Source organism: Kribbella sp. NPDC000426, assembly GCF_040300265.1.
In the GTDB taxonomy this organism is placed as follows: domain Bacteria; phylum Actinomycetota; class Actinomycetes; order Propionibacteriales; family Kribbellaceae; genus Kribbella.
On record NZ_JBEPDK010000003.1, the window covers coordinates 797129 to 1024321 of the forward strand.

225 protein-coding genes, 3 tRNA genes and 1 pseudogene (1 of these 229 running past the window's edge) are annotated in these 227193 nt (G+C 68.5%); 122 read left to right on the forward strand and 107 right to left on the reverse strand.

Going from position 1 to position 227193, the window contains the following annotated elements:
* Nucleotides 1–247: 247 nt before the first annotated feature.
* Nucleotides 248–421 (reverse strand): hypothetical protein, encoded by a 174-nt coding sequence (locus tag ABT313_RS17685; protein WP_165549662.1) that lies wholly within the window; start codon nt 419–421, stop codon nt 248–250.
* 229 nt (nt 422–650) lie between these two features.
* On the opposite strand from ABT313_RS17685, the gene ABT313_RS17690 reads away from it, so the two are divergent.
* The 4 genes from ABT313_RS17690 (at nt 651) to ABT313_RS17705 (ending at nt 4624) form a co-directional block, all read left to right on the forward strand.
* On the forward strand, nt 651–1946 hold the full coding sequence (locus ABT313_RS17690; protein WP_350854270.1) for an NsdA family TPR-like regulatory protein: 1296 nt from the start codon (nt 651–653) through the stop codon (nt 1944–1946).
* A gap of 9 nt (nt 1947–1955) precedes the next feature.
* Entirely contained in the window at nt 1956–2492 is a 537-nt protein-coding gene (locus ABT313_RS17695; RefSeq protein WP_350854274.1) for a GNAT family N-acetyltransferase, read from the forward strand.
* 33 nt (nt 2493–2525) lie between these two features.
* Nucleotides 2526–3401 carry an oxygenase MpaB family protein gene (locus ABT313_RS17700; RefSeq protein ID WP_350854277.1) on the forward strand — a complete coding sequence of 292 codons (876 nt, stop codon included), beginning with the start codon at nt 2526–2528 and terminating at the stop codon, nt 3399–3401.
* Nucleotides 3402–3475: 74 nt separating this feature from the next.
* On the forward strand, nt 3476–4624 hold the full coding sequence (locus ABT313_RS17705; RefSeq protein ID WP_350854279.1) for an ROK family transcriptional regulator: 1149 nt from the start codon (nt 3476–3478) through the stop codon (nt 4622–4624).
* 35 nt (nt 4625–4659) lie between these two features.
* On the opposite strand, the gene ABT313_RS17710 is transcribed toward ABT313_RS17705, so the two are convergent.
* Nucleotides 4660–5256, reverse strand: coding sequence for a ParA family protein (locus tag ABT313_RS17710; RefSeq protein WP_350854282.1), 597 nt, complete (start codon nt 5254–5256; stop codon nt 4660–4662).
* A gap of 259 nt (nt 5257–5515) precedes the next feature.
* Between ABT313_RS17710 and ABT313_RS17715 the strand changes: the two genes are divergently transcribed.
* The gene (locus tag ABT313_RS17715) at nt 5516–6040 is read left to right on the forward strand and encodes an RNA polymerase sigma factor (protein ID WP_350854285.1); all 525 of its coding nucleotides are present in this window, start codon (nt 5516–5518) and stop codon (nt 6038–6040) included.
* Nucleotides 6041–6133: 93 nt separating this feature from the next.
* On the opposite strand, the gene ABT313_RS17720 is transcribed toward ABT313_RS17715, so the two are convergent.
* From ABT313_RS17720 to ABT313_RS17740, 5 genes are all read right to left on the reverse strand, one after another.
* The gene (locus tag ABT313_RS17720) at nt 6134–7087 is read right to left on the reverse strand and encodes an ABC transporter substrate-binding protein (RefSeq protein ID WP_350854287.1); all 954 of its coding nucleotides are present in this window, start codon (nt 7085–7087) and stop codon (nt 6134–6136) included.
* Nucleotides 7084–9036 (reverse strand): ABC transporter permease subunit, encoded by a 1953-nt coding sequence (locus ABT313_RS17725; RefSeq protein WP_350854290.1) that lies wholly within the window; start codon nt 9034–9036, stop codon nt 7084–7086. The genes ABT313_RS17720 and ABT313_RS17725 overlap by 4 nt, the downstream gene beginning before the upstream one ends.
* Complete coding sequence (locus ABT313_RS17730) at nt 9036–10091, reverse strand: quaternary amine ABC transporter ATP-binding protein (protein WP_350854293.1); 1056 nt, start codon at nt 10089–10091, stop codon at nt 9036–9038. Before ABT313_RS17730 ends, ABT313_RS17725 begins: the two co-directional genes overlap by 1 nt.
* Before the next feature lie 127 nt (nt 10092–10218).
* Complete coding sequence (locus ABT313_RS17735; protein ID WP_350854295.1) at nt 10219–10677, reverse strand: group II truncated hemoglobin; 459 nt, start codon at nt 10675–10677, stop codon at nt 10219–10221.
* Between the two features lie 12 nt (nt 10678–10689).
* Nucleotides 10690–11610, reverse strand: coding sequence for an aminoglycoside phosphotransferase family protein (locus tag ABT313_RS17740; protein ID WP_502883998.1), 921 nt, complete (start codon nt 11608–11610; stop codon nt 10690–10692).
* A 16-nt stretch (nt 11611–11626) separates the two neighbouring features.
* Between ABT313_RS17740 and ABT313_RS17745 the strand changes: the two genes are divergently transcribed.
* Complete coding sequence (locus tag ABT313_RS17745) at nt 11627–12334, forward strand: purine-cytosine permease family protein (RefSeq protein WP_350854301.1); 708 nt, start codon at nt 11627–11629, stop codon at nt 12332–12334.
* On the opposite strand, the gene ABT313_RS17750 is transcribed toward ABT313_RS17745, so the two are convergent.
* From ABT313_RS17750 to ABT313_RS17760, 3 genes are all read right to left on the reverse strand, one after another.
* Nucleotides 12331–13152: a siderophore-interacting protein gene (locus tag ABT313_RS17750; RefSeq protein ID WP_350854304.1), complete on the reverse strand. Its 822-nt coding sequence runs from the start codon at nt 13150–13152 to the stop codon at nt 12331–12333. The genes ABT313_RS17745 and ABT313_RS17750 overlap by 4 nt on opposite strands.
* Nucleotides 13153–13222: 70 nt before the next feature.
* A complete protein-coding gene (locus ABT313_RS17755) occupies nt 13223–14254 on the reverse strand; it encodes a hypothetical protein (protein WP_350854307.1) in 1032 nt (343 codons plus the stop codon).
* A gap of 3 nt (nt 14255–14257) precedes the next feature.
* On the reverse strand, nt 14258–15316 hold the full coding sequence (locus ABT313_RS17760; protein ID WP_350854309.1) for a hypothetical protein: 1059 nt from the start codon (nt 15314–15316) through the stop codon (nt 14258–14260).
* Between the two features lie 191 nt (nt 15317–15507).
* Here ABT313_RS17760 and ABT313_RS17765 point away from each other — a divergent pair, with 191 nt between their 5' ends.
* Nucleotides 15508–18132: a hypothetical protein gene (locus tag ABT313_RS17765; protein WP_350854312.1), complete on the forward strand. Its 2625-nt coding sequence runs from the start codon at nt 15508–15510 to the stop codon at nt 18130–18132.
* Here the strand turns inward: ABT313_RS17765 and ABT313_RS17770 are convergent.
* From ABT313_RS17770 to ABT313_RS17785, 4 genes are all read right to left on the reverse strand, one after another.
* Entirely contained in the window at nt 18129–19262 is a 1134-nt protein-coding gene (locus ABT313_RS17770) for an endonuclease (protein WP_350854315.1), read from the reverse strand. The two genes, ABT313_RS17765 and ABT313_RS17770, sit on opposite strands and share 4 nt — an antisense overlap.
* A 123-nt stretch (nt 19263–19385) precedes the next feature.
* A complete protein-coding gene (locus ABT313_RS17775; RefSeq protein ID WP_350854318.1) occupies nt 19386–19859 on the reverse strand; it encodes a hypothetical protein in 474 nt (157 codons plus the stop codon).
* A gap of 39 nt (nt 19860–19898) precedes the next feature.
* Complete coding sequence (locus ABT313_RS17780) at nt 19899–20015, reverse strand: sigma factor-like helix-turn-helix DNA-binding protein (protein ID WP_350854321.1); 117 nt, start codon at nt 20013–20015, stop codon at nt 19899–19901.
* 517 nt (nt 20016–20532) lie between these two features.
* Nucleotides 20533–21321 (reverse strand): PrsW family intramembrane metalloprotease, encoded by a 789-nt coding sequence (locus tag ABT313_RS17785; protein ID WP_350854324.1) that lies wholly within the window; start codon nt 21319–21321, stop codon nt 20533–20535.
* A gap of 145 nt (nt 21322–21466) precedes the next feature.
* On the opposite strand from ABT313_RS17785, the gene ABT313_RS17790 reads away from it, so the two are divergent.
* Nucleotides 21467–25084 (forward strand): S8 family serine peptidase, encoded by a 3618-nt coding sequence (locus ABT313_RS17790; RefSeq protein ID WP_350854327.1) that lies wholly within the window; start codon nt 21467–21469, stop codon nt 25082–25084.
* Nucleotides 25085–25087: 3 nt separating this feature from the next.
* Here ABT313_RS17790 and ABT313_RS17795 read toward each other — a convergent pair whose 3' ends face one another.
* From ABT313_RS17795 to ABT313_RS17810, 4 genes are all read right to left on the reverse strand, one after another.
* On the reverse strand, nt 25088–26062 hold the full coding sequence (locus ABT313_RS17795; RefSeq protein WP_350854330.1) for a helix-turn-helix domain-containing protein: 975 nt from the start codon (nt 26060–26062) through the stop codon (nt 25088–25090).
* Between the two features lie 288 nt (nt 26063–26350).
* Entirely contained in the window at nt 26351–28186 is a 1836-nt protein-coding gene (locus tag ABT313_RS17800) for a hypothetical protein (protein ID WP_350854333.1), read from the reverse strand.
* Nucleotides 28171–28926 carry an ABC transporter ATP-binding protein gene (locus tag ABT313_RS17805; RefSeq protein ID WP_350854336.1) on the reverse strand — a complete coding sequence of 252 codons (756 nt, stop codon included), beginning with the start codon at nt 28924–28926 and terminating at the stop codon, nt 28171–28173. Before ABT313_RS17805 ends, ABT313_RS17800 begins: the two co-directional genes overlap by 16 nt.
* A gap of 188 nt (nt 28927–29114) precedes the next feature.
* Nucleotides 29115–29198, reverse strand: a tRNA-Leu gene (locus tag ABT313_RS17810).
* A 170-nt stretch (nt 29199–29368) separates the two neighbouring features.
* Here ABT313_RS17810 and ABT313_RS17815 point away from each other — a divergent pair.
* From ABT313_RS17815 to pknB, 6 genes are all read left to right on the forward strand, one after another.
* Nucleotides 29369–30199, forward strand: coding sequence for an FHA domain-containing protein (locus ABT313_RS17815; protein WP_350854339.1), 831 nt, complete (start codon nt 29369–29371; stop codon nt 30197–30199).
* Between the two features lie 10 nt (nt 30200–30209).
* The gene (locus tag ABT313_RS17820; protein WP_350854342.1) at nt 30210–30692 is read left to right on the forward strand and encodes an FHA domain-containing protein FhaB/FipA; all 483 of its coding nucleotides are present in this window, start codon (nt 30210–30212) and stop codon (nt 30690–30692) included.
* A gap of 10 nt (nt 30693–30702) precedes the next feature.
* Complete coding sequence (locus ABT313_RS17825; RefSeq protein WP_350854345.1) at nt 30703–32106, forward strand: PP2C family protein-serine/threonine phosphatase; 1404 nt, start codon at nt 30703–30705, stop codon at nt 32104–32106.
* Nucleotides 32103–33488 carry an FtsW/RodA/SpoVE family cell cycle protein gene (locus ABT313_RS17830; protein WP_350854348.1) on the forward strand — a complete coding sequence of 462 codons (1386 nt, stop codon included), beginning with the start codon at nt 32103–32105 and terminating at the stop codon, nt 33486–33488. The genes ABT313_RS17825 and ABT313_RS17830 overlap by 4 nt, the downstream gene beginning before the upstream one ends.
* Entirely contained in the window at nt 33485–34939 is a 1455-nt protein-coding gene (locus tag ABT313_RS17835; protein ID WP_350854351.1) for a peptidoglycan D,D-transpeptidase FtsI family protein, read from the forward strand. Before ABT313_RS17830 ends, ABT313_RS17835 begins: the two co-directional genes overlap by 4 nt.
* 123 nt (nt 34940–35062) lie before the next feature.
* The gene (gene pknB / locus ABT313_RS17840) at nt 35063–36895 is read left to right on the forward strand and encodes a Stk1 family PASTA domain-containing Ser/Thr kinase (RefSeq protein ID WP_350854354.1); all 1833 of its coding nucleotides are present in this window, start codon (nt 35063–35065) and stop codon (nt 36893–36895) included.
* A 53-nt stretch (nt 36896–36948) separates the two neighbouring features.
* Here the strand turns inward: pknB and ABT313_RS17845 are convergent, their stop codons facing one another.
* Together ABT313_RS17845 and ABT313_RS17850 are read right to left on the reverse strand one after the other, a co-directional pair.
* Nucleotides 36949–37566: an aminodeoxychorismate/anthranilate synthase component II gene (locus ABT313_RS17845; protein WP_350854357.1), complete on the reverse strand. Its 618-nt coding sequence runs from the start codon at nt 37564–37566 to the stop codon at nt 36949–36951.
* Nucleotides 37567–37583: 17 nt separating this feature from the next.
* Nucleotides 37584–38354: a DUF881 domain-containing protein gene (locus ABT313_RS17850; protein WP_350854360.1), complete on the reverse strand. Its 771-nt coding sequence runs from the start codon at nt 38352–38354 to the stop codon at nt 37584–37586.
* Nucleotides 38355–38455: 101 nt separating this feature from the next.
* On the opposite strand from ABT313_RS17850, the gene ABT313_RS17855 reads away from it, so the two are divergent.
* On the forward strand, nt 38456–38716 hold the full coding sequence (locus tag ABT313_RS17855; RefSeq protein WP_130445510.1) for a cell division protein CrgA: 261 nt from the start codon (nt 38456–38458) through the stop codon (nt 38714–38716).
* A gap of 160 nt (nt 38717–38876) precedes the next feature.
* Here the strand turns inward: ABT313_RS17855 and ABT313_RS17860 are convergent, their stop codons facing one another.
* Entirely contained in the window at nt 38877–39164 is a 288-nt protein-coding gene (locus ABT313_RS17860; RefSeq protein ID WP_350854363.1) for an Lrp/AsnC family transcriptional regulator, read from the reverse strand.
* Between ABT313_RS17860 and ABT313_RS17865 the strand changes: the two genes are divergently transcribed.
* From ABT313_RS17865 to ABT313_RS17885, 5 genes are all read left to right on the forward strand, one after another.
* Nucleotides 39141–39722, forward strand: a complete 582-nt coding sequence (locus tag ABT313_RS17865; RefSeq protein ID WP_350854366.1) for a hypothetical protein — start codon at nt 39141–39143, stop codon at nt 39720–39722. The two genes, ABT313_RS17860 and ABT313_RS17865, sit on opposite strands and share 24 nt — an antisense overlap.
* Before the next feature lie 39 nt (nt 39723–39761).
* Nucleotides 39762–40376, forward strand: coding sequence for a hypothetical protein (locus ABT313_RS17870; protein WP_350854369.1), 615 nt, complete (start codon nt 39762–39764; stop codon nt 40374–40376).
* Nucleotides 40377–40436: 60 nt separating this feature from the next.
* The gene (locus ABT313_RS17875; protein ID WP_350854372.1) at nt 40437–40961 is read left to right on the forward strand and encodes an EXLDI protein; all 525 of its coding nucleotides are present in this window, start codon (nt 40437–40439) and stop codon (nt 40959–40961) included.
* A 165-nt stretch (nt 40962–41126) separates the two neighbouring features.
* Nucleotides 41127–42068 carry an ATP-binding cassette domain-containing protein gene (locus ABT313_RS17880; protein WP_350854375.1) on the forward strand — a complete coding sequence of 314 codons (942 nt, stop codon included), beginning with the start codon at nt 41127–41129 and terminating at the stop codon, nt 42066–42068.
* Complete coding sequence (locus tag ABT313_RS17885) at nt 42065–42850, forward strand: ABC transporter permease (protein ID WP_350854378.1); 786 nt, start codon at nt 42065–42067, stop codon at nt 42848–42850. The genes ABT313_RS17880 and ABT313_RS17885 overlap by 4 nt, the downstream gene beginning before the upstream one ends.
* Here ABT313_RS17885 and ABT313_RS17890 read toward each other — a convergent pair.
* Complete coding sequence (locus tag ABT313_RS17890) at nt 42847–43524, reverse strand: pyridoxamine 5'-phosphate oxidase family protein (RefSeq protein WP_350854380.1); 678 nt, start codon at nt 43522–43524, stop codon at nt 42847–42849. The two genes, ABT313_RS17885 and ABT313_RS17890, sit on opposite strands and share 4 nt — an antisense overlap.
* A 68-nt stretch (nt 43525–43592) precedes the next feature.
* On the opposite strand from ABT313_RS17890, the gene pdxR reads away from it, so the two are divergent.
* Nucleotides 43593–44957, forward strand: a complete 1365-nt coding sequence (pdxR, locus tag ABT313_RS17895; protein WP_350854383.1) for a MocR-like pyridoxine biosynthesis transcription factor PdxR — start codon at nt 43593–43595, stop codon at nt 44955–44957.
* On the opposite strand, the gene ABT313_RS17900 is transcribed toward pdxR, so the two are convergent.
* From ABT313_RS17900 to arfA, 4 genes are all read right to left on the reverse strand, one after another.
* Entirely contained in the window at nt 44944–45843 is a 900-nt protein-coding gene (locus ABT313_RS17900; RefSeq protein ID WP_350854386.1) for a hypothetical protein, read from the reverse strand. The genes pdxR and ABT313_RS17900 overlap by 14 nt on opposite strands.
* Nucleotides 45844–45906: 63 nt before the next feature.
* Nucleotides 45907–46794, reverse strand: a complete 888-nt coding sequence (locus ABT313_RS17905) for a glycoside hydrolase family 43 protein (protein ID WP_350854389.1) — start codon at nt 46792–46794, stop codon at nt 45907–45909.
* Between the two features lie 175 nt (nt 46795–46969).
* Complete coding sequence (locus ABT313_RS17910; protein WP_350854392.1) at nt 46970–49180, reverse strand: family 43 glycosylhydrolase; 2211 nt, start codon at nt 49178–49180, stop codon at nt 46970–46972.
* Between the two features lie 22 nt (nt 49181–49202).
* Nucleotides 49203–50690 carry an arabinosylfuranosidase ArfA gene (gene arfA / locus ABT313_RS17915; protein WP_350854395.1) on the reverse strand — a complete coding sequence of 496 codons (1488 nt, stop codon included), beginning with the start codon at nt 50688–50690 and terminating at the stop codon, nt 49203–49205.
* Nucleotides 50691–50809: 119 nt separating this feature from the next.
* On the opposite strand from arfA, the gene ABT313_RS17920 reads away from it, so the two are divergent.
* Entirely contained in the window at nt 50810–51808 is a 999-nt protein-coding gene (locus ABT313_RS17920; RefSeq protein ID WP_350854398.1) for a LacI family DNA-binding transcriptional regulator, read from the forward strand.
* Here the strand turns inward: ABT313_RS17920 and ABT313_RS17925 are convergent.
* Nucleotides 51805–52947 (reverse strand): FAD-dependent oxidoreductase, encoded by a 1143-nt coding sequence (locus tag ABT313_RS17925; RefSeq protein WP_350854401.1) that lies wholly within the window; start codon nt 52945–52947, stop codon nt 51805–51807. The genes ABT313_RS17920 and ABT313_RS17925 overlap by 4 nt on opposite strands.
* A 94-nt stretch (nt 52948–53041) precedes the next feature.
* Here ABT313_RS17925 and ABT313_RS17930 point away from each other — a divergent pair, with 94 nt between their 5' ends.
* Nucleotides 53042–53602 (forward strand): TetR/AcrR family transcriptional regulator, encoded by a 561-nt coding sequence (locus ABT313_RS17930; protein ID WP_350854404.1) that lies wholly within the window; start codon nt 53042–53044, stop codon nt 53600–53602.
* Here the strand turns inward: ABT313_RS17930 and ABT313_RS17935 are convergent.
* The 3 genes from ABT313_RS17935 to ABT313_RS17945 form a co-directional block, all read right to left on the reverse strand.
* Complete coding sequence (locus ABT313_RS17935) at nt 53569–54366, reverse strand: sugar phosphate isomerase/epimerase family protein (protein WP_350854407.1); 798 nt, start codon at nt 54364–54366, stop codon at nt 53569–53571. The genes ABT313_RS17930 and ABT313_RS17935 overlap by 34 nt on opposite strands.
* Before the next feature lie 13 nt (nt 54367–54379).
* Nucleotides 54380–56452 (reverse strand): DUF4328 domain-containing protein, encoded by a 2073-nt coding sequence (locus ABT313_RS17940; protein WP_350854410.1) that lies wholly within the window; start codon nt 56450–56452, stop codon nt 54380–54382.
* Nucleotides 56453–56695: 243 nt separating this feature from the next.
* A complete protein-coding gene (locus tag ABT313_RS17945; RefSeq protein ID WP_350854413.1) occupies nt 56696–57421 on the reverse strand; it encodes a DUF4328 domain-containing protein in 726 nt (241 codons plus the stop codon).
* A gap of 110 nt (nt 57422–57531) precedes the next feature.
* Here ABT313_RS17945 and ABT313_RS17950 point away from each other — a divergent pair, with 110 nt between their 5' ends.
* Together ABT313_RS17950 and ABT313_RS17955 are read left to right on the forward strand one after the other, a co-directional pair.
* On the forward strand, nt 57532–58005 hold the full coding sequence (locus ABT313_RS17950; RefSeq protein ID WP_350854416.1) for a methylated-DNA--[protein]-cysteine S-methyltransferase: 474 nt from the start codon (nt 57532–57534) through the stop codon (nt 58003–58005).
* Nucleotides 58006–58127: 122 nt separating this feature from the next.
* The gene (locus tag ABT313_RS17955) at nt 58128–58439 is read left to right on the forward strand and encodes a hypothetical protein (protein WP_350854419.1); all 312 of its coding nucleotides are present in this window, start codon (nt 58128–58130) and stop codon (nt 58437–58439) included.
* 61 nt (nt 58440–58500) lie between these two features.
* On the opposite strand, the gene ABT313_RS17960 is transcribed toward ABT313_RS17955, so the two are convergent.
* Entirely contained in the window at nt 58501–59361 is an 861-nt protein-coding gene (locus ABT313_RS17960; protein ID WP_350854421.1) for a hypothetical protein, read from the reverse strand.
* Between the two features lie 249 nt (nt 59362–59610).
* Between ABT313_RS17960 and ABT313_RS17965 the strand changes: the two genes are divergently transcribed.
* The 5 genes from ABT313_RS17965 (at nt 59611) to ABT313_RS17985 (ending at nt 62948) form a co-directional block, all read left to right on the forward strand.
* Nucleotides 59611–60153 (forward strand): peptidylprolyl isomerase, encoded by a 543-nt coding sequence (locus ABT313_RS17965; protein WP_134106408.1) that lies wholly within the window; start codon nt 59611–59613, stop codon nt 60151–60153.
* A 61-nt stretch (nt 60154–60214) separates the two neighbouring features.
* Nucleotides 60215–60958 (forward strand): rhomboid family intramembrane serine protease, encoded by a 744-nt coding sequence (locus ABT313_RS17970; RefSeq protein ID WP_350854423.1) that lies wholly within the window; start codon nt 60215–60217, stop codon nt 60956–60958.
* A gap of 107 nt (nt 60959–61065) precedes the next feature.
* Complete coding sequence (locus ABT313_RS17975) at nt 61066–61233, forward strand: hypothetical protein (RefSeq protein WP_350854426.1); 168 nt, start codon at nt 61066–61068, stop codon at nt 61231–61233.
* 42 nt (nt 61234–61275) lie between these two features.
* Complete coding sequence (locus ABT313_RS17980) at nt 61276–62226, forward strand: ABC transporter ATP-binding protein (protein WP_350854429.1); 951 nt, start codon at nt 61276–61278, stop codon at nt 62224–62226.
* A complete protein-coding gene (locus ABT313_RS17985; RefSeq protein WP_350854432.1) occupies nt 62223–62948 on the forward strand; it encodes an ABC transporter permease in 726 nt (241 codons plus the stop codon). The genes ABT313_RS17980 and ABT313_RS17985 overlap by 4 nt, the downstream gene beginning before the upstream one ends.
* On the opposite strand, the gene ABT313_RS17990 is transcribed toward ABT313_RS17985, so the two are convergent.
* Genes ABT313_RS17990 through ABT313_RS18000 form a run of 3 tightly spaced genes read right to left on the reverse strand, consistent with a single transcriptional unit; the run spans nt 62945 to nt 66345 of the window.
* Complete coding sequence (locus ABT313_RS17990) at nt 62945–63952, reverse strand: S-adenosylmethionine:tRNA ribosyltransferase-isomerase (RefSeq protein WP_350854435.1); 1008 nt, start codon at nt 63950–63952, stop codon at nt 62945–62947. The two genes, ABT313_RS17985 and ABT313_RS17990, sit on opposite strands and share 4 nt — an antisense overlap.
* Nucleotides 63949–64668 carry an SDR family NAD(P)-dependent oxidoreductase gene (locus ABT313_RS17995; protein ID WP_350854438.1) on the reverse strand — a complete coding sequence of 240 codons (720 nt, stop codon included), beginning with the start codon at nt 64666–64668 and terminating at the stop codon, nt 63949–63951. The genes ABT313_RS17990 and ABT313_RS17995 overlap by 4 nt, the downstream gene beginning before the upstream one ends.
* Before the next feature lie 42 nt (nt 64669–64710).
* Nucleotides 64711–66345, reverse strand: a complete 1635-nt coding sequence (locus ABT313_RS18000) for an FAD-binding oxidoreductase (protein WP_350854441.1) — start codon at nt 66343–66345, stop codon at nt 64711–64713.
* 118 nt (nt 66346–66463) lie between these two features.
* Between ABT313_RS18000 and ABT313_RS18005 the strand changes: the two genes are divergently transcribed.
* From ABT313_RS18005 to ABT313_RS18015, 3 genes are read left to right on the forward strand one after another with little or no spacing between them, the layout of a single operon-like run.
* Nucleotides 66464–67084: a TetR/AcrR family transcriptional regulator gene (locus ABT313_RS18005; protein WP_134106415.1), complete on the forward strand. Its 621-nt coding sequence runs from the start codon at nt 66464–66466 to the stop codon at nt 67082–67084.
* Entirely contained in the window at nt 67081–68613 is a 1533-nt protein-coding gene (locus ABT313_RS18010; protein ID WP_350854445.1) for a glycerol-3-phosphate dehydrogenase/oxidase, read from the forward strand. The genes ABT313_RS18005 and ABT313_RS18010 overlap by 4 nt, the downstream gene beginning before the upstream one ends.
* Before the next feature lie 40 nt (nt 68614–68653).
* Entirely contained in the window at nt 68654–69613 is a 960-nt protein-coding gene (locus ABT313_RS18015; protein ID WP_350854448.1) for a DUF4328 domain-containing protein, read from the forward strand.
* Here ABT313_RS18015 and ABT313_RS18020 read toward each other — a convergent pair.
* Nucleotides 69601–70356 carry a protein phosphatase 2C domain-containing protein gene (locus ABT313_RS18020; protein ID WP_350854451.1) on the reverse strand — a complete coding sequence of 252 codons (756 nt, stop codon included), beginning with the start codon at nt 70354–70356 and terminating at the stop codon, nt 69601–69603. The genes ABT313_RS18015 and ABT313_RS18020 overlap by 13 nt on opposite strands.
* Before the next feature lie 4 nt (nt 70357–70360).
* Nucleotides 70361–71251 (reverse strand): NAD-dependent epimerase/dehydratase family protein, encoded by an 891-nt coding sequence (locus ABT313_RS18025; RefSeq protein WP_350854454.1) that lies wholly within the window; start codon nt 71249–71251, stop codon nt 70361–70363.
* Nucleotides 71252–71350: 99 nt separating this feature from the next.
* Between ABT313_RS18025 and ABT313_RS18030 the strand changes: the two genes are divergently transcribed.
* Nucleotides 71351–71953: a pentapeptide repeat-containing protein gene (locus ABT313_RS18030; RefSeq protein WP_350854457.1), complete on the forward strand. Its 603-nt coding sequence runs from the start codon at nt 71351–71353 to the stop codon at nt 71951–71953.
* Nucleotides 71954–72015: 62 nt separating this feature from the next.
* Here ABT313_RS18030 and ABT313_RS18035 read toward each other — a convergent pair whose 3' ends face one another.
* Nucleotides 72016–72666, reverse strand: a complete 651-nt coding sequence (locus ABT313_RS18035; protein ID WP_350854460.1) for a VanZ family protein — start codon at nt 72664–72666, stop codon at nt 72016–72018.
* Nucleotides 72667–72995: 329 nt separating this feature from the next.
* On the opposite strand from ABT313_RS18035, the gene ABT313_RS18040 reads away from it, so the two are divergent.
* The 3 genes from ABT313_RS18040 to ABT313_RS18050 are packed head-to-tail and all read left to right on the forward strand — an operon-like array spanning nt 72996 to nt 75254.
* A complete protein-coding gene (locus ABT313_RS18040; RefSeq protein WP_350854463.1) occupies nt 72996–73412 on the forward strand; it encodes a hypothetical protein in 417 nt (138 codons plus the stop codon).
* A 1-nt stretch (nt 73413) separates the two neighbouring features.
* Nucleotides 73414–74631, forward strand: a complete 1218-nt coding sequence (locus tag ABT313_RS18045; RefSeq protein ID WP_350854466.1) for a sensor histidine kinase — start codon at nt 73414–73416, stop codon at nt 74629–74631.
* On the forward strand, nt 74628–75254 hold the full coding sequence (locus ABT313_RS18050; RefSeq protein WP_350854470.1) for a response regulator: 627 nt from the start codon (nt 74628–74630) through the stop codon (nt 75252–75254). Before ABT313_RS18045 ends, ABT313_RS18050 begins: the two co-directional genes overlap by 4 nt.
* On the opposite strand, the gene ABT313_RS18055 is transcribed toward ABT313_RS18050, so the two are convergent.
* The 3 genes from ABT313_RS18055 to ABT313_RS18065 form a co-directional block, all read right to left on the reverse strand.
* Nucleotides 75251–75862 (reverse strand): FMN-binding negative transcriptional regulator, encoded by a 612-nt coding sequence (locus ABT313_RS18055; RefSeq protein ID WP_350854472.1) that lies wholly within the window; start codon nt 75860–75862, stop codon nt 75251–75253. The genes ABT313_RS18050 and ABT313_RS18055 overlap by 4 nt on opposite strands.
* 69 nt (nt 75863–75931) lie before the next feature.
* Nucleotides 75932–76570 carry an SDR family NAD(P)-dependent oxidoreductase gene (locus tag ABT313_RS18060; protein ID WP_350854475.1) on the reverse strand — a complete coding sequence of 213 codons (639 nt, stop codon included), beginning with the start codon at nt 76568–76570 and terminating at the stop codon, nt 75932–75934.
* A 77-nt stretch (nt 76571–76647) separates the two neighbouring features.
* Nucleotides 76648–78426: a glycoside hydrolase family 127 protein gene (locus ABT313_RS18065; RefSeq protein WP_350854478.1), complete on the reverse strand. Its 1779-nt coding sequence runs from the start codon at nt 78424–78426 to the stop codon at nt 76648–76650.
* A gap of 160 nt (nt 78427–78586) precedes the next feature.
* On the opposite strand from ABT313_RS18065, the gene ABT313_RS18070 reads away from it, so the two are divergent.
* The 6 genes from ABT313_RS18070 to ABT313_RS18095 are packed head-to-tail and all read left to right on the forward strand — an operon-like array spanning nt 78587 to nt 84720.
* Nucleotides 78587–79627, forward strand: coding sequence for a LacI family DNA-binding transcriptional regulator (locus tag ABT313_RS18070; protein ID WP_350854480.1), 1041 nt, complete (start codon nt 78587–78589; stop codon nt 79625–79627).
* Complete coding sequence (locus ABT313_RS18075) at nt 79624–80550, forward strand: ABC transporter permease (protein ID WP_350854483.1); 927 nt, start codon at nt 79624–79626, stop codon at nt 80548–80550. Before ABT313_RS18070 ends, ABT313_RS18075 begins: the two co-directional genes overlap by 4 nt.
* Complete coding sequence (locus ABT313_RS18080; protein ID WP_350854486.1) at nt 80550–81416, forward strand: ABC transporter permease; 867 nt, start codon at nt 80550–80552, stop codon at nt 81414–81416. Before ABT313_RS18075 ends, ABT313_RS18080 begins: the two co-directional genes overlap by 1 nt.
* 28 nt (nt 81417–81444) lie before the next feature.
* Entirely contained in the window at nt 81445–82956 is a 1512-nt protein-coding gene (locus ABT313_RS18085) for an ABC transporter substrate-binding protein (protein ID WP_350854488.1), read from the forward strand.
* Between the two features lie 53 nt (nt 82957–83009).
* Nucleotides 83010–83984 carry an ABC transporter ATP-binding protein gene (locus ABT313_RS18090; RefSeq protein WP_350854491.1) on the forward strand — a complete coding sequence of 325 codons (975 nt, stop codon included), beginning with the start codon at nt 83010–83012 and terminating at the stop codon, nt 83982–83984.
* Entirely contained in the window at nt 83977–84720 is a 744-nt protein-coding gene (locus ABT313_RS18095) for an ABC transporter ATP-binding protein (RefSeq protein ID WP_350854494.1), read from the forward strand. The genes ABT313_RS18090 and ABT313_RS18095 overlap by 8 nt, the downstream gene beginning before the upstream one ends.
* Here the strand turns inward: ABT313_RS18095 and ABT313_RS18100 are convergent.
* Nucleotides 84717–85496, reverse strand: coding sequence for an LLM class flavin-dependent oxidoreductase (locus tag ABT313_RS18100; RefSeq protein ID WP_350854496.1), 780 nt, complete (start codon nt 85494–85496; stop codon nt 84717–84719). The genes ABT313_RS18095 and ABT313_RS18100 overlap by 4 nt on opposite strands.
* Nucleotides 85497–85525: 29 nt before the next feature.
* Nucleotides 85526–86077 (reverse strand): TetR/AcrR family transcriptional regulator, encoded by a 552-nt coding sequence (locus ABT313_RS18105; RefSeq protein WP_350854499.1) that lies wholly within the window; start codon nt 86075–86077, stop codon nt 85526–85528.
* Nucleotides 86078–86131: 54 nt separating this feature from the next.
* Here ABT313_RS18105 and ABT313_RS18110 point away from each other — a divergent pair, with 54 nt between their 5' ends.
* The 7 genes from ABT313_RS18110 to ABT313_RS18140 are packed head-to-tail and all read left to right on the forward strand — an operon-like array spanning nt 86132 to nt 90080.
* Nucleotides 86132–86524, forward strand: coding sequence for a nuclear transport factor 2 family protein (locus ABT313_RS18110; RefSeq protein ID WP_350854502.1), 393 nt, complete (start codon nt 86132–86134; stop codon nt 86522–86524).
* Nucleotides 86525–86562: 38 nt separating this feature from the next.
* Entirely contained in the window at nt 86563–87252 is a 690-nt protein-coding gene (locus tag ABT313_RS18115) for a VOC family protein (protein WP_350854505.1), read from the forward strand.
* Between the two features lie 10 nt (nt 87253–87262).
* A complete protein-coding gene (locus ABT313_RS18120) occupies nt 87263–87739 on the forward strand; it encodes an NUDIX hydrolase (protein ID WP_350854508.1) in 477 nt (158 codons plus the stop codon).
* 56 nt (nt 87740–87795) lie between these two features.
* Entirely contained in the window at nt 87796–88317 is a 522-nt protein-coding gene (locus ABT313_RS18125; RefSeq protein WP_350854511.1) for a DinB family protein, read from the forward strand.
* Between the two features lie 9 nt (nt 88318–88326).
* On the forward strand, nt 88327–89055 hold the full coding sequence (locus tag ABT313_RS18130) for an NUDIX hydrolase (protein WP_350854514.1): 729 nt from the start codon (nt 88327–88329) through the stop codon (nt 89053–89055).
* A 42-nt stretch (nt 89056–89097) separates the two neighbouring features.
* The gene (locus ABT313_RS18135) at nt 89098–89655 is read left to right on the forward strand and encodes a dihydrofolate reductase family protein (RefSeq protein ID WP_350854517.1); all 558 of its coding nucleotides are present in this window, start codon (nt 89098–89100) and stop codon (nt 89653–89655) included.
* Nucleotides 89652–90080, forward strand: coding sequence for a hypothetical protein (locus ABT313_RS18140; RefSeq protein WP_350854519.1), 429 nt, complete (start codon nt 89652–89654; stop codon nt 90078–90080). Before ABT313_RS18135 ends, ABT313_RS18140 begins: the two co-directional genes overlap by 4 nt.
* On the opposite strand, the gene ABT313_RS18145 is transcribed toward ABT313_RS18140, so the two are convergent.
* A complete protein-coding gene (locus ABT313_RS18145) occupies nt 90077–90769 on the reverse strand; it encodes a nucleotidyltransferase domain-containing protein (protein ID WP_502883999.1) in 693 nt (230 codons plus the stop codon). The two genes, ABT313_RS18140 and ABT313_RS18145, sit on opposite strands and share 4 nt — an antisense overlap.
* 146 nt (nt 90770–90915) lie before the next feature.
* Here ABT313_RS18145 and ABT313_RS18150 point away from each other — a divergent pair, with 146 nt between their 5' ends.
* A complete protein-coding gene (locus ABT313_RS18150) occupies nt 90916–91290 on the forward strand; it encodes a YciI family protein (protein ID WP_350854525.1) in 375 nt (124 codons plus the stop codon).
* Between the two features lie 205 nt (nt 91291–91495).
* Nucleotides 91496–92098: a nucleotidyltransferase domain-containing protein gene (locus ABT313_RS18155; RefSeq protein ID WP_350854528.1), complete on the forward strand. Its 603-nt coding sequence runs from the start codon at nt 91496–91498 to the stop codon at nt 92096–92098.
* 469 nt (nt 92099–92567) lie between these two features.
* Here ABT313_RS18155 and ABT313_RS18160 read toward each other — a convergent pair whose 3' ends face one another.
* From ABT313_RS18160 to gyrB, 7 genes are all read right to left on the reverse strand, one after another.
* Complete coding sequence (locus ABT313_RS18160; protein ID WP_350854531.1) at nt 92568–92888, reverse strand: hypothetical protein; 321 nt, start codon at nt 92886–92888, stop codon at nt 92568–92570.
* Nucleotides 92889–93050: 162 nt separating this feature from the next.
* Nucleotides 93051–93126 (reverse strand) — tRNA-Ala (locus ABT313_RS18165).
* A gap of 10 nt (nt 93127–93136) precedes the next feature.
* Entirely contained in the window at nt 93137–93268 is a 132-nt protein-coding gene (locus tag ABT313_RS18170; protein ID WP_233714837.1) for a DLW-39 family protein, read from the reverse strand.
* 39 nt (nt 93269–93307) lie between these two features.
* Nucleotides 93308–93381 (reverse strand) — tRNA-Ile (locus ABT313_RS18175).
* Nucleotides 93382–93478: 97 nt separating this feature from the next.
* Entirely contained in the window at nt 93479–93982 is a 504-nt protein-coding gene (locus tag ABT313_RS18180; protein ID WP_350854534.1) for a DUF3566 domain-containing protein, read from the reverse strand.
* Between the two features lie 359 nt (nt 93983–94341).
* On the reverse strand, nt 94342–96990 hold the full coding sequence (gene gyrA, locus ABT313_RS18185; RefSeq protein WP_350854537.1) for a DNA gyrase subunit A: 2649 nt from the start codon (nt 96988–96990) through the stop codon (nt 94342–94344).
* 42 nt (nt 96991–97032) lie between these two features.
* On the reverse strand, nt 97033–99114 hold the full coding sequence (gene gyrB, locus ABT313_RS18190) for a DNA topoisomerase (ATP-hydrolyzing) subunit B (protein ID WP_502883994.1): 2082 nt from the start codon (nt 99112–99114) through the stop codon (nt 97033–97035).
* 326 nt (nt 99115–99440) lie between these two features.
* Between gyrB and ABT313_RS18195 the strand changes: the two genes are divergently transcribed.
* Genes ABT313_RS18195 through ABT313_RS18205 form a run of 3 tightly spaced genes read left to right on the forward strand, consistent with a single transcriptional unit; the run spans nt 99441 to nt 101229 of the window.
* Complete coding sequence (locus ABT313_RS18195; RefSeq protein ID WP_350854542.1) at nt 99441–100076, forward strand: hypothetical protein; 636 nt, start codon at nt 99441–99443, stop codon at nt 100074–100076.
* Complete coding sequence (locus tag ABT313_RS18200) at nt 100073–100675, forward strand: hypothetical protein (RefSeq protein WP_350854545.1); 603 nt, start codon at nt 100073–100075, stop codon at nt 100673–100675. The genes ABT313_RS18195 and ABT313_RS18200 overlap by 4 nt, the downstream gene beginning before the upstream one ends.
* A complete protein-coding gene (locus ABT313_RS18205) occupies nt 100672–101229 on the forward strand; it encodes a hypothetical protein (RefSeq protein WP_350854549.1) in 558 nt (185 codons plus the stop codon). The genes ABT313_RS18200 and ABT313_RS18205 overlap by 4 nt, the downstream gene beginning before the upstream one ends.
* A gap of 6 nt (nt 101230–101235) precedes the next feature.
* Here ABT313_RS18205 and ABT313_RS18210 read toward each other — a convergent pair whose 3' ends face one another.
* The 7 genes from ABT313_RS18210 to dnaA form a co-directional block, all read right to left on the reverse strand.
* Nucleotides 101236–102576, reverse strand: coding sequence for a hypothetical protein (locus ABT313_RS18210; protein ID WP_350854551.1), 1341 nt, complete (start codon nt 102574–102576; stop codon nt 101236–101238).
* A gap of 110 nt (nt 102577–102686) precedes the next feature.
* On the reverse strand, nt 102687–103202 hold the full coding sequence (locus tag ABT313_RS18215) for a hypothetical protein (protein ID WP_350854554.1): 516 nt from the start codon (nt 103200–103202) through the stop codon (nt 102687–102689).
* 142 nt (nt 103203–103344) lie between these two features.
* The gene (locus ABT313_RS18220) at nt 103345–103908 is read right to left on the reverse strand and encodes a DciA family protein (protein WP_350854557.1); all 564 of its coding nucleotides are present in this window, start codon (nt 103906–103908) and stop codon (nt 103345–103347) included.
* Nucleotides 103901–105040 carry a DNA replication/repair protein RecF gene (gene recF, locus ABT313_RS18225; protein WP_350854559.1) on the reverse strand — a complete coding sequence of 380 codons (1140 nt, stop codon included), beginning with the start codon at nt 105038–105040 and terminating at the stop codon, nt 103901–103903. The genes ABT313_RS18220 and recF overlap by 8 nt, the downstream gene beginning before the upstream one ends.
* 1 nt (nt 105041) lies before the next feature.
* Nucleotides 105042–105965 (reverse strand): phosphogluconate dehydrogenase (NAD(+)-dependent, decarboxylating), encoded by a 924-nt coding sequence (gene gnd / locus ABT313_RS18230; protein ID WP_350854562.1) that lies wholly within the window; start codon nt 105963–105965, stop codon nt 105042–105044.
* A 25-nt stretch (nt 105966–105990) separates the two neighbouring features.
* Complete coding sequence (dnaN, locus tag ABT313_RS18235) at nt 105991–107136, reverse strand: DNA polymerase III subunit beta (protein WP_350854565.1); 1146 nt, start codon at nt 107134–107136, stop codon at nt 105991–105993.
* Between the two features lie 459 nt (nt 107137–107595).
* On the reverse strand, nt 107596–109128 hold the full coding sequence (gene dnaA / locus ABT313_RS18240) for a chromosomal replication initiator protein DnaA (protein ID WP_502884000.1): 1533 nt from the start codon (nt 109126–109128) through the stop codon (nt 107596–107598).
* Nucleotides 109129–110649: 1521 nt separating this feature from the next.
* Between dnaA and rpmH the strand changes: the two genes are divergently transcribed.
* Nucleotides 110650–110787, forward strand: coding sequence for a 50S ribosomal protein L34 (gene rpmH, locus ABT313_RS18245; RefSeq protein WP_130386492.1), 138 nt, complete (start codon nt 110650–110652; stop codon nt 110785–110787).
* Nucleotides 110788–110813: 26 nt separating this feature from the next.
* The gene (gene rnpA / locus ABT313_RS18250) at nt 110814–111161 is read left to right on the forward strand and encodes a ribonuclease P protein component (protein WP_350854568.1); all 348 of its coding nucleotides are present in this window, start codon (nt 110814–110816) and stop codon (nt 111159–111161) included.
* Nucleotides 111162–111169: 8 nt separating this feature from the next.
* Here the strand turns inward: rnpA and ABT313_RS18255 are convergent, their stop codons facing one another.
* A complete protein-coding gene (locus tag ABT313_RS18255; RefSeq protein WP_350854571.1) occupies nt 111170–111298 on the reverse strand; it encodes a hypothetical protein in 129 nt (42 codons plus the stop codon).
* Nucleotides 111299–111388: 90 nt separating this feature from the next.
* On the opposite strand from ABT313_RS18255, the gene yidD reads away from it, so the two are divergent.
* The 6 genes and pseudogenes from yidD (at nt 111389) to ABT313_RS18285 (ending at nt 116691) form a co-directional block, all read left to right on the forward strand.
* Nucleotides 111389–111649, forward strand: coding sequence for a membrane protein insertion efficiency factor YidD (yidD, locus tag ABT313_RS18260; RefSeq protein ID WP_502884001.1), 261 nt, complete (start codon nt 111389–111391; stop codon nt 111647–111649).
* Between the two features lie 9 nt (nt 111650–111658).
* Nucleotides 111659–112642 (forward strand): annotated as a pseudogene (gene yidC / locus ABT313_RS18265) (membrane protein insertase YidC); the annotation flags it as partial.
* Between the two features lie 321 nt (nt 112643–112963).
* Entirely contained in the window at nt 112964–113488 is a 525-nt protein-coding gene (locus ABT313_RS18270; RefSeq protein ID WP_502883995.1) for a Jag family protein, read from the forward strand.
* Nucleotides 113489–113498: 10 nt separating this feature from the next.
* A complete protein-coding gene (gene rsmG / locus ABT313_RS18275) occupies nt 113499–114173 on the forward strand; it encodes a 16S rRNA (guanine(527)-N(7))-methyltransferase RsmG (RefSeq protein WP_350854574.1) in 675 nt (224 codons plus the stop codon).
* Nucleotides 114174–114694: 521 nt separating this feature from the next.
* Nucleotides 114695–115630: a ParA family protein gene (locus ABT313_RS18280; protein ID WP_166679568.1), complete on the forward strand. Its 936-nt coding sequence runs from the start codon at nt 114695–114697 to the stop codon at nt 115628–115630.
* A gap of 80 nt (nt 115631–115710) precedes the next feature.
* Nucleotides 115711–116691: a ParB/RepB/Spo0J family partition protein gene (locus tag ABT313_RS18285; RefSeq protein WP_350854578.1), complete on the forward strand. Its 981-nt coding sequence runs from the start codon at nt 115711–115713 to the stop codon at nt 116689–116691.
* Between the two features lie 61 nt (nt 116692–116752).
* Here ABT313_RS18285 and ABT313_RS18290 read toward each other — a convergent pair whose 3' ends face one another.
* The 5 genes from ABT313_RS18290 to ABT313_RS18310 form a co-directional block, all read right to left on the reverse strand.
* The gene (locus ABT313_RS18290) at nt 116753–117547 is read right to left on the reverse strand and encodes a class I SAM-dependent methyltransferase (RefSeq protein ID WP_350854581.1); all 795 of its coding nucleotides are present in this window, start codon (nt 117545–117547) and stop codon (nt 116753–116755) included.
* Between the two features lie 42 nt (nt 117548–117589).
* Nucleotides 117590–117943, reverse strand: a complete 354-nt coding sequence (locus ABT313_RS18295) for a DUF3817 domain-containing protein (protein WP_238160120.1) — start codon at nt 117941–117943, stop codon at nt 117590–117592.
* The gene (locus tag ABT313_RS18300; protein ID WP_350854585.1) at nt 117940–118749 is read right to left on the reverse strand and encodes an SURF1 family protein; all 810 of its coding nucleotides are present in this window, start codon (nt 118747–118749) and stop codon (nt 117940–117942) included. The genes ABT313_RS18295 and ABT313_RS18300 overlap by 4 nt, the downstream gene beginning before the upstream one ends.
* Nucleotides 118750–118757: 8 nt before the next feature.
* Entirely contained in the window at nt 118758–119705 is a 948-nt protein-coding gene (locus tag ABT313_RS18305) for a D-alanine--D-alanine ligase family protein (RefSeq protein ID WP_350854588.1), read from the reverse strand.
* Between the two features lie 143 nt (nt 119706–119848).
* On the reverse strand, nt 119849–121159 hold the full coding sequence (locus tag ABT313_RS18310) for an aminotransferase-like domain-containing protein (protein ID WP_350854591.1): 1311 nt from the start codon (nt 121157–121159) through the stop codon (nt 119849–119851).
* 196 nt (nt 121160–121355) lie between these two features.
* Between ABT313_RS18310 and ABT313_RS18315 the strand changes: the two genes are divergently transcribed.
* The 4 genes from ABT313_RS18315 (at nt 121356) to ABT313_RS18330 (ending at nt 123328) form a co-directional block, all read left to right on the forward strand.
* A complete protein-coding gene (locus ABT313_RS18315; RefSeq protein WP_137255913.1) occupies nt 121356–121556 on the forward strand; it encodes a hypothetical protein in 201 nt (66 codons plus the stop codon).
* A 61-nt stretch (nt 121557–121617) separates the two neighbouring features.
* Complete coding sequence (locus ABT313_RS18320; protein WP_350854595.1) at nt 121618–122271, forward strand: GNAT family N-acetyltransferase; 654 nt, start codon at nt 121618–121620, stop codon at nt 122269–122271.
* The gene (locus tag ABT313_RS18325) at nt 122268–122660 is read left to right on the forward strand and encodes a DUF2784 domain-containing protein (RefSeq protein WP_350854597.1); all 393 of its coding nucleotides are present in this window, start codon (nt 122268–122270) and stop codon (nt 122658–122660) included. The genes ABT313_RS18320 and ABT313_RS18325 overlap by 4 nt, the downstream gene beginning before the upstream one ends.
* 29 nt (nt 122661–122689) lie before the next feature.
* Entirely contained in the window at nt 122690–123328 is a 639-nt protein-coding gene (locus tag ABT313_RS18330; RefSeq protein ID WP_350854600.1) for a permease prefix domain 1-containing protein, read from the forward strand.
* Here ABT313_RS18330 and ABT313_RS18335 read toward each other — a convergent pair.
* Entirely contained in the window at nt 123308–123634 is a 327-nt protein-coding gene (locus ABT313_RS18335; protein ID WP_350854603.1) for a PadR family transcriptional regulator, read from the reverse strand. The two genes, ABT313_RS18330 and ABT313_RS18335, sit on opposite strands and share 21 nt — an antisense overlap.
* Before the next feature lie 84 nt (nt 123635–123718).
* On the opposite strand from ABT313_RS18335, the gene ABT313_RS18340 reads away from it, so the two are divergent.
* Complete coding sequence (locus ABT313_RS18340) at nt 123719–125863, forward strand: MMPL family transporter (RefSeq protein ID WP_350854606.1); 2145 nt, start codon at nt 123719–123721, stop codon at nt 125861–125863.
* A gap of 320 nt (nt 125864–126183) precedes the next feature.
* Here ABT313_RS18340 and ABT313_RS18345 read toward each other — a convergent pair whose 3' ends face one another.
* From ABT313_RS18345 to ABT313_RS18380, 8 genes are all read right to left on the reverse strand, one after another.
* Nucleotides 126184–127320, reverse strand: coding sequence for an N-acetylmuramoyl-L-alanine amidase (locus tag ABT313_RS18345; protein WP_350854608.1), 1137 nt, complete (start codon nt 127318–127320; stop codon nt 126184–126186).
* Nucleotides 127321–127361: 41 nt separating this feature from the next.
* Complete coding sequence (gene trxA, locus ABT313_RS18350) at nt 127362–127691, reverse strand: thioredoxin (protein ID WP_350854611.1); 330 nt, start codon at nt 127689–127691, stop codon at nt 127362–127364.
* A 32-nt stretch (nt 127692–127723) separates the two neighbouring features.
* Nucleotides 127724–128704 (reverse strand): thioredoxin-disulfide reductase, encoded by a 981-nt coding sequence (trxB, locus tag ABT313_RS18355; protein ID WP_350854613.1) that lies wholly within the window; start codon nt 128702–128704, stop codon nt 127724–127726.
* Nucleotides 128705–128800: 96 nt separating this feature from the next.
* Nucleotides 128801–129562, reverse strand: a complete 762-nt coding sequence (locus ABT313_RS18360; RefSeq protein WP_350854616.1) for a hypothetical protein — start codon at nt 129560–129562, stop codon at nt 128801–128803.
* A 114-nt stretch (nt 129563–129676) separates the two neighbouring features.
* Nucleotides 129677–130390, reverse strand: coding sequence for an RNA polymerase sigma factor SigM (sigM, locus tag ABT313_RS18365; protein ID WP_350854619.1), 714 nt, complete (start codon nt 130388–130390; stop codon nt 129677–129679).
* The gene (locus tag ABT313_RS18370; RefSeq protein ID WP_350854621.1) at nt 130387–132054 is read right to left on the reverse strand and encodes a protein kinase family protein; all 1668 of its coding nucleotides are present in this window, start codon (nt 132052–132054) and stop codon (nt 130387–130389) included. Before ABT313_RS18370 ends, sigM begins: the two co-directional genes overlap by 4 nt.
* A gap of 103 nt (nt 132055–132157) precedes the next feature.
* A complete protein-coding gene (gene murJ, locus ABT313_RS18375; RefSeq protein ID WP_350854624.1) occupies nt 132158–133804 on the reverse strand; it encodes a murein biosynthesis integral membrane protein MurJ in 1647 nt (548 codons plus the stop codon).
* Nucleotides 133797–136100, reverse strand: a complete 2304-nt coding sequence (locus tag ABT313_RS18380; protein ID WP_350854627.1) for a hypothetical protein — start codon at nt 136098–136100, stop codon at nt 133797–133799. The genes murJ and ABT313_RS18380 overlap by 8 nt, the downstream gene beginning before the upstream one ends.
* Nucleotides 136101–136163: 63 nt before the next feature.
* Here ABT313_RS18380 and ABT313_RS18385 point away from each other — a divergent pair, with 63 nt between their 5' ends.
* The 4 genes from ABT313_RS18385 (at nt 136164) to ABT313_RS18400 (ending at nt 140537) form a co-directional block, all read left to right on the forward strand.
* The gene (locus ABT313_RS18385) at nt 136164–137585 is read left to right on the forward strand and encodes a CCA tRNA nucleotidyltransferase (RefSeq protein WP_350855149.1); all 1422 of its coding nucleotides are present in this window, start codon (nt 136164–136166) and stop codon (nt 137583–137585) included.
* Between the two features lie 39 nt (nt 137586–137624).
* On the forward strand, nt 137625–138260 hold the full coding sequence (locus ABT313_RS18390) for a hypothetical protein (protein WP_350854630.1): 636 nt from the start codon (nt 137625–137627) through the stop codon (nt 138258–138260).
* Between the two features lie 174 nt (nt 138261–138434).
* The gene (locus tag ABT313_RS18395; protein WP_350854633.1) at nt 138435–139055 is read left to right on the forward strand and encodes a hypothetical protein; all 621 of its coding nucleotides are present in this window, start codon (nt 138435–138437) and stop codon (nt 139053–139055) included.
* A gap of 45 nt (nt 139056–139100) precedes the next feature.
* Nucleotides 139101–140537, forward strand: coding sequence for an ATP-binding protein (locus ABT313_RS18400; RefSeq protein WP_350854636.1), 1437 nt, complete (start codon nt 139101–139103; stop codon nt 140535–140537).
* Here the strand turns inward: ABT313_RS18400 and ABT313_RS18405 are convergent.
* On the reverse strand, nt 140519–140968 hold the full coding sequence (locus ABT313_RS18405) for a GNAT family N-acetyltransferase (RefSeq protein ID WP_350854639.1): 450 nt from the start codon (nt 140966–140968) through the stop codon (nt 140519–140521). The two genes, ABT313_RS18400 and ABT313_RS18405, sit on opposite strands and share 19 nt — an antisense overlap.
* 67 nt (nt 140969–141035) lie before the next feature.
* Here ABT313_RS18405 and ABT313_RS18410 point away from each other — a divergent pair, with 67 nt between their 5' ends.
* Nucleotides 141036–142301: an amidase gene (locus ABT313_RS18410; protein ID WP_350854642.1), complete on the forward strand. Its 1266-nt coding sequence runs from the start codon at nt 141036–141038 to the stop codon at nt 142299–142301.
* Here the strand turns inward: ABT313_RS18410 and ABT313_RS18415 are convergent.
* Nucleotides 142261–144159, reverse strand: a complete 1899-nt coding sequence (locus ABT313_RS18415; protein ID WP_350854645.1) for a discoidin domain-containing protein — start codon at nt 144157–144159, stop codon at nt 142261–142263. The genes ABT313_RS18410 and ABT313_RS18415 overlap by 41 nt on opposite strands.
* 113 nt (nt 144160–144272) lie before the next feature.
* On the opposite strand from ABT313_RS18415, the gene ABT313_RS18420 reads away from it, so the two are divergent.
* Together ABT313_RS18420 and ABT313_RS18425 are read left to right on the forward strand one after the other, a co-directional pair.
* Nucleotides 144273–145292: a LacI family DNA-binding transcriptional regulator gene (locus ABT313_RS18420; protein WP_350854647.1), complete on the forward strand. Its 1020-nt coding sequence runs from the start codon at nt 144273–144275 to the stop codon at nt 145290–145292.
* Between the two features lie 70 nt (nt 145293–145362).
* Nucleotides 145363–146823, forward strand: a complete 1461-nt coding sequence (locus ABT313_RS18425; RefSeq protein ID WP_350854650.1) for a M81 family metallopeptidase — start codon at nt 145363–145365, stop codon at nt 146821–146823.
* Nucleotides 146824–146836: 13 nt separating this feature from the next.
* Here ABT313_RS18425 and ABT313_RS18430 read toward each other — a convergent pair whose 3' ends face one another.
* Nucleotides 146837–147424, reverse strand: a complete 588-nt coding sequence (locus tag ABT313_RS18430) for a TetR/AcrR family transcriptional regulator (protein WP_350854652.1) — start codon at nt 147422–147424, stop codon at nt 146837–146839.
* Nucleotides 147425–147480: 56 nt separating this feature from the next.
* Here ABT313_RS18430 and ABT313_RS18435 point away from each other — a divergent pair, with 56 nt between their 5' ends.
* Genes ABT313_RS18435 through ABT313_RS18470 form a run of 8 tightly spaced genes read left to right on the forward strand, consistent with a single transcriptional unit; the run spans nt 147481 to nt 153847 of the window.
* Nucleotides 147481–148722, forward strand: a complete 1242-nt coding sequence (locus tag ABT313_RS18435; protein ID WP_350854655.1) for an acyl-CoA dehydrogenase family protein — start codon at nt 147481–147483, stop codon at nt 148720–148722.
* The gene (locus ABT313_RS18440) at nt 148719–149549 is read left to right on the forward strand and encodes an SDR family oxidoreductase (protein ID WP_350854658.1); all 831 of its coding nucleotides are present in this window, start codon (nt 148719–148721) and stop codon (nt 149547–149549) included. Before ABT313_RS18435 ends, ABT313_RS18440 begins: the two co-directional genes overlap by 4 nt.
* Nucleotides 149546–150595, forward strand: a complete 1050-nt coding sequence (locus tag ABT313_RS18445; RefSeq protein ID WP_350854661.1) for a phosphotransferase family protein — start codon at nt 149546–149548, stop codon at nt 150593–150595. The genes ABT313_RS18440 and ABT313_RS18445 overlap by 4 nt, the downstream gene beginning before the upstream one ends.
* Nucleotides 150596–151249: a histidine phosphatase family protein gene (locus ABT313_RS18450; RefSeq protein ID WP_350854663.1), complete on the forward strand. Its 654-nt coding sequence runs from the start codon at nt 150596–150598 to the stop codon at nt 151247–151249.
* Nucleotides 151250–151256: 7 nt separating this feature from the next.
* Nucleotides 151257–152000 (forward strand): SDR family oxidoreductase, encoded by a 744-nt coding sequence (locus ABT313_RS18455; RefSeq protein ID WP_350854666.1) that lies wholly within the window; start codon nt 151257–151259, stop codon nt 151998–152000.
* Nucleotides 152000–152953 (forward strand): LLM class F420-dependent oxidoreductase, encoded by a 954-nt coding sequence (locus tag ABT313_RS18460; protein ID WP_350854669.1) that lies wholly within the window; start codon nt 152000–152002, stop codon nt 152951–152953. The genes ABT313_RS18455 and ABT313_RS18460 overlap by 1 nt, the downstream gene beginning before the upstream one ends.
* A 43-nt stretch (nt 152954–152996) precedes the next feature.
* The gene (locus ABT313_RS18465; protein WP_350854672.1) at nt 152997–153407 is read left to right on the forward strand and encodes a RelB antitoxin-like protein; all 411 of its coding nucleotides are present in this window, start codon (nt 152997–152999) and stop codon (nt 153405–153407) included.
* Nucleotides 153408–153415: 8 nt separating this feature from the next.
* Nucleotides 153416–153847 (forward strand): hypothetical protein, encoded by a 432-nt coding sequence (locus ABT313_RS18470; protein WP_350854675.1) that lies wholly within the window; start codon nt 153416–153418, stop codon nt 153845–153847.
* 11 nt (nt 153848–153858) lie between these two features.
* Here the strand turns inward: ABT313_RS18470 and ABT313_RS18475 are convergent, their stop codons facing one another.
* Genes ABT313_RS18475 through ABT313_RS18495 form a run of 5 tightly spaced genes read right to left on the reverse strand, consistent with a single transcriptional unit; the run spans nt 153859 to nt 158154 of the window.
* Entirely contained in the window at nt 153859–154470 is a 612-nt protein-coding gene (locus ABT313_RS18475; protein ID WP_350854678.1) for a hypothetical protein, read from the reverse strand.
* Between the two features lie 21 nt (nt 154471–154491).
* The gene (locus ABT313_RS18480; RefSeq protein ID WP_350854681.1) at nt 154492–154893 is read right to left on the reverse strand and encodes an MmcQ/YjbR family DNA-binding protein; all 402 of its coding nucleotides are present in this window, start codon (nt 154891–154893) and stop codon (nt 154492–154494) included.
* A gap of 36 nt (nt 154894–154929) precedes the next feature.
* The gene (locus ABT313_RS18485; RefSeq protein ID WP_350854684.1) at nt 154930–155586 is read right to left on the reverse strand and encodes a hypothetical protein; all 657 of its coding nucleotides are present in this window, start codon (nt 155584–155586) and stop codon (nt 154930–154932) included.
* Entirely contained in the window at nt 155583–157457 is a 1875-nt protein-coding gene (locus ABT313_RS18490) for a sensor histidine kinase (RefSeq protein ID WP_350854687.1), read from the reverse strand. Before ABT313_RS18490 ends, ABT313_RS18485 begins: the two co-directional genes overlap by 4 nt.
* Nucleotides 157447–158154, reverse strand: coding sequence for a response regulator transcription factor (locus ABT313_RS18495; protein ID WP_350854690.1), 708 nt, complete (start codon nt 158152–158154; stop codon nt 157447–157449). Before ABT313_RS18495 ends, ABT313_RS18490 begins: the two co-directional genes overlap by 11 nt.
* Nucleotides 158155–158267: 113 nt before the next feature.
* Here ABT313_RS18495 and ABT313_RS18500 point away from each other — a divergent pair, with 113 nt between their 5' ends.
* The 4 genes from ABT313_RS18500 (at nt 158268) to ABT313_RS18515 (ending at nt 162638) form a co-directional block, all read left to right on the forward strand.
* A complete protein-coding gene (locus tag ABT313_RS18500; RefSeq protein ID WP_350854693.1) occupies nt 158268–159323 on the forward strand; it encodes a hypothetical protein in 1056 nt (351 codons plus the stop codon).
* A complete protein-coding gene (locus ABT313_RS18505) occupies nt 159320–160612 on the forward strand; it encodes a peptidoglycan-binding protein (protein WP_350854695.1) in 1293 nt (430 codons plus the stop codon). Before ABT313_RS18500 ends, ABT313_RS18505 begins: the two co-directional genes overlap by 4 nt.
* On the forward strand, nt 160609–161301 hold the full coding sequence (locus ABT313_RS18510) for an ABC transporter ATP-binding protein (protein WP_350854698.1): 693 nt from the start codon (nt 160609–160611) through the stop codon (nt 161299–161301). Before ABT313_RS18505 ends, ABT313_RS18510 begins: the two co-directional genes overlap by 4 nt.
* A 173-nt stretch (nt 161302–161474) precedes the next feature.
* A complete protein-coding gene (locus ABT313_RS18515) occupies nt 161475–162638 on the forward strand; it encodes an ABC transporter permease (protein ID WP_350854701.1) in 1164 nt (387 codons plus the stop codon).
* Here ABT313_RS18515 and ABT313_RS18520 read toward each other — a convergent pair.
* Entirely contained in the window at nt 162540–163877 is a 1338-nt protein-coding gene (locus ABT313_RS18520; protein WP_350854704.1) for an MFS transporter, read from the reverse strand. The genes ABT313_RS18515 and ABT313_RS18520 overlap by 99 nt on opposite strands.
* Nucleotides 163878–163907: 30 nt before the next feature.
* Entirely contained in the window at nt 163908–164387 is a 480-nt protein-coding gene (locus ABT313_RS18525; protein ID WP_350854707.1) for a DUF4188 domain-containing protein, read from the reverse strand.
* A 186-nt stretch (nt 164388–164573) separates the two neighbouring features.
* Between ABT313_RS18525 and ABT313_RS18530 the strand changes: the two genes are divergently transcribed.
* From ABT313_RS18530 to ABT313_RS18540, 3 genes are read left to right on the forward strand one after another with little or no spacing between them, the layout of a single operon-like run.
* Nucleotides 164574–165419 (forward strand): SAM-dependent methyltransferase, encoded by an 846-nt coding sequence (locus ABT313_RS18530; protein ID WP_350854710.1) that lies wholly within the window; start codon nt 164574–164576, stop codon nt 165417–165419.
* 3 nt (nt 165420–165422) lie between these two features.
* Entirely contained in the window at nt 165423–165839 is a 417-nt protein-coding gene (locus tag ABT313_RS18535) for an acyl-CoA thioesterase (protein ID WP_350854713.1), read from the forward strand.
* Nucleotides 165836–167017, forward strand: coding sequence for a zinc-dependent alcohol dehydrogenase family protein (locus ABT313_RS18540; protein ID WP_350854722.1), 1182 nt, complete (start codon nt 165836–165838; stop codon nt 167015–167017). Before ABT313_RS18535 ends, ABT313_RS18540 begins: the two co-directional genes overlap by 4 nt.
* Here the strand turns inward: ABT313_RS18540 and ABT313_RS18545 are convergent.
* Nucleotides 166999–167436, reverse strand: a complete 438-nt coding sequence (locus ABT313_RS18545; protein WP_350854725.1) for a YciI family protein — start codon at nt 167434–167436, stop codon at nt 166999–167001. The genes ABT313_RS18540 and ABT313_RS18545 overlap by 19 nt on opposite strands.
* Before the next feature lie 147 nt (nt 167437–167583).
* On the opposite strand from ABT313_RS18545, the gene ABT313_RS18550 reads away from it, so the two are divergent.
* A complete protein-coding gene (locus ABT313_RS18550) occupies nt 167584–169029 on the forward strand; it encodes a M12 family metallo-peptidase (RefSeq protein ID WP_350854728.1) in 1446 nt (481 codons plus the stop codon).
* 105 nt (nt 169030–169134) lie between these two features.
* Nucleotides 169135–170565 carry a pre-peptidase C-terminal domain-containing protein gene (locus ABT313_RS18555; RefSeq protein WP_350854731.1) on the forward strand — a complete coding sequence of 477 codons (1431 nt, stop codon included), beginning with the start codon at nt 169135–169137 and terminating at the stop codon, nt 170563–170565.
* A gap of 50 nt (nt 170566–170615) precedes the next feature.
* Here ABT313_RS18555 and ABT313_RS18560 read toward each other — a convergent pair whose 3' ends face one another.
* From ABT313_RS18560 to ABT313_RS18600, 9 genes are all read right to left on the reverse strand, one after another.
* Complete coding sequence (locus tag ABT313_RS18560) at nt 170616–171821, reverse strand: M20 metallopeptidase family protein (protein ID WP_350854734.1); 1206 nt, start codon at nt 171819–171821, stop codon at nt 170616–170618.
* Nucleotides 171822–172090: 269 nt separating this feature from the next.
* Nucleotides 172091–173032, reverse strand: coding sequence for a hypothetical protein (locus ABT313_RS18565; protein WP_350854737.1), 942 nt, complete (start codon nt 173030–173032; stop codon nt 172091–172093).
* A 103-nt stretch (nt 173033–173135) separates the two neighbouring features.
* Complete coding sequence (locus ABT313_RS18570) at nt 173136–173561, reverse strand: hypothetical protein (RefSeq protein WP_350854739.1); 426 nt, start codon at nt 173559–173561, stop codon at nt 173136–173138.
* Between the two features lie 121 nt (nt 173562–173682).
* A complete protein-coding gene (locus ABT313_RS18575; protein ID WP_350854742.1) occupies nt 173683–174930 on the reverse strand; it encodes a hypothetical protein in 1248 nt (415 codons plus the stop codon).
* Nucleotides 174927–175172, reverse strand: a complete 246-nt coding sequence (locus ABT313_RS18580) for a hypothetical protein (protein ID WP_350854745.1) — start codon at nt 175170–175172, stop codon at nt 174927–174929. The genes ABT313_RS18575 and ABT313_RS18580 overlap by 4 nt, the downstream gene beginning before the upstream one ends.
* 331 nt (nt 175173–175503) lie before the next feature.
* Nucleotides 175504–176334: a DUF72 domain-containing protein gene (locus ABT313_RS18585; protein WP_350854748.1), complete on the reverse strand. Its 831-nt coding sequence runs from the start codon at nt 176332–176334 to the stop codon at nt 175504–175506.
* Complete coding sequence (locus ABT313_RS18590; protein ID WP_350854751.1) at nt 176331–176873, reverse strand: GNAT family N-acetyltransferase; 543 nt, start codon at nt 176871–176873, stop codon at nt 176331–176333. Before ABT313_RS18590 ends, ABT313_RS18585 begins: the two co-directional genes overlap by 4 nt.
* Before the next feature lie 85 nt (nt 176874–176958).
* On the reverse strand, nt 176959–178038 hold the full coding sequence (locus ABT313_RS18595; protein ID WP_350854754.1) for an inositol-3-phosphate synthase: 1080 nt from the start codon (nt 178036–178038) through the stop codon (nt 176959–176961).
* Nucleotides 178035–178619: a PadR family transcriptional regulator gene (locus tag ABT313_RS18600; protein ID WP_134106506.1), complete on the reverse strand. Its 585-nt coding sequence runs from the start codon at nt 178617–178619 to the stop codon at nt 178035–178037. Before ABT313_RS18600 ends, ABT313_RS18595 begins: the two co-directional genes overlap by 4 nt.
* A 166-nt stretch (nt 178620–178785) precedes the next feature.
* Here ABT313_RS18600 and ABT313_RS18605 point away from each other — a divergent pair, with 166 nt between their 5' ends.
* The 6 genes from ABT313_RS18605 to ABT313_RS18630 all read left to right on the forward strand — a co-directional run bounded on the left by ABT313_RS18605 (nt 178786) and on the right by ABT313_RS18630 (nt 185945).
* Entirely contained in the window at nt 178786–180303 is a 1518-nt protein-coding gene (locus tag ABT313_RS18605; RefSeq protein WP_350854758.1) for a short-chain fatty acid transporter, read from the forward strand.
* Nucleotides 180304–180493: 190 nt separating this feature from the next.
* Complete coding sequence (locus ABT313_RS18610; RefSeq protein WP_350854761.1) at nt 180494–182746, forward strand: transglycosylase domain-containing protein; 2253 nt, start codon at nt 180494–180496, stop codon at nt 182744–182746.
* Between the two features lie 111 nt (nt 182747–182857).
* Nucleotides 182858–184051 (forward strand): mannosyltransferase family protein, encoded by a 1194-nt coding sequence (locus tag ABT313_RS18615; protein WP_350854764.1) that lies wholly within the window; start codon nt 182858–182860, stop codon nt 184049–184051.
* Between the two features lie 47 nt (nt 184052–184098).
* Nucleotides 184099–184413, forward strand: coding sequence for a hypothetical protein (locus ABT313_RS18620; RefSeq protein ID WP_350854766.1), 315 nt, complete (start codon nt 184099–184101; stop codon nt 184411–184413).
* A gap of 246 nt (nt 184414–184659) precedes the next feature.
* The gene (locus ABT313_RS18625) at nt 184660–185172 is read left to right on the forward strand and encodes a SigE family RNA polymerase sigma factor (protein ID WP_350854769.1); all 513 of its coding nucleotides are present in this window, start codon (nt 184660–184662) and stop codon (nt 185170–185172) included.
* Entirely contained in the window at nt 185169–185945 is a 777-nt protein-coding gene (locus ABT313_RS18630) for a hypothetical protein (RefSeq protein ID WP_350854772.1), read from the forward strand. Before ABT313_RS18625 ends, ABT313_RS18630 begins: the two co-directional genes overlap by 4 nt.
* A 21-nt stretch (nt 185946–185966) precedes the next feature.
* Here the strand turns inward: ABT313_RS18630 and ABT313_RS18635 are convergent, their stop codons facing one another.
* On the reverse strand, nt 185967–189980 hold the full coding sequence (locus tag ABT313_RS18635) for a GH92 family glycosyl hydrolase (protein ID WP_350854774.1): 4014 nt from the start codon (nt 189978–189980) through the stop codon (nt 185967–185969).
* Between the two features lie 199 nt (nt 189981–190179).
* Here ABT313_RS18635 and ABT313_RS18640 point away from each other — a divergent pair, with 199 nt between their 5' ends.
* On the forward strand, nt 190180–191079 hold the full coding sequence (locus tag ABT313_RS18640; protein WP_350854777.1) for an NAD-dependent epimerase/dehydratase family protein: 900 nt from the start codon (nt 190180–190182) through the stop codon (nt 191077–191079).
* A complete protein-coding gene (locus tag ABT313_RS18645) occupies nt 191055–193268 on the forward strand; it encodes a glycosyltransferase (protein WP_350854780.1) in 2214 nt (737 codons plus the stop codon). Before ABT313_RS18640 ends, ABT313_RS18645 begins: the two co-directional genes overlap by 25 nt.
* Here the strand turns inward: ABT313_RS18645 and ABT313_RS18650 are convergent.
* Nucleotides 193180–193641 carry a GtrA family protein gene (locus ABT313_RS18650; RefSeq protein ID WP_350854782.1) on the reverse strand — a complete coding sequence of 154 codons (462 nt, stop codon included), beginning with the start codon at nt 193639–193641 and terminating at the stop codon, nt 193180–193182. The two genes, ABT313_RS18645 and ABT313_RS18650, sit on opposite strands and share 89 nt — an antisense overlap.
* 156 nt (nt 193642–193797) lie before the next feature.
* Here ABT313_RS18650 and ABT313_RS18655 point away from each other — a divergent pair, with 156 nt between their 5' ends.
* Entirely contained in the window at nt 193798–194955 is a 1158-nt protein-coding gene (locus ABT313_RS18655; protein WP_350854785.1) for an NAD-dependent epimerase/dehydratase family protein, read from the forward strand.
* Here the strand turns inward: ABT313_RS18655 and ABT313_RS18660 are convergent.
* The gene (locus ABT313_RS18660; protein ID WP_350854788.1) at nt 194942–195844 is read right to left on the reverse strand and encodes a LysR family transcriptional regulator; all 903 of its coding nucleotides are present in this window, start codon (nt 195842–195844) and stop codon (nt 194942–194944) included. The genes ABT313_RS18655 and ABT313_RS18660 overlap by 14 nt on opposite strands.
* A gap of 93 nt (nt 195845–195937) precedes the next feature.
* Between ABT313_RS18660 and ABT313_RS18665 the strand changes: the two genes are divergently transcribed.
* Nucleotides 195938–197137 carry an MFS transporter gene (locus tag ABT313_RS18665; RefSeq protein WP_350854791.1) on the forward strand — a complete coding sequence of 400 codons (1200 nt, stop codon included), beginning with the start codon at nt 195938–195940 and terminating at the stop codon, nt 197135–197137.
* Here ABT313_RS18665 and ABT313_RS18670 read toward each other — a convergent pair.
* From ABT313_RS18670 to ABT313_RS18685, 4 genes are read right to left on the reverse strand one after another with little or no spacing between them, the layout of a single operon-like run.
* The gene (locus ABT313_RS18670; protein ID WP_350854794.1) at nt 197112–197843 is read right to left on the reverse strand and encodes a methyltransferase domain-containing protein; all 732 of its coding nucleotides are present in this window, start codon (nt 197841–197843) and stop codon (nt 197112–197114) included. The two genes, ABT313_RS18665 and ABT313_RS18670, sit on opposite strands and share 26 nt — an antisense overlap.
* Nucleotides 197844–197885: 42 nt before the next feature.
* On the reverse strand, nt 197886–198887 hold the full coding sequence (locus ABT313_RS18675) for an alanine racemase (protein ID WP_350854797.1): 1002 nt from the start codon (nt 198885–198887) through the stop codon (nt 197886–197888).
* A 4-nt stretch (nt 198888–198891) separates the two neighbouring features.
* The gene (locus tag ABT313_RS18680) at nt 198892–200022 is read right to left on the reverse strand and encodes a lipid II:glycine glycyltransferase FemX (RefSeq protein WP_350854799.1); all 1131 of its coding nucleotides are present in this window, start codon (nt 200020–200022) and stop codon (nt 198892–198894) included.
* 54 nt (nt 200023–200076) lie between these two features.
* On the reverse strand, nt 200077–200997 hold the full coding sequence (locus tag ABT313_RS18685; RefSeq protein ID WP_350854802.1) for an SDR family NAD(P)-dependent oxidoreductase: 921 nt from the start codon (nt 200995–200997) through the stop codon (nt 200077–200079).
* Between the two features lie 119 nt (nt 200998–201116).
* Between ABT313_RS18685 and ABT313_RS18690 the strand changes: the two genes are divergently transcribed.
* The 3 genes from ABT313_RS18690 to ABT313_RS18700 are packed head-to-tail and all read left to right on the forward strand — an operon-like array spanning nt 201117 to nt 203639.
* Nucleotides 201117–201683: a TetR/AcrR family transcriptional regulator gene (locus ABT313_RS18690; protein ID WP_350854805.1), complete on the forward strand. Its 567-nt coding sequence runs from the start codon at nt 201117–201119 to the stop codon at nt 201681–201683.
* Complete coding sequence (locus ABT313_RS18695; protein WP_350854808.1) at nt 201680–202399, forward strand: SDR family NAD(P)-dependent oxidoreductase; 720 nt, start codon at nt 201680–201682, stop codon at nt 202397–202399. The genes ABT313_RS18690 and ABT313_RS18695 overlap by 4 nt, the downstream gene beginning before the upstream one ends.
* A 31-nt stretch (nt 202400–202430) precedes the next feature.
* Nucleotides 202431–203639: an MFS transporter gene (locus ABT313_RS18700; protein ID WP_350854811.1), complete on the forward strand. Its 1209-nt coding sequence runs from the start codon at nt 202431–202433 to the stop codon at nt 203637–203639.
* On the opposite strand, the gene ABT313_RS18705 is transcribed toward ABT313_RS18700, so the two are convergent.
* A complete protein-coding gene (locus ABT313_RS18705; RefSeq protein WP_350854813.1) occupies nt 203608–204141 on the reverse strand; it encodes an NUDIX domain-containing protein in 534 nt (177 codons plus the stop codon). The two genes, ABT313_RS18700 and ABT313_RS18705, sit on opposite strands and share 32 nt — an antisense overlap.
* 28 nt (nt 204142–204169) lie before the next feature.
* Between ABT313_RS18705 and ABT313_RS18710 the strand changes: the two genes are divergently transcribed.
* Nucleotides 204170–204745: a hypothetical protein gene (locus tag ABT313_RS18710; protein WP_350854816.1), complete on the forward strand. Its 576-nt coding sequence runs from the start codon at nt 204170–204172 to the stop codon at nt 204743–204745.
* Here the strand turns inward: ABT313_RS18710 and ABT313_RS18715 are convergent.
* Nucleotides 204738–205541: a deoxyribonuclease IV gene (locus ABT313_RS18715; RefSeq protein WP_350854819.1), complete on the reverse strand. Its 804-nt coding sequence runs from the start codon at nt 205539–205541 to the stop codon at nt 204738–204740. The genes ABT313_RS18710 and ABT313_RS18715 overlap by 8 nt on opposite strands.
* Nucleotides 205542–205571: 30 nt before the next feature.
* Nucleotides 205572–206072 (reverse strand): Lrp/AsnC family transcriptional regulator, encoded by a 501-nt coding sequence (locus tag ABT313_RS18720; RefSeq protein ID WP_350854822.1) that lies wholly within the window; start codon nt 206070–206072, stop codon nt 205572–205574.
* 94 nt (nt 206073–206166) lie between these two features.
* Between ABT313_RS18720 and ABT313_RS18725 the strand changes: the two genes are divergently transcribed.
* The 5 genes from ABT313_RS18725 to rplI all read left to right on the forward strand — a co-directional run bounded on the left by ABT313_RS18725 (nt 206167) and on the right by rplI (nt 209241).
* Nucleotides 206167–207285 (forward strand): MFS transporter, encoded by a 1119-nt coding sequence (locus ABT313_RS18725; RefSeq protein WP_350854825.1) that lies wholly within the window; start codon nt 206167–206169, stop codon nt 207283–207285.
* A 197-nt stretch (nt 207286–207482) separates the two neighbouring features.
* The gene (rpsF, locus tag ABT313_RS18730) at nt 207483–207773 is read left to right on the forward strand and encodes a 30S ribosomal protein S6 (RefSeq protein WP_130386399.1); all 291 of its coding nucleotides are present in this window, start codon (nt 207483–207485) and stop codon (nt 207771–207773) included.
* Between the two features lie 92 nt (nt 207774–207865).
* A complete protein-coding gene (locus ABT313_RS18735; protein WP_350854829.1) occupies nt 207866–208474 on the forward strand; it encodes a single-stranded DNA-binding protein in 609 nt (202 codons plus the stop codon).
* Between the two features lie 72 nt (nt 208475–208546).
* On the forward strand, nt 208547–208780 hold the full coding sequence (gene rpsR / locus ABT313_RS18740) for a 30S ribosomal protein S18 (RefSeq protein ID WP_012924539.1): 234 nt from the start codon (nt 208547–208549) through the stop codon (nt 208778–208780).
* A gap of 14 nt (nt 208781–208794) precedes the next feature.
* Nucleotides 208795–209241, forward strand: a complete 447-nt coding sequence (gene rplI, locus ABT313_RS18745; RefSeq protein WP_350854834.1) for a 50S ribosomal protein L9 — start codon at nt 208795–208797, stop codon at nt 209239–209241.
* Between the two features lie 122 nt (nt 209242–209363).
* On the opposite strand, the gene ABT313_RS18750 is transcribed toward rplI, so the two are convergent.
* Together ABT313_RS18750 and ABT313_RS18755 are read right to left on the reverse strand one after the other, a co-directional pair.
* On the reverse strand, nt 209364–209630 hold the full coding sequence (locus ABT313_RS18750) for a hypothetical protein (RefSeq protein ID WP_350854837.1): 267 nt from the start codon (nt 209628–209630) through the stop codon (nt 209364–209366).
* Nucleotides 209627–211054 (reverse strand): major capsid protein, encoded by a 1428-nt coding sequence (locus tag ABT313_RS18755; protein ID WP_350854839.1) that lies wholly within the window; start codon nt 211052–211054, stop codon nt 209627–209629. Before ABT313_RS18755 ends, ABT313_RS18750 begins: the two co-directional genes overlap by 4 nt.
* Before the next feature lie 407 nt (nt 211055–211461).
* On the opposite strand from ABT313_RS18755, the gene ABT313_RS18760 reads away from it, so the two are divergent.
* From ABT313_RS18760 to ABT313_RS18805, 10 genes are read left to right on the forward strand one after another with little or no spacing between them, the layout of a single operon-like run.
* Complete coding sequence (locus ABT313_RS18760; RefSeq protein ID WP_350854842.1) at nt 211462–211920, forward strand: DUF6668 family protein; 459 nt, start codon at nt 211462–211464, stop codon at nt 211918–211920.
* A 15-nt stretch (nt 211921–211935) separates the two neighbouring features.
* A complete protein-coding gene (locus ABT313_RS18765) occupies nt 211936–212211 on the forward strand; it encodes a conjugal transfer protein TrbC (protein WP_130443139.1) in 276 nt (91 codons plus the stop codon).
* Nucleotides 212212–212249: 38 nt separating this feature from the next.
* Nucleotides 212250–213107 (forward strand): DUF8175 domain-containg protein, encoded by an 858-nt coding sequence (locus ABT313_RS18770; protein WP_350854845.1) that lies wholly within the window; start codon nt 212250–212252, stop codon nt 213105–213107.
* On the forward strand, nt 213104–214057 hold the full coding sequence (locus ABT313_RS18775; RefSeq protein ID WP_350854848.1) for a hypothetical protein: 954 nt from the start codon (nt 213104–213106) through the stop codon (nt 214055–214057). The genes ABT313_RS18770 and ABT313_RS18775 overlap by 4 nt, the downstream gene beginning before the upstream one ends.
* Nucleotide 214058: 1 nt before the next feature.
* Nucleotides 214059–215633 carry a TrbL/VirB6 family protein gene (locus ABT313_RS18780; protein WP_350854851.1) on the forward strand — a complete coding sequence of 525 codons (1575 nt, stop codon included), beginning with the start codon at nt 214059–214061 and terminating at the stop codon, nt 215631–215633.
* Entirely contained in the window at nt 215620–217128 is a 1509-nt protein-coding gene (locus tag ABT313_RS18785) for an SCO6880 family protein (protein ID WP_350854854.1), read from the forward strand. Before ABT313_RS18780 ends, ABT313_RS18785 begins: the two co-directional genes overlap by 14 nt.
* 34 nt (nt 217129–217162) lie before the next feature.
* Nucleotides 217163–218776 (forward strand): putative type IV secretion/conjugal transfer ATPase, encoded by a 1614-nt coding sequence (locus ABT313_RS18790; RefSeq protein WP_350854857.1) that lies wholly within the window; start codon nt 217163–217165, stop codon nt 218774–218776.
* Nucleotides 218776–220620, forward strand: a complete 1845-nt coding sequence (locus ABT313_RS18795) for a type IV secretory system conjugative DNA transfer family protein (protein ID WP_350854860.1) — start codon at nt 218776–218778, stop codon at nt 220618–220620. The genes ABT313_RS18790 and ABT313_RS18795 overlap by 1 nt, the downstream gene beginning before the upstream one ends.
* Entirely contained in the window at nt 220610–220987 is a 378-nt protein-coding gene (locus tag ABT313_RS18800; protein ID WP_130443131.1) for a DUF4913 domain-containing protein, read from the forward strand. The genes ABT313_RS18795 and ABT313_RS18800 overlap by 11 nt, the downstream gene beginning before the upstream one ends.
* A 1-nt stretch (nt 220988) precedes the next feature.
* The gene (locus tag ABT313_RS18805; protein ID WP_350854863.1) at nt 220989–221330 is read left to right on the forward strand and encodes a YrdB family protein; all 342 of its coding nucleotides are present in this window, start codon (nt 220989–220991) and stop codon (nt 221328–221330) included.
* Between the two features lie 2 nt (nt 221331–221332).
* Here ABT313_RS18805 and ABT313_RS18810 read toward each other — a convergent pair whose 3' ends face one another.
* Together ABT313_RS18810 and ABT313_RS18815 are read right to left on the reverse strand one after the other, a co-directional pair.
* Nucleotides 221333–222079, reverse strand: coding sequence for a hypothetical protein (locus ABT313_RS18810; protein ID WP_350854866.1), 747 nt, complete (start codon nt 222077–222079; stop codon nt 221333–221335).
* A 41-nt stretch (nt 222080–222120) separates the two neighbouring features.
* The gene (locus ABT313_RS18815) at nt 222121–223443 is read right to left on the reverse strand and encodes an MATE family efflux transporter (RefSeq protein ID WP_350854869.1); all 1323 of its coding nucleotides are present in this window, start codon (nt 223441–223443) and stop codon (nt 222121–222123) included.
* A 344-nt stretch (nt 223444–223787) separates the two neighbouring features.
* Between ABT313_RS18815 and ABT313_RS18820 the strand changes: the two genes are divergently transcribed.
* Complete coding sequence (locus tag ABT313_RS18820; RefSeq protein WP_502883996.1) at nt 223788–226922, forward strand: replicative DNA helicase; 3135 nt, start codon at nt 223788–223790, stop codon at nt 226920–226922.
* 8 nt (nt 226923–226930) lie between these two features.
* On the opposite strand, the gene ABT313_RS18825 is transcribed toward ABT313_RS18820, so the two are convergent.
* Nucleotides 226931–227193 carry the 3' portion of an NADPH-dependent FMN reductase gene (locus ABT313_RS18825; protein WP_350854872.1) on the reverse strand. The gene runs 319 nt beyond the window's last position, so 263 of the gene's 582 nt are visible here — the last part of the coding sequence; its start codon lies off the right edge, out of view; the stop codon is at nt 226931–226933.

Consider the following 227193-nt stretch of genomic DNA (forward strand, 5'->3'; position numbering starts at 1 on the left):
GTGTGTCAAGCGCCGGCCCCCGCCTTACCACCCACAACACCCCCTCCGCCCTCCGGTTTTGGGGCCGGCGGCCCGCCCGGCTCCGGCCGCAGGCCCCCGCCCCCCACCTCGGGTTTCGTCCGGGAGCTGAGGAATGGCCCCGGACCTTCCAGAGCTGCCCCTGAGCGTGAGGAGACCTCAGGGCGCAGCGGACCGGGTCTGAGGAGGACCCGGACGCCTTGAAGGTGGTGCGGCTACTACGGGTGTTTCAGTCGGTGGAGTCGAGCGGGCCGAGCAGGTCGTTGGTGACCTTCAGGCCGGCGAAACGGCGCCGCATTGCCTGTTCGTAGCGGGCCGCCAGCGGCGCCTCCGCGACGTACTGTGCGATCACGTGCTCGCCGAACCAGACCCGAACTCTGCGCCGGTGCTGTCTCGACGTCACTTCCGCGATGCTCACTACCTCTCACCCCGTAACTCTCAGGCCTTGCAACCAGTTGGACTTACTGGTTGTCATGGCAGTAATGGTGCACGAGCCCACCGTGACCGCTCTAGGACCTGAACCGGACCTTTGCCGGACCTCTTCCGGTCCTCTGACGGACATCTGGGGGACAGCACCTTGTCGTGGGGCATGAGTCGAGACAACGTCTGTACTGACGTGAACGGGAGGAACGATGGCGGGTAGGTACGCGCCAAAGACGGTCCTGGCGCACCTGATCCAGCGCCGGAACCAGACCTACTCCGAGATCGTCGCCGAGTTCGTCGAGCTGGGTGGAACCATCACCGAGCGGCACCTGCGTCGGCTCGCATCGGGCGAGCGCGCAGGGACCACTCCTCAGACCCGGCGCACCCTGCAACGCATGTTCGGCAAGCCGGTCGAGGAGCTCCTCGCGCCGTACGTCGCCGAGCAGGCCGCCCAGGTGGTGCCGGCACCTGCCGCGAGTGGACGGATCACGACAGGTAACGAGATGGAGGTTCTCGACATGGCTGCCAGCCGCGCGAGGGCATTTGCCCTCGCGGCCCAGTCCGGTCTCGGAAGCGAGGCCATGGAACAGGTGTACGACGACGTGCGCCATGCCGCCCAGGCGTACCCACAGCGCCCACTGCCGGAGATCCTCGGCCAACTGGTCGAGACGCAGGACCTGGTGTTCGGTCTGCTGGAGAGCCGCCAGCGCCCGGAGAACCACCGACAGCTGTACTTCCTGGCCGGCGTGACCGGCGGACTGCTCGCCAAGGCGTCGCACGACCTCGGCAACCCCCATGCCGCCCTGACCCAGGCGCGGACCGCGTTCATGTGCGCGGACAACGCCGACCACCATGGCCTGCGCGCCTGGGTGCGCGGCCTGCAGTCCCTGGTCTCCTACTGGGCCGGCAACCCGCACGACTCGGTGCGGTACGCGCAGCTCGGCGCCGGGTACGCCGAGCAGGCCAACAGCACCACCAGCGTCTGGCTCCCGGTCAGCGAGGCCCGCGCCTGGGCCGCGCTCGGCAACCCGGAGGCCACCCGGGCCGCGCTGGAGCGGGCCGAAGAGGCCTGGAACTCCGTCCACAACGACGACCTCGACGACATGGGCGGCCTGTGCACGTTCGGCCGCAACCGCCAGCTGTACTACGCCGCTGACGCGCTCGCCCAGCTGCCTGGTGAGGTCGAGCAGGCCCAGCGATACTCCAGCCAGGCGGTCGACGCCTACACCGACCAGAACCACCCGGAGTGGGCCTTCGGCGACGCTGCCGGCAGCCACGCGGCGATGGCGATCACCCGGATCTCGAGCGGCGAGCTGGACGGCGCGGCCGACGCGCTGGCTCCGGTGCTGACGCTGCCGACGGAGCGCCGGATCAACGGCGTGGTGCACTCGGCCCGCCGGGTCCACCAGGCACTGCGGCAGTCCGGTCGCGCCGACGACGCGCGGGAGCTGCAGGAGGAGATCGAGACCTTCACTCGGACCCCGATGCAGACCTATCCCCGATAACCTGCGCAAATGGACCCGCTCAGCGGCGAGCTGACTACCCTGCGTGAATTCCGGACCACCGATCTCGACGACTACCTGGCCGTCGCGGGTGACGATCGCGTCACCACGTGGATGGCGTTCGACAGCTACGACCGGGCGAAGGCCGAGCAGAGCCTGGCTGCCATCGTCCAGCGGGCCGCGCAGGCGGACCGCCCCGATTACATGTTCGCCGTCACCCGTCCGGACGACGACCATGTGATCGGGTTCGCGCGGATCTCACCGAGCGGCACCTGGGGTGCCAAGCTCGGCTACGCGATCGGCGCCGACCACTGGGGGCACGGCTACGCGACCGACGCATCCCGGGTGCTGCTGCGGTTCGCCTTCGGCCCGCTCGGGCGGCACCGGGTCACGGCCGCGATCGGCCCCGAGAACGAGGCCTCGATCGCGGTCGTCAAGCGCCTCGGCTTCACCTACGAGGGTCACCTCCGCGACCACGTCTTCACCAACGGCGACTGGCGCGACTCCCTGCTCTACTCCATCCTCGAAGGCGAGTACTCCGCGAAGTAGGCCGCAGCTTGGCGCGCCGGGGAGACTGGTCGTATGGCTGGTTTGAACCCGGTGCGGGACGGTCTGGCGCGGATGATCCTGACGAAGGTCGCGGGTCCGGATCCGCATGCCGAGCGCGACCGGGTGCACAACACGCCCGGACCGCGCTGGTTCGCGCCGGACCGGCCGATCCGACGGGTGCACGGTGACGCGTCGATGTTCGCCGGCGGGCTGCGGGCGCTGCTGCTGCAGTCGCTCCATCCGCTGGCGATGGCTGCCGTGGCGGCGCACTCCGGTTACCGCGGCGACCCGTGGGGGCGGCTGCGCCGGACGAGCTACTTCCTCGCCATCACGACGTACGGCGCGATTCCGGACGCCGAGGTGGCGATCGAGCACGTCAGGTCGGTGCACGAGCGGGTCCGCGGCACCAGTCCGGACGGGGTGAAGTACCGGGCCTCCGACCCGCACCTGCTCAAGTGGGTGCATGTGGCCGAGGTGGACAGCTTCCTCGCCGCCCACCAGCGGTACGGCGCCCACCCGCTCGACGCCGCCGAGCAGGACCTGTACGTCGAGGACGCCGCACTGGTAGCCCGCAAGCTGGGCGTGATCGACCCGCCGACGACGGTGGCCGAGCTGCAGGAGTTGCTGAAGCAGTACCAGCCCGAGCTACGCGGTACGACGGAGGCGCGGCAGGCGGCCCGCTTCATGCTGGTGCACCCGCCGGTCCCGTGGGCGGCCCGCCCGGCGTACGGCGTACTCACGGCTGCTGCGGTCGGACTGCTCCCGTGGTGGACCAGACTGCCGCTCCGGCTCCCGTACGTCCCGCTGGCCGAGCAGACCGTCGTACGAGCCGCCGGTGACGGCCTGACCAGAACCATCCGATGGGCTCTCGCGTCACCAACATTGGCAGAAAGCGGCGCGGAAGTCTGACGCGCCGGTAAGTTGTTCTCGTGCCGCTGCGTCCTCATCGTCCTCTCCCCCTGGCTACGCCGGCGGGAGTCGAGGTGCTGACCAGGATCCTGACCCAGGGACCGATCCCGCGGGTGGAGATCGCACGCCGGACCGGGCTGTCGCAGGCGGCGGTGACGAAGGCTGTCGCGCCGCTGATCGACGCCGGGTTCGTGACCGACCAGGCGGCCTCGCCGGTCGAGGGCGACAGCCAGCTCGGTATCGGGCGGCCGGTGAGCCCGCTGACCGTCGTACCGAGCAGCGTCTCGGTGATCGGGGTCAAGGTGACGCCGACGAGCCTGATCGGGGTCACCACGGACTTCACCGCGGGCATCCTGAACATCCGGCACGAGGAGCTCGACGACACCGATCCCGACGTGGTCATCGACCGCCTCGCCGCCCACGTGAAGGCGCTGATCAACTCGCTGAAGTCCGGTACGGCGGTGGCGGGTCCGCTCGCCGGTATCGGGATCGCGATCTCTGGTGACGTCGACGCCGCCCACGGCGTGGTGCGGGACTCGCCGCTGATGGGCTGGCGCGGCGTACCGGTCGCGGAGCTGCTCGGCGAGCGGGTGCGCGTCCCGATCGTGGTGTCGAACGACGTACGCGCGCTGACCGTGGCCGAGCACTGGTTCGGCGTCGGGGTGAACGCGGACTCGTTCGCCGTGGTGACGATCGGCTCCGGCATCGGCTGCGGGCTCTACATCAACGGCGAGGTCGTGTCCGGCGCGTACGGCGTCTCGGGCGAGCTCGGCCATCTGCCGCTCGCGCCGGGCGACCTGGTCTGCACCTGCGGCCGGCGTGGATGTGTGGAGACGGTGGCGTCGTCGGACGCGATCCTGTCCCGGACCCGCGAGACGACCGGGCGGGCGGACCTGGACCTGGCGGGTGCGATCAAGCTCGCGCACGAGGGCAACGAGCAGGCCCGGGAGGCATTCGACCGGGCCGGCGAGGTGATCGGCTCCGCGCTGGCCGCGATGGTGAACCTGGTCGGCCCCGAGCTGGTGGTGATCGCCGGCGAGGGCGTCGCGGAGTACGACCTGTACGAGGACCGGATGCGGCGCGCGTTCGCCGAGCATGCGTTCGGCGCCGCGGGCGACTGCCGGTTGATGCTCCGGTCGCACACGTTCGACGACTGGGCCCGCGGCGCGGCCGCCACGGTGATCCGCTCGTACGTCCGCGGCGAACCACCTCTGCACCGCTGATCCCCGCGACCAGGGTGATGGTCGCGGGGGCCGGGTCAGCTGCGGGCGGCGGCGAGGATCTTGCGCCAGACCTTCTTGTACGACTCGAGACCGTCGGCGGCCAGCGGGCCGGTCGGGCCGGCGGTGATGGAGACGCGCTCGGGAATGGTGCCCCAGACCGGGATGCCTTCCTGCGCGTACTGCTGCATGGCCTCCTGGTAGGAGCGCGTGTACGTGCGCGCCGAGCAGATCACCAGGCCGGCCGGCACGCCGTCCGGGACCAGTTCCATCACGGCCTTCACCCGGGGTGTCTCGACGCCGCCGACGCGGGTCGGGATGATCACGATCCGGGCCCGTTCGAGCGCCTTGTTCAGCAGCCGTTCGTGCGACGGCGGCATGTCGACGATGCCGATACCTTCCGGCGGCACCTTGTCCAGCGCCTTGTTCAGCAGGCGCTCGGTCGGCGCCTCCGCGATCTCGATCCGGTTGAGTTGTTCGTCCTCGGACTCCGCGATCCAGTCCGCCGCGCTGCCCTGCGGATCGGCGTCGATCAGAGTGGATGTACGACGGTTGGAAGATGCCAGCGCGGCCAAGTACACCGACGTGGTTGTCTTTCCGACCCCGCCCTTCAGTGCAGCTGTCACGATGATCATGAACAGAACTTACCCGGTTTTGTCCGATTTCCGGCGTGTCACCGGCGTTGCCCCCAAACATCGTGATAGTTGCCCCCGGCCCATGTGAACAAGCTCAAGCCCACTTCAGCCCGGAATCCTTTCGCCCGCCCGCCACCTCTTACTCCCGAATCGCACCGATGAAGGAGACCGAAAATGACCGTCACGCTGACCATCGCAGCAGTTGTCGCGGTGCTGCTGCTCGGCGCCTGCAGCGTCGCCGTCGTACGCCGGAGGAACCGTGGCTGACCTCGACGAGCAACTGATCACCGCTGCCCGGGCAGGCGACCTCAACGCCCTCACCACGCTGGTCGCCGACTCCCACCCGACGGTACGGCGGTTCGCCCGCACGCTCTGCAGTACGCCGGAGGACGCCGAGGACGCGGCACAGGAGGCGCTGATCATCCTGTACCGGAAGATCGGCATGCTCCGCGCCACCAGCGCCCTGACGTCCTGGATGTTCCGCATCGTCCGGAACGAGTGCCTGCGCCGCGCCCGCCAACTGTTGCGCGAGCACCCCATCGCGCCCGAGACCACCACGCCCTCCGCGGAGGACGAGGTCCTGCGCCAACTGGAGGCGCAGGCCGTCGCCGCCGCCATCGCCGACCTACCCCCGGACCAACGCAGCGTCCTCGTCCTGCGAGACGTCCAGGGCTACAGCGGTCCGACGGTCGCCAAGTCCCTGGGCCTCAACATCCCCGCAATGAAGTCCCGCCTACACCGAGCGAGGACCACCGTGCGCGTGAGCTTGGGAGGAGAGTCATGAAACTCCCATGCCCGGCATGCTGGATCCTCGACCGGATCGAGCGGATCTCCCGCCGGCGTATCCAGCGGGAGTGTTCCGACGGCCGGTGCAGAGTTACTTACCCAGCCAGGCGTTGACCTTTGACTGGTTCTGGTCGACCCACTTCTGGGCGGCCTGGTCGGGGGTTAGTTTGTCGACGGCGATCATTCGGGCGACGGCGTTCTGGTCCTCGTTGGTCCACTTGAAGTTCTTGACCAGGTCGTACGCGGGGCTGCCCGAGTCGGCGAACTTCTTCGAGACGATCTTGTCGAGGTCGTACGGCGGGTAGTCGCAGGCGACCTTGGCCGGGTCGGCGTCGCAGCCGGTCTTGTACGCGGGCAGGTTGATCTTCACCAGCTTGACCTCGTTGAAGAACCACTGCGGCTCGTAGAAGTACGCGAGCAGCGGCTTCTTGTTCTTCTCCGCGTCCCGGAACGCCTGGATCAGCGCGGTCTCGCTGCCGCTCTGCACGACCTTGTAGTTCAGCGACAGGTTCTTCACCAGCGCCTCGTCGTTGGTCACGTACGACGGGTCGCCGTCGAGCAACTGCCCCTTGCCGCCGGACTCCGACGTCTTGAACAGCGCGGCGTACTTGTTCAGGTTCTTCCAGTCGGTGATGTCCGGGTACTTCGCGGCCATCCACGGCGGCACGTACCACCCGATGATGCCCTTGACCCCGGTGGAGCCGGCCTCGACCGCGACCTTGTCGTCGGTGATGTACTTCTTCTTCAGGTCCTCGTGTCCCCAGTTCTCCAGGTTCACGTCGACCTCGCCGGTGGAGAAGCCCTGCCAGGCGATCTCCTCCTTGAGGTTCTTCTCGACCACCTTGCAGCCGAGATCCTTGGTCGCCACGTAGGAGACCACCGCGGCGTTCGCCTCGTACCCGACCCACGGGCTCACGGTCAGGTTGAACGTGCCGCAGTCCTTCCCCGTCGAGGCCGGCTTGTCGGCAGCGATCTTCTGCCCACCACACCCCGCCAGGGCCAACGCCACCGCTGTCAGCACACCGGCGTACCGGAGCTTCTTCACCGCTTGTCTCCTCTTGTTGTGAAATTCTCGGTACGGCGGGCCGCCGCCTGGGTGACGCGGTCGAGCATCACGCCCAGCAGGACGATAGCCAGCCCGGCGGCCAGGCCCTTGCCGTACAACTCGCTCTGCGCGAACCCGGCGGCCACGTCGTACCCGAGCGCGCCCGCACCGACCAGCCCGCCGACGACGACCATCGAGAGCACGTAGATCAGGCCCTGGTTGACCGCGAGGGTGATCGCCCGTCGCGCCACCGGCAGCTGCACCTTGCTGATCACCTGCCAGCTGCTCGAGCCGACCGAGTTCGCCGCCTCGACCGTCGCGACCGGCACCGCCTTGATGCCATCAGCAACGATCTTCGTGGTGACCGGTACGGCGAACACGACCGCGGCCGCGATCGCGGTGAACCGGCTGGTCCCGAACAACGCCAGGAACGGCACCAGGTACACGAACGGCGGCATCGTCTGCCCCGCGTCGAGCACCGGCCGGATCCAGGTGTCGACCCGTCGGTTGCGCCCGGCCCATACTCCGAGCGCCAGCCCGACGGCGACGACCACGACGGTCGCGAGCAGCGTCGACGCCAGCGTGACCATGCTGTCGTGCCACACCCCGGTCGCCACCAGGAGCCCCAGGCACACCGCGGCCGGTACGGCGCCCCGCCAGCCGCCGAGGACGAACGCCAGAACGACGACGACCAGAGTGACGAGCCACCACGGCGATCCAGTCAGCAGGCCCTCGAGCGGGTTGAGCAGGCCGTTCGTGACCGCGTCGCGCACGCCGTACGTGAAACCGCCGAAGACGTTCTGCACCCAGTCGGTCACATCGGTCGCGACAACCGCGATCCGCGAGCCGACGTTGACGCTCGACGGGAACTCGGCCGCCCACACATAGGTCCGCGAGAACCACACCGCGACCAGCACACCCACCGCGCCGGCAGCGAGCAGCACGCGGCGACGGCGGTTCGCCGTCCGCCAGGGACGGTCGCCGGCCGCCGTCGTCACGCGGTCGAGCACGATCGCGATCACCACGATCGCCAGCCCGGCGTTGAACGCGACGCCGACGTCGAGCGTCTGCAGCGCCTTGAGCACGGTCTGGCCGAGGCCTGGCGCATCGATCAACGCGGCCACGGTGACCATCGACAGCGCCGCCATGATCGTCTGGTTGATGCCGACGACAACGGTCGACCGCGACATCGGCAGCAGCACCTTGGTCAGTGTCTGGCCCTTCGTGGACCCGAGCGACCGGGACGCCTCGACACTCTCCGGCGGCACCGAGCGGATCGCGTGCGCGGTCAGCCGGACGGCGGGCGGCGCTGCGTAGATCAGCGTGGCTATCGTCGCAGCGGCCGGTCCGATCGCGAAGAACAGCGTCAACGGCGCGAGGTACACGAACGTCGGCAGCGTCTGCATCAGGTCGAGCACCAGCGTCGCGACCTTGAACGCACGGTCGGACAACCCGGCCCAGATCCCGAGCGGGATCGCGACCAGCAGCGACAGCAGCACGGCCGCGATCGTCAGCGCGAGCGTGTCCATGCTCTCCTGCCACAACCCCTGCAGCCCGACGAAGCCGAGCCCCGCAGCGGTCAGCACGGCGACCTTCCAGTTGCCGAACGCCCAGGCGCAGTACGCCGAGATCGCGATCACGCCGAGCCACCCGATCACCGGAACCGGGCGGTCGAACGACGGCTGCGAGATCAGGTTCTGCAGCAGGACGACGAAGTGGTCGACGGCGATCCGGATCGCGTCGAAGACGACGTTCCCCTGCCCGACGTCGTCGCGGTGCTCGGTCAGCCAGCGGTGCAGCGCGGTCGTGTCCTGCCCGCCGAGGACGAGCGTGTCGATCCCGCGCAGGACGAAGTACAGCGCGACCCAGGCGACCAGCAGCACGCCGACGACGACGCTGCGCCGAGGTCGCCGGACCTCGACTTCCACATTGCTGGTGATCGCGGCCATCAAGAATCCGCAACGACAGCGAGGATCTCCTCGTCGCCGATCACGCCGAGCAGTGTGCCGCCGTCGACGACCTTGACCGGGCGATCGGACTCGAGCACCAGCCGGGTCGCCTCCCGGACCAGCACGTCCGGACCGAGCTCCGGCCCGTCGAGCGGCTCGTCCGGCCGCGGCTCGCGGACGATCCAGCGCAGGGTGAGTACGTCGGCGCGCGGGATGTCGCGGACGAAGTCCCGGACGTAGTCGTCGGCGGGCGCGCCGACCAGCTCGTCGCCGGTACCGAGCTGGACCGCGCCACCGTCGCGCATCAGCAGGATCCGGTCGCCCAGCTTGAGCGCCTCGGACAGGTCGTGGGTGATGAACACCATCGTCTTGCCGACCTCGCGGTGCAGCCGCACCACCTCGGTCTGCATCTCGCGCCGGATCAACGGGTCCAGCGCGGAGAACGGCTCGTCGAACAGCAGTACGTCGGGGTCGTTGGCGAGCGCCCGGGCCAGGCCGACCCGCTGCTGCATGCCGCCGGACAGCTGCTCGGGGTACAGGTGCTCGTTGCCGGCCAGGCCGACCAGGTCGATGACCTCCTGTGCGCGCCGGCGCCGGTCCGGCTTGCTCTCGCCGCGGACCTCCAGGCCGTACGAGACGTTGTCGATCACCTTGCGGTGCGGCAGCAACCCGAAGTGCTGGAAGACCATCGAGAACTTGCTCCGTCGCAGCGCCCGCAGCCGCTTCTCGTCGGCCGCCCGCAGGTCCTCACCCTCGAACACCAGGCGGCCGGCGGTCGGCTCGATCAACCGCGTGAGGCAGCGGACCAGCGTGGACTTGCCCGATCCCGACAGCCCCATCACGACGAACACCTCGCCGGGCGCGACGTCGAAGCTCAGGTCGCGGACGGCCGCCGTACATCCGGTCTGCGCGTACAGCGCGGTGCGGTCGAGCGCGGCGAGGTCGGGACGCCGGGGGACGCGCTGCGCCTTCGGTCCGAACACTTTCCACAGGTCCTGGACGGACAGCAGGGCGTCGGAATCCTGGATGTCGGGGTACTCGAGCTGAGCGGTCACAGGTAAACCCTCGCATCCCCGCTGTCGGACACAACGTGAACCGGGACTCTACCCAACGGCGAGGGCCGCAACTCCTGCCAGGGCAGGTATCAACGGCCTGTGCCGGAACTGTTGTACGGCGCCGGTCTCACGGCTGGTACGGCGGCGCCTCGCCCCAGCCCCAATGCGGCACCGGCGCCTTCGGCGGCGGGGTCGCGCCGGGCTGCGAGTTCGCAAGGGCGATCCGGGTGCCCCACTCGATGTACGCGACGAACGCCGAGCGGAACTCCGGGTCGCTCGGCAGCCCGGCCGGATCCGCGCTGGCAGCGATCAGAGCCGCCCAGCGGGACCGCTGCTCCTCGGTGAGCCCGAGGTTGAGGTGGTGCGCGAGCATCGCCGGATACCCGCCCAGCTCGTCGGTGTAGCGGGTCGGGCCGCGGAACACTTCACCCAGCCAGATCGCCACGTGCTCGCGATGCTTGTCGCTCATGTGCGCGAAGACCGGCGCGAGGATCGGGTCCTCGAGCACCTTGTCGTAGAACACCTCGGTCAGCCGGCGCAGCGCGTCGTGTCCGCCGGCCCAGTCGTACAGCGTCGGAGTAGTCACGTAATCATGTAATCACGCGAAGAGGGCATCGGAGACCGCTTTGAGCTCGGCCTCGATCCGGGTGTCCCCGTCCTCGGTGAACCACAGCACGTTCTGCAGGATCCGCCCGGCGGTCCAGGCCAGCGCGCGGTCCCGGTCGATCCCGGTCACGTCGAGCATCAGGTCGAACCGGTTCCGGATCGCCTGCGCCAGGTTGCCGGTCGCGACCAGGTCGTCCCAGCGGTTCCAGCACGCCGGCATCAGCTCGAACGCCGGGTCGCCGGCCAGCGGCTTCGGATCGATGGCCAGCCACGGCCTGCGCTGGGCGGCCATCACGTTGTAGTAGTGCAAATCCCAGTGCAGCAGCCGGTCGCCGGACTCGGGCAGCACCTCGGCCACCTGCGCGACGAAGCGCTGAGCCAGCGCGCGATCGGCCGGGTCGACGAGCAGCGGGATGATCGCGGGCGCGTCCTCGAGCATCTGCCCCGCGATGTCTTCGAGGCGGCGGACACCCGCGGGAGCCGGGACGACCATCAGGTGCGTGAGGATCTCGGCCAGGATGCGGGTCGCCTCGACGTGGTCCGGCAGATCGTCGAGGGTCCGCGGCTCGAGGCGTTCGAGCAGCAGGGTCGAGGTCTCCGGGTCGTCCTCGTACACCTCGACCACGTCGTCGTGGTTCCAGGTCCGCAGCGCCAGCGCCTCGGCTTCGCTCTCCTCGTCGACGCGCTGCAGCTTGAGCATCGCCCGGGTCCCGTCCCGCCGTACGACGGGCATGATCAACGACGCCTCGCCGCTCAGCGGGTCACCGTCGACGGTCAGCTCCCACTCGCGGGAGTACCGCTCGACGTCGCCGGGCAGACCGTCCAACCAGGCCGAAGACTTCTCGCTGTGGTTCCGGATGAGCCGCGCAGGAATCTCGATCACCCTCGGCACAGTAGGTGGTTGGGGCGGGATGTGCTTGGGTTTTCCTGTGGAGAGCAGGCATCGGCGGGTTCAGCGGTTGGTGGCGGTCATCTATCTGGGCATTCCGGTGCTGCTGCTGGTTGCCGTGGCAGTGATCGCATCGACCGGTTCGGCGCTCGCCTGGATCGGTTGCGTCGTACCGCTGGCGATGCTGGTGACAGGGTTCGTACTGCGGCGCCGCCACCGCTACCAGCCGCGCTGGTGGCTGGGAGTCGCCGGGCTGTACGGCGGTCTCGCGGGCCTGATGGTGACCCTGTTCCCGCTCGCCGTCGGGGTGTGGTGGCCGGCGGTCCTCGCGCTGCCCGGTCTCATCGTCGGCATCGTCGCCGGTCTGGTGCTGGCCCGCGCCGCCGACCGGGCGTTGCTCGTCCCGTTCGTCCCGGAGCTGGCCGGTACGCCGTACGAGCTCGTCTTCCGGCTGCGTGGCATCCCGCTTGCCGCCGTACTCGTGGGCGCCGACTCGGTCACCATCCAGTCGCACCCGATCCCGCGGTCGGCGGAGCAGTTCCGCACCTACCCGCTGACCGGGATCACGGGCACCTACGAGTTCTCGCTCTCGGGTGCCGAGCGGCTCAAGTTCCCGATAGCGGTGACCCACGCTGTCGCCAGCGAAGGCCCCGCCGTCATCCTCCAGGCCAACGGCGAGGACTGGGTCCTCCCCACCAACCAGTCCACCACGCTGATCGACGTCCTGACCGAACGTCGAGCGGACTAGGTGCGCTGAGCCTTGGCGGTTTCGGCCTTCTCGGCCTGCCAGCCGTCCTCGTTCTTGCCGAGGCGCCAGTAGCCGGACAGGGACACGCGGTCGCGGGCCAGACCGCGGTCCTGGTACAGGTTCTTGCGAATGCGGAACACGAACCCGGCCTCGCCGTGGACGAACACGTGCGGCGTACCGTCCGGGAAGTCGAGCGCCTCGACGGCCTCGACCAGACCGTCGCCGCGCTCACCGGAAGCGTCGGACCGATGGAACCAGCGCACGTCGACCTCGCCCGCGCCGCCGAACTTCTGCTCCTCGGTCTCGTCGCCGACCTCGACCAGAACGGTCGCCCGAGCCCCCGGCGGCAGTTGCTCGACCGCGGAGCCGATCGCCGGCAGCGCGCTCTCGTCGCCGACGAGCAGGTGCCAGTCGGCCGCCTCGTCCGGTGAGTACGCGCCGCCCGGACCGTTGAACCAGAGCACGTCACCCGGCTTCGCGGAGGCCGCCCACGGGCCTGCGACGCCCTCGTCGCCGTGGTGGACGAAGTCGATGGCGAGCTCGCGCGACGCCTCGTCCCAGCTGCGGACGGTGTAGGTCCGCATCGTCGGCCAGTGCTCGGCCGGGTACGACTCGCGCACCACACCCATGTCCAGCGGCTCGGGGTACTCGACGCCGTCCTTGCAGAACAGCAGCTTCACATAGTGGTCGGAGAAGCCGTTGTCGGCGAAATCGTCGGAGGTGAGCACGACCCGGATCATGTGCGGGGTGATCCGCTCGGTCCGGAGTACGACGGCGCGCTTGCAGACGCGGTTACGGCGGGGTGCGGGGCTGGTCACGCGACCACAGTCCTCTCGGGCGGATAAGTTAGGCCTACCTAAGTAAGCCTAACCCACCCGCCCGAAGCGCTCAGATCCCGCGGATGTAGAAGACCTTGCTGACGCCGGCCTGGTAGTTGTAGCAAAGCGGGAAGTAGACCCGGTACGGGATCAGGCCCTTGTACGCCGGTTGCGCGTTGAGCGTGAACTTCCCGCTGTACGAGCGGATGTTCCCGGCCGGGCTGACCGTCTTCCACTGGCTCGAGCCGTACAGCCGCTGCAGGTACACCTTGCAGGACGACGGCGCACCGGCGACCACCCCGTTCACCGGGACGATCGTGCCGACCGTCGCGCTGGTCTTCGACGGGGTCGCCGAGACGATTCCGGGGCGGGCCGGGACGAGCCCGAGGCCGCCGTTCGAGGACGGGTTGCCAGGCAGCAGCAGGCAGTTGACGTAGTCCGCGAGCGAGGCCGGGTACGACTTGGTGACCGTGCCGTTGATGTCGGTGAGGTTCGAGTAGCCCGGGCCGATGTACTCGGCGCAGGTGTTGTCGTTGCCGAGCACCACCCGCAGCCGGCTGCCGTACGGCTTGCCGGTCTGCGAGTCGGTGACCGCCCACTTGATCGAGTACGGCCGGCCGAACGGCACCACCTTCGGGATCACCGAGGCGCTGATCCGCGGCACGTGCGTGCCGGTGACCGCGATCGACGGGCCCTTGAACGGCGTCGGGTCGGTCATGTCACCGCTGCCCGGGAAGAACGGGCCGTGGATCACACCGGTCACCTTGAAGGTGCCGTTGGCCGTCGAGGGCACGTACAGCGGACCGCTCCAGGTCCCGTTGGCGAGCCGCGGCAGGCTGGTCGAGATCAGCGACGTCGCCGACCCGGAGCCGCCGGTGCGCTCGAGGATGACCAGCACCGGGGTCTTCGCGTCGTCGGCGTCGAGGAACTTCCCGGTCACCGTGACCGTGACCGCAGCGGTGTTGAGGCCGCTCACACCGACCGCGGTCTTGTTCATCGCGACCGCGTCGATCTTGAGGTTCGGGTCCGGTTCGGCCTGGGCGCTGAGCGGCACCGCGCCCAGACCCAGTACGACCAGTGCGGCGAGTATGCGAGCCTTCATGGATCAGACCCCCTTGATCGTGAACGTCTTGCTGACAGCCGAGACGAACGGCTCACACGCCGGGAAGTAGACCCGGTACGGGATCACCCCGACGTACGAAGGTTGTGCGTTGACCGTGAAGCGGCCGGACTGCCGGACCTTGCCGGAGCTGACGTTGCGCCACTGGGTCCTGCCGTAGAGCCGCTGCAGGTACACCGGGCAGGAACCGGTCAGATGCGCGACCGAGCCGTTCACCGGGACGATCGTGCCGACCTTCGCGCTGGTCTTCGACGGCACCGCGGCGATGACCGTCGGCCGCGCCGGGAACAGCCACTGGCCGACGATGTAGTACGGGTCGGCGTAGATGTGCGCGCAGTTCAGCGCGCCGGCGTCGTCCGCCGTGTATGCCTTGGTGATAACGCCGTTCGTACCGGTCTTGTACATCGGGCTGCCGCCCTCGGCACAGGGCGTGTCGACGCCGAGGCCGATCGGGATCCGGGTGCCGTACGGCTTGCCGGTCGCCGTGTTCGTGACCGCCCAGGTGATCGTGTACGGCTTGCCGAACGGCACGATCCGCGGGTTCACCGCCGCGGTGATCCTCGGCTGGTTCGTGCCCTTCACCGTGATCGTCTGGCCCGCGTACGGCGTCGGGTCGACCGGCGTACCGGGATCGGGGCCGCCGTACGGGCCGGTCATCACGCCGGCGACCTTGAACGTGCCGTTCGCGGTCGAGGCGACGTTGAGCCGGCCGGTCCAGGTGCCGTTGGCAAGTGTCCCGGCGGTCCGCTTCAGATCGGCCGACACGATGTCGCCGCGTCCCCCGGTGCCGCCGGTGCGCTTCAGCAGCACGTTCAGCACGAGGCCCTCGTCGCCGGGCTCGCTCGAGTTGTACCCGCCCTTGACGGTCACGTTGATCGGGTACGTGTTCAGGCCGGACACCGCGACCGCCGTACGGTCGAGACTGACCTGGGTGATCGTCAGGTTCGGATCCGGGTCGGCCTGCGCCGCCGTCGGAACCGCACCGAGCAACAGCCCCACCGAGGACGCTGCCGCGAGCGTCGCCATCACCGGTTTGATTCGCATGCACTGAGCGTGACAGCCCGTACCGGTCAGTTCCAACACCCGCGACCCAGAACTGCGCGATCGGGCCGCCGCCTGTAGACCGGTTGCACGCCGTCAGATAGTGGCCCGATTCAACTTCCGGGCGGCGATTGTTAACCACGCAGTCATGTACAGACCGTGTCGGGTACGGCTACGGTCCGCACGCTGGTCCAATGAGCTCGGTCTTCGGCAGCGATCGGTACCCGGCGTACTCGGTCATCCGAACCGACAAGGTGGGCAACCCGATCTCGCTCGGCAACGTGCTGCCGGAGAGCCAGGCGATCCTCTTCACCGGCCCGCCCGGCATGGGCAAGACGTCCGAGCTGTACCGCGCGGAGGACCTGGCCGAGGCCAACGGCTGGTCCACGATCCGGATCAACGCGTCCGCGAACGCGCCGCTCGAGCACCAGCTCACGATCGCGATCCGGTCGAGTATCGACGAGCTGCGCGGACGGTACAGCCGCCGCGCCGTACGGAAGCTGAACAACACGGTCGGCCAGCTGACCCGCAGCGGCGGCAACAAGCGGCTCGGCGTCGAGCTGCGCTTCGGCGGCGGCCCGTTCCCGATGGAGTACGTCGGGAAGATGGAGCGCGACACCACGGCGTACAGCGAACTCGGCACCACGCTGACCGATTTCGCCGACGAGCTCGGCAAGCTGACCGGGGAGAACGGCCGGCCGATCCTGCTGCTGGTGGACGGGATCGACCAGGCGCTGGAGAACGACCAGGCCGGGCTGAACGACCTGGCGATCCACATCGAGCAGATGGACCTTCCGGTCTGGCTGGTCGCGGCCGGCGGAGCACGGTCGACCTGGTCGCTGATGAACGCCTCCCGGCGGATGTCCGGTATCGCCACCACGATCAGCAACCAGTTCGACGTCCGCGAGCTCGGGCCGCTGCCCGACGACCAGGTCTGGAAGGCCCTGACCCTGCCGCTGCAGGAACACGGGATCGCCTACGAGTACGACGCCATCGAAAGCCTGGTCGCGTCCGCGAACGGCGACCCGTCCCGGCTGCGGTCGCTCAGCCAGGCCGCGGTCGCCTATCAGGACCCGCAGGCCGGAATCACCGTCGAATCCGTGCAGACGGCGATCGCCCACGTCAACGCCGACGCGGCCGAGACGTACCAGGACCACTGGAACCAGAAGAGCACCACGCACGCGCAGAAGGATCTGCTCGTGCTGATCGCGTCCCAGGGCCCGAACAGCGTTTACATGCCGGCCGTCACCCAGGCCGCCGGTCCCGGCAAGTGGCAGGAGATCGACCAGGCCCGCCAGCAACTCGTTGCCCGGGGCATGCTGCGCGAGCACGGCGACGGCCTCGTCACGATCCCCGACGAGGGGTTCCGGGACTGGGTCAACGACTACGTCGGACAGACACCGGATCCGCTGCCGGAACTGACGAGCGGACCGGCCGTCTCGCGCGGCGACGTGGCGCTCGCGCCGGTCCACCCGACCGGCGATCGCGAGCTGGTCAACCAGGTGTTCGGCATCTCCGGCCGGCTCGTGCACGAGGTCAAGCGGACCGACGCGCAGGGCCGGCCGATCTCACTCGAGGACCGCGGACCGACCGGCACGTCGCTGCTGTTCACCGGCGCGCCCGGGACCGGCACCAGCCATGAGCTGACCCGGACCAAGGAGATGGCCGACGCGGAAGGCTGGATCGCGATCCAGCTGGACGCGTCCCGGCGGGAAGGGCTCGAGGCCCGGTTCATCCGCGCCGTCCAGAACGAGATGGACACGATCAAGCAGCAGTACCCGGCGAGCCAGGTGCGGGAGCTGAAGCAGCTCCTGAACCGGATGGCGGTCCGGACGGCCAACCTGATGAAGACCAATCAGCTCCGGTTCGGCCTCGCGCCCGGTCCCAAGGTCGGCATCCACAAGAGCACGGTGGAGGGCGTCAAGAAGGACTCGGTGGGTACGACGCTGAACGAGGTCGCGGAACACCTCGGCAAGATGGCGCACCCGAAGCGGACTCCGATCCTGGTGATGGTCGACAACCTGGACGCGGCGTCCAAGGAGGACCTCTACGTCCTGACCTCGCTGTCGGCCCACCTGAAGGAAGTCCGGCATCCGATGTTCCTGATCGCGGCCGGCGGCGAGGAGGCGACCAGCCGGTTGCTCGAAGCATCGGGTGGGCATGCCGGCACCGAGACCAAGGAAGCCGGCAGGTTCGACGTACGCCGGCTGCAGCCGATCCACGCCGACGAGTTGCGGCTCGCGCTGACCGTGCCGCTCGACCGGGCCCGGGTCAGGTACGAGCCCGAGGCCGTCGACAACCTGGTCGCGGCGGCGAACGGCAACCCGACCCGGCTGCGCACCCTGGCCGCCGCGGCGCTCGAGCTCACCGACCACGGCCAGGGCATCACCGCCGACGTCGCCGCGACCGCGACCGCCCGCCTGAACGCGCAGTCGCGCGCGCTGTACGACGCCGCCTGGTACAACTGCTCGCCGAACGAGAAGGAACTGCTCGCGAAGACCTCCGTGCAAGGGCCGGGCGGGATGGTCATCCCGTCCCGCTCCGAGCCGGCCGGGCCCGGGCGATGGGATCTCGACGAGGCGTCCCACAAGCTGATCTCCCGCGGGCTGCTGACCCGCACCGGGTACCACATCCGGGTCGCCGACCCCGGCTTCCAGGACTGGGTCCAGACCCGTCTGGGCTTCGCGGCCGCACAGTCCGGCATCGCCCGCCCGCAGGTCGTCGCCGGACAGGTCGAATCGGATTCGAACGCGGCCCGGCCCGCCCTGGGTCAGGGCGGGCCGAGGCGTGCGGACCTGCAGGCGAAGCGCGGTAGCTAGTTCGGCCAGATGGAGTTGATCCACTCCGGGTGGTCGATGAACGGGTTCCGGTTGTGCTGGAACTGGTTGTAGATGACCTCGTTGCGGTTCTTCTCGAACGCGTCCGGCGGGTCGGCCGCCGCCCACGCCTTCAGCACCGACAACTTGCCGATGTACGGCGCGGTGCCGTTGCCGACCGAGTTGTTCACCTCGAGGTTCGGGAAGCCGTCGTCACCCTCGTACCGGACGGCCATGTAGAAGATCATCCGGGCGACGTCACCGCGGGCCGCCGGGCGCGGCGCGAACGAGTCCGAGTCCGCGGTGCAGCCGGAGCACTGGGCGACCGCCGTACCGCCGTTGTCGAAGTCGAGGTTGCCGCGGGCCGAGTTGACCGACACGTCCTCGGGGCGGAGGTGGTGGACGTCGGTGCCGGGGCCGGTCGCCGTACCGAAGTCGCCGTGGGACTTGGCCCAGACGTGCTCGCGGTTCCAGTCGTCGACGCCGCCGCCCTCGCTGCTCTTCGCGATCGAGCGGCCGGAGTAGATCTCGATGACGTTGTTGCTGTTGTTCGGGTCCTGGTCGGTGACCTCGAGCGCGTCCCAGACCTGGTCGTAGGTGAGCTTGGTCTGGTTGGAGATGATCGTGTGCAGCGCGGCCTTCAGCGCCGCTCCGGTCTTGCCCTCGGCGCCGGCGTAATAGTCACCCGGGTCGCCGGGGTCACCCGGGTCCGAGCCGCCACCGCCGCTGAACGCGGTCGCGTTCTTCAGGCCGGGGTGCGAGAAGTACGCCGACAGCGTGCCGGTGACGGTGATCTGCTTGCCGAGCAGGCCGGGGTTGGTCTGGAGCCCGTACGACGCGCGGAACGCGGCCGGGATCTGCACGTAGAGCATCGACGACGTACTGGTCTGGGTCGCCGAGTCGGCCAGGGCCAGCGCGTAGTCGTTCGGGAAGTTGCTGCGGACAACAGTGCTGGTGGCGGTCGGCTGGCCGACGACGTACCCGCTGACGGACGCCGTGGAGTTGTCCTGGCGACCGATCGCGGTCGCGACGGTGATCGTGGTGGCGGCGTTCGACGGCGTGACACTCGTAACGCCGCCGAGGAGCGCGAGTACGGCGGTGACGAGCAGCGCCGGACGGAACAATCGGGACACGGCTACTCCCAGGGGCGGTTGGGACCGGACCCTCACAGGTTGCCCGCCCGGTCCCTGCTGCGAAACCTCCCGGCATCCGAAACCTGTCCGACAATCCGGCAAACCCTGGGTCACTGATGAGGGTCAGCGCAGCTGGATGGTCCCGATCGGGTTGGTGTCGACGATCGGTTCGGTGGTCTTGGTCGGCTCCGGCAGATCCTCGTAGAGCTGGTACGAACCGGTTGGCAACGGTCCGCCGGTGCAGGACCGGACGTCGATCCGCGCGTCGAGGACATTGGACTGGCGGGGCTGCAGCTCGACCGCCTCCGCCGTCGTGGCAACCGTGGCACGACCGACCATCCGGCCGTCCGCGATCACCGCGATCCACTTGGGCGGCAGGCCGGCGATGAGCGGGCGCGGCAGGCCGCCGCGCGACGGCCGTCGGTGGCGCCGCGGGGGCGACGTCAGCCGGGGTTCCGGTGTTGGCCGGCCGCGCGGCGTACGCGCCGATGGCGACCGCCGCCGCGGCCAGACCAGAGGTCGCGGCCAGTGCGGTCCGGACGCGGCGCCGGCGGCCGATCCGGCGCAGCACGTCGTGCTCCGCCAGTTGCACCGCACCGTCGTCGGCGAGCTCTTGCAGCAAAGCCTTCACGTCAGTCACTTGATGGTCTCCTCGGGTACGGCGAGCCGCTGGGCAAGCTTCGCCCGCGCATCGGCCAGGTGGCGTTTGACATTGCCCTCGGCGCAGTCGAGCTGTTCCGCGATCTGGGGCACCGTGAGGTCCTCGTAGTACCGGAGCACCACGCAGGCGCGCTGCCGAGACCCGCAGCCGGCTGAAGACGCGCAGCAGGGCGTCCTGCACCAGATCGGCCGCGGCGGACGACTCTCCGGTCAGGAGATAGCCGTACGCACGCAGCGCCGCGCCGCGAGTGGCTAGAAGATCCTGGAAGGCTCGTTCCCAGTCGGCCATGGCACCTGTTCCGTCGACTGCACTTGTCAGCCATCAAGACGGACGACGAACCCGAACCGTTGGGGGGTGAGTTTGAACCGGTGGGGCGGTGATCGAGTGAGTGTCGATCATCGCCCCACCTGGGTGGATGGGCCCCCATCAGGCCGTGACTGTCCGCCGCAGCCTGCTTGCCCACCCACCAGCGAGGTACTACTGGCGGGCAGTACCTCACCGACGAGGGTGGCGTGATGGCGGACGCCGTTTACGGACCGTACTCACTCCGGCACGCGTTGTCCATGGCTCGCGACCGCGATCTCACCGTACTGACAAGTCACTGACCCGTCAGGCGGTCACCAGAGCGGCGTCGGTCCGCTGGGCGCGCTTCAACCCGTACAGCAGCAGGCCGATCGAGATCGCGCCGACGACGGCGTACGTGATCTTGCCGCCGATCCCGTCCCAGGTGGTGTGCAGCGCGACGGCCAGCGCGTACATCCCGAGGAAGCCCGCGAAGTGCCTGCCGTTCGGCGCGATCACGAACCGCCAGAGCCCCCAGCAGGCGAGCCCGGTCCAGGCCGCGTGCCCGGCCGGCGACAGCAGCCCGCGGATGAACAGCGTCTGCTCGGCGGCGCCGACGTTCCCGTTCGACTGCAGCAGCGCGACGAACGCGTACCCCATCGTCTCCAGTACGGCGAACCCGGTGCCGACCGCGACGCCGATGACGATCCCGCGCCCGATCGACGTCCGGTACCGGTGCCCGAAGAAGATCACCAGGATCGCCGGTACGACGAGCTTGGCCGCCTCCTCGATCAGCCCGACGCCGAGCATCGGCAGCGTCCCGAGCCGCCGCATCGCGTCGTACTCGAGCAGGCCGGCGACGACAACGCCGACCACGCCGCCGAACAGCACGCAGCCGCCGAGGGTCGGCCCGTCGATCAGCCAGCGCCCGGACCGGCCGGCCGCGAACGTCACGAATGTCAGCGGTACGACGAGCGCACCGAGCAGGATCATCGTCGGGAACAGGTTCGGGTTGCCGGTGTCGGTGAGCACCGCCAGCACCGCGAGATACAGCCCGGCGCCGACCAGGAAGGTCCCCAACCACGCCCACCGACGCACCAACTGCTGTCCGCTCATGTCCTGATGGTGCCGGGTGATGGCGTCCTTGCGCCATGTCGCAGCTACGGCAGTGATGGACAGGGCCGATTGCTGTGACCTGATTGCAAACTCTGTCGGAAGAAGAGGTGGTCCTGCCCCGAACCTCTCGAAGGAGAATCCGCCTATGTCCTCCACCCGCCTCACCGCCGCCACCCTCGCGGCGATGCTGACCCTCGGCGCGCTGTCGGCGATCCCGGCCGGCGCAGCCCCGCCCACGAACCCCGCGGCGGTCAAGACCTCCGCCGTCACACTGATCACCGGCGACGTCGTCGAACTCACCGACGCCGGCGCCGGCAAGAAGGCCGCCACCGTCACGCCGGCACCGGGTCGCGAAGGCGTCTCGTTCCACACCATCGAGGTCGACGGCGGGCTCCGGGTCCTGCCGAGCGACGCCGTCCCGTACATCTCCACCGGCGTCCTCGACGTGGACCTGTTCGACGTCGACGAACTGATCGCCGACGGGTACGGCGCCGCCGCCGAACTCCCGTTGATCGTGAAGGACACCCCCGGCCTCCGGACCGAGCAGAACCTCGCCGGTACGACGACCACCCGCCAGCTCCCGTCGATCGGCGGCCGGGCCGTGGAGGCGGCCAAGGACCAGCTGCCCGCCCTGTGGAAATCGCTGAAGCCCGCCGCGGGTGCCCGCTCGCTGAACAGCGGGATCACGAAGATCTGGCTCGATGCCAAGGTTCGTCCGGTGCTCGACAAGAGCGTCCCGCAGATCGGTGCGCCCGACGCCTGGAAGGCCGGGTACGAAGGCACCGGCGTCGAGGTCGCCGTACTGGACACCGGCGTGGACGCGACGCACCCGGACCTGACCGGCAAGGTCAAGGAGAGCGTCGACTTCTCCGGCAGCCCGAGCGGCACCGTCGACCACTTCGGCCACGGCACCCACGTCGCCGCCACGATCGCCGGCACCGGCGCGGGCGCGGGCGGTACCCGCAAGGGCGTCGCACCGAAGGCCGATCTGCTGGTCGGCAAGGTGCTCGGCGACGACGGCTACGGGTACGACTCCTGGATCATCGCCGGGATGGAGTGGGCCGCGGCCGAAGGCGCCAAGGTCGTCAACATGAGCCTCGGCGGCGAAGCCACCGACGGCACCGACCCGCTCAGCCAGGCCGTCAACGACATCACCGCGCAGACCGGCACGCTGTTCGTCGTTGCTGCCGGCAACGAAGGCCAGGACGAGACGGTCGGTACGCCCGGCGCCGCCGCGGCCGCGCTCACCGTCGGGGCGGTCGACCGCGACGACCGGCTCGCGGACTTCTCCAGCCGTGGACCGCGGCTCGGCGATGCCGGCCTGAAGCCGGAGATCACCGCGCCCGGCGTCGGCATCATTGCCGCCCGCGCGGCCGGCACGATCATGGGCGACCCGGTCGACGAGCTCTACACCTCCGCCTCCGGTACGTCGATGGCGACACCGCACGTTGCCGGCGCGGCCGCACTGCTCGCGCAGCAACACCCGGACTGGAAGGCCGACCAACTGAAGAACGCGCTGGTCAGCACCGCCAAGACGCAGCCTGAGCAGACCGTCTACCAGCAGGGCGCAGGCCGGGTCGACCTGACCCGTGCAGTCGCGCAGAAGGTGACCGCGAGCGGCGTCGCCGACTTCGGCCTGGAGACCGGCACTCGCACGGTGACCTACCGGAACGACTCCGGCGCGCCGATCACGCTGAGCCTGGCTGCTCAGGTCACCAACCTCGACGACAAGCAGCCGGCGACCGGCTTCACCGTGCCCGCGACCGTCACGGTTCCGGCCAACGGCACCGCGGACGTCCCGGTGACCCTCGACCCGGCCAAGGTCGGGCGCGGTCAGTACAGCGGATGGATCGTTGCCACCGGCCCCGACGGCGTCGTCACCCACACCGCGGTCGGCGCGCTCCGGGCCGGTCCGAAGCACAAGGTGACGCTGCGCGCGGTAGGCCTGGACGGGCAGCCCACCGGCGTACCGGTCATCTCGTTGTTCGGCGACAACTCACGGTCCGACGTACTGGCGTGGATCCCGAACGGCGAGTCGTACACGGCCGAGGTCGAGGAGGGCACGTACCTGCTGCACTCGCTGGTCGAGAACTCGGACCCGCAGGACGAGCAGGTCAGCCTGTTCACCGACCCCAACATCGTGGTCAGCAAGGACACCGAGATCGTCATCGACGCGCGGAAGGCGGTCCCGATCACGATCGAGACGCCGAAGCCGTCGGAGCAGCAGGCGGTGCTCAGCTACTACGTGCACCGGGTGTACGCCAACGGCCGCTCGATCAGCCACGGCGTGATGCACTTCAGCACGGTCAAGCAGGTCAACGTCACGCCGACCAAGCCGGTCAAGGACGGCAGCTTCGAGTTCTCCTCCCGCTGGCAACTGGTCGCTCCGCTCGTCCAAGCGGCAGTGCCCGGGGTCCCCGGTCCGCTGGACATCAACCTGCTCCACCAGTCGCCGTCGTACGAAGGCAAGAAGCGGTTCCCGCTCGTCTACGCGGACTCCACGCTCAAGGGCGTGAAGGGCGCGACCGCGGTGCTGGACTCGAGCGAGGACGGCTGGGGCAACGGCAGCGAGCACGACCAGATCGTCGCGGCCGCTCAGGCCGGGGCCGCCGCGGTGATCCTGGTCCGGCCGCCGGACTGGTCCGCCTGGACGGTCTGGCGTCCGGTCGGCGACCGCGAGCCGATTCCGGCGATGGTCACCACGTCCAAGGACGGCCACAAGCTGATCGACCGCGCCCGCAAGGGCCGGGCGACGATCGACCTGACGCTCACCACCTCCAGCCCGTACCTGTACGACGTACAGCAGGTCTCGGCCGGGTCCATCCCGGCCAAGATCGACTACAAGGTGACGCCGGCCAACAGCGCGCGCATCACCACGCGGTACGCCGACAACGGCGGGTTCAACTGGGCCAAGGAGCAGCGGTTCGGCTGGCGTCCGTGGCAGGAGTACTCGTGGAACGACGCCCAGCGGTTCGTGGAGACTCCGAAGGTGCGGGAGGAGTGGGTGACGTCCGGTGACTCGCTCTGGCAGCACCGGGTGCACCACCTCTACACGTGGGACGACATGAACCCGCTGGCCGGCGGGATGACGTCCCTGCCGCGCTCGTACCGGACCGGCACCTCGGACGAGACGTGGTTCGGCCCCGTCGTACGCCCGGCTGCCGCGCCGGGTGTGCAGTCCACGCGTACCGGTGATCGGCTGTCGCTGCGCATCCCGTCGTTTGTCGACGCGGCCGGGCACTACACCGTCGGTGAGACCACTGCGTCGTCGGCGTCGCTCTCCCGTAACGGCGCTGTTGTGGCTGAGCTACCGGACGCGTGGGAGGACGTCATCACCTCCAGCGACGACGCGGCGTACAAGCTCGACCTGACCACCGAGCGCAAGGACACCGAGGGGGAGTGGAACTGGGGTACTCACACCGAGACCTCCTGGGAGTTCCGCTCGGCCAAGCAGCCTGACGACAAGGCTGTGGCGCTCCCGCTGCAGCAGGTCAGCTACACGGTCCCGGTCGACCTGACCGGTCGGGTGGCAGCCCGTACGCACGCCATCAGCTTCGAGTCGTCGCGGGCGACCTCGCTGCTGGCCTGGGCGTCGTACGACGAAGGCAAGACCTGGCAGCGGCTTGTCGTGATCGGTGCCCTCGGCCACTACCTGGCCGTCGTACCGAACGCGCACGACACGGTGTCGTTGAAGGTCGCCGCCACCGGCCCGAACGGCGCCAAGATCACCCAGACAGTGATCCGCGCGTACGGCGTGAAGTAGCGCTCAGAGCCAGTCGCGCTTCGCCGCCTGGAACGCCAGACCGGTCCTGGTATCCACACCTGCCAGAGCCATCAGGCGATCCAGGCGGCGTTGCACTGTTCGGCGGCTGATACCGAGCTGGTTCGCGATGGACTTGTCCGGCACACCAGCCACGAGCAGGGAGAGCAGCAGCCGCTCGGAGTCGTCCAAGCCTTCCGTCGGCTCGGCCTCGTCGGACTGGAGTCGCACAGGTGTCGCCAGCTCCCAGTAGCTCTCGAAGAGCGCCAGCAGTGCGTCCAGGAGCTGGCCGCGGTTGATGATGGCGGCCGACGGTTCCCCGATGCTCTCGTCGTCGCGGACCAGCGGGCAGATCGCGGTCGACCGGTCCACGATCGCGATCCGCACCGGCAACGTCGGCAGGACCCGGGCCTCCTCGCCCCAGCTGACGCCTTCGGCGATCGAGTCGAGCTCGCCGGGCGTCTCGATCAGGGCTCGTTCGTAGATCGCGCGGTACCGCACGCCGCGCGACAGAGCGCCGTACTCCTCGGTGTTCTCGGCGCCCTGCATCGCGAGTGGGTTCGCGCGACAGAACCAGAGGATCTCCTCGCGGGCCGCGTTCTGCAGGTCGCGCAGACGTTCGCGGAGTGTGGTGGCGCCGATGATCACCTCGACCAGGTGGTGTGCGTCGCGGCGACTGGCGCTGGCCCGGAACTCCTCGCTGAGCGCGGCCACGGTCTTCCGGGCGGCCTCGAGCGACTCCTGGCGGCGCAACAGCGTCGTACCGAAGGCCACGTCCGGCGGCAGCGGGCTGAAGACCGGCTCGTCGGCTGCCTGGACCGTGACGAGTCCCTTCGCCTGCAGTCGCTGCAGGACCTCGTCAGCCTCGTGCTGCGGGAGCTCGGCGACCTCTGCGAGCTCCGCGGCCCGCGCCGCGGACAGGCCGACCAGCAGCCGGTAGGTCTGCTCCTCCCGCGCATCGAGCAACGAGCCGTCCTGCATTCCACCCCACCTCCGGGCCCCACCCTTTCAGGAATCCGGCACTTTCCTATTGGCACTGTTCAGCCACGACACTGCCGTGCCATCACGGAAAGGTTGAACACCCGTCACTTTCCGGTCAGACGCCAGCGGAACTCGCCGCCGCCGAGCTACCCGCCCTGGAGAGAGAACCGATGATGAGCTTGACCGACTACGCCGGGATCGCCGGCCTGTTCGCCGCGGCCGCAGTTGCTGTCTGGATGCTGCGCAACCACCGAACCGTCGCCCCGACCGCCCGGCATCGAGGCGCGCCTAGCCTGCGGCTGCCGCGACCGACGCACCCGGAGCGCGCTTCTTCGCGCGGTAGTAGGTAAGCCCGCCGAACGCGTACATCGACAGGCCCAACGCGGCCATCAGCACGATCACGACCCACTGCCACGGTCCGGTCTGGTAGAGCGCCAGGAACCAGGACCGCGTGTCGTCGTTCCCGGTCAGCTTGAAGATCGCCGGTACGACGGCCTGCGGGAACAGCGGGATCGCCGCGAACCCGAGGCAGAAGCCGGCCGCGGTCCGCTTCCACTTGGGCAGTGCGTCGAGCCCTGCTGTCTTCTTCGCCTGCTCGCCGGGCGACCGGCCGTGCCTGAGTAGCGTGAGGAGCTCGGGCCCCCTCTTGTCGAGACGCCGGGCCGCCACGCGACCGAAGTACCACCAGGCGATGACGCCGGACACGAGGCCGACCGGCACACCCCACCAGCCGGTGTAGAGCGCCACTATCAGGGCCGGGGCACAGGTCGATGCGACCAGCACGAGCATCACGTAGACGATGCCCATCGTCTCGCCCTCGTTCTCACCGGAGTTCAGCGGATTGCCGGACCTCTTGTGCGCATCAGTCGTCGGTACGGCGGCGTACACCGAGCTGGCCACGACCAGACCGGCCGCACCACCGAGCAGTGCGGGCAGGACGCTCAGCACGAGCGGCCAGGCACTGGCGTAGCCGGACCACCACGTCAGCAACAGGGTGATGACCAGCGTGATCGGACCGAAGACCAGCAGGAACGCACGCTGGCGGGCGCGCACATCAGGCCCGTTGGCGCCGGGCGTCATCAGCGTGCTCCACAGCGCCGTACCGTCCGCGCCATAGAGGTTGGCTGACATCGCAGCGGCCATGACGACGGCGGCAGGACCAGCCCAGGGCAGCATGGCCTTCCAGCCGAGTGCCAGCGGCATCATGCAGAAGAACAGGCCATAGCTGATCGCGAAGACCGCCTTGTGGCCGTAGAGCAGGTCACGGGTCCAGGAGCGCAGTTCCTTGGCAGCTGCGCCACTCCGCGGATCGGTCCCGCTCAGGGGGCGTCTGACCTTGCCTCCGGCTCTCGACGCAGTAGTCCGGCGTACAAGCAGCGCAGACCAGGCCACGAGCATCAGCGCGCCCAGCACGACCAGACCGGCGAGTGCTGCGAGCACTCTGAGCCAGTCACCACGTCCGGCGGCTTCCACGGCCACCAGACCCCAGCCAGACGGTGCGATCCGCGCAGCCTTGGCCAACGTGCCCTGTACGTCGGTGGACACGAACGCCACGATCAGCGCCCAGCCCTGCGCCGTGAACGCGAGAATGAACGCGTTGACCAGCGCTGCGATCACCGCACCGGCCCGCACCTGCAGCAGTACGCCGTACACCGCGACGGCGAGCCGGGACGCGAGGATGAAGCAGAAGAGCTGGAGCAGTAGTGCCGGCACGGCGACCAGAGCGGCAGCGACGTTCGCACCTGTGATGACGAGACTGAGCAGAGCGATCAGGCTGATGATCGGGGCGACGCCGGCCAGCGCAGCCACCAGCAGGCCGGTGGACAGCGTGCGCGGCGGCAGCGGCATCATCGTGAAGTACTCCGGCTTGAGCGTCTCGTCGCCACCGCCCGCGAACAGCGGACCGACCACCCAGCCGAGCATCCAGACCGCGAGCACCACGGCCAGTACGTCGTTGTCGCCTCTCGCCGCGACCCAGAGCGTCCCGCCCGCCAGCACCAGGCCGACGAACCCGCCGGTGACGATCCAGGTCAGGCGGAGCTGATCCCTGAGCGCATGCCGGAACGCGGCCAGCCGCATCCGGACCAGCGTGTGCGAGGTGTTGTACGTCAGTGCGAGAGCCACGTCAGACCGTCCGCTCCCCGCGTCGACGCGCCGACCAGCGACACGAACGCATCCTCCAGCGTGCCGCCGGCCTGCACCTCGGAAACGGTGCCTGCGGCAACTACCTTGCCGTCGGCGACCACCGCGACGCGGTCACACAGCTGCTCGACCAGCGCCATCACGTGACTCGACATCACCACCGAGCCGCCGCCGGCGATGAACCGGTGCAGGATGGTCCGGATCGTCGCCGCCGACACCGGATCGACCGCCTCGAAAGGCTCGTCCAGCACCAGCAGCCGCGGCGCATGCAGCAGCGCGACCGCGAGCCCGAGCTTCTTCCGCATCCCGGTCGAGTACCCGATCACCTGTTTGTCGTCCTCGTGATCGAGCTCGAGCACCTCCAGCAGCTCGCCGGTCCGCCGCTGCACCTCGTCCTCCGGCAGACCCCGCAACAGCCCGAGGTACGTCAGCACCTCGCGCCCGGTCAGCCGCTCCGGCATCCCCAACCCGTCCGGCAACACCCCGACCAGCGCCTTCGCCTTGACCGGCTCCCGCCAAACATCCACCCCGAAGATCCGCGCCGTCCCCCCGTCCGGCCGCAACAACCCCACCGCCATCGACAACGACGTCGTCTTCCCAGCCCCGTTAGGCCCCAACACCCCGAAGAACGACCCGGCCGGCACAGTCAGACTCAACCCGCCAACAGCCCGCTCATCCCCAAACACCTTCCTGAGCCCCACCAACTCGAGTGCTTGCTCCATACCCAGCAGCCTCCCACCCGCCAACCCCGCAGGTCGTCAGTCCACCGACCGACCCGCCCGGTCAACCGATCGGCTGACCAGAGGCCCCGACTCCCCACCGGCCTATGCCGGAACGCCGGGCGTGAGGATCAGCACAGGGCCCGGGAAAAGACGAAGTCCCGGTCGTGTCGACCGGGACTCTCGTGTTGTGCGCGAGGGGGGAGTTGAACCCCCACGCCCTTTCGGGCACACGGACCTGAACCGTGCGCGTCTGCCTATTCCGCCACCCGCGCGCAGTCGCCGGATGGTGCTCCCGGCGACGAGAAGGAACATTAGCACGGGTTGTCCGGGTGCTTCACATTGCGGGTTCGGTCGAACCTCCCGATACGATCGATCGTCGTACCCGGTGTGTCCGCCTCGACCGGTGGACGATCTTTGGCGTACTGACCGTGGAGGAGGAGGCGTGCGACCGTTACAGCGCTTCGAGCGACGCCTGGAAGGCATTGTCAGCGGTGTCTTCGCGCGCGCTTTCAAGGGTGACGTCGAGCCGATCGAACTCGCGGCTGCTCTCAAGCGTGAGATCGACAACACCGCGCGGATCCTGTCCCGGGACCGGCGGCTGGTGCCGAACCACTTCGTCGTCGAGCTCGGGCCGGACGACTTCGAGCGGCTGAACGCCTACGGCCGGACCCTGAACCACGAGCTCGCCAACGAGCTGCGGGACCACGCCGACATCCAGCGGTACACGTTCTCCGGGCCGATCGACATCGAGCTGGTTCAGCAGGACGACCTCCCGACCGGTAAGTTCCGGGTGGTCAGCGAGACGGTCGGGACGCCACAGCGTCGCCCGGCCGCCTATCAGCAGCCCGAGCCCCAGCCCTACCAGCAGGAGCCCTACGTGCCGCCCGAGCCGGTCAGCCCGCCGCAGCCCCAGTACCAGCAGCAGCCGTCCCCGCGCCGCGGTCACCCGCAGGTGATGCTCGAGGTGAACGGGCGTCGCCGCCCGGTCAACCCGCCCGGCGTCGTGCTCGGCCGCGGTACCGACGCGGACATCCAGATCAACGACCCCGGTGTTTCCCGCCGGCACGCCGAGATCCGGCTGATGCCGGAAGGCCCGGACGGTATTCGCGTCGTGCTTGTCGACCTGGGCTCCACCAACGGCACGCTGGTCAACGGCCGCCGCAGCACGGAGGCCGAGCTGGTCGACGGTTCGACGGTGCGGATCGGCAACACGACCATGACGCTGCGTCTCGCGGACGAGCCGATGGCCCAGCCGCCGAGCAGCGGGTGGTGACCGGAAGTCCATGTCGGAACTGACCCTGACCCTGATCAAACTGGGGTTCCTGGCCCTGTTGTGGATGTTCGTCCTGGCGGTGCTGTCCGTGATCAGGTCCGACCTGTTCGGCGCCAAGGTGGACAGCCGGGCCGCGGCGGCCGCCGTACCGCAGAGCACCCGGACGCCGAAGACCGCCAAACCGGCCAAGAAGCGCAAGGGCCTGCCCGCGTCGGTGACGATCGCGGACGGGCCGCAGGCCGGTGTCGGCGCCTCGCTGACCGAGGAGCCGGTGATCATCGGCCGCGGTTCGGACTGCCAGATCCGGCTCGACGACGACTACTCCTCCACCCGGCACGCCCGGTTGTTCCTGTCCGAGGGCCAGTGGTGGGTCGAGGATCTCGGCTCCACCAACGGCACGTACCTTGACGGCCAGCGGGTGACCCGCCCGGTCCCGGCCGAGATCGGCGGTTCGATCCGGATCGGCCGGACGACGCTGAACATCGCGAAGTAGGCCTGCCTCGATGACCCTGTCGCTCGACTACGCCACACTGTCCGACGTCGGACGGGTGCGCCGCAACAACGAGGACTCGGCGTACGCCGGTCCGCACCTGCTGCTGCTCGCCGACGGAATGGGCGGCGCCGCGGCCGGTGAGGTGGCCAGCGCGGCGGCGGTCCAGGTGATCCGGCGGCTGGACACGCCCGAGATCGGCGGCGAGGACATGATCGAGGCGCTGGCCGGCGCCGTCCACCGGGCCAACGAGCGGCTGTCCGAGCTGGTCGAGGAGGACCCCGAGCGCGAGGGCATGGGCTCGACCGTCACCGCGCTGATGTTCGACGGCAAGCAGCTCGGCCTGGCGCACCTCGGCGACTCCCGGGCGTACCGGATGCGCGACGGGGTCCTGTACCAGCTGAGCCACGACCACACCTTCGTGCAGTCGCTGGTCGACGAGGGCCGGATCTCCCAGGAGGAGGCCTTCACCCACCCGCACCGCAACCTGATCCTGCGCGTGCTCGACGGCCGCCCGGACTCCGATCCGGACCTGGAGATCCTCGACGTCCGGGCCGGCGACCGGCTGATGCTGTGCAGCGACGGCCTGCCCGACTACGTGAGCGACGAGGTGATCGCCGCCTCGATGGCCTCCGGTACGCCGGATTCCGTCGTGGTCGAGCTGATCACGCACGCCCTCGAGGCGGGCTCGAACGACAATGTCACCTGCGTGGTCGCCGACGTCGTCGAGACCGAGCCCGCGAGCGGCGTCCAGCCCCAACTGGTGGGTGCGGCCGCCGAGCTGGCCCAGGGCAGCACAGGCCGCGGCGAGCCCACGGTCGCGATCCGCACCGGCGGCAGCGGGCACGGCGGCGGTGGCCACGGCGGCCATGGCGCAGGGCTCGACCCGGAGGAGCTGCGGTACGCGCCGCGTCCGCCGAAGCGGTTCCCGTGGCTGCGGCGGATCGCCGTGCTCGTGATCATCCTCGGGCTGATCGGCGGCGGCGGCTGGTTCGCCTACAGCTGGACCCAGAAGCAGTACTACGTCGGCAGCGACGGCGACTACGTCGCGATCTTCAAGGGTGTCGAGGCGGATCTGCCGGGTATCGATCTGTCGAAGGTCTACGAGCGGCAGTCGCTGCAGGTCGACAAGCTCCCGACGTACAGCCGTGAGCAGGTGGAGGGCAACATCCAGGCGGACAACCTCGCCGGTGCCCGGTCGATCGTCGCCGAGCTGCAGCAGACAGCTGCCGAGTGCGCCGCGAAGACCAAGCCGACGCCCACCCCGACGCCGAAGCCGAGTACGCCGCCCGTGTCCAAGCCGCCGGTCTCCAAGCCGCCGGTGACGACCCCGGTCGTGCGCCCGTCGACGACACCGACCAGCCCGGGCAGCACGGCGACACCTGACAACCCCGACGACTGCGACGGCGTCCGATGAGCATCGCCTCCACGTCCGTCATCCAGATCATTCCGCGCACCCGGCGCGGGGTGGAGCTGTTCCTGCTCGTGATCGCGGTCGGAGTCTCGGTCGCCGCCTACGTCAACATCGGCATCACCGCCCAGGACGGCGTCCCGGCCAGCACCGGCCTGTACGCCGCCGGGATCGGGCTGCTGGCCCTGATCGCCCATCTCGCGCTGCGGTTCCGGGCGCCGTACGCCGACCCGGTCATCCTGCCGTGCGCCGTTCTGCTGAACGGGCTCGGCGTCGCGATGATCCACCGCATCGACCTCGGGCTGACGGCGATCGGCCGGACCCGGGGCGTACCGTTCGCGCCGCAGCAGATCACCTGGACGGCGGTCGGCGTGGTCGGGTTCCTCGCCGTCATCCTCGTGATCCGGGACCACCGGCGACTGCAGGCCTTCACCTACACGCTCGGCCTGGCCGGTCTGGTCCTGCTCGTGCTGCCACTCGTTCCGGGCATCGGCGCGAACGTCAACGGCGCCCCGATCTGGATCCGCGTCGCCGGGATGTCGTTCCAGCCCGGCGAGTTCGCCAAGGTCTGCCTGGTCATCTTCTTCGCCGGCTACCTGGTCGTGAAGCGCGATGTCCTCACCCTGGCCGGTCGCCGCTTCCTCGGTCTGGACCTGCCGCGGGCCCGCGACCTCGGGCCGATCCTGATCGCCTGGCTGGTCAGCCTGGGAGTCCTGGTCTTCGAGAGCGACCTCGGTTCTTCACTGCTGTTCTTCGGCCTGTTCCTGTTCCTGCTGTACGTGTCGACCGAGCGGGCCGGCTGGCTCATCATCGGTGGTCTGCTGTTCGCCGGCGGTGCGTACTTCGCCTATGCGACGTTCGGCCACGTGCACCGCCGGGTGACCGACTGGCTGGACCCGTGGGCGATCGACGGCGGCCAGGTGAAACTCGGCCTGATGGGTCAGGCCTGGGGCGGGATCCTCGGCCGCGGGCTCGGCCAGGGCCATCCCGAGGCCACCCTCTACGCGAACAGCGACATGATCATCTCCTCGATGGCCGAGGAGCTGGGACTGACCGGGCTGATCGCGATCATCCTCATCTACACGCTGATCATCGAGCGCGGTCTGCGCACGGCGCTCGGCTGCCGGGACATCTTCGGCAAGCTGATCGCGACCGGCCTGGCGATGTCGTTCGCGCTGCAGGTGTTCGTGATCGTCGGCGGCGTGACCGGGCTGATCCCGCTGACCGGTCTGGCCACCCCGTTCATGGCCCTCGGCGGTACGTCGCTGGTCGCGAACTGGGCGATCATCGCGCTGCTGCTGCGGATCAGCGACCAGGCCCGGCGGCCGCAGACCCCGGCCGCTCCCGTGTCCGACGAAACGATCGCGATGGCGGTGCAGAAACAGTGAACTCGGCAATCCGGCGGTTGGCTGTCGCAGCGATCATCCTGATGCTCGCGCTGATGGCGAACTCGACGTACCTGCAGGCCTTCCGGGCCAACGAGATCAACGGCCGCAACGACAACAACCGGGTCCGCGACTCGCAGTTCTCGGTGAACCGCGGCCCGATCCTGATCGGCAGTACGCCGGTCGCGCAGAGCAAGCCATCCAACGACCGGTTCAAGTACCAGCGGACGTACCCGTCCGGGCCGGTGTACGCGCCGGTGACCGGCTTCTACTCGTACCGGTTCGGCCGCGGCGGGATCGAGCTGACGATGAACTCCGAGCTGAACGGCTCGGACCCGTCGATGGCGTTCCGGCGGATCATCGACGTGATCAGCAACCGGCCGCAGCAGGGCGGCAGCGTCACGTTGACGCTGAACGCGGCGGCCCAGCAGGCGGCGTACAAGGGGCTGGGCTCGAAGATCGGCGCCGTGGTGGCGATCGAGCCGAAGACCGGCAAGATCCTGGCGATGGCGACCACGCCGTCGTACGACCCGAACCGGCTCGCCTCGCACGACAGCGCCAAGGTCGACGCGGCCTGGAAGAGCCTCAACGAGGACAAGGACCGGCCGCTGTCGAACCGGGCGGCGCAGGAGCTCTACCCGCCGGGCTCGACGTTCAAGCTGGTGACCGCGGCCGCGGCGCTGTCCAGCGGCAAGTACACGCCGGAGACCAAGGTGAACTCGCCGGCCGAGCTGCCGCTGCCGCAGACCACCGTTCCGCTGGTGAACGAGGACGGCAAGAACTGCGGCGGCAGCAACAACGCGACGCTGACGATCGCGCTGCGCTACTCCTGCAACACGGCGTACGGCAGTGTCGGCATGGCCCTCGGCGCGGACGCGCTGCGCGAGCAGGCCGCCAAGTTCGGTTTCGGCGCGCGGCCGCTGGCCGAGCTGCCGAGCGTGGCCACCAGCCAGTTCCCCGGCGACCCGAACGAGCCGCAGACCGCGCAGTCCGCGATCGGCCAGTTCGACGTCCGGGCGACGCCGCTGCAGATGGCGATGGTCGCGGCCGGGATCGCGAACAAGGGCGAGGTGATGAAGCCGTACCTCGTCCAGAACGTGAAGACCCCGGACCTGAAGACGGTCTCGGAGACCAAGCCGGAGTCGCTGCACCAGGCGGTCACCCCGCAGGTCGCGTCCCAGCTGACCGCGATGATGGTCGACGTCGTCAACAACGGCACCGGCAAGCCGGGTCAGATCAGCGGCGTCCAGGTGGCCGGCAAGACCGGTACGGCACAGACCGCGAAGGACCGCCCGCCGTTCGCCTGGTTCACCGCGTTCGCACCGGCCGACGACCCGAAGATCGCGGTCGCGGTGCTGATCGAGAAGGCCGATATCGCCCGCGACGACATCGCCGGCGGCAAGCTCGCCGCGCCGATCGCCAAGTCGGTGATGGAGGCGGTGCTGAGCCAATGAGCACGATACGGAATGATGCCGTCACGGCGCGTCTTTCCAACGGGGAACCACGTGTGGCGGCCGCTACCGTGGGCAAGTTGAGTGTGTTTTTGTGTCTCACAGACAGGTTGGAAGGCTGAGGTCATGACATCGCAGGCACGTCTCGTCGGCGGCCGATACGAAGAAGGCGAACCGCTCGGCCGCGGCGGCATGGCCGAGGTCCGCAGGGGTGTGGACAACCGGCTCGGCCGGTCGGTGGCCATCAAGCGGCTGCGGGTCGACCTGGCCAGTGACGCCACCTTCCAGGCCAGGTTCCGCCGGGAGGCCCAGTCGGCCGCCTCGCTCAACCACCCGACCATCGTCTCGGTGTACGACACCGGCGAGGAGCCCGATCCAAACGGCTCCGGCGTCACGATCCCGTACATCGTGATGGAACTCGTCACCGGCAAAACACTGCGGGACCTGATCCGCGAAGGCCGCAAGATCATGCCGGAGCGGGCGCTGGAGATCACCTCCGGTGTGCTCGAGGCGCTCGACTACAGCCACCGGGCCGGCATCGTGCACCGCGATATCAAGCCCGGGAACGTGATGCTGACCCCGCAGGGTCAGGTCAAGGTGATGGACTTCGGTATCGCCCGCGCGGTCGCCGACACGTCCTCCACGATGACCCAGACCGCGGCCGTGATCGGCACCGCGCAGTACCTGTCCCCGGAGCAGGCCCGCGGCGAGACCGTCGACGCCCGCTCCGACCTGTACTCGACCGGCTGCCTGCTGTACGAACTGCTCACCGGGCGTCCGCCGTTCGTCGGTGAGTCGCCGGTGTCGGTGGCCTACCAGCACGTCCGGGAGCAGCCGCTGCCGCCGTCGTCGTTCGACCCGGACATCCCGCCGGAGGTCGACGCGGTCGTCCTGAAGGCGCTGGCGAAGAACCGCGAGGAGCGGTACCAGAGCGCCGCCGAGATGCGCGCCGACATCCACCGGGTGCTGGCCGGCCAGCAGGTGACCGCGCCGATGGCCGCGGTCGCAGAGACCCGGGCGATGGCGCCGACCGCGGTCGCGCCGGCTGCCACCCAGGCCTACCGCCAGACCGCGGGCAACGACATCCTCCCGCCGGGCGGCGACGACCTGGAGGAGGACGACGGGCGGTCGCGGCGCAACCGCGGCCTGGCGTACTTCCTGCTCGGTCTGGCGATCGTCGCGGTCGCCGTCGGGGCGTACGCGCTGTTCACCAACATGGGCAAGGACAACAACGGCGGCGGTGGCAACACCCCGGTCGCGAAGGTCGCCGTCCCGGATGTCAGCGGCAAATCGGTCGCCGACGCGACCGCCTTGCTGACCGACAAGGGTCTGAAGTTCGCGCAAGGACCGTCCGAGACCAGCGACACGGTCGGCCGCGGATCCGCGATCCGGCAGACCCCCACGGCCGGGACCGAGGCCCAGCAGGGTTCGGTCGTCACCGTCGTGTTCTCGTCCGGGCGGAGCGCGTTCCCGGTGCCGGACGTGATCGGCAAGTCGGAGTCCGCCGCTCGCAAGGCGCTCGAAGGCACGTCCGCGAACTTCAAGGTCAAGGACAAGGTCGTCGAGCAGGACAGCGAGGAGAAGAAGGGCATCGTCCTCGCGGTCAGCCCGGACCCGAACGGGCAGTACCCGTCGGGTCAGGAGTTCACCCTGACCGTGTCGAGCGGCAAGACCCAGGTCGACGTACCGAACGTCGTCACCCAGTCGTACGACGACGCGAAGCTGACGCTCGAGCAGGCCGGCTTCCGGGTCGGGTACGTGTTCGGCAACGACCCGAACGCCGCCGACGGCCAGGTGCTGCAGCAGTCCCTGAAGGCCGGCAGCAAGGCGCCGAAGGGCTCGTTGATCACGCTGACCGTCAACAAGCAGGAGGAGCCGAGCTCCCCGCCGCCGAGCCAGCCGACGGACACGCCGCCGCCCAGCACTCCCACCTCGCCGGGCATCACGATCGGCGGATGAGACAACAGAACCCCCCGGGGCGACCGCCCCGGGGGTTCTTTCGTTTTCGGGTTCTAGCTGACGACCGGGGCCAGGCCGACCGAGCGCGCGACCGCGTCCTGGTCGCCGCAGATCGCGAGCCAGTTGGCGAGCATCCGGTGGCCGCCCTCGGTCAGCACCGACTCCGGGTGGAACTGCACGCCTTCGACCGGGAGGTCGCGGTGCCGGGCGGCCATGATCACGCCGGCCTCGGTGCGGGCGGTCACCTGCAGCTCGTCCGGCACGGTGTCCTGGGCGATCGCGAGCGAGTGGTACCGGGTTGCGGTGAACGGCGACGGGAGCCCGGACAGCACGCCGGCGCCCTCGTGGAACACCTGGCTGGTCTTCCCGTGCAGCAGCTCGTCCGCGCGGCCGACGACACCGCCGTACGCCACGCCGATCGCCTGGAGACCGAGGCAGACCCCGAAGATCGGGACCACGCCGCCCTTCTCCTTCACGATGTCGACGCAGGCGCCGGCTTCTTCCGGCGTACCGGGGCCGGGCGACAGCAGGACGCCGTCGAACTCACCGGCCTGGTCTGGGGTGACTTCGTCGTTGCGCAGCACCGTGGTGTCGGCCTGCAGTTGCTGCAGGTACTGCACCAGGTTGTAGACGAAGGAGTCGTAGTTGTCGACGACGAGGATCCGCGGCATGCGGACCATTGTGACAGCTACCTGCCGGTGACCGATGGGCTGGCCGACGGGGTCTGTGGATAACCGGGGACGGTGGCGCTCTGGAGGTCCAGCGTGCCTTCGTACGCCGGCATCGAGATCGAGCCCTCGCTCTTCACGTCGTACCCGAGCTGGAACTTCACCACGTAGTCCTGCAGGTTCTCGATGTACTGCGAGTCGTCGAGCGCCTTTTGCAGCTTCCGCCGGTCGCCGATCGCGCTGATCGTGTACGGCGGGAGGTACGGAACACCGTGCAGTACGACGGAGTTGCCGACGCACTTGACGCCGGTGGTGGAGATGACGCGCTGGTTCTGGATCGTCATCGCCTCGGCGCCGCCGGCCCACAAAGCGTTGACGACGGCCTGGATGTCCTGCTGGTGGATGACCAGCCAGTTCTCGTCGACGTCCGGGTTCTCCTTGACCACCTCGGGCGGTGCGTCCCGGAGGGTGACGGTCAGCCCCGGGCCGACGACCGGGCGGGTGCCGACCTGCTCGGACAGATCCTCGAACTGCTTGGCCAGCTTCGGGTCGATCGAGCCCTGCTGCGCCTGCAGCGCCTCGATGTCGTGGGTCAGGGCCGCGTGCTGCCGGACCAGGGTGGCGCTGCGGCGACTCTGTTCCTCCACCAGGCCCGCGAGCGTAGTGTTGCGACTGGGCCGCAGGTCCGTGCCACGGGCGTTGGTGGCACTGGTCGCGAACAGCAGACCGGCGCACAGCAGCGCCAGCGGCGCCCCTACGCGCCACAGCGAAATCCGCCTCAACCTACGCACCCGTGATCTCCACATTGCTCTCTGCACTACGCTAACCCGGACCGGACCCGCACAGGTCGTAGCGGTCAGCTTATGCGTCCGTCCTTACAAGGAGTTCAGTCGTGCCCGAGTCGAGCAGTCGCAACAAGAAGAAGACCGAGAAGGTCAAGGTCGAGAAGACCCCGAAGAGGCCGCGTACCACCAGCCGCGTGTGGGTCGCGCCGCTGATGCTGTTCTGCTGGCTGCTCGGTCTCGCCTGGCTGGTCGTCTTCTACGTGGCCGGCCAGGACATCCCGGTGATGAAGGATCTCGGCAACTGGAACCTGCTGATCGGCATGGGCCTGATCGCGGTCGGGTTCGTCGTCTCCACACAGTGGGTCTGACACCGGTCACCGGAGAGTTATCCACACCCGTATCCCCAGCTGTGCACACCGATTCGGGCGAGTTATCCCCAAGCTGACTGTTACTTCTCCACCAAAACCGCCCCGAAATCGCTCAAATCTGTGGATAAGTCAGGTTTGAGCGAATGAGTTTCCACACTGTTCACGTTGGCAGCGGCCGGTTGTCCACGACCTTCTTCATCACGATCGTCGAGGTCATCCGCTGGACACCCGGCAGCCGCGCCAGCCGTTCGTCGCGCAGCCGCTGGAAGCTCGCGATGTCGGCCGTCGCAACCCGGACGAAGTAGTCCGGCTCGCCGAACAGCCGCTCCGCGTGCACCACCTCCGGGATCTGCTCGAGCCCGGCCTCGAACCCGGCCACCGACTCCTCCCGATCCATCGTGACCGCGAGCAGCACCTCGAACCCATGCCCGACCGCCCCCGGATCCACCACAGCCCGATACCCGGAGATCACGCCGCCGCGATCCTCAAGCTCCGCCGGACCGGCGACACGGCTGGCGTCTCGTGGTCCTGGGCGACGCTGACGAGCGTCAACAATGCGGCCTGGTTCTGCTACTTCATGGCCTCCGGTTACTGGACCGCGAGCCTGCCCTCGACAGCCGCGAGCACCCTGGCGGGGACCGTCTCGGTGATGCTCGTACGCCGCGGCGCCCTCAACCGCCGCGCGATCCGCTGGATCTGCACGTGGGTCGGCCTGCTCGTGCTCGCGGCGGCGGTCGGTGGGCGGGTCGGGCTGGGGACCCTCCTCGCCGGCGCCTCGATAGTCCAGGTCGCACCTTCCCTGTGGACGGCGTACCGCACCGCTCATCCGACCGGCATCTCGAAGAGCACCTGGGCCCTCGTCTGTGGCGAGCTGTCCTGCTGGCTCGTCTTCGGCCTGTGGAAAACCGATCCCCGGCTGATCACGCTCGGGACGACCGGCGTGCTGGCCGGCGTGCTCATGCTCGCTCGGGCGCAACAGGCGGGCGTAGTGTCGAAGCAGGGGTAGCTGGGGCGACCTGGGGGGAGACCGGGGAGGGGTCGCAGCATGTTCGTACAGGTCATTCAGGGGCAGGTCATCGACGCCGGGCAGGCGCACGCCGCGATGGAGCGGTGGATGGAAGAGCTCGCGCCCGAGGCGTTCGGGTGGTTGGGGACCACCGCAGGTGTCACCGCGGACGGAAGGTTCATCGCCCAGGCTCGTTTCGAGTCCGCCGACTCCGCGCGGCGCAACAGCGAGTCGCCGGCGCAGGACAAGTGGTGGCACGAGTTCTCGTCGCTGCTCACCGGCGACGCCGGCTTCCGCGATACCGAGGACGTGTCGCTCGGCCTGATCGGTGATCCGGACACGGCCGGGTTCGTCCAGATCCTTCGCGGTCGCGCCACGGACCCGGACCGGGTCCGGACTCTGATGTCGAACGACCTGAGCGCCTGGGCGAGCTTCCGGCCGGACCTCATCGGCACCGTGCTCTCGTTGTTCGACGACGGCGCCTTCTCCTCGGCGATCTACTTCACCTCCGAGATCGAGGCCCGCGAAGCCGAGCGCCTGGAGCCGCCGGCTGAGCTGAAGGCGACGGTTGACGAGCTGAACACGCTGGACGCCGAGCCGCCGGAGTTCTTCGACCTGGACGCTCCTTGGCTGTACTCGCCTACATCTACGTAGAGATATATGTAGACATGTGCGTAGCCTTCTGCGTATAGTTCTACGTAGGAGGAGAGAGCGATGCCAAACAAGACGATCTACGTGTCCGACGACGACCTGCCGCTGTACAAGAAGGCGCAGGAGCTCGCCGGGAACCTGTCTTCGGCGATCTCGATCGCGCTGCGGAAGTACGTCGAGATGGAAGAGGGCCGGTTCGAGGGGTACGACGAGATCACCGTGCGGGTCGGCCGGGGCGCCGGTCGCAAGCAGCGGTTCTCCGGCGTACTGCTGGCCGAGGGCGGGCGGTCGAGCAGCACCGGGTACGAGGCCTTCAAGGTCTACCGGAGCCGGACCGGCAAGTTCGTCCTGCACGCCGATCGCCGCAACCAGATCACCGTCAGCGGCGACGACGAGCGCTACCTGTCCGGCTGGCGGTCCTGGATCGGCAACTGGAGCACCGACCAGTCCTGGAGCATGGCGCAGGGCGAGGCCACGCTGAACATCGTCGACTCGGTCGAGGAACTCCGCGAGCTGATCCCCGAAGACCTCTACGAGTTGGTCGAGGAAGCCGCGAACCAGCCGGCCGTCGAAGACCTCGACATCTAAAAGCAGAAAGCAAAGAACAAAGCACGGCGCCTCCGGCGCCGGGACCGGGGCGCGCACACGCTACCGGCGACCTGAGCTAGGTCGCGGGGCGGTCGGACACGCCCGAAAACAACCACTGACCACCTGGGTGGGTACCCCCTGCCCGAAAACCTGCGAGGAACTGTCATGTCAGCTGCGATCGACGTCGTCGGACTGCGGAAGTCGTACGGCGAGAAACTCGTGCTCGACGGTATCGACCTGAACGTTGCCGAAGGCACCATCTTTTCCCTGCTCGGCCCGAACGGGGCCGGCAAGACCACCGCGGTGCAGATCCTGTCCACGCTCGTCACCGCCGACGCCGGCGAGATCCGGGTCGCGGGGCACGACCTGCACCGCGACCCGGAGGCGGTCCGCGCCGCGATCGGCGTCACCGGGCAGTTCTCCGCGGTCGACGGGTTGATGACCGGCCGCGAGAACCTGATCCTGATGGCCGACCTGTACCACCTCGGCAAGCAGGAGGCCCGGCGCCGGGCGGACGAGCTGCTGGAGCAGTTCGACCTGGTCGAGGCCGGCAAGAAGCTGGCGATGACGTACTCCGGCGGCATGAAGCGCCGGCTCGATCTCGCCATGACCCTGGTCGGCCGCCCGCAGATCATCTTCCTGGACGAGCCGACCACGGGCCTCGACCCGCGCAGCCGGCACAGCATGTGGACGATGATCCGCGAACTGGTCGCCGGCGGCGTCACGGTCCTGCTCACCACGCAGTACCTGGACGAGGCGGACCAGCTGGCCGACCGGATCGCCGTACTCGACCACGGACGCCTAGTCGCCCAAGGTACGGCGGAGGAGCTCAAGCGCCTCGCACCCGGCGGGCACATCCGGCTGCGCTTCACCTCCCCGGACGCGTTCGCGCTGGCCGGCCAGGTGCTGCCGACCGCCGTACCGAATCACGAAGCGCTGGTCCTGCAGGTGCCGAACGACGGCAGCGTGCACGCGCTGCGCGACCTGCTGGCCCGGATCGACGACGCCTCGCTCGAGGTCGACGAACTCACTGTCCACACGCCCGACCTGGATGACGTCTTCTTCGCCGTCACCGGTCAGCCCACCGAGAAAGTTGCCGCGAAATGAGTTACGCACTGCAGGACACCGGCACCATGCTCCGCCGCAACCTCCGGCACGCCCAGCGGTACCCGGGCCTGTCCCTCGGCGCCCTCGGGATGCCGGTCATCATGATCCTGCTGTTCGGCCTGATCTTCGGCGACACGTTCTCGAACGGTCTCGGCGGCGGGGGCGGACGCGGCGCCTACATCAACTTCCTCACCCCGGGCATCCTGCTGATGTCGATCGCCTCCGGCACGATGTCGCCCGCGGTCGCGGTCTGCATGGACATGACCGAGGGCATCGTCGCGAGGTTCCGCACGATGGCGATCTTCCGGCCGGCTGTGCTGACCGGGCACGTGCTCGGCAACGTGATCCTGACGATCGCGAGCCTGGCCCTGGTCGTCGGCTTCGCGGTCCTGATCGGCTTCCGCCCGAATGCGTCGGTCGGTGAGTGGCTGCTGGCGGCCGGGTTGCTGATCGCGGTGACCGTCGGGCTGACCTGGTTCGCGATCGCGCTGGGGCTGACCAGCAAGACGCCGGAGAGCGCGAGCAACGTCGTACTGCCGATCGCCCTGCTGCTGCCGTTCCTCAGCAACACCTTCATCCCGCTGGACGCGATGCCGAGCGGCATCCGGTGGTTCGCCGAGTACCAGCCGTTCACTCCGATCATCGACACCCTGCGGCACCTGCTGCTGGGTACGCCGATGGACAGCGGCGACGGCTGGCTGGCCCTGGCCTGGTGCCTGGCGATCGCGGTCGTCGGCTACTTCTGGGCCCAGAAGAGCTACAACAAGGGCACGGTGGCCTAGGACGGTGCGCCCATCAGGTTCGCGCGGGTGCGGACGTGGGCCGGTACCAACAGGTCGCAGTCAGGGTTGTTCTCCGGTTCGCCGGCGACGACGTGGAGCGGGATCACGCCTGTCCAGTAGGGCAGGTCGAGGTCCTGCTCGTCGTCGTTGGCGGGCCCGTTGCGGGTCTTCACCGACGCTTCGGTGAGCGAGAGCGCGAGCACCGAGGTCTTGGCCAGCTCCTTGCGGTTCGGCGGCCGTACGGCGGTCGAGCGGCCCGGGACCAGGTGGTCGACGATCCGGTTGAGACCGTGCAGCTTCTCGTCCGGGTCGGTGACCAACCGCGGTACGCCGAAGATGACCGCGGACCGGTAGTTGACCGAGTGGTGGAACGCGGACCGCGCCAGCACCAGCCCGTCGGTGTGGGTGATGGTGACGCAGATCGTCTGCTCCGGCGCCGCGACCACGCTGCGCGCGGCGACCGAGCCGTGCAGGTACAGCGTCCCGTCCGGCCCGCGATCGAGGTCCACGCCGTACGCCGTCGGCAGGACGAGCGGATCGCCGTCGACCACGACCCCGAGATGACAGAACATGCCGTCGAGCAGTACGTCGTACAACGCGGCGCGATCCGTAGCCGCACGTTCCTTCGAGCGGCGGAGTTGTGTCCGGGCGGTCGGCTGCATCGGGCTGGTCATGTAACCAGGCTGGCTCGGGAGTGGCATGCTGGCACGGTCCATTCCCGTACGAATCAGGTAGTCCATTCGTGGAGACCTCGCTCCCGCTGACCATCGACCGCACTGCCGGGCTCCCGCTGCACCTGCAGCTGGCCGAGCAGTTCCGGGCCGCCGTGCTGGACGGTCGGCTCCAGGCGGGCCACCGGCTCCCGTCGACCCGCGACCTCGCCCGGGACCTGTCCGTCTCGCGGTCCGTCACGCAAGCGGCGTACGACCAGCTGCACGCCGAGGGCTGGATCGAGGGACGCACCGGCGCGGGCACGTTCGTCACGGACGTCGTCCCGCTGCAACCCGCCGTACGACGCCACACGCCGCACCCGGCGAATCCCGACGCCAAGCTGCTGACGCTCCGCCCCGGCATCCCGTACATCGCGCCGACGCCCGACCCCGGCTGGCGTCGCGCCTGGCGTGAGGTGTCCACGCAGTCCCCACCGCGCGGGTACGACGACGCCGCCGGCCTGCCCGCGCTGCGTGCCGCGCTCGCGGACCACGTCGGGCGGGTCCGCGGCATCGCGTGCGGACCCGAGAACGTGCTCGTCACCAACGGCACCGTCCACGGACTGCGCCTGCTGCTCACCGTGACGCGGCAGCCCGGCGACCGGATCGCGATCGAGGATCCCGGCTATCTCAACGCGGTGGTCGCCGCCCGCGATCACCGGCTCGAGATCGTCGACGTCCCGGTCGACGAGGACGGCCTGCAGGTCGGCGCGCTGACGGACGCGGCCGCGGTCTACGTCACCCCGTCGCACCAGTACCCGCTCGGCGGCCGGCTACCCGTTGCCCGACGCAACGAACTGATCCGCTGGGCGCGTCGTACCGGCGCCCAGCTGATCGAGGACGACTACGACAGCGAGTTCCGGTACGACGTCGCGCCGCTGCCCGCGCTCGCCCAACTGGACCTGGAGTGCGTCGTCCACCTCGGGACTTTGTCGAAGACGCTCAGCCCCGCACTCCGTCTGGGTTGGCTGGTGGCGTCCGAGGAGACGGTCGACCGCCTCGCGACGTTCCGCGCCAACTCCGGCGACTGGCCCGGCTGGCCGATGCAGGCCGCCCTGCTGTCGATGCTCCGGGACGGCTACCTCGACCAGGCCGTACGGCGCGGGCGCCGCCTGTACGCGGACCGTCGTACGCACACGGTCGCCGTGCTGTCGCCGTACGGTCAGGTGATCGGCCAGGACGCCGGCCTGCACGTCACGCTGCTGCTGCCCGACGACGCCGACGATCTCCAGATCTCAGCCGCCGCTCGGGAAGCAGGTGTCGTCGTCGCGCCGCTGTCGGAGTACCGGCGCAGCGTCGCAGGACCGCCAGGGCTGGTGATCGGCTACGCGACGCCGTCGACGTCCGATCTGCACCGGGCCCTGACGACCCTGACCGAGGTCCTTACTCGCCGTTGAGCTGGTCGATGTCCGGAGTGCTGCCCCAGCGGAAGTACACCGGTGCCTTGTAGCTGCCCTCGGACGAGCTGACGTGGTTGATCACCGTGGCCGTACCGTTGGCGCGGCCAACGGCGTACCAGTGGGCGGTCTTGGTGTCCTTGTCGATGCCGACGAGCAGCGTGCCGTAGTTGCCGCACTTGCTCGCGAGCAGCTTCTCGAAGCCCTGCCAGGTCTTGGTGCGGACCGGCTTCACGATCGGCTTGATCGTCGCCGCGGTCGAGATGTGGATGGTGTAGAGCGCGCCGCCGCGGGTGTTCGCGAGGAACGTGTCGTATGTCGCGGTCTTGCTGATCAACGCCATCGACTTCACCGCCGCGAACCCGGGCGCCGAACCGGCCGCCTTCCATCCGCCGGCCACCGTCCAGCGGAACAGCGTCCCGTCGTTCCGCAGCCCGTACGCCGTCGTACGGGCCCTGGTCTGGGATATCTCCAGCGCGGTGAACTTCGACCAGCCGCCGCCGATCCGCTGGGTCGCGTTCGGCAGGCCGGGGACGAACTCGTTCATCGTGTCGATCGAGTAGAGGCGGTAGTACAACGAGTCGCCTTGGACCACCCAGCCTTCGTTCGTTGCGCCCAGGTTGGACGCATCGCTCGTGAACGTCGTACTGAATCGGACCGCACCCGGCGCGAACACGCCGAAGATGGGTCCGGGCAACCCGACCGTGCGCGCCGGATAGCCGACCGTGATCCCGCCGTTGTCCTGCGCTCCGCTGTCGAGCACAGACCCCGGTGCGAGCGAGCATGCCCCGGTCGCCGCTGACCCGGCGGCGTGTGCCGATGGCACGAACACCGCCGCGGTCAACGCAACCGCCCCCGCCAGGCTGGAGACAATAGTTCGCCGCACAACGTTCCCTCCCCACATCTGCTTCTTTGACAACCAGATGCCGGCGGGGCGAAGAAGGTTATGTCAGGTCTTGGCTGGGTTGTTGCGTAGTGGGGGTTGTACGAGGGGGGTGTCTCCGTCCCAGGTCAGTTGGGACAGCCACATCGTGCGGCCCTTGGGGTCGGTGCCTACCTGGGTCGGGTCCCAGGCGTGGTAGACGAACCAGTTGCCGAGGACCATGTTGTGGCCGGGCCCGGCGGCGTCCGGGCTCGAGGACAGGATGGGGTCGCCGGACTTGGTGCACGGGCCGGTGGGGGACTCGCAGACAGCGTGACCGACGGCGTACGTCGACTTGTCGAACGCGTTGCCGGAGTAGAAGAGGTGGAACTTACCCTCTCGCTCGACCATGTACGGCGCCTCGACGAGGTTGCCCTCCCAGGGCAGGTCCTGCTTGATCAGCCGGTGCACGGGACCGATCAGTTCGAGGCCGTCGTCGGACAGTTCGGAGACGTAGATCCACGTGTCGACACCGATCGCGTTGCCGTCGTTCTTCCAGTACAGCCAGCGCCGGCCGCTCGAGTCCTGGAACGGCGACGCGTCGATCGAGCCGCCCTCGTCGGCCTGACTGATGAACGGCCGTAGAGATTTGTCGACATATGGACCTTGGGGTGTGGACGCGACCGCGACGCCGACACACTGGTGACCCGACGCGAGATCGCGCGTCGTGTAGTACATGACGTACCGGTCCTCAGCATGGACGGCGACCTCGGGCGCCCACACCCTCCCGGGCGCAGTCCAATCCGGCAACGACGGCAGCGCATCCCCGACCGGCTCCCACGACACCAGGTCGGTCGACGTCAGCGTCTGCACATTCCCCAGCGGCCCGTTGGTCGCGAACGCGTAGTACTCGTTGCCCACCGCAATAACCTGCGGATCAGCGAAACTCCCGTCGTACACCGGATTGCTGAACATCTGTGAAGGCTCCTTAGAACTATCGGCCGACGCATAAGGTTTGGTGCCTCGCGCCGGCCCGGCCCGCCCCGCCCGCTCGCCGAGTCGTGGACGGTGGTTCAGAAAATCTGCCGCTATTCACGACTCGGCGTTGGGGCCGGAACCGTTCGCCACGACTCGGCGGGCTCGCTGACGTCTACTTGCTCTCGTAGAAGTTCAGGTAGGCGAAGGTTGCGGTTGGGGGTGGGTTTGCGCCGGTGAAGTCGCCGTGGGCGTAGAGGCCGATGCGGGCCGCGGACGGGAGGACCCAGGAGGCGCCCCAGGTCCAGTTCTTGCCGTCGACCGAGGTGCCGGCCTGGTAGACGTGTTCGCCGGCGGCGTTCTCGTGGTACGCGATCCGCATCCACATCGTCGGCGCGGTCCGCCCGATCGCGGCAGCGCCGTACGACGTGGCGCCGTCGGAGGGTCGGGCCACCAGCTCGCGCCCGTACTCCGTCTGCCGGGTCTTCCAGATCGCGACGTCGCCGAGGCGCGCGAAGTCGTCGTCGTTCAGGTAGACGATCATCCCGGCCTGCTGATAGTTGCGAACGTCATCGATACCGGTGTCCAGGTGCAGCTTGGTCTCGGCGATCCAGCTCTTCCCGGCCGGCGTCGAGTGCAGGAGGAGGCCGGCGTTGTTCCCGCTACCGACCATGTCGGCGTTCTCCAACGGCCAGCTCAGGTTGCCATCAGCAACAGTTGCCTTGTCGTCCTGACGGACCCAGCTCCAGTCCGCACCGAGCGGGCCGTTGAAGTCGTCACCTGCGAGCAGCTTGCCCGTGCGCGGTACTGCGGCCGGCTTCGTCACCGGCTTGGCGACGGGCCTGACCGTCAGGTTGTCGACCTCGGCGTTTCCGATCCACCGCACCGGCGCCGCCGCCAGCCTCAACCCGGGCACGCTCAGCTGCGCCTCTCCGTAAACATCTCCCAGGCCTGCGTCGTTCAGTCGCGCAGTCACCGTGGACTCGCTCACCTGCACCGACAGCTTGTTCCACTGTGTGCGATCGAAGTCGGCCGGCAGGTTCACCGACGTCGTACGCCGACCGACCGCCAGCGTCAGCCGGTTGTTCACAACCGACGCGACCACCTGGTTGCCGAGGACCGTGGTGAAGGCGGCGCCCAGCTTGACGTCGGCCTCGACGCGGAGGGATCCGCCGGGTGCCGAGGCGCGGGTTTGGGCTGCGCCTTGGATAGAGGCAGTCGGCCCGCCAACGGCATCGCCCGGGTTGGCGGTTGCGCCGACGAGACCGGCGGCGGGGTTGGTGGAGTCGATGCCCAGACCGGAGCCGGTTGTGGGTGCGGGGACCGGGCCTTCGGACGGGCCGGCGCCGGCGTTCGTCCGCGGCCAGCCGTTGATCCAGTCGATCCGGTCGATCAGCATCGGGCGGCGGTTGATGCCGAACGGGTCGGTCAGCCACGGCGTACCGCGGTCGATCGCGTGGTACACGATGTGGTCCTGGCCGGCCGCGTCGGTGATGAACGCGTGGTGGCCGGGGCCGATCCACTTGTTGCCGTTCTGCGTGATCACCGTCGTACCGCCGACGCGGGAGTCGGTGAGCTTGGCACCGTCGGCGTCCACGAACGGGCCGCGCGGTGAGCGGGACCGGCCGGCGAACACGGAGTACCCGGTGGTCGGGCCGGCGCAGCAGTTCATCGACGAGCCCATGAAGTAGTACCAGCCGTCGCGGTAGACGACGTACGAGCCTTCGTAGCGGTCGCCGATCGTGACCTGGGTCGGGGTGCCGACCGCGTGGGTGCCGTCGGCGCTCAGCTCCGTCACGGAGATGCCGCCGTTGAACCCGCCGTAGTACAGGTACCGCTTGCCGTCGGCGGCCGTGAGCTCGGCCGGGTCGATGGTGCCGAGGTAGCCGCCGTTGCCATCGGACCGCGGCGCCACAACCGGGCCGTTCCTCGCGGTCCAGGGTCCAGCGGGCGTCGGCGCGGTGGCGACACCGATGGCCGGATCGCCGCCGGGGTTCGCCACGGTGTCGGTGACGGTGAAGTACATGACGTAGCGGCCGCCGAAGTACCGGATGTCCGGCGCCCAGAAGAACGAACCGGGCGCAGCCCAGGCCGGCTTTGTCTGGTCGTTGAAGACCGTGCCGAGGTACTCCCAGGAGCTGAAGTCCTTGGTCCGGGCCATGTGCATGAGCCCGAACGGGCCTCCTCCGACAAGTGGGTCGGAGGTGGCGTACGCGTACCAGTAGCCGTCGCGGCCCTGGATGATCGAGGGGTCGGCGAAGGAGTCGGCGAAGCTGGATGTGACGGGGTTGGTGGTGGTCACGACCGGCGCCGCGGTGGCGGCCGACGTACCGGCCGCTACCGCGACGGCAGCGAGTGCTGTGGCGAGTAGTCGTTTCGAAGGCACAGGGCGGTCCCTTCAGCTCAGTTCAACTCAGGCGGATCAGATGCCACGAAGCGGGCGGCAACGTGGCGGTGCAGACACCGTCGACGATCTCGGTGCCATCCACGGTCCGGGGTGTGACCCGGTCCGGGTGGTCCGCGGTGTTCACCGCGGACCGGTCCTCGTCGTACAGGGCAAGGTGCTCGACGACCCGGAGGCCGCTCACCGGGATCTCCAGATCGATCTTGTCGGTCTCGCTCCGGTTCACCACGAAGATCGCGGTCTCCCCGGTGTTCTCGTCGTACGTCGCGGTGCTCCACAGCGCCGGGACCGTGCCGAAGGCGGCGGTGTCGATATCCGGCCCGCCGGTGATCGCGGTCTGCAGCACGGTCGGACCGGCGTACCGCGCGGTCAGGGCGAACGGGTGGAAGATCGTCTGCCGCCAGGCGCGCCCGCCGGGCTCGGTTCGGATCGGGGCGATCACGTTGACCAGTTGCGCGAGGCAAGCAATCTTCACCCGGTCGGCATGCCGGAGCAGGGTGATCAGCAGGCTGCCGACCACGACCGCCGCGTCGACGGTGTAGCTGTCCTCGATCAGCGGGCCGACCTCGCGGATGCCGAGGCCGAGCTCGCCCGGGAAGTGTTGCTGGTACCAGACGTTCCACTCGTCGAACGAGAGCGTCAGCTCCTTGTCGCTGCGCTTGAGCGCCTTCACGTGGTCGGCGGTCGCGATCACCGACGAGATCATCCGGTCCATCTCCTCGGCGGCCGCCAGGAAGCTGGCCTGGTCGCCGTCGCGCGGCTCGTAGTACGCGTGCAGGCTGATGTGGTCGACGAGGTCGTAGGTGCGCTCGAGCACGACGCGTTCCCACTCGCCGAATGTCGGCATGCCGGCGTTGCTCGAACCGCAGGCGACCAGCTCGAGGTCCGGCTCGACCCGGCGCATCGCGTTCGCGGTCTCCTCGGCGAGCCGGGCGTACTCCTCGGCGGTCTTGTGGCCGATCTGCCACGGCCCGTCCATTTCGTTGCCCAGGCACCAGATCCGGATGCCGTGCGGCTCCGGGCTGCCGTTCGCGACCCGCCGGTCGCTGAGCGCGGTCCCGGCCGGGAGGTTGCAGTACTGCAGCAGGTCGACGGCCTCGCGGATCCCGCGGGTCCCGAGGTTGACTGCCCAGATCGGCTGTACGTCGGCCTTGCGCGACCAGGCGACGAACTCGTCGGTGCCGAACTGGTTCGGCTCGATCGCCCGCCAGGCCAGGTCGAGCCGGCGCGGCCGCTGGTCCTTCGGGCCGACGCCGTCCTCCCAGTCGTAGTTCGAGACGAAGTTGCCGCCGGGGTAGCGGACCGCGGTCACGCCGAGCTCGCGGACCAGCTCCAGCACGTCCTCCCGGAACCCGTCCGCGTCGGCCCGCGGATGCCCCGGCTCGTAGATCCCGGTGTAGACGCACCGCCCCATGTGCTCGACGAACGAACCGAACAGCCGCCGGTCAAGCTCCCCGACCACAAACGCCGGGTCAACCACGAGCCGAGCCACAGGGCCTCCCCAGAGTCGTTTACAACGTTTAACGTGGTTGTCTACAACGATTGACAATCGCTGTAAAGAGTTCGGCAATGGCAGACTCGGGCGACAGGCGCGTGACTGGAGGACTCGGGATGGCGACCAGGCTGAGTGACGTGGCCGCGCGGGCCGGCGTTTCGGTCAAGACCGTGTCGAACGTGATCAACGACTACCCGCACATCACCGCACGGACCCGGGAAAAGGTCGAGGCCGCGATCGCCGCCCTGGACTACCGGCCGAACGTCAGCGCCCGCTCGCTGCGCAAAGGCCGCTCGGACTTCATCGCGCTGGCGATTCCGGAGATGGCCTCGCCGTACTTCGCCGAGCTCGGCGCCGAGATCAGCCGGGCCGCGAAGCGCCGCGGGATCACCGTGCTGATCGACCAGACCGAGGGCGAGGCCGCGGCCGAGAAGCTGGTCCTGGACGGGATGCGCGGGCAGCTGATCGACGGCATCATCTTCTCGCCGATCACCACCGTGCCGGCCAAGCTGACCGTCGCCGACACCGGGAAGCCGCTGGTCCTGCTCGGCGAGCGTCCGGCCGGCGGCCAGTTCGACCGGGTCGCGGTCGACTCGGTCCAGGCATCGTGCGACGCGACCACGCATCTGATCTCGATCGGCAGACGGCGGATCGCGGCGATCGGTGTCGGCGGGACGAGCACCGGCGCAGTACGGCGCAAGGGGTACCGGAAGGCACTCAAGGCGGCCGGCCTGCCGCACGATCCCGCGCTCGAGCTCGCCGGGACCGGGTACCACCGGGAGGACGGCGCCGCGTCGATGCGCGAGCTGCTGGCGCTGCCGGAGCCGCCGGACGCCGTCTTCTGCTTCAACGACCTCCTGGCCCTCGGCGCACTGCGAACGCTGGCCGACGCCGGGCTGCGCGTTCCGGATGATGTCGCCGTGGTCGGCTTCGACGACATCGAGGACGGCCGGTACCACTCACCGACCCTGACCACGATCTCGCCGGACAAGGAGTGGCTCGCCGACAACGCGGTCGCCCTGCTCCTCGACCGGATCGCAGGAAACGGTGAGGCCGCCCATCGCGACCTCACCGTCCCCTACACCCTGCAGATCCGCGAATCCACCGCCGGCTAGCGGCCGGGGAAGCCGGCTAGTTGCTCGGCCAAACCGTGCTGGGTCTTGCCCATCCGGCCGACCAGACTGAGTACGGCGTTCCGCACCGGGCGAGCTGCCCGCGGAACGTTGGCCAGCCGGGTCAGGCGGTGCGCGAGGCCGATGACCCGGACCGCCTCCGCACGGCTGTTCGTGGCGTAGGCGTCGAGGCCTGACTCGTCACCGGCCAGGGCCGCCGAGAGCGCATCCGCCAGAACGACCGCGTCGCGCAGGCCCAGATTCATGCCCTGACCACCGGCCGGGCTGTGGGTGTGCGCCGCGTCGCCCGCGAGCAGCACACGACGCGCCCGGTACTCGTCGGCCACGCGCTCGTGGATCCGGAATCGCGAACCCCAGACCACCTCGATGACCTTCGGGTGCCCCTTCCGCGGACCGCGGTCGTCGACCAGGCGCTGCGCGAAGGCCAGATCCGGGTGCTCGGGCGCGTCATGTACCTCACCCACGAGCCGGAAGCTTCCGTCCGGCAGCGGCGCGACGACGAGCAGCCCGGCCGGCGCGAAGTACAGCCCGACCTCGTCGGTCGGCAGCCCGCCGTCGACACGGATGTCGACCAGGCTCAGCGACAGCTCCAGCGTGTTGCCAGGCATCCGCAGTCCGGCCAGCCCGCGGATCGTGCTGTTCATGCCGTCGGCGGCCACGACGTACTGCGCGTGGATCACGTCGCCGTTGTCGAGCGTGACCTCGGCGCCGTCCGCGGTCTGGACCAGCCCGGTCGCGGCGTACGGGCGGAGGACCGATCCACCGAGCTCCTCGAGCCGGTCGAGCAGGACCTGCTCGGTGACGGGCTGCGGGATCATCGTGACGAACGGGTACGCCGTCGGCAGGTCCTCGAAGCCGACCGGGATCAGCCTGCGGTCGCCGGCCCGGATCGAGAAGTCCTCCAACTCCAACCCGCGGTCGACGAGCTGCTTGGTCACGCCGAGCGGCTCCAGCACCTCCAGCGTCCGCGGGTGGATCACGCATGCCCGCGAGGTGTTCGTGCCCTCGGCCTGCTTGTCGATCACCACCACGTCGTGCCCGTGCAGCCGGAGACCGACCGCCACCGCGAGCCCGACCGGACCCGCACCCACCACTACGACCTCTGCATTCTGCGGAGTCATCGTCGCTCCTTCCACCGTTTATCAACGCCTGTTGACTTTTACCGTAGGACGGCGGCTGGCAAAAGTCAACAAGTGTTGGCATATGCTGTCGGGTATGGCGGAGAAGAAGTCGGACCGGACCCGGGCAGCGATCCTGGCCGCGGCGCGGGAGCGGTTCGGCGCGGACGGGTACGAGCGCGCCACGATCCGGGCGATCGCGGCCGACGCGGCGATCGACCCGGCGATGGTGATGCGGTACTACGGCAGCAAGGAGAAGCTGTTCGCGGCGGCAGCGGAGTTCGACGTACGGCTGCCGGATCTGACCGACGTACCGCTGGAGCAGGCCGGTGAGGTGCTGGTCCGCCACCTGGTCGAGCGGTGGGAGGAGGACGACACACTCAGGGTCCTGCTGCGGAACGCGGTCACCAACGAGGCTGCGGCCGAGCGGATGCGCCAGGTGTTCAGCGCGCAGCTGGCGCCGGCGATCCAGCGGGCGTCAGTGGACCAGCCGGCCGTGCGGGCGGGGCTGATCTCGACGCAGGCCCTCGGCTTCGCGCTCTGCCGCTACATCCTCGAACTGCGGCCGGTCGTGGCGATGTCCGTCGACGAGGTGGTGGCCTGGCTCGGCCCGACCATCACGCGCTACTTGACCTCGCCGTCGCCCAGCCAGGCGTGAACGGCGGGCAGCGTCTCGGCGAGCGACGGCAGCTGCGGGTGCCACTTCAGCTCCCACTCCAGTGAGAGCGGGTAGTCGGTCCCGTCGAGCGTCTGCAGCAGCTCCTGGATCGGGAAGTCACCGGCGTCGATCGCCACCGGCCGGTAGTCCTGCTGCGAATCGGCCTGCTTGAACTGCACGACGTCGACCCACGGCTGCAACAGCGCGAACGACTCCGCCAGCGTCTCGCCGTGCGACCAGGTGTGGGAGCTGTCCCAGATCGCCTTCACGTTGTGGCCGGGGACGTTGGTGTCGAGCAGAGCGCAGAGCGCAGCGACCTGGCGGGCGGTCGAGTGCGAGTCGTGCGTCTCCAGCAGGATCGGGACATCCCGCGGTGCGGTCGTCACGCGGTCGAGCGCGCGGATCTCGCCGGCGCTGGGGGATTCCGACGTACCGCCGCCGCCCGAGTCGTCGGCCGGATCGTCGCCCGGGAAGACGCGCACGCCGCGGGCGCCGAGGTCTCCGGCGAGCTCGAGATGGGCTTCGAGGGGCTGGTCCTCGACGGCGCAGAGCTTCACGTAGCTACTGACCGCGAAGGTCTCCAGGCCGGCGTCCTCGATCCGGGTCCGCAGCTCACGCCGCTCCGTCGCGGTCAGCCCGGTGTGGGTGAACTCGTCCGGCGCGGCCCGCAGTTCCAGACCGGTAAACTTGTTGCCCTGGGCAAGCGCCAGGACATCGTCGAGCGGAGCTCCGGGACAACCGAGGGTGGCGAAACCTAGACGCATATGGCCTATCAGATCAGACCCAGCGGCCACGGCGCGGCTGGGTGCGCGGCGCGGGCGGCTGCTCGGGGTCGGTGGGCTGCTGCTCGTCGTACGAGTACGGCGTCTGCTGCTGGTACTCGGTCTGGTCCGGCTCCGGCGAGTACTGCGAGCCGTACGACTCCGACGCGTAGTTCGGGCTGTAGGTCTCGTAGGACTCGGTGCTGGTGTACTCCGACCCGGTGTTGTTGCTGTAGGCGTCGTACTCGTAGTTGCTCGAGCTGTAGCTGTTGCTGCTGTACTCCGAGCTGTACGGCGAGTAGTCCGAGGTGTACGACGTCGACTCGTAGCTGGTGTAGTCGTCGTTGTTCGACGAGTACGTCGGCTCCGGACCGTACGACGGGACCGGCGGGAGCGGCTTCGACGGCGTCAGGAAGTCGTCCTGCTCCTGGTAGCTCTGGCTCGGCGCCGGGGCCGGCTCGTAGTACCCGGAGGACGCCGACACGTGCGACGACGGCTGCGTGTGCTCGGACTGGCCGTAGACGCTGTGGTCGGAGTACGACGAGTAGCTGGTCTGCTCCGACTCCGCACCGTAGGTGGAGTGGCTCTCGACGGCCGGCTGGATCGCCGACGGGCTGTCGACCGCGACCCGAGCGGCCCGGCGACCGGCGCGCGCAACTGGCGCGGGCTCAGGCTCGGGTGCGGTCTGCGCCTCCACGGGGGAGGACGTGTAGTCGGTCTCGTACGAGTACGGCTCGGAGTAGCGCGCGGCCCACGACTCCTCGGTGGGCTGCGGCTGGTAGGCGTACGGGTCCGGCTGGACAACGGTCATCGGCGCGGCCTCGTCGAGCCAGCTGCTCGTCGTGCTCGTCGTACCGAGGGCGTCGTCGTTGCTGCGGTAGTCGCTCCAGGAGGACGCCGACTCGTACGTCGTCTCGGCGGCCGGCTTCTCGTCCCGCCACGACTCGATCGGGCTGAACTGCTCGGTGGCCGGGCCGGCGTCGTTGTCCTGCCAGCTCTCGACGACCGGAGCGAACGGGCTCCACTTCGGCGACTCCTCGACCACCGGGTCACCGGCGAACGCGGCCGGCGCGGCGGCGCCGTCGCCCGGGAAGCCCTGCGGCGCGGGCTGCGCCGGCGGGGTCGGAGCGAAGGGGCTCGGCGCGGGGGCCTGCGGGGCGAACGGGCTGCCTGCCGGGGCCTGCGCCTGCGGACCGCCCGCCATCTGCAGCTGCGGCTGCGGCTCGCGGACCAGGCCCATCGCCGGCGACGCGGCGATCGGCTCGGAGATCGCCGGCTGCTCGTCGGTGTCGTCGTTCGCGTACGACGGAACCTGGGTCACCTCGTACGACGGGACGGCGCTGAGCTTCGGCCCCTGGTCCCACCACGGCACCCACGTGCGGGTGGTCTGCATGTGGTTGATCTTGCGGATCACCATCGTCGCCGCGACCGCGGAAACAGCGGTCAGCAGCAGCGACGCCGTACCGGCGAGGGCAATGCCGCGCAGCGAGCCGACGGTCGCTTCCATCCACATCAGGAACCGGCGCACGACCACGTCGAACGCGAGAGCGCCGATCCAGGCCACCCACCACACCGAGGTGAGGCCGGGGGTCCTGAACCGGCGCAGGTCGTCGGCGTACACAGGGGTCTTCGGATCGCTGGCCAGCCAGACGTCGTCGACGATCTGCTTGGGATACCAGAGGTTCGGACCGGGGCAGAACCAGCTCGCCAGCACCCAGCCGTGGCTGCGGCGGTGATCGGCCTGGCAGAACACCTCGGAGTTGACCCGGGCCCGCCAGAGCCAGATGACGAAGACGACCGCGGCGGCGACCGAGATGATCACGTTCGGGATCGCGGTGACCTTGGCGATGGCGTCGGCGCGGTTGAGATCCGCGTCGTCGACGTTCGGCATCCCGCCGAGGTAGCGGTGGACGACGGAGTACGTGTTCCAGTCGGACCAGGTCGACAGCAGATGAGTGATCGTCGACGCCCCGAGCAGTCCGATGGCGATCTTCCCGACCGTCCCGACCTGCTGGAACTCTTCAGCCGCGTGCGGCTGCCACTCTTCCTGATCGTCGACAGCAGTCAATAATGCCTGCGGGTGGCTCACGTCTCGCGTCCCTCGCGTCGCTGGAACTCCGTCGTCTGTTCGGCGCTTCGGCCAGGTCCTGCCCCCGCATGACCGAGCCACATTGATACCACGAAGTAGGTACGCCAAGGGAGTCGGCCCCAGCACGGAGGGTGTCGACTTAACGTGTTCTTTTCGTACGCCCATCACCATTGGTAACGACGTACCGGACGGGGCGTGACGGTATTTATACTTCTCCCACCCCACCGCCCCGGTCAGGTTGGTTTACAACGCAGGGGGTTGGAAGCCGTTGTGCGGTGTCCCGACCGCCCACCACGGCACCCATGGACGCATGCTCTGCAGTTCGTCGATCCGCTGGATCAGGATCACCGCGAGCACGGCCGCGCCGGTGGTGAACAGCGCTGAGACGGAGGACAGTATGACGTTGGTCCGCAGGTCTCCGAGCTGCGACGCGCCGGCGAGTACCCCTCTTTGCACGATATTTCCGCTGACCAGTCCGATCACCCAGGTGATCCACCAGGCCCACACCAACTGGGTGCCCGGGATCTCCTTCAGCGCCTCGGTGTGCGGGTCGGTCCGCGGATCGCTCGCCGCGACGATGTCGTCGACGACCTGCTTGGGGTACCAGAGGTTCACCACCGGGACGAGCCAGCAGCCGAGCACCCAGCCGCGGGTGAAGCGGTGCCGGCCGCGGTGGAACATCTCCGCGTTCCACCGGACCCGCCAGAGCCAGATGATGAACACCGCAGCGGCCGCGAACAGCGCGAGCGCGGAGATGATGCCGAGCGAGCCGGAGATCAGGTCGGCCTCGTCGAGCTTGGCCGGGTCCGCGCCGTACGTCTTGAGTGTGCGATACGAGTACCAGTCCGACCATGCGGTCGCCCACGCGGTGACCGTGACCAGTCCGATCAGGATCGACGCGCTGACGCCCATCGGCCGCTCAGAACTGAACCACCGGTCCAGCGGTACTTGTGACGCCTGGCTCGGCATGGATCACACATAGCACAACACCGCGTGACCGGGCGAGAACATCACGTTGTCATCGGTCGGTGGCGTATTTCCGCCAGAAAACTGTCGGTGGGCGGCGCGAGGATGGGGGCATGCGCTGGTCCGTGATCGATTCGCCCATCGGCGAGCTGACCCTCGCGGTCGACGACACCGGGCTGTGCCGGCTGCACTTCGGTGCGGCCGACCGTCCGGTCACGAGCGACCCGTTGCTGACCGAGGCCGCCGAGCAACTGAAGGCGTACTTCGCCGGCGAGCTCCAGGAGTTCACGCTGCCGCTGTCGGTCCGCGGCGGGTCCGACTTCGAGCGCGCGGTCTGGACCCAGCTGACCCGCATCCCGTACGGCGAGATGCAGACGTACGGCGACGTCGCGAAGATCGTCGGCGACATCGGCGCGGCCCGTGCCGTCGGCACCGCCTGCAACCGGAACCCGATCGCGATCGTCGTGCCCTGCCACCGGGTCGTCGGCGCCGGCGGCAAGATGGTCGGCTTCGGCGGCGGCATCCCGACCAAGCGCCACCTGCTCGAGCTCGAGGCCCGGGTCACGCTCGAGACGCTCTGGACCTGACCAGACCTGACGAAGATCTGACACTCGATCGGGGCCGATCGGGGCGCGGTGGCAGTGCTGGGGCACTAACGTTTGAAGCGAGTGATTCAGGCGCCCTCCCACCTGCCTTGGAAGACATACAAATGAACAAAGACCGCACCACTGACCACCTCCACCCCGACCTCAGTGCTCTGATGGACAAGAGCGCCGAGGAATGGTCGGCCCCGGAGATCCAGGACGCTGCTCGCGCGGCGCTGAAGATGCATGCTCCGGACCGCGAGCCGATGACCTGGATCAGGCGCTTCAAGGTCGTCCCCTGGCTGCACCGCAACGACGCGGTCTGCCTGAGCTGCGGCGGTACGTACCCGTGCATCACCCATCGGTACGCCACGCAGCTGCTGTCCGCCGGTCGCTACACGATCACGAAGGCCGACCCGGAGCCGCAGCCGAACTGAGCGGTGAAAGACGAAGGTCCCGCACCCTGGTGGGTGCGAGACCTTCGCCGTTGCGGTGGAGTCAGGAGTCGGTGGGCTTGGACTCGCTCGAGCCCGTCGACTTCCTGGTGGTGGTCTTCTTGACGGCGCCGTTCGACGCGGCCTTCACTTCGTCCTTGGCCTCGTCCTTGGCCTCGTCCTTGGCGTCGTCCGTGGCCGTGTCGGGCTTGGCGGCCGGCTTGGTCTCCGGCTTCGTCTCGGCCTTCGGGGCTTCCGGCTTCGCGGCTTCCGGCTTGGCATCGGTCTTGCCGTTCGACTCCGTCTTCCCGTTCGGCGACGCGGACGTGTCCGCCGGGCGTGACGTCGTACCGGCCGGGGCGGAGCTGTAGTCGCGGCCGCTGGTCGGGGTGGACTGCCAGGCCGGCTCCGGCGGGGTCAGCAGCTTCTTCACCGCTGCCGCGGCGAGCGCGCCGAAGCCCAGGAACAGCACCACGTTGCGGAGCTTGTGGCTCTTCTTCGGCACCTCGAGCTCGCCCTTCAGCGCGGCCTTGGTGGCCTTGCTGCGACGAGCGGTCTCCTCGACGACCGGCTCGGCTGCCGCGGCGAGGGTCGCCAGCGCGGCGGTCACCTTCGGCAGCAGGTCGTCGTTCAGCCGCTCACGGGCCTTCTCGGCGGCGTGCTCGGTGGCCGGGCCGACCTTGGCGAGGGCGTCGTCGAGCACCGGACCGGCCTTCTCGACCGCCTGGTGGGCGATGTGTGCGCCACGCTCGACGGCCTTCTCGGCGTACGGCGACACCTTCTCCCGTGCGGTGCCCACAGCCGGTCCGAGGTGATCCCGGACCTGGCCGACGGCCGGTCCGAGCTTCTCCGACGCCGACTCGGCGAATGGCCGGACCCGGTCCTTCGCGACCTCGACCCGGCCCTTGGACTTCCTCAAACCCACGGTTCCCTCCTCGGTGCCACCCGCCCGAGCGGACAGCTCTCCCGCCCATCGGCGACATGGGCTCTTCCGGCTACGGCTCTGGACAAATCCGTCTGCATCTGCATCGTACGACGTAACAAGCCGATAACCCTGTGCCCCACCCCACCTTTCCCACACCTCCCACCGGGTTGGCGGGTTGTTTCTCCGGTTCTTGGAGTGGCATGACAGGATCGAGGGGTAATCCGCGTTTTCCGACTAGGAGTGACTCCCGTGGCCGAAGAGCTGTACGCAACCCTGCAGACGAACAAGGGCGACGTCGTCATCAGGTTGTTCCCGAACCACGCGCCGGCGACGGTGAGCAACTTCGTCGGCCTGGCCGACGGCAGCAAGGAGTGGACCGACCCGCAGACCGGTCAGCCCACCAACAAGCCGTTCTACGACGGTCTCACCTTCCACCGGGTGATCGACGGGTTCATGATCCAGGGCGGCTGCCCGCTCGGCACCGGCACCGGCACCCCGGGCTACCAGTTCGACGACGAGATCCACCCGGAGCTCCAGTTCGACCGTCCGTACCTGCTCGCGATGGCCAACGCCGGCATCCAGTACGGCCACGGCACCAACGGCTCGCAGTTCTTCGTCACCGTCGTGCCGACGCCGCACCTGAACCGCAAGCACACGATCTTCGGTGAGGTCGCCGACGACGAGTCGAAGAAGGTCGTGGACGCGATCGCCACCGCCGACACCGCGCCCGGCGACCGGCCGCTCGAGCCGATCGTCATCAACAAGGTCGTCATCGAGCGCAAGAACGCCTGACTGATCGCTCCGCGGGGCCGGCACGCCACCGGCCCCGTCTTTCGAAGAAGGACGCACCCGCGTGACCGACACCGTCTGCTACCGGCACCCGGATCGGCCCGCCGGGGTGCGCTGCCAGCGCTGCGACCGGCCGATCTGCCCGTCCTGCATGAACAGCGCCGCCGTCGGCTTCCAGTGCCCGAACTGCTTCCACGAGGGTGTCCGCTCGGTCCCGCGGACCAGGACCTCGCTCGGCGGCATCCAGCGTGCCAACCAGAGCATCGTCACGTACACGATCCTGGCGCTGAACGTGCTCGTCTTCATCGCCGTCCACGCCGGTAGCCCGCAGATCCTGCAGGACCTGGTGATGGTCCCGGTGCTGGCCGAGAGCGAGCCCTGGCGGCTGCTCACGTCGGCGTTCACGCACGTACAGATCTTCCACATCTTCTCGAACCTGTTCATGCTCTGGCAGCTCGGTCCGCCGCTCGAGCACATGCTGGGCCGGCTCCGCTTCATCGTGCTGTACCTGCTGTCCGCGCTCGGCGGCAGCGTCGCGGTGTGGCTGCTGGCGGCCCCGGGCTCGGCGACCCTCGGCGCGTCCGGCGCGGTCCTCGGCCTGGTCGGCGCCCTCCTGGTGATCAGCCGGGCCCGAGGGCTCGATATCACGTGGATCATCATGTACGTCGCGGTCACCGCCGTCCTGTCCTTCGCGATCCCCAACGTCTCGTGGGAAGGCCACCTGGGCGGCTTCGTCGTCGGCGCCGCGCTGGCCTGGATCTTCCTGCAGCTGTCCAACCACAAACGCCGCAACAAACAAGCGGCCTAGGCCACAACTTTCGTTCGGTTGGATTAAAGCGGGTGACAGGCAGGGCGAAATACTCGTCTAATCAGGTGACGTCCCGACGGGGGACCGACTGGTTAGGACGGCTGGATATGAGCCCACGTGCGGTGGACAAGCGGGCGCGGCCCGGTAACGAGCGGCATCCGTTCGTGCGGGCGGCGGAGTCGCCCAGCTGGATCAGTTCGCTCGAACACGAGCCGACCCGGAAAACCCCGGAACGCCGGGCGAACGAGGCGGTTGCCGCAACCCGGCCGCGCTGAACCGGCCTCGTTTTTCGCGCCGCCGGTGGAATCATGGTCGATATGGACGCCATATCGACCGGACCGGCGTTGTCGGCCGACCGGTTGAGCAAGCACTTCGGCGACCGGGTGGCGTTCCGTGACGTCTCGTTCGAGATCGGGTACGGCGAGGTGTTCGGCTTCCTCGGACCGAACGGCGCCGGCAAGACGACGACCGTACGGACGCTGGGCACGCTGCTCACGCCGACGTCCGGCACCGCCAGCGTCGCCGGGCTTGCGCTCACGCCGGACAATGCCGTCGAGATCCGGCGGCGCATCTCGATCATGCCCGAGTCACCCGGCCTGTACCTCCGCCTGACCGTGCTTGAGAACCTCCGCTGCTTCGCCGACCTGTACCAGGTGCCAACGGCAACTAAACGCATCGAGCAGGTGCTCGGCGCCGTACGCCTCAAGGATCGGGCTCAGGACACCTGCGGCGCCCTGTCGAAGGGTCTTCGGCAACGGGTCGCCCTGGCCCGGGCGTTGCTCAACGACCCGCAGGTTCTCTTCCTGGACGAGCCGACCTCCGGACTCGATCCGGTCGCGGCCCGCGGCGTACACGACCTGATCGACGAACTCCGGCAGCGCGGCGTCACGATCTTCCTCACCACACACCGGCTGGACGAAGCCGAACGCCTCTGCGACCGGGTCGCCATCCTCAACACGACCCTGCGCACCATCGGCCGCCCCGACCAGCTACGCGACGAACTCTTCGCCCGCACACTCACCGTCCGTACGGCGGCCCCGCTGGCCGCGCCGGACCAGGTCTTCGGCAGTGTGCCGGGCGTCAGCAGTTGGCACGAGGACGACGTCGCCATGTACGTCCTGGCCGTGGGCGATCCGACCCAGGCAGCGCCGGCGGTCACCCGGGCCTTGGTGCAGGCCGACTCGGACGTCCTGTCGATCAGCCCGTCACACCACTCGCTCGAGGATGTCTACCTCGAGCTCATCGACATACCGGCAGGTCAGTCATGACCCTCAACCCGAGGCTGGTCCGTGCCGTCGTCACCAAGGAACTGCGCGAGTTCCGGCGGAACCGTTCGATGGTCGTTGGGATGGCGATCATTCCGCTGATCTTCTCCGTGCAGCCGCTGGTCGCTGTCTTCGCGCTGTCGTCATCGGCCTCGGAGCCACTGCGGCACGAACATGTGCTGCTGTACATGCTCGGCATCCCGGCCCTCGTGCCGTCGCTGGTCGCCTCCTACTCGGTCGTCGGCGAGCGGGAGCAGGGCACGCTCGAGCCGCTGCTGACCACCCCGATCCGCCGCGAGGAGCTGCTGCTCGGCAAGGCGCTCGCCACCTTCATCCCCGCGGTCATCGTCGCGTACGCCGTCTTCGCGGTGTTCCTGGCCTGCGTCGAACTCTTCGCTCAGCCCGGTGTGGCTGCCGCGCTCGTCCGCCCGTCCGACGTGATCGCCCAGCTGGTGTTCACGCCGCTGCTGGCCGGATGGTCGATCTGGGTCGCCATCGTGATCTCCACCCGAGCCAACGACATCCGCGTGGCCCAGCAACTCTCCAGCCTCGCAAGCCTCCCGTCCGTGGCGGTGGCGATCCTGATCGCGCTGAACGTCATCGACGTGTCCCCGCTGACCGGAGTAGTCGCTGCAGCAGTTCTCCTCGTCCTGAACCGCGTCGGCTGGCGCGTAGCCTCCGCACTGTTCGATCGCGAACACCTGATCCTCGGAACGAAGGCCTAACCCCGCAGCAGCAGAGCACTGTCCCCGAACTCATGCCACAGGTAGTTCTGCTGTACGGCAGCGTCGTACGCGTGTTGCACAAGCTCGGTGCCGACCACTGACTCCAGCAAGAGCAGATGCGACGCTTCCGGTGCATGCCACCCAGTGATGAGCCCATCTACTACGTGCGGCGGCCGGTCCGGGCTGAGGACCAGCTCGGTCCACCCCTGCGACGGCTTGACCGAGGCATCCGCAGCCGACTCGATCGCTCTGACAGCAGTGGTGCCCACAGCGATGACTCGTCCGCCGTTTGCCTTGACCCAGTTGACCAAACGAGCGGTGTGCGCAGGTACGTCGTACCGCTCGGGCTGCGGTGGTTCGTGGCTCTCCAGCGACGAGACACCGCAGTGCAAGAGGATCGGTGCGATCAGCACGCCCTGCGACGCCAGCTGGCTCACCAGCTCGAAGCTGAACGGCCTTGCTGCGCTGGGCATCTCCGCACTGCCCGGCTCGCGCGCAAAGACAGTCTGGTACGCCGCCAACGGCCAGCGCTTGCCGATGTAGTCGTAGGTGATCGGACGTCCGTGCCGCTGCAGATAGCCGAGTACGTCGGGCACAGGCGGCCGCGCGATCCACAGGCGATTGCTCTCCGACCCCCGGTACGGCGCCAGCACTGTCAGCACGCCCTCCGGCAACTCCACCTGCTGACCCGCCGTGCCGTCGAACTTCGGTGAGCCGCCGTCGCGCAGTTCGACCACCCAGGTGCCGTCGTCGAGTGCGGTCGAGAAGTGCACGGTCGCCGACGTACCGTCGACCGCCGCGGGCAGTGTGCCGGACGTATTGACCAGCAGCAGGTCTCCGGGCCGGAGGTGGTCGCCGATCCGGTCGAAGCGGGTGTGCGTGACGGTCGACCCCTCCGCGACCAGCAGCTTCACCTGATCCCGCCGCAGGCCACGTGCCTCCGGTGGTTCGCCGGCGTTCAGTGCGTCCGGGAGGACGAACCTGGTGTGTGGGTGCACTTTCACGACGTCACCGCGGGCGCGAACTCGGCCGCACGGTACCGCCCACTCGCCGGACGGCTGTCCAGCAACTTCAGGAACGCGGGTACGACGGTCGCCGGCTCCGGCCGGTCCGAGATGTCCTCGCCTGGGAACGCAGCCTGGTGCATCGCAGTACGCAGATCGCCCGGATCGACGGCGTACACGGACAGCGCGGGGTGCTCGGCCGCCAGGACACGCGTGGCGTGGTCGAGGGCAGCCTTGGCCGAGCCATAGCCGCCCCAAGTCTCGTAGGCCTCGACTGCGGCGTCGGAGCTGATGTTGATCAGCACTCCGGACGCTGCGGTGAGCGCGGGCAGCAGCGCCTGTGTCAGCGCGATCGGTGCGACTACATCGACCTCGTAGACGCGACGCAGTTCGTCGAGGTCAGTTGCGGCGAGTGCTTGCAGCGGACTGAGTCCGAGGTAGCTGGCGTTGTTCACAAGGAGATCGAGACGACCCAGCTGGACCACCGCCTCGACCAGATCGGAGCGGTGGTCGGGGTCGGTCACGTCTCCGGCCAGCGGGACGACATCGGTGCGGTTCGCGAGGGCGTCGGCCGCGTCCTTCAGCGGACCGGCGCCCCGGGCGTCGATGACCAGCGTCCAGCCGCGGTCGGCCAGCCCGTGGGCCAGCGCGAGCCCCAGCCCGGCGGACGCCCCGGTGATCAGCGCGACAGGACGGTTCGAGGAATCAGGTGTCATGCCGACACCGTCATACCTCAAGGAAGCTTGAAGTCAAGGGTGTCAGATCAGGATGCCCGGGTTGAGGACGCCGTCCGGGTCGAGCGTGTGCTTGACGGCCTCCAGGGTTTCGACCGCGAGCGGTCCGATCTCCGCGTGGTACGCCGTTCGGTGGTCGGTGCCGATGCCGTGGTGGTGGGAGATCGTGCCGCCGGCGTCGGCGATCGCGTGATTGGCGGCGTACTTCGCGGTCAGCCACTGGTCGACCGGGTCGTCGGACTGGGCGCAGATGACGGTGAAGTAGAGCGAGGCGCCGGTCTCGTAGACGTGGGAGATGTGGCAGAGGACCAGCGGCGGGGTCGCGCTCAGGGCCCCGAGGATGGCTTCGGTCACTGCGGTCTTGAGGGCGGGGATGCGCGACCAGAACGCCGCCGTCTCGAGGGTTTCCACGAGCGCGCCTTCGTCGAGGAGCGGGTCGCGGAGGTACGGCGCGCGGTACCGGCCGGTGCGCCAGGTCTCGCCGGGGCCTTCGCCGAGGTTCTCGCCGCCGGCTGCTGTCAGGAAGTCGGCGGTCGCCTGGTTGTACGGGCCGTCGAAGCCGATGATCGCGAGCACCCCACCGGAGCCGCCGCCGAGCACGTCCGGGTCGGCGAGGTTCACGGCGGTTTCCACCTCGTCCGACAAGCGGAGGACTGTCGGTAGCGGGCCGTCCTGCGCGAGCCGTCGTACGGCGGTGAGGCCGGCGTCGAAGCTCTCGAACCGCCAGCCTTCGAAGTGGCGCTCGGTCGGGCGGGGCCGGATGCGCACGACGACCGACGTGATGATGCCGAACGCGCCTTCGGAGCCGAGGATCAGCTGGCGCAGGTCCGGGCCGGCCGCCGACATCGGCGCGCGGCCGAGCTCGATGGTGCCGCGAGGTGTTGCGAGGGTGAGGCCGACGACCATCTGGTCGAAGCGTCCGTAGCCGGCCGAGGATTGGCCGCTGGATCGCGCTGCCGCGTAGCCGCCGATCGAGGCGCCTTCGTAGGACTGCGGGAAGTGGCCGAGCGTGTAGCCGCGCTCGGCCAGCAGGTGCTCGGCCGCGGGACCGCGGACGCCTGCCTGGAGGGTGGCGGTCCGGGAGATCTCGTCGAGCTCGACCAGTTGGTCCAGTCGGCGCAGGTCGACGGTGATGAACCGGCCGGTCGGGGCGAGACCGCCGACGACGGAGGTGCCGCCGGAGTACGGCGCCACGGCCAGACCCACGGAGGCGCATCCGGCGAGCAGCGCGGCGACCTCGTCGTGCGAGGCGGGGTAGACGACTGCGTCCGGCAGGTCTGAGACGTCGCCGGCCCGGAACCGCAGCAGGTCCGTCGTCGAGTAGCCCCTGGTGTGCGCCCAGCGGGAGTCCACGTCGGACGCCACGTGCTTGGACCCAACGACCGAGGCCAGAAAGTCCAGCTGCGCCTCGGTCAGCCCGGGCCGATCCGCCGCCGCGGCAGGCGCACGGCGGCCGGCCGATGCCCCCGGCGCCCCCGCCGCTCCCGCTCCCGGCGCCGAGTCACCACCGCTCTCCGCCGAGGCGCCCGCGTCGCTCGGTCGGTGGACGCCCAGGTGCTTGAGGGCGTCCAGCGCGGCGGCGGGCAGTTCGACCACCTGAGCCGGGTCGCCCCAGCGGCCGGGCGTGAGTTGTGCCACCGGGAGGTCGGATTCGGTCATCGGTGGCTGCCTTTCCATGGTGTTGCGAGGTAGCGTCCAGGGGAGGTGGAACCCCCTGGCTCCCACCTCCCCTGGACAGTTCCGGGATGCCGAAGTCGCTGATACACTTTGGCATGTGATGTCTCAGCGTAGCAGCGAATCGGATCAAGAGACCAGCAGCCGTCCCACCCCCGCGAACGCGATCGGCGAAGAGCGGATCCTGGACGCGGCGTACGAGCTGCTGCTGGCGATCGGGATGCGGCGGATGACCATGGCCGACATCGCCCGGCATGCGGAGGTCTCCCGCGCGACCCTGTACCGGCGCTGGCCCAACGTGCAGGCCGTGGTCGCGGCGCTGATGACCCGCGAGTGGACGATTGCACTGGTCTCGGCGTTCCAGCCCGACGCCGCCGACGGCCGGGCGCGGCTGGTCGAGGGTGTCGTCGAGGTGGTCGCGAAGACCCGGGTCCACCCGTTGATGCGCAAGATCATCGAGCTCGACCCCGAGTTCCTCACGCCGTACCTGCTGGAGCGTCGCGGCAGCAGCACGGTCGCGCACCTGGCGCTGGTCGAGGAGGGCATCCGCCAGGGTCAGGCCGACGGCTCGATCCGCGACGGCGACCCGGTGTGGCTGGCCCGGCAGATCATCCTCGTCTCGCTGGCGTCGGCGGTGTCCGGGCCGGTGATGGCGGAGAAGGACGAGTACACCAAGCTCGACGAGGAGCTGCGCGTGATGCTCACGAGGTACTTGGCGCCATGATCAGCCTGGGCAACGCGAGCCTGAATGCGGCCCGCCGGTCACGCGAGCTCGACGCGCTGAAGAGCGTGGACGTGCTCGTCGTCGGCGGCGGGGTCACCGGCGCCGGCGTGGCGCTCGACGCGGCCGCCCGCGGACTCACCGTTGCCCTGGTGGAGAAGCACGACCTGGCCTTCGGCACCAGCCGGTGGAGCTCGAAGCTCGTCCACGGCGGCCTGCGGTACCTCGCGTCCGGCCATGTCGGGATCGCCTACGAGAGCGCCGTCGAGCGCGGCATCCTGATGAAGACGACCGCGCCGCACCTGGTCCACCCGATCCCGCAGATCGCGCCCTGGTTGCCGCAGGCAAGTTTCGGGCAGGCAGCGCTGCTGCGGTCGGCGTTCCTCGGTGGTGACGTCCTGCGCACGTTCGCGCGTACCAGCGACGACTACCTGCCGCACTCACGACGGGTCAGCTCCGCCGAGATCCTGCGCTACGCGCCGACGCTCAAGCCCGAGGGGATGCGCGGCGGCTTCCTCACCTGGGACGGCCAGTTGTACGACGACGCGCGGCTGGTCGTCGCGATCGCACGGACAGCGGCGCAGTACGGCGCTCGCATCCTGACCCGGGTCGCCGCCACCGAGGTCACCGGGCGCGGCGCCGTCCTGGTCGACCAGCTCACCGGCCACCGGCGGACCGTGGACGCCCGGACGGTGATCAACGCGGCCGGGATCTGGGCGGATCAAGTTGCCTCCGGCATCAAACTTCGACCGAGCCGCGGCACCCACCTGGTCCTGTCGCAATCGGTCTTCGGCGGACTCTCCGCCGTCCTGACGGTCCCCGTCCCGGGCGAGCTCCGCCGCGTGGTGATGGCGATCCCCGCGCCCGACGACCGGGTGTACGTCGGCCTCACCGACGAGGACGCGCCCGGCCCGGTGAACGACGTGCCGCACGCGACCGATGCCGAGATCGACTTCCTGCTCAACACGATCAGCTCCGCCGTGCAGCAGCCGGTGACGCGTGCGGACCTGCTCGGCACCTATGCCGGACTGCGACCGCTGCTCGACACAGGCCATCACAAGGGCGAGGACAAGACCGCCGACATCTCCCGCCGGCACGCGGTGATCACCAGCCCGGACGGCGTCGTGACGATCGTCGGCGGCAAGCTGACGACGTACCGCCGGATGGCGCAGGACGTCCTCGACAAGGCGATCGAGCAGTCGTCCCTCGACGTACGCCGGCCGTGCGAAACGCACCGGATCCCGCTGGTGGGGGCGGCCGACCGGGTGCGGCTGGCCGCGGTGAAGGCGCCGGCGCGCTTCGTGCAGCGGTACGGAGTGGAGGCGCCGCAGGTGATCGCCGGTCCACCCGAGCTGCAGCAGCCGATCGCGTCGGGCCTGCACACGACGTACGCCGAGTTGCAGTTCGCCGTCCGGCACGAAGGCGCGCTCACCGAGGACGACGTCCTCGACCGGCGGACCCGGATCGGGTTGTCGGCGGTGGATCGCGAACTCGCGCTGCCCGCAGTACGGGAGACTTTCGCCGCGGTGTGAATCCGGGTGTGGGTTAACTTGGCTGCGGGGAGGTGGAAGGGTGACTCAGCCGTATCCGGGGCCGAACAAGGGACCGTGGCCGTACCCGGTCCCGTACCAGCAGATGCCGTACCAACCGATGCCGTATCAGCCGATGCCTCGGTACCGGCCGTTGCGGAAGGTCGCGATCGTCAGCATCGTGCTGATGGGCCTGACCTCGCTCGCCGCGGTGATCCAGTCCGTGCTGCTCTGGCGTTCGTACGACGACGTCAAACGGCTCGTGTACGGGCTGCTCTCCGAGGAGGAGATCGACCGCGGCGTCGAGTCCATCTCCGGCACCGGCCCCCTGCTGAACCTGGTCAGCTACCTGCTGATGGGGACCGGGATCGCCTTCCTGATCTGGCTGTGGCAGGCCCGCGAGAACACCGACTTCCTGTACTCACCCTTCGCACCGCGCCGGGCCTTCCCTGCCGACCCGATGCGCGGTCCGCACCGGCGAGCGAACGGCTGGGTCGTCGGCGCCTGGTTCTGCCCGATCGTGCAGTTCTGGTACCCGTTCCAGATCGTGCAGGACATCACCAGGGCCAGCGAGCCGCCTGAAGCGCCGCGGTCCGGCCGCGTGCGCACGCTCCTGTACAGCTGGTGGGCGACCTGGACGGCGTTCTGGGTGATCCTCGTCGGCGGCGGCACGGTCGCGGTGATCGGGTTCATCATCTGGTTCATCCGCCTGGTCCAGGTGGCGGAGAGCAGCGACGCGGGCGGCCCGTACGTCGACATCTACGACATGCAGGACTTCATGGTCCGGGTCGCGCTCGGCGTCGACATCGGCTTCACGGTCGCGACCGTGCTACTGATCGTGGCCGCGGTGACCGCGTCGCTCCTGATGCTTCAGGTCACCGACTGGCAGCACACCCGCGCCACCCCGCCCCCGATCCAGGGCGTGCCGCGGCCGATCGGGCCTCCGCAGTACGCCCCGCGGTACCACCGCCCCGGCCCGGACTTCCCGACCTACGGGCCCTGAAGCAGCACGACGCTCGCATCGTCGTACCGCTTGCCGCTCAGCGTCGCCTCGCTGTCGTGCTGCCGTACCCGTTCGATCAACTGCCGCGGACCTTCGGTCGTGAGTACGTCGACCAGCTCGTCCCACGAGTGCCCGTACCGCTCGGTGTAGCGCGAGGCGCCGTCGGTCAGGAGCGCGATCGTCTCGACGGCAGCGCGATCCGTCGTGCCGGTGACGGCCTCGTACGCCGCCTTGGGCTCGGTGCTCGCCACCCAGAAGCCGCCCGGCTGATTGCGTAGTCGCCGTACCGTCTCGAGGGTCCGATCGGGGAGAAGGTCGACCCTGTCGTCGCTGTGGACCGTGACCCGGCTGTCGGGCGAGCGCATGACGATAGGCGAGTCGGCGAGGACGAGATGCTCGATGCGGTCCGGGTCGAAGCGGACCATCGCGACGGTGGACGACGGGCTGTCCGGGTTGCTGACGTCGCAGGTACCCGCGTGGGACGCGCGGACCGAGGTGATCGCGTCGGCGAGGAGGTCGGCGAGCGGCGCGGCCGAGTGGGTCAGGAGCGGCGTCGCGAGCTGGGTCGCCAGCTGCATGACGAGCCAGGCGACCGTGTGCCGGCAGCCGGAGTCGACGTACACCCGGGGAGCGCTGGCGCCGTCGAGGAGGACCGCGAAATCGGGTCCGGTCAGGACCAGGTCCTCGTTCACCGCAGGTGGTCGCCGATCCGGCGCGGCCTCACTGATCGAACGGATCTCCACGGACCTATTGTCCAGATGCCCAACTGTCGGCGAGGGACTGGTCGAGAGCGATCTTCGGCGACCACCCGAGCTGCTCACCGATGAGCGTCGTGTCGGCCTGCTGCCACGGTGCTCCGAGCGCGGTCTCCTGCTCGGCGTCGTCCACGATCGTCGCCGGTTGACCGCTCAGCTCGAACAACTGCCCCGCCACATCGCGGGCCAGCGTCGCCCGCCCGGTCCCGACGTTCAGCACCGGGGGCAGCGTGGCGTCGGCGAGAGCGACCGCGAGGACGGCTTCGGCGACGTCCCGCACGTCGACGAAGTCGCGCCACACGTCGAGCGACCCGACCTCGATCAGGTGCCGTACGCGAAGGTCCTCGATGACCCGGCCGGTGAGCGTGCTTTCCGGCGCGCCCGGACCGATCACGTCGAAGATCCGCAGTACGACGGCATCCGCGCCGCCGCGCTGGGCCCGCAGGACGAGCTCGGAGCCGGCCAGCTTGGTCAGCCCGTACGGACCGAGCGGCCGGGGCACGGTCTGCTCGTCCAGGCTCGTGCCGTGCGGCGCACCGCCGTACTCCGCCGCGGAGCCGAGCTGGACGAACCGGGCGTGGCCGGCGTTGTCCCGGACCGAGGCGAGCAGCGCCTCGACCGCGATCACGTTCGCCCGGACCAGCTCGGCCGGCTCACCCAGCGTGGCGCCGACCGCGTTGATGACCACGGTCGGCTTGTACATCCCGATCTGGGTGTCCAGCGCGTACGGATGCATCGAGGTCAGGTCGCAACGCCGGTACGGCTCGCTCCGGGTCCGGCTCAGGCCGCGGTACTCCACCCCGCGGTCGTCGAGCAGCGCGCAGATCCTGGCGCCGAGGAAGCCTCCGGCGCCGAACACCATCACCCGCTCCGTTCCGGTCACCCCTCCATCGTGCGGTTCATACTTGTCGGTCGGCCTGCGTCAGCATCACAGTGTCGGCACGGCATGACAGGGTGAAGGCCCGACAAGTGAGGGAGAGTCATGGCTGACCGACGCCGAGGCGTGCCGACCGAGTCGACGATCCGGGACTGGGACGACGCGGATCCGTCCGGACAGACCTACCGGCGGGTGCTGTTCGTCGACTCCGATCTCACCGAGGTGGACAACCGCGCCGGGGTGTTCGAGGAGTGCACGTTCCGCGGGGTCCGGTTCAACGCCTCGACGCACACCGACGCCGCGTTCGTGAACTGCACGTTCGTCCGGTGCTCGCTGTTCGACACGACGTTCACCCGCTGCAAGATGGTCGGCAGCTTCTTCGACGACTGCACCTACAACCTGCTGAAGGTGAACGGCGGGGACTGGTCGTTCACCGCACTCCCGGGCGCGGATCTGAAGGGGACGGAGTTCAGCGGCGCGAAGTTCCGCGAGGCGGAGCTGACCGGGATCCGGGCGGCGAAGGCGTCGCTGCGGGATCTGGACCTGTCCGGAGCCAGCCTCCAGCGGGCCGATCTGACCGGCGCCGACCTGCGCGGATCCGATCTGTCGACCCTCGATCCACTGACCGTGACACTCCGGGACGCACGGGTCGACATGACCCAGGCGATGGTCGTCGCCGCCTCGCTTGGGCTGGATGTCCGGCCCTAGCCTGTGGATATCCCCAGGTAATCACGCGGTCATGCACCGTTCTATCCACAGCCTGTGGATAACTATCCGGATAACTGTGTATTCGTTCTGTGATATCTGACCGGCGCGCCCGGCCGGTTCACCGGGACCAGGGTGCCGCGCCGATGCCGGGCCGGGCGCCGCGATTGTCGTACGACGAGGAGCCCGGCATGCTCGACGACGTACTGCGGGGTGGCGACCAGGTAGCGGCTCCGGGTCAGGCTCTGCAGACCGGCGGCGAGGCTGACTCCGCAGACGGCGCCGATCGAGTTCGCGATCAGGTCGTGCAGCTGGCAGGAGCGGCCGAGTTGCGGGATCAGCGCCTGGACCGCCTCGACCGCGGCCGACATCCCGACTCCGGCAGCGATGCCGTCGCCCGGGCGGCCGCTGGCCAGCGTGAGCATGCCCGCGGCCGGGACGAACAGCAGGATGTTGAGCAGACCCTGGAGCGAGGTGAGCCCGCCGGTCGTGGTCAGGTGGGTGCCGCACTCGCCGATCTGGCCGAGGCGGTGCGGGGTCGGGCTGAGCGTCGCCGCGATGATCAGCGCGAACGCGGCCGGCATACAGAACGCGGCCAGCCGGGGGATCAGGGCGCCCGGACGGCGCAGTGCGGAAATGGCGATCGGCAGGGTCATGCCGGTGAGCACGAGCCAGGTGTCCAACAGGTGCGGGATACCGCGATAAGTCTCGAGCACGCGTCCGGACCCTCCCGTGGTCGACGGCCTGCCTCGAACCTTCTCCTCGTCGATGTCGTTGCCTGACTCGACAATCTGCCGACCGGTCACACGACCGCCAGAGGTGTCCGGACATCTGCACGCAGCCGCAAACTCTCCGTGACAGTCCGTGCACAAACTGACACGGAAGAAAGGTGCTCGGGGCAACGATCATGTGCCTGTCCCGGGCAGTCTGAGGGGTGGGATCAACCGATCGGTGGAGGGAGGTCGGCCCGGGTGGGCGATGTGGGGGACGGGGGGTTCGCGGGAGAGTCGGGGTATCGAGATCGACCCTGAAACGGAGACCGAAGATGACCACCACCCCGGTGAACGTCGACCACCCGCGGAGCGCGGCCGCGTTGCGGAGCGTGCAACTGCTGGTGGCGAGTTACCTCGCGATCAGCGTGCTGACCCTGATCGCCATCATTGCCCTACGCAACCACTCGTCGATGGTGAACGACGCGGTCTGGACCCGCGGCACGATCGTCGTCGGCAGTGCGGCACTGACCTTCCTGTTCGCCCGCAGCGCGGCACGCGGCTCGCGGCGCGGGTACCTCCGGCTCCGGATCGTGTCGGCGGTGATGCTGGTCGCGATCGTCGTGATCATCTCGCTGCCGGGCCCGTTCCCGCTCTGGATGAAGGGCGAGCAGGCCGTCTGCGGACTCCTGCTGCTCGGCGTCACCCTGCTGGTGAACGGCAAGCACCTGCGCTCGGTGTTCACTAACTGACATGAGCGAGCAAGCCTGGCCGGTGCGGTTGACGGTGGTGCCGTATGTGCTGCTCGCGTGCATCACGGCCGTCACCATCGTGATCAAGCGCGAACAGCCCGGGTCGCTGGCCGTGGACCTGGTGCTGTGCGCGCTGATCGCGTTGTGGACGCTCGGCATGTTCACGCTCCGCCCGGCCTGGCGGACCCGGACCCGGCCGATGGGGATCTTCATCGCCGGGTTCGTCCTGTTGCTCGCCGTCCTCGTGGTCCGCGATCCGTGGTTCGGGTTCCTCACGCCGGCCGGGTACTTCTACACCTTCATCCTGCTGTCGTGGCCCGTGGAACTGATCGGGATCGGGTCTGTGGCGGTCATCGCCGGCTGGGCGCAGTCGTACGACATCCCCAAGACCGAAGTGCTCGGCCTGCTCGGTTGCGCCGCCGTCATCGGGGTGAACGTGGCCGGGATGTGTCTGGCCGCGTGGCTCGGCCGGCGCGGCGACGTACTCAGCCAGCAGCGGCAGGACGCGGTCGACGCGCTGACCGTGACCAACCGCCGCCTCGAGGCGACGCTCGCCGAGAACGTGGACCTCCACGAGCAGCTCCTGACCCAGGCCCGCGAGGCCGGCGTCATCGACGAGCGGCAGCGGATGGCCCGCGAGATCCACGACACGCTCGCGCAGGGTCTGACCGGGATCGTCACCCAGCTCCAGGCCGCCGAGCACGCCGACGACTGGCGGCGGCACGTGTCGACCGCGGTCGGCCTGGCCCGCGAGAGCCTGACCGAGGCTCGGCGCTCGGTGCATGCGCTGCGTCCACAGCCGCTGCAGTCGGCGACGTTGAGCGAGGCGATCGCGGACGTCGTACGGCGGTGGTCGGCGCTGCACGGCACCGACGTACGGCTGACCACGACCGGCACGCCGCGGGTGATGACCCCCGAGGCGGAATCGACTCTGCTCCGCGCGACCCAGGAGGCGCTCGTGAACGTGGCGAAGTACGCGCAGGCGACGCGGGTGGGTGTGACCCTGTCGTACATGGCGAAGGAGGTCGCGCTCGACGTCCGCGACGACGGCGTCGGGTTCGATCCGTCCCGCAGTACGTCGTCGGAGGCCGGCGGGTTCGGGCTGGTCGCGATGCGCCAGCGGGTCGAGGCGCTGAACGGGACGCTGTCGGTCGAGTCGGAGCCGGGTCTCGGTACGGCGATCTCCGCGACCGTGCCGATCTCGGGAGCGTCGGCATGATCCGGTTGCTGATCGCAGACGACCACCCCGTGGTCCGGGACGGGCTGAGCGCGATGTTCGCGGCCGAGCCCGGGTTCGAGGTCGTCGGCCAGGCGGGCGACGGCGCCGAGGCGATCCAGCTGGCAGAGTCGGCGCGGCCGGACGTGATCCTGATGGATCTGCAGATGCCCGGCGTGAACGGGCTGGCCGCGATCAGCCGGCTCACAGAGCTCGGCGTGACGGCCCGGGTCCTCGTGCTCACGACGTACGACACCGACGGGTACGTCGTACCCGCGATCGAGGCGGGCGCCACCGGCTACCTGCTCAAGGACGCACCGCGCGACGAGCTCATCCGCGCGGTCCGCGCCGCCGCGGACGGGACGTCCGTGCTCGCGCCGTCGGTGGCGAACACGTTGATGAACCACGTTCGTACACCGTCCACGCCGGACATCGTCAGCCCGCGCGAACTCGAGGTCGTCGAGCTGGTCGCCGCCGGCAACACGAACCGCGAGATCGCTGCCCACCTGTTCATCAGCGAGGCGACGGTCAAGACCCACCTGCTCAACATCTACGCCAAACTTGGCGTACCGGACCGCGCGTCCGCGGTCGCCGAGGCCTTCAGACGAGGCCTGCTCAAGGGCTAGGGCCGATAGCGGGTGACCGCGTCGGCGGTGGGGTCTTCGCCGGCCTCGTGCAGGCCGTCGATCACGCCGTCGATGTCGGCGGCCGGGCGGTTCTGGCTGAGTTTGAACTTGGCCTCGATCCGGTGGATCGCGATCTCGACGCCGACGATCGCCCGCAGTTGCCCCTGCACGTACTTCTCCGGCGCATCGTCGACCGACCACGGTTCGGCCCGGCCGCGCTCGTGCAAGTCGGACAACCGGCGTACGACGTCCTCGACCCAGGCCGCGTCGTCGTGCACGGTCAGCCCGCCGTACACATGCGCCGTGACGTAGTTCCAGGTCGGTACGACGCGACCGTGCTCCTGCTTGGACGCGTACCAGGCCGGTGACACGTAGGCATTCGGGCCGCGCATGATCACCAGCGCGTCGCCGATCGCCTCGCGCTGCCAGTGATCGTTGTTGCGGGCAACGTGGCCGAGCAGCACGTTCCGTTCGCGGTCGTAGATGAACGGCAGCATGGTCGCCACCAGCCCGTCCGCCGTCATCGTGATCAGATCGGCGGCGCCGTGGTTGGCCAGCAGCTCCTGTACGGCGTCGTCGTCCGGGGCAAAGTGCTTGGGAACATACACAGCACCAGTCTCCTCATCGCCCGCGGTGAACGGCAGATCCAATCGGGCCGGCCTTTCACCAGGCCAAGTTCAGATGACGATCTCCTGGATCCAGTCGGCGGGTGCCTGCTGGTGGAGGCGCCAGTAGTGGCTCGCGATCTCGTCGGGCTCCCACCCGGTGCCCGGTCCGACGCCGCCGCTGACGGTGACACTCGCTGCGTGAACGCCGGCCGCGCCGTACTGCTGGTGGAGGAGGGTGACGAGCGCGCGGACACCGGCCTTGCCCAGTGAGAGGCTCGCGTAGTCAGGCTTCGGTTGCGGCATCCCGCCGGTGATCAAGAAGGACCCGCTGCCACGCTCGGCCATCGCGGGGGCGAGGTGGGCAGCGGTGGTGATCGCGCCGACCACGTTCACGGCCCAGGCGTCACGGTGCTGCTGCGCGGTGAGGTCGCCGATCCGGTCCGACCGGATGAGGGCTGCGTTGTAGACGACGACCTCCGGTACGCCGTACGCCGCGACAACCCGATCGAGAGCCGACCGCAGACCGACCTCGTCGGTCACGTCGGCGGTCAACGGCAGTACGTCGGCGCCCGCGAGCTCGTCCGCGACAGCCTTCACCGTCGACTCGGAACGCGCGATCAGACCGGCACTCATTCCTTCCCGGACGAATCGCTTGGCCACCGCGAGACCGATCCCGGGTCCGACTCCCACCACGACAGCTCCAGCCATACTCCCGAGGGTAAAGGTGACGCGTCACCGACGTGGCAGGAGGGTCCCGGCTCGCTTGGCCGTCGGAGGTGAAGTTGTCAGCTTGTAGGTATCCAGACGCGCATCGGGTGCAGTCCCCGGTTCGCCCAGGCGTAGTAGGGGATGAGAGTCAGCTGGGTGCTGTGCAGAGTGGTGACACCGCCGAGCAGCTCGGTGCGAGCAGTGGTGATTGCCGCTGCTGGGTCGAGGCGGAGGTCCTCCAGTACGACGCCGGACTGCTGGTCTGGTTGCTCCAGCGCATAGACCAGTGGTCCGCGCGCCACGGCGACACAACCACGGGTGGAGTCGACGCGGTCGTTCGAGGTCAGCAGTCGCGGCGGCAGCGGTAGCTGCAGCGCTACCTGGTCGCCTGGTTGGAAGACACGACGTACGCGGGCGTAGTCCCCGGCTACGACCGGCCTATTGTCGACGGTTGCATCGGTCGCCCACTCGGGGATGCGCAGCGCCAGCTCGACTTCAGCGGCAGGTGCCTCTCGGACAGTCACCGTGACGCGCCCGTCCCACGGGTAGTCGGTCTCGACGTCTACCGCCAGCGATCCGGCCCGCAGCGTGCTCACGGCGTACTGCTGGATCTGCAGGCCGTCCGCGGTACCAGTGGCGAGGTACGACGGCAGGCTGGCCAGGGTGCGCATCACATTGGGTGGACAGCACGCACAGTTGAACCACGGCTGTCGTCCGTACGCCGGTGCGCGCTGCACGTCACCACGCGCACCGGTCCGGCGGTGCAGCGTGTTCACGTAGAAGTAGTCCGCGTCCTCGAGCGACACGGCCGGCAGGATCGCGTTGTAGAGCAGCAGTTCGATCTGGTCGGCGTACGACGGGTCACCGGTTGCCAGCAGCAATCGCCAGGCCCACTGCAGTACGCCGATCGCCGCGCAGGTCTCGGCGTACGCACGGTCCGGTGGGAGCTCGTAGTCCTCGCCGAACGCTTCACCGTCCCACCGCGACCCGACCGCACCGGTCACGTGCTGCTTGCGCCGCCGCAGGTTGTCGTACTGCCGGAGTACTGCGTCCAGGAGCTCCTCGTCGTTGGTCTCGATCGCTACGTCGGTGGCACCGGTGGCGAAGTACACCGCGCGTACGGCGTGGCCCTCCAGCGTGTCGGCGTCGCGGACGGGGACGCGGTCCGAGTAGTGCGCCGGGTCACCGTAGTGGGAGGGATCGAAGCCTGGCTTGGTCGCCTTGCCGTGGCCACGGGCGTCGACGAAGTACTTCGCCAGGTCCAGGTAGCGATGGTTGCCGGTCTCGCGGTAGAGCTCGACCAGCGCGGACTCGATGACCGGATGGCCTTCGAGTTCGGTGCGCCCCGACGGCCCGAAGGTGTCAGCGAGATGGTCGGCGAACCTCGTGGCTACCTTGAGGAGCGCGGTGTCGCCGGTGGCTCTCGTTGCAGCGACCGCTGCCTGGAACAGGTGGCCGGTGCAGTAGAGCTCGTGGCTGTTCCAGAGATGGGTGTACGGCTCCTCACCGCGGACCTGGATGGCGGAGTTGAGGTAGCCGTCGTCTCGCTGTGCCGCGCTGATCGTCCGGATCAGGTCAACGAACGGTTGCGAACCGTCCCAGGCCGCGGCCTCCAGCCACTTGTAGACATCGGAGTCGCGGAAGCTGGCGCCCTGCGCGTCGCCGCTCGCCTCGCCGGCGGCGATCCGCAGGTTCGCGAGGTTCCCGGCAGCCTCGAGTCGCTCGCGGCCGAGCGGGATCGCGGCGCGATTGGCGGCCATCCGGCCGGCCCAGAACCCGCCCGTCACCTGGGCCTCGGACACCGGGCGCAACGTCACGGCGGCGGCCGCGGTCGGTACCGCAGGGGATGGCTGCATGCCGGGACGCTAACCGCGCACCGAGCGCGAACACCAGGTGCTAATGGGGATTAGCTGCTAATACCCAGCTAATCAAAGCCACCTCTTGACACCTGCTCGAAACGCTGGCGAAACTTCCGGAACCGCTGTGGTAGGGCGTATTAGCAGGAAGGAAACCACGTTGAGCCGCACCCCGGCCAAGAGACCCACGCAGGCCGACATCGCCCGGCTCGCCGGGGTCAGCCAGGCGACCGTCTCGCTGGTGCTCAACGAGCGCGCCGCGAGTATCCGGATCAGCCCGGCGACCCGCGAGCGGGTGCTGACAGTGATGCGCGAGTGGGGGTATGTCGCAAACGCCTCGGCCCGCTCGCTGGCCGGCGGCCGGAACAAGATCATCGGCGTCTACACGTTCGAGCCGGTGTTCCCGACCAGCGGCGTGGACTTCTACTTCCCGTTCCTGCTCGGCATGGAGCAGGAGGCAGCCGACCTCGGCTACGACCTGCTCCTGTTCACCAGCGCCGGCGGCGAGCGGCAGATCTTCCGGGACGGCTCGACCCGGCTCTGGCACGCGGACGGCGCGCTGCTGCTCGGCCGCGACCCCAACGTCGAGGAGATCGAGCGGCTCCGCGACTCCGGCTACCCGTTCGTGTACGTCGGCCACCGCGAGGTGTCGGGTCCGCCGGTGTCGTACGTCGCGGCCGACTACGCGGGTGCGACCAAGCAACTCACCGAGCGGCTGTTCGAGCTGGGCCACCGGCGGGTGGCGTACGCACGTATCGGCAACGGGGGCGCGCAGCCGAGCCGTGATCGCGAGGGCGGGTTCCGCCAGGCGACGCCGCACCAGCATCTCGCCGGACCGGTCTGGACGCTCGACTCCGTTGCAGAGGTGGACGGCCTGGTCGAGGAGCTGCAGCGCGGCGGCATCACCGCAGTGCTCGCCGAGCAACAACTGCTGGCCGAAGAGCTGCTGGTGTGTGCGACTCGGCGCGGTCTGACCATCCCGGACGACCTCAGTGTCGTTGAGCTCGGTGATTCGACCGGTGCGCGCCATGACGGCACTCGGTGGACCGGCCTGATTGTGCCGCGCGAACAGATGGGTCGTCAGGCGATGGGCCTACTGGTGCAGTTGCTGGAGGCACCTGACTCCGGTGCGCGCAGCGAGAGCGTCCGGTGCGGGTTCGCGCCCGGTGCGACGGTCGGACCTCCCAAGGAGCTTCCATGATTCGCGTTGTGGTCAAGCGGCTGCTGATCGGCGTCCTGGTGATGTGGGGCGCGGCGTCGCTGATCTTCCTCATCGTTCGGGTCGCACCAGGTGACCCTGTCTCGATCCTGCTCGGTCCGGACGCGACACAGGACCAGGTCAAGGAGCTGAGCGCGTCACTCGGCCTGCAACGTCCGCTGGCGATCCAGTACGTCGACTACCTCGGTCACGCCGTACGGCTCGACTTTGGCGACTCGTACCGGCTCGGGCACCCGGCGATGTCCGAAGTACTCGAGCGGCTGCCTGCGACGGCGGAGCTGATGCTGGCGTCCACTCTGATCGCAGTGGTGCTCGGTCTGACGCTGGGACTGCTGGCGGGTGGCCGACCGGGCAGTGTGGTCGACCGCGTGGTGTCTGCGTCGGCGATCGCGCTGCAGTCGTTCCCGACGTTCTGGATCGGGATCATGCTGATCCTGGTCTTCGCGCTCGCGTTGCGACTGCTGCCGAGCTCTGGTTCGGGCACTCCGCAGCATCTGATCCTGCCCGCCGTCACCATGGCGCTTCCGTTCACGGCGATCGTCGCGCGGCTGACCCGGACCAGCGTGGCCGAGACCCTGCGCGAGCCGTACATCCAGACCGCGAAGTCGAAGGGCCTCACCGATCGCCAGGTCCTGCTCGGGCACGCGCTGCGCAACTCACTGCTGCCCGTCGTCACGATCGTCGGGCTGCACATGGGCGGTCTGATGGGCGGAGCGGTGATCGTCGAGAACGTGTTCTCCTGGCCGGGCCTCGGCTCGCTCGTAGTCGACTCGGTGACGAACCGCGACTACGAGGTCGTCCAGGCCGCGACGTTCGTGATCGCCGGCATCGTGATGCTCTTCAACCTCGCTGCCGACCTCGTCTACTCCCAACTCGATCCGCGCATCCGCTTGGAGGGCAGCTGATGGCCACGCTCGCGGTGATCCGCCCGCTCGCCGTCCGCCGGGTCGGCACCTGGCTCGGCAAGATCCCTTACGCCGTCCTCGCGATCTACGCGCTGGTCGCCGCGCTCGGCCCGCTGGTGATCGACTACAACCCGATCCGCACCTCGCTCGACGACCGGCTACTCAAGCCCGGTTCGCACCTGTCCACCGGCGGTACGGCGTGGCTCGGCACCGACGGCCTCGGTCGCGACGTCCTCGCCCAGGTCGTGTACGGCGCCCGGACGTCGATCCTGATCGGGATCGCGACCGTGGTCGTCTCCTGCGTCGTCGGCGTCACGATCGGCACCGTCGCCGGGTACTTCCGCGGCTGGCTCGACACGTTCCTTGCTCGGGGCATCGACATCCTGCTCGCGTTCCCGGCGATCCTGCTCACGATCGTGATCGCCGGCGCGTTCGAGCGCAGCGTGCCGGTGGTCGTGATCGCACTCGCCGCGACCGCGTGGATCTCGTTCGCCCGGGTGACCCGCAGCGTCTCGCTCTCGTTGCGGGAACGCGCGTGGGTCGACGCGGCCCGGGTGCTGGGCGTCGGTCGTACGTCGATCCTGCTGCGCCACGTCGTACCGTTCACGCTCGGTCCGGTGGTCGCACTGGCCACACTCGAGTTCGCGCTCGTCGTCCTCGCCGAGGCCGGACTGAGCTTCCTCGGGATCGGGCTGCCGCCGTCGGCGGTGTCCTGGGGACAAACCATTGCCAATGGCAAGCAGTACCTCGACAGCGCGTGGTGGATCTCGGCCCTGCCCGGGTTCGCCCTGTCGCTGCTGATCGTCAACATCGGCATTCTCGGTGACCAGCTCACCGCCCGTTACGGACGCGGACATCTGAACTGATGACGCGTCAGAAGGCAGGAGAAACCTCATGATCCCTCTGACACGGCGGGCGGCACTGACACTCGGGGTCGCCGCCACGATGGCCCTCACCGCCTGCTCCAGCGCCACCACCGGCGGCAGTTCGGGTTCCGGCGGCGGTGAGGTGGTGATCGCCGGCACCTATCCGGTCGACAGCATCGATCCCGGCGGCCCGCAGGGCGGCGGCACCGGACCGCAGATGGTCGAGCAGCAGATCTTCAGCCGGCTGGTCCGGACCAAGACCGACGGTTCGGTCGAGGGGGACCTGGCGACCTCCTGGAAGTCCGATGCCACCGCTCGCACGTGGACCTTCACGTTGCGGAAGGGCGTCAAGTTCAGCGACGGCAAGGAGTTGAAGGCCGCCGACGTGGCCGACTCCTTCAAGCGGTTCATCGACCTCAAGGGCACGAACGCGGCGAACTTCCCCGATTACACGATGACCGCGCCGTCCGACGACACCGTCGTCCTCACCGCGACCAAGCCGGACGCCGCGATCCCGCGCAAGCTCGCGGTGTTCTTCGTCCTGCCGTCGGGTGTCGGCCCGAACGACACCGCGTTCTTCGACAAACCGGTCGGGACCGGGCCGTTCAAACTCGACAAGTTCAGCCCGAACGAGATCGTCCTGGTGCCGAACCCGCAGTACTACGGCGGCGCGCCGAAGGTCACCAAGGTGACGATCAAGAAGATGCCCGAGCTCGCGGCCCGGCTGACCGCGCTGCGCACCGGCGAGGCGGACGTGGTCTGGGGGATCCCGGACGATCAGCTGCCCGAGGTGCAGAAGGACTCGACGCTGAACGTGCAGATCGTGCAGAGCTCGGCCGTCTACACGATGTGGTTCAACTCGTCGACGCCGGCTTTGAAGGACGCCGCCGTCCGGCGTGCGTTGTGGGAGGCGGTCGACTTCCCGACGATCATCAAGAAGCTGTACCCGCAGACAGGCTCGCTGTCGGACTCGGTGGTGTCGAAGCAGACGCTCGGGTACGTCGCGCAGACACCGGTCAAGTACGACCCGGTGGCGGCGAAGGCTGCGCTGACGGCAGCCGGCTTCGACTTCGGCACCAAGCTGCGGCTCCAGTTCGCGAACGCGGAGTTCCAGCAGTTCAACCAGGCGGTCGTCTCGGACCTGCAGAAGATCGGCGTCCAGGTCGACCTGCTGCAGAAGGAGCAGGCGGTCTTCACCAAGGACCTGCTGGCGCTGAACTGGGACATCAACTTCCAGCAACTGTCGAACCCGATGCTCGACGCCGCGAACACCGTCGGCCGCCTCTACCCGTGCGCGGCCAAGCGCAACGGTTACTGCAACCCCGCGCTCGACAAGCTGATCTCGCAGGCAGCGGCCAGCACCGACGAGCAGGAGCGGGTCAAGCTGTACGGCGAGGCCGAGAAGATCATCTGGGACGACGCGGTCGGCATGTTCCCGATGGCCGTGAAGTACGCCTACGCGTGGAACAAGCGCCTCAGCGGCTTCACCCCGGACCCGAACGGCCTGCCCGACTTCTCCAAGCTCCAGGTCAACTCTTGAGCCCCGCCAGGCCCACCGCGCCCTTGCGGGGCGCGGCGGTAGGCGACGCGACGGTGCCGGAGCCGTTGCTCCGGTCGTCCGGGCTCGTCGTCGAACTGCCGGGTCGATCCGCCGCGGTGCGGATCGTCGACGGCGTCTCCTTCGACATCCCCGTGGCAACCACGGTCGGGCTGATCGGCGAGTCCGGCTCGGGCAAGACGATGACCGCGAACGCGTTGATCGGTCTGCTGCCCGACGGTGCCGCGGTCTCGGGCTCGCTGTCGTGGCTCGGGGAGGAGTTGCTGACGGCAACTGCTACCCGGCGCCGGGAACTGCGCGGGCACGAGATCGCGATGATCTTCCAGGACCCGCTCGCCGCGTTGAACCCGACCCAGACCATCGGCCGCCAGGTCGGCGAGATCCTGCGCCGCTCCGGTCAGTCCCGGTCCGCGGTTCGCGAGCGGGTCGTGGAATTGCTCGACCGTGCCGGGATACCTTCGCCGGCCGAGAAGCTCGGCAGCTTCCCGCACGAGTTCTCCGGGGGGATGCGCCAGCGCGCCGTCATCGCGATGGCGCTCGCGGGGAGTCCGTCGCTGCTGCTCGCCGACGAGCCGACGACCGCGCTGGACGTGACGGTACAGGCGCGCATCCTCCGGCTGCTGCGGTCGATCCAGGAGGACGCCGGCCTGTCGATGCTGCTCGTCAGCCACGACCTGCGGGTGATGGCACACGTCGCTCACCAGGTCGTGGTGATGTACGCCGGGCGCGTGGCCGAGCGCGGCCCGACGTCCGACGTACTGCGTCAGCCCGCCCATCCGTACACGCGGGCCTTGGTCGACAGCGTTCCCGCCGTACGGACGAAGACCGCGCTGGCGCATCCCTTGCCCGGCACTCCGGCCACGCCTGCGAATCGACCGGCCGGGTGTGCGTTTCACCCACGCTGCCCGTTGGCGCGGGAGCGGTGCCGGACCGAGCAGCCGACGCTGCGCGAGGTTGTGCCCGGGCGTTGGACCGCGTGTCACTTCGCTGAGGAGGTGCTCGATGCTTGAGGTTCGGGATCTGCGGGTCACGTTCGGGCCGCGCCGGAAGCCGTTCGTCGCGGTGGACGGCGTCAGCCTCACCGTCGGCGCCAACGAGACGGTCGGCCTGGTGGGGGAGTCTGGCTCGGGCAAGACCACCGTGGCCCGCTCGATCGTCGGGCTGGTCCGGCCGACATCGGGTTCGATTTCTTATGACGGACGCCCAGTGCCACCCGGCACGAGCCGGCCCGGAGAGCTGCAGCGCGCGATCCAGATGGTGTTCCAGGACCCGCGCTCGTCGCTGAACCCGCGGATGACCGTCGCGTTGATCATCGGCGAGGCGTGGCGCACCCATCCCTCAGCGGCCGGTGATCTTGACCAACTCCTCGCGGACGTCGGCCTCGATCCGTCGGTTGCCGGTCAGCGAGCCGGCCAGCTCTCTGGGGGTCAGTGCCAACGTGTCAGCCTGGCTCGCGCATTGGCGGTCAAGCCGCGGCTGCTGGTCTGCGACGAGGCGGTGTCTGCGCTGGACGTCTCCGTTCAGGCGCAGATCCTTCGCCTGCTCGACGATCTGCGGCAACGGCACAACCTGTCGATGCTGTTCATCTCCCACGACCTCGGCGTCGTCCACCAGATCGCGGATCGGATCGCCGTCATGCGTCGCGGCGTACTTGTCGAGGAAGGACCGGCCACCGACGTACTGAGTTTGCCGCAGCACGAGTACACCCAGAGCCTGCTGGACGCGGCGCTCGAGCTGAACAGCTAGCCGCGGAGTTCGGCCGCCTCGTCGTAGTCGCGGCGCCAGTCGCCGGTGGGCGGCAGGATGATGCGCTCCACGCCGGCGGCCTCGTATTCGGCCAGTCGTTCGGCGGGGTTGCCGTCGAGCTGGGGCGCGACCACGGTCGCCTTCAGTTGCTTGCCGTCGGCAAGTTCGTTGATGCTCTGCAGATTCTTGCGGACCTCGTCCGGCGTCGCCGCGATCGTCGCCCAGCCGTCGGCGTACCGGGCCGCTCGCCGATGGGCGCGTGGACCGTTGCCGGCGACAAAGATCGGCGGCACCGGTGAGCCGGGGGACAGCGTCACCTCGAGATCGTCTTCGATGGTCGCGGGCTTGCCGGCGATCAGATCCCGCAGTACGGCGAGCGCCTCGTCAGTCAGCCGGCCACGCTCCGAGTAGTCCACGCCGGCGGCCCGCCAGCCGATGTCGCCGTGCGCCGGATTCCCTGTGCCGACACCGAGAACGAGCCGGTTGTTCGACATCAGCTGCAGCGTGTTGATCTGCTTCGCCGCCCACGCGACCGGCCTGAGTGCCAGCAGCATCACGTTGTACCCGACCGTGATCCGCTCGGTCACCGCGGCCGCCGTCGCGAGTACGACGGAGCTGTCCAGCATCGGCGCACTCGCGACCAGATGATCCGTCGACCACACCGAGTCCAGCCCGACGCTCTCGGCGTACCTGGCGCTGTCCCGGACATCGCCGAGGATCGGGCGCTCGGGATCCGGCGTCGACGTCGGAAGGATGACTCCGATCTCAAGGCTCATACCTCGGGCCAACCCCGGCCCGGACGGCCCTATTCCTTGGTCAACGAATGGACCGCGGGCTTGAGCAACTCGACAATTTTGTCCGGGTCCGCGTCGGCCAGGTGGTCCAGCTTGAGTAGATGCCGCCCGAGCACCACACCGATCAGTACGGCACTCACTACGTCGGCACGGAGCTCGCCGTCGGCGCCGTGGATCGCCTTGCTGATGTTGCTCCCGCGGACATGTGGATTGCCACGGACCTCGTCGGCGGCGTCGGGATGGGTCAGCATCGAGCGCAGTACGGCGAGCGACGCGACCGGCTCCTCGATCAACGACTGCCGGAGCCGCTCGAGCAGTTGCTCGGCGACCTCCTCGGGCGTGCCGTCGACCAACGGCCGGCTCTCGGTCTCGGCCGCCCGGGCGAACAGCTGTTGCTTGCTGCCGAAGTAGTGCATCACCAGGCCCGGATCGACCTGCGCTGCGGCGGCCACCGCGCGGATCGTCGTCCGGTCGAACCCGGTCTCGGCGAACAGCCTGCGTGCCTCGGTCAGGATCCGCTCCTGCGTCTCGGCGCGGCGGCGGTCGCGGGTGGTCTCGTTCACCGAATTCATTCTACAGGTGTTGAATCTCTGTGGATTTCGTTCTACGGTCGTTGAATGACTCCTGAGGAAGTACTTGAACTGCGCCGCCAGTACCTGATCGATCGCGACTTCGAGTCGTTCGCCGAACTCTTCGCGGAGGACGGCGTCATCGAGATGCCGTTCGCCCTTCAAGGCGTGCCCGACCGTCTGGTCGGCCGCGAGGCGATCCGCGAGTTCTCACTCAAGGCCGGCACCCGTGCCGTCGAGATCACCGACCTCCGCACGGTCCAGCTCCACCGGACCACCGACCCCGAGGTGGTGATCCTCGAACTGGTCACCGAGGCGCGCCACACCACGACCGACACACCGTTCCAGGCCACCTGCATCCAGGTCTTCCGGATCCAGGACGGCAAGATCAAACTCTTCCGCGACTACGTGGGCGCCCACTCCGTTCCTGATCTGAGCTGACGGTTGCGCCGGCCGGGCTTCTCGGGTGGGGTGAAGGAGTGCTGACGATTCGGAACGTGGTGTTCGCGTGCCCGGGGAACACACCGGAGAGCTACGACCGTGGGGCTCGGCCGGTCGCGCGGTTCTACGCGGACCTGCTCGGGATGGAGATCGTGCGCGAGGACTGGATCATCGTCGGGAGCTCGGCGTCCTCCCTGTACCTCGGGTTCGGTGACGGGCCGATCGATTACGAGCCGCCGGGGTGGCCCGATGGTGCGCAGCAGATGCATCTCGACATCGCCGTACCCTCGCTTGATGCTCCGCCTGGGGCTCAGCTGCTGCGGGACAACGGCTCGTGGCAGGTGTACGCCGATCCGATCGGGCATCCGTTCTGTTTGTATCCGGAGCCGGTCGATCGCGCGGAGATCCGGCGTATCGTCATCGACTGCCCTGATCCGCAGGCCCTTGCTGGGTTTTACAGCACGCTGCTTGACCGGCCTTCGCGCTTGCTCGACACGCCGTCCCGGGTGGTTCTCGCTGGGGTGCCTGAGCTGGCGTTCCAGCAGAGTGCGTCGCCGGCTCCACGGTGGCCCGATCCGGCGTACCCGCAGCAGGTGCATCTGGATCTGCTGACTGACGACGTACCGGGTGCGCGGGCTCACGCTCTGGCTGTCGGCGCCGAGGCTCTTTGGAGCGGTGAGTATCACCACGTGTATGCCGACCCGGCCGGTCATCCTTTCTGCATCTAGAGTCGCGTGGATGAGCAGACGACTGGCCGCGTACGCCGTGTGTATCTCGGACGGGCGAGTATTGCTGGCGCGGTATGTCTCGCCGTACGGCGACGGCACCTGGTGGACGCTGCCCGGCGGCGGGGTCGAGCCGGGTGAAGACCCGTTCGACACCGTGGTCCGCGAGGTCGCGGAGGAGACCGGCTGCACGGCCGTCGTCGAGCGCCTGCTCGGGGTCGACTCGCGGATCATCCCGGCCGCCGAGCGCAACCACCCAGGCCCCGAGGACCACCAGAACATCGGCATCTACTACGCAGCCCGCATCACCGCCGGCACCCTCCGCCCAGAACCCAACGGCGAAACCGCCGAATCCGTCTGGACTCCACTGTCAGATGTCCCCACCCTCCACCGCGCCGCTCTGGTAGACACTGGCATCACCCTCGCCCAGACCCGACCCCCGACCGGCCACGTCCCACCCGCCGCCCTCACCGACGTCGTCCGCCCTTGACCGTCCGGCCACAACACCTCCTGTCGATCTGCAGCCGCCTGAGGCATCGAACAGGTATGAGCGACATCGTGATCGAGAAGATCGTCCGCCCGGAGCGGACATTGTCGGGTACCTGGCTGGAAGTGATCGCCTCGAACCTCGACTACCACCGCGCCACGTTCCTGTGGAAATGCGAGGGCCTCACGGATGCCCAACTCCGCCACCGCGCGGTCCCGCCCTCGGACCTGACCCTGCTGTCCCTCATGCGCCACCTACAGGGCGTCGAACGCTACTGGCTACAGCACCGCCTGGCCGGCACCACCCCGCAGTACTTCCCGTACCGAACCAACCCCGACACCGACTGGTTCGACGAGTCAGACCCGACCCCCGCCGCCACCGTGTACGCCGACTACCTCGCCGCCTGCGCCGACTCCAGGTCCGTCTTCCCACCCCGCAACCTCACCCGCCCCATCCCCAACCCCGAATTCGGCACCACCGACCCCCACTTCATCCTCACCCACGTAATAGAGGAATACGCCCGCCACCTAGGCCACGCCGACCTCCTCCGAGAGTCCCTGGACGGCACCACCGGCGAATAACTTGGGCTGGTGATCCGCCTGACCGCCGAATCCGCGACCCTCACCGAGGCCCAGGCCCTGAAGGTCCAGCACCACCTGCTCGAGTTCATCCCCACCACGCACTGCACCATCTACCGCGGCCCGGGCGTCGTCATCGAAGTACCCGACCACGACCCTGACGAGCTCGCCCCAGGCATCCTCCACCGCATCGAGGAGCTCGCAGCCTGCACATTCAGAGTCGAACCAGCGCCGGACGCCACCTCGCCGGCAGCGATGGAATACTCGGCGGCCATGTATGAGCTCCCGGTGGAGAACACCGATGGGTCGGTGCTGCTGAGTTTCGACCGACTCGTTGAAGAGCAGCTCGGCGGGCTGGATCCCTCGGTGCCGTTGACCGCATCCCTTGTCGTGCTCTGGTGTGGGCATGAGTGCCTGATGGTCTTCAACCGGTATCGCCAGGCGTGGGAGCTCCCCGGCGGCATGCTCGACCCGGGCGAGTCACCGCGCGACGCCGCCGTACGCGAACTGGAAGAGGAGAGCGGCCAGCGCGCCGACGAGCTCGAGCTGGTCGGGGTCGCGAAGATCCGGGTCGCGCCTGACGACCGGCTCGAGTACCTCGCGATCTACCGCGGCCGGATCGACTCGCCACAACCCTTCACCGCCAACGACGAGATGTCCGACGCCGTCTGGTGGAGCCCGAGCGAGCCGCTGACCGACCTGTTCCCGATCGACGCCGCGCTTGCAATCCTGTGCCCGTAGAAGGTTCTGCAGGTCCGCTGTCGCTCCGAAGGAGAACCACAGATGCCCGACTCGCGGAAAGTTGTCGCCGGCTACTTCTTGTCGCTTGACGGAGTCGCCGAGGCTCCCGACAAGTTCCTCACGGGCTGGGACGACGAGACGGACGCCAGCGGCCAGCGACTCATCGAAACCCAGGACGTGGTCCTCCTCGGCCACCGCACGTACGACGAATGGGCCGGCTTCTGGCCGACCAGCGACATCGAGCCCTTCGCATCCTTCATCAACGCCACCCCCAAGTACGTCGCAACCTCGACGCCGCTCAACGCCGAATGGTCCAACTCCGAGCCCATCGAAGGCGACCTACTCGACTTCGTCCGCAACCTGAAGTCCGAGCCCGGCGACGACATCGGCATCCACGGCAGCATCTCCCTCACCCGAGCCCTCCTCACCGCCGGCCTGGTCGACGAACTCCGCCTGGTAGTCATGCCAACAATCGTCGGCACCGGCCAACAACTCTTCGCCGGCCTACCTGCCATCCGCCTAGAAACCCTCCACTCCACCCAAACCCCCACCGGCCACCTCCTCACCACCTACCGCGTAATTCACCAGCCCTCGACATGACAACTTTCATCCTCGGCACCAGCCCCACCCACGCCGACGCGGCGCACGAATCCCGCCTGATCCTGCGAACCCTGCAAGGCGACACGGCCCACTACGAGACCGACATACCGCTGCCATCCCCGAACTGGCCGCCAAACGTCACCTCCGCCGCCAACATCCTTCGCGACGTCGCAACTCGAACAGGTCGAATCGAACCCGGCGGCTACGCCCAAACCGGCGTCATCGCCTACGCCGACGACCAGGTCTGGTCGGCCTTCGTCGACTTCGCACCCTGGGCGTACGACGCCACCGTCTGGAACTCCGCCGGCGACGACATCGTGTCCCTGGCCGACGAGGGCCAGTCGATCGTCATCCGCGTCAACCGTCAGCAGTACGACGCGATCACCGGCGCGCTGGGCGCCGGCCGACTCCACAAAGCCAGCTAACGCGGGATTTGTTGCAGCCAGGGGTGCTCGGTATCGGTGCGGCGGATCATTCCGCGAAGCCAGGTCTGCTTGTCTTCGGTGAGTAGCGGCCACACCAGACGAAAGTCCCTCTCGTCCTTGGTACGCCGCTTTCGAGCCTTGAACAGCAAGACGATCTCAGGGTTCAGATAGCGGATTCCATCGTCCGCAACCCAGGTGACTTCGTCGATCCGGCCGGCATGGTCCGGGATGAACTTGTTCGTCCAAAGGCCGTCGCGGTCGGGAGTCAGCGGTAGATCGAGCACCCATGGAGCGTCGCCGTGCTTCCGTACCCACAGCTGACTCGACGGGTGAAAGACATCAGGATGCTTCGGGGTCAGTGGCCGCATCTCCACCCCGGCCAAAGTCCACAGATGCCACCGCTCGCCGACGTAAGCACGCAGCGAAGGCACATCGCACGCCAGGATCGACACATCCACGTCGTCGTGCTGCCGATCGACTCCGGTGAAGGCGTCGATCGCCCACCCGCCGACAATCCACCACGGACGGCCGAACCCCGCCATGAACGCCGCCGCACCAGCCAGATCGAACGGCTCCCAGCGGCCGTAGAGATGCGCCCAGTACTCCCGCTCCTCAGCCTCCGCCGCTGTCCGCATCACCGGCTCGGGAGGGACCGCCGGCGAAACCCGCGGCGCACCTGGCTCGCTCATGCCCGCCACAGTGCTCGCCGCTCGCCGTCGGGGCAACGCATTTCCCGGAGCGGGTTTCTGGTGGCATACCGTCGGATCCGAGGGAAGCCGTTCGTAGTAGAAGCGAGAGGCGGTCGGAGCGGCCGCCAGGACAGAGGAGTCGTGGGATGACGGAGTACTTGATCTCGTTCAATGACGGCGCGATGGACCACATCCCCGCCGAGGACTGGCCCGCGGTCGGCGAGGCCTCGCACGAGGTCGTCCGAGAGGCCGTGACCGCCGGCGTCTGGGTGTACGGCGGCGGCCTCGAACGCCAGCAGGCAACCCTCGTCGACCCCGACGGCCTCGTCACCGACGGCCCGTACCCGGAAACCAAGGAGGTCGTCGGCGGCTTCTCCGTCATCAACGTCCCCACCCGTGAGGAAGCCCTCAAGTGGGCCGCCAAAATCGCCGCAGCCTGCCGCTGCACCCAGGAAGTCCGCGAACTAATGCCCGACGAGGAAACCGACACCTTCATCCGCGAAACAACCAACCGCACCTGACAACGCCCGCTCAACCGGTTGACGGAGCAGACAGGGGATCGGGCCCGGCCCGGTCCCCCGGAGCGCCACGGAGTACCTCGACGGCCGAGTCGCACAGACCAACTCGCCGTACGGTAGATCGTCAGGCATGGGCTCGTTGGGGCACGTGGAGGGCACGAGATTCGAAGCTGCGGGTAGCGACCCGGTCTCCTGGAATGCTGACTGCATGGGCGACGAACTTGGCGTTTGGGAGCCGATGTCGCCGGAGACGGTGGCCGGGCTGTTTGGTCAACTCACGACCCCATGGTGGATCGCCGGTGGATATGCGATCGAACTGCTTGTGGGTCACACCCTTCGATCGCACGGCGACATCGATGTTCTCCTTCTGCGACGTGACCAGCAGAAGGTTCACGAGGTCCTGGATGGTTGGGACATCCAGGCTGCAGATCCCCCCGGTACCCTGCGGCCGTGGCACGTCGGAGAATGGCTACCGGTTGGGATACACGACATCTGGTGTCGGGAACATCCGGAGGGTCCGTGGCGGATCCAAATAATGCTGGACGAAGCCGACGGTGACGAATGGCGGTCTCGCCGCGACGCTCGCATACATCGACCGATCACATCACTGGGCCTATTCACCGACCACGGGATACCGGTCCTCAGGCCAGAGGTGCAGTTGTTCTACAAGTCCAAGCGCAAGATGGACAAGAACGAGATCGACTTCGCAGCCGCTCTCCCATTGCTGGGCTCAGATGCGCGGCGGTGGCTCGATGAGTCCTTGGCTATGACCGCGCCAAACCATCCGTGGCGTACGGCTCTGGTGATCTAGCGCGACTGTGAGCAGTCGTGGAGAACCATGCCCAACTGAGCAACGGCGAACTGTACCTGAAGGCCCCGAAGTCAGCTGCCGGTCGCCGGCGTCCACCCGGTGCACTTCCAGGTCTCCGGCACACCGGGAATCAGTTCACCGGCCGGCGACGGGTGCCAGCCTGCATGAGCTGATGGAGCAGCAGGCTTGCGGGCAGGTCGACATGGACGCGCTCGGGCACGCGGATCCTGAAGGGAGCAAGGGAGAGCGGCGGGGAATCACGCTCTGAGGTGCAGGAAGGTGATGGTGGAGACGAGGGGACTTGAACCCCTAACCCCTGCCTTGCAAAGGCGGTTGTGGAGCTCCCGCTAGTTTGAGCGTCGGATCGCTGAGCGTGGGTCCGGCTGGTTCAACCCCATGAGTGACCGGTCGGGCCCATTGGTGCGCCCTCGTTAGGGCACGCGGGGGGCACGCCGCCTGCTCTGGCTGGTCAATCGAGCGGCGGCCGGTCGAGCAATTCAACGAAGGCGATGCGTTCATCGACAACGTCGAGGATCAGATAGCCGTCCCACCCGGGCCGCCCAGCCTGGGGGGACCAATTGCGGTGTCGGTCCGCCGGGTAGGCCCCCTCGGGCGCCGGTTCTGTGTAGAAGCTCTGACAGAAGTCGTCGCCACAGGGACACGTCGCAAAGATGCGCAGCTCGTCTACTTGACTCGCTAGTCCGATCTCGTTGTCGCGAGCGAGCGCATCTCTGAGTTGACCGGCGAGTATCGGCCACCGATCGATGAGCCTGGGCGGATCAAATTCCATACGGGAGGCTACCGCTGACAGGCTCAACGCCCGGCTGCAGGAGGCTCGCCCGAAGACTGGAGACGATGCGTTAGGGCACGCGGAGGGCACGCCGCCTCTGAACGCGGCGGGGGAGGACGGTGGCGTGAGCCGAGAATTGCGCTCTGAACTGCAGGAAGGTGATGGTGGAGACGAGGGGACTTGAACCCCTAACCCCTGCCTTGCAAAGGCAGTGCTCTGCCAGTTGAGCTACGCCCCCGTGAGGGTGGTCAGCGACCCGGGGTTACCGAGTCGACGGCTTCGGCCCAGAGGTCCTTGTCGGCGCGGGACTGCTGGGTCTTCTTGTAGGCGAAGTATCCACCGATGCCGGCCAGCAGCACCAGCAGGAGCTTCTTCAGCACTGGGACTCCTCGGATCGGGACTTCGAAAATACGTGCGGGTGGGCCTAACTGGACTTGAACCAGTGACCTCTGCCTTATCAGGGCAGCGCTCTAACCGTCTGAGCTATAGGCCCGCGTACTGCGGTGTCGAACCCGGGAGAGATTACCGCACCAAGTGCCCTACTCCCAAACCGGTTCCGGCCGGACCCAGCGAGGGCCCGGCCGGAGAAATCAGTCCTCCGACGCCAGCGTGACTTCGAGGCCGCCGAGCAGCGTAGCGGCGATGTTGTACAGGAAGGATCCGAGCGTCGCGAGCGCCGTGATGATGAGCACGTCGGCGCAGGCCAGCAGCGTCGTGAAGCCCATCACCTTGCCGGTGTTGATGTAGTTCTCGACCCGGAACGGCTCGGCGGTCGGCGTACCCAGCACCTCTTGCACGGTGCTGTTGATGTTGTCGAAAACACCCGCCGCACCGATCGCGGACCAGATGATGAACACCGCGACCCAGGTGACGATCCCGAAGGCGATCGACAGCAGGAACGCCGTCTTCATCACCGACCACGGGTCGATCCGGGACATCCGCAGCCGCGCCTTGCGGGTCTGCGGCCGGCTGGAGGCCTTGGCGTCCTTCTCGGCGAGCCGCGCCTGCCTGGCCTCTTCCCGGTCGTTCTTCTCCGGCTTGGCCGCAGTCACCGCGGCGGCCTTGTCGAGCACCGCCTGACGCGCAGCGCTCACCCGGTCACCGAACGACTCGGTCTTCGCCCCCGGCGCCTCGTACGGCGAGCTCGCCGCGGGGGCCGCCGTACCCGGGGGAGACCAGGGCTCGGGCCGACCCGGAGTGCTGGGCGCCGGCTGCTGCGGACGCGCCGGCGCACCGGGGCCGGAAGTGGCCGGCCGCGGCTGCGGACGGTACTCCGAGGAGGACGGGCGCTGGCCGTTCTGAGGCCTCGGCTGCCCGCCTGGCGCTCCATTGGAACGACCGTTGGAGGCCGGGTTGGCCGGGGCGGCAGACGGCTTCCCACCCGGCGCGGTGCGCTGGGACTTGGAGCTGTCGGCCGCACCTTCAGGCCATGTCGGCCTCGCGCGGTTGGTCATCAGTCACCCTCCTGGCCGGCTTCGTCGCCTTCGACGTTAGCCGCGCCGTCCACGTCCGTCGAACGTTCGTCATCATTCTGGACGCTCTCAGAGGTGGATTCGGTTGTCGATCCGTCCACATTCTGGGCACCAACTGCCTCTGTACCCTCTTCGGACTCCTCCGAAGCCACGGCCAGATCGGTGTTCCGGGCGATGGCGACGACCGCGTCGGACTCGCCGACCCCGGCGAACCGGACACCCATCGTGTCGCGGCCCTTGACCGGCACGCTGTCGACCCGGCTGCGGACGACCTGTCCGCTGGCCTTGATCGCCAGCACCTGGTCCTCCTCGACGACGATGATCGCGCCGACCAGCGAACCGCGCTCGTCGTTCAGCTTCACCGCCTTGATCCCGAGCCCGCCGCGACCCTGCTGCCGGTACTCCGACACCCGCGACCGCTTGGCGTACCCGGCATCGGTCACCGTGAAGACGAACTGCGAGTCCTCCTCGGACCCGGCCCGGATCACCGACATCGACAGCAACTCGTCACCGGAGCGGAACTTCATGCCGGTGACACCGGAGGTGGCCCGGCCCATCGGCCGCAGCTGCTCGTCGTTCGCGGTGAAGCGGATCGACTGCCCCTTGCGGGACACCAGCAGCAGGTCGTCCTCGGCGGTCGCCAGGTCGGCGCCGATCAGCTCGTCGTCCTCCTCGCGGAAGTTGACCGCGATGATGCCGCTCTGCCGCGCCGAGTCGTAGTCGCGCAGCGCGGTCTTCTTCACGAGACCGCGCTTGGTCGCGAGCACGAGGTACTCCGACTGGTCGTAGTCCCGCAGCGTCAGCACCTGCGCGATCTCCTCGTCCGGCTGGAACGAGAGCAGGCCGGCGACGTGCGAGCCCTTCGCGTCCCGGGCGGACTCGGGCAGCTGCCACACCTTGGCGCGGTAGACCCGGCCCTTGGTGGTGAAGAACAGCATCCAGTGGTGGTTCGTGGTGGCGAAGAAGTGGCTGATCTCGTCCTCGGCCCGCAACTGAGCGCCTCGGACACCCTTGCCGCCGCGGTTCTGCGTCCGGTACAGGTCGGTCTTGGTGCGCTTCGCGTAGCCGCCGCGGGTGATCGTGACGACCACGTCCTCGTCCGGCACCAGGTCCTGCACGGACAGGTCGCCGTCGGCCGCGATGATCTCGGTACGCCGCTCGTCGCCGTACCGCTCGACGATCTCGCCGAGCTCGTCCTTGACGATCGTGCGCTGCCGCTCCGGGCTGGCGAGGATGTCCTCGAGGTCGGCGATGATCGCCTCGAGCTCCTGCAACCGCTCGATGATCTTCTGCCGCTCCAGGGCGGCCAGCCGGCGCAGCTGCATGTCCAGGATCGCCTGCGCCTGGATCTCGTCGATGTCGAGCAGCTGCATCAACCCGGTCCGCGCCTCGTCGACGTCGGGGCTGCGCCGGATCAGCGCGATGACCTCGTCGAGCGCGTCCAGCGCCTTCACGTACCCGCGGTAGATGTGCGCGTTCTTCTCAGCCTCGCGCAGACGGAAGCGGGTCCGCCGCTGGATGACCTCGATCTGGTGGTCGATCCAGTGCTTGATGAACAGGTCGACGCTCAGCGTCCGCGGTACGCCGTCCACGAGCGCGAGCATGTTGCAGCCGAAGGTGTCCTGCAGCGGCGTGTGCTTGTAGAGGTTGTTCAGTACGACGCGGGGCTGGGCGTCACGCTTCAGTACGACGACCAGCCGCTGCCCGGTCCGCGACGAGCTGTCGTCGCGGATGTCGGCGATGCCGTTGATCTTGCCGGTGTTGACCAGCTCGGCGATCTTCAGCGCCAGGTTGTCCGGGTTGACCATGTACGGCAGCTCGGTGACGACCAGGCTGGTACGGCCCTTCGCGTCCTCCTCGATGTCCACGACCGCGCGCATCGTGACCGAACCGCGGCCGGTGCGGTACGCGTCGTCGATGCCCTTGTAGCCGACGATCAGCGCGCCGTTCGGGAAGTCCGGGCCCTTGATGTTCTGCAGGCAGGCCTCGAGCAGCTCCTCGCGGGTCGCGTCCGGGTGCTCCAGCGCCCAGTCGACCGCGGCCGCGACCTCACGCAGGTTGTGCGGCGGGATGTTGGTCGCCATCCCGACCGCGATCCCGGACGAGCCGTTGACCAGCAGGTTCGGGAAGCGGGCCGGCAGGATCACCGGCTCCTGCGACTTGCCGTCGTAGTTCGGGCGGAAGTCGACCGTGTCCTGGTCGATGTCGCGGACCATCTCCATCGCCAGCGGCGCCATCCGGCACTCGGTGTACCGCATCGCGGCCGCCGGGTCGTTGCCCGGGGAACCGAAGTTGCCCTGGCCCTGGATCAGCGGCGCACGCATGACCCACGGCTGCGCGAGCCGGACCAGGGTGTCGTAGATCGCCGAGTCGCCGTGCGGGTGGTACTGACCCATGACGTCACCGACGACGCGCGAGCACTTGTTGAACCCGCGGTCCGGCCGGTAACCGCCGTCGTACATCGCGTAGAGGATGCGGCGGTGCACCGGCTTGAGGCCGTCGCGGACCTCGGGCAGCGCGCGGCCGACGATGACCGCCATCGCGTAGTCGAGGTACGACTGCTGCATCTCGGTCTGCAGGTCGAGCGGCTCGACCCGGTCGTGGCCGGGCGAGGTGGGGGTCTCGGTCATGAATAAGTCCCGTTCAGATCAGTACGTCGGAGGGCAGCAAGATCAGATGTCGAGGAAGCGGACGTCCTTGGCGTTGCGCTGGATGAAGCTGCGCCGCGCCTCGATGTCGTCGCCCATCAGCGTCTGGAACGTCTCGTCGGCGCGGATCGCGTCGTCGAGGGTGATCTGCAGCAACACCCGGTTGGCCGGGTCCATCGTCGTGTCCCACAGCTCGTTCGCGTTCATCTCGCCCAGACCCTTGTAGCGCTGGATCGGGTTCTCCTTCGGCAGCTTCTTGCCGGCCTCGGCGCCGGCCTCGAGCAGGCCGTCCCGCTCGCGGTCGGTGTAGGCCAGCTCGTGCGGCTGGTTGCTCCAGCGGATCTTGTACAGCGGCGGCTGCGCGGCGTACACGTGCCCGCGCTCGATCAGCGGCCGCATGAACCGGAACAGCAGCGTCAGCAGCAGGGTCCGGATGTGCTGGCCGTCGACGTCGGCGTCGGCCATGATCACGATCTTGTGGTACCGGAGCTTGTCCTCGTCGAAGTCCTCGTGGATGCCGGTGCCCAGCGCGGAGATGATCGCCTGGACCTCGTTGTTCTGCAGGACCTTGTCGATCCGGGCCTTCTCGACGTTCAGGATCTTGCCGCGGATCGGCAGGATGGCCTGGAACTTCGGGTCCCGGCCGCCCTTCGCGGAGCCGCCCGCCGAGTCACCCTCGACGATGTAGACCTCGCACTCCTCCGGGTTGGTCGACTGACAGTCGGCCAGCTTGCCCGGTAGACCGCCGCCACCGAGCAGACCCTTGCGGTTGCGGGCCAGGTCGCGGGCCTTGCGGGCCGCGATCCGGGCGCTCGCCGCGGCGGACGCCTTGCGGATGATCTCGCGGCCCTCGGCCGGGTTCTGCTCGAACCAGGCGCCGAGCTTGTCGTTGACGACCCGCTGGACGAAACCCTTGACCTCGGTGTTGCCGAGCTTGGTCTTGGTCTGGCCCTCGAACTGCGGCTCGGCGAGCTTGACCGAGATGATCGCGGTCAGGCCTTCACGGATGTCGTCACCGGTGAGCCTGTCCTCTTTCTTCTTGATCATGCCCTGGTCCTCGCCGAAGCCGTTGACCAGCGAGGTGAGCGCGGCCCGGAAGCCCTCTTCGTGGGTGCCGCCCTCGTGGGTGTTGATCGCGTTCGCGAACGTGTGCACGGACTCCTGGAACGAGCCGCTCCACTGCAGCGCGACCTCGAGGCTCATCGTGTCGTCGGCGGTGGCCGCCTCGAACGAGATCACGTCGCGGTGCACGGTCTCGCGGATGCCGGTCAGGTACTTCACGTAGTCGACCAGGCCGTCGGCGTACCGGAACGACTGCTCGAGGGGCTGACCGTTCTCGTCGAGGTGGTCCGGGCGCTCGTCGCGGATGACCAGCTCGAGGCCCTTGTTCAGGAAGGCGTACTCGCGGAAGCGGGTGGCCAGCGTCTCGTAGGAGTACGTCGTGGTCTCGAAGACGTCGGGGCTGGCCCAGAAGGTGATCGTCGTACCGTCGCGGTCGGACGTGCCGATCTCGGCCAGGTCGGCGTCCGGGTTGCCCATCGTGAACGTCTGCATGTAGAGCTTGCCGTTCTTGTGCACGTCGACCCGGAGCTTGGTGGACAGTGCGTTCACCACCGAGACGCCGACGCCGTGCAGACCGCCGGACACCTTGTACCCGCCGCCGCCGAACTTGCCGCCGGCGTGCAGCACGGTCAGGACGACCGTGACGGCCGGCTTGCCCTCGGACTCGACGATGTCGACCGGGATACCGCGGCCGAAGTCCTCGACCCGGACGCCGCCGTCGGCCATCAGCGTGACGACGATACGGTCGCCGTACCCGGCCATCGCCTCGTCGACCGCGTTGTCGACCACCTCGGTGACGAGATGGTGCAGGCCGCGTTCGCCGGTGGACCCGATGTACATACCCGGGCGCTTGCGGACCGCGTCCAGTCCTTCCAGGACCTGGATCGCGCTCGCGTCGTATTCACGCTCGACGATCGACGAGGGAATCTCGTCCAGGTCGGCTACGGGGATGCCGATGGGGTCGGCGGACTGGTTGGCGTCGATCTCGATCGGCTCGTCGGTCACCGGTGGTTGTCCTCCTCGGACCCCGCGTTCGCGAGGCATCGCGGCACAGTAGAGCCGCCCTCTACGGTGGTAGTAGAGGCGCGGCTCGCCCTACGTCGTCCATTCTACCTGTCGACCGAAGCAGAACCTGCCACCAGCCGCCCGAAACTCGCATCAGGGCGTCTTTTCTCCCTCATCTCCATGTCCCCTCTCGCGGGTGGGGGTCAGAAAAGCGCTCACGGCCGCTCAGTGGCCTTCGGGCGTTTCGTGACTGACCGTTCCGGCACCGACCGGTCCAGACCGCTCGACCGGCTCCGGACAGGGGTCCGGCGTCCCGCGGGCAAGCGGTGCCCGGCGCGCACCCACGGCCCCTTAGGATCGCTGCCGTGGAAAGTCTCGACGAGGTCATCGATGCGATGATCGCCGACCGGGTGATTCACCGGCACCGGCGAATCTGGCTGCTGGTGATCGCCCTCGTCGTGGTCGCCGTCCTGGTCGTCCTCGCCACCGGCGGCTGGAAAGAGAAGAAAGGCCGCACGGTCCCCACCCTCACCGCCCCGACGACGGTCACAGCGGGCAGGTACGAGTTCAGCTTCACGAAGGCCGAGATCGTCCGGACACCGAAGACGGAGTACGACGAGGCCGAGTCGAAGGTGAAGCTCTACTTCGACGCCAAGAACATCGACACCGAAGAGCATGAGAGCGACATCCCGGGCAGCAAGCTTCTGGTTCTGGTTCCGGGCGGCGGAGCGGACACGATCGAGAGTGACGGCATCACCTGTCGCGGCGAGATCAGCTGGGTGCTCGTCTACGGCCTTCCGCCGGAGAGCTGCTCCACAACCTTCAAGGTCGACCCCGACTTCGCTGCCAAGACCATAGAAATCGGTGTTCTCGGCGAGTCGTACGAAGCCGTCAGCGGCGTGTTCGGCGCCAACGACAACGAGTTCTGGCAGGCCGAGGCACCGGTCGCGGTCGTGCGGCTGGACCCGGCAGTGGTCGTTGACGACGGGGGCAGTAAGTGAAGCTCTACCGCCCCGCGACCATCCTCGTCGGCGTGCTCTTCGTGCTGCTCGGCGGTGTGACTCGGCTAGCAGCGCCCGACCAGGTGTACGACGAGCAGAACATCAAGGTGGTCCATGGCACGATCGGTCAGGCTCTGGACTACACCGGCAGCGGATCGACGATGAAGATCACCCGGATCAAGTTCGCCCGCGCGGTGATCGACAGCAGCGACACGGACAAGAAGCCGCTGGAAACCAACGGCATCTACGTCGCGATCGAGTGGGACGCCGTCCGTGGCGCGAAGAAGCCGGACAACATCAACGCCACCCTGACGGCCGACGGCGGCAGCGTATACAAGCCGGTCGAAGGACTGTCCAACAGCGGAATCGACTTCCCGGACGCAGGCTTCGCCAAGACCGGCACCGTCGTGTTCGAGCTCAACCCGGCGGACATCACCAACCTCACCCTGAGGCTGAAGCCGACCATGATCTTCAATTACTACAACTCCGACATCGAGGTCGATCTCGGAATCCCGACCGATGCCATCGCCCAGCAGATGATCGACGCCGCGGCCCCGCAGTACATCGTCGACAACTCGGTCACCCGGGTGGCGTCGTGAAGCTCGCGGGCCGGGCATCCCGGCTGACCGTTCAGGTCTCGCTGCTGGTGGCGCTGCTGGCCGGCGCAACGATCATCCTGCTGCGGCCCTATCTGACCGACACGGAGCGAATCTACGAAGAGGGCCGGATCGACCAGGTCATCGGCCAGGGACCGGTGACGATCGCGCACGTCGAGTGGAAGCTCGACTCGCTGAAGGTCTACACCACGATCCTCGACAAGGACGGCGAAGCGATCGACCTCGCCGGGCCGGCCGGATCCACGATCGTCGTGGCCACGCTGACAGTGACTCCGCGCGAAGGGCTGTTCCTCAAGGACAAGGGCTTCACCTGCGACGCGACGCTGCGGGACAATCACGGCAACACGTGGGACACCGAGCAGCCGTTCGACTACCCGTTGGCGACGTACTGCGGCGACGACGACCACCCGTTCACCATGGACAAGCCGCAACAGATCGCAAAGGTCTACGTGGTGCCGAAGTCCGCCGTACCCAATCTGACCGGCGTGACCGTCGAGGACTTCATCGATCACCGTCGGGTGCTGATCACGCCCTGAGGCCGGTCAGACGGTGACGGGGGCCGGCTGCTCGGTTTCCTTCTCCTCGGGCTTCGCGGCAGCGGCTGTCTCGTTGCGCCGCTGGATGCCGACGGAGATGCACAGGTCGAACGCTGCCGCCAGGAGCGCGATGCGCAGCGGCTCGAAGATGAGCCGCTCGATCATGCTCGAGATCTCCTGGTTCATCAGGCCCCAGTAGCCGCCGTGGATGCCGATCAGTCGCTGGACCAGGACGAACGCCCAGTCGTCGGCGAGCACCCACAGCGTGTAGACCATGCAGACCACGCCGAGGAACACCGGGCCGACCCGGACCAGCAGCCGGAATGCGTTGATCGCCGGGTAGAACTTCTCACGCAGACCGCCGAGCACCAGATCCGGCGCCTTGTACGTCAGCTCGACGAACCGGCCCCGCTGCGGTCCTTCCTGCTCCGACTGGCCGCCGAGTCGTCGCTCGAGCCGTGTGCCGCGAAAGACACCGCCGCTGGAGAGCACCCGGTGGCCGAAGACGACCGTGGTGATAGCCAGCCAGGTCAGCGGCTCACCGACACCGAGCTTGAACAGCGGCCAGAGGGTGTCCCAGAAGAAGACCCAGAGGAACTCGATGCCGGCCGGCAGCGGGATGTGGATGCCGGCGAAGAAGTTCTTGAGGCCGTCCCACCAGTCCACCGACCAGTACCAGAAGGTCCGCTTCTGGAACCAGAGCTTGCCCTCGGCAATCGCGAACGGCGTGATGACGCAGGTCAGGAGCACGAAGAAGGCTTCGGCCCAGACCTGGGCGAACTTCACCGGCCGGTTCGGCCAGCGGTCGTCGACTGCCTGCAGCACGCGTCGCAGCACCAGCAGGATGACCAGCGCGGGGAGGTAGCTATGCCAGCTGTGGATACCCAGTTTGAAGAACTGCGAGCCGGCTTGCGTCCCGTTCTGCACCAGGTTCGTCGCCGAGAGCTGGTTGATCTGGTCGTCGAAGAAGCCCCACGCCGACCAGACCGCGACCAACGGCAGCAGCGTGATGGCGAGCAGCTCGAGCAGCCCGCGCTGCGTCGGGTCCGACGTCTCCTCGGCCTCGCTGCTCGCGGCATCCCGCCAGCGGTACAGCGACATCGCACAGGTCCGGATCATGCCGACAGAAGCGGTGATCTGCAGCAGCACCCCGACCGCGAAGAGACCGGTCCCCAGGCTCGAGTGCTGGTGCTTCCCCAGCCACATTGCGCCCTGCATGCACACGCTGAACCCGACGAAGCCTGCCGCCCACCAGGTGGTCATGGGCAACAAGTTCTTCCACCAGAGCCGGAAGGTGTCTCCGATCAGGTGGACCATCTCGCGAAAGCCGTCAACGAGCGTGCGCATCGCGCCCGATCCTAGGGGCTGCCCTGGTTCATCGCGACCTCGGCGTGGACGGAGGGCCATGTTGTTGGGCCAGAGGTGATGCCGGCGGGGAGCCGGCATCACCCGATCGGTCACCCCTGCGGCAGTACTTCACCGCCCTCGGGCAACGGTTCGAAATCCTTGCATGCCGTACATACGACATACGGGTTGTAGCGCCAACCTGTGCGATACCGCCAGGCGAGCGCGCTCGACTTGCCGAAGCCGTCGTAGTCATATTTCAGGTTCACCGCGTACAGACTCGCCTGTGTCGACCTGTAGACAATGAAGCGATCAAGGAAGTCCTTACACGCTGCACCTGGACCGACGGTCATGATCTCCGGCGCATCAAAGTAAGTGAGCACCTTGGTGTCGATGTCTTGGATCGCGTACGTGAACTGCGCCCGAGCGCTCAGCGAGTCAGCCTTCTGATCGCAGATTCTCTCGGACAGTTGGTTGAGCAAGGATCGATTCTGCCAGTAGCCCGCTCCACTGAGCCGGAGGGTGCTCGTGATCGTCCCGTAGAAGCTCGCTGGATGATCGAGGCTGGCTTGAGCGCTGGAAGTCGCAGACAGCATTGTTCCCAGAAGGCCGGTGATTCCCGCTGCCAAGGCCCAACCCCGGATTCTTCCTAGTCTCGTGGTCATTCCTCCCCTTTCCTGATGGATTGCCGACTAAGCCCCGCGAGCGTAGTTCGACGTTCAGTGATCCGCCAGGTACAACCCGTACAAGTGACCCCTACAAGCGACCTGGTCAGCCGTAGGTGTCGCGGGGGCCGCGGCCCCCTCGGATGGTTCGGGGGCCTTTGCGCCAGGAGGGGGTGTGGGGGCCTTGGACGTTGACGCGGGTGACGGTGCCTTCGCCTAGTTCGGTGTTGAGGCGGCGGACGAGGTCGGGGGCGAGGAGTTTGAGTTGGGTGGCCCAGGCGGTGGACGACGTACGGACGGTGAGGACGGTGTCCTCGTACGACTCGGGCTTGCAGTGTTCGGCCATCTCGGGGCCGACGATCGACGGCCAGCGGGCCATCACGCCGTGGACGGCGACGTCGACCTCCCAGCCCTGGTCGCGCATCAGGCGGCCGAGCGTGTTGGTCAGCTTCTGCGGGTCGCGGTCGTCGGGCCGGGCGCTGCTGATCTGGGCGCCGTCGATCCGCGGCCGGCGGCGGCGCTTGACCGGCATGATGCCGCCCTTGGCCGCCTGTTGCTTGAGCCGTCCGGCCAGCGACTTCGCCAGGTCGAGGCCCTGCTTGTCGTGTTCTTCCTCGCTCTCGAGGCCGCTCTCAGGGCCGCTCTCAGAGGAATCCGGGGGTTCAGCCACGCCGAACGACCCCCTCACCGACCTCGAACCGTGCACCGCTGAGCTCAGCGGGAACGTCAGCGCCGACAGCAGCGGTCACCAGCACCTGCTCGGCCGGCGCGACCAGCTCCGCCAGCCGGTCCCGCCGCTGAGTGTCGAGCTCGGCGAAAACATCGTCGAGGATCAGCACCGGTTCACCCCCGTCCGCACGGAGCAGTTCGTACGACGCCAGCCGCAGCGCGAGCGCGAACGACCAAGACTCACCGTGACTCGCGTACCCCTTCGCCGGCAAGTCCCCGAGCCCGAGTACGACGTCGTCGCGATGCGGACCCACCAACGAGACCCCGCGCTCGAGCTCGTCCCGCCGCTTCTCATGAACAGCCGCGAGCAGTACGTCGGCCAACTGCTCGCGCGACGTCACCCCCGGCTCGAGCAGCACCGACGACTTGTACTCCAGCCGCGCATCACCCTTGCCCCGGGCAACAGCGTCGTACGCGCTGGACACCAACGGGCGCAGGGATTCCAGTAGCTCCAACCGCGTCGCGAGCAGCTCGGATCCGACGCGCGCCAGGTTCGAGTCCCACACCTCGAGCGTCCGCAGCTGTCCTTCGGCGGCGCTTGTCCGGTTCTGTCGGCGGGCCTGCGACGCGCTCCGCAGCAGTGAGTTCCGTTGCTTCAGCACGCGGTCATAGTCCTGCCGTACGCCGGCCATCCGGGGCGACCGCAGCGTCAGCAACTCGTCCAGGAACCGGCGACGCTCCGACGGATCGCCCTTCACCAGGGCCAGATCCTCCGGCGCGAACAGCACCGTCCGCAGCAGCCCGAGCACTTCTCGCGGTCGCGGGACCGGCGATCGGTTGATCCGGGCCCGATTTGCCTTCCCAGGATTGATTTCAAGCTCGACGACCACATCGCGGTCGTACTGGCTGCGGATCTCGGTCCGCACGATCGCGCGGGTGGCGCCGGCCCGTACCAGCGGTGCGTCGTTCGCCACCCGATGCGAACCGAGGGTCGCGGTGTAGTGGATCGCCTCGACCAGGTTGGTCTTGCCGTGGCCGTTCGGCCCGACGAAGGCCGTCACGCCCGGGGTGAGCTCGACCTCCGCCTGCTGGTAGGACCGGAAGTCGAGCAGACCCAGGGCGGTGACGTACACCTCAGTGCTTGACCGGGGGCGTCGCGTACGACGGGTCCGCGGCCTCGGCGCCCTTCACCGCGTGACCGCCGAACTGGTTGCGCATCGCGGCGATCGCCTTCATCGCCGGCGAGTCGTCCTGCCGCGACGAGAACCGGGCGAACAGCGCGGCCGCGATGGCCGGCACCGGTACGGCGAGATCGATCGCGGCCTCGACGGTCCACCGGCCCTCGCCGGAGTCGTCGGCGTACCCGCGGATCTTCTCCAGGTGGTTGTCGTCCTCGAGCGCGTTCACCAGCAGGTCGAGCAGCCACGAGCGGATCACGGTGCCCTCGCGCCAGGACTGGAACGCCTCCGGCACGTTCTCCACGATGTCGGACGCCTCGAGCAGCTCGTACCCCTCGGCGTACGCCTGCATGATGCCGTACTCGATGCCGTTGTGGACCATCTTCGAGAAGTGGCCCGCGCCGACCTTGCCGGCGTGGACGAAACCGAACTCGCCCTCGGGCTTCAGCGCCTCGAAGATCGGCATCACGATGTCGACGGTGTCCTTGTCGCCGCCGCACATCAGGGCGTAGCCGTTCTCCAGGCCCCAGACGCCGCCGGACACACCGCAGTCGACGAACCGGATGTCCTTCTCGGCGAGCTGGGCGGCGCGACGGGTGTCGTCGGTCCAGCGGCTGTTGCCGCCGTCGATGACGATGTCGCCGGGGGAGAGCAGCTCGGCCAGCTCGGTGACGACCGGATCGATGGCCTGGACCGGCACCATCACCCAGACGACCTTCGGCTGGCCGTCGGCGGTGAGCTTGCCGACCATCTCTGCCAAGTCCTTGGCATCGGAGATGTTGGGGTTGTGGTCGAACCCGACCACAGTGTGGCCGGCGTTGCGAATCCGCTGGCGCATGTTGCCGCCCATCTTGCCGAGACCGACAAGGCCGAGCTCCATCTGAATCCCCTTGTTCTATTGGCTTTCAGCTGTTCAGGCGGACCGGCATCAGCACGTACCTGAACTCGCTGATCGGTTCGCCGTCGAAGTCCCTGACACCGGTCAGTTCGGCCGGCTTCGTCGCCTGCGTGAAGGCCAGGTGCGCCACCGGGGTGCCGATCGCGCCCAGACCGTCGAGCAGGTACGTCGGATTGAAGCCTACGGTCACCGGTTCGCCGACGACCCGCGCCTCGAGCGACTCCGAGGCCTGGGCCTCGTCACCGCTGCCGGCGTCGAGCGTCACGCTGTCCTCCTCGAAGGTCAGCCGGACGGGGGCGTTGCGCTCGGCGACCAGCGCGACCCGCTTGACCGCCTCGACCAGGGTCGCGGTGTCGATCCGCACCCGGGTCGCGATCGCTGCGTCGGTCGGGATGATGCCGCGGACCTTCGGGAACTCGCCGTCCAGCAGCCGGGTGGTGGCGCGCCGGTTGCCGCCGGACACCTCACCCTCGAAGCCGACGATGCCATCACCGGTGCCAGGAGCGGCCAGCGACACGATCACGTCGGAGCCGGTCATCGCCTTCGCGGTCTCGGACAGCACCCGGGCCGGCACCAGCGCGGCCGCGGACGCGTCGGGGGACTGCGGGTTCCACTCGAGTTCACGGATCGCGAGCCGGTAGCGGTCAGTGGCGAGCAGCGAGATCGTGGAGCCCTCGATCTCGACCCGGACACCGGTCAGCACCGGCAGCGTGTCCTCACGCCCGGCCGCGGTGACCACCTGGGAGACGGCCTGGGCGAAAACGTCGGCCTTGACCGTCCCGCTGGCGGCCGGAAGCTCGGGCAGAGCCGGATATTCCTCTGTAGGAAGCGTCTGGAGCGTGAACCGCGAACTGCCACAGGTGACCTGTGCTTTCGCGCCGTCCACAGCGACGTCCACGGGCTGGTTCGGAAGACTCTTGGAGATGTCGGCGACAAGCCGGCCGGAGATCAGGCACTTGCCGGAGTCGGCCACCTGCGCGGGCACAGTGACACGGACCGAGGTCTCGTAGTCGAAGCCGGACAGAGTGATCTGCCCGTCCTCGGCCTCGACCAGAAGGCCGGCAAGGATCGGAACGCTCGGACGACTGGGCAAACTGCGCGCGGCCCAGGCCACCGACTCGGCCAGTACGTCGCGCTCGACGCGAAACTTCACCGCTGGGTGCCTCCTGATTCGGCTGTGTGCCAGGCAGATCCTGCCACGGACAAAGGTGCTGTGCGCCCATCGGGCCTGACGTGGCGCTTCGGGCGGGTCGCGTCGGCGTCGTACTGAAGGTCGTACTGCGGGTCGTTACGGGAACAGCCTGACAGGTCGGTCCGATCGACGCGAGATCGGGGTTTTCCCCAGATCGGGCCGCCCGTTCGTTTTGTGGACTGGGACCTCTCTACAGATTCCATAGTGTTCTTCGCACCGGTGGATACTGTGGAAAAGCGCCGAGTTCGCAGGTCAGACCGCATTTCTGGTTGGGGACGGCGTGTGGATGACGCCCGGTCGTGTTGGGGACGCCTGCGGATGACGGATTCTGTCCCCACAGGGCGTCCACACGATTCACCGCTGTGTCCACGGCAATACCCACAGTTTTCCACAGCTGTGTCCCCAGCCTGTGCGGTTCTTCTACTGCTGCTTCGCCTGGTGTTTGATCCGGTTCGTCAGCTCGGTGACCTGGTTGAAAACGCTGCGCCGCTCGGACATCAGCTGCCTGATCTTGCGTTCCGCGTGCATGACCGTGGTGTGGTCGCGGCCGCCGAACTGCTGACCGATCTTCGGTAGTGAGAGATCGGTGAGCTCGCGGCACAGATACATGGCGATCTGCCGTGCGGTCACCAGCACGCGGCTCCGGCTCGATCCGCACAGGTCGTCGATCGACAGACCGAAGTACGACGCGGTCTGGCCCATGATCATGCTGGCGGTGACCTCGGGCTTGCTGCCTTCGGGAATCAGGTCCTTCAGCACGATCTCGGCCAGGCTCAGGTCGACCGGCTGCCGGTTCAGGCTGGCGAACGCGGTGACGCGGATCAGTGCGCCCTCGAGCTCACGGATGTTCGTCTGCACCTTCGACGCGATGAACTCCAGCACCTCGGGCGGAGCCGTCAGCCGCTCGGTCGCCGCCTTCTTCCGCAGGATCGCGATCCGGGTCTCGAGGTCGGGCGGCTGGATGTCGGTGATCAGGCCCCACTCGAACCGGTTCCGCAGCCGGTCCTCCAACGCCTCCAGGCGTTTCGGCGCACGGTCGGAGCTGATCACGATCTGCTTGTTCGCGTTGTGGAGCGTGTTGAAGGTGTGGAAGAACTCTTCCTGGGTCTGGATCTTGCCTTCCAGGAACTGGATGTCGTCGATCAGCAGTACGTCGACGTCGCGGTAGCGGCGCTGGAACTGGGACGCCTTGTCGTCGCGGATCGCGTTGATGAAGTCGTTGGTGAACTCTTCGCTGGAGACGTACCGGACGCGGGCCCCGGTATAGAGGCTGCGGACGTAGTGCCCGATCGCGTGCAGCAGGTGGGTCTTGCCCAGACCGGAGTCGCCGTAGATCAGCTGCGGGTTGTACGCCTTGCCCGGTGCCTCGGCGACGGCGACCGCGGCCGCGTGGGCGAACCGGTTCGAGCTGCCGATGACGAAGGTCTCGAAGGTGTACTTCGGGTTCAGCCGGGCTTCGCCTTGTGCCTCGGTGGCCGACTGGGTCGGCGAACCGTTCGGCGGCGGAGCGACCGATCCCATCGGCTGGCCGAACTGCTGCTGCGGCGCCGGCTGCTGGTAGTGCTGCGGCGCTGCATCCGGACGGGGCTGGTTGTACTGCGGTCCGTTGGCCGGATCGGTCAGCGCTGACTGGATGGTCGGCTGGTAGGCGCCTTCGGTGTGCAGCGGCTCGCGCACTGCGGGTGGCTGCGGGTGTTGCTGCTGTGGTGCCTGCTGTGTGTACTGCGGAGGCTGCGGCGGAGCGGCCTGTTGCGCGGCCTGCTGCTCACGGAGCTCGGGGTCGAGGGACGGGTCGACGGTAACGGCGATCCGGATATCCCGGCCGAAGCTCTCGGTCAGGATCCGCTCCAGGTCCGGACGGAGTCGGGTCTCGAGCTGGCCGCGGGTGAAGTCGTCCGGCACTGCCACGATCGCGGTGCTCTCGTGCAGCGTCACCGGACGTGAATTGGTCAGCCAGGCGCGCTGGTTCGGCGGGAGACCTGCGAGTACGCGGGTCCAGGCATCACCAAGATCCGTCACCGGTGCTGCCACCTCCTGCTGCGGCGCAGGCTGCTGGACCGGCTGCTGCGGTGCGTGCTGGACAGGCTGCTGGACCGGCTGCTGCACTGGCGGCTGCACTGGCTGCTGGATCGGCTGCGGTGCGTGCTGCTGGGGGATCTGCTGTTGCGGCAGCTGCTGCTGGGGCGCCGGCTGCTGGGGCGCCGGCTGCTGGTGGGGCTGCTGCTGGGGCGCGTGCTGGATCGGGAGGTTCGGGGCCGGGGTCTGGGGCTCGGACGGGTGCTCGGTGTTCTGCTGAGTGGGCCGGTGGTCCGATGACCACTGATCGGTGGTTGCGTTGTCCGCACGTCCATCACCCTCGTTCGCTGCCGGGCCGGCTGGGTCTCCACCGCCTGTACCCCATTCGGGAGCGCTGCCCCAGGTGTTGTTCGCACCGGAGTAGCGGACATTGCCGATGGTCGGCGCCGCACCGAAGTACGCCGTACCGACCGGCGGCTGTAGCGCCGGTGGCTGTAATGGGCCGGCCGCCAGATCGGTCGCCGCGCGCTCGAGCTCGGAGCGGTAACCGTACGGACCCGGCGGTGGCGCGGGCCGGTAACCGGGTGCCGGCTGCTCCGGCATCGGGATCGGGAGGGACGGGCTGAGGTAGTCACCGGGATCCATCCGCGGCGTCGGAGCCGGAGCCGGTGCGGGGCTGGTCTCGGCCGGAGGCATGGATGCGCTCTCCGCCCGGGGCTGCGGCTCGGGTGCGGGCGGGACCTCGGTCCGGAAGTTGGCCTCCGGCTCGGGGCGGAGGCCTGCGTCGGGTTCGGGGCGGAGGTCCTGGCGGCCGTCACCGGAGTACTCCGGCTGGTACTCGGCTGTTGTGTATTCCACCGGTGTGACTTCCGCACTGGCGGAATGGTCCTCGACCACGCGTTGCTCCCCGATTCATCGCTGCGGTGGCCGGCGCGTTCCGGGCGGACCCGGGTGCGCGACCATTCGACCCGACCGCCGCACTGTCCACACGGTTGTCCACAGTTGTGAACGACTGCAGGAGCAGGTTGGTTACCCATTGCGGGGTGTGGGACCTCTGGTGTGAGGGAGTGACGCTAACAAGTCGGAGTAGGCAGCTTCAAGCCGTCATCCACAGGCTATGAACAGGAAATTGGGGGCAACTTGCGGCGTGTCGGGTAGACGTCGGAGCGTAGTCATGGTTGGCGATCGCTCTCTGTGGCTGTCCGGACCGGAGGGTGACGAGGCTCGGTGTTGCCGTCGCCCACTATCCTGTCCACAAGCCTGTGGAAAAGTCTGGGGATACCTGGTTTGACCTGTCCACAGGCGGCCACGTACCGTGGATCAGTCGGTGTTGAGCCGGCCGTTTCGTGCTGCGCTCCCTGCGGATTCCTCCGGCGGTGTGCAGGACGGCCACCTTGGGCAGGTCCAATCAGTGGATTTGTCGACATTCTGTGATCTCGAGTAACCGGAGTCATTCCAGTGAGCAAGCGGACGTTCCAGCCCAACAACCGTCGTCGGCACAAGAAGCACGGCTTCCGTCTTCGGATGCGTACCCGTGCGGGTCGCGCGATCATCGCCGCCCGCCGTGGCAAGGGTCGTCAGCGCCTCGCGGCCTGAGCGACCTGCTCGACGGTGACCACCTCGTGCTGCCAGCGTCGAACCGGCTGCGCCGGTCCGACGACTTCCGTCGCGCCGTCCGGTCCGGGCGTCGCGCGTCGCGGCGCGCGGTGGTCCTCCACCTGCTGGCGGAGGACGGCTGCGCCGAGCCTCCACGGGTCGGATTCGTTGTGAACAAGGCGGTGGGCAACGCGGTTCTGCGGAACCGGGTCCACCGCCGTCTGCGTGCTGTGCTGGCAACGCGGCTCCCCGATCTCCCGGCCGGCAGCCTGGCCGTCGTCCGCGCCCTCCCGTCGTCCGCCTCGGCGTCGTACGACGACCTGGCCGCGGACGTCGACAGCGCCCTGACCCGGTTGTTAGGGCGCCTCGGATGATCCCTCGCCTACTGCGCGGCACTCGGCACGGCACCTCGCCGCGCGGGAGTGAAGGCCACGATGCTCCGCATCGAGACCTCCCCTCCCGCGCGCCGATGCACCGCACCGAGCACCTGCTCGCGACGGCGACGGATCATCCGAGGCACCCTAAAGCCATGATGCGGATCAATCCCGTGCGCAGCGGGATCATCGGTTTCCTGAAGCTGTACCGCCTGGTGATCAGCCCGATGTACGGGCAGGTGTGCAGGTTCTACCCGAGTTGTTCGGCGTACGCCTTGGAGGCGGTCGAGCGCCACGGTGCGGTGCGCGGTAGCTGGCTGGCGATGAGGCGACTCATCCGCTGCCACCCGTGGAACCCCGGAGGCTACGACCCCGTTCCACCCACAGATGTCGACCAGCGCGGAGACCGTGAGGACCCCTGTTCTCACGGATCCGCCAACCAGCCCGGACCGTCAGCCGACGCCGGGCCTGTGCAGCGAGGTGCATGAGTGACTCTTCTGGCCATCCCCGGGCTCGCCGTTTGGGACGGGATCGTAGATCTGTTCAACACGGTCATGACGCCGCTGTACTGGGCCGTGTCGGCGCTGCTCGTCGGCTGGCACTGGCTGCTGAGCCAGGTGCTGGACCCGGACGGCGGCTGGGCCTGGGCGCTGTCGATCGCCGGCCTGACCATCGTCATCCGGACCCTGCTGATCCCGCTGTTCGTCCGGCAGATCCGCTCCAGCCGGAACATGCAGCTGCTGCAGCCGAAGATGAAGGAGCTGCAGAAGAAGTACGGCCACGACCGGGAGAAGCTCGGTCAGGAAATGATGAAGCTGTACAAGGAGACGGGCACCAACCCGTTCTCCTCGTGCCTTCCGCTGCTGCTGCAGTCGCCGATCTTCCTGGCCCTGTTCCGGGTGCTCGACTACGCCGCCAAGGGCCAGGCCCACAGCTCGCTCATGCAGCCGTACGTCTCGTCGCTGCAGCACGCCAAGATCTTCGGCGCGGAGATCTCGCAGACCTTCCTGAAGGCCAGCGGCCCGGGCGAGAACAACGTCAAGATCGTCGCGATCGTGCTGATCATCCTGATGACGGCGACGATGTTCACTACGCAGCTTCAGCTGATGCGCAAGAACATGCCGAAGGAGGCCCTCACCGGCCAGGCCGCGCAGATGCAGAAGGTCATGCTGTACGTCTTCCCGATCTTCTTCCTGATCGGTGGCTTCAACTTCCCGATCGGTGTGCTGATCTACTGGTTCGTCTCGAACCTGTGGACGATGGGCCAGCAGTTCTACGTGATCCGCCGCAACCCCGCTCCAGGCACCCCGGCGTACGACGCGATGCAGGCCCGCAAGCGCGAGCACAACGTGCGGCACGGCAAGCCGGCCGACGAGGGCGTTCCCGGTACGGCGGGCGCCGCGACCGACACCGAGACCTCGGACCGTCGTCCGGCCCAGCGCCAGCAGCCGAAGCGCCAGTCGCGCAGCGACCGCAAGAGCGGCCCGGCTGCCGCTGGTGCGAGCGCATCCGACGCGACGGCATCGAGCAACGGCCAGACCTCGGCACCCCAGGACGAGACGCGGCCGCAGGACGCGCCGAAGAAGACGACCCAGGGCGGTGCCGCCAAGAAGCAGCCGGCCGGGTCGGCCAAGCGCCAGCCCGCTGCCAAGTCCGCCGCCCAGAAGCGGGCCGCACAGAAGAGGCAGGCGCAGAAGCGCTCCGGCGGCTCGCGCTGACCCGCGCTCTTCTTGCTTGCACATCCTGACTTGTGAACGACGGGATCCCCGTGGGGCGGATTCCGATATTGCGAAGGAGTGGCCGTGAGCGACGGCATGCAGAACACTGAGCCGGCGGAGCAGTCCGCGGGTACGAACGACTCGTCCGAGGACCGCCTGAAGGCGCTCGAGGCCGAGAGCGATATTGCGGCGGACTACCTCGAGGAACTGCTCGACATCGCCGATCTCGACGGTGACATCGACATGGACATCGACGGCGATCGCGCCGCGGTGTCGATCGTCGGCGCCGAACTGAACAACCTCGTCGGCGAGAACGGCAAGGTCCTCGAGGCGCTCCAGGAGCTGACCCGGCTGGCCGTCTACCGGGAGACCGGCGAGCGGTCGCGGCTGATGCTGGACGTGTCGAACTACCGGGCCAACCGGAAGGCCGAACTGGAAGAGGTCGGCCGGAAGGCGGTCGAGGAGGCGAAGGCGACCGGCACCCCGGTGCGGCTGGACCCGATGACGCCGTTCGAGCGCAAGGTCGTACACGACGTCGTCGCGGCCGCCGGCCTGACGTCGGAGTCCGAGGGCGAGGAGCCCCGCCGCCGAGTGGTGGTACAGCCATGAACGCACGCCCGTGACCGATTCCGTTTCACGTGAAACGCCGCCGCCGCTCGTGGACAAGCTGTTTCCACGGGCGGCGGTCCGGCTTTCGGCGTACGCCGAGCTGCTCGCGACCGAAGGCACCCTTCGCGGACTGATCGGACCGCGCGAGGTTCCGCGGCTCTGGGATCGGCACCTGCTGAACTGTGCCGTCGTCGAGCGACTGATCCCGGAGGAGGCACTGGTCGCCGACATCGGCACCGGCGCCGGCCTGCCGGGCATCGTGCTCGCGATCGTCCGACCCGATCTCCAGGTGGAGCTCGTCGAGCCGTTGCTCCGTCGTACCACCTTCCTCCAGGAAGCGGTCGACTCCCTCGAGCTCGACAACGCCACGGTGGTTCGGTCCCGGGCCGAGGATCTGCCGCCGGCGTCGTACGACGTGGTGACCTCCCGGGCCGTTGCTCCGCTCGCCAAACTCGCGCGCTGGTGCCTGCCGCTCTGTGTCGAGGGCGGACTGATGCTGGCGATGAAGGGGTCGTCCGCAGAGGAGGAACTGGACGCCTCGGAACGCGAATTGGCGAAGCTCGGGGCAGAGCTTTGGCACATTCATCAACTCGGCGGCGATGAACTGGCCCTCCCCACGACTGTGGTGAGTATTGTGGCCGGACGTGCTGCAGGGGGATCCCGGCACGGAAGACACGGGAGGTGAGCGGGTTGGTGAGTCGTGCCCTCGGATGGCCCGAGAAGAGCACCGGTGAGCCGAGGTCGTCACAGGGCATCGGCTGGCCGACCGATCCGGATTCCAGCGTTCGCGTGGTCACCCCGGAGCCGGCTCCCGACCTCACCCCCGCGCCGGCTCCTCCTGTCCAGACAGCTGCTTCTGTCGAGTCCCCGGAACCGGTCGTGGCGACTCCGCCGATCGACAGTTCAGGCCTTCGAGCAGTTGCCGCGGCAGGCCTCGACGTATCTTCTGAGACCGCCGACGGCTCCGTTTCACGTGAAACGCCAGACATGCGCGATGATGGTTCCGAGCCCGAATCGGCGTCACTGGTGGACGCCGAACCAGGCCTCCCGGACTCTCCACCGCCTGTGGATGACCACCGCATGAAACTGCCTCTGCACACGGGAATTCGTCCACAGCACCCTGTGGACGGAGCTGGGGGCAGACCCGCCCCGACCCCTACCGACATCCTCTTCGGGCCAAGTCCCGCACCTATTGGAATGGGCGCTATGACTGCCGCACAGATCGCCGCGCGGGCCACGTCGGACGAGCTTCAGCGACGACTTCTCGAGACTCCGATCGCCGCCGCGACCGAACGGACCCTGCTGGTGAATGAAGGACGCACGATGGGCCGCGAGTTCCCGCTGCCCGACCAGACCCGAGTCTTCGTGGTCGCCAACCAGAAGGGTGGCGTCGGCAAGACCACGACGACCGTGAACGTCGCCGCCGGTCTCGCGCTGTACGGCGCGAAGATCCTCGTGATCGACCTCGACCCCCAGGGCAACGCGTCGACCGCCCTCGGCATCGACCACGCCGAGGGAACCCCCGGCGTCTACGAGGCCGTCATCGAGGGCGAGGCTCTCGACAACCTGATCCAGCCGTGTGCCGAGCACCCCGGTATCCAGGTGATCCCGGCGACCATCGACCTGGCGGGTGCCGAGATCGAGCTCGTCAGCGTCGTCGCCCGCGAGAGCCGGCTGAAGAACGTGCTCGACGCGTACCTGGCCAAGTCCGAGGCCGCGGGGGAGAAGTACGACTACGTCTTCATCGACTGCCCGCCGTCGCTCGGGCTGCTGACCGTGAACGCACTGACCGCCGCACGTGAGGTGCTGGTCCCGATCCAGAGCGAGTACTACGCGCTCGAGGGTCTCTCCCAGCTCCTCCGCCACATCGACATGGTGAAGTCGCATCTGAACCCGGGCCTCGACGTGTCGACGATCCTGCTGACGATGTACGACGCCCGGACGAAGCTCGCCGGCGAGGTGGCCGCCGAAGTCCGCGGCCACTTCAAGGACGCCGTACTGCGGACCGCCGTTCCGCGCTCGGTGCGTATCTCGGAGGCGCCGAGCCACGGGCAGACCGTGCTCGCGTACGACCCGGCCTCGGCCGGCGCACTGTCGTACCTGGAGGCCTCCCGCGAGATCGCCATGCGGAACAACGCCTGATCCTTGGATCGGTATGGCACCGTTTCACGTGAAACGGGAACGTCAGCAGTGACTCACGATGTCGATCTCGAGGGAGCGCGATGAACACCCGACTCGGACGCGGCCTTGGCGCGCTGATCCCCAGCTCGCCGGCCCCCGGCACCACGACTCTCGGCAGCAAGTCGAGCTCGATCCCGGGAGCGCCGCCGATCGCGAAGCCGGCGGAGGCGCAAGGGCCGCAGGGGCCGGAGCTCGCGGCGGTTCCGGGTGCCTCGTTCGCCGAGATCGAGGTCGAGAAGATCACGCCGAACCCGAAGCAGCCGCGGAGCGTCTTCGACGAAGAGGCGATGGAGGAGCTCGTCCACTCGGTGAAGGAGATCGGGCTCCTGCAGCCGATCGTCGTCCGCCGGCTCGAGGGCGACAAGTACGAGCTCGTCATGGGCGAGCGTCGCTGGCGGGCGACGCAGCAGGCCGGCCTGACCACGATTCCCGCGATCGTCCGCGACACCTCCGACGACGCGATGCTTCGTGACGCGCTGCTGGAGAACCTGCACCGCAGCCAGTTGAACCCGCTCGAAGAAGCGGCCGCCTACCAGCAGATGCTCGACGACTTCGGCTGCACCCAGGAGGTCCTCGCGAATCGCATCGGGCGATCGCGGCCGCAGATCTCCAATACGCTGCGACTCCTGAAGCTACCCGCCGGCGTACAGCGCCGGGTTGCCGCCGGCGTTCTCTCGGCGGGCCATGCACGGGCTCTCCTGGGTCTCCCGAGCGGCGACGCGATCGAGCGCCTCGCCCAGCGCATCGTCGCCGAAGGCCTCTCGGTCCGCACGGTCGAGGAGATCGTTGCCCTCGGCGACATGAACGCCGAGGACCCCACTCCGGCCCGGCGCCGCAACAAGCCGGTAGCCCCGCGCCTGGTCGACCTGGCCGATCGGCTCTCCGACCGGTTCGAGACCCGCGTCAAGGTGGACCTGGGCAAGACCAAGGGCAAGATCACCGTCGAGTTCGCCTCGCTGGACGACCTCGAGCGCATCGTCACGCTGATGGACCCGAACAAGCAGACCGACCAGTCCGCTTAGGATCGCGCTCACAGAGGAATCAGCGCCTGAGCGGCACTGCGTGATTTGTCGACAAACGGACTTACTGACTTGCGGGCGATGTTTCATGTGAAACATCGCGGGTGGCTTTGACGAGATAGGTCGCGGGCAGCAGGCTCGCGGCCGGACCGAGACCGGCGTACATCTCCGGGTTCGGGAACTCCTGGAACGTGGTCAGTGTGAGCCCGGCCGCCAGTAGAGCGGTGATGATGTCACTCGAGGGCCAGATGAAAGCCGTGAAGGCCGGCGCATCCGGATTGTCGCGGGCGCCGGTGGGGAGCTTCGTGTTCTCGATGGTGGCGCGCGCCGTGGAGCGAGAGAAGTAGTCGGCCGTGACGGTCAGTTGGTTCTGGCCGGCTACGGCGAGGACCTCCCAGACCGGATGATGGTCGGCCACCAGGATCGAACCGCCCGGTGCAAGCCGTGACACGACCAGAGTGGCGAAGACGGTCAGATCGGGGACCCAGCAGATCGCTCCCCAGCTCATGTAGATCAGGTCGAAGCCGGAGAGGTCGGCCGGGAGGTCGAGCATGTCGGCGCGGCGGAAGTCGACCGTGATGCCGGTGGCTACGGACTTCGAGCGAGCCATCTCCAGGGCGACTTCAGAGATATCGACGCCGGTGACCTCGGCGCCTAGCTGAGCCCAGGAGAGGGCCTCGTCCCCGCAGGAGCACGCCAGTTGGAGGACGCGGCGGCCGCGGACCTCGCCCGCGGCCGAGAGCTCCTCGGCGGACAGCGTCGAGCCGCCGTCCGCGAAGTACGACGGTGGTTGCCCTGGGCGCGCAGTGTGGATCTGGTTCCAGCTCGCGCGGTTCGACTCCGTGATGTCATGCAGCACGGACCCGAAGCTAGGGGCCGAAACCCCTGCGGCACAACGGGATTAGCGACCGAGCAGTTCGTGCGAGGTCTTGCGCTCGGCGTAGAACGACAGGAACGGGATCGTGCCGGCCAGCGCCATCATCACCAGTCGCGGGAACGACCAACGAACCCGGCGGAACAGGTCGAAGGTCAGCAGCAGGTAGACCATGTACAGGAACCCGTGCGTCGGGCCGATCACGTCCATCGCGCCGGGGCTGTCCGCGAAGTACTTGAGCGGCATCGCGAGGAACACCAGCAGCAGGAGCATCACGCCGACGACGTACGCGATCACGCGGTAGCGCATCAGCGCGCCGCGGACGGCCGGGGTCAACGGCTGCGAGCCGGCGGAGGTGGCGGGGTCGGCAGGAGAGGTCACGCTGAAACGGTACCGCTTGGCTCCACACGCTCTCCGGGGCGGTCCTCGTCCGGATCGGGCTCGTCGACACCACGGTTGGCGTCCAGCACCATCTTCGCCCACATCCACAGCGTGAAGGCCGCGAAGATCCACCACTGGAAGGCATACGCGATGTTCCGCAGCCCGGCGTGATCGGTCGGCGGCGGAGGCGGCTGTACGACGGCCGGCGCGGGCGACGGCACGCTGCCGGACACGGACGCCTGGACCACGAAAGCGTCGTACACCCGGTAGTCGACGAGGTGGACGATCGTCGGGATCCGCAGCGACGACAGCACGCGGCCCTTGGCGGCGTCGTCCGAGGAGTCCTCTGCCTCGGACGCGATCACGGTCCCGGTCAGCTGCACAGGGCCGCTGGGGGCCTTCGCAGCGGCATCTCCGACGGTCGGTACCCAGCCGCGAACCACCATCACGGCGTCCGACGACGAGAGCTTCAGCGGCGACACCACCCAGAAGCCGACCCGCGAATCCTGCGAGCGATCAGCGATGAACACCTGATCCGCGGCCGGTCCCCAGGTCCCGTCCACTGTCACCCGCCGGCTGACCGCCTTCGACGGCAGCCCCTCGTCGATCGAGAACAGCGACTGCAAAGGCACCGGGGCAGCCTGAGCACGATGCGCCGTCGCGTCAGCAGTCTTGGACCGGTACACGCCCAACTGCCACACGCCCATCACCGACATCGCCGCCGCAATAGCCAAGGCCAGCAACAGCAGCCCGGACCATCGCGGTGTCAGGACGGTCCGCCACAGCGGCCGAGGTACGTCGGGCATCGCGACCGTCAGCGAGCAGCAGCTGCCGCGAGCAGGTCACGGCAGAGCACACCGAGCTCGATCCCGGCGGCCTCGGCCGCGAGCGGGACCAGCGACGTCTCCGTCATCCCCGGCGCCACGTTCACCTCGAGGAACCACGGCACGCCGGCCGCGTCCACCACGAGATCCGACCGCGACAGGTCTCGCAGCCCCAACGCCTGGTGTGCCTGAACGGCTGCCGCAGCACACGCTCCTGCGACCTCCGGCTCGAGCCGCGCAGGTACGACGAACTGGGTCGCGCCCGCCGTGTACCGGGCCTCGTAGTCGTAGAAGCCCGAGTCCGGCCGGATCTCCACCGCAGGCAGCGCTCGCGGCCCGTCGCCGGTGTCGACCACGGTCACGGCGACCTCGGTGCCGTCGACGTACTGCTCGATCAGCGCCACCGGACCGTAGGCGTAGCAGTTCACCATCGCCGCCGGCAGCTCCTCGGCCGACCGGACGATCGAGGCGCCCAGCGCGGAACCGCCGCGGGCCGGCTTCACGACAAGCGGCAGCCCGATCTGGTGGATCACCGACTCCATCAACGACGCCGCGCCCAGCTCGCGGAACGTGTCGTGCCCGAGCACGACCGAGGCCGGCGTGCGCAGCCCGGCCGCTCCGACCATCGTCGAGGCCACGGGCTTGTCGAAGGCCGTGCGGCAGGCGGCCGCGTCGGCACCGACGTACGGGACGCTGTACAGGTCAAGGACCTGGCGGAGCGCGCCGTCCTCGCCGGTGACGCCGTGCAGGACGGGGAAGACCGCGTCGGGTGGATCGTTGCGCAACCGATCGACCAGGGACGCGTCGACGTCGCGCTGCTCGACCTCTACGCCGACGCTGCGCAGGGCGTCCGCCACCCGCCGGCCGGACCGCAGCGAGACGTCCCGCTCGTGCGACAGCCCGCCGGCCAGAACTAGCACTCGACCCAGATCACTCATCACAAATATCCCGATCACTCGTGGGCGACTCCGGCACGGGCGCCGGTCCCGAGGCCCATTGGAACGGTACCGCTAGCGCGTCAGCGACCCACGGCCACCCGTAGATCCATTGCGCAACCTTTGCGCTCGTCGGAGCAGCTGGTCTAACTCAGCTCCGGTCCCGGAGCGTCGTAGTCACGTCCCGCACCAGGCGGCAGCGGGCCGAACGTCTCGCGAAGCTCGAGCTCCTCGTGGATCACCGCGGCGAGCCGGCCGACACCCTCGGTGATCCGCTCCGGCGTCGGATGGCAGTACGACAGCCGCATGCACTGGGAGCCGAAACCGTCGGCGAAGAAGGCCGTCCCGGGGACGTACGCCACCCGCGCGGTGACCGCTCGCGGCAGCATCGCCTTCGCGTCCAGGCCTTCCGGCAACGTCAGCCAGACGTAGAACCCGCCGCGCGGCCGCGTCCAGGTCGTTGCTGCAGGCATCTTTTCGGTCAGCGCCGCGAGCATCGCGTCCCGGCGTTCGCGGTACATCTCGCGGAACTGCTTCACCTGGCCCATCCAGTCGTGCCGGACCAGGTACGACGAGATGGCGAGCTGGCTGAACGTCGGGGGACACAGCGTCGCGGACTCCTGTGCCAGCACGAGTTTCTCCCGCACCGCGTGCGGCGCGACCGCCCAACCCACCCGGAACCCGGGTGCAAAAGTCTTGGAGAACGACCCGAGGTAGATCACACCTTCGCGATCGTCGGCCCGCAGCGCGCGCTGCGGCTCACCCTCGAAGCCGAGCAACCCGTACGGGTTGTCCTCCAGCACCAGCAGATTGGCCCGCTGACAGATCTCGAGCACCCGCGACCGGCGCTCGTCCGACAGCGAAACCCCGGCGGGGTTGTGGAAGTTCGGGATCGTGTAGAAGAACTTGATGCGTTTGCCGGCCGCGCGCACCGAGGCGATCGCTTGCTCCAGCGCCTCCGGCACGACACCGTCGTCGTCCATGGCGACGTGCACGACCTCGCACTGGTACGCCCGGAACACCCCGAGCGCACCGACGTACGACGGTGCTTCGCAGATCACCACGTCGCCCGGATCGCAGAACACCCGCGTCACCAGGTCGACGGCCTGCTGGCTGCCGACCGTGACCACGACGTCGTCCGGGTGCGCCTCGATGCCCTCGAGCCGCATGATGTCGCAGATCTGGTCGCGCAGCGTCGGATCGCCCTGGCCGGAGCCGTACTGCATCGCGACTGCGCCGTTGTCGATCACCAGGTCGCGGACCGCGCCGCCGACCACGTCGAGCGGCAGGCCGCCGATGTTCGGCATCCCGCCGGCGAGGGAGACCACTTCGGGGCGGCTGGCAACGGAGAACAGTGCGCGGATCTCGGATGCGGTCATGCCCTTGGTCCGGGCTGCGTACGCCTCGACGTAGTTGTCGAGGCGGGTCTGCCGGACATCAGGCACGTCAGCACTCACGAGGGCCACTCCAACGGTGATCGAGGGGGAAGTCACCAGGTTACGTCGAGAGACCCGAGTCCGGGCTGTGGATCGGCGCGACCTCTCACTACCATGCCTTATAGGGGCAGGTTCGACCATGCCGTGATCTGGCTGCTGAGACAGCCGGGCGGTGCGGTGCGGCCTGGGAGGTGGACTGCGGAAGGCAGGATTCGGGATGAGCGTGGGCAAGACAGCCGGCTGGACCCTCGGCGGACTGGTGCTGGGCGTGCTGGCCGGTTTCGCGGCCGAGCTGTTCCGGCGGCAACCCGCCGCCAAGGTGCAGCAGCGGTACGTCGCCCCCGAGGCGACTCGCACGACGGACGCGCGGACGCCGGCACCGGTGCCGGAACCGGCGACCGAACCCGCTACGCGATGACACGCATCGTGACGAAGCTAACAGGCGACGATCGACCCGGCACCGCTGACCGGACGCGCTGATGGCCCGACGGCTCGAACCGCTGACACTCGCCAACCTCGACGAGTTACCGGTTCCGTGCCGTGACTGCGTGTTCTGGGAGCTCGACCCGGTCGCGGCGCGCCAGGCCGACCGCAACGGCGACACCGCGCTGGAGAAGGAAGCCTGGCTCTCCCAGCTCCTGCTGGACTGGGGCCCCGCGGGCGTCGTGCTGTACGTCGACGACGATCCGGCCGGGTTCGCGCTCTACGGGCCGGCGACGTACCTGCCCCGGATCCAGGCGTTTCCGACCGCTCCGGTCAGCCCGGACGCCGTCGTACTCGCGACCGGCCGGATCCAGCCGCGGTACCTGGGGCTCGGGCTGGGCAAGATCCTCGTCCAGGCGGTCGCGAAGGACGTGCTGAAGCGCGGGTTCCGGGCGGTCGAGGCGTTCGGCGACTCGCGGTGGAACGGACCGGGCTGCGTCTGGCCGACCGAGTTCCTCCGCGCGGTCGGCTTCGGGGTCGTCCGGGAGCATCCGCGCAATCCGCGGCTACGGCTCGACCTGCGCTCGGCGATCACCTGGCGCAGCGAGATGGAGGCCGCCGTCGAGCGCCTGATGGGCGCGATCCGCCCGGAGCACTCGCCGTCCGGGCCGGTGACCGTCCGCGACGCGTTGAGGTTAGGTCCCGAATGATCTGGCGCGTGCTGGCCGATGTGGTGATGGTCGTGCACGGCGCCCTGTTGCTGTTCTTCGTGGTGGGCAGTTTCCTCGCCTGGCGCTGGCCCAAGCTGATCTGGTTCCACCTCGCCATCGTGGTGTGGAACGTCGTCATCGTCCTGGTCGACTTCGGATGCCCGGTGACGGCGACCGAGAAGTACTTCCGCCGGCTGGGTGGCGAGAACGTCTACCAGGCCGGCTACATTCACCACTACCTCGAGGGGCACCTCTGGCCCGAGGGGCAGACGCCCTGGGCGGAGCGGATCGGGTTCGCGCTGGTGCTGATCGGGTACGCCGGATTCTTCGTCATCCAGCATCGCCGGAAGGCCAAGGTCAGGGGTGAGTCAGTGGGACCCCGGACGTGAGCCGGACGAAGCCTCCCCATACTGGGAGGGTGCCCATCGACGACTACCTGGCCGCGCTGAGCAAGCAGCTCCGGGGACCACGGAGCCGGAAGGCGGATCTGCTGGCCGAGGCCCGCGACCACCTGACCGACGCGACCGAGGCCTTCGAGGCCGACGGTTTCGACCGGTACGACGCGGAGAAGCACGCGGTCGCCGACTTCGGCGCGATCGAGGAGGTCGCACCGGGATACCGGTCCGAGCTGGCGATCAGTCAGAGCCGGCGGACGGCGATGATGCTGTTGTTCGCGCTGATGATCCAGCCGATCGTCTGGCGGGGCGGTGCCTGGGTGTGGACCCAGGACCAGAACGACTCGACCGCGTTGAACGATCTGCTCCAGATCGTGGTCCGCGACGTCGGCGGCGTGGTGATCGCCGGCGCGGTGCTCGCCGTGCTCGCCACCGGCATCGGGCAGCGGTTCCCGCGCGTCCGGGAGCACGTGAGCCGGGTTACCGCACTCTTCACGCTGGCCGGCTCCGCGCTGATCGCCGGGATCGGCATCGCCATGACCGCGACCAGCGCGCAGACGCCGGGCATCCCGGCGTACGGCGTCGTCGGGACGTTCGTCGTGCTGCCGCTCGCGCTCGTCAGCGTGCAGGCAGCACGCGGGCTACGCCTGGCCCGGGCGTAGCACCCCTTCCACCACGGCGCGGAACGTCAGCCACTCCTGCTTGCCCGAGGCAAGCATCTTCGAACCGGCGCTGGTGAGCTGGTAGGTCCGGCGTTTGCGCCCGCCGACCGTGCTCCACTCGCTGGCCAGGTAACCGGCCCGCTCCAGCCGCCGCAGCGCCGGATAGAGCGTGCCGGTCGGCAGGTCGAGCTCGCCGCCGCTGCGCTCGAGCAGCGCCTCCATGATCGCGTAACCGTGCAGCGGCTCGTGCTCGACGACCGCCAGGATCATCGGGTCGAGGTGCCCACGCAGCGCATCCGCCTTCATGTAGCCAGTCTACTCATATATCTGTTAGTGTCGAGAGGCAACATGTAGCCAATCTACGCATTAAGCAGTGAGGAGGCCCCGGCGATGACCGTGGACACCCCCGTACGACGACCGCCCGGCACGCAACCGCCGGGCCTGCTCCATCGCGTCTCCGGCTGGGCCATGCGGCACGCCGGTCTGGCGCTGCTGCTGTGGGTGGTCGCGCTGGTCGCCATCACCGCCGGCTCGACCGTCGTGGGCGCGAACTACAAGAACGACAACTCGCTCCCCGGCACGGACTCGCAGCGGGTGACCGACATCTTCCAGGCGCACCAGCCGAAGGGTGACACGGCGTCGGTGCAGCTCGTCGTGCAGGCCGACGGCGGGCTCGACGCCGAGAAGAGCCGGGTCGCGTCGATGCTCGCGGTGGTCCGGACCCTGCCGCACGTCGCCTCAGTCGCCGATCCGTTCACCGCGCCGGGCAGTATGTCGACAGATCGACGTACCGCCTATTCGACCGTCGGCCTGGATGTCGCGCAGACCGACATGCCGGTCGAGGACGTGCGGACGATCATCCAGCGGGCGCAGGACTTCGCACGACCGGGGTTCCAGGTCGAGGTCGGCGGGGACCTGGCGCGGAACGCCGCGGACAGTGCGGGCGGCGCGTCCGAGGGCGCGGGCATCCTGGCCGCGCTGGTGATCCTGGTGTTCCTCTTCGGATCGTCGCTAGCGGCAACACTTCCGTTGTTGACCGCGGTGTTCGCGGTCGGCAGCACGGTCGGATTGCTGATGCTCGCGTCGCATCTGTTCACGGTGCCGGAGTACACGACGCCGGTGATGATGCTGGTCGGACTGGGGGTCGGCATCGACTACGCGTTGCTGATCTTCTCGCGCTATCGCCATGAGCTGCTGAAGGACGGGGCGGATCGCGAGAAGGCGGCGATCGTTGCCCTCGACACCGCGGGTCGTTCGGTGCTGTTCGCAGGATGCACTGTTGTGATTGCGCTGCTCGGGCTGCTGGCGCTCGGACTGGGCTCGCTGCAAGGCGTCGCACTCGGTGTCACCTTGACCGTGTTGATGACGATGCTCGCCGCGGTGACATTGCTGCCGGCGTTGCTGACGTTGTTCGGGAAGCGGATCGAGCGAAGTGTCCGCAAGCATGCCGCCAAACAGCGCCGTACGCCGGGTCAGGGCTGGCGGAAGCTGGCCGCCATGGTGCAGCGCGGTCCGTGGGTGCCGTTGCTGCTCGGGGCCGTCGCGCTGGTGGCGCTGTCACTGCCGGCGTTGAACATGCGGCTCGGGTTCGCCGACGCCGGGACGGACGATCCGGCGAAGACGAGCCGGAAGGCGTACGACCTGCTCGCCGACGGATTCGGCCCCGGGTTCAACGGCCCGCTCGTCGTGGTGTCGGAGGGCGATCAGGCCGCGGCCCAGGTGCTGGGCCAGACGTTGGCGGCGGATCCCGGCATCGCGGCGGTGACGCCGCCGCAGCTCACGCCGGACGGCAAGGTCGCGACCGTACTGGCGTTCCCGAAGTCGGCGCCGCAGGACGCGGCGACGAGCGACCTCGTGCAGCGACTGCGCGACGACACGTTGCCGAAGCTCGAGTCGCAGACGAAAGCGACGTACCTGGTCGGGGGAGCGACCGCGGCGGCGGACGACTTCGCCGGAGCGGTGAGCAAGCGGCTGCCGATCTTCGTGCTGGTCGTGGTCGGGTTGTCGGCGCTGCTGCTGATGGCCGTGTTCCGGTCGGTGCTGATCCCGTTGAAGGCCGCCGTACTCAACCTGCTGAGCATCGGCGCCTCGCTCGGGGTGATCACGCTCGTGTTCCAGCAGGGCTGGCTCGGCGCGCAGGCAGGGCCGATCGAGGCGTTCGTCCCGGTGATGATCTTCGCGATCGTGTTCGGGTTGTCGATGGACTACGAGGTGTTCCTGGTGTCGCGGATCCACGAGGAGTGGCGGCGTACGCAGGATGCCCGGGCCGCCGTTCGCGAGGGACTGGCGACCACGGGCAGTGTGATCACGGCGGCGGCCGCGATCATGATCGTGGTGTTCGGCGCGTTCCTGCTGAGCCCGGACCGGATGCTGAAGCAGTTCGGTCTCGGCCTGGCGACCGCCGTCCTTCTCGACGCCCTCCTGATCCGCTGCATCATCGTTCCCGCCGTACTGCGCCTGATGGGCAACCGTGCCTGGTGGCTGCCGCGTTGGCTCGACCGGGTGCTGCCGAGGATCGCTCTCGAGAAGGACTGACCTCAGCCGTTGGCGGCCACGCCGATCTTGTGACCTTGTGCATCGGCGAAGACGCCGAAGCTTGTGCCGGGGACCTGCTCTGCCGCGGACCGATCGCGACGTACGTGCCGTCCGGCGTACCGGTGTCGATGAACGTGTAGCCCGGGAACGCGCCCTCGGACGCGACCTTCCACCCGAACAGCTCCGCGAAGAACTGCCGGGTCTGGTCCGGATCCGCCGATCGGATCTCGGCGTGGACGACTGGATGTGCCATGAGCCCCTCCTAGGTCAACTGATGCTCAATCAGCTGACGAACGGCTCAGGCAGAAATCGACGCCGGCTCAGACGGTCAGTTGCCCGAAGCGCAGCATGCCGGTGGCGGCGTCCTGCTCCGGCGGCAGGTACACGCGCTGGATCGCGACCACGATCGCCTCCGCGATGACATCGCGGAAGGCCGGGTCGGCCAGCCGGGCGGAGTCGTGCGGGTTCGTCACGTACCCGATCTCGAGCCGGACCGCGGGCATCTTCGTCCGCCGCAGCAGGTCCCAGGTCTTCGCGTGGGTGCGGCAGTTCAGCAGATCGGTCCGCGCGACGATCTCCCGCTGGACCAGGCCGGCGAACTGCTCACCGACGCTCGACGAGGCGCCGTGCAGGTCGTTGCCGTAGTAGTACGTCGCGACGCCCTGCGCGTCGGGGTTCATCGACCCGTCGGCATGCAGCGAGACGCACAGGTTCGCGTCGGTCTCGTTCGCGAACGCGGCCCGCGCCAACTCGTCCGGGCCCTGGTCGCGTCCCCGCGACAGATACGCCCGTACGCCGGTGGCGCCGAGCCGGCCCTCGATCCGGGCAGCCAGGTCGTACGCGATGTCGGACTCGCGCAGGCCGTAGCCCTCCCAGCCGTAGTCGAAGCCACCATGGCCCGGGTCGATCACCACGGTCTTGCCGGAGAGCCGCGGTCCCGCGGCGCGAACGGCCTCGCGCGCCCGCAGCGCGTCGGGCCGGCCGCCGGTCGCCATCGGGCGGATCCGCTGCAGGGCCTTGAACGTCGACGGTCCACAGGTCCCGTCGCCGGGAAGCCCCATGTTCCGCTGGAAATCGGTCACGGCGCGCTGGGTGTCGGCGCCGAAGATCCCGTCGATCCGGGCGACCGCGAACCCGAGCTCCTGCAGTTTCGCCTGCAGCGCCAGTACGTCGTCACCGGACAACGGATGCGACGGGACGTACGTCAGCAGCCGGTCGCCCAGCCGCCAACGTGCGTCGTCGATCGCTCGGTACGTCTGCGGGCCGACGATCCCGTCGATCATCAGCCCGCGTTGCTGCTGGAACCCCCGGACAGCGTGCGCGGTCGCCTCGTCGTAGACGTCGTGACCGCCGGCCAGCAGCCCGAGCCGCTGGAGCTTGCCGACGATCTCGGCGACTGCCTCACCGCTGTCGCCGATCCGGTACACGCCGTGCGGGCCAGACGGTGACACTGCCATGCAACTGCTCCTTGCCGTGGCGGACGGGGGTCCTGGGTAGATCAGGCAGTGAAGTCTGCCAGCTCCTTCAGCAGCGCTGCCTTCGGCTTCGCGCCGACGATGGACTTGGCCAGCTCACCGTTCACGTAGACGTTGATCGTAGGGATACCGGTGACCTTGTAGTTGCTCGGGGTGACCGGGTTCTCGTCGACGTTCATCTTCAGGAACGTGATCTTGTCGCTGTGGTCCTGCGCCAGCTCCTCCAGGATCGGCGAGACCTGGCGACACGGGCCGCACCACTCGGCCCAGAAGTCCACCAGCACCGGCTTGTCGCTCTTCAGCACGGTCTGGTCGAACTCGGAGTCGGTGACAGCGTTCATCTTCTCGCCCATGGGCGTATCTCCTTCAGTGGTTTGAGTCAGGTTCAGACAGAGACAGGCTCGGTGCCGGCGGCCGCGTGCTCCGCGTCCTCCAGCGTGGCCAGGTAGCGCTCGGCGTCCAGGGCGGCGGCACAGCCGGTGCCGGCCGCGGTGATCGCCTGCCGGTAGGTGTGGTCGACCAGGTCACCGGCGGCGAACACGCCGCGCAGGTTGGTCTCGGTGCTGCCCTGCTTGACCAGCACGTAACCCTCGTCGTCCAGGTCGACCTGGCCCTTGACCAGCTCCGAGCGCGGGTCGTGCCCGATCGCGATGAACAGGCCGGTGGCCGGCAGGTCGCGGGTCTCGCCGGTCTCGGTGTCCTTCAGCGTCAGGTGGGTCAGCTTGTCCTCACCGTGGATCTTGTCGACGGCCGAGTTCCACTGGAACTCGATCTTGTCGTTCGCGAACGCACGGTCGGCCATGATCTTGGACGCGCGCAGCTCGCCGCGGCGGTGCACCAGGTGCACCTTCTTGGCGAACTTGGTCAGGAAGGTGGCCTCCTCGACGGCGGAGTCGCCACCGCCGACGACCGCGATCTCGTGGTCGCGGAAGAAGAAGCCGTCACAGGTCGCACACCAGGACACGCCGTGGCCGGACATCCGGTCCTCGTCGGACAGGCCGAGCTTGCGGTAGCCCGAACCCATCGCCAGGATCACGGTCTTGGCCCGGTGCTCGGTGCCTGCCGAGTCGGTGACCACCTTGATGTCGCCGGTCAGGTCGACCTTGGTGATGTCGTCCGGCACCAGCTCGGCGCCGAAGCGCTCGGCCTGGGTGCGCATCTCGTCCATCAGGGCCGGGCCCATGATGCCCTGCGAGAAGCCGGGGAAGTTCTCCACCTCGGTGGTGTTCATCAGCGCGCCACCGGCGGTGACGGAGCCTTCGAAGACCAACGGCTCGAGCGCCGCGCGAGCGGCGTACACGGCGGCCGTGTAACCGGCCGGGCCGGAGCCGACGATGATGACGTTGCGAACTGTGGAGTCGCTCATTCAGGCGTTCCTCGGGGAGTCGAGATTGGTACGTCGTACTCAACGGATCCTAGAGGCCGTCCATTCCCACGGTACCCACCCCGGGGCGGTGGGCCATCATCGGTTGCGCAGTGTCACCGTGGTGTCGTAGAACGGGCTTGCCACTCCGCCGGGCTCGCTACATCCGGTGACCGCGAACACCTGGATGTCGCGTGACGAACCACCTTGCAGACCGATAATCGTGGCCCGCTTGCCGTCGATCTTGGCGGGCTGGACGAGCCGGACGTTCGGGTTCGGCCGGCCGGACGCGAACGTCCGCGCGCAGGCCTGCTCGGCCGCCGTGCCGTGCATGATCGCGCCCGGCGTGTGCTCGAGCCATTGCTGGATCTGCGGGCCGAGGTCGTTGGTGGTGATCGTCACCGCGTCCGCGGGCGGGGTGTTCTGGTCGGTGCTGGCCGCGCCCTCGTTGGCGTTGTCCCTGGTGGCGAACACGACGCCGACGCCGATCGCGGCGATCAGTACGACGCCGGCCGCCGCGCCGAGCAGCTTCGGCAGGTGCCGGCGGGGCTCCTCGCGGATCTGGGCCAGCGAGTGCACCCCGACCGTCGAGGCCCGCAGCACCGACTCCGACACGATCACGGCGTCCAGGTGCTCGGCGACGTCGGTCGGCATCGGGATGTCGGCGCGACCCTCGTCGGCCAGGTCCTCGGACAGCTTCACGAGCGCGTCGTACGTCTGCTGACACTCGGGGCACGCCTTCACATGCTCACGAGCGCGGTGTGCCTCGGGCGCAGGCAGCAGGTTCTCGATCAGATCGGCGATCGTGTCCGTGTCCAGGTGCTCGAGGTGCTCACTGGTCGGCAGACCGGATTCGGTCATCGGGGCTCGCCTCCTCACAGGAGGTACGCGGCGTGATCATAGGAAGCTCCGGGTCGAAGGCAGGTGCAGTCCGGTCGCCAGAGGCAGGCGACCTCGCTTCGACGGTGTACCCGTTCATTCGGTTCCCACCGCTTCGGCGGCGGTTTTCTCCGGTACGTCGGACGCCCGCGTCGTCTGCCAGTGGCGCAGCAGCGGCAGCAGCTTGGCCCGGCCGCGGGCGCAGCGGGACTTGACCGTGCCGGGGGCGCAGTCGAGGATCGCGGCGGCCTCCTCGATCGAGTACCCCTCCATGTCGACCAGGACCAGCGCGGCACGCTGGTCCTCGTTGATCTGCTTCAAGGCATTGAGTACGTCGAGCCGGCGCTCCCGGACCTCGGCCGGGTCCTCCTCGGACGGCCCGGCCAGCTCGGCGGCGCGGTCCTCGTCCTCGGGCAGGGGGTCGGCGGCCCGCACCTGACGGCGGCGGATCCGGTCGAGGCAGGCGTTGACGACGATCCGGTGCAGCCAGGTGGTCACCTTCGCGTCGCCGCGGAACGAGTCGGCCCGCCGGAACGCCGAGATGAACGCCTCCTGCAGCGCGTCGGCCGCCTCCTCGGGCTCACCGAGGGTGCGGATCGCGACCGCCCACATCCGGTCCCGGTGCCGCTTGACCAGGAACCCGAACGAGTCCGGGTTGCCGGCCACGTGCATCCGCAGCAGCTCGTGGTCGTCGAGCTGGTCGTAGCTCGTCGGCCCGGCGTGCGCAGCCTGAGCCACCGGCTCGCCGGCGCCGATGCGCGGGACGTCCGGGCGGGGCGGCTGGTCGCCCGAGTCCAGGTGGGCCGTCATTTCTGGATTGAGACCTCCGAGATGATGCCCCGGAATCCGCCGTCGGCCTTCGGCAGCTTGGTCAGGTACACCAGGACGTACCGCGACGTGGTCGGCGACTGGGGGGTCAAGGTGACCGTACCCTCCGGCTGGTCCTCCTTGGTGTCCACTGCCTTCCAGCCGCTCACCGACGGCGGCGACTTGGTGGTGTCGCCCTTCGGGACCATCAGCTGGATGCTCGTGTCGTCACCCTGCAGCGCGACCGCCACGCTCGCGATCGGAGTACTCGCGCCGAGGTCGTAGACGATGCCCACGCCGGGCTTCGTGCCGCCCAGGTTCGGCTTGTTGTGGTACGTCTGCGTCTGCCAGGTCGTGCTGGCCTTGCCGTCGTAGGTGTTCGGCACGTCCTCGCTGTGCTCTTCGCCGTTGCCGCCGTCGGCCTCCGGGTCGAAGTCGTTGGCGGCGACGATCTTGGCCGGACCGCTGGTCGCCGACGGCGTCGTGCTGGTCTGCGGCGGGGCACTGCTCTTCGCGCCGCCGCTGTTGTTGTCCTGGTCGTTGTTCATCGCGCCCTTGAGCAGGAACTGCGCCATCGCGATCACCGACAGCAGCGCGAGGATCGCGAGCAGGATCAGGATCCGGCCGCCCCAGGAACCCTTCGGCTTCGGCTCGTCGTGCCGGCGCCGGCCGTTCCCGTTCGACGGCGGGGGAGGCTGGCGGCGGACCGGACGCGTCTCGGCCGCGGTGTTGTACGCCGCCTGCGGCTGGCGGTACCCGTTCGGCTCGGAGTCGTACGTCGGCTGCGGGGTCGGGTCGAGCGCGGGCGGCCCGGCCTGCGGCACCACCTGCGTGGCGTCGTCGATGCTGCCGTTCTGCCGGGCGACCTGGACGGTCTCGTCCATCTGGTTCGGCGGCTCGTGCGAGCTGCCGACGACTCCGGACAGCGCGGCGGACAGGCCGGCCGCGCTGGTGATCGGCGGGGCGTGGTGCCGTGGCGGGTCGCCCAGCAGCCGGTCGCTGATGTCGTCCAGCGAGCGCGGTACGCCGGCTCGCACCTGGCGCGGGCTCAGCAGCCGGCCGTGCTCGACCGGTGCGGGCTGGAGCCCCCAGGCCGGAGCCGGACCGGGCCAGCGGCCGGTCAGCGACGCGAACAGCAGCTCGCCCAGGGAGTGGACGTCCTCCTCGGGAGAACCCGCTCCGGACGAGCGCAGCGCCGCCTCGGTGGCGACACCGACGACCTTGATCGCGCCGGCGTCGGTGATGATCACGGTCGCCGGGCTGATCGCTCCGTGCGCGTAACCGGTGCGGTGCAGGTTCTCCAGTGCTTCGGAGACCTCCCGCGCCAGCCAGCCCGCCTGCTGTCCGGTCAGCGGCCCGGTGCCGAGCATGCGCTCCAGGGACCGTCCGCCGGCCCACTCGCGGACGCAGTACGTCACGCCGTCGTGCATGTCGCAGTCGAGCACCCGCAAGAACCGCGGGTCGTTCGCGGCGGCGGCCCGGCGGGCGGCGTCGAACAGCAGGTTCGTCCGCGGGTCACCGACCGGCAGTACGTCGACGACGACGGCGCGGCTGAGCACCTCGTCCACGGCCCGCCACACCCGCGCACCGTCGATCTCTGCCAGCAGCTCGGCGATCCGGTACCGCCCGGCCAGCAGGGCACCAGGGGTCACGGTCTGGTTCGACACGGTGTCTCTCGCCCTCCTCGATGCCCCAGCGGCCCTTCGCAGGCCCCATGTTAGTGCCACCGCTGACTAGACAAGTGGTGCACGAAGGCACAAGCGTTCCGGTTCAGCGGCGTACAGGCAACTTCGATGTGACCATGGACACCACGTCGTTCACTTCGTGGATACGGAGTACCCGCGACACTGCGGCGTACACCGGGAGCATGACGAGGGCCGCGATCGCCAGTTCGAGGATCGCGCCGAGCGGTCCGGACCATTCGATTCCGAGGCTCAGCACCCAGATCACCACCCGGGCCGTCCCCGCGCCGGCCACGGCCGCGATCACCATCGCCAGCAGCGGGAGTCCGATCCCCGCACCGGGCACGCGCGGCACCTTCCGCCGCAGCACCGGCCGGGAGATCAGCACGGCGACCAGATAGGCGAGCGCGTACGCCGCCCCGAGCACCACGCCGCTGAACCGCAGGTGCTCGGCGTCAAGCAGTACGCGGACTCCGATCACGGCCGCGGCGATGTTGGTGGCCGCGATCACGCACTGCAGGAAGAACGGCGTCCGGGTGTCCTCGAAGGCGTAGAACGTGCGCAGCTGGAAGTACTGCACGGTGAACGGCACGATGCCGAGCGCCAGCGTCATCAGCGTGTACGACATCAGTGTCAGGTTGTTCTTACCCGAGCCGTACCCGGCGATCAGCGTGACGATCGGGTACGCGAACGCGATCATCGCGGCGGCGGCCGGTACGACGATCGCCAGCGTCTGCCGGATCGACCGGGCCGACAGCCGGTCTACCTCAGCGGTGTCGCCTTCGGCCGCCAGCGCCGACATCTGCGGCAGCGCGGCCGTCGCGAGCGAGACCGTGACGATTCCGTGCGGCACCAGGATGATGAGCATCGCGGTGCTGTACGCGAACAGACCGGCCTTCGCGCCCGGGTCGTCCGACGCGCTACCCGCGATCGCGAGCTGAGTGACCACCACGAGCGTCACCTGGTTCACGGCCACGAAGAGAACCGTCCAGATGCCCAATCGGGCAGTGTGCCCCAGACCGGTACCGCGCAGGCCGAACTTCATCCGGTAGGTGTGCCCGCTCGCCTTCAGATACGGCAGCAGCACCAGCAGCTGGACGGCGATACCGAGCGTGTGCCCAAGCCCGAGCAGCAGCTCCTCGCCGTGGCTGTACGTCGGAGGCGTGTCGCCGACCCGGTAGACGAACAGGAAGATGACGATCGAGGCGCACGCCACGATGTTGTTCGCGATCGGCGCCCACATCATCGGGCCGAACCGGCGCCGCGCGTTCAGCACCTGACCGACCAGCACGAACGCGCCGTAGAAGAAGATCTGCGGCAGGCAGAGCCGGACGAACATCACCATGTTCGCCTTCTCGGTCACCCGGGACGGATCGTGCAGCTCCTTCGGCAGGTACAGCTCCGCGATCGCCGGCGCCAGCAGCACGCAGCCCACCGTGACGACGGCGAGGACGACGAAGCCGAACGTCAGCACCCGGTTGGTGAAGTCCTGACCGTCGTCGTCGTGGTTCTTGATCGCCCGGACCAGTTGCGGGACCAGCACGGTGTTGAACACCCCGCCGGCGAGCAGGATGTACAGGCTGTTCGGAATCGTGTTCGCGGCGGTGAAGATGTCGCCGCGCAGCGCGGTGCCGATCGCGGCGGCGAGCAGCGCGATCCGGATGAATCCGAGCAGGCGGGACAGCACCGTTCCGGCTGCCATCACCGCCGCGGATCGCAGGGTGCGGTCAGCCATCCTTCGAACCGACTCCTTCTTTCATTGACGCCTCCGGAGCCGCAGCTTCGGGTACGCCGTTCGCCTCGGGGCGATCGTGGGCGGGATCAGGGGTGTCAGCGGGCTCGGCAGTCGCTTCGGCGGCTTCGGTGGCTTCGGCAGCGGGGGCGGGGTTGCGGCGCTCGGTCCGGATGCGGCGGTAGATGCGGACGAACGACGTACCGAACAGCAGGGCGCAGGCGGCGCCGACCAGGATCCAGCCGACGCTGCCGTACTGGCTGGCCTGGATCAGCAGCTCCTGCGACTTGCCGACCGACTGGCCGCCCGCGGTGACCACCTGGGCGTTGGCGCGGATCAGACCGTTCTGTTCGGCGCTCGCGGTGATCCGCGGCGTCCACTTCTGCTTCGGGCCGAGGACGGCGGTCTGCGGCGGCGTGATCTTCAGATCGGAGCGGTTGGCGGCGGTGACCTCGATGCCGACCCGCACCGACCACTCGGTGTCGTTGGTGATGGTCAGCGGGAACGTGCCCTTGCTGCCGGCCAGATTGACCTTGATCTCCTTGCGCAGACCGCGGTCGACGCTGGCGTTGACCAGGTGCACCTTGCCGAGCTGCTGGTTCGCCGAGCCGAGCTCGATCGCCGTGAAGTGCCGGGCCTCTTCCGGGTAACCGTTCCAGCCGGACGACGTGGACCGCAGCAGTGCGTGCGTCATCACTTCCGGCAGGGCGTTCTCGTCGACGAGCAGGTTCTGCATCGTGCTGGTCGCGGCGTCGAGGTCCCGGACGCTGCTCAGCTGCGCCTCGGTGAGTACACCGTTGGTCTCGGGCGCCTTCGGTGATCTGGCGACCTGCGGCCTCGGGTTGCTCGCTACGACCGTGGCGACGTCGGTCGCCTTGATCCACGGCAGCGACAGGCTGGCAGCCAGTTGCGCGGTGGCGGCGCTGTCGTTGTCCCAGCCGCGCGGCGGCAGCACTACTACCGACGCGGCTGGGCCCTTGCCGCTGGCGGCGATCAGCGCGGTCTCGGCTGCGAAGCGTTGCCGGACCTGCAGCGGACTGGAGGCGGTCTCCTGGTCCGGTCCGCCGCTGGTGAGCGACGAGTCCGCGATGACGGTCCGCACCAAGGTGTCCGGGCCCGGCGTCATCACGTCGTACACCGGGGTCGATGTGAGCACCGGCCGGGTTGCGGCGGACCATGAGGAGCTGCTGACCAGGTTCAGGTCGCTGTCACTGGCGCCGGCGAAGCCGCCGGAGGCTGCGCCCAGGTAGCGGCCTGCTGCGGCGCCTCCCTCGAGCCACAAGCCGTTCGTGAAGGCCGCCGGCACGGTCGGGGACGACGCGTTCAAGGCGTAGCCCTGGGTCGTCTTGCGGGCCTGCGCGACCAGATTCTTGAGCGGGTCGCCCGAATCGATCAGGCCGGCCACGTCCGGGTCGCCGTACGGAAGGAGGACGACCTGGTTGCCGTGGGCGCGAGTGGCGTCGAAGTCCTTCAGCCATGCCGTCGCGTCGGACTGTCCGGCGCCCGGAGTGGACTGACCGTTCTGACCGACGATGACGTATCCCTTCGCCATCTGCTTGATCTCGTCGAGCATCGCCGGGTCGACCAGCCAGGTGACCTTGCGTTCCTTGCCGAGCGCGAGCAGGCGGCCGAGGGAGCCAGTCGGTGTCAGCGCCTGGGCGAGGGAGTCGTTGGCGAAGTTCTTGCCGCCGAGCTGGGTCGGGCGGTGCCGCAGCGGGATGACCAGGGCAGTGTCGACGGTGCGGGCCAACGGTGTCGCACCGGCCACCGGCATCAGCGTGCGGGCGCGGCCGGCCATGATCCGGGCGCTGTTCGGCGGTTCGCCGCGGAACGTGACGCCGACGACGTACACGCCGGTCTGGCCGGAGATCCGCCATTCCTTCCACGGCACCACCAGCGTGAAGTCGACTGTCTGCTTCGGCGCCAGCGGCTGCTCGAACGGCTTGAAGGTCTGCGGGTCGTTGGTGAGGTTGGTGCAGCTGTCCCGGTCGTTCATCGGGGTGTTCTGCTCGGTCGGGATCGCCTCCACGGCGGCGGTGCTCGCCAGTCGGGTGCGGTCGATACAGGCCAGCGCCTGCGGATCGTTGAACGTCACCGAGCTGGTGTTCGTCACCCGGCCCTTGATCACCACCGGCTGGCCGGGCTTCGGAGCGACCGGGCCGAACGTGTCGATCGTGACCTGGACGGTCGGATCGTCGGCCGGTGCGGCATCGGCCGGAGCCCCGAGAGTCGCTGCCGAAGCAGCAACCAACAGGCAGGCGCCCGCCACCGCAGAGAGCCTCAGTCGCCGTCTGAACACGCCGTCACCGTAACCTAGTTCCCCGTGTCACCCTTTGCCGACCAGTCAGCCTCCGCCGGATCGTTGCCCGCGCTGCAGCGACAAGCCGTCCAGGCCTTGCTGCAGCTCGCTCCGGTGGTCGACGAACTGGGCTCCCGGTTCGATGCCGCCGGCCATGAGATCGCCCTGGTCGGCGGTCCTGTCCGGGACATTCTCCTCGGCCGGGGGAGCAAGGATCTGGACTTCACCACGTCAGCACACCCCGATGTGATCGAGCGGTTGCTGTCCGGGTGGGCGGACCATGTGTGGGACATCGGCAAGGCGTTCGGCACCATCGGTTGTCGTAAGGGCGAGTGGGTCCTGGAAATCACGACCTACAGGTCGGAAACCTACGATCCCACCTCGCGCAAGCCCGAGGTCGCGTACGGCGACAGCCTGGAGGGCGATCTGGCCCGCCGGGACTTCGCGATGAACGCGATGGCGGTCCGGCTGCCGTCGCGGCAGTTCGTCGACCCGTACGGCGGGATCACCGACGTCGCGAACAAGGTGATCCGGACGCCCGGCACCCCGGAGGACTCGTTCTCCGACGACCCGCTGCGGATGATGCGGGCGGCCCGGTTCGCGGCCCAGCTCGGCTTCACGCCCGATCCGGCGGTGGTGGCCGCGATGACCGCAATGGCCGACCGGATCACGATCGTGTCCGCGGAGCGGGTCCGCGACGAGCTGGAGAAGCTGATCTGCGCCGACCAGCCGCGGATCGGGCTCGACCTGCTGGTGTCGACCGGGCTGGCGACGTACGTGCTGCCGGAGCTGCCGGCGCTCAAACTGGAGCGGGACGAGCACCACCGGCACAAGGATGTGTACCAGCACTCGCTCACCGTCCTCGACCAGGCGATCGACCTCGAATCGCGTCTGTCTGTTCCGACGCCCGATTTCGTCGTTCGGTTCGCCGCGCTGATCCACGACATCGGGAAACCGAAGACGCGGAAGTTCGAGGACGGCGGCAAGGTGACGTTCCACCACCACGACGTGGTCGGGGCGAAGCTGGCCCGGAAGCGGATGAAGGCACTGCGGTTCAGCAACGAGCAGATCGAGCAGGTCAGCAAGCTGATCGAGCTGCACCTGCGCTTCCACGGGTACGGCGACGGCGAGTGGACCGATTCCGCGGTCCGGCGCTATGTCCGCGACGCCGGCGACCAGCTCGAGCGGCTGCACATCCTGACCAGGGCCGACTCCACCACCCGCAACAAGCGCAAGGTCGAGATGCTGCGGGCGGCGTACGACGACCTCGAGGAACGGATCGCGCGGCTGCAGGAGCAGGAGGAACTCGATGCCCTGCGCCCCGATCTCGACGGCAACCAGATCATGCGGATCCTGGACATCCCGCCGGGCCGCGAGGTCGGCGAGGCCTACAAGTTCCTGATGGAACTCCGCCTGGACGAAGGCCCGCTCGGCGAGGAGCGCGCCCGCGAGGAGCTGCTGCGCTGGTGGGCCTCGCGGGGCTGAGCCCTCGCCGCGCGCCCGCGGCCGCAGTACGGTCGGGCAATGGTGTGGCTGTATCTCGCCTTGGGTGGGGCGGTTCTGGTCGTCGCCGGCTGGTTTCTCTGGGCTCGCCATGCCGCGGCCCGAGCCGCGGCGGATGCGATGAAGCGGGTGCACGACCTCGTGACCGAGGACGTCGCGCACCTCGGCGCCGAGCTGGAGACGCTCACCGGCGCGAAGGCCGATCCGCATTACACGCAGGCCCGGCGGGCGTACGACCTGGCCCGGACGGCGCTCGAGCGGTCGCAGGAGATCGAGACCGTGGCCGAAGCGGTAGCGGAGGGCAACTACGAGGTGGCCCGCGTCCGGGCTCGCCGGGACGGACGCCGGTTGCCCGAGGAGCGGGTGCCGTGCTTCTTCGATCCGCGGCACGGGCCGTCGACGGTCGACGTGGTGTGGACACAGCCCGGCGGTGGGACACGGCGGCTGCCGGCCTGCACCGGGGACGCGGACCGGATCAACGCCGGCGCGGAACCGTCGATCCGGAAGGTCGAGTACGACGGGTCGCAGGTGCCCTACTGGGAGGCGGGCACGCGTGCTTACGGGCAAGCGTACTTCGCTGACCATGAGCAAGCGCTGGCGGCGTTCGGCACTGCGCAGCGTCCTGTGCAGCAGCAGAAAACCGGCCGCGCGCTCTAGTGCCCTGCGTCGGAGGTTCTTTGGCGCTTGCGGCGCCCAGGCACGCACCTCGCGGCGGCGGCGGAAAGGCCACGATGGAAGAGCATCGAGGCCTTCCCTCCGCCACCGCGATGCACGCACCTGACCACCGCAATCACTCAAACAACCTCCGACGCAGGGCACTAGTCTCGCGGTGTGGACGTATGGAGCATCATCGGGTGGGGCGGATCCGCGCTCGTCGTGTGGTCGTTGCTGCAGACACGGATCCTGCGGTTGCGGATCCTGAACCTGATCGGCTGCGTGATCCTGGTCGGGTTCAACGCCGCGGTCGGCGTCTGGCCGATGGTCGGCATGAACGCGGTACTGGCGGTCATCAACATCGTCCATCTCTGGCGGCTGCTACGGCACCGGCACGACGAGACGGCGTACCAGGTCCTCGAGGTCGACAAGGCCGACGCGTACCTCGGGTACGTCCTGGACCGGCATGCGAAGGACATCACCCGGTTCAACCCCGACTTCACGCCTGGGGCGAGCGAGTACGCGTTCCTAGTCCAGCACGACGACCGCACCGTCGGCGTGGTCCTCGCCCACGACGCCGGCACCGGCCGCGCCCAGATAGACCTCGACTACGTCGTCCCGAAGTACCGCGACTTCACCCCCGGCGAGTTCGTCTACCGCCGCAGCGACGTCTTCACCGACCACGGCTTCCACCAAGTCCTCGCCCCACCCCGCATGCTCGACTCCACCCCGTACCTCAAGAACCTAGGCTTCCACCGCACCGGCGACCACGTGGTTCTGGACCTACGGCAAGGCTGATCCGAAGTTGCATAAGTGTACTTATTATAAGTACAGTTCTATAACATGAAGAAGCCTCGCCGCATCTTCGCGCGGGACGACGAGTGGAACCACCTGGCGCGGTTCGCGGCCCCGGCTGGTGGCCGACCCCGGTTGGGGGTCGTGAGCGGGCGCCGACGGCAAGGCAAGACGTATCTGCTGCAGGCGCTCGCGGAGCAGGCAGGAGGCCTGTACTTCGGCGCAACCGAGGCGACCGAGACCGAGTCGCTCGGCTTGTTCGCGGCTGCGGTCGGCGCACATCTCGACCTCGCCGCGCCGCCCCGGTTCGACAGCTGGGACGACGCGGTTCGCTTCCTGTTCTCGCTCGACCCTGAGAGCGGGCCGTTCGTGATCGACGAGCTGCCGTACCTCACCAAGGTCTCGCCGGCGCTCCCGTCGATCCTGCAGCGCGAACTCGATCAGGCCGTCTCAACAGGCCGCGGCACCAGCCTGCTGCTGTGCGGTTCGGCGATGTCGGTGATGGGCGGCCTGCTGTCGGGCAGCGCCCCACTCCGCGGCCGGGCGAGCCTCGAGCTGATCGTCCGCCCCTTCGACTACCCCTTGGCCGCCGAGTTCTGGGAGCTGACGGATCCACGGCTGGCGGTCCTGGTCCACGCGGTGACCGGCGGGACCCCGGCGTACCGCCGGTTCGTCGGGGACGATCTGCCCCGGTCGGGTGACGACTTCGACGCCTGGGTACTGCGGACGGTTCTCAGTCCGGTCAATCCGCTCTTCCGCGAAGCCCGCTATCTGCTCGACGAGGAGTTGGAGGTACGGGACAGCGCGCTCTACCACTCCGTCCTCGCAGCAGTTGCCTCGGGCAACGGAACTCGAGGCGGTATCGCGAACTACGTCGGCAGGAAGGCGACCGATATCGGTCATCACCTGATGGTTCTGGAGGACAGCGGTCTGGTACGGCGGCATCAGGACGTCTTCCGCGCGCGCAGATCGACGTACCGCGTGGCCGAGCCACTCGTCGTCTTCTACCAGGTGGTGATGCGACCTCAGTGGGGCCTGCTGGAGAGCGGACGAGCGCAGAACGTCTGGCAGGCAGCCCGAGCACGCTTCTTGTCGCAGGTGGTTGGCCCGCACTTCGAACAGATGTGCCGGGACTTCGCGCTGCTGGCACCGGCCGACCTGTTCGGCGAATTGCCTGGCGAGATCGGCTCAGGCGTCGTCCCGGACCACAGTCGCCGTACCCAGATCGAGGTCGACGTCGTGGTGCTGGCGCCGGCGGTTCCGGGTCAGCGTCGCAAACTCCTGTCGCTCGGTGAGGTCAAGTGGGGGGAGACCATGGGGCGACGGCATGTCGAGCGGCTCGACCGGGCTCGGCACTTGCTCTCTGCGGCCTACGACACTTCGGACACTGTCCTCGCCTGTTACAGCGGCGCCGGGTTCGAGCCTGACCTGGATCCGAAGGTACTGAGGATCGGGCTCGACGATCTCTACAGGTCTTTGGCGTAGCAGAGGGAGACTGGTTCGTGCTCGAAGGGTGGGTACGGCGGGGTGGGGTGGTAGCCGTGGTTTGTGTAGAGGGCTATTGCTTCGGTTTGTTTGGTGCCGGTTTCGAGGCGTAGGCGGGTGAGGCCGGTGGAGCGGGCTTGGGATTCGACCGCTTCCAGGAGGATGCGGGACAGGCCCCAGCCGCGGGCGGTGGGGACGACGTACATGCGCTTGATCTCGCCGAGGGTGGGGGCGACCGGCTGGAGGCCGACGCAGCCGACCGGGGTGCCGTCGAGGGTGAGCAGGGTGAACGTGATGTCGGGGTGGAGAGAGACGAGTGGCTGGTCCTCGCCGTACATCGCGGCCAGCTCGGCCTGCTGAGCAGTGATCAACGTCCGGATGGCGGGGTCCGTCGCGGGCGCTGCCTGCAGTTCCACTCCTTCGATCACCATGGATCGGACGGTAGCAACACGGGATGACACCCCTGTTTCCGTTTCCTCTCCGTGGTCTGATGGGTCGGTGAGGACGCTGGAGCAAACTGCCGCCGGAGTACGGGGCGGGTCGCTGGACCCGGTGGAGCTGGTCGAGGAGGCGTTGGCGCGGGCTGCCGATGCTGCGGAGCTCAACGCTGTTGTGCATCTGGATGTGGAGGGTGCACGTAAGGCGGCCGCTGCTCATGACCGGAGCGGCGCGCTGGCGGGCGTGCCGGTCCTGGTGAAGGAGATCGTCGAGGTCGAGGGGCTACCGTACCGGTGTGGGTCGGCGTCCATGGACGAGGTGGCCCGGAAGGACGCTGAGGTCGTACGGCGGTTGCGCGCGGCCGGGGCGATCGTCATCGGGTTGTCGCACACACATGAGTTCGCCTACGGGTGCACAGGTACGTCGAACCGCGTCGGCCCGTGTCGAAACCCGCATGACCGGTCGCGGATCACAGGTGGTTCCAGCTCCGGGTCAGCTGCTGCTGTGGCGGCCGGCGTGGTTCCGTTGGCGATCGGCACGGACACTGCGGGCTCGGTCCGCATCCCTGCGGCGCTATGCGGAGTGGTCGGGTTCAAGCCGTCGTACGACACGATCCCTTGTGATGGCGTGTTTCCGCTGTCGCAGTCGCTGGACCACGTCGGCGTCCTCACTCGCACCGCGGCAGACGCCGCCTACGCACTGTCCGCTCTGGCTGAACTGGGTGCCGTGGACCTGGGAACGCCTCGCCTGGGTGTGGCGACAAACCTGGAGTACCTGCAACTCAGTCCTGCAGCAAGCACCGCATGGTCTGCTGGCCTGAACACCTTCGAAGCTGTTGAGGTACAGCTACCGGACTGGTCGCACAGCTTCACCACGGCAGGCAACCTCCAAGGTCCTGAAGCGGTGGCGAACCATTTAGGGCGCTCCCAGGACCGGTACCAGCCAGATGTCCAGCAGCGGTTGCGTGAGGCCTCCGGTGTGCAGCCGGCCGATTACACACGTGCACAGGAAGACGCTATAGCGATCACGCGGCAGTTGGATGACGTGTTGCAGCAGGTGGACGCAGTACTCACCCCTACCGTCCTGACGACCGCCCCACTCATTACCGAAGCAGCCACGGCCGACGGCGGACTCGAAGTACGCAAGCAGCTGCTCAACAACACGCGACTCGCCAATCTCACCCGGCATGCCGCGGTGAGCATCCCGCTACCGACCGACGGCCTCCCCGTCGGCTTGCAGATCATTGCTGCAAGCAACGAGAAGGCCGCCGCGGTCGCGTGCTGGCTCAGCGATAGATTCGGAGATCAGCCAGGCTCCACCAGTTAGCAGCCGATCCCGTCGACATCACCCGCACGTAGCGCGCGTGCGTCGGCCGCAGCTCGACCGTGGTGAGTTGTCCGGTGGATGCGCCGGACGCAACGGTCTGCCAGCTCGAGCCGTCCTTGCTGACGGCAACCTCGTACCCGCGGGCGTAGTCACCGGCATTCCCACCGCTGTCCAGAGCGACGGAGCGGAACGTCTGCGCCTTGCCCAGATCCGCCTGCACCCACTGACCGGGCGCCTGCGCGGCCTTGCTCTGCCACACCGTCGACCCGTCCTGATCGATCAACAGCGCCGCATCCGCACCGTTCACACTCGCCGTCGCGCCGGCAACAGCTAGCTGCTGCGGTACGTCGGTTGCCAGCCGATCCCAGGTGTACGTCGCAATCGCACCGCCCGGCAGCTCGTAGTCGAACGACTTGCCGCCCACTGCGACCGTGAAGCTGCGCGGGTCGTCGTTCTCGTTGTGCACCAGGAGCGCAGTACTGCCATCGGGGTTGCGGAAGGCGGCGGACATCAGCTGCCCGTTCCACCCGGTCGTGCCGTACGACGTACTCCCGATCCGCACCGCACCCGGCTTCACGAACTTCGACAGGTGGCCGATCGTGTAGTACTCCGCGTCCGTCGTGACCGTCCCGTCCGGCTGCAACGTGACCAGGCCGGTGCAGGTGTCGCAGCCGCCCAGGTGCGGGCCGCCGGTCGAGTCGAGCGCGATGTTCCAGTTGACGACCGACTTGGCCCAGTTCCGCGTCGTACCGAGCATCAGCGTGCGCGCGTGCCAGGTGAGCGTGCCGCGGAAGATCTGCGGCGGGGTGTCGGTCGGACCGTGCGAGCCCGAGCATTCGGTGAACCAGATGCCCTTCGACGGGAACGCGTTGTGCAGATCGGTCTGCTTCGACGGGTCGCCGGAATAGCAGTGGTACGCCGTACCCGCGATCCACTTGGCCGCCGGTGTCTGGAGCAGCTTGTACGGGTAGTCGGTCTCCGGGTCCTCACCAGGAGGCGTGGAGGCGATGTCGCCGGGATGCGTGGTCCAGTTGTGGTCGTAGCCGAGGATCTTGGTGCGCGGACTCGCCTTCTGCAGCAGTGGACCCAGGGCGGTGATCACTGCTGCTTCCTGGCGGACCGGCATGTCCGTGCCCGGGTACGCGCTCGGTTTGCGGTTCTGCGGCTCGTTCTGGATCGAGAGGAAGTCGACCGGTACGCCGGCCTGCACGTACGCCTGGACGAACTTCACCAGGTAGCGGGCGTACGCGTCGTACACCTTGGGGTCGTCCTTCAGCCGACCGCCGACGAGCGAGTCCGCGGTCTTCATCCACGCGGGCGGGCTCCACGGCGTCGCCATCACCTTGAGTTGCGGGTTGAGCTGCTTCGCCCGTCGCAGCAACGGCAGCACCTGCTGCTGGTCGTGCGCGATGGTGAAGTGCTTCAGCCCGAAGTCGGTCTGGCCGGCCGGTACGTCGTCGTACGTGTAGTGCTCGGCAGCGGCGGTGAAGTCGGACGAGCCGACCGGCTGGCGAAGGAAGCTGACGCCGATCCCCTGGCGAGGGTCGAACAGTTTGCGCATCGTCTGCTCGCGGTCGGCCGGACTGAGCCGATACAGCACGTTCGCGGACGAGTCGGTGATCGAGGCGCCGAAGCCGTCCATGGTCTGGTACGACGTCCGCGGGTCGACCGTGATCGTGGTCCGGTCACTGGCTCCGTCGTGGAACGTGACCGGCGCGCGCTCGTGCAGCAACTCGGCGCGGTCGGGTGTGGTGACCCAGACGCGGACCGGACTCGTCGTCGGGGGATGGGCTTGGGCAGGACCGGTGAGTGACGCCACCGTGAGAGCAAGGGCGACGCCGAGGGCGGGTGTTCTCATCGCACTCCTCAGGGATGAAACAAACGGCCTCAGGACACGCCCGCGATCGACCACTGTCAAGGTCTGGGAGCGTGCAGTTAGAGTGCTGAGCGTGAAACAAAGCGATGTAACAAATGCCGCGCGCTAGAGCGACGATGCGCGACGTCGCGGCTGCGGCCGGGGTGTCGCTCGCGACCGTGTCCCGCGTGGTCAACCGGGCCGGCGGCATCGCGCCGGAGACCCGACGGCTGGTGGAGCAGGCGATCGAGGAGCTCGGGCTGCCCGCGCCCGTGCCGCGCGGCGGTACGCCGAAACCCGTCGAGGGCGCCGTCTACGTCCGCTGCCCGTACGTGCTCACCGACTACTTCGGCCTGATCGTCTCGTCGATCGCCGAGGCCCTCGACCGGCACGGCCGGCAGGTGATCCTCAACGCCGGCGAGGCCACCCAGGACGATCCCGTGCTGCGTGGTCTGGCATCCCGGTCGGGCGTCGGCGGCGCCGTACTCATCCTGCCGCCGGAGCCGAGCGAGGAGCTCGTCCGGCTGAGTTCGCGGCGCTTCCCGTTCGTCGTGGTCGATCCGCGTACTGCGCTGCCGCGGGACATCCCGTCGGTCTCGGCGGCTCACCATTCCGGCGCCCGTCAGCTCACCGCGCACCTGACCGCGCTCGGCCACACCCGCATCGGCGTCATCGCCGGTCCGCGCGAATGGCTGGCCGCGGACGCCCGGCTGAGCGGTCACGCCGCCGCTCTCGCCGATGCGGGGATCCTGCCCGACCCGTCGCTGGTCCGCCACGACCAGCCGACCACCGTCCACGGCTACCGGGCGGCTTCGGAGCTCCTCGACCTCGACCCGCGGCCGACGGCCTTGGTGGCGTTCAACGACAAGGCCGCGATCGGCGCTCTCCAAGCCGCCGTCGACCGCGGTCTGTCCGTACCGCGCGATCTCTCGATCGCCGGCTTCGACGACCTCGACCTCAGCCGCGCGACCACTCCTCGACTCACCACGGTCCGCCAGCCCCTCCAGGAAATGGGCCGAATGGCCGTCAGCCTCCTCACCCGTCTCCTCGACCACCACGACCTGGAGGCCCTCCACGTCGAGCTCGCCACCGAGCTGATCCCGCGCGCCTCCACGGCGGCTCCGCCATCGGCCTGATCCATCCTGCCGTGTCCGGATGTGGAGTTGGGGAGTGCGCGAAACGGCTCGGGTGTGGCAGGTTTTGGACATGAACCTTCGGATCGGCATTGCCGGGATCGCCATCGAGTCCAGCACGTTCTCGCCGCATCGGGCCGGGCTGGCCGATTTCGACGTACGGCGTGGGGACCACCTGATGGAGCGGTACGAGTTCCTCGGGAAGGACTGGGCCCAGGGGATCGAGTGGGTCCCGCTGCTGCACGCGCGCTCGCTGCCCGGTGGCGCCGTACTGCCGGAGGTGTACGACGACCTGTCGGCGGAGATCATCACCCGCCTCGAAGGGGCCGGCGAGCTGGACGGGTTCTTCTTCGACATCCACGGCGCGATGAGCGTGGTCGGACGGCAGGACGCGGAGGCCGATCTGGCCACCCGGATCCGGGCCGTGCTCGGTCCCGACGTACTCATGTCCGCGTCGATGGACCTGCACGGGAACGTGTCGCGCGAGCTCGGTACGGCGGTGGATCTGATCACCTGCTACCGGATGGCGCCGCACGAGGACGCGATGGAGAGCCGCGAGCGGGCGCTGCGCAACCTGGTCGAGCGGCTGCGTTCCGGGCTGGGGAAGCCGGGCAAGGCGTGGGTGCAGGTGCCGGTGCTGCTACCGGGCGAGAAGACGTCGACCCGGCTCGAGCCGGCCAAGTCGATCTATCACCGGGTCGGCGAGATCGCGGACGAGCCCGGGGTGCTGGACGCGGCCGTCTGGGTCGGATACGCGTGGGCCGACGAGCCGCGCTGCCGGGCCGCTGTCGTCGTCACCGGCGACGATCACACGCTGATCGTTGAGCGCGCCAACGAGTTGGCCCGCCTGTACTGGGAGGCTCGCGACGGGTTCGAGTTCGTCGCGCCGACCGGGACACTGGCCGAGTGTGTGTCGGCGGGTCTCGCGAGTACGGCGCGTCCGTTCGTGATCAGCGACTCCGGCGACAACCCGACCGCCGGCGGCGCCGACGACACGTCGTGGACGCTGGCCGAGTTGCTCAAGATCGAGGAACTCACCTCGGGGAAGGCCACCGCCATCCACGCCAGCATCGTCGACGCCGAAGCCGTTGCCGCCTGCGTGGCGGCGGGCGTCGGCAATCCGGTCGAGGTCGCCGCGGGGGCCAAGGTCGACTCCGGTCCGGCCGGCCCGGCCGAGATGTCCGGCACCGTCTTCTCCCTCTCGGAGGACCCGGTCGGCGGCACCGTCGCCGTCGTCCAGGTCGGCGGCCTGCACAGCATCCTGACGTCCCGCCGCAAGCCGTACCACCACATCGCCGACTTCACGTTGTTGGGCCTCGACCCGTCGGCGACCGACCTGGTCATCGTCAAGATCGGGTACCTCGAGCCCGAGCTCTACAACCTCGCCGCCGACTGGCTCCTGGCCCTGACCCCCGGCGGCGTAGACCAAGACCTCCTCCGCCTAGGCCACCACGGCGTCCTCCGCCCCCTCTTCCCCTTCGACCCAGACATGTCAGACCCGAACCTGGTCCCCGAACTCCTCCCGAACAGCTGATTCCCCCCGCGGGCTACAGCTTGCGGAGGGTGTGGAGGGCTTCTATGGCGTGGGTGATCAGGTAGTCCGCGGTGTAGGGGCGGTCTTGTTCGGGTAGGCCGGACCACTCGATGGCGAGGTCTTCGGCGTACGAGAGCCAGGCGTGGATCCGCAAGTAGTCCAGTGACTTGGGCTCGTCGGCGACCTCGGGAGTGCCGATGTAGGTGAGGACGCGCTTGGTCAGGCCGGCGCGGGTTTCGTCGTACACCTCGACGGCGAAGTCGTCTCCGCCGGCGGCGCCGCGGACGAAGGAGATGTACGCGGTCCGGCGGCGCTCGATGAACGCGACGAACTGCGTGAGCATCTCGCGCAGTTGGTCTTCGGGAGCGAGGGAGCCGTCGGGCTTGGTGACGCGGAGGAGGCGGCGGCCGGCGGCGGAGATGACGGCTACGTAGTAGTCGCGCTTGCTCGGGAAGTAGTGGAACAGCAGCCCGCGCGAGATCCCGGCCTGGCCGGCGATGGCGTCGATCGACAGCTCATGGATCGGTTTGTCGCGAAGCATCATCAGGCCGATTTTGACCAGTTGCTTCTTGCGGTCCTCCGCCGACAGCCGGTGATCCATGCTATTGAGCATTGCTTAGAAGCTGAGCTACGGTCAAGGCGAGGAGAGGAGTCTTGATGGGGTTCGAACCTTCGGCCCGGGCTCAGGATCTGGTCGCACGGGTAGACGCCTTCCTGCGCAGCGAGATCGAGCCGGTCGAGGCGGAGCTGCACACCGCGATCCGTACCGCCGGTGACCCGTGGCAGCCGCAACCGATGATCAAGGACCTGCAGGCGAAGGCACGTGAGGCCGGCCTGTGGAACCTGTTCCTGCCACCCGCCGAGCCGGGCAACGAGCAGTACGGCGAAGGCCTGACGAACCTCGACTACGCCCCGATCGCCGAACTCACCGGCCGGTCGTTCATCGCGCCGTACATCTTCAACTGCAACGCGCCCGACACCGGCAACATGGAGGTCCTGCTCCGCTACGGCAGCGACGAGCAGAAGAAACAGTGGCTGGAGCCGTTGCTGGACGGCACGATCCGGTCCGCGTTCTGCATGACCGAGCCGGACGTCGCATCCTCCGATGCGACCAACATGGAGGCGACCGCGGTCGTCGACGGCGACGAGGTCGTCATCAACGGCCGCAAGTGGTGGAGCACCGGCGTCGGCCACCCGGACTGCCAACTCCTCATCTTCATGGGCCTCACCGACCCCGAGGCCCACCGGTACGCACGCCACACGATGGTCCTCGTCCCGCGCGACACCCCCGGCGTGAAGGTCGAGCGACTCCTGCCGGCGATGCACAGGTACGACGAACCGCACGGCCACGGCGAGGTCTCGTTCACCGAGGTCCGCGTGCCGGCGTCCAACATCCTGATGGGACCGGGCCGCGCGTTCGAGATCGCCCAAGGACGTCTCGGCCCGGGCCGCGTCCACCACTGCATGCGGCTGATCGGCCTCGCGGAGAAGGCGCTCGAGCTGGCGCTGCAGCGTGGCACCAGCCGTACTGCGTTCGGCAAGCCGCTGGTGAACCTCGGCGGCAACCGCGAGCGGATCGCCGACGCGCGGATCGCGATCAATCAGGCACGCCTGCTCGTGCTGCAGACGGCGTACCTGCTGGACACCGAAGGTTTGGCCGGTGCATTGAGCGAGGTCAGCCAGATCAAGGTCGCCGTACCGCGGATGGCGCAGGACGTGATCGACATGGCGATGCAGTTGCACGGCGGCGGCGGGCTGTCCGACGACTTCCCGCTCGCGGCTGCGTGGACGAGTGCGCGCGCGTTGCGACTGGCAGACGGGCCCGACGAGGTGCATCGTGGGGTGATCGCGAGGATCGAGCTCGCGTCGTACCTGTCTGCTGCTCAGGAGGCCAAGTGAGTCGCGTCCTCGTCACCGGCGCCGCCAGCGGGCTGGGCGCGGCGCTGGTCGCCAAGTTCGTTGCCGAAGGCCACCAAGTCCTGTCGACGGATGTGGCCGAGGAGGGCGAGGGTACGGCGTACCTGAAGCTCGACGTCCGCCGGGCCGAGGACTGGGACGCCGCGGTCGCGTGGTGCGAGCAGAACTGGGGCGGCCTGGACATCCTGGTGAACAACGCCGGGATCGCGACCGGGGGGCGGATCGACGTCGAGACGCTGGACGAATGGGACCGGGTCGTCGACATCAACCTGATGGGTGTCGTGCGCGGCTGCCGCGCGTTCGCCCCGCTGTTCAAGCGGCAACGCTCCGGTCACATCGTGAACACCGCGTCCGCGGCCGGACTCGTCCACCCGCCGATGATGAGCTCGTACAACACGGTCAAGGCCGGTGTCGTGGCGTTGTCGGAGACGCTGTCGCACGAGCTGCACCCGTACGGCGTGACCGTATCCGTGGTGTGCCCGTCGTTCTTCCGGACCAACCTCGCGGACTCGATCCGCGGCGCGGACAGCGCGATGGGCGCGACCGCGCGGCAGCTGATCGAGAAGTCGCCGCGGTCCGCCGACGACATCGCGACCGCCGTCCTCCCGGGGATCAAGAAGAAGCAGTTCCTGATCATCCCGGACCGGCCGGCGCAGATGGCGTGGCTGACCAAGAGATTTGCGCGCCCGCTGTACAACCGTCAGATGCGCAAGATCGCCGCGCGCGCTCGGGCACGGGCGGAGGCCGGCTCGCTGCGCGAGCCTGGTGGGGTGGGGGACGAGGGCCGGACGCCGGGCCGACCCGGATGAGCGACGGTCCGCGGGCTGTCCGCGGCGAGGATGCGTTCGACGTGCCGGCGGTCGATGCTTGGCTGCGTGGGCGGACCGAGCTGCCGGACGGCTTGCCGGAGGTGAAGCAGTTCACCAGTGGGGCGTCCAACCTCACCTATTTGCTGGGTTATCCGGGCCACGACCTGATCCTGCGCCGTCCGCCGGCGGGGACGAAGGCGAAGAGCGCGCACGACATGGGCCGCGAGTACCGGATCCAGGCCGGCCTCAAGCCGGTGTTCCGCTACGTCCCGGAGATGGTTGCCCACTGCAAGGACGACTCGCTGATCGGCTCCGAGTTCTATGTGATGGAGCGCGTCGCCGGCACGATCCCCGGGCACCACAAGCTCGGTGTCGACGTGACTCCGGACCAGACCAGGCAGCTCGGATTCACGTTGATCGACACGCTCGCCGAGCTGCATGCGGTGGACCCTGAAGCGGCCGGGCTGTCCGATCTCGGGCGCGGGGCGGGGTACGTCGAGCGCCAGGTCACCGGCTGGTCCGACCGGTACCGCAAGGCGAAGACCTGGAACGTCCCCAACTACGAACGCGTGATGGCCTGGCTCGCGGCGAACCAGCCGGCCGACGTACGGACGTGTGTTATCCACAACGACTTCCGCCTCGACAACGTCGTACTCGCGCCGGATGATCCGCTGCACGTGGTCGGCGTCCTCGATTGGGAGCTGGCCACGCTCGGCGATCCGTTGATGGATCTCGGCAGCGCGCTCGCGTACTGGGTGCAGGCCGATGACGACTGGGCGTTCCGCCGGTTCAGGCTGCAGCCGTCCGATGTGCCGGGGATGCTCACCCGCGACGAGATCGTCGAGTACTACGCGAAGCGGTCGGGGCTCGTGGCGGACAACTGGGCCTTCTACGAGGTGTTCGGGCTGTTCCGGCTCGCGGTGATCGCGCAGCAGATCTACTACCGCTACCACCACAAGCAGACCCGGAACCCGCGGTTTAAGAACTTCTGGCTCCCGGTGAACCTGCTCGAGCGCCGCTGCCGTCGCATCATCCGGCAGGCGTAGATGGCGGTCGTCTACCTGATCCGCCACGCGCAGGCGTCGTTCGGCGCCCGCGACTACGACAAGCTCTCATCGCTGGGTGAGCAGCAGGCGCGACGGCTGGGTGAGACGTTGTCGGACGTGAAGCCGGACGTCGTCGTTTCCGGTTCGATGCGCAGGCATGCGCAGACGGCGACGCTCGCGGGATTCACGCCTGAGATCGACAACGGGTACGACGAGTTCGACCACGAGCAGGTGATCATCGCCCACAAGCCGGCGTACCGCGTGCGGCCGGTGATGCTTGCCGATCTGGCGCGGACCGGGAATCCGCAGCGGGCGTTCCAGGACATGTTCGTCGCCGCGACGCAGCGGTGGATCGACGGCGGTGACGGATATACCGAGACGTTCGAGGCGTTCTGCGAGCGGTCCGAGGCGGCGGTACGACGTACGGCCGAGCGACTCGGCAAGGGTGGAACGGCGCTCGTGTTCACGTCGGGCGGCCCGATCGCGGCGGTGGTGAGCCGGCTGCTGTCCGGCGGCGACGGGTTGTGGACGAAGCTGAACCCGGTGACGATCAACACCGCGATCACGAAGGTGGTGTCGGGCCGCGGTGGGCTGACTGTGGTGAGCTACAACGAGCATGTCCATCTCGGCAGCGAGATGCTCTCCTACAGATAGGACTGCGATGAGGCGGAACGTCCTGATCACCGGCGCCAGTTCCGGGCTCGGCGCGGAGATGGCGCGGCAGTTCGCTGCGAAGGGTCACAACCTGGCGCTCACGGCTCGCCGTACCGAGCGCTTGGAGGCGCTGCAGGCCGAGCTGGCGGAAAGTTATCCACAGCTTCAGGTGATTATCCACAGTCTGGATGTGAACGACCACGACCAGGTGTTCGAGGTGTTCCGCAAGCTCGACGCCGAGCTGCCGCTGGACCGGATCATCGTGAACGCTGGTCTCGGCAAGGGCGCGCCCCTCGGCACCGGCCGGTTCGATGCGAACCGCGAGACCGCACTGACCAACTTCGTCGGCGCGCTCGCCCAGGCGGAGGCGGCGATGGAGCTGTTCCGGGCACGGAACGCCGGGCACCTCGTCTTCATCTCGTCGATCTCGGGACTGCGCGGGCTGCCGAAGACGGTGACGACGTACGCCGCGACGAAGGCGGGGATCGCGTCGCTCGCCGAGGGGCTGCGGATGGAGCTGCTCGGGAAGCCGATCAAGGTCAGCACGATCTACCCCGGGTACATCCGGTCCGAGATGAACGAGCGGGTCGCGCACACGCCGCTGATCGTCGACACGGTGCCGGGCGTGCGGGCGATGGTGGCCGCGATCGAGTCCGAGAAGTCGAAGGCGTACGTACCGTCGTGGCCGTGGCGGCCGCTGGCTCAGGTGATGCGGTTCGCGCCGCTCGCCGTACTGAAGAGGATGCTGTGATGCGCTGGGGATTGACCGTTCCGCTGACCGGGGTGCCGCTGCGGGACCACCGGTCGCTGATCTCGGAGTTGTTCGAGCTGGGATACACCGATCTGTGGTCGGCGGAGGTCGCGGGCGCGGATGCGTTCACTCCGCTCGTGCTGGCGTCGGAGTGGGATCAGCGGTTGCGGTTGGGGACGGCCGTCGTACCGGTGCACACGCGGGGGCCGGCAGCGCTGGCGATGAGTGCCGCGGCGTTGGCGGACCTTGCGCCGGGGCGGTTCGTGCTCGGGATCGGGGCGTCGTCGGAGACGATCGTGACCGGGTGGAACGGGATCGCGTACGACCCGCCGTACGCGCGGACCCGCGACGTGCTGCGGTTCCTGCGGCAGGCGTTCGCGGGGGAGAAGGTGGACGGGTCGTTCGACAGCTTCACAATCAACCGGTTCCGGCTGGAGAAGGCGCCGGACATCCCGCCGGCGATCATGCTGGCCGCGCTTCGGCCGCAGATGTTGCGGCTGGCGGCGCGGGAGGCCGACGGCGCGATCACGAACTGGTTGTCGGCGGACGACGTACCCCAGGTTCGGGCCGAGCTCGGGCCGGACAAGGAGCTGGCCGCGCGGATCTTCGTCTGCGTGACCGAGGACGCGGAGATGGCGCGCAACATCGGGCGCTACCTGATCGCGACGTACCTGACGGTCCCCGGGTACGCCGCCTTCCACGACTGGCTCGGCCGCGGTACGGCGATGAAGCCGATGCGCGACGCCTGGGCCGCCGGCGACCGCAACGCCGCGATGGCCGCCGTACCGCTCGACATCCTGGACGCCCTCATCGTCCACGGCACCCCCGACCAATGCCGCACCCACATCAACCGCTACCTCGAGAACGGCCTCGACACCCCCATCATCGCCACCCTCCCCACCGGCACCGACCTGATCGACACCGCCCGCGCCCTGGCGCCGGCGGCGACGTGATCACCGTGTACACTGCGTACACGGCTGGAGGATGGAGGTTGCCATGGGGTCTCAGGTCGAGTACCGCAGCGCTCGGGAGGCGCGTGAGCATTTCAAGGACATCCTTGACGCGGCTGATGACGGTCGACCCGCCACGGTGACGCGTGATGCGCGGCGCGTTGCCGCGGTGGACGCTGATCGGCTCGTGCACTTTCTGACGTGCGTTCACCCCTCCGGCGCCCAGGTTGTCGCCGAGAACGAAGGCTGGTCGATCTTCATCCCAGGGCTTCCGGTTGCGGCCGACGGGGCGACGCTGGACGAGGCGGCGGAGGAGATGGTCGACGCGCTCCGTGCGTACGCCGACGCGTGGGCGGACCACCTACGCCTGGCGCCGAACCACGCGGACAACTGGGGGCTGGTGCAGATTGTCGCGCTTGCCTCGGATGAGCAGCTTCACGCCTGGCTGCTGGCCTGAGTCCGACCGTGAGCGAACGACGTCGACCGGCTACCCGGACAGATCACCAGAACTTCTGCCTGATCGAAGGCTGGACCGAACGGCTGCGCGCGACGAACAAGCGCGGAACGCACCACGTCAACTACGAGCTGGCGCTGACGGACGGGCGCGTGCTGTACACGCGGATCAGCCATCCTGTCGATCGCACCGACTACGGACCCTCGATCTGGTCCCACATCCTCCGCGACCAGTTGGCCGTGACCACCGGAGAGTTCTGGGCGTGTGTCGACGACAAGACACCTCCGGATCGGCAAGGGCCGCAGACGCCGGTTGAAGCGATCCCGGCGGGAGTCGTCAGGACTCTCGTTGCTGAGGCACACATCCCGGAAGCCGAAGTACGTGCAATGACCAAATCGGAAGCGGTCCAGCGACTCGCCGACTTCTATACGACCGGTCGCTGAAGCCAGCGTCATCAGTTGGTCGTGGTGGTTTTGGTGGTGATGGTGAAGGCGCGGACGCAGATGGGGTCCGGGGCGACTTGGCTGATGACGAGGTTGCCGGTGACGGTTGTGCCCTTGGAGGTGCCGGACAGGGGGATGACGAAGGTGGGGGCCTGGCCGACCGGGGTGCCGGCGGTCAGTTTGGTCGGGGGGCCTACGAGGGTTTGCATGAGGAGCGGGATCAGTCGTTCCGAGCCCTTGCAGGCGTAGGTGGCAGCGCCCTTGGAGTTGTTGGCGTTCAGCTGGGCGACGAAGCGGCGGCCGAGGTCGGCGGCGGTCGTCACCGGGGTCGTTTTCGGGGCGGTCGTGGGCTTGGACGGGGCGGGACGAGTGGATTTCGTCGCGGGCGGAGGTGCGGCCGGCGTACTCGGGGCGGGGTACGACTTCGAGTTCTGGTGGTCGGTGACGAGGCGGTAGGCCAGTGTGCCGATGGCGCCGATGGCAACAACAATCAGCAGCACGATCAGCCCGATGATCAGCCCGGCTCGACTCTTCCTGGGCGGCTGGCCGTACGGCGGTGCCGACTTGAAATTGCCGGGTTGCGGCTGCCAGCTGTAGTTAGGCCCGGGCGGCGTTGAGCTCACAGGAACAGTGTGGCAGCGGGATCAGCTCAACCGGTGCTCTTTCAGCCACGTCGTCGCGCGGCGGTTCGAAGCTCTGGAGAGCCAGGCGTCCTGGATGATCTCGGTGAGTTCCTGGCGGGAGATCTCGGCCAACTCACTGCCGCGGATGAGGACGGACGGGTGGCCGTCGAAGTGGGGCGTGGTGAAGAACGGGGTCGCCTCGTCCGCGACCAGCGCGAGCTTCTCGTCCTCGGATTCGACCCAGATCATGATCACGTCGTCGTACTTCTCACCGGTCACCGGATCGACCGCGTCCGGTCGCGGCGTACGGAAGAACACGAACGACTTCCCGCCGACCTGGTACACGGGCCGATCCGTGCCGTCGTCGCGCTCCCACTTGGTGACATGCGGCATCCCCGACGCGATCTCGTGTACGTCGGCCACACGGGCTTTCCTCGGCGCCATCCGGAACGGGACCGATCAGTGCGCGACCGACGTCAGGCGAACGCACAGCGGGCGCGTCGGCTGGTCCATGATGTCGACGGTACCCGCCAGCGGGACGCCGCCCTTCGTGGTGCCGGAGAACGGGACCGAGATCCGCGGGTAGTAGCTGGTCACCGAGGCGGCCGGTCCGCTCACCGTCAGCTTGGTCGGCGGGTCGATCGTGACGATCAGCTGGCCGGCCAGCAGGTTCTTGCTGTCGGCGCAGGCGAGAGTTGTCGCGTGCGCCTGGTCGTTCGCGTTGAGGTACGCGAGGAACCTGGTGGCGAGCGTCGTGGCCTCGGTGAGGCGCGGGCCGCCGGGCGTCTCCGATGCTTGGGCAGTCGGCTGCGGTGACCCGGTCGGCCGAGCCGCCGCGGGCGACGGCGCGGTCGGGCCGCTGCCCTGGTCGTCGTCACCGCCCATCAGGCCCGGAAGCAGCAGCGCGACGACGCCGAGGAACACGATGATCCCGGCAGCACCGATCACGACGTACAAGGACGTCCGCGACCGGCGCGGTCCGCGCGGTTCGAACCCGGGCGCGTACCCCCGCCCGTCCCACGCCGGAGGTCCGCCAGGTCCGGCGGGGGTGCCGGGAGGGGGCTGTTGCTGCCAGCCACTGTTCTGGGGTCCGGACGGGTACGGAGGCTGTGTCACCCGGACAGTGTGTCAGCAGCGGGGAGCCAGACCGTGAAGGTGGACCCGGATCCCAGTCGGCTGGTGACAGTGATCCGGCCACCATGCGCCTCGGCCAGGTGCTTGGTGATGGCCAGACCGAGCCCACTTCCGCCGGTACTCCGGCTGCGGGAGTGCTCGGCGCGATAGAAGCGATCGAACACATACGGCAGGTGTTCCTCGGCGATCCCGCTGCCGTTGTCGGTGACGCTCAGGTTGTAGCCGTCGCCCACCCGCCGTACGCCGACCACCACGTTCCCGCCCGACGGCGTGTAGCGGATCGCGTTCGAGACCAGGTTGCCCAGCGCCTGACGAATGCGCGCGCTGTCGACCATCGCCGGAGAGGGCCCACCGACGGCGGTGACAGTGACGTCGGCAGCCTCGGCGGTCGGGCGGTGAGCGGCGACGACTTGCTGTGCGAGTTCGGTCAGGTCGCGGGGAGCGGGGTGCAGGCGGAGCATGCCGGCGTCCGCGAGCGCGAGGTCCTGCAGGTCGGCAACCAAGTGCTCCAGCAGCTCTGTCTCCTCGAGCAACGACGTGACGAGCTCGCTGTCGAGGGGTACGACGCCGTCCTCGGACGCCACCAGGTACCCCTTGATGTTGGCCAGCGGCGTACGCAACTCATGCGCGACGTCACTGACCATCGCCTTCCGCTGGAAGTCGTGCCGCTGGATGGACTCGGCCATGTCGTTGAACGCGTGCCCGAGCCGAGCGACCTCGTCCTTCCCGCTGACGGGTACGCGGGCCGCATGGTCCCCGTTCCGCATCCGCTGCGCCGCACCCGTCAGCGCCACGATCGGGCGGACCAGCCGTCGTCCCGCGAAGATCATCACCAGCGCCGCGATCAGTAGCACGCCGAGCGCGGTCGCCGCCGTCCGCAGGAGCCCCTCGCCGGAGAACACGTTGAACGTGCTCTTCGCGCCGAGATACAGCTTGGCCGGCGGAGCGACGTACGGCGTCAGCGCCTGGACGCGCGCCTGCGTGGTGCAGTCGTCGAACTCGGCCGGGATCTCTGCCTTGGTCTTGGGCTCGACCGACTTCAGCCCCTCGAAGTCGTTGACCTGGTACGGGATGCCGGCGGCGTCGAGGCATGCCCGCGCGCGCCGGATCTCGTCGTCGTTCACGATCTTCGCCTTGGCGCTCGGGGCGTTGAGCCCGGGCGGGGAGCAGGTGTCGCTCGCGGCGGTGCCCGGCTTCTCCAGCACGCGGACCCCGGCGATCGACTCGGTCGATTCGATCACGACCTGCGGGACGCTGCCCGTCTGCCTGATCGACGCCGACTTGCCCTTCGCGTTCCAGCACGCCACCGCTTGCTTGGCCAGCTGCTCCTGTTGCTGTTTCTCCGCATCCGTCATGCCCCAGTCGGGGTAGGCCACGAACGGCGGGGCGCCCGAGGACGTCGCGACGAACCCGGAGATGCCGGAGGCAACGGTCTTGCGCGCCGAGTACGCCGAAGCGGCCGAGATCGCGGACAGCTTCTTCGAGACACCGGAGTTCCGCGCGTCGATGGTTGCCGCTGGCACCGAGGGGAGCGCAGGCGCCGCGCCGAGCATCCGGGCCGAGTCCGCGATCACCGAGCCGTCGTCGGCGGTGACCGCGACCCGGCGACCGAGCTTGTCACCGAGATCGTGCACGAGCTTGTCCACACCAGACCAGGTCGGGTGGTCCGCGGCGTACTTCGACAGCTCCGAGTAGATCTCGCCGTCGACCTGGAGCTGCCCGGTGTTCGCGTCGATCTCGCCCTGCAACTTCTCCGACGTGCTGTACGTCGCGATCAGCGCGGTCGCGATCACCGCGCCGAGCGCGACCGCGAGCGACAGTCCGAGGAACCGGACGAGCACACTACGACGCATGGCTGACCACCTTGTCGGCCAGCTTGTACCCCACGCCGTACACCGTCTTCAGGTACGTCGGAACGGCGCCCGGCTCGATCTTCTTCCGCAGATTCATCACGTGGACATCGACGGTCCGGTCGAACACGTAGTGGTCGAACCCGAAAGCGTGCTCGAGCAACTGCTGCCGCGAGAACGCCCGCCCCGGCGATGCGGCCAAGCAGGCGAGGATCTTGAACTCCGCCGGGGTCAGGTCGATCAGCTGCCCGGCCAGCCGGACCTCGTGCCGGCCCGGGTCGATCTCCAGCTCGCCGACGCGGTACACCTCGCCCTCGGCGCGGACGCGGGTCCGCCGCAGTACGGTCCGCACGCGGGCGACGAGCTCGCGCGGGTTGTACGGCTTGGTCAGGTAGTCGTCCGCGCCGAGGTCGAGCCCGAGCAACAGGTCGTCCTCGGTGGAACGAGCGGTCAGCATGATGATCGGCACCCCGGAATCGCCCGGGCCGTCGGCACGCAGTACCCGGCAGACGTCGAGACCGTCGACCTTCGGCATCATCACGTCGAGAACGAGCAGGTCCGGGCTCCGCCGGCGGGCCTCGTCGATCGCGGCCCGGCCGTCGTGCACGACGACGGTCAGGTGCCCCTCCCGCTCGAGATACCGCCGGATCAGCTCCGCCTGCTTCAGGTCGTCTTCGGCGACCAGGATCCGCGCTGGCATAGCTCTCAATGTCCCTGAGCATGATGAGAATCCGATGAAGATCGGCTGAGAGCATCGGGTGCATACCGGTCCTTCACAGGTTCTTCACGGCCGCGACGGCACGCTCGACCGCCATGAAGACCTCTAGAACAGCACTCGCCGTGATGGCGGTTCTGGCCCTGGCCGCCTGCGGGAACGACAAGGCGCCGGTCGCGTCCGGCGACCAGAACAGCGACAAGAGCCCGCTCGCGGAGTACATGGGTGACGGGTTCAAGAGTTCGTCGGGCGGCGGCGGGTTCTCGATCGCTCTGCGCGCCGGCGGCGCCCAGCAGCCGAGCGAGGAGGAGCTGGCCAAGCAGCGCAAGGTCGAGGACGCCACCGCTGCCTGTATGAAGACGGCCGGCTTCGAGTACGTCGCCGTACCGCCGGAGCAGAACGCGAAGAGCAAGTTCACCGACGCGTTCAACCTGCCGCCGGACAAGTTCGCCGAGCAGTACGGGTACGGCATCAGCACGATCGACTGGTCCAAGGCCGGCGACGACGACACGAACCCGAACACGAAGATCCGCAATGCGCTGTCGCCGGCCGCGCAGAAGGCGTACGACAAGGCGCTGAACGGCCCGAACGCGACCGGGAACGGCGCCGTGGTGATCCAGGGTGGTGGCCCGTCCAACAGCGGCCAGCAGGACCTCGGCTGCCGGGGCAAAGCGGTCGAGGAGGTCTACGGCAAGGGTCAGGACCGGGCGGCGGACTTCAAGAAGTTCGACAGCCTGTTCAAGGACCTCCAGGCGCTGCAGAAGCGGATCGAGTCCGACCAGAAGGTCGTCGACGCGACCAGCGCCTGGTCCGACTGCATGGCCGACGCCGGGCACTCCGGATTCACGAAGGTCGACGATCCGCGCAACCAGGTCCAGCAGAAGCTCGACGCGCTGACCGGGAACAAGCCGCCGGCCAAGGGCTCCGGCCCGGCCAAGACGATCACCGGACCGCCGTCGTTCGACAAGGTCGACTCGGCCAAGCTGACCGAGCTGCGTAAGTTCGAGATCGACCTCGCGGTGGCCGACCAGAAGTGCAAGGCCAAGGGGTACGACGACGCGTACAAGAAGGTGCAGTACGACGCCGAGAAGGAATTCGTCGACCAGCACAAGTCCGAGCTCGAGGCGTACCGCGACGAGATGGCGAACCGGTGACCGCTTCGCCCAAGTCCCGCCGCCGGGTCCTCGTCGGCGTAGCTGGGGTGGCCGTGGCCTCGCTCGGTATCGGCGTGGCCGCCGGTAGCCGGATCAGCTCGCCGGAGGACGCGGCCGCGAAGACCGCGCCGCCGAAGGCCTCCCAGATCACCGTGCCGGTGGCGAAGAAGGCGCTGTCGAGCAAGGTGGTGGGCCGCGGCGATGCCTCGTTCGACGGCGCGGTCAACATCCGGGTCGAGACGAGCGGGCTCGCCACACCGGCGATCGTGACCGGGAAGGTGCCGGCGGTCGGGTCGACGATCACCGAGGGCAAGGCGCTGCTCGAGATCACCGGCCGGCCGGTGATCGGGCTGGCCGGCGTACTGCCGATGTACCGGACGCTGTCGCCCGGGAGCAAGGGACCGGATGTACTGCAACTGGAGCAGACGCTCGACCGGCTCGGGTTCGACCCTGGGACCGTCGACGACGAGTACACGCTCGACACCTCGGCCGCGGTCGTGAAGCTCTACGACGAGGCCGGGTACGACGCCCCGGAGCCGGAGGAGCGGCTCACCCAGGCTGTCGATCAGGCGAAGAAGCAGGTCGACGCTGCGAAGAACCAGCTCCGGCAGGCGCAGTCCCAGCTCAAGGCGGCGAAGTCAGCCAAGGCGAAGGACACGTCGGTGCAGCAGGGCGCTGTGGACGACGCGGAGGAGAACCTCGCGGACGCCGAGGATGCGGAGAGCGAGGCCAGGTTCAAGGCCGGTACGCCGCTGCCGGTCTCCGAGGTGGTGTACGTGAAGACGCTGCCGCGCCGGGTCGACGACGTGAAGGTCGAGCGCGGCGGGACGGTGAACGGCGTGGTGATGTCGGCCAGCGGTTCGTCGCTGGTCGTGACGCTGAAGGTCGACGCGGAGACGGCGCAACGGTTGAAGGCCGGCATGGTCGCGTCGCTCGACCTCGATGGTACGGCGATCGCGGCGAAGGTCCGCCGGGTCGCGAAGAACGGCAGCACGTACGACGTCGTGGTCGCACCGAACGCGTTGACCGCGAGCCAGTTGGCGCTGCTGCGGGAGGCGAACGTGCGGGTGACGATCCCGGTGAAGAGCACGAGCGGCAAGGTTCTCGCCGTACCGCTGGCGGCGTTGTCGTCCGGGTCGGACGGCGGCTCGCGGGTCGAGGTACTGCGGAACGGCCAGGTGGAGCTGGTGCCGGTCACGGTCGGGCTGTCCGCGGACGGGTTCGCGCAGGTCACGCCCAAGGGCGACGCGAAGCTGTCCGACGGCGACCAGGTGGTGGTGGGCAAATGACGGCGACCGCGGTTGCTCTGCCGGCGTCGGTGGTCGAGATGATCGGCGTACGGCGGTTCTTCGAGGGGCCGCCCGAGGTACGGGCGATCAATGGGGTCGACCTGACCATCGGGCAGGGCGAGTACCTGTCGATCGTCGGGCCGTCCGGGTCGGGGAAGTCGACGCTGCTGCATCTGCTCGGATTGTTGGACAACCCAACGGGTGGGGTCTATCGGCTCGACGGCGTCGACACGATGAGCCTGCGCGAGCGTCGTCGCGCCGTACTGCGTGGGGAGCGGATCGGGTTCGTGTTCCAGTCGTTCCATCTGCTCGACCACCGGACCGTGCTCGAGAACGTCGCGCTCTCGATGGTGTACGTCGGGGTGCCGCGCCGGGAGCGTCTCGCCCGCGCCAGAGTTGCTTTGGAGCGGGTCGGGCTGTCGCACCGCATGGACTTCGCGCCGACCACGCTCTCCGGCGGCGAGCGGCAGCGGGTCGCGATCGCCCGTGCGCTCGTCGCGGAGCCGAGCCTGCTGCTGGCAGACGAACCGACCGGCAATCTCGACAGCGCCAACGCGGAGGCGATCCTGCAAGTGTTCGACGAACTGCATTCCGAAGGTATGACGCTGGCTGTCATCACCCACGACGCCCAGGTCAGCCGCCGGGCCCAGCGCCAGGTCCGCATCGTCGACGGAACCCTCCAGTGGTAACCCAAGCAGGCCCCCCGGATCCCGCCGGCGGGCCGTCCACCTCGCCGCCTTCGCGGCGTCGCCCGCGGCCGCGCGTCGCGCTCGCGCGGCTGATCGGGCGCACCTCCCGCATCAACCCGTCACGGACTCGGCGACGATCTCGTCCCGCTCTGCGGGACTTGCTGGATGAGGCGTTGTCCGGAGTTGCTGCCCGTCCTACCCGGCTGATTCTCACCACGCTGGGCACGGTGCTCGGCGTCGCCGCATTGGTCGGCACGGTGGGTCTCGGGCAAACAGCGGCCGGGCAGATCACGCAGCGGTTTGATCTGGCGGCGGCGACCCGCGTCGTCGTACAGCCGGACGACAAAGGCGGGCAGGAAGGCGAAGCCGCCACGCAGTTGCCGTGGGACGCACCCGACCGGATCAAGCGGCTGAACGGTGTCGAAGCCGTCGGCACCGTCAGCAACCTGGAGATCGGCGACGACCTGGTCCAGAACGTCACCGGCCTGGACAACGGCGCCGGCAAGGCTCTGCAGGTAATGGCCGGGTCCGCCGGCCTCTGGGACGCTGTCCGCGCGACCCTCCAGACCGGCCGGTTCTTCGACCAGGGCCACGACCAGCGCGCCGACAAAGTAGTTGTCCTCGGCAAGCACGCTGCCGAGCGGCTCGGGATCAACCGGGTCGACTCGCAGCCTGCGGTGTTCATCGGCGACGAGCCGTACACGGTGATCGGCATCCTCGCCTCGGTCAGCGGCCGGGCCGAGCTGAACGACGCGGTGATCATGCCGAACGGCGCGGCCCGCGACGCCTACGACCTCGAGTCGCCGGACGCGGTCGAGATCCGGACAGCGGTCGGCGCGGCGCAACTGATCGCGGAGCAGGCGCCGATCGCGATCGAGCCGAACAACCCGAGCACGTTGCGCGTCGACGCTCCGCCCAAGCAGGGCGCCGTACGCAAGGGAGTCGAGTCCGACCTGAACGCGTTGTTCCTGCTGCTCGGCGCGGTCGCACTCCTGGTCGGCGGACTCGGCATCGCCAACGTCACGCTGCTGTCGGTCCTGGAACGCATCTCGGAGATCGGTCTGCGCCGGGCCCTGGGCGCGGCGCGACGACATATCGCCGTTCAGTTCCTGGTCGAGAGCGTGATCGTCGGCTTCCTCGGCGGCCTGCTCGGTACGGCGGTGGGCGTGATCCTCACCGTGAGCGTGTCGTGGGTCCGGGACTGGACACCGATCCTCGACAACCGGCTCGCGTTCGGATCACCCCTGCTGGGTGCGTTCATCGGTCTGGTCGCCGGCACGTATCCCGCCTGGAAGGCCTCCGCCATCCAGCCGATCACTGCGCTTCGAGGCACGTGAGTACAGCACGGCGGTGAGCGCGAAGCCGGCCACGATCAGCGCCAGCACCGGGTAGGACTTCCCGTTGTCGGGCAGGATCGCGGCGCCGAGTGCGGCCGCCGAGACCTGCCCGACGTTGAAGATCATGTCGTACAGCGAGAACACGCGTCCGCGGTAAACGTCGTCGACACCCGTCTGCACGAGGGTGTCGACGCTGATCTTGATGCCCTGCGCGCAGAACCCGGTGAGGAATCCGCCGACCACCAGCGCGGGCTTGGTGTAGAACCCGATCGGCACGGCGCACACCACGGCCGCAGCCACGAACAACCAGGTGATCCACTGCCGCAGCAACATCACGCGGGTGCCCCAGGGCGTGACCAGCGCGGCGACGAACAGTCCGGCTCCGACCGCGCCGGTCGCGATGGCGAGTGCGCCGAACGCTTGATCCAGCTGGCCGGGTCCGTAGAAGTAGTTTCGGTACAGCAGGATCATGGCGACCGTCAGCAGCCCGAAGAAGAACCGCAGCGAGCCGATCGCGGCGAGTCCGAGCGCGGGCTGCGGGCGTGACTTGAGGTACCGGGCGCCGTCGACCAGGCCGGTCGCGATCGTCCGGAGCGCCTCGCCGATGCTCGGCTCGTCGCCGTTCAGGTCCGGGCCGAGTTGGTCCCGCCGCAGCCGGAGGGCGAGGAGCGCGGCGGCTGTGTAGATGACGACGGTCAGCCCGAGGACGGCGAGATCCGAGTCGACGATCAGCTTCACCCCGGCGCCGACACCGCCGCCGATCAGGAAGAACGCCGTACCGCTGGTCGGGGTGACCGCATTGGCCATCACCAGTTCGTCGCGCTCGACGACGTGCGGGAGACCCGCCGACAGCCCGGACAGGAGGAAGCGGTTGACGCCGAGCGTCAGCAGCACGGCGATGTAGAACAGCACACCGGCGTTGTCGGCTGCGACGATCGCGCCGACGCCGATGACGAGCACCGCACGGGTCAGGTTCGCGCCGAACAGGATCTGCCGCCGCGACCACCGATCGAGGAGTACGCCGGTGAACGGGCCCAGCACGGAGTACGGCAGCAGCGCGACCGCGAACAGGCCGGCGATCGCTGCGGCGTCAGGCGCCCGCTCCGGCGAGAACAACACGTACGACGCCAGCGCCACCTGGAACACACCGTCGCCGAACTGCGAGGTGAGCCGCACTGCGAACAGCCGCCGGAAATCGCGACGCTGCAGCAACGTCCACAAGTCCCGGATGAACCGCACGCCTGCACTGTAACCGCACTACATGTCGCCCTACTCGGTTTGGTGCAAGCGCTGGGCCGCGGTCTCCGTGCGCTGGCTGACCGGCTCGACGCCCTTGACCCGGCCCAGCCCGAACAGGGGCATGTTGCCGTAGATGGTCTCGGTGTTGCCGGCCGGTACGACGTACGTCTCGTGCCAGATGCCGACCGCGCCGCCCTTGTAGGAGTTGCGGAAGTACTCGACCCAGGCGGGCCGGTGCGTCCGGTTGTTGTCGCCCGCGAACGCCTGCAGTTTCTCGACCGACTCCCAGTACTGGATCAGCGTGACTCCACGCCAGGTCGGCAGCGTCCGGAACCCGAGCAGGCCGCTGTCCTTGTCCTTCATCAACTCACGCAGCATCGGCCCCATCGCCTTCGCCACCGGCAACCATTCGCGCACCTTGAGTACGGAATTGACCCGCATCCCGATCAGGAAGACGACCAGCTCCCCGTCGTACGCCGCCGTCTGCCGCCCCGCGATCACATCACCCATGTCGCCACCCCTCACCCTTTGGAAGACAGTCTCGATTCAATCCTCTGTAAAGGCCATCGGCGGACGCGCCCGAGCCGGTGGCAGAAGACCGCGGAAGCGATAGTGTCGTTCTGCCGGTGTCACGGTCCGTTGTGCACCGGTTACGATGGCACTTCAGTTCTGAGCCGCAGCGCGGATGGGAATTTCATGGCTGAATCGCAGGATGCCGACGTCGACCCGCAGATGTACGAGCAGCTGAAGCTCGACCGGCCGCACGGCGCTCGGGTGTACGACTACTTCCTGGGCGGGAAGGACAACTTCGCGATCGACCGGCAGGCCGCCGAGCACCTGCTCCAGGCGTTCCCCGGCTTCCGCACGGCCGCCCTCTCGAACCGGATGTGGATGCACCGCGCGGCGAAGTACGCCGCGGACCAGGGCATCACCCAGTTCCTGGACATCGGCACCGGCATTCCGACCGAGCCGAACCTGCACGAGGTCGTCCAGAAGATCGTCCCGTCCGCCCACGTGGTGTACGCCGACAACGATCCGATCGTGCTCGCGCACTCCCGGGCCCTGCTGGTCAGCGACCCGGCGGGGAAGACGGCGTACCTCGAGGCCGACGTGACGGATCCGCAGGCGATCCTGCAGTCCGACGAGGTCAGGGAGCTGATCGACTTCAGCAAGCCGGTCGCGCTCAGCATCGTCGGCGTCTTCCACTACCTGCCCGACGCCCTGAAGCCGTACGACCTGGTCCGCCAGCTCGTCGAGCCGCTCGCGCCGGGATCGCTGCTGATCTTCTCGCACTGCACGCCGGACTTCGCGCCGGAGCTGTGGGAGCGGGCGATGGTGGTCTACAAGGCCGACGGCGGCGACGCGCAGGTCCGCTCGAAGGAAGAGGTCACCCAGTTCTTCGACGGCACCGAGCTGATCGAGCCCGGCGTCGTGTCGCCGTTCCGGTGGTATCCGGACGACGAGACGCAGCGCCTGGTCGACAAGGGCGAGTTCACCGACATCATGTGCAGCCTGTGGGTCGGGGTCGGCCGCAAGCCCTGACGGATGGACCGTAGCGGGTACCCGCACCACCTCGCGATCACGCTGCGGTGGAAGGACAACGACGTCTACGGTCACGTCAACAACGTCGTGTATTACAGCTTCTTCGACACCGTGATCAACGACTTCCTGATCCGGTCGGGCGGGCTCGACATCCACGGCGGTGACGTGATCGGGCTCTGCGTGGATTCGCAGTGCACGTTCAAGCAACCGCTGGAGTTCCCCGGCGTCGTGGACGCGGCGTTGCGGTGCGGTCAGCTCGGCAACTCCAGCGTGCGGTACGAGATCGCCTTGTTCCGTGAGGGATCGGACGAGCCGGCCGCGACCGGGCGGTTCGTGCACGTCTTCGTGGCGCGCGACGATCGCCGCCCGGTGCCGGTCCCGGACCGGATCCGCGCCGCGCTCGAAGGGATCACCGGATGATCGTGCGTGGCGCCGTACTGCGGGAGATGGGCCTGCCGGCGCCGTACGCCGCGTCGCGTCCACTGCGGATCGAAGAGGTCGAGTTGGCGCCGCCCGGTCCGGGTGAACTGCTGGTCCGGATCCGCGCGGCCGGCCTGTGCCACTCGGATCTCTCGGTGATCGACGGTTCCCGCCCGCGGGTCATGCCGATGCTCCTTGGCCATGAAGCCACCGGGGAGGTCATCGTGTCCGAGGCTCCCGGCTTCGCTGCGGGCGATGTGGTTGCCTGCGCCTTCGTGCCTGCCTGCGGCACCTGCGGCCCTTGCGCTGAAGGCCGCCCCGCGTTGTGCGAGCCCGGTGCTTCCGCCAACACCGCCGGCACCCTCCTCGCCGGCACCAGCCGCCTCTCCAGCCCGCAGGATCGACCCGGCGGCGGCTCGGCCGCCGCTCACCCATCCGGTGGCGGCTCGGCCGCCGGGCGCCGGCCGGCCGGCCTGCACCACCATCTGGGTGTGTCCGGGTTTGCGGATCATGCGGTGATCTCGGCGCATTCGGCCGTGAAGATCGATCCGTCGCTCCGACCCGAGATCGCCGCGCTCTTCGGCTGTGCGGTGATGACCGGCGTCGGTGCGGTGGTGAACACCGCGCAGGTCCGGGCCGGTCGCAGTGCGGTGATCTTCGGTCTCGGCGGCGTCGGCCTGTCCGCACTCCTCGGCGCCGTGCTCGTCGGAGCACATCCGATCGTCGCGGTGGACGTCGTACCCGAGAAGCTCGAGCTGGCCCTGGAGCTGGGCGCGACGTACGCCGTTGATGCCGCTGAGGGAGTCGAGCCCGTGCGTGCGGCGACCTCAGGCGGCGCCGACTACGCGTTCGAGACCGTCGGCAGCGCCAAGGTGCTCGAGCAGGCGTACGCCGCGACCCGCCGCGGCGGCACCACGGTCACCGTCGGGCTCCCGCACCCGTCGCAGTCGTTCAGCGTGCCCGCGGTCAGCCTGGTCGCGGAGGAACGCACGGTGAAGGGCTCGTACCTCGGCTCGTCGGTGCCGTCCCGCGACATCCCGCGGTACGTCGCCCTGTACCGGGCCGGCCGGCTTCCGGTCGACCGGCTGCTGACCGCGACCGTCGGGCTCGACGACCTCAACCAGGCCTTCGACGACCTGGCCGCAGGGACGTCGATCCGTCAGGTGTTGCTGTTCTGAAGGTTCTCGGCAGCCTTCTGGAAGGTCTGGTCGTTGCGGTCGCGCGCCTCGTCCGTGTAGTTGTCACCGAAGAACTCCGCGGTCGGCACCGGACGGATCTCCAGCTCGCCGTCGGTGCGGCCGTCGGCGGCCACGCAACGCCAGCCCCACTCGATCGCTTCCTGGCGGGACGCCACCTCGATCAGGCAGAACCCGGCGATCAGCTCCTTGGTCTCGGCGAACGGCCCGTCGATGACCCGGCGCTGCTTCTCCTCGTCGAACCCGAGCCGGAAACCCATCGAGCTCGGCAGCAGTCCGTCGCCCGCGAGCAGGACGCCCTTCTCGGCCATCTCCGCCATCACCAGACCCATCGCGGTCAGGCTCTCCTCGCTCGGCAGTCCACCCGCCTCGGACTCCTCGCTCGCCTTGAAAATCATCATGTAGCGCATCTGGGGCCCCTCCCAAGTCGGCGTTAAATCCCGAGACGAATGTAGACCGGGGAGGGGAGCTTCGGGCAGGCTACGCACAGTGCGTGCCCACGCACGAGATGTGAGGCCGTCCCGGAGTCCCTGAGGAGGACCCCAAGCATGCACACCCGCCCCCGCCGGATCGGTGCCCTCGCCGTAGCCGGTGCAATTGTCCTCGGAGCCGTCGCAGTCGCCGTCAGCAACCAGGCCGACGCCCAGCAACCCGCTCCGCTCCCCATCGACCAGTTGCTCGGCCAGGACCTGCAAGGCAGGTCCGCGCTCGGCCGCATCCAGTCCCGGCTCGCCGAGGTCGCCGGGCAGAACAAGCTGTCCACCGACCACCTGCGGCAGATTCTCGCGACCGACCGCACCGCCTGGCTCGACCGTGGCGGCAAGCTGTTCTACCGCGAGCCGGTCGCGACCGCGGCCGAGCAGAAATCCGCAGCCGCGCCGTCCCCGCGCTGGGCTCGTACGGCGGTCGCCGCCGCGACAGGCCCGGCGTTCGAGCTGCACAGCAAGCCGGGGTCGAACCGGGTCATCTATCTGGACTTCGACGGCCAGACGATCACCGGTACGGCATGGAACACCGGTGGCAAGCCGGCCACGGTCAACGTCACGCCGTACGACACCGACGGGAACCCGAACAACTGGAGTACCGCCGAGCAGGACGTCGTACGTGACGTGTGGGCCCGGGTCGCCGAGGACTACGCGCCGTTCGACGTGGACGTCACCACGCAGGAGCCGACCGCGGCGGCGATCGACCGCACCGGGTCCTCGGACCAGCAGTACGGCACGCGCGTGCTGATCGACCCGACCACCTGGTACCAGTCCGGCTGCGGTTGCGGCGGGGTCGCGTACGTCGGTGTGTACGACAGCACCAGCCAGCACTCGTACTACCAACCCGCGCTCGTGTTCACCAAGGGCGTCGGCACCGGCGCGAAGAACATCGCCGAGGCCGCGGCGCACGAGGCCGGCCACAACGTCGGGCTTTCGCACGACGGCACAGGCTCGGTCGGGTACTACGCGGGTCATGGCGCCTGGGCGCCGATCATGGGCGTCGGCTACTCCAAGGCGATCAGCCAGTGGAGCAAGGGCGAGTACACCGGCGCCAACAACAAGGAAGACGACTTCGCGGTGATCGGCCAGAACGGGCTGGCGCTGCGGGCCGACGACCACGGCAACGGCACCTCCGACGCCACCGCCTTGACCCTCGGGACCAGCGTGAAGGGCATCTACGCGAACGACTCGGACGTCGACACCTTCCGGATCGACCTCGCGGCGGGCACGTTCACGTTCGCCGCTTCGGCGGCCGCTTCCGGCGCGGACCTGGACATCAAGCTCCAGCTGCTCAACTCGTCCGGCGCGGTCGTCGCGACCGCCGACCCGGCGTCCGGCCAGTCCAACGCAGCCACGCCGACGGGTCTCGGCGCGAGCATCAGCCGCCAGGTCGCCGCGGGCCGCTACTACCTGCGGGTCGAGAACACCGGGTACGGCAACCCGCTGAACACCGGCTACTCGACGTACGGCAGCCGCGGCGCCTACTCGGTCCGCGTCACCGCGGGCTGACACCCGAACCACCCGGGGCCGTCGATCCCACCGAGATCGACGGCCCCGGGTTCTTGGGGGGACCGCCGCCCGAAACCGGGGGGAATCCTGTGAGGAGGATTCCGAGTGAACAGATTCCGCCGTACTGGCGCGCTCGCGTGCGCCGGTGCTGTCGTTCTTGGAGGTCTGGCTGTCGCCGCCGGCAACCAGGCCGATGCTCAGCAGACGCCAGTCGATCAACTGTTGTCGCAACCGTTGGCCGGTGGCGTTGCGCTCGGCAAGGTTCAGTCGCGACTCGCCGAGGTTGCCGACCACAACCGGATGCCTGTGGACAAGTTGCGGCAGATCCTTGCCACCGACAAGACCGCCTGGCTCGATGCTGACAGCAAGTTGTTCTTCCGCGAGCCTGGTCTGACCAGTGCGCAGAAGGCTCCCGAGGCATCGCCCCGCTGGGCGCGTACCGCTGTCGCGGGCGCGACCGGTCCGGCGTTCGAGTTGCACAGCAAGCCGGGCTCGAACCGGGTCATCTATCTGGACTTCGACGGCCACACCATCACCGGTACGGCGTGGAACGCGGCGAAGGGGATCGACCCGGTCAACGTGTCGGCGTACGACACTGACGGTGACGCCTCCAGCTTTGGCACGGCCGAACAGGACGTGGTCCACGAGGTGTGGGCGCGTGTGGCCGAGGACTACTCGACGTTCGATGTGGACGTGACGACGCAGGAGCCGCCGGAGTCTGCGATCGACCGGTCGGGTGCGTCGGACGAGCAGTACGGCACGCGTGTGCTGATCGACCCGGACACCTGGTACCAGTCCGGCTGTGGCTGCGGCGGGGTCGCGTACGTCGGGGTGTACGACAGCACGAGCCAGCATTCGTATTACCAACCCGCGCTCGTGTTCACGAAGGGCGTCGGTACCGGCGCTAAGAACCTTGCCGAGGCTGCGTCGCACGAGGCCGGTCACAACGTCGGGCTTTCGCACGACGGCACGTCGACGGTCGGGTACTACCAGGGCCATGGCGCTTGGGCGCCGATCATGGGCGTCGGGTACTACCGCGGGATCAGTCAGTGGAGCAAGGGCGAGTACGCCGATGCGAACAACAAGGAAGACGACTACGCGGTGGTCGGCACCCACGGCCTGGCTCTGCGCGCCGACGAGGCCGGCGGCACGACGGGCGACGCCGCTGCGCTGACCGTTGGTACGCCGGTGTCCGGGATCATCGCCGCGGAGGACGACACCGACGTGTACCGCGTCGACGTGAGTGCCGCGGGCAACTACACCGCCTCCGCGAGCCCGGCTCCGACCGGTGGCAACCTCGACATGAAGCTGGACCTGCTGGACGGCTCGGGCACGGTCGTTGCCTCGAACGACCCAGCCTCCGGACAGAGCGACGCCGGTACGCCGACGGGTCTCGGCGCGAGTGTTAGCAGTGCCCTTCAGCCGGGTACGTATTACCTGCGGATCGACAATGTCGGTTACGGCGACCCGCTCAACACCGGCTATTCGACGTACGGCAGCCGCGGCGCGTACACCCTGAACGTTTCGCCCTCCTGAACCCTGGGGCTGGTCGGCCTCTGGCGGACTGACCAGCCCCAGGCCAGGGCTTACGCCGGAGCTAGATGGTGCGCGGCCAGCTGCGCCAGCGCCGCCGCCTGATCGGCGAGGACGGCGTCGTCGAACCGCACGATGCTCGAATGGTTCGACGGCGCCTCCTCCGCGGAGACGTCGTCCGGCCGCGCGCCGACCATCACGAACGTGCCGGGAACCTCCTTCAGCACCATCGAGAAGTCCTCGGCTCCCATCAACGGGTTCTCCAGGTGCTGCACCCGGTCCTCGCCGAACAGACCGGTGAGGATCTGCGAGGTCTCCGCCGTACGAGCCGCGTCGTTCAGCGTCACCGGGTACTGCGGATTGAGTCGTGCGTCGACGGTGCAGCCGTGGGCCGCCGCGATTCGCTCGGCCAGCGCCGGCAGCTCACGCGTCAGTTGCTCGAGCGTTGCATCGGACAACGTCCGCACGGTCGCGCCGAGGCGGGCCGTGTTCGGGATGACGTTGATCGCGACGCCCGCCTCGAGCTGGGTCACGGTGATGACCACGGGATCGAACACGTTCACCCGCCGGGTCGCGTACGTCTGCAGTGCGAGCACCAACTCCGCCACCACCGGCACCGGGTCGACCGTCCGGTCCGGCATCGACCCGTGCCCGCCCTTGCCGCGCACGGTGATGTGCAGCTGGTTCGAGCTGGCCATCATGGTGCCGGGACGCATCTGGAACACGCCCTTCCCGGCCTGTGCCCAGACGTGCAGCGCGTACGCCGCGATCGGCTTGTCGCCGGTTGCCTCCAACAGACCTTCGCGCAACATGTACCCCGCTCCGCCGAGGCCTTCCTCACCCGGCTGGAACATGAAGATCACGTTGCCGTGCAGCTCCTCGCGATGAGCAGCGAGCAACTGGGCTGCCCCGACCAGGCCCGCGGTGTGGAGGTCGTGGCCGCAGGCATGCATGTTCCCGTTCTCCGCCGCGTACTCGAGCCCTGTCTCCTCGACCACCGGCAACGCATCCATGTCCCCACGCAACAACACGGTCGGCCCGGGCGCCCCACCCCGCAGTACCGCCACCACCGAGGTCAGCTCCTTGCCCGCCGTCACCTCCAACGGCAACCCACCAAGGGCGTCCAACACCAACCCCTGAGTCCCCGGCAGCTGCAACCCAACCTCAGGCCCCCGGTGCAACGCCCGCCGCAACTCCACTAACCCACCAACAATCCCCGCACCCTCACCAACAAACTCCACCAACGCCTCCACTCCCACACCGCACCTGCCCCACAACCAACCGACCCCGACACCGTACCCACCCCACCCACCAACCACCTGCCAAGCGCCGCCCGGGCACCCCCGCGTACCCTCGGGCGCCCGCCGCGTACCTGGCTAGCGCTGGCGGGCACCTGCCGGGCACCCACCCCGCACCGCTGACCGCCTGCCGAGCGCCTGCTGAGCACCTGCCAGACCCCCGGGCACCCGGCCTGCACCGCCGAACCTGCCGAGCTCACACGCAGCGCCCAGCAACTGCCGGGCGTTCGTCAGTCTCCTCGGGTGGTGGGGGGATCGCGGTGGGGTTGGGTTTGGTTGGCTGGGCGGCGGGGAGTTGCTGGGGTGTCGAGGGCCGGGCCTTGTGGTTTGTGGAGACGGGGTGTGGCGCCGAGACCAGCGTCCATGCTCCGGCGGAGATCCTGGTTTGCCGACCAGTACTCCGTGAGGTCGTTGATCTTTGCATTGGCCTGCCGGTACGACTCCAGGCCGGCCATCGCTGACATCTTCACATCGAGCGGGTCGTTGGCGTCGTACCCGTGGATCTCCGCAAACGCAGGCTTCATGGCGGCCTCGAGCTCCGCGACCGCACCGGCACGCGCCTGCTTCGGCATCACGTCGGACAGCGTCCAGTCGTAGAGCAGTTCGGCGGCAACCCGGAACTTGTCCTCCGCGTTCACGACCGCCATCCGCAGGATCACCTCGTCACCGGACAGCCCGACCCGCGCACCGACGGCGTTGGCGAACCGCTCGACCGCCGGACGATATTCGCCGTACGGCGGAGGTGTGCTGACGTCGGTGATCCCCGGGGCAATGCGCTCCAGATCGAGTTCCGCGATGTACTTGTCCAGCAGGATCTGCGTCGCGAGCTCGGTCGTCGCCTCCTCGACGACCGCGTGCGCCGGCTGCTTGTACGCGTCCATGCCGGTCGAGTGCGACGTACCCCTGGCGGCGAGCAGGTGGATGTTCTCGTGCAGCACGACCCGGATTGCTTCTTTGAACCGCTGCAGCGTCCAGTCGCCGTGCTGCTGGCCGGCCCGGTCGAACATGGTCTGGAGCGACTCGACGATGTGCTCCGGGTGATAGCGGAGCGAGTTGTCCCGGCACGCCAGCCCCCAGCGCCTGTCGTCCGGCTCGAGGAGATCCCAGACCCGGTTCCACGAGGTGTGATCGGCGCCGGTGATCCGCAGCGCCACCTGAGCCTGCTCATCCATCAGCTGAGCAAAACCAGCAACCACAGCCCTCAACCCCCAACCGGAGCCCGGTACGACGCCCTACCGCCCGACAACCGCCGGTCTGGTGTGTTGCTGGGCGGGGTCATTTGTCAGGGTTTGGTGACGGGGTGGTCTCCAGTGCTTCGATTTGCAGGCCCAGGGATTCGGTGAGGGCGAGGATCTGGTGGTGTTCGGGGGTCTCGGGGACTGTGTCGGCTAGTTGGGCGATCTGGTCGATGCCGGAGCGGAGGGCGGCGATGCGTTCGCTGGAGGTGCCCGGGGTGTTGCGGGCCCGGCGGTGGATGCGGACGGCTGCCGCCATCGTGTCGGAGACGGGTGGTTGCTCCATGTCGAGAACCTCGGACAGCTGGCTGACGAGTAGCTCCGCCTGGCTCTGGTCCGATCGCGGCTCGACGAGGGGCACGAGGGCTCGTAAACGCTCCAGTTCAACCGCGAGCGTCGTTGAGTCCATCGAGCGCGCGGCAGCCAGCACCTGCGCGTACTCCGCATCAAACGTCCGATAGTCCATACCTCAGTATCCCGACCCGCAGGGTTCGCGCGGGGAGCCTCCCGGGTCGCATTCAGGGTCGCGTTCAGGGGAGCCTGCTGCGGCGTGCGGGACCCGCGGGCACGCGCGTCATCCGCAGCGTTCACGACGATCTGCTCACCTCTGGCCCGGTCGCATCGGGACGGCGTTGGTGGAAGTGCGGGGTCGGTGCGCTCACGGGTCGGCCCCGGGCGGGGTGGAGGCGAGCGGACTGGCCGCGCGTGGCGGATGGCGGCGCGAGACCGGACAGGGCTGCAGCGTGGGGTGACGGGTGCATGGGAGCGGGCGGCGTTGCTTCATGGGGCGGCGGGAGTGCGAGACAGGACGCGGCTGAGTCGTGGAGCGGCGCGGGTGTGGGGTCGGCCAGGGCTGCGTCTTGGCGTGATGGGAGTGCCAGAGCGGGCGGGGGTGGGTCCTGCAGTGATGGGGCTGTGAGCCTGGGCAGGGCTGTGTTGTGCGGGGAGGGGGTTTGGCGGGATGGGGCCGGGGTGGGGAGATTGCAGGCGGTGGGGTGGGTTGCCGTGCGGTGGGTGGGGAGCGGGCTGAAGGTGTAGGCGGATTCGGCGGAGCGGACTTCCTTGTCGAGGTAGTCGAGGAGTTGGTCGGCGGTCGAGATGGACTTTGCGGCGGCGAATCCGGGAGCTGTGAGTTCGTAGGCGTCGAGGTGGTCCAGGCCTGCGCGGAGGATCGATTCGAGGCGGGAGCGGGTGCCGGCGCCGGCCGGCTCCAGGTCGGGGAGGCGGGTCGAGTTGTAGGCGAGGGTGACGAGCAAGGGGAACTGGCCGGCTGCGGTCTGGCGGTTGAGGAGGTTGATGACTTCGCCTCGGGACAGGTCGTTGCGGGACTCGAGGTCGGTCGTGAGTTTGCGGACGGCGGGGACGAACGCGGCGTAGTACCCGCCGGACTGGACGGATTCGATGCCGGGGGCAACTTTGTCGACGCCTAGGCGGTTGATGTAGTCGTTGAGGTGATCTTGCGCCCAGGCTTCGGTGACGCCCTCTTCCAGTTCTCGGCTGCCGGGTTTGGTGAACGCTTCGCGGGCGGCGTCCTGTGTCGAGCCTGACGGGCCGAGGAAGTGGGCGTGTTCGTGGAGGAGCGTGGCCAGGGACTCGCGGTAGCGGACCAGCGTGGCGGTTGGTTGCCGCTCGCCGACATGCTGGTACAGCTCGCGCAGCGGCTCCAGGATGGTTTCGCCGTCGAGGTAGAGCGTGCCGTCCCAGTGCGCTAGCCCGAGGATGGCGCCACTGGACTCGACGATGCGACCGTTCCACGCGGACTGCTCGGCCCCGGCGAGAAAGCGTGCGGTCTCACCGCTCGCGGCCAGGAGCTCGTCGACCGAGCTGCAGCTCATGAGCGGAACGCGATCGCGAGCCGGACGAGGGAGTCGGCTGTACGGCGGTAGCGGGCCTGGTCGCGCGGATCATCGGCCTGGGCTGCGAGCCGGCTGAGCTCGGTGATGAGCCAGTCGGCCCGCGCCCGCCGCTCGGCAACAGGCGCGGCAACGGCGGCAACGGGGGCAACGGGCGCGGCGTTCGCGGCAGCAGTCTGGTCGCCAGGGGTCGGGCCGAGCGTCGTACCGGATGGGTGCTCCATGAGGTGTCCTCCCGAGGTGTGAAGTCGGCGGAGAACATACGGAGGTCGGCCGTGGAATTAGCGGCCAGTTCTGGAGCTGTGGATAACTCGCCGCTCGGAGTGGCGCCGCCTCGCTGACGGTTCCTTCACCGCTGGCCTCCTACAACACATTGGCCAAACAACCGGCCAGGCTGACCTTGAGGGCCGCTTTCCGGAAACAAATGCGCGCTATGTGGCGAGGAAGTTCCGGAAAGATGGGCGGCGGGCGGCGGGCGGCCGGCGGCGCGGGTCCTTGCGGGTGCGCCAGGTAGGCGGGCGGCGGGTGGTGGCGGGTGCGCCAGTAGGCGGGCGGTTAGAAGAGCGTCGGGGGTTCGGCCGCGACGGGCTCCGGGAGCGGGGCGAGCTCAGGGACGGCGGCGGCGACTGTCGCGTAGAAGTGGCGGGCGAGGTTGAGCGCCTCGGCGTTGTCGGGGGTGTGCAGGAAGATCGTCGGCGAGCGGCCCTCGGAGAGCCAGTGGACGACCAGGTCGACGAGATATCCCCAACCGTCGATCGTCTCGGCCACCGAGTCGCGGCCGATGTAGCGAACGATCGGGAAGGCGGTCAGAGCACGGGTACGACGGGCCACGCGCGGCTTCTTCATCCAGGCATCACGCTCGGCGAGGCTGGTCGGGCGCCGGGAGAAGAGCGTGCCCGTGTCGAACGGGACCCACTCGGCGTCGACGCGGGCGAGTACACGTTCCAGGTTCGCAGCGGCCTCGCGCGAGTCGAAGAAGGCCTGGTGGCGCACCTCGACGGCGTACCGGTAGTCGCGGGGCACCTGGTGGAGAAATGCGGCGAGCGCGCCCAGGTCGGTGGGCGAGAACGCGGCCGGCAGCTGGATCCACACGGCGTGGTTGCGTGGACCGAGCGGCTCGATCGCGCTGAGGAAGTTGCGGAACTCGCCCTCGACGTTCGTGAGCCGCCGCTCGTGCGTGATCACCTGCGGCAGCTTCACCACGAAGCGGAAATCAGGCGGCGTCTGAGCGGCCCAGTTCTCCACAGATGCACGCGACGGCGTGCCGTAGAAGGTCGTGTTGCTCTCGACCGCAGTGCACCAGGACGCGTACGACCGCAGCTTGTCCCGAGCAGGTTGCGGCCACGCAGGATGCGTCCACTGCGCACAACCGACGTGCAGCCTCATAGCGACCGCACGTACTGCCGACAGACATGAACCCGGGAGAAGCGCGACCGCAGCGAAGCCTCCATCGAGATCGGCGCATGCATGAACGCGCGCACCGGTTTACCCAACCCGTCCGGCGTCTCGAAGCCGTCGACATCGTCCTGCCACGACTTGTAGACATGGAGATAGCGGAAGTTCTCCGTGAACCCGGAACGCTGGTACCAGGCGTTCGCCGACGCATCCCCGCGGGTCCAGGCATCGAGTACGCCGCCCGGCAGCCGAGGGACGACCGCGTCGAGCAACCGCGTGGCCAAGCCGCTGCGCTGGTGGTCGGGATGTACTGCGAGTACGTCGATCGTCGCCCGGTCCGGGAAGATCTCGACGTCCATCAGGCCGATGACTGTCTCGCCGTCGACGGCTACGAGTCGGTGCGCCGGGTTCTCGAACGACGGGCGATCGACCACGACGTCGTCGTAGTACTCCGTGCCGAAGAAGCTGAGCAGGCGGCAGCGGAGCCAACTGGCGGCGTCGGCGTCACGGTAGTCGCGGATCTCGGTCATCCGGCGCCATGATGGCACGCCGCCCCGTCACCCGGAACCGGGTAACGGGGCGCGCGTCATCGCAGTACAGCGGTCACTGCAGCGGTCAGCGGTCGACCTCGCCGCGGATGAACTTCTCCACCAGGTCGCGGCAGACGTCGTCGGCGTACTGCTCCGGCGGCGACTTCATGAAGTACGACGACGCCGACAGGATCGGGCCGCCGATGCCGCGGTCCTTGGCGATCTTCACCGCGCGGATCGCGTCGATGATGATGCCGGCCGAGTTCGGCGAGTCCCAGACCTCGAGCTTGTACTCCAGCGACAGCGGGACGTCGCCGAAGTTGCGGCCCTCGAGCCGGATGAAGGCCCACTTGCGGTCGTCCAGCCAGGCCACGTAGTCCGACGGGCCGATGTGGACGTTGCGCGGCTCGATCTCCTCGCGCAGCTGGGATGTGACCGACTGGGTCTTGCTGATCTTCTTGGACTCCAGCCGCTCGCGCTCGAGCATGTTCTTGAAGTCCATGTTGCCGCCGACGTTCAGCTGGTACGTCCGGTCCACGGTGACGCCGCGGTCCTCGAACAGCTTGGTCAGCACGCGGTGCGTGATGGTCGCGCCGATCTGCGACTTGATGTCGTCGCCGACGATCGGCACGCCGGCCGCGGTGAACTTGTCCGCCCACTCCTTCGTGCCGGCGATGAACACCGGCAGCGCGTTCACGAACGCGACACCCGCGTCGATCGCGCACTGCGCGTAGAACTTCGCCGCCTGCTCCGAACCGACGGGCAGGTAGCAGACGAGCACGTCGACGGCAGCCTCCCGAAGTGCCGCGACGACATCGACCGGCGAGGCGTCGGACTCGGTGATGGTCTCGCGGTAGTACTTGCCGAGGCCGTCGAGGGTGTGACCGCGCTGGACGGTGACGCCGGTCGGCGGCACGTCGCAGATCTTGATCGTGTTGTTCTCGCTGGCGCCGATCGCGTCGGCGAGGTCCAGTCCGACCTTCTTGCCGTCGACGTCGAACGCGGCGACGAACTCCACATCGCGGACGTGGTAGTCCCCGAACTGGACGTGCATCAGACCGGGCACGCGCTCCTCGGGCTTCGCGTCCCGGTAGTAGTGCACGCCCTGGACGAGCGAGCTGGCGCAGTTGCCGACACCGACGATCGCTACGCGGATCGAGGTCATCTGGAATCTCCTTGGGTAGGCGGTTGGTGCTGTTCAGGGGGCCGCTGTTGCCGCCGCTCGCCGTCGATCAGCTCGTTCAGCCAGCGGACCTCGCGCTCGGCCGACTCCAGGCCGTGCCGTTGCAGCTCGAGGGTGTAGGTATCGACCCGCTCCGCCGTCCGGCTCATCGCCGCCCGGAAGTTGGCCAGCCGCTCCTCCATCCGGGCCCTGCGGCCCTCGAGGATGCGCAACCGGGTGGCCGGATCGGTCCGGCCGAAGAACGAGAAGCGGACGCCGAACGTGTCGTCCTCCCAGGCCGACGGACCGGCCTCGTGCATCGCGTGCGCGAAGTAGTCCTTGCCGTCGGCGGTGATCGTGTAGACGATCTTCGGCCGGCGACCCGACTCCGGTGTCCCGGGGTCGGCCGTGATCAGGCCGTTGCGGAGCATCGCCTTCAGACACGGGTACAACGAACCGAACGACAGCACGCGTCCCCAGCCGAACTGGGCGTTGACGCGCTTGCGGAGCTCGTAACCGTGCATCGGCGCTTCGTGCAGCAGACCGAGTACGGCGAGCTCCAGGACCCCACTGCGGTTTCCCATGAGCCACCTCCCTCGGTCTAGTTTGTCATGACCTGATGTATCGGTTCGATACATCGCTCCGCCACTGTAAGCAGACGCCAGGCCTGTGGACAACTCTTGACAAAGCCGACCTTTGTCACCTATCGCGCGAAACCTGTTACGTCAGACGCCGTTCTGCGTTAATCGAATGACACTCAGAGTCGCCGTACCGGAGCGGAGGGTCATGGCCGACAGCCATGGGAAGCACGCCAGGTCCGAGGTCGAAGCCGACGGCGCGCTTGCGCGGCTGGCGCTGCGGTTCACCGCGTTCACCGAGAAGTGGTTGCCGGACGCGTTCGGGTTCGTCCTGGTCGGGACGTTCGTGGTGCTGCTGTTCGGGCTCGTCACCGGAGAGCCGCTGCTGAAGCGCCCGGACGACCCGGCCGCGACCAAGGGGTACGGGCTGGTCGATGCCTGGGGCATCGGGTTCTGGTCGCTGATCACGTTCACCCTGCAGATGGCGATGATCATCATCGGCGGGTACGCCGTCGCGACCAGCGGACCGGTCGCCCGCTTGATCACGCGGCTCGCGCGGATCCCGAAGGAGCCGCGGACCGCGGTCGCGTTCGTCGCAGCGGTCGCCATGCTGGCGTCGTACCTGAACTGGGCCTTCAGCCTGATCTTCGCGGCGATCCTGGCGCGTGAGGTCGCGCGCAACGTGCCGAAGGCGGACTACCGCGCGCTCGGAGCGATGGCGTTCCTAGGGCTCGGGACTGTGTGGGCGCAGGGGCTGTCCGGCTCGGCCGCGCTCCAGGTGGCGAGCGCGAGCAGCAGTCCGCCGCCGGTGCAGGAGGTCATCAAGGCCAGTGGGCACGCCAGCGGTCTGATCAGGCTCAGCGACACGATCTTCACCTGGCAGGCGATCGTCGCGACGCTGATCGTGTACGCCGTCGGCGTCGGGATGGCGTGGTTCATCGCGCCGGGCGAAGGCACTGCGCGGACGGCGGAACACCTGGGGATCGAGCTCAAACCGCTGATCGGTCGCGGATCGGCGTACAACGGTCAGCGTCAGGAGCTGCGGAGGCCGGGTGACTGGCTCGAACATTCACCGCTGTTCAGTCCGCTGATCGTGATGCTCGGCGCGGTCTATCTGGTCCGCTACTTCAGCGGGAAGAGTTTCTTCAACGCGCTCGACCTCAACACGGTCAACCTGATCCTGTTCCTGCTCGCCCTGCTGCTGAACTGGCGGCCGTGGCGGATGGCTCGCGCGGTACGTGACGGCGCTCCGGCGGCGGCCGGCGTACTGCTCCAATTTCCCTTGTACGGCGGGATCTTCGGCATGATCGCCTACACCGGGATCTCCGGCCGGCTGGCCGGCTGGTTGGTGCACGCGAGCAACCAGTTCCTGTTCCCGCCGCTGGTCGCGCTCTACTCCTGCATCCTCGGCATCTTCGTGCCGAGCGGCGGGAGCAAGTGGGTGATCGAGGCGCCGTACGTGCTGCAGGCGGCGAACGAGCTGAAGGTCGACGCCGGCTGGATGGTCGTGGTGTACGACCTCGGCGAGGCGAGCGCGAACCTGCTGCAGCCGTTCTGGATGTTGCCGACGCTCGCGATCCTGGGCCTGAAGGCGCGCGACATCATGGGCTACACGTTCACGATGTTCCTGGCCTGCTTCCCGGCCGCCCTGATCGCGGTGACGCTGCTGGCACCCCACGTGACCTCGTGAGAGTCGCATCACAACAAGCATCGGGATGCAAACCTTCCAACGATGTAAAACGTCAGCGGAAGAGTCCCGGTGGACCGTTTTCACTTGGACGCCCCGTGGTTGCTAGCATCCGGAGCGGATTCGGGCGCGTTACCACACCCACCGTAGTCTGTGGGGCAATGACTCCAGCCAGATCGTCGAGGATTGCAGCGTGAGTGAAGCTCGTAGGAAGGCCGCCCCGGCCCGCCGTCGGCAGAAGAGGCACTGGGCGCTCCGCGTTCTCGGCTGGCTGGCCGCGCTGATGTTCCTCGGCATCATCGGCGCGGTCGCGGCCTTCTTCATCGTGTACCAGACGACGAAGATCCCCGACCCGAACAAAGAGTTCGCCACCAACACGACCACGGTGACGTACGCCGACGGACGCAACCCGCTGGGAACGTTCTACGACCAGAACCGGACCACCGTGCCGTTGTCGCAGATTCCGAAATGGGTTCAGGACTCGGTGATCGCGGCCGAGGACCGGACATTCTGGACCAACCCCGGCATCTCGCCGTCCGGCATGGTCCGGGCGGGAGTGAACATCGCCCGCGGTGAGCAGTTGCAGGGTGGATCGACGATCACCCAGCAGTACGTCAAGGTCATGTACCTGACCCAGGAACGGACCGTGGGCCGCAAGCTCAAGGAACTGTTCATCGCCACAAAGCTCGGTCGGCAGCAGGACAAGAGTAAGACGCTTGAGGGCTACCTGAACACTGTCTACTTCGGCCAGGGCGCTTATGGCGTCGCCGCCGCGGGGAACACCTACTTCAGTGTGAAGGACCCGAAAGACCTCACCATTCCCCAATCGGCCTTACTCGCGACCGTTCTGAACAACCCGACCCTCTTCGACGTCACCGATACGGACCCGCGGACCAAGAAGCGGATCATCGAGCGGTACCACTACGTCCTCGACGGCATGCAGCAGATGGGCACGATCACCCCGGCCCAGGAGGCGCAGTACGCGAACCGGCTGCCGGACCTGTCGAACATGAAGAAGAAGAGCAGCCGCTACGCCGGCCCGAACGGCTTCCTGCTCGACATGGCGAAGAAGGAGTTGGCGCAGCGACTGGCGCAGCTCGGTTTCGACGAGGACGCGATCACCGGCGGCGGCCTGAAGGTGACCACCACCTTCAACTACGGGCAGCAGAACAAGATCCTGATCGCCGCCAAGAACGAGAAGCCGAAGAAGAGCGCCGGCCTGCACATCGGCATGGCCGCGGTCCAACCCGGCACCGGTCAGCTGCTGGCGATGTACGGCGGGCCGGACTTCCTCAAGAGTCAGCTCAACTGGGCCACCACCAAGGCCCGACCGGGGTCGTCGTTCAAGCCGTTCGCGCTGGCCGCGGCGCTCGAGGACGGCAAGTCGATCTACGACATCTTCCAGGGCGACAGCCCGATCACGGTCCAGGGCCAGAAGTTCGGCAACGAGCTCAGCACCGACTACGGCGACGTCACCCTGCTGAAGGCGACCGAGGAGTCGGTCAACACCGCCTTCTACGACCTGGTCGACAACAAGATGGACAACGGGCCGGAGAAGGTCACGGCCGCGGCCGAGGCGGCCGGCATCCCGGCGTCGAAGGCGTTGGAGAACGACAAGTCGAACCCGTCCACCGTGCTCGGCCCGAACGCGTACGCGTCGCCGGTCGACATGGCGAACGCCTACGCGACGTTCGCGGCCGGAGGAAAGTACACGCCGCTGCACGTGATCAAGGAAGTGCGCGGTCCGGACGGCAAGGTGCTGTGGTCGGACGCGAGCATCATGAAGCAGCAGAAGCAGGCGTTCCCGCCGGAGATCGCCAACATGGTGAATTACGTCCTGCAGAAGGTGGTCACGGACGGCACCGGGACGGGCGCCAAGGATCTCGACCGCCCGGTCGCCGGGAAGACCGGCACCGCGGGTGGTGTCGCGGTCGAGGACCGGGCCGAGAACAAGAAGTGCGACGGCTGCAAGGAGGGCTCCGCGACGCTGACCTCGTGGTGGAGCGCCTACACCCCGCAGCTGTCGACCTCCGTGCTGTACCGAGCCGGCAACAGCGGTGAGTCGGACCTGGACCCGTACAGCGACGACCCGGCGTTCTTCGGTGGCAACTGGCCGCTGAAGACCTGGCTGGCGTACATGAAGACGGCCCTCGAGGGTGTGCCGGACGCCGACTTCGTCGCGCCGGACGCGGACCAGGTCAAGGACACGACCACGCCGACATACACCCCGCCTCCGAGCACCCCACCCCCGAGTACGCCGCCTCCGAGCACTCCGCCGCCGAACACGCCGCCTCCGTCGACGCCCCCGCCGAACACTCCGACGAACACGCCGACGAAGACGAAGCCCACCAAGCCGACCAACACTCCGGTCTGGCCCTCTTTGCCGACCGGCGGCACAACGACCGAACCGACGAAGACACCGCAGAAACCCGGCGGCGGTCAATAGCTACAGACGACGGCACCCACCCGGGTGCCGTCGTCGTTTGTCAGCCAGGTCCCGATATGGGAGACGATAGAGGCGTGACTCGGGCGGACTGTGGTGTGTGGTGGTGTGCGCGTGTTTGAGCGCACGGCTGCCGGTGACCCCAAGCCGGGGCGGGCTCGGCGGGCCCGGGTGGACGGGGTCGGCTGGCAGCGGTGGATGCCGACCGCTCTGGGCCGCGAGGTGCTCGGGTGGTGGCTGGTCAGCCGGGTCGCACTGTTCGTGCTGTCGGTCTCAGCGCCGCTGCTGTTCAACCGGGGCAACGACTACCCGAACGTCTGGCACGCCTGGCTGCAGTGGGACGTCTGGCACCTCAATGCGGTGGCCGAGTTCGGCTACAACCACGGGGAGCCGTCCGGGGCGCCACTGGCCGCGTTCTTCCCCGGCTTCCCGTTGCTGGTCCGCCTCGTCAGCTACACCGGCATCGGGTACGTCGCCGCGGGCATCGTGGTCTCCGCGGTGGCCAGTGCGGTCGCGGGCGTGTACCTGGCGCGGCTGGCGCAGTACGAGTTCCCGGAGTTGAAGGGCATCGGGCCGAACGCCGCGATGATTTGGTACTGCGCCCCGGTCGGTGTGTTCCTCGCTGCGGGGTACACGGAGGCGCTGTTCTGCGCGTTCGCGTTCCCCGCGTGGCTGGCCGCGCGGCAGGGGCGCTGGGCGCGGGCGGCCGTCTTCGTCGCGTTGGCATCGACGGTGCGGGTGTCCGGGATCTTCCTGATCTTCGCGCTGCTCGTCGAGTTCATCACCTCGAAGAAGCGGGACTGGCTGTCGCTGCCCTGGTTGGCGTTGCCCGCGGTGCCGGTGCTGGGGTTCATGGCGTATCTGAAGCAGATCCACGGCTCGTGGTTCGCCTGGCAGGAGGCGCAGGAGAAGGGCTGGGCGCGTGAGTTCACCTGGCCGTGGATCTCGCTCGAGCACACGTTCCAGGCCGCGAGCAAGGGCCACTTCTCCGCGGACCGCAGCGACTGGACCTGGATGTTCCGCGCCGAACTCGTCGCGCTGTTCATCCTGCTGATGCTCCTCGTCTGGCTGTTCTGGCGCCGGTCCTGGGGTGAGGCCGCCTGGGTCGCCGCGACGGTGGGCGCATTCTGTACGTCGTTCTGGATCTACTCGCTCACCCGCGCCACCCTGCTCATGTGGCCGCTGTGGATCGGCCTGGCCGTTCTGGCCCGGCGGAGACCGTGGATCGGCCGGCTCTACCTGGCCGTAGCGATACCACTGGCTGCCATCTGGGCGGCCGGCTTCTTCACCGGCCGCTGGTCCGGCTGAGTAGTTCTGCTCAGGCGCTCCGCCCGCTGCGTCCTTAGCGTGATCCCATGGATGGCCGGACGATCGGCAGGGTCACGGTGCAGGCGGCCTTCGTCGGTGTGGTGGCAGGTGTCGCGTACGCGACGATGCGGCAGCTCGGTGCCCCACTCTGCCCACCGACAGCGGTGAGCTGTGCGGCAGAGGCCGGCGGCGCTCTGTTCGCAGTACAGCTCGGCGGTCTGGCGACCGCGCTGGCGCTGCCGGTGCTGGCTCTGCGGGCCGGGCTCAGCTGGGCGTTCGCGGTCGTCGCCACCGCCGGAATCGCGGCTGTGAATCTGGTCTGGTTCCTGACGATGTCCGACATGTGGACTGTTTTGCGGTGAGGCAACCCCTGGGAGAGTTCGAGCGTCGTTAGGGATGAAGGGGTGGCAGTCCGGGCGGGGACCGCCACCCCTCATCACACTTCGTCACAACCGAATCTCCGGCGGAACCTCTCAGGGGCAGGCTCCGCCGGGTAGTCCACACCGAGGGCGATGGCACCGGCCGTCGCCCTCGCGTCATGATGCAACCTCCCGGCGGGCTCACCCAGTAGTTCCAGGGTGAGATCACCGGACAAGGGAGGGCCGATCGTGGCTGATCGCGACGCGGAGTACCTCGAGTACGTGACGGCGCACCGAGGCCGGATGCTGCGCACCGCCCGGCTGCTGGCCTCGGGGGACACGCACTGGGCCGAGGACCTCGTCCAGGTCGCGCTGACCAGGCTGTACGTGCACTGGTCGAAGGTCCGCAAGGAGGACGGCGCGGCCCGGTACGCCGATCGGATCCTGGTGAACGCCTTCCTCGACGAACGCCGCCGGATGTGGCGACGCCGGGAGTCGGCCACCGAGCAGCTGTACGACGCCGCGTCGCCACCCAGCCAGGACCCGGCCGAGCGGCTGACCGTGCTGGGCGCCCTCGCGAAACTCCCGCGCCGCCAGCATGCCGTCGTCGTACTGCGCTACTTCCGCGACTTCGACGTCCACACCACGGCCGAACTCATGGGCTGCTCGGAAGGCACCGTGAAGTCGCAGACGTCGCGGGCGCTCTCGACGATGCGTGAGCTCTTGCACGATTCCCTCGAAACCATGGAGAGCCTGCGATGACCGACCTCAAGGAACTGCTCGACGAGGCCGCCGGCCCCGAGCCCACCGTCACCGACGCCGACCTGTCCGCCGACCTCACCCGCGGCCAGCGAGCCCTGCGCCGCCGTCGACTCACCGGTATCGCCACCGGCGCGGTCGCGACGGCTCTGGTGATCGGCGTCGGCTGGTCGGTCCTGCCCTCTGGCACGACATCCAACGGGACGCCGGCACCGGCTGCCCGGACCACCCCGACTCCGGCTGCACCCTCGACCCGCCCCGGTCCGAGCCACATCCCCGGTGGAGACCGGAACGACCACCGCAGCGCACCTCCGATCCCGATCACTCCGGTCGCGCTCGTTGCGAACACCAAGCCGTTCCCCGGCGTGATCACCTGCGACCTGATCCCGCAGGGCTGGGCGGCCCGGATCATCACCACCGTGGCGCAGGGCGGCGGCTGGGAGCAGCAAGAGCTCTACGATCCGAAGCTGGCCAACCCGAAGCAGTACCACGGCGTCAGCTACACCATGATCGTCCGGCAGGTCGAGATGATGGACAACGGCGAAGGCCTGACCGCGGACAAGTACACCGAGCCTTGGACCAAGTTGCCGAAGGTCCGCGCCGGGCAGAACGAGGCAGTGATCTCCGGCGGCAGTCCCCGGGACGGACACCGTGAGGTCCACGTCCGAATGGGCCGGACCACACATCTCGTCGGGGTCACCAACGACGCCTACAACCTGGCCTGGGACGAGGCGACCCTGCTGAGGTTCGCCGGTTCCTGCCACTACAAGAAGTGACAGGAACCGGCGACGCCGGGATCAGCCCCAGTTGCGGTCGATCGACTGTGACGGGGTCGGGCTCGGCTTCGTCTCGGCGACGCGCTTGTCGCTCGGGTGCGTGCCGGTCTCGACGCCCTTCAGCGTCCCGAGGAGCTCGACCTCGGCGAGCGTGACGCCGTCAGCGCCCGCCGCCGGGGCCAGCACCAGGCGGTACTGCGTGTACGCCTTCGGGGACGCGATGCTGAAGGACCGCGTGTACGACGCCCACGCGAACGTCTCGCCGCTGCGGCGATCCACCGTGGACCATGTCGTACCGTCGTTCGAGCCCTCCAGCGTCCACGCGGACGGCGCCGTACCGGTGGTGCCGCTGGTCAGCGTGTACATGCCGACCGGACGGCCCTGCGGAAGCGCGACCGTGACGGTGGGCTGGGCACCGGTCAGCGTGACCTGTGTCTTCGAGTCGTTGTCGATCAACGCGGAGACATCAGCGCCGCCCGCACCGATCACCGCACCGGTGTCGGAGGTCGAGTCGTGCCAGGTCATCGGGTCCTCGCCGGGCTTGGTGATCGACGGCGGCGCGTCGTTGCGGCCGGTGCCCCACTTGGTCGGCTGGTCGGTCATCTCGAACTCGATCTTGCCGCCGTTCGCGATCAGGTCATGCGGCAGCGCGGTCGACGTCCACGCCTTCCCGTTCACGCGAACGCTCTTGACGTAGATGTTCTTCGAGCTGTTCTTCGGCGCGCTGATCACCAGCTTCTTGCCGGAGGCCAGCCGGACCGTCGCCTTGGTGAACAGCGGCGAACCGATCGCGTACGTCGGTGAGCCGACCTGCAGCGGGTAGAAGCCGAGCGAGCTGAACAGGTACCACGACGACATCTCGCCGTTGTCCTCGTCACCCGGGTACCCCTGGCCGATCTCCGAGCCGGTGTACAACCGGGACAGCACCTCGCGCACCTTCTCCTGCGTCTTCCACGGCTGTCCGGCCACGTCGTACATGTAGGCGATGTGGTGCGACGGCTGGTTGCTGTGACCGTACTGCCCCATCCGTACGTCGCGCGCCTCGAGCATCTCGTGGATCGTGCCGCCGTACCCACCGGTGTGCAGGGCGTCCTCGGGGATGCTGAAGAACTCGTCGAGCTTCTTCGCCAGTCCGTCACGGCCGCCGTAGATCGCGGCCAGGCCGGCCCCGTCCTGCGGCGTCGAGAACGCCATGTTCCACGCGTTCGTCTCGGTGTAGTCGTGACCCCAGTCCTGCGGGTCGAACGTGCTGGGCGAGTTGCCCCAGACGCCGTCCGGGCCCTTGCCCTGGAAGAAGCCGACGGTCGGATCGAATAGCGTGACGTAGTTGCGGGCCCGGTTCAGGAAGTACTTGTAGTTGTCCAGGTACTCCTGCTTGCGCGGGTCGTTCTTCTTCGCCTTGTCGTACAGCGCCTTCGACATGTTCGCGATGCCGAAGTCGTTGATGTAGCCGTCCATCGACCAGCTGAAGCCCTCACCGGTGGTGTTGGCCGTGTAGCCGTTGAACGTCGACAGGTCCATGCCCTTGCGGCCGACGTTCTGCGACGGCGGCACGACCGAGGCGTTCTTCACGGCCGCGTCGTACGCCGCCTGGACGTCGATCCCCTTGACGCCCTTGAGGTACGCGTCCGCGAAGGCGACGTCGGACGACGTACCGACCATCAGGTTCGCGTAGCCGGGGGACGACCAGCGGGAGATCCAGCCGCCGTCCTTGTACTGCTGGACGAACCCGTTGACCAGATCGGCGGCCTCGGGCGCGAACAACGAGTAGGCCGGCCACACCGTCCGGTAGGTGTCCCAGAAGCCGTTGTTCACGTACGTCTGCCCCGCGACGATCTTCGAACCCGTCATGGTCGGGGTGTCGGCGCCGACCTTCGGCGACGTCGGCGACGCGTAGGTGATGACCGGCTTCGAGGCGGTGCCGGTGTTCTCGGAGCCGTTGTTCGGGTAGAGGAACAGCCGGTAGAGGTTCGAGTACAGCGTGGTCAGCTGATCCGCCGTCGCACCCTCGACCTCGATCGTGCTCAGCTTCGCGTCCCAGGCAGCCTGCGCGGCGTCCTTGACCTTGTTGAACTTCGACCCGGCCGGCAGCTCGAGCTCGAGGTTCTTCCGGGCCTGCGCGGTGCCGATCAGCGAGGTCGCGATCCGCAGCTGCACCTGGGTGGTCTTGGCGTCGAACGTGAAGTACCCGCCGACGTCCGCGCCGCCGCCGTTCGCAAGCTTGCCCGAGGCAAGCACCTTCTGGTCCACAACGCCGTACACGAAGAGCCGGCCGGCGCCGGTGGACAGGCCGCTCTTGATGTCGGTGAACCCGGTCACCACGCCGGTCGCTGGGTCGAGGGTCAGACCGCCGCTGTTGCTGACGTTGTCGAAGACCAGCGACGCCTTGCCGGCCGGGAAGCTGAACCGCAGCATCGCCGCGTGGTCGGTCGGCGCGATCTCGGCCGCGTTGCCGTTGTCGAACGTGACGCCGTAGTAGTACGGCCGGGCGACCTCGTTGTCGTGACTGAACGACCAGGCCCGGGCCTTGCGGTCCGCGGTCGGGGTGTCGGCCGTCGACGGCATCACCTGGAACGTCTGCCGGTCACCCATCCACGGGCTGGGCTCGTGGCTGATCGACAACGCCTGCATCGTCGGCTTGTTGTCCTCGTTGTTGCCCTTGGCATAGTCGTACAGCCAGGACGTCGAGCCGGCGTTCGTCACCGGCGTCCAGAAGTTGAAGCCGTGCGGTACGGCGGTCGCCGGGAAGTTGTTGCCGCGCGAGAAACCGCCGGTCGCGTTCGTCCCGCGGGTGGTCAGCGCAAGGTCCGACGGGTGCTTGGCCGCGGTCTTCTGCGCCGCGCGGTCCGGGTTGATCGCGGCGGCGATCCGGATGTCGTCCAGCCAGCCGCGGAAGTCGGCCGGGCCGGACGGTTTGTCGTACCCGACCAGGATCCGCTTGATCGTCTTCCCCGCGGCGACTGCGCCGAGGTCGGCCTCGACGTTGTTCCACTGGTTCGTGTAGAGCGCCTTGGAGTCGCCCTGGCCGCGCGGGCTGAGCGTGAACCCGTGCTGGTCCTTGGCCTTCAGGTCACTCAGGTACGTGCCGTCGTCGAACGCGAGGTCGAGCGCCGCGTAGGTGCTCGGGTAGCTGAGGTCACCCTCGACGTGCTCGGGGAAGATCTTGTACGACAGCCGGGTGTCCTTGCCGACCTTGAGATCGACGTCGGAGATCTTGTTCCACGTGTAGCCGCGGCCGGAGCTGTCCTGGTGCCCGGCGTACCGGAAGGACTTGACGCCGGTGAAGCCGACGCGGGCCCGGGCGTTGTACGCACTGGTCGGGCCGGAGTCCAGCTGGGACTCGGCGACCGGTCCGGGTGGCGGCAGCGGGGCGCCGTTCGAGAGGTACCAGTCGGCGAGCTGGACGATGTCCTCGCCGTGGTTCAGCGTGACGTCCAGCTTGAAGAACTTGTACGCCGTCTCGTTGGAGAAGCTGTACTCCTTCGTCTGGAACCTGTTCTCGAAGCTCTGACCGGTCTGCGTGTCCAGCGTGGTCCACGTGGTGCCGTCGTTCGAACCGGAGACGGTCCAGTTCTGTGGGTCGCGACCGTCGGCGTCGTTCGCCGAGGTCAGCGCGTACTTGCGGATCACGACCGGCGCCGAGGTCTCGTAGACCAGCCAGCCTGTCGGCTCGAACACCAGCCACTTGGTGAACTTGTCACCGTCGGCCGCGTTGGTGGCGATCTCGCCGCCACCGGTGTTCTCACCGTTCGCGGTCACCTTGGTGACCTTGTCCATCTCACTGCCGCCGATCCCCGTCGGCGTCGGGCCGCGCACACCGTCGGTGCGGGGCTTCCCGTCCGGTCCGGTCTCGACGGCATCGGTGTACCCCGGCTGCGGCTGACCGGGCTCGAACGAGGTGAAGTACGACGAGCCGCTGACGACCGGCTGCTCCGAGGCAGTAGGCGATGCGGCATGCGCTGGCGTCATGGCAACAGACAGTGTCACAACCAGCGTGAGAGACGTGACGAGCCCCAGTGGGCGGCGGAGATCCATCTACGCTCCTTGCACGGCCGGACCGGGGCGGCAGCTGTCCCCCCGGTATGGGTGCGCGGCCCCGATGACAAGGTTGTCAGCCCGCGCCCGGGGTGATCCTGCCCAGCTTCGTCACCCGTGGTCAATAGTTCGTAGCGCACTGTCGACGCATGGTGGTGGATCGACACCCCGGCGGTAGGTTGAAGCCATGGTTGAAGCCATGGACGATCGTGTGCTGGTCACCGGGGCAGCCGGATTCATCGGGCGGGCCGTCGTGGCCGCGCTGCGGGAGCGTGGAGTGCCCGTGACCGCGGTGGATCGGGAGCCGCCGGATGCGTCGTGGGACGACGGCGTGCACGCGGTGACCGGTGACCTGGCCGAGCAGGAGACCTGCGTGGCGGCGTTCGAGACGCGGCCTACCGCGGTGGTGCACCTGGCTGCGTTGACGTCGGTGTTGCGCTCGGTGGACGCGCCGATGCAGACCTTCGCGCAGAACGTCACCATCACACAGGTGCTGCTCGAGCTGGCGCGGGGAAGCGGCGTGGACCGGTTCGTGCTGGCGTCGACGAACGCGGTCGTCGGTGACGTGGGTACGTCGACCATCACCGCGGACCTGCCGCTGCGACCGCTCACGCCGTACGGCGCGACGAAGGCGGCAGGCGAGATGCTGCTCTCGGCGTACTCCGGGAGCTATGGCATGGCGACCGCGGCGCTGCGGTTCACGAACGTGTACGGGCCCGGGATGTCGCACAAGGACAGCTTCGTGCCGCGGATGATGCGGGCCGCGCTGAACGGCACCGGCGTGAAGGTGTACGGCGACGGCGCGCAGCGGCGGGATCTGGTCTTCATCGACGACGTCGTGAGCGGGATCCTGCTCGCGCTCGACAGCAAGTACGACGGCCGGACGATCATCGGCTCCGGGCGATCGGTATCGGTGCTGGAGATGATCGAGACCGTCCGCGAGGTCACCGGGCGTCCGGTGCCGGCGGAGCACATCGAGGCACCGGCCGGTGAGATGCCGGCAGTAGTCGTGGACATCGCCAACGACCTCGGCTACAAGCCGACCGTCACGCTCGAAGAAGGTCTGGCCCGCACGTGGCGCTATTTCAAGCAGCAGTAAGGAAGCATTGGCTGCTTGCCGTCTTCCTGTTCGTCGGTGTCGTACTGCGAGTACTCGCGTTCATCGCCTATCGGCCGGCGATCGTCTACACCGACTCGGTGCAGTACCTGACCAACATGGGGAAGCTGAGCCCTGACCAGCTCAACCCGATCGGCTATGACTTCGTGCTCGGCCCACTGGTCTGGGTCGGCGGGCTGACCCTCGTAGTGATCGTCCAGCACCTCGTGGGACTGCTCCTGGGCGTGGCGATCTACGCACTGGCCCGCAGGCTGACCGTGTACCGCTGGCTGGCCGCAGTGGCCGCCGCACCCATCCTGCTTGACGCCTACCAGGTGCAGATCGAGCAGAACATCATGGCCGAGACCACGTTCGACGTGATCCTGGTGGCCATCCTCTGGCTGCTGCTCGGCCGCGTGCCCAGTTGGAAGCGCGCAGCAGTCGTCGGCGTACTGATCGGCGCCGCCTTCACGGTCCGCGCTATCGGCATGGTCCTACTGATCGCAGTGGTGCTCTACCTTGTCGTGGTCGGCAACGCCTGGCGCAAGCGCCGCATGGACGTCGTACGGCGCACCGCGGCAGCTATAGCCGGGTTCGCCATCGTCTTCGCCGCGTACGTCGGCTACTACCGTGCCGACACCGGACGCTGGGGTTTTACCGGCGCCGAGAACCAGATCCTGTACGGGCGGACCGCCACGGTCGCCAACTGCGCCAAGCTGCCGCTCAACGAGGGCACCCGGCTGTTCTGCCCCAAGGAGCCGCTCGGCGAGCGCCTAGGCGTCGACAAGTACGCCCACAACCACTACGGCGACCCCAACTGGCCCGGACCGCTTCCACCCGGTACGACGAAGCGCCAGCTCGCTACCGAGTTCGCGCGCCTGGTGATCACGCACCAGCCGGTCGACGTCACCTGGGCTGCGCTCAAGGACTTCGCGAAGGGCTTCGCGCCCACGCGGACCAGCTCGCCCAACGACGTACCGCTGGACCGTTGGCAGTTCCAGCTGGTCTATCCGAACCTGCAGGACCCCAACACTGCGAAGGCTGCAGTGAAATGGGGTGGGTCCGAGCCACACGTCACCCACGTACCTGCGGTCATCCTGCGCGCGTACCAACTCCACGGCGGCTACACGTCCGGCACGCTGCTCGGGCTGTACGCACTGATCGCTCTGGCCGCTGTAGCCGGGCTGGGGCGGGCAAAGACATCAGGTCTCCGCTCGGCCGCACTGCTGCCAGTAGCGGCCGGTGTGATCCTCTTGCTCGGGTCAGCGGCATTTGAGTTCTCCTGGCGCTACCAACTGCCCGGTCTGGTGTTCTTCCCGCTAGCAGGTGCCATCGGACTGCGTGCTGTGCTGGGTAAGGACCAGGCGCGCCCTGCGATGGCGGACTACCCGGACACCGTCGATTCCCTTGCGGTAAAGGACTTCGGCACGCAGCAGTTCGCACCTGTCGTCGTGGTCATCGCGGCGTACAACGAGGCCGGCGGGATCGGCCAGGTGCTGACGAACATGCCGAGAACCTGCGCGGGCCTGCCCGTCGACGTACTCGTCGTGGTCGACGGCTCGACCGACAACACGGCCGAGATCGCCCGTGAACACGGCGCTTTCGTGTGTGTTGCCCCGAGCAACCGTGGTCAGGGCGCCGCGCTCCGGCTCGGGTACAACCTCGCGGCCGAAGGCGGCGCGGAGTACGTCGTCACCACCGACGCGGACGGGCAGTACGACAACAGCGAGCTCGAGGTACTGCTGGATCCGATCCTCACCGACCGGGCCGACTTCGTCACCGGGTCACGCCGGCTCGGAGCCGAAGACGCGGACAGCCGGCTGCGCTGGGTCGGCGTACGGGTCTTCGCCGTGCTCGCGTCGATCCTGACCCGGCGCAAGCTGACCGACACGTCGTTCGGGTTCCGCGCGATGCGCTCCGACCTGGCGACCGCGGTGACGCTGCGCGAACCGCAGTACCAGTCGTCGGAGCTGCTGCTCGGCGCGCTGGCCATCGGTGCCCGCGTGGTCGAGCTCCCGATGACGATGCGCCGGCGCGGTGACGGCAGCAGCAAGAAGGGCCCGGGCCTGGTGTACGGCGCGAACTACGGGCGGGTGATGACGACTACGTGGTTACGGGAGTACGTGCTTCGACGGGGGCGGCGGCGGGCTTGGCGAACACCAGCCGGTCGAACAGCACGAACTTCACGATGAACAGGACCGCGTAGGTCGCCAGGTACGAGCCGGTCACCAGCAGAGTCTTCACAGCGTGTGACGAGACCGGCTGGACCAGGTGGTCGGTCACCGAGGTGACCACCGCGGCGGTGACCGCCGAGCCGATCACGATGATTGTGTACGGCAACTTCTGACCGCTGCGGCCCCAGGTGTAGCGGCGGTTCAGGACGTAGTTCGGCACGGCGCCGGCGAACCAGGCGACGACGGTCGCGACGATCGCCGCAGTACCGAACCAGTAACACAGAGCGAACGCCAACTGGCTGACCACGGTCGCGACCACGGAGGATGCCGAATACCTCGCCCACAGCAACAATCGGCCGCGGGACAGTCCGGTCTTGGTGATAGCGCGCATCGGGGCCTATTCTGCACCCCCGCACGCTCCGGTGGCACTCCGACGGAGATTCTCAGCCGATTGCCAGCGAATAGATGACTCCCGTCACGTTACTGGAGCGGGTACTCGGGATAGGAAGGACTGTGACGACGTTCCCTGACGGAAGGCGGCCGAGCCGTGCGCGTACTCGTCCTGGGCGGTGACGGCTACCTCGGGTGGCCGACTGCACTGCACCTCTCCGACCGCGGCCACGACACGGCCGTGCTCGACAACATGGCCCGCCGCGGATACGACCGCGAGCTGGGCGTCCAGAGCCTGGTCCCGATCGAGGACCTCGAGACCCGGGCAGCAGCCTGGGAGGAGGTCTCCGGCAAGCGGATGCCGACGTACGTCGGTGATCTGCTCGACGCCGACTTCGTCTACCGGGTGCTGCAGGAGTTCGAGCCGGACGCGATCGTGCATTTCGCCGAGCAGCGCGCCGCACCGTACTCGATGATCGACCGCGAACACGCTGTGTACACACAGCACAACAACGTGGTCGGCACGCTGAACCTGATGTACGCCATCGCCGAGACCAACCCGGACATCCACCTGGTCAAGCTCGGCACGATGGGCGAGTACGGCACGCCGAACATCGACATCGAGGAAGGCTGGCTGGAGGTCGAGCACAACGGCCGCAAGGACCGGATGCTCTACCCGAAGAAGCCCGGCTCGTTCTACCACCTCAGCAAGGTGCACGACTCGCACAACCTCGAGTTCGGCTGCCGGATCTGGGGGATGCGCGTCACCGACCTCAACCAGGGCGTCGTGTACGGGCAGCAGACCGACCAGACCGTTCGGGACGCGCGGCTGGCGACCCGGTTCGACTACGACGCCGTCTTCGGCACCGTGCTCAACCGGTTCTGCATCCAGGCCGTGCTCGGCGAGCCGCTGACGGTGTACGGCGCCGGCGGTCAGACCCGCGGCTTCCTGGACATCCGGGACACCGTCGAGTGCATCCGGCTCGCGGTGGAGAACCCGGCCGACGCCGGCGAGTTCCGGGTCTTCAACCAGATGACCGAGAGCTACTCGGTCTCCCAGCTCGCCGACCTGGTCGCGGAGTGCTTCCCCGGCCCGGTCCAGGTCGAGCACCTGGAGAACCCGCGCGTCGAGCAGGCCGAGCACTACTACAACGTGAAGCACACGGGCCTGGTCGGCCTCGGCCTCCAGCCCCACCTGCTCTCGGAGACGCTGATCGAGTCGATGTTCGACATCGTGTCCGCCAACAAGGACCGCGTCGACCCGGCAGCCCTCCTCCCCACGGTCCGCTGGAAGGGCCACCTCAAGCAGGGCTGACCTTCGAACGCACCAGCTCGGCGAACCGCCGCGCCGCGGGTGTCGCGGCGTGGCCGGTCGGCACGATCAGATCGACCCGGCGCTCCAGCTGTACCCCGGTCAACGGGACCAGTTGGAGCGCCGCTGTCGATCTGGGATGCAGGGTGAAGTCCAGTCCGCGCGGCACAAGGGCTACGCCAACGCCGGCGCCGACCAGGTCCAGCACCATCACCCACTCGTTCACCTCGCAGACGATCTGCCGCTTCAGACCGGCGCCGGCGAAGGCGCGGTCGATCTCGGTCCGGATCGCCCATGCCGGCGGCGCCTCCACGAACCGTTCCCCAACAAGCTGCTCCAGCCGTACGGCGGACGCAGCGGCCAGGGGGTGGTCTCGCGGGCAGGCCAGTACAAGCGGCTCGGCCAGCAGCGGTACGACGTCCAGCCCAGGCGGCTCGTGATCGAGCAGCGCGACGAGTCCGCAGTCCAGTCCGCCGTCCTGTACGAGCTGGACCATCTCGGACGCGGACAGCTGCACGACCGAGATCTGCACCCGCGGGTGCGCCGTGGCGAACTCAGCCAGCCACCCGGCGAACGGGAGTGTGTGTCCGGTCGTCTGCAAGGCACCAATCCGCAGCTGTCCGGCCAGCACGCCGTGGACCTCCTGGACGGTCTGCCGCGCTGCAGCCGCCGCCTCCAAGGTGCGGCGAGCCAGCGGGACCAGTGCGTCGCCCTCAGCAGTCAGCCGGACCGGTCTGGTCCCGCGAACGAACAGGAGCGCGTTCACGTCCTTCTCGAGGGCGCGGATCGAGGTGGACAGACCGGACTGCACGATGTGCTCGCGGCCGGCCGCCGCTGTGAAGCTGCGCTCCTCGGCGAGCGCGACGAAGTGGCGGAGGTGCCGGAGTTCCATACCGTCGATTATCTCCTGTAGAGATGGAAGCTATCGCAAGCAGTCTCCGGAGAGCTGGTATCGCCGACCGCGTCACCCCGGTTCGAAACAAGCGTGACGACACTTTCGACTACTCCGTCCGCCCGGCACCTGACCGGGTTCTGGTTCGTGGCCGCGGCCTTCCTGACCCTGATGGCGTTCGGGACGGTGCCTACGCCGCTCTGGCCGATCTACCAGGTCAGAGACCACTTCGGCGCGATCACCGTGACCGTGGCCTTCGCCGTGATGGTGATCGGCGCTGCCGGCAGCCTTGGGTTCCTCGGCCATCTCTCCGACCGCTTCGGCCGGCGCCGGATCATCCTTCCGGCGCTGCTGACCGGGATCGCGTCGGCCGTCGTACTGGCGGCCTGGCCGCAGCTCCCTGGTCTGCTGATCGGCCGGGTGCTGACCGGTCTTGCCGTCGGCCTGATGGCCTCCACCGCGACCGCTTACCTCACTGACCTTTACCGCGTAGCCCGGCCTGGGGCCGCGCTGGGATTCCCGGCGCTGGTGGCAACCGTGTCCAACCTCGGCGGCCTCGCGCTCGGTCCGCTCGTTGCGGGTGTCCTGGCGCAGTGGGCCCCCGCTCCGGTGCATACGGGGTACATCGTGTTCGGCGCGTTGATGGTGGTCCTCCTGGTGCTCGTGCTGTCGAGTCCGGAGACGGTCGACACCGCGTCGGCGGGCCGGGAGCGCCCGGTGCGGTTCGCCGTACGGGCCGATCAGCGAGGGACGTTCGCCGTGGCGTCGGCGCTGGGATTCTTCGCGTTCGCGGTGATGGGCCTGTTCTCGTCACTCGGTGCGATCATCGTGCGCGGCGAGTTGCACATCACGTCGTACTTCGTCAGTGGACTGGCGCCGTTCGTGACGTTCGCGGCATCGGCCGTTGCCCAGCTCGCGGTCGGACGTACGGCGTACCGGCGGGTGCTCGTACTCGGGTCGGTGCTGTTCCCGGCCGGGCTCGCGCTTACGGCGGTCTCGCTCTACCGACCGGCGCTGTGGCTGTTCCTGGTGGCGGCGGCGCTGGCCGGCGCGGGAGCCGGTCTGCTCTTCAAGAGCGCGGTCGCCGAGACGCTCGTTACCGCGGAGCCCGCGTCCCGGGCGGGTGTGCTGGCGATGTTCTTCGTCATCTCGTACGTCGGCATGGGGCTGCCCTCGATCGCATTCAGCCTGGTAATCCGGCACCTCGCACTCCAGCCGACGATGATCGCCTTCGCGGCCGTGCTGTCTGTCGGCACGCTGGCTGCAGTCACCCGGTCGGTGCGGAAGCGCTGACGAGGACCGTGGGGAGTGCGGCCAGGAAGCGATCCCGGCGGCCGCGCCGGATCTGCTCGGCGATCCAGGCGTCGGCGTCCTCCTGCGTGATGAGCGCCTTGGTGACCGCGGCGTCCGCGGCTGCCTCGAGCTGTGGTTCGAGCTGGTGGTGATCGGTCACGACCTCGGTGTGGACCTGCACCTCGACGTCGGTGAACTTGGCGTCGAGGAGCAGGTCGCGCAGACTCCGTGCGGCGCGTGGAGCAGCGGAGCGCGACTCGAGCCCGAGCAGCACGACGTCGGTGAGGTCCTGGTCGGCGCTGTCGATCATCAGGAAGCCGTAGTCCTGGCCGCCGACCACGATCCGGCCGCCGGGGCGCAGTACGCGGTGTGCCTCGGCGATGGTCGGGGCCGGGTCCTCGAGCAGGTGGAACAGGCGCAGCGCGCGGTAGCCGTCCATCGACGCGGCCTCGAGCGGCAGGTCGTCGGAATGTGCCACGTGAAACATTGCCCCGGGCGCCCGCTCCCGCGCGGCCTCGATCGCGTCCGGATCGGCGTCGATCCCGGTCACCTTCAGGCCCTTGCGGGCCAGCTCCGCGACCGCATGCCCCGCACCGCAGGCCACATCGACACAGGTCGCGCCGCGCTTCAGCCCCAGCAGCCGGTACGACGAAGCCCGCAGCTCGGCCGCACCGGGCCGTTCCTCGATCCGCTCCAGAAACCTCATGAACCCACGCTGCAACCTCAGGTGCACCTGAAGTCAACAGCGTCAGTCCATTGAGACCTTGTCGAAGGTCGTGGTCGTGTAGCGGACGTCGAGGTCGACCTCGTCGCCGACCGCCGGCGGTGCCACCGACGACGGCAGGAACAGCATGCTGGCCTGCATGTGCGGCGGCTCGGCGAACCAGCGCTGCTTGCCCTCGATGCTGAACGGCGACAACGCCATCCCGGCCGCGTCCAGGCTGCCCTTCGCCATCGCGATCGCCCGCTGCCGGACGCTCGCCGCCGCGGTCGGCGCCTCCAGACCGACGCCGTGCGCCGTACCGCCGGAGACGATCAGGATGTGACCGTCGCCGCTGACCCGCCGCTGCCGGTAGCCGACGCGCTCGCCGCGGCGGACCGAATGGACGTCGAGAACGGTCGCCCGGACCGTCAGCGCGCCACGGTCGCCGAGCCACAGCCCGGTGCCCATCCGAAGCTTGACGTCGGGACCGATGTCGGCCAGCTTCTGCGCCGGCACGTGGGACACCCACAACGTGCCCTTGCGGACGTCGAGCGCCGCCTTCGCCAACTGCTGGGCCTCACGCAGGTTGGCCGACGTACCGCCGGCGCCCATCGGGAAGTGCAGTGACCAGCCCTCGAAGCGGATCCGGTCGAGGGCGTTGAGCAGCATCGTGTGCCGCAGCTCGCGGGCCCCGATGCCGTGGCGGCGCATCGAGGTCATCACCTCGATCAGCACCCGGCTGCCGGCCGGGATCGAGACCAGGTCGGCCAGTCGGCTGACCGTGTGGATCACGTTCCTGCTCTGCGGCACCTCGAGGAACGGCCGCCACGGCGACAGGACCACGACGTCCTCGCGCGGCTCCGCGGGGACCTCGAAGTACGTGCCGACCGCGACCGTCCGCGCGCCGAGCGCACGGGCCTCGGCCAGTAGGCGGTGGTTGCCGAAGCCGTACCCGTTCCCCTTGGCGACCGGGACGATGTCGGGGTTCCACGTGGAACGCAGGTGATCACGCCATCGATCGGAATCGACGTGCAGGACTAGGGGCATGGTGTCAACGCCGTCTCATGTAGAGGTCGAATGCGGTGTAGAGCGCCTTGTTCAACGGCAGATCCCACTCACCGACGTACTCGACGGCCTCGCCGCCGGTACCGGTCTTGAACTGGATCAACCCGACATGCGGGTCGTTCGGGTCCAAGGTGTCGGTGATGCCCCGTAGGTCGTACACGGACGCGCCCGCCGCGAGCGCGTCCGTCATCATGCGCCACTGGACCGCGTTGGATCCGCGCACGTCTCGCTTGGCGGTCGAGCTGGCACCGTAGGAGTACCAGGAATGACCGCCGACCCGGACCCAGATCGTCGACGCGACCAGGTCGCCCTCGTGATGGGCGTTGTAGATCCGGAAGTCACAGCAGCCCGACGGCTGGTTCGCCATCGCGGCGTACATCTTCTCGAAGTACGGCAGCGGCCGCGGCGTGAAGTGGTCACGGTGCGCGGTCTCGACGTACAGGCCGTGGAAGGCCTTGATGTCCTCGGGCCCGCCCTGCGTCACCTCGACGCCGAGCTTGTCCGCCTTCTTGATGTTGCGCCGCCACAGCTGGTTCATGCCCTTGAGCAGGTCGTCCTCGTTGCGGCCGGCCAGCGGCACCTGGAACACGTACTGCGGTTGCCCGGCCGCGAAACCCTCCGCGACCCGTGGCGCCTTCCAGCCCAGCTTGCGCAGCTGGTCGGAGACGGTCGCGCCGGACGGCTCGATCACGTCCGGGCGGACGTCGCCGAGCTTCGGCTGCCGGCCGCCGGCGATAGCGTCCTTGATCGTCTTCGCGGTCCAGCGCCGGGTCGCGATCGGCGGACCCATCCGGATGCCGAACGCGCCGCGCTCGGCCAGGTGCGCGGCCAGCGGACGCAGGTACGAGCCGAGGTCGATCGCGTCCCAGTTGATCACCGGGCCTTCCGGCAGATACGCGAGGTACCGCTTCACCTTCGGCATCTGCCGGTAGAGCACCAGTCCGACGCCGACGAGGTCCGCCGGGTTCGACGCCTCGTACCAGCCGAGTGACTCCGCCTTCCACTCACTCTTCACCGCCGCCCAGCCAGGGGTCTGCAGGAAGCTCGCCGCCGGCTGCGCCGCGATGTACGCGGCATGCTCGTCGGCCGAGATGGTCCGAATGCTGAAGTCACTCACGGGGGGTCAGAGTACCGGCCCAACCACAGGAACCGTAGCTGAGCCGGTTTCTGATCAAACCTGTGCGAGCAGCTTCTCCGACAGGTCCCACAAGCGAGTGGCCGACTCCGGATCCAGCGCGTACGGCGCGACGCCGTTCCGCTCGCCCTCGACGTTCGGCAGCGCCTCGTTGTTGTCCTCGAAGTACCTGCCGGTCACACCTTGTACGAGCGGCGACGCCGCCAGTAGTACCGACGTCGCTGCGCCCTGCTCAACGGTCTTCCACTGGTACTGGTCCCACTGCCTCTGCATCTCCTCCGGGACGTGCCGTTGCAGCGCGGTCCGGATCCCACCGGGCATCAGCGCGTTGGTGACGATCCCGTCGGCCGCCCAGCGCTTGGCGGCCTCAACCGCGAACAGGATGTTGGCGGTCTTCGACTGGCCGTACGCCAGCCACGGCTGGTACTCCCGGTGCTCGAAGTGGATGTCATCGAAGACCACATCCGACTGCAGGTGCGCGCTGGAGCTGACCGAGACGACGCGGGCATCACCCGCTGCGGCGAGTGCGTCATGCAGGCCGAGGGAGAGGCCGAAGTGACCGAGGTGGTTGGTCGCGAACTGGTGCTCCCAGCCTTGTGGTGTGCGGTTCAACGGCTCGGCCATCACACCGGCGTTGTTGACCAGAATGTGCAGTGGGCCGGTCCAGCTGTCGGCGAACGCGCGCACCGACGTCGGGTCGGCGAGCTCGATCGGAGCGACGAACACGTGGTTGTTGCCGGTGCTCTCGATGATCTGCGCGGCAATGCGTTCGCCGGCCGCGGTGTTGCGAACGGCGAGCGTCACCTCGGCGCCTGCTCCGGCGAGCGCGCGTGCGGTCTCGACGCCGATCCCGGACGCGCCGCCGGTGACGACCGCGCGGCGGCCGCTCAGGTCGACGCCGGAGATCACCTCGGCCGCCGTCGATCCGAAGCCGAGGGGAGTGGTGAATCTGCTCATCAGTGCCAGTCCTGTTCTGCGAGCTAGGCTTAACCGGAGGGGCCTCCGGTAATCCCAGTTAAGCGGAGGTGCCTCCGGTTATCAAGGTCCGCTAGGTTTGACGCCCGAGGGGAGGGGACATGAGTGCTACCGGTGAGCGCCCGCTGCGTGCGGACGCGCAACGCAACCGCGGTCAGATCCTCGACGCCGCGGCGCGTTCGTTCTCGAAATGCGGGCTGGAGGCGACGCTCGAGGGCATCGCGAAGGACGCGGGCGTCGGCATCGGCACCCTGTACCGGCACTTCCCGACCCGCGAGGCGTTGATCGAGGCGGCGTACCGCAGTGAGCTCGCGGCGGTCTGCGATGCCGCGTCGGAGCTGCTCGCGAAGCTCCCGCCCGCCGAGGCGCTGCGGGCGTGGATGGATCGCTTCATCGACTATATGGCCCGCAAGATGGGGATGGCCGACGCGCTGCGGGCGGTGATCGCCTCCGGAGCGGACCCGTACGCGCAGAGCCGCGACCTGCTCGTCGGCGCGATCACGCCGATCCTCGAGGCCGGCGTCGCGGCCGGCGACCTACGCGCCGATGTGACGGCCGACGACGTACTGGTCGGCCTCAGCGGTGTCGGCCTGGCCGCGGGCGATCGTCGGGAACAGGCCGATCGTCTCCTCAATCTGCTCATCGACGGCATGCGGTACGGCGCGTGACCCGCAAGGTCGCGCTGGTCACCGGGTCCACGTCCGGCATCGGAGCGGCGACCGTACGACGGTTGGCCGCGGACGGCATGACCGTCGCGGTGCACTCGCGATCCAGCCAGGAGGCCGGGAAGGCGCTGGCCGCCGAGCTGGGCGGGTCGTACCACCAGGCCGATCTGTCCGATGACTTGGCGGCGCAGGCGCTGGTTCCGGAAGTGGCGAGCGAGCACGGGCGTCTCGACGTACTCGTGAACAACGCCGGCATCAGCTGGCCCGTCCCACATGCCTCCCTCGACGGCCTCACCGCGGACGACTGGCGTCGGTTGCTCGACGTCAACCTGATCGCGCCCTGGCTGTTGTGTACGGCGGCCCTCCCGGCGCTGCGCGAATCCGGCGGCTCCATCGTCAACGTGACGAGCCACGCCGGCGTACGTCCGAAGGGCAGCTCGATCGCGTACGCCGCCTCGAAGGCCGCGCTGAACCACGTGACGAAACTGCTGGCGGCGGCGCTCGGACCCGAGGTTCGCGTCAACGCGGTCGCGCCAGGGCTGGTCGACACGCCGCTCACCGAGTCGTGGACCGACGCACAAGAGCTGTGGAAAATCGCGAGCCCGATGCGCCGCGCCGCACAACCGTCCGACGTCGCGGACCTGATCTCAGCAGTTATCCACAACAGCTATCTGACCGGTGAAGTCATCCTCCTCGACGGCGGCCTCAACCTCCGCTGATTCTGTCGGCGGCGACTTCTACGATCGCGGGATGTCTTTGGGTCGGGACTTCCGTCGGTTGTGGGTTGCGTTCACGGTCAGCGCGTTCGGATCGGCGGTGGGGCTCGGCGCGTTGCCGTTGGTCGCGGTGCTCGTCCTGGACTCGACGACGTTCCAGGTCTCGATGCTGGCCGCGTTGTCGGCGTTGGCCGGTGCCGCGATCGCCTTGCCGATGGGCGATTTCATCGAGCAGCGCCGGAAGCGGCCGGTGATGATCGCGGCGGACCTGGTGCGGTTCGTGGCGCTAGCCCCGGTGCCGGTCGCGGCGGCGTTCGGCGTACTGACATTTGCGCAGCTGTGTGTGGCGGGGGTGCTGCAGGCGGCCGGGACGATCGCGTTCCAGGCGGCAAGTGGCGCGCATCTGAAGGCGCTGGTCCCGCCGGCCGGCCGGGCCGAGGCGAACAGCCGGTTCGAGCAGACGAACTGGCTTTCGCTCAGCGTCGGCCCGGTGATCGGAGGCGGGCTCGTCAGCCTCGTCGGGGCGACCATCACGCTCGCGGTCGACGCTGTGTCGTTCCTCGGGTCCGCGATCGGGATCCGGCGGATCCAGCAGCCCGAGCCGGAGCCGGTCAAGCGGGAAGGGAAGGCCGACATCACCGCCGGCTGGCGATACATCCTGGGGCACCGCGGACTGCGGGCCTTGTTCTGGAACTCGCAGCTCTTCGGCGGCCCGGCGATGATGATCTCGCCGTTGCTGGCTGTCTTCATGCTGCGGGACCTCGGGCTGGCCGCGTGGAGCTATGGCGTGTTCCTCGGCATCTCCTGCATCGGTGGTGTGATCGGCGCGCGGATGGCGCCTCGGCTCACCCGGCGGTACGGACTGCATTGGATGCTGCTGGTGTTCGGCGTACTGCGGGCGCCGTGGCTCCTGCTCCTTCCGCTCGCGCCGCACGGGATGGGCGGGTTCGTGCTGCTCACCTTGGCGGAGACTGCCCTGCTTGTCGGCGCGGGCGCGTTCAACCCGTCGTTCGCGACGTACCGGATGGAGCAGACCGAGGACGCGTTCATGTCGCGCGTGGTCGGAGCGTGGTCGATCAGCTCGCGGTGCGTGCAGCCGGCGTTCATTGCGCTCGGCGGCGCACTCGCGACACTGATCGGGATCCGTGGGGCGTTGTGGGTCGCGGGGATCAGCTGTGCGCTGAGCGCCGCACTGCTGCCGTGGCGGGCTGCTAAACCAGCTGTCTTGCCTGAGCCAGCCTGACGATCGGGCCCATCACGCCGCCGGGCTGGCCGTCGAGGTAGTCGGCCGCCTCGTCCGGCGGCAGCACCAGCACTTCGGTGACCTGCTCGCCGTCCTCGGGGTTGGTCGGCTCCTGCTCGATGACGACGTCGGCGACGAAGTTCGCCCAGTACGAGACCGGGTGCGGCAGATGCGGACGGTACGGCGCCGATCGGCGATGGTCGGCCCGATGGGCGCCGAGCCAGGTCAGCGGACCGGTCAGCCGTGCGCCGGCCTCCTCGATCAACTCGCGGCGGACCAGCTCCTCGATCGTCTCGCCGGGCTCGCGGGTACCGCCGGGGAGGAAGCGCCAGCCGAGATCGTTGCCGCAGACAACGATCCCGTCGGTGGTCCGGCAGACGACGTGGACGTTGCTGATCAGTTCGTCCGGCGGTTCGTCGACGGTGAACCGGACATCGAGGTCGCCCCACTCCCAGTAACCGGGTGCGAACAGCTCGGGGAACTGCTCTGCCCAGGCCTGCATAGCCTCATTCTGCGCTACCGTCGCTCGCATGGCGCACCCCGACCCCGAGCCCGAGTCCACGCCGGGCCCCGACACCGAGCCGGCCCCGGCAGCACCTGAGGCCGAGACCGGGTCCGAGGCGGTGCCCGAACCTGAGGCCGAGACCGAGACCGAGGGCGAGACTGAGGACGGCACCGAGGGGGACGCCAAGGGGGAGGCCGAGGTCGAGGAGACCGCCGAAGCCAGGCAGCAGCGGACGATCATCCGCTTCCTGTGGTCCTGCTCCTGGCTGACCGTGCTGACCGGTGTCTTCCTGCTGTCCGGGGTCCTCCAGACCATCCAGACCTACGGCGCCCTCGCCTGGCTCGGCGCGGTGGTGGCCGTCCTCTGCCTGGCCGCGCTGATCGCGGCGTACGTCGCCTGCGCGCGCGGCAAGCTCACCCTGCGGACCCGCTTGCTCGGCCCCTTCGACCTGTTCCAGCTGAGCACCCTGGTCATGGTGATCGCCGTGATCTGCGGCCTGCTCATCCCGTCGAGCAACACCGCCGCGCTGGCCCTGCTCCTCCCGTGGGCCCTGACCTACTGGATGTACGGCCTGGACCGCGCGAAGGCGCCGACTACTTGAGGTGTGCCCGCAGGTAGTCCAGGTCGGCCTTCTGTCCGTTGTTCGCGTTCGGGGTCTCGACGACGACCGGTGCGCCGGCCGCCTGGACGACCGCGACGATGTCGGCCGGGTCGATATGACCCTCCTCGAAGTTGCTGTGCCGGTCCGCGCCGGAGCCGAACTCGTCCCGTGACCCGTTGGCGTGGACCAGGTCGATCCGCCCGGTGATCGCCTTCACCTTCTCGACGATCGTCGGCAGCTCCTCGCCGGCCGCGTGGAAATGGCAGGTGTCCAGGCAGAACCCGACGTTCTCCAGCCGGTCGTTGCCCGACGCCTGCACCGCCTCCCACAGCCGCGCGATCCGGTCCAGCTGCCGGGCCATCGCGTTCTCCCCGCCGGCCGTGTTCTCGATCAGCAACGGCACCGGCAGCTCGGCCCGCTCGATGCACTTCCGCCAGTTGTCGAACCCGGCCTCCGGGTCGTCCTGGTCGCCGACGTGACCGCCGTGCACGATCACGCCCTTGACGTCGATCTCGGCCGCCTTGTCCAGCGTCTGCTGCAGCAGCTTCCGGCTCGGGATCCGGATCCGGTTGTTCGTGTTCGCGACGTTCAACCGGTAGGGCGCGTGCACGTAGAGGTCCACGCCAGCGGCGGCAGCGCGGGTCTTGAGCGCCTCCTCGCCATCGGCGTACGCAAGCTTGGGCGCCTTGTAGTCCTGCGGATTACCCAGGAAGAACTGCACCAGGTCGGCCCCCCGATCGGCCGCCTCCGCCAGCGGATCTTCCTGGTCCACATGCGCACCAAGCTTCACAGTCATGACCCCACCCTAGAACTCCCCACAGACAGTTCAGGAACCCCATCCTGCCGACCGGGTCACCGTCCGCTCCTCTTCGCTCGGAGGCTGGACCGGGCGGCCTTCGAACTCGGTGGACAGGACGATGTGGGTGTTCATCTCGCCGTGTTCACCGAGGCGTTCGAAGAGGCCTTCCAGGTGTTTCATGGAGGTGACCCGGACACGCAGCATCGAGCAGGAGTTGCCGCTGAGCTTGTGGATCTCGAGTACTTCGGGGAAGTCCTCCGCGCGTGTGGTCTTCAGCAGGCAGCGGCCGGTCGTGCAGCGCATCTGGACGAACGCCGACAGCGGTTGACCGGCGCGGGCCGGATCGACCTGGGCGCGGTAGCCCGTGATCACGCCGGCCTCTTCCAGGCGTCGTACCCGGTCGGCGACGGCGGGCGGGGAGAGGTTGACCCGCTTGCCGAGCTGGTTGAACGACAGGCGGCCGTCGGACTGCAGGGCGACCAGGATCTGCCAGTCGGTGGAGTCGAGTTCCCGCTCCTGAAAGGTCATGTCCCCAGAACACCTTCGATATCGGTCCTCCACAAGGGCAGACGCCTTCCTTCGAGCATTCAGCGCGGCAGCCGGCCTTTCTAGCGTTGAATGCATGCTGCTTCCCGTCATTCTCGCCGCCGCCTTGATGAACGCCGCGATGGTCGCTGCCAGCGCGGTCAGCGCCATCCTGATCGCAGACGACCTCGGTCCGGCACTGGCCGGGCTACCCAACACCGCCGGCGTCCTCGGCACGGCTGCCGGCGCCATGGCAGTCGGACGCTGGACCGCGCGTCTAGGCCGCGCACAAGCACTCCGGACCGGGTACGGCGTGGGTGTGGCCGGGGGAGCGGCGACAGTACTGGCTGCTGTCGGCGCACCGGTTGCCCTGCTGTTCGTCGGCATGTTCCTGCTCGGCATCGGCAACGCCGCGAGCCTCCTGTCCCGGTACGCCGCTGCGGACGCGGCGCCGCCTTCTCGTCGTGCCTCGGCGATGAGCACCGTCGTCTGGGCCAGCACCATCGGTGCGGCGGGCGGACCGTTCCTGATGGCACCGTCCCAGTCGTTCGCAGCCGACTCCGGGCTGCCGGCTGTCGCGGGTCCGTTTCTCCTCGCCCTGGCCGCTGTCTTTGCCGCACTGATCGCCTCGACATACATCCCGCGTAGCCGCTCGACCGCGACGGCACAGGTGGCTCGGCCGGCCGCAGGTCGCCCAGTAGCACTGGCTGCCGGTGTGATGGTCGTGGGCCAGTTGGTGATGGTGTCCGTGATGACGGCAGTTCCCGTCCACACCCACCTGCATCACGACGGATTAGGGCTGCTGGGGATCATGCTGTCTGTCCACACGCTGGGGATGTTCGCCTTGTCTCCAGTGACCGGCTGGTGCATCGACCGGTTCGGACCCCGCATGGTGACGCTGGCCGGTCTCGCTGGGCTGCTGGCGGCCGCAGTACTCGCAACGCAGACCGGACTGGTCTTCACGCCGGCGTTGCTCCTGCTCGGCTACGCGTGGAATCTCTGCTACCTCGGCGGCAGCGCCCAACTCGGATCTGCCGAACTGGAGAGCAAGGTGGAGTCGTCGATCTGGACCGTTTCCGCGCTGGCCACCGCTACGTCGCCCTGGCTGTTCACGCTCGGCGGGTTCCCCGTGCTGGCCGTGATCTCGGTGATTCTCGCCGTACCGTTGCTCGTGCTGGTGCTCCGGCGCGGTGAGCGCATCGTCGTACCGCGGTGACGCAGAGTCATTGAAACAGGCCTGTGGATATGGTCAAGCGGCCGTCCGGACGCTGGTATTCTCTTGGATGTGGCCCGGTCCTCGACCGGGCTCATTGCTTGGCGTCGACGGCAATTGTCGGCGTGGAGCACAATCGCATCGCCCTCCTGCCACGGAGAGACCGTGGCCGCCAAGTCCGAAGGAGGTGGAGTTCGCGCATGCGTCGTTACGAAGTCATGGTGATCCTCGACCCGGAGCTCGATGAGCGCACCGTGGAGCCGTCCATCGACCAGTACCTGAACATCGTCCGCAAGGAAGGTGGCACGGTCGAGAAGCTCGACATCTGGGGTCGTCGCAAGCTCGCCTATGACGTGAAGAAGAAGTCCGAAGGCATCTATGCCGTCGTCGACCTGACCGCCGAGCCGGCGGTGGTGAAGGAGCTCGACCGTCAGCTCACGCTGAACGAGTCGATCCTGCGCACCAAGGTCATCCGGCCGGACCAGCACTGAACCTGGGGTCGTCAGCAGCCATCGGTACTGTCGGCACCGGCCGGTACCAATAGCTGTAGACACAGCCACACCCGATAGCAGGAGGAACGGCAATGGCAGGCGAACCACCTATCACCCTGATCGGCAACCTGACGGGTGATCCGGAACTGCGCTTCACGCCCTCGGGCGCCGCGGTGGCGAATTTCACCGTCGCGTGCACTCCGCGGACGCTCGACCGGCAATCGAACGAGTGGAAGGACGGGGAAACCCTCTTCATCTCGTGCGCGGTGTGGCGTCAGGTCGCCGAGAACGTTGCCGAGTCCCTGACCCGCGGTTCCCGGGTCGTCGTCACCGGCCGCCTCAAGGCGCGCAGCTACGACGACCGCGACGGGAACAAGCGCACCGTCTTCGAGTGTGACGTCGAGGAGATCGGCGCGAGCATGCGCTACGCGACGCTGAAGATCTCCAAGACCTCGCGTTCCGACGGTGGCGGCGGCGGTTTCGGTGGTGGCGGTGGCGGCCAGCAGTTCGGTGGCGGCAACCAGGGAGGTGGCAACCAGGGAGGTGGCAACCAGGGCGGCGGCTACGGCGGCGGTCAGGGTGGCGGCCAGCAGAACGACCCCTGGGCAACCCCGCAGGGCGGTGGCGGTCAGTCCGCTCCGCAGAACGACCCCTGGGCCAACCAGGGCGGCGGCGGCTCGATGGAAGAGCCTCCGTTCTGATCGGCCCGCAAACCCGTTAGGGACCATTCCGGCACTCGTGCCGGGCTCTGGAAATAGGAAGAGAGCACCACAATGGCCAAGATCATTCGGAAGCCGAAGAAGAAGGTCTGCGGCTTCTGCAAGGACAAGGCGACGTACGTCGATTACAAGGACACCGCGCTGCTGCGCAAGTTCATCTCGGACCGCGGCAAGATCCGCGCCCGCCGGGTGACCGGGAACTGCGTGCAGCACCAGCGCGATGTCGCGACCGCTATCAAGAACGCTCGTGAGGTGGCCCTGCTGCCCTACACGAGCACCGCTCGCTGAGGGAGGCGCGGACCATGAAGCTCATCCTGTCTCAGGAGGTCGAGGGCCTCGGGGCTCCCGGCGACATCGTCGAGGTGAAGGACGGCTACGGCCGTAACTACCTGGTCCCGCGCGGCCTGGCCATCGGCTGGACCCGCGGCGCCGAGAAGCAGATCCAGACGATCAAGCGGGCGCGTGACGCCCGGGCGATCCAGGGCAAGGAGCACGCGAGCGAGGTCAAGAACCAGCTCGAGCAGCTCAACGTGACCCTGGCCGTCAAGGCCGGCGACACCGGCCGCCTGTTCGGCTCGGTCACCCCGGCAGACATCGCCACGGCGATCAAGTCCGCCGGCGGCCCGCTGGTCGAGAAGCGCGCGATCGCGATCGCGTCGCCGATCAAGACCACCGGCAAGCACCAGGTCGCGGTCCAGCTGCACCCGGAGGTGGCCGCCACGGTCCGCCTCGAGGTTGCGGCCGGCTGACCACCGCACCACACAGCACCACACAGCAGCACAGCACCGAACGAAGGCCCGCGTTCCCGGAAGGGAGCGCGGGCCTTCGCGTTCGTCAGATGATCTTCGGCAGGTCCCAGGCGGGTCCCAGTTCAGCCGCCGGGCTGTTCGTCGACGGTCGGCCACTCGACCGGAGCCGGCTCGGACGAGCTGTCGCTGGAGTCGTCCGACTTCGTCACCGCGGGCCACTCGACCGGCGCCGGCTGCGCCGCCTCGCCGTCGCTGTCGTCGGGCAGGGCAACCGTCGGCCACTCGCTAGGCACCGGTTCGTTGTCATCGGCAAGCGCTTGGGCGGACGGCAGCAGCAGTACGCCGACTGCCGCCAGCGTCAGCACCGACCGGCGCAGTGCTGCGCTCATCGTGCCGCCGGGTTCAACGCGTAGAGGACCGAGGCGTAGACGATGATCGCGTGGTTGCCGGCGATGCCCCACGGGCGGACCGGAGCGGGGTCCAGCGGGTGCTGCGGCTTGCCCGGGGTGACGGCGTACATCTTGCTGCCCATGGTGCCGTAGATGAACGACCCGGTGATCGACAGCGGGTGGAAGTCCTTGAGCATCACGGTCCTGGGAGTGGCCAGGTTGATCAGGCATTCACCCCAGGCGGCCATCCGCCGGTTCGGGTCCGGCACCCAGTCCCAGGACTGGACGTCCGATGCCGACGACGGCTGGCAGACCGCGACGACCTTGCCGCTCGCGGTCGAGTGCACAGTCGGGATCGACTTCTCGGGATCCTTGGTCTGCCACAACGCCAGTACGTAGTCCGGGCTGGCGGCGAGCACCTGCTGGGGCTTGTCGGAGATCGCGCCGCCCGGCTTCTGCGGTGTGATCGTCTGCAGCGGCTTGTCCGGAGCACTCCAGAACAGCGGGCCGTGGTACTGCGACATCAGCGCCCGATCGCCCTCGGCGAGCAGGATCGTCGACAGCCGCGGCTGGTTCGGCACGGCCTTGAGCTCGCCGCCCGACATCACCATTGCGCCGCCGGTGCCGCTCAGGGTGATCAGCGGAGACTTGCCGAAGAACTGCACCTTGGCTCCGTCGGGGAGCCCGACCTTCTTCGGCTCCGCACCGCCGCCGGCCCAGTAGATCAAGGTGTCCTCGGTGGCGATCGCCAGGACCAGCTTGCCGTCGATCGTCGTGTAGACCGGGCTCTCGGAGTCCTTCGGTACTTCGTCCTGCCACAGCACCTTGCCGTTGGCATCGAAAACCGCGACCTTCCCGTCGTCGGTCAGGATGGCGACCTCGGTGCCGTCCGGCTTGATCGCGGGCGAGGTGTTCTCGGCCATGTTGACCGTCCAGCCGGCATGGGTCGTGAAGCCCGGGGGCACGTTCCCCGGAGGGAACTCGTCGGCGCGAACCTGAGGCCCGGGGAGCGAGGGCAGCAGCGGGGACGCCGTGACGGTCGGCTTCTTGTGCAGGTTGGGCTTGATCACGGCAACGAACACGATCGTGCCGATGACCAGCACACAGCCGACGACCATCGCGACGATGATCGGCCAGATCGGCTTCTGGCCGCCGTTGCGGCCGCGACCGGAGTCGGCCTCGATCGCCTCGACCTGTCCGTCGGGGTGGATGATGAGCGGCCAGGAGGCGCCGTCGGACTCGACCGCGGTCGCCTTCACCGCGCGGCCGAGCTGGGCGGCGCGCTCGGCGACGAGCTGGATCGCTGCCTGTCGCGGATCGTGGTGATTGACCGGGTGGCTCCGGCCGGCGATCTTCACCTCGGCGTTGTGGTCGTCGTAGAGCCGAATTGTGACCTTCGGCCAGGAGGGGATCTTCTCAGCCACGATGTCCTCTCATTCCCGCCACAGATCTCCCTCGCTCATCCGACTACGACGTCCTCGTTCTAGCATGTCCCCCGCACGAGGCATGCCAGGGATTCCGGGCAGGCAGAAACCACACGAGCCCGGCGGCTCGACTGACCCCGACAAGGGGGTAGAAACATCCTCGCCTGTGGATGGGTCACGAAAGTACACCCGGAAAGCGAGAGAATACTGTGGGCGACAGCCTGTGACGCACCGCGAGAGGAGGGGCCATGACGCAGAACCCGTGGACACGAGAGCAGTCTCCGGGTCCGCAACAGCCGTCGCCGGGCCCCACCCAGCCGGACATCACCCCGCGGGGGCCGTCCGCCCCGCAGCACGGGGTGCCGGCGCCAGCGGAGGATCAGCGCCTGCCCAAGTTCGCTATCCCGGTGGCAGACACCTTGTGGTGGGTCGGCGTGCACGGCGGCGCCGGCGAGTCCACGATGTCTTTGTTGTTGCCGGGCACCCGGGCGGCCAACCACCGTTGGCCGATCCCGCCGCCGCCGGTGCCGACCCCGGTGATCCTGGTCGCGCGGACCAACGGGTCCGGGCTGCGGGCCGCGCAACGAGCCGCGATCGAGTGGGCCTCGGGTGTCGTCCAGGGAGTCGCCGTGCTCGGCCTGGTGCTGATCGCGGACGCACCGGGCCGACTGCCCCGTGTGCTCGACGACTTCGCCGACATCGTCGGCGGAGGTGTTCCGAGAGTCTGGGACATCCCCTGGATCGAGGAGTGGCGCAGAGGGGAGGCTCCCACGCCTGACAACACCCCGGACGAGGTCTTCGAAGTCCTTGAATCCATCTACGCTCTTCGCGCGTCAAACCCAGCGGACTACCCCGCCCCGTACTGAAAGGTATTCACAACCATGATGTTGGTACACCACCTCGTCACGGAGCTCAACACCATGACGCTCCCGCTCGACGCGCCTCCCGGCGTCCAGCCCGGCCTGGACAAGGTGCTCGGCTGGGTCAAGTGGATCGCGTACTCGGTCTGCACGCTCGGCATCCTGATCGCCGGCGGCATGATGGCCGTCGGTCAGCGCCGCGGTGAGGGTGGCGAGCACGCTGCCCGACTCGGTTGGGTCCTGGCGGCCTGCATCGTGATCGGCGCGGCGACGGCACTCGTCGACGCCCTGAAGTGATCGCGGCCAGCGGCGACCTGCTCGGAGGCTGATCGCAGGTGGGACTGTTCAGCAGGGATCCGGACTCCGATGGCGATTCCGACGGCGAAAAGACCAGCTTCCTCGAGGAGCGCGGTTTCGTCGCGTCGGCGATCGTCATCGGAGCGGTGCTCATTTGCCTGGTGGTCTGGGCGGTTGCCAGCAACGGCTCGGACACTCCGGCCGCCAACCCCAGCCAGTCGCCCAGCACCATCGCTCCTACTGAACAGCCCACTGAGTCGAGCGGCCCGGTCGCCACGCCGACCGAGCAGCCGACCGCGACCAAGACGGCTCCGCCGCCGCCGAACAGCCACACCGGTGGCTGCCACGACAACAACCCGGATCAGGCGATCCCGCGGCTAGCTGCGCCCGCCGCTGTCACGTGGCAGTTCGAGGGCGAGATGCTGGTCCCGATCCAGGCCGCGGCCGGGCCTGCGTCCACCTCAGCGAACGGGGTCCGCTCGTGCTTCGCGCACTCGCCGACCGGCGCGGTGCTGGCGGCGATGGTCCTGCTCGGCCAGGTGCAGAACCCTGACGTCAGCATCGCCGCGCTCAAGAGCCGCGTGCTGGCCGGCCCGGGCCGGGACGCCGCGATTGCTGCGGCCAGGTCCGAGATCCAGACCCCGCCGACCGAGGCCGGGGACGTCCAGTTCTCCGGCTTCAAAGTGCTCTACTACCCGCCGAACGCCACCAGCACGGTCATCCAGGTCGTTGCCAACCTCAACAACAAGGCGTACGGCGCGCTGCCGATCACCATGCAGTGGTCGCACGGCGACTGGTACGCAGTGCTGCAGGACGACGGCACCTTCAACGGCTCGGTCGAGCCGGACATCCTGTCCAGTCTCAACGGCTACGTTAGGTTCAGTGGTGCGTCATGATCGCCCTTGGATGCTCGAAGTGGCCGTGGGACTGGGACGACTGCATCCGGGACGGTCTGAACACCGCGATCCAATGGGCCTTCGGCAAGTTCTTCGACTTCATCTTCCAGGCCATCGCCAGCGTCGTCGTGAATGCTGTCGAGGCGGTGATGAAGGCGGTGGCACTGCTCTGGATCAACATCCAGACCCCGGACATCGCGCAGAACACCCCGGCCATCTGGGTGCAGCAGCACACGAACTTCATCATGGTGTTCATCGCCTCGCTCGCGGTCATCGTCGGCGCGGTCCAGATGGCGATCTCGCACCGCGGTGAGCCGGCCAAGGAGATCCTCCGGTCGCTGATCACGCTGGTCGTGGTGACGGCCTCCGCGACGGCCTTCGCCGGGACGCTGATCGCGGCAGCGGACGGGTTCTCCACCTGGATCGTCCACGAGGCGCTGAACGCCAAGAATCACTGTGTCGCCGTCCCGGTGCTGGACCCCGTCCACCCGGCGAACACCAAGGACGCGTGCTTCACCGATGCGCTCACCGAAGCGCTGGTGAATCCACTGAAGAGTCCCGCCGAGCAGTTCGGCTGGTTGCTGGTGATCTTCGTCGGCATCCTGATGGTCATCTCCTCGATCATCCAGCTCGGGCTGATGATCATCCGCTACGGCATGCTCGTGCTGCTGGTCGGTGTGCTCCCGTTGACCGCGGCCGCGACCAACACCGAGATGGGGATGATGTGGTTCAAGCGGTCGCTCAGCTGGCTGGCCGGATTCATCATCTATAAACCGGTCGCGGCGCTGATCTACGCGACCGCGATCTACCTGATGTCGGTGCCGACCGCGGACGGCGCCCCGGCCGGTACGCCGCAGACCCTGAAGATCATCACGGGCGCCACGATGATGCTGCTGGCAATCGTCGCGCTCCCCGCCATTCTTCGATTCGTCTCCCCGAGGACGTCTTGACATGATTCCGCTCAACTGGGCCACGGATCTGCTGAAAGAAGCCGTCTCGGCGGTCCTTGCCCCCGCTATGGAAGCGGTGATGAAGTTCGTGTTCCAGCCCATCCTCGACGCAATCTCCGGTGCGGTCGGGACCTTGATGTCCACGATCGCGACGTTCTGGATCTACGTGCCGACACCGTCGGTGGAGGGCTCTCCGGGCCAGCCGGCCAACGACACGGTCAGCTGGGTCTGGTCGCACACGCAGTTCATCGCGCTGTTCATCGCGGCGATCGGGCTCATCGTCGGCGCCATCCAGATGGCCTGGACGCAGCGCGGTGAGACGGCTCGCGATCTGCTCCGCTCGCTGATCACCCTGAGCGTCGCGTCGGCCTTCTCGATCGCCGTCGCGCAGGCGCTGATCACCGCCGGCGACACGTTCTCCAAGTGCATCGTCAGCTCCTCGCTGAGTTCGAGCGGAGATCTCTGGGTCGATCACTGCGACAAGATGGGCTCCGGCGACGCGAAGGCGTTCGGCGCGAGCATGTCCGTGGTCCTGGGCTTCGCCGCGGTCGCGGCACTCGCGGGTTCACCGCTGCTGATCGGCATCATGATCGCGGTCGGCATCCTGTGCGTGATCGCCGGCGTGATCCAGATCGTACTGATGGTCGTCCGCAGCGCGATGCTGATCCTGCTGCTCGGCGTACTGCCGATCTCGGCCGCTGCGACGAACACCGAGATGGGCCGAAATTGGTTCAAACGAATAATCGCGTGGTTGCTCGCCTTCATCCTCTACAAACCGGTGGCGGCGATCGTCTACGCGACAGCGATCCGCCTGGTCTCGAACAACGGCGCCCCGCTGCACTTCGACGGCACCAACGCGGCCGACGTCGGCAGCCTGGTGATGAACGTGATCACCGGCCTGACGATGCTGGTGCTCGCGCTGTTCGCGCTGCCGGCCCTGATGCGGTTCATCGTGCCGATGGTCTCGGCGACCGCGGGCGCGGCCGGCGCCGGCATGATCGCGGCCCGGATGATGCCCGGCATGGACAAGCTCGGCGACATGGCGAACAAGCAGACCAGCCAGGGCGCCGACGACGGCGGCGGGGGCGGAGGCGACGGCCCGTCCGGCGCGCAGAACGTCGGTAGAGCGCAGCAGCAGGCTCCCAGCGGCAGTGGCGGTGCCGGTGAAGGCGCTGCCGGTGCTGGTGAAGGTGCCGCGGCCGGTGGCGAAGGCGCGGCAGCCGGCGCAGGTGCGGGTGCTGGAGCCGGGGCCGGAGCGGGTGCAGGCGCCGGCGCTGCGGCGGCCGCACCGGTAGCGGCCGTGGCTGCGCCGGTCATTGTGGGCGTCGCGATTGCCAAGGGCATCTCCGACGCCGGCAAGACAGCTGCGGCCGAGACGACCGACCAGGGCGACGCGGCCGGGCAGCAGTCCCGGAGCAGCGGACCGAGCGGCAGCCGCGGCACCGGCGACCCGAACCGGGGCGGAGGCCCACAGCAGAGCGGCGGAGGCAACCAGCCTCCACCTCCACCTGGCCCGAGTGGCAGCGGCGGAGGCGACGACCAACCGACACCGGAAGGCCCAAGTGGCAGCGGCTGAGAACGTACGACGCGCACCTCGCACCTACGGCAACTGGCGCCAGCCCGCCTCGGCGGGTATCGGCGGCTTGGGCATGCTCGGCACCGCCATCCTGATGGGTGGCCTGCTGATGGTCGTCATCGCGACGATGTCCGGCGGTCTGCCCGCAGCGATGATCACGCTGCTGGTCGTCGGCGTCGTACTGCTGCTGCTGATGACCAAGGACAAGCATGGGCAGTCCACGCTGCAACGGATCTCGACCCGAATTGGATGGCAGCGAGCAAAGATGGCAAAGCACAACATCTACCGATCCGGTCCTCTCGGCCGTACGGCGTGGGGCAAGTTCCAGCTCCCGGGCCTGGCCGCCTCCTCCCAGCTGAGCGAGTACCAGGACTCGTACGGGCGCCCGTTCGCCCTGCTCTACTACCCGAGCACCCGGCACTTCACGGTCGTCATCAACGCCGAGCCGGACGGCGCCTCGCTGGTGGACGAGGAGCAGGTGGACATCTGGGTCGCGCACTGGGGTCAGTGGCTGGCGTCGCTCGGCCACGAGCCGGGTATCGTCGCCGCCTCGGTCACCGTCGAGAGCGCGCCCGACACCGGGATCCGGCTGCGCCGCGAGGTCGGCAACAACATGATGGACGGCACACCGGCCATCGCCCGCGCGATGCTGACCGAGGTCGTGCAGACGTACCCGGAGGGCTCGGCGCTCGTGTCGGCCCGGGTCGCCCTGACCTTCAAGGGCACCGACCGCAGCGGCAAGCGCCGTAAGGAAGACGACATGGGTCGCGAGCTCGCGGCCCGGCTGCCCGCACTCACCCAGAGCCTCAACGCGACCGGTGCGGGCGCGGCCCGTCCGGTCAACGCGCAGGAGCTGTGCGAGGCGATCCGGATCGCCTACGACCCGGCGTCCGCCGTACTGATCGACGAGGCTCGTGGTCAGGGCATGCCGCCCGAGCTGCAGTGGACCGACGTCGGTCCGTCCGGTGCGCAGGCGTTCTGGGACAAGTACCGGCACGACTCGGCCTGGTCGGTGACGTGGCAGATGTCGCAGGCGCCGCGCGGCGAGGTGTTCTCGTCCGTGCTGTCGCAGCTGGTCGCGCCGCACGTCGACATCGACCGCAAGCGCGTCACCCTGCTCTATCGCCCGCTCGACGCCGGTACGTCGGCCCGCATGGTCGAGGCCGACAAGCGCAACGCGTCGTTCCGCGCCAGTACGTCGAGCCGCCCGTCGGCGCGCAGCCTGGCCGAGGCGCGGGCCGCCGACCGGTCCGCGCAGGAAGAGGCCCGCGGTGCGGGTCTGGTCAACTTCGGCATGGTCGTCACCGGCACGGTCATGACGGTCGAGCAGATCCCGGACATGGTCGCCGCCATCGACAACCTGGGCGCGACCGCACGGGTTCTGCTCCGTCCGGCGTACGGCTCGCAGGACTCCGCGTTCGTGGCTGCCCTGCCGCTCGGCGTCGTACTGCAGAACCACTTGGCCGTACCGGCGGGTCTGCGAGAATCGCTATGACCGGAAAACGCACGGTGACCTCTGGGGAGTCACAGTGAGCCCTAAGCAGAAGAAGCCCGTCGATCCGTCCCGTCGCGGCAAGCGGCCGATGCCGCGGGGTTGGCCCGGCCCGGGCGGCGGCTACTCGACGTACCTGCAGGCAGCGCCCGAGTGGCGCGGGACGACGGTGCAGGTCTGCGGCATGTGGCCGTTCGCCGCCGGCACCGGCAGCCCGATGGTCGGCGTGCCGATCGGACGCAACATCCTGTCCGGCGCGACCATGTGCTGCGACCCGATCAGCTGGTTCATGCGCGCCAAGCTGATCTCGAACCCGTCGATGTTCGTGCTCGGCAAGCCGGGTCTGGGCAAGTCGACCATCACCCGGCGGATGGCCCTCGGCCTGGCCGGGTACGGCGTGATGCCGCTCGTGCTGGGCGACCTCAAGCCCGACTACAAGGACCTGATCGAGGCCCTCGGCGGCCAGGTCATCCAGCTCGGTCGTGGCCGTGGGCACCTGAACGTGCTCGACCCGGGTGAGTCCCGCGAGGCGGCGCTCCGGCTGACCGGCAAGGCCCGCGAGGCGATCCAGGCCGACGCGCACGGCCGCCGGCAGACGATGGTCTCGGCGCTGATCGCGATCATGCGTAACCAGAACCCGAACGACCGCGAGGAGACCATCCTCGACGAGGCGCTCAAGGTGCTGGACGAGCGGTTCCAGGGCACCCCGGTGCTGAAGGACCTGCTCCAGGTCATCCAGGACGCGCCGGACCGGGTCCGCAACGTGGCCCTGGACCGCGGCAGCCTGGACCGGTACCGCCAGATCACCGAAGGCCTCGAGGCCTCGCTGATCGGTCTGGTCGGCGGTGGTCGGCTCGGCGAGATCTTCTCCGCGCAGACCGACAACCCGATTCAGATGGATCGTCCGGTGGTGTTCGACGTGTCCAACGTCGACGACTCCGAGACCAGCCTGCAGGCCGCCGTACTGCTGGCCTGCTGGTCGTACGGGTTCGGCGCGGTCGCGGTCTCGCAGGCGCTGGCCGATGCCGGCCTGGAGCCGCGGCGGCACTACTTCGTCATCCTCGACGAGCTCTGGCGGGTACTGCGGGCCGGTAGCGGCCTGGTCGACCGGGTCGACGCGCTGACCCGTCTGAACCGGCAGCGCGGTGTCGGCATGGCGATGATCTCGCACACCATGTCCGACCTGCTCGCGCTGCCGAACCCGGAGGACCGGATGAAGGCGAAGGGGTTCGTCGAGCGTTCGGGCATGGTGATCTGCGGCGGTCTGCCGCGCGCCGAGATGGAGAACCTGACCGAGGTCGTGTCGATGTCGCAGGAGGAGCAGAACATGCTCGTCGGCTGGCAGGACCCGCCCGCCTGGGACCCGGCCACCGGCAAGGAGGCCGCGCCTCCCGGCCGAGGCAACTTCCTGATCAAGGTCGGTGGCCGCCCCGGGATCCCGGTGCACGTCGGGCTGACCTCGGTCGAGCGCGAGATCAACGACACCAACAAGCTGTGGAGGACCGGCGACGACGGCAAGCCGCTGAAGGTGGAGGTCGCACCGGACGGCAGTGAGGCGGTCGTCGGCGAGTACAGCCTGGAAGACCCGGCGATGCTGCCGCCGCCCGACCCGACCACCCGAGTGGTCGCCCGAACGGGAGTTGACGAGTAATGGCCCAGGGCAGGAAAAGCACCGGACCCGGCGGGCTGTCGCCCGAGTCGATCCTGATCTTCGCCGCGGTCGGTGTGTTCGCGCTGGTCGTGTTCTCGCTCTGGGGCGCGCTGAAGCTCGCGGCCGCGATCAACGGCTCGCCGGCGGTCGGCAACCCGTTCGACTCGATCGTCGACCTGATGAAGGGACACCTGGACTGGTCGGGCGCGGCCACCGGCGTACTGATCATCGAGCTGGTCGTGCTGTTCGGCCTGGTCGGCACCGGCTTCTGGTACTTCCGGAACCGGCAGAAGTCCGTCGGCCGGGTCGACCGGCAGGCGCAGCTGATGTCGAAGCGGTCCGAGATCTACAAGCTCACCCGCGAAGGCGCCCAGGAGAAGGCGAACCAGCTCGGCGCCGGCCACGCCGGCCCGGGCATCCTGATCGGCCGTACCGTCCGGGACAACCTCGAGGTCTTCGGCAACTGGGAAGACATGCACGTCGACATCTGGGGTCCCCGAACCGGTAAGACCACCTCCCGCGCGGTCCCGGCGATCCTCGACGCGCCGGGGTGCGTCATCGCCACCTCCAACAAGCGGGACATCGTCGACGCGACCCGCGGGCCGCGGTCGGAGAAGGGCCCGGTCTGGGTGTTCGACCCGCAGGAGGTCTGCGAGGAGCCGAACACCTGGTGGTGGAACCCGCTCAGCTACATCACCGACGAGACCAAGGCCCGCGAGCTGGCCGAGCACTTCGTCGCGTCGCAGCGCCAGGTCGGCGCCCAGACCGACGCGTTCTTCGACGCCGCCGGTACTGACCTGCTGGCCGGTCTGCTGCTCGCGGCCGCGGTCGCGAAGCGCCCGATCACGCAGGTCTACAGCTGGCTCGCCGACCAGCGGAACGACGAGCCCGAGCGGATCCTGCGCAACACCCCGGGTCTGCAGCTGTCCGCGGACGCGCTGTCCGGTGTCATCAACGCGCCGGACAAGCAGCGCGCGGGTGTCTACGGTACGGCGCAGCAGAGCGCGCAGTTCCTGGTCAACCGCAAGGTCACCCGCTGGGTCGTCCCGAGCGGTCCGAACGACAACCGCCCGCAGTTCAACCCGCACGAGTTCGTCCGCAAGGGCGGCACGCTGTACAGCCTCTCCAAGGAAGGCGCCGGTACGGCGGGTCCGCTCGTCACCGCGCTGACAGTGGCCGTCGTCGAGGCGGCCGAGCAGTTCGCCCGCGGCTGCCCGATGGGCCGGATGCCCAGCCCGCTGGTCGGCGTACTGGACGAGGCCGCGAACGTGTGCCGGTGGAAGAACCTCCCCGACCTGTACTCGCACTTCGGTTCGCGCGGCATCGTGCTGATGACGATCCTGCAGTCCTGGGCGCAGGGGCAGGAGTGCTGGGGCGACCACGGCATGCAGAAGTTGTGGGGCTCGGCCAACATCCGGGTGTACGGCGGCGGCGCGGCGGACGCGTCCTTCCTCGAGAACCTGAGCAAGATGATCGGCGACTACGACATCAACTCGAACTCGGTGTCGTACAACGAGGGCAAGCGCGGGACCAGCTCGCAGGTCCAGCGGCACAACATCATGGAGGTCTCCGACCTCGCCTCGATGCCACCCGGTCGCGCGGTCGTGTTCCCGTCGGGTATCCCGGCGACGCTGGTGAAGACCGTCCCGTGGTTCACCCGGCCGGACGCCGGTGCGGTGAAGGCGTCGCTGGCGAAGTACGATCCGGGAGCGGCTGCCAACGTCCCGGTGAGCAACAACCCGTGGGTGTCCGCAGGCGCCGGCGGGCAGGCGCCCCCGCCGCAGCGCGGCCCGGACCGGCCGGTCTGGGAGCAGAACGAAGGGGACAACCGAGGTGGATGGTGAACAGGAGCTCTTCTATCCACACGTCGCGGCGTTCGTCGAAGACCGGCTGATCTACCTCTACACCCGGCGGCTCGGGCAGCAGTTCGTCTGGTGCCCGGAGTGGTACCGGCACGCGGAGGCGCTCAGCCGGCTCGACTCGATCTGGCGTGCGTGGGAGCACCTGCGGCTCGACCCGGCGACCGGGATGTCGGTCTGGTGGCGTGACCACGCGGACCCGCACATGATGGCGCTGCTCGACCCGGACGGCCCGTTCGCCGCCTGCCGGAACAACGTCCACACCGACTACCCGATCCCGCCGCTGCCGGTGCAGGAGCCGCCGGCCGGGCTGTTCTTCGACCAGCGCCAGCCGAACATCCGCGGTATCTGAGATGTGGAAGTGGGGCAACCTGCTGCTGGCGTTCCTCGTCGAGCTGGTTGCCCTAGGCATCTTTGCGTGGTGGGGCTGGGACACCGGCGGTACGACGCCGGCCCGCTGGCTGCTCGCCATCGGGCTGCCGCTAGTGACCGCGGTGGTGTGGGGACTGTTCGCAGCGCCAACCGCCACTCGCGGTACACCGGTGGTGCGCTGGATCGTGAAGGTCCTGGTGTTCGGCCTCGCAGGCGCCGCCCTGTGGAGCCTGGGGCACCCGGTGCTCGGCGTCGTGTTCGTCGTCGTGGTCGCAGCGAACCTGGCGATCATCCACTTCCAGAAACTGCAGCCGACGAGCTAGGACTACAGGTCCAGGTCGATGCCGGTGTCGCGGCGTTGCTCCTGCTGCTTCTTCTGCCTGCTCCGCCGACCGCGAGAGCGCAGGCGGGCCTGGGGGAGCTGAGCCTCGGGGGTCTCCTTCGGCGGGTTGCGGACTGCCTCGACGGGGTCGGGCTGCGTCTGGCGAGCCTCGCGGCGGTGCTCCTGCGCGGACTCGTCGTACCTGTCCGCGAGCCGGTCGTCGGACACCGCGCGGCGAGCCTCGATGCCGCTGGCGCGTTCGTAGCGCCGGCCCTCCGCGGCGAGCCCCGCCGAGCCGACTTCGTCGGGGTGGGCGGCCGCCTCGTCCAGCTCGTGCCGGCCGTGGGCCAAGTCCCCGATGGACCGCTGCGTCTCGGTCGTGGCGTAGGCGCGGTACCGGTCGCGGGCCGCCTCGTCCGCGTACGCGAGTTCGAACGCCCGCGTGGTTTCCGCGGTGGCGTCGAGGAGTTGGTCGCGGCCGCGGAGCTCGTCCAGCTCCTGCTGGTCCTTGGCGGCCAGCTCGAGTCGCTCGGCGTGAGCGGCCTCGTCCTCTTCGTCCAGACGGGCCTGCTCCACCTCCTCGGCGCGCCGCTCCACGTCCTCGTCGGCCGTCAGATCGGCGACCAGGCGCCGGTCTGCCTCGGCTCTCGCCTGGGCGGCACGCCGCTCACGGCCGGCCTCGGTGTCGTCGTCGGACTCCCGCTGTACGGGGTCGAGCTCGACGTCGTGGTCGTCGTCGGTGTCGGGCATGCCGCTCCTCTCCTTGCCCTCCACGATGCCGCACCGCAGGGTCAGCGGGTAGCTCCGGTGACCAGCCAGCCGTCGCGGCGCTCGCGGGTGGTCAGCGTGAGGAACCGCAGCAGCATGTACCCGCCGAACGCCCACCAGAGCGCGACGATCCCACCGCCGAGCCAGAGCACGGCCAGGGCGAGCGGCACGTACAGCACGAGAGCGACGACCCCCGCGGCGGCCAGATACTTGCCGTCGCCCGCCCCGATGAGCACACCGTCCAGCACGAACACCACACCGTTCACCGGCTGCCACAGGGCGGCGACGATCAGGACGGCCGCGAGCGTACGGCGTACCTCGGGATCGCTCGTGAACCACGGGACGTACACGCCGCGCAGGCCCCACAACGCGAGGCCGCCGATCAGGCCGGAGAACAGACCCCACCACATCATCCGGCGGGTGATCGTGCGGGTGCCCGCGACGTCGCCGGCCCCGAGGGCGCGGCCGGTGAGCGCCTGCGCGGCGATCGCGATCGCGTCCAGGGCGAGGGCCAGGAACGACCACAGCGTGAAGGCCACCTGGTGCGCGGCGACCGACGTCGTACCCAGTGCGGTGGCGACGAACGTGAGCAGAATGATTGCCGCACGCAACGTCAGCGTCCGGACGATCAGCGGCACGCCCATCTGCGCGGACGCGAGGATGCCGGGGCGGTCCGGCCGAAGCTTGGCGCCGTCGCGGCGGGCGCCGCGGACGACGACCACCACCAGCGCGACACCGGCGCCGGTCTGCGCGAGCGCCGTACCGAGGGCCGAACCGGCGATGTTGAGGCCGACGCCGTAGACGAGGAGGACGTTGAGGCCGATGTTCGCGAGGTTGGCGGTGATCGCCACGACCATCGGGGTCTTGGTGTCCTGCAGACCTCGCAGTACGCCGGTCGCGGCGAGCAGGAGCAGCATCGAGGGGATCCCGAAGCACGAGATCCGCAGGTACGTGACTGCGTAGTCAGCGACTTCGGCCGAGGGATCGAACGCCGCGATGGCCTGCGGCGCGAGAGCCAGCCCGAGCAACGCCAGTACGACGCCGAGCAGCAGGGCCAGCCAGAGTCCGTCGATGCCCTGCGCCAGCGCGCCCTTGTGGTCGCCGGCGCCGATCCGGCGCGCCACCGCGGAAGTGGTGCCATAGGCAAGGAACACGCAGATGCCGACAAGGGTCTGCAGGATGGTGCCGGCGACACCGAGCGCGGCGAGTTGCGGCGTACCGAGGTGGCCGACGATCGCGGAGTCCGCGAGCAGCATCAGCGGCTCGGACACCAGCGCGAAGAACGCCGGGACGGCCAGCCGGAGGATCTCCCGATCCTGTTCGCCCACCCATCGTCTGCGTCTCACCGGAGCGAGGTTACCCACGACGGCCCGGGGGCTCTGGAAATTCGTCTCAGACTTTTTCTTCTCCACACCTGTGCACTGGAGAAATCGCAGGTCAGGGCGATGTTGTGGAGATCGGTCCAGAGATATCCACAGGGTTGTTCGCAACCTGTGCACAGCCCTTCACGGAGTTTCCCACAGTTCGTCCACACCCCCTGTGGACGGCTGGGTGGCTTTGGGTGACGGCAGCGGCGTACGGTCGCGAGGCCTGCTGCCGGAAACTGTCGGCGGGCCGGGCTACGGTTCGAGCAGGTGTTCGAACCCGGCCCACACTGGCCGGGCGGCGGCGGACGAGGAGGTCGGGCGAAGTGAGCGTGGCGGAGTTCCGCGGGGGCCAGGACGGCGGCCACGAAGAGCGCAGTCCGGAGATGGGCTTCGACCGCACCCCACCGCAGGATCTCGCGGCCGAGCAGTGCGTGCTCGGCGCGATGATGCTGAGCAAGGACGCGATCGCCGACGTCATCGAGACGCTGCGCGGGACGGACTTCTACCGGCCGGCGCACGAGAGCGTCTTCGACGCGATCACCGACCTGTATGCGCGGGGTGAGCCGGCCGACGCGATCACGGTCGCGGCGGAGCTGACCAAGCGCGGCGACATGGCCCGGATCGGCGGCGCGCCGTACGTGCACACCCTGGTCGCCTCCGTCCCGCTCGCGGCGAATGCCAGCTACTACTCGCACATCGTCCGCGAGAAGGCGATCCTGCGCCGGCTGGTCGAGGCGGGGACGAAGATCGTCCAGCTCGGGTATGCCGGTGAGGGCGAGGTCGACGACGTCGTCGACGAGGCGCAGGCGGAGATCTACTCGGTCACCGAGAAGCGGACCGCCGAGGACTACGCCCCGCTGAAGGACATCATGGAGGGCACCCTCGACGAGATCGAGGCGATCGACTCCCGCGGTGACGCGATGGTCGGCGTGCCGACCGGCTTCACCGATCTCGACGAGCTCACCAACGGGCTGCACCCCGGCCAGATGATCATCGTCGCCGCGCGTCCCGCGATGGGGAAGGCCCTGGCGCTCGACACCCCGCTGCCGACGCCGACCGGCTGGACCACGATGGGCGAGGTCGCGGTCGGCGACCAGTTGCTCGATGCCAACGGGCTGCCGACCACGGTCGTCGCGGCGACCGAGGTGATGGTCGACCGGCCCTGCTTCCGGCTGTCGTTCTCCGACGGCAGCGCGATCGTCGCCGACGCCGAGCACCAGTGGCTCGTCGAGGACGGCGGCCGCCCGGTGGTCTGCACCACCGCCGACCTGTACACGGCGATGTCAGCGAGTCCCGGACTGACACCGTCGATCCCCGGGTCGGCGCCGCGGCAGATCACCGGGCACGGCTTCCCGGCCGCGCTCGGCGGCGAGGGCGAGCGCCGGGTGGAGTGGGTCGACCCGGTCGTCGGCGTACCGGTCCGCTGCGTCGAGGTCGACAACGCCGACCATCTCTACCTGGCCGGCAAGACGATGATCCCGACCCACAACTCCACGCTGGGCCTGGACTTCGCCCGCTCCTGCTCGATCAAGCACGGCCTGACCTCCTGCATCTTCTCGCTGGAGATGAGCCGCAACGAGATCACCATGCGGCTGCTCTCCGCCGAGGCGAAGGTGCCGCTGCACCACATGCGCAACGGCAAGATGACCGACGAGGACTGGGCCCGCCTGGCCCGCAAGATGGGCGAGGTCTCCGAGGCCCCCCTCTTCATCGACGACTCCCCGAACCTGACGATGATGGAGATCCGCGCCAAGGCCCGCCGCCTCAAACAACGCCACGACCTCAAACTGATCATCATCGACTACCTCCAGCTGATGACGTCGGGCAAGAAGGTCGAATCCCGCCAACTCGAAGTCTCCGAGTTCTCCCGCTCCATCAAGCTCCTCGCCAAAGAACTCGAGCTCCCCGTAGTAGCCATCTGCCAGCTGAACCGAGGCTCCGAACAACGCTCCGACAAACGCCCCATGGCCTCCGACCTACGCGAATCGGGCTGCGTGACCGCGGACACCCGGCTGATGCGGGCCGACAACGGTGCTGAGATCTCGCTCGGCGAGTTGCTCGCGACGGACGCTCGCGACATCCCGGTCTGGTCGCTCGACGACCGGCTGAAGCTGGTTCCGCGCACGCTCACCCATGCGTTCCCGAGCGGGGTGAAGGAAGTCTTCCGGTTGAAGCTCGCCTCCGGCCGGGAGGTCAAGGCCACCGCGAACCACCCGTTCCTCACGTACGACGGATGGAAGCCTCTGGGTGAGCTGTCGCCAGGAGCACGACTCGGATCGCTCCGGCACGTCCCGCCGCCACTCGACGTGACGCCGTGGGACGAGGACGAGCTCACGCTGCTCGCTCACCTGCTCGGCGACGGCTCCTTCGTCAAGCGCCAGCCCATCCGCTACGCGAGCATCGACGAGGCGAACCTGGCAGCGGTCGGCGAGGCTGCTCACCGCCGCTTCGGCATCACCCCGATCCGTGACGAGTACGCCGCCGCCCGCGTCACCACGCTCCGCCTGCCCGCGCCGTACCGGCTCGCCCGCGGCAAGCGCAACCCGATCGCCGCGTGGCTGGACGGCCTCGGCCTGTTCGGGCTCCGCAGCCACGAGAAGTTCATCCCGGCCGGCGTCTTCGCGCTCCCGAAGGAGCAGGTCGCGCACTTCATCCGCCACCTCTGGGCCACTGACGGTTCAGTCCGCTGGGACGCGAAGGCGGGCCAGGCACGCATCTACTACGCCAGCACCAGCCGCCGCCTCACCGACGACCTAGCCCGCCTCCTCCTCCGCCACAACATCTTCAGCCGGATCAAGACCGTGAAGAAGGCGGGTTACCGCGACACCTACCACCTGTACATCTACGGCGCCGAGAACCAGCTCCGGTTCTGCGACGGCATCGGCGTCCACGGGCTGCGTGGGTTGAAGGTGCTCGAGGTCGCCACGGCTCTGCGCGACGTCAAGGGCAACACCAACCTCGACACGGTGCCGAAGGAGGTCTGGTCCAAGGTTCGCGAGGTCCTTGCCGCCCGCAACGTCTCGCACCGCGAGTTCGCGGCCGCGATGAGCACCCAGTTCTCCGGTTCGACGATGTGGAAGCACGCCCCGAGCCGTCAGCGCCTGGCGAAGGTCGCCGACATCCTCGACGACGCCGACCTCGAGGTCCTCGCGACCAACGACATCTTCTGGGACACCATCACCTCGGTCGAGAGCCTCGGCGAGCAAGAGGTCTTCGATGCGACAGTCCTCGGGACCCACAACTTTGTGGCAAATGGAATTGCTCTTCATAACTCGCTGGAGCAGGACGCCGACGTTGTGATCCTGCTTCATCGCGAAGATGCGTATGAGCGGGAGTCGACCCGGCCCGGTGAGGCGGACTTTATTGTTGCCAAGCACCGGAACGGGCCGACGGCGGACGTGGTCGTGGCCTTCCAGGGGCACTACTCGCGGTTCGTGGACATGGCCCACGACGGGTAGGCGGAGCGTCAGGCCGCGGCGGCCTGAGTGGTGCGGACCTGCTTGAGGGCGGCGGCCCAGGATTCGAGTTGGTCGAAGAGGATGGTGGCGGCGCCTTCGTGCTGCGGGCCGGGGCGGAAGGCGGAGAAGTTCTCGAAGTCGGTGAACATCGAGAAAGACAACTGCTGCCGTACGGTCGCGATCTGCAGCTCGGCGCTGATTCCGCGCAGGTGCTCGATCGCGCGGGCGCCGCCGAGCGAGCCGTACGACACGAAGCCGGCCGCCTTGTTGT

Bases quoted from the DNA above. Each gene is read 5' to 3' on its own strand.
- ABT313_RS17690 (WP_350854270.1), top strand. From the start codon at position 651: ATGGCGGGTAGGTACGCGCCAAAGACGGTCCTGGCGCACCTGATCCAG.
- ABT313_RS17695 (WP_350854274.1), top strand. From the start codon at position 1,956: ATGGACCCGCTCAGCGGCGAGCTGACTACCCTGCGTGAATTCCGGACC.
- ABT313_RS17700 (WP_350854277.1), top strand. From the start codon at position 2,526: ATGGCTGGTTTGAACCCGGTGCGGGACGGTCTGGCGCGGATGATCCTG.
- ABT313_RS17710 (WP_350854282.1), bottom strand. From the start codon at position 5,256: ATGATCATCGTGACAGCTGCACTGAAGGGCGGGGTCGGAAAGACAACC.
- ABT313_RS17725 (WP_350854290.1), bottom strand. From the start codon at position 9,036: ATGGCCGCGATCACCAGCAATGTGGAAGTCGAGGTCCGGCGACCTCGG.
- ABT313_RS17755 (WP_350854307.1), bottom strand. From the start codon at position 14,254: ATGAAGGCTCGCATACTCGCCGCACTGGTCGTACTGGGTCTGGGCGCG.
- ABT313_RS17760 (WP_350854309.1), bottom strand. From the start codon at position 15,316: ATGCGAATCAAACCGGTGATGGCGACGCTCGCGGCAGCGTCCTCGGTG.
- ABT313_RS17765 (WP_350854312.1), top strand. From the start codon at position 15,508: ATGAGCTCGGTCTTCGGCAGCGATCGGTACCCGGCGTACTCGGTCATC.
- ABT313_RS17785 (WP_350854324.1), bottom strand. From the start codon at position 21,321: ATGAGCGGACAGCAGTTGGTGCGTCGGTGGGCGTGGTTGGGGACCTTC.
- ABT313_RS17790 (WP_350854327.1), top strand. From the start codon at position 21,467: ATGTCCTCCACCCGCCTCACCGCCGCCACCCTCGCGGCGATGCTGACC.
- ABT313_RS17795 (WP_350854330.1), bottom strand. From the start codon at position 26,062: ATGCAGGACGGCTCGTTGCTCGATGCGCGGGAGGAGCAGACCTACCGG.
- ABT313_RS17805 (WP_350854336.1), bottom strand. From the start codon at position 28,926: ATGGAGCAAGCACTCGAGTTGGTGGGGCTCAGGAAGGTGTTTGGGGAT.
- ABT313_RS17820 (WP_350854342.1), top strand. From the start codon at position 30,210: ATGTCGGAACTGACCCTGACCCTGATCAAACTGGGGTTCCTGGCCCTG.
- ABT313_RS17825 (WP_350854345.1), top strand. From the start codon at position 30,703: ATGACCCTGTCGCTCGACTACGCCACACTGTCCGACGTCGGACGGGTG.
- ABT313_RS17830 (WP_350854348.1), top strand. From the start codon at position 32,103: ATGAGCATCGCCTCCACGTCCGTCATCCAGATCATTCCGCGCACCCGG.
- pknB (WP_350854354.1), top strand. From the start codon at position 35,063: ATGACATCGCAGGCACGTCTCGTCGGCGGCCGATACGAAGAAGGCGAA.
- ABT313_RS17845 (WP_350854357.1), bottom strand. From the start codon at position 37,566: ATGCCGCGGATCCTCGTCGTCGACAACTACGACTCCTTCGTCTACAAC.
- ABT313_RS17865 (WP_350854366.1), top strand. From the start codon at position 39,141: ATGCCCGACCGCCCCCGGATCCACCACAGCCCGATACCCGGAGATCAC.
- ABT313_RS17870 (WP_350854369.1), top strand. From the start codon at position 39,762: ATGTTCGTACAGGTCATTCAGGGGCAGGTCATCGACGCCGGGCAGGCG.
- ABT313_RS17875 (WP_350854372.1), top strand. From the start codon at position 40,437: ATGCCAAACAAGACGATCTACGTGTCCGACGACGACCTGCCGCTGTAC.
- ABT313_RS17880 (WP_350854375.1), top strand. From the start codon at position 41,127: ATGTCAGCTGCGATCGACGTCGTCGGACTGCGGAAGTCGTACGGCGAG.
- ABT313_RS17885 (WP_350854378.1), top strand. From the start codon at position 42,065: ATGAGTTACGCACTGCAGGACACCGGCACCATGCTCCGCCGCAACCTC.
- ABT313_RS17890 (WP_350854380.1), bottom strand. From the start codon at position 43,524: ATGACCAGCCCGATGCAGCCGACCGCCCGGACACAACTCCGCCGCTCG.
- ABT313_RS17905 (WP_350854389.1), bottom strand. From the start codon at position 46,794: ATGTTCAGCAATCCGGTGTACGACGGGAGTTTCGCTGATCCGCAGGTT.
- ABT313_RS17920 (WP_350854398.1), top strand. From the start codon at position 50,810: ATGGCGACCAGGCTGAGTGACGTGGCCGCGCGGGCCGGCGTTTCGGTC.
- ABT313_RS17925 (WP_350854401.1), bottom strand. From the start codon at position 52,947: ATGACTCCGCAGAATGCAGAGGTCGTAGTGGTGGGTGCGGGTCCGGTC.
- ABT313_RS17930 (WP_350854404.1), top strand. From the start codon at position 53,042: ATGGCGGAGAAGAAGTCGGACCGGACCCGGGCAGCGATCCTGGCCGCG.
- ABT313_RS17935 (WP_350854407.1), bottom strand. From the start codon at position 54,366: ATGCGTCTAGGTTTCGCCACCCTCGGTTGTCCCGGAGCTCCGCTCGAC.
- ABT313_RS17945 (WP_350854413.1), bottom strand. From the start codon at position 57,421: ATGCCGAGCCAGGCGTCACAAGTACCGCTGGACCGGTGGTTCAGTTCT.
- ABT313_RS17950 (WP_350854416.1), top strand. From the start codon at position 57,532: ATGCGCTGGTCCGTGATCGATTCGCCCATCGGCGAGCTGACCCTCGCG.
- ABT313_RS17955 (WP_350854419.1), top strand. From the start codon at position 58,128: ATGAACAAAGACCGCACCACTGACCACCTCCACCCCGACCTCAGTGCT.
- ABT313_RS17975 (WP_350854426.1), top strand. From the start codon at position 61,066: ATGAGCCCACGTGCGGTGGACAAGCGGGCGCGGCCCGGTAACGAGCGG.
- ABT313_RS17980 (WP_350854429.1), top strand. From the start codon at position 61,276: ATGGACGCCATATCGACCGGACCGGCGTTGTCGGCCGACCGGTTGAGC.
- ABT313_RS17985 (WP_350854432.1), top strand. From the start codon at position 62,223: ATGACCCTCAACCCGAGGCTGGTCCGTGCCGTCGTCACCAAGGAACTG.
- ABT313_RS17995 (WP_350854438.1), bottom strand. From the start codon at position 64,668: ATGACACCTGATTCCTCGAACCGTCCTGTCGCGCTGATCACCGGGGCG.
- ABT313_RS18000 (WP_350854441.1), bottom strand. From the start codon at position 66,345: ATGACCGAATCCGACCTCCCGGTGGCACAACTCACGCCCGGCCGCTGG.
- ABT313_RS18005 (WP_134106415.1), top strand. From the start codon at position 66,464: ATGTCTCAGCGTAGCAGCGAATCGGATCAAGAGACCAGCAGCCGTCCC.
- ABT313_RS18010 (WP_350854445.1), top strand. From the start codon at position 67,081: ATGATCAGCCTGGGCAACGCGAGCCTGAATGCGGCCCGCCGGTCACGC.
- ABT313_RS18030 (WP_350854457.1), top strand. From the start codon at position 71,351: ATGGCTGACCGACGCCGAGGCGTGCCGACCGAGTCGACGATCCGGGAC.
- ABT313_RS18040 (WP_350854463.1), top strand. From the start codon at position 72,996: ATGACCACCACCCCGGTGAACGTCGACCACCCGCGGAGCGCGGCCGCG.
- ABT313_RS18045 (WP_350854466.1), top strand. From the start codon at position 73,414: ATGAGCGAGCAAGCCTGGCCGGTGCGGTTGACGGTGGTGCCGTATGTG.
- ABT313_RS18050 (WP_350854470.1), top strand. From the start codon at position 74,628: ATGATCCGGTTGCTGATCGCAGACGACCACCCCGTGGTCCGGGACGGG.
- ABT313_RS18060 (WP_350854475.1), bottom strand. From the start codon at position 76,570: ATGGCTGGAGCTGTCGTGGTGGGAGTCGGACCCGGGATCGGTCTCGCG.
- ABT313_RS18065 (WP_350854478.1), bottom strand. From the start codon at position 78,426: ATGCAGCCATCCCCTGCGGTACCGACCGCGGCCGCCGCCGTGACGTTG.
- ABT313_RS18075 (WP_350854483.1), top strand. From the start codon at position 79,624: ATGATTCGCGTTGTGGTCAAGCGGCTGCTGATCGGCGTCCTGGTGATG.
- ABT313_RS18080 (WP_350854486.1), top strand. From the start codon at position 80,550: ATGGCCACGCTCGCGGTGATCCGCCCGCTCGCCGTCCGCCGGGTCGGC.
- ABT313_RS18085 (WP_350854488.1), top strand. From the start codon at position 81,445: ATGATCCCTCTGACACGGCGGGCGGCACTGACACTCGGGGTCGCCGCC.
- ABT313_RS18095 (WP_350854494.1), top strand. From the start codon at position 83,977: ATGCTTGAGGTTCGGGATCTGCGGGTCACGTTCGGGCCGCGCCGGAAG.
- ABT313_RS18100 (WP_350854496.1), bottom strand. From the start codon at position 85,496: ATGAGCCTTGAGATCGGAGTCATCCTTCCGACGTCGACGCCGGATCCC.
- ABT313_RS18110 (WP_350854502.1), top strand. From the start codon at position 86,132: ATGACTCCTGAGGAAGTACTTGAACTGCGCCGCCAGTACCTGATCGAT.
- ABT313_RS18120 (WP_350854508.1), top strand. From the start codon at position 87,263: ATGAGCAGACGACTGGCCGCGTACGCCGTGTGTATCTCGGACGGGCGA.
- ABT313_RS18125 (WP_350854511.1), top strand. From the start codon at position 87,796: ATGAGCGACATCGTGATCGAGAAGATCGTCCGCCCGGAGCGGACATTG.
- ABT313_RS18135 (WP_350854517.1), top strand. From the start codon at position 89,098: ATGCCCGACTCGCGGAAAGTTGTCGCCGGCTACTTCTTGTCGCTTGAC.
- ABT313_RS18140 (WP_350854519.1), top strand. From the start codon at position 89,652: ATGACAACTTTCATCCTCGGCACCAGCCCCACCCACGCCGACGCGGCG.
- ABT313_RS18145 (WP_502883999.1), bottom strand. From the start codon at position 90,769: ATGAGCGAGCCAGGTGCGCCGCGGGTTTCGCCGGCGGTCCCTCCCGAG.
- ABT313_RS18150 (WP_350854525.1), top strand. From the start codon at position 90,916: ATGACGGAGTACTTGATCTCGTTCAATGACGGCGCGATGGACCACATC.
- ABT313_RS18155 (WP_350854528.1), top strand. From the start codon at position 91,496: ATGGGCGACGAACTTGGCGTTTGGGAGCCGATGTCGCCGGAGACGGTG.
- ABT313_RS18160 (WP_350854531.1), bottom strand. From the start codon at position 92,888: ATGGAATTTGATCCGCCCAGGCTCATCGATCGGTGGCCGATACTCGCC.
- gyrA (WP_350854537.1), bottom strand. From the start codon at position 96,990: ATGACCGAGACCCCCACCTCGCCCGGCCACGACCGGGTCGAGCCGCTC.
- gyrB (WP_502883994.1), bottom strand. From the start codon at position 99,114: ATGCCTCGCGAACGCGGGGTCCGAGGAGGACAACCACCGGTGACCGAC.
- ABT313_RS18210 (WP_350854551.1), bottom strand. From the start codon at position 102,576: ATGCGCACGCTCGTTGACGGCTTTCGCGAGATGGTCCACCTGATCGGA.
- gnd (WP_350854562.1), bottom strand. From the start codon at position 105,965: ATGGAGCTCGGCCTTGTCGGTCTCGGCAAGATGGGCGGCAACATGCGC.
- ABT313_RS18255 (WP_350854571.1), bottom strand. From the start codon at position 111,298: ATGATCCGTCGCCGTCGCGAGCAGGTGCTCGGTGCGGTGCATCGGCGC.
- yidD (WP_502884001.1), top strand. From the start codon at position 111,389: ATGTACGGGCAGGTGTGCAGGTTCTACCCGAGTTGTTCGGCGTACGCC.
- ABT313_RS18280 (WP_166679568.1), top strand. From the start codon at position 114,695: ATGACTGCCGCACAGATCGCCGCGCGGGCCACGTCGGACGAGCTTCAG.
- ABT313_RS18285 (WP_350854578.1), top strand. From the start codon at position 115,711: ATGAACACCCGACTCGGACGCGGCCTTGGCGCGCTGATCCCCAGCTCG.
- ABT313_RS18300 (WP_350854585.1), bottom strand. From the start codon at position 118,749: ATGCCCGACGTACCTCGGCCGCTGTGGCGGACCGTCCTGACACCGCGA.
- ABT313_RS18305 (WP_350854588.1), bottom strand. From the start codon at position 119,705: ATGAGTGATCTGGGTCGAGTGCTAGTTCTGGCCGGCGGGCTGTCGCAC.
- ABT313_RS18315 (WP_137255913.1), top strand. From the start codon at position 121,356: ATGAGCGTGGGCAAGACAGCCGGCTGGACCCTCGGCGGACTGGTGCTG.
- ABT313_RS18320 (WP_350854595.1), top strand. From the start codon at position 121,618: ATGGCCCGACGGCTCGAACCGCTGACACTCGCCAACCTCGACGAGTTA.
- ABT313_RS18325 (WP_350854597.1), top strand. From the start codon at position 122,268: ATGATCTGGCGCGTGCTGGCCGATGTGGTGATGGTCGTGCACGGCGCC.
- ABT313_RS18335 (WP_350854603.1), bottom strand. From the start codon at position 123,634: ATGAAGGCGGATGCGCTGCGTGGGCACCTCGACCCGATGATCCTGGCG.
- ABT313_RS18340 (WP_350854606.1), top strand. From the start codon at position 123,719: ATGACCGTGGACACCCCCGTACGACGACCGCCCGGCACGCAACCGCCG.
- ABT313_RS18345 (WP_350854608.1), bottom strand. From the start codon at position 127,320: ATGGCAGTGTCACCGTCTGGCCCGCACGGCGTGTACCGGATCGGCGAC.
- trxA (WP_350854611.1), bottom strand. From the start codon at position 127,691: ATGGGCGAGAAGATGAACGCTGTCACCGACTCCGAGTTCGACCAGACC.
- trxB (WP_350854613.1), bottom strand. From the start codon at position 128,704: ATGAGCGACTCCACAGTTCGCAACGTCATCATCGTCGGCTCCGGCCCG.
- ABT313_RS18360 (WP_350854616.1), bottom strand. From the start codon at position 129,562: ATGACCGAATCCGGTCTGCCGACCAGTGAGCACCTCGAGCACCTGGAC.
- sigM (WP_350854619.1), bottom strand. From the start codon at position 130,390: ATGACGGCCCACCTGGACTCGGGCGACCAGCCGCCCCGCCCGGACGTC.
- murJ (WP_350854624.1), bottom strand. From the start codon at position 133,804: ATGGCTGACCGCACCCTGCGATCCGCGGCGGTGATGGCAGCCGGAACG.
- ABT313_RS18390 (WP_350854630.1), top strand. From the start codon at position 137,625: ATGGTGTGGCTGTATCTCGCCTTGGGTGGGGCGGTTCTGGTCGTCGCC.
- ABT313_RS18400 (WP_350854636.1), top strand. From the start codon at position 139,101: ATGAAGAAGCCTCGCCGCATCTTCGCGCGGGACGACGAGTGGAACCAC.
- ABT313_RS18405 (WP_350854639.1), bottom strand. From the start codon at position 140,968: ATGGTGATCGAAGGAGTGGAACTGCAGGCAGCGCCCGCGACGGACCCC.
- ABT313_RS18415 (WP_350854645.1), bottom strand. From the start codon at position 144,159: ATGAGAACACCCGCCCTCGGCGTCGCCCTTGCTCTCACGGTGGCGTCA.
- ABT313_RS18420 (WP_350854647.1), top strand. From the start codon at position 144,273: ATGCCGCGCGCTAGAGCGACGATGCGCGACGTCGCGGCTGCGGCCGGG.
- ABT313_RS18425 (WP_350854650.1), top strand. From the start codon at position 145,363: ATGAACCTTCGGATCGGCATTGCCGGGATCGCCATCGAGTCCAGCACG.
- ABT313_RS18430 (WP_350854652.1), bottom strand. From the start codon at position 147,424: ATGGATCACCGGCTGTCGGCGGAGGACCGCAAGAAGCAACTGGTCAAA.
- ABT313_RS18435 (WP_350854655.1), top strand. From the start codon at position 147,481: ATGGGGTTCGAACCTTCGGCCCGGGCTCAGGATCTGGTCGCACGGGTA.
- ABT313_RS18445 (WP_350854661.1), top strand. From the start codon at position 149,546: ATGAGCGACGGTCCGCGGGCTGTCCGCGGCGAGGATGCGTTCGACGTG.
- ABT313_RS18450 (WP_350854663.1), top strand. From the start codon at position 150,596: ATGGCGGTCGTCTACCTGATCCGCCACGCGCAGGCGTCGTTCGGCGCC.
- ABT313_RS18455 (WP_350854666.1), top strand. From the start codon at position 151,257: ATGAGGCGGAACGTCCTGATCACCGGCGCCAGTTCCGGGCTCGGCGCG.
- ABT313_RS18460 (WP_350854669.1), top strand. From the start codon at position 152,000: ATGCGCTGGGGATTGACCGTTCCGCTGACCGGGGTGCCGCTGCGGGAC.
- ABT313_RS18465 (WP_350854672.1), top strand. From the start codon at position 152,997: ATGGGGTCTCAGGTCGAGTACCGCAGCGCTCGGGAGGCGCGTGAGCAT.
- ABT313_RS18490 (WP_350854687.1), bottom strand. From the start codon at position 157,457: ATGCGTCGTAGTGTGCTCGTCCGGTTCCTCGGACTGTCGCTCGCGGTC.
- ABT313_RS18495 (WP_350854690.1), bottom strand. From the start codon at position 158,154: ATGCCAGCGCGGATCCTGGTCGCCGAAGACGACCTGAAGCAGGCGGAG.
- ABT313_RS18500 (WP_350854693.1), top strand. From the start codon at position 158,268: ATGAAGACCTCTAGAACAGCACTCGCCGTGATGGCGGTTCTGGCCCTG.
- ABT313_RS18510 (WP_350854698.1), top strand. From the start codon at position 160,609: ATGACGGCGACCGCGGTTGCTCTGCCGGCGTCGGTGGTCGAGATGATC.
- ABT313_RS18525 (WP_350854707.1), bottom strand. From the start codon at position 164,387: ATGGGTGATGTGATCGCGGGGCGGCAGACGGCGGCGTACGACGGGGAG.
- ABT313_RS18530 (WP_350854710.1), top strand. From the start codon at position 164,574: ATGGCTGAATCGCAGGATGCCGACGTCGACCCGCAGATGTACGAGCAG.
- ABT313_RS18535 (WP_350854713.1), top strand. From the start codon at position 165,423: ATGGACCGTAGCGGGTACCCGCACCACCTCGCGATCACGCTGCGGTGG.
- ABT313_RS18540 (WP_350854722.1), top strand. From the start codon at position 165,836: ATGATCGTGCGTGGCGCCGTACTGCGGGAGATGGGCCTGCCGGCGCCG.
- ABT313_RS18545 (WP_350854725.1), bottom strand. From the start codon at position 167,436: ATGATGATTTTCAAGGCGAGCGAGGAGTCCGAGGCGGGTGGACTGCCG.
- ABT313_RS18550 (WP_350854728.1), top strand. From the start codon at position 167,584: ATGCACACCCGCCCCCGCCGGATCGGTGCCCTCGCCGTAGCCGGTGCA.
- ABT313_RS18565 (WP_350854737.1), bottom strand. From the start codon at position 173,032: ATGGATGAGCAGGCTCAGGTGGCGCTGCGGATCACCGGCGCCGATCAC.
- ABT313_RS18570 (WP_350854739.1), bottom strand. From the start codon at position 173,561: ATGGACTATCGGACGTTTGATGCGGAGTACGCGCAGGTGCTGGCTGCC.
- ABT313_RS18575 (WP_350854742.1), bottom strand. From the start codon at position 174,930: ATGAGCTGCAGCTCGGTCGACGAGCTCCTGGCCGCGAGCGGTGAGACC.
- ABT313_RS18580 (WP_350854745.1), bottom strand. From the start codon at position 175,172: ATGGAGCACCCATCCGGTACGACGCTCGGCCCGACCCCTGGCGACCAG.
- ABT313_RS18585 (WP_350854748.1), bottom strand. From the start codon at position 176,334: ATGAGGCTGCACGTCGGTTGTGCGCAGTGGACGCATCCTGCGTGGCCG.
- ABT313_RS18590 (WP_350854751.1), bottom strand. From the start codon at position 176,873: ATGACCGAGATCCGCGACTACCGTGACGCCGACGCCGCCAGTTGGCTC.
- ABT313_RS18595 (WP_350854754.1), bottom strand. From the start codon at position 178,038: ATGACCTCGATCCGCGTAGCGATCGTCGGTGTCGGCAACTGCGCCAGC.
- ABT313_RS18600 (WP_134106506.1), bottom strand. From the start codon at position 178,619: ATGGGAAACCGCAGTGGGGTCCTGGAGCTCGCCGTACTCGGTCTGCTG.
- ABT313_RS18605 (WP_350854758.1), top strand. From the start codon at position 178,786: ATGACACTCAGAGTCGCCGTACCGGAGCGGAGGGTCATGGCCGACAGC.
- ABT313_RS18620 (WP_350854766.1), top strand. From the start codon at position 184,099: ATGGATGGCCGGACGATCGGCAGGGTCACGGTGCAGGCGGCCTTCGTC.
- ABT313_RS18630 (WP_350854772.1), top strand. From the start codon at position 185,169: ATGACCGACCTCAAGGAACTGCTCGACGAGGCCGCCGGCCCCGAGCCC.
- ABT313_RS18635 (WP_350854774.1), bottom strand. From the start codon at position 189,980: ATGGATCTCCGCCGCCCACTGGGGCTCGTCACGTCTCTCACGCTGGTT.
- ABT313_RS18640 (WP_350854777.1), top strand. From the start codon at position 190,180: ATGGACGATCGTGTGCTGGTCACCGGGGCAGCCGGATTCATCGGGCGG.
- ABT313_RS18650 (WP_350854782.1), bottom strand. From the start codon at position 193,641: ATGCGCGCTATCACCAAGACCGGACTGTCCCGCGGCCGATTGTTGCTG.
- ABT313_RS18660 (WP_350854788.1), bottom strand. From the start codon at position 195,844: ATGGAACTCCGGCACCTCCGCCACTTCGTCGCGCTCGCCGAGGAGCGC.
- ABT313_RS18670 (WP_350854794.1), bottom strand. From the start codon at position 197,843: ATGAGGTTTCTGGAGCGGATCGAGGAACGGCCCGGTGCGGCCGAGCTG.
- ABT313_RS18675 (WP_350854797.1), bottom strand. From the start codon at position 198,887: ATGCCCCTAGTCCTGCACGTCGATTCCGATCGATGGCGTGATCACCTG.
- ABT313_RS18685 (WP_350854802.1), bottom strand. From the start codon at position 200,997: ATGAGCAGATTCACCACTCCCCTCGGCTTCGGATCGACGGCGGCCGAG.
- ABT313_RS18690 (WP_350854805.1), top strand. From the start codon at position 201,117: ATGAGTGCTACCGGTGAGCGCCCGCTGCGTGCGGACGCGCAACGCAAC.
- ABT313_RS18700 (WP_350854811.1), top strand. From the start codon at position 202,431: ATGTCTTTGGGTCGGGACTTCCGTCGGTTGTGGGTTGCGTTCACGGTC.
- ABT313_RS18705 (WP_350854813.1), bottom strand. From the start codon at position 204,141: ATGCAGGCCTGGGCAGAGCAGTTCCCCGAGCTGTTCGCACCCGGTTAC.
- ABT313_RS18710 (WP_350854816.1), top strand. From the start codon at position 204,170: ATGGCGCACCCCGACCCCGAGCCCGAGTCCACGCCGGGCCCCGACACC.
- ABT313_RS18715 (WP_350854819.1), bottom strand. From the start codon at position 205,541: ATGACTGTGAAGCTTGGTGCGCATGTGGACCAGGAAGATCCGCTGGCG.
- ABT313_RS18720 (WP_350854822.1), bottom strand. From the start codon at position 206,072: ATGACCTTTCAGGAGCGGGAACTCGACTCCACCGACTGGCAGATCCTG.
- ABT313_RS18725 (WP_350854825.1), top strand. From the start codon at position 206,167: ATGCTGCTTCCCGTCATTCTCGCCGCCGCCTTGATGAACGCCGCGATG.
- rpsF (WP_130386399.1), top strand. From the start codon at position 207,483: ATGCGTCGTTACGAAGTCATGGTGATCCTCGACCCGGAGCTCGATGAG.
- ABT313_RS18735 (WP_350854829.1), top strand. From the start codon at position 207,866: ATGGCAGGCGAACCACCTATCACCCTGATCGGCAACCTGACGGGTGAT.
- rpsR (WP_012924539.1), top strand. From the start codon at position 208,547: ATGGCCAAGATCATTCGGAAGCCGAAGAAGAAGGTCTGCGGCTTCTGC.
- rplI (WP_350854834.1), top strand. From the start codon at position 208,795: ATGAAGCTCATCCTGTCTCAGGAGGTCGAGGGCCTCGGGGCTCCCGGC.
- ABT313_RS18750 (WP_350854837.1), bottom strand. From the start codon at position 209,630: ATGAGCGCAGCACTGCGCCGGTCGGTGCTGACGCTGGCGGCAGTCGGC.
- ABT313_RS18765 (WP_130443139.1), top strand. From the start codon at position 211,936: ATGATGTTGGTACACCACCTCGTCACGGAGCTCAACACCATGACGCTC.
- ABT313_RS18775 (WP_350854848.1), top strand. From the start codon at position 213,104: ATGATCGCCCTTGGATGCTCGAAGTGGCCGTGGGACTGGGACGACTGC.
- ABT313_RS18780 (WP_350854851.1), top strand. From the start codon at position 214,059: ATGATTCCGCTCAACTGGGCCACGGATCTGCTGAAAGAAGCCGTCTCG.
- ABT313_RS18795 (WP_350854860.1), top strand. From the start codon at position 218,776: ATGGCCCAGGGCAGGAAAAGCACCGGACCCGGCGGGCTGTCGCCCGAG.
- ABT313_RS18805 (WP_350854863.1), top strand. From the start codon at position 220,989: ATGTGGAAGTGGGGCAACCTGCTGCTGGCGTTCCTCGTCGAGCTGGTT.
- ABT313_RS18810 (WP_350854866.1), bottom strand. From the start codon at position 222,079: ATGCCCGACACCGACGACGACCACGACGTCGAGCTCGACCCCGTACAG.